Below are 230686 nucleotides of genomic sequence, written 5' to 3'. Positions count from 1 at the left end.
ACGCTGACAGCACAAAAAGTATTAACTAAAATAACCGCTACACTGCTTTTAAATAACCAACAAACACCCTGTAGTGGTTACGAAATACATGCAGGGATTAGCCAAGGTGCAGCGCTTAATAAGCCATTTTTAACCTTTGATGAAAGCCACCCACATGGTTTTATGTTCGATGGCTTTATTAGCGATGATAACGCCATTGCGGGCACTTATTTACATGGCTTATTTGATGAAGCCGATGCGACATCGCAAATTTTAAAATGGCTAAAACCAAGCGCCTCAATTAACCCAATTAGTATTGCCACTCATCGCGAGCAGCAGTTAGAACGATTAGCAACCATGTGCGAAACGCATTTAAACATACAGCAAATTATCTCGATTTATGAAGGGCACAATAATGACTGAACAAAACAACGATAAGCATAAGCAGCGCCAACAAAAAGTAAAAGAACAAGTGGATGCACGTGTTGCCGCCGCACAAGATGTAAAAGGTATTTTTCAGGTAATTACCGGTAACGGTAAAGGTAAATCAACCTCGGGTTTTGGCGTTGTAGCACGCTGTGTAGGGCATGGTAAAAAAGCGGCTGTTTGCCAATATATTAAAGGTACGTGGGAGTGTGGCGAGCGTAATTTATTACAAGGTGCAGGTGTTGAGTTTGTTGTAATGAACACCGGTTTTACTTGGGATACGCAAAATAAAGAAGCCGATACTGCAGCCGCGCAGGCAACATGGCAAGAGTCAAAACGTATGCTTGCTGATAGCAGTATTGATTTAGTATTACTCGATGAGCTTACGTATATGGTGACATACGGCTACGTAGATTTAGATGAAGTAGTAACAGCGCTTAATAACCGCCCGCCAATGCAGTCAGTTATTATTACAGGGCGTGCAGCACACCGCACTTTAACCGACCTTGCCGATACAGTAAGTGAAGTGCGTAATGTAAAACATGCATTCGACTCAGGTATAAAAGCGCTAGAAGGGTTTGATTACTAATGCTTAAAGTGTTTTTTATTGGGCTACTGCTTTTTAGTGTATCGGGCAGTGCACTTGCAGAGCAGACCAAGGATTCTAAAAAGCTGCGCATAATTGCTCTTGCACCGCACATTGTCGAAAACCTATTTGCCATAGGGGCGGGCGATAATATTGTGGGCACGGTTGATTACGCCGACTACCCAGGTGAAGCCCAAAGTATTGAGCGCATAGGTGGTTATTACGGCATCTCGCTTGAAAAAGTATTGGCGCTTAAACCCGACTTAGTTATTGCGTGGAAAAGCGGAAATCAAAGCGAAGATTTAGCCCAAATAGAGCGTTTAGGTATAAAAGTATATTTGAGTAACCCCACCACAATCGCTGGTGTAGCCGACGAGTTACTTACTTTTGGTGAATTTACAGGAAATATTGAGCAAAGCCAGCAAGCGGCAAATGCATTTACGCAAAAACTAAACGGTATAGTTAAAAGCCAGCAAGATAAAAAATATAACCGGATTTTATCAGTTATGGGCTGAGCCTATGATGACAGTAAGTAAAAATACGTGGATAAGCCAACTGATTGAAACATGCCATGTAAGCAATGTATTTGCACAGAGCGTTACAGATTACCCGCAAATTAGTATCGAAAATGTCATTGTTACTAAGCCGCAAGTTATTATTATCCCTGATGAAAAATCAAAAACACCACAGCCGGTTGTTAATTGGCAAAAGTGGCCAGAAGTACCCGCTGTTAAAAATGATCAATTTATTAGCGTAAATGCCGATTTATTACATCGTTTTACTGTGCGCATGCTAGATGGGCTTGCGGATATGTGTGATAAAATAGACGCATCACGTAAACAGATTAAGAGTACACAATGAGCAATTGGGCTACATTTTTAGAAAGTGAATTACAACAACCTTACATGCAGCAAACGTTAGAGTATGTGGCTAATCGCCGCAATGAAGGTGTTGCTGTTTATCCGCCTGAAGCTCAAGTATTTAGTGCTTTTGATGCCACCGCACTTAATGACATCCGCGTTGTAATTTTAGGACAAGACCCATACCACGGAGAAGGGCAAGCGCATGGCTTGTGTTTTTCGGTATTGCCTGATGTAAAAAAGTTGCCACCGTCGCTTAAAAATATGTACAAAGAGTTAGCTGTCGATATCAGCGGATTTATTATTCCTGAGCATGGTTACCTGCAAAGCTGGGCAGATCAGGGCGTGTTTTTACTCAATACAGTATTGACCGTTGAGCAAGGGCAAGCGCATTCACATAAGCATTTAGGATGGGAGCTATTTACCGATAATGTAATTGCCCATATTAATAAGCACTGCGAAGGTGTGGTATTTATTTTATGGGGTGCACATGCACAAAAAAAGGTAAAGGCATAGATAGCACTCGCCATCATGTTTTAAAAGGGCCGCACCCATCGCCGCTTTCGGCGCATAGAGGCTTTTTTGGCTGTCAGCATTTCTCACAAACGAATGAGCTATTGCAAGCCCAAAGAGATAAGCCAATTAACTGGCAAATCTAATTTATTCCAAAGAACTCAAATTGTTTAAACCATTAAAAAAGGCTTCCAGATTCTGGAAGCCTTTTTGTTTAGTTGGGGCGTATTGAATTAAAAATCGAGCTCATCAATTGCAATACTGTCTGTAAAATAATCTAGTTCTTGTAGTTCTTTGCGTAGGCGCTGTTTGTCTTTTATTGCTTCTATTTCACGCCACTTCCTTTTTTTATTCTTTTGAGAGGTTTTTCTAGTTGTATCAGGACCTTCTAATATCTCTAATATATCGTTTAGGCTATCCATGAATTTCTCCTATTGATTTATGACCTCAAGAATACCTATACCACAGGCCTAGCTAAAATAGAATAAAAAAGTGACAGTTATGTTACGTAAGTGTGATTAATTGATGAAGGTTTATAAGAAGATTGTATAGAGAAATAGCGTATTTTAGGCATAAAAAAACGCCGCTATTGCGACGTTTTTAAAACACGATTATAGCAAATTACATTGCTTTAAAGCGCGCCTCTAGTTGTTCTTGTGCATCAGCAAAAGAGCGAATACCTTCAGCTAGTTTTTCAGTAGCCATAGCATCTTGGTTATGTAACCAACGGAACTGCGCTTCTGTAAGTGGCTCTGGTTTTGGCTCTTGTGGAACATCGCTTTGCAGCAAGTATTCTTGTGCACCTTCAAGGTTACCTAAATCTTCTAAAAGATTAGGGCTAATAGTTAGCTTGTCACAACCAGTAAGGGCAATAATTTCGCCTGTGTTACGGAAACTTGCACCCATCACAACTGTTTTGTAGTCATGGCGTTTGTAAAATTCAAAAATACTGCGTACAGACTGAACACCTGGATCTTGTAGCGGATCGGTCGGTTTTTCCATACCGTTAGCAACGTGCCAATCTAAAATACGGCCAACAAATGGCGAAATTAGAAATACGTTTGCATCGGCACACGCACGGGCTTGGGCATCGCTAAATAATAAAGTAAGGTTACATTTAGTGCCTTCTTTTTCTAGCTGCTCAGCGGCTTTAATACCTTCCCATGTAGACGCTACTTTAATTAAAATTTTGTCTTTGCTTACACCTTCTTTTTCGTAAAGGCTAAGTAGGGTATGTGCTTTATCAATCGTAGCTTGCGTATTAAACGAAAGGCGTGCATCTACTTCTGTAGAAATATAACCAGGTACAATAGCGCTAATTTCTTTACCTAGTAATACGGCAAAGTAATCGCATGCTAGTTCAAGTTGCTTAGCAGGCTCTTGCTCGGTTTCTTTTGCGTAGCTCCAAGCTTTATCTAGGTAAGGCTTATATGCTTCAATCTCGCTCGCTTTTAATAAAAGCGACGGGTTTGTAGTTGCATCTTCTGGTTGATGCTTTTTAATAGCTTCAATATCACCAGTGTCGGCTACGATAGATGAATGTTGTTTTAGCCTTTGTAGAGCTGAAGTCATTTGCTTTCCTCATTCCAAGCAAGTTAAAAGAAAAATCTAATCACTCTTAATATATACAATCCATACTGCAACAGTGTGACAATGCTTGATAGGTCTTATGTCCTGATCAATAAAAAAACGGTAATGCATGGGTTATTAAGAGAGGATTTATTTAAACAAAACGTGCTTTTCGTTTCATTTAATGTTGAAATTGACACTAAATAAATTACAAGTCAATAGCTAACTATGATCACTGTTATTTCACCTGCAAAAAATCTTGATTACGAAACGCCACCCGCAACAGACAAGTTCACTCAGCCTGAATTACTAGAGCACAGCGAAGAGCTCATGAAAGTATGCCGTGAACTAACACCAGCGCAAATTAGCAGTTTAATGAAAATTAGCGATAAGCTTTCTGGACTTAACGCTGCGCGCTTTAGCGAGTGGGCACAACCGTTTACACAAAATAATGCTAAACAAGCCGCACTTGCCTTTAATGGCGATGTATATGGCGGTTTAGATGCAAGTACGCTTAAAGCTAGCGAGCTTGATTACGCACAAAACCATTTGCGTATTCTCTCGGGTTTATACGGGTTATTAAAACCACTTGATCTAATGCAAGCTTACCGTCTTGAAATGGGCACCAAGCTTGAAAACTCGCGTGGCAAAAACTTATACGAGTTTTGGGGTAGCGTTATAGCGAATAAACTAAACGACGTATTAAAAGCGCAAGACGCACAATATTTAGTTAACCTTGCTTCAAACGAATACTTTAAAGCGGTAGATAAAAAAGCATTAAATGCACAAATTATTACCCCACACTTTAAAGACTGTAAAAACGGTCAATATAAAGTTATTAGCTTTTACGCTAAAAAAGCACGCGGCATGATGGCGCGCTACATTATCGAAAATAAAGTAACGCAGTTAAGCCAACTTAAAGAGTTTACGGTAGCAGGTTATTACTTTAGCCCAGAGGCAACAGCTAAAGAGCTTGAGCCTGTATTTATGCGCGACGAACAAAATTAGGTTTATAAGCTTAAATAAAAAATTTAAAAGCCATGCATTGCATGGCTTTTTTGATGTTGGCGTTATATTTGCAATCTCATCTAATATTAATGAGAACACTAATTAAATAGGTGCAAATAAAATGATCAGCATTCCGTCAATTGACGAAGCCGAAAAACTAATAGAAGAAAAGCTCGGAGGGTGGTTTGATGTTGTAATAAGCCATATCCCTAATTTTATAGTTGCGATACTGATCGCTATTGTGTTTTCAATATTGGCGCGCTTTGCTGGCAAGCTGATGAAAAACATATTACGCCGCTCACTCGACTCAACACAAATTGCCGACTTAATGGCGTCAATTTTTAAAGTTATTGTGTTGTGTATAGGTTTATTTATAGCGCTCGATTTTGTTGGGCTAAAAGGCACTGTTACCTCGCTACTTGCTGGTGCAGGTATTGTGGGTTTAGCCATTGGTTTTGCGTTTCAAGACATGACCGAAAACCTAATTGCTGGTATAGCAATGGGTGTACGTAAGCCATTTAAAACAGGTGACGTAATAGAAACCGATGATGTGTTTGGTTCAATACATTCAATAAACCTACGTAACACGCTAATAGAGAGCTTTTATGGGCAGTTAATACTGGTACCAAACAAAGTATTATTTAGAAACGTACTAAAAAATTACACCACGCTAGGTGTTAGGCGTATAGAAGTACCCGTAGGTATTTCGTACGGCGACGACATAGAAAAAGCAAAAGACGTTATAGTCGATAAAATTAACGAATTTGACTTTGTAATACGTAAAGATGAAACCGCAGTATACGCCGAAGGTTTTGGCGACAGCAGCATTAACTTACTGGTGTGGTTTTGGATTAAATACCCAGGCGAGCCTGACTTCATGACGGTACGCCACAAAGGTGTTGTTGCCGTTAAGCTGGCACTTGATGAAGCTGATATTAGTATTCCATTCCCAATTCGTACTTTAGATTTTGGTATTAAAGGCGGCGAAAAACTCGATGCTATGATAAGCGACAAAACAAGCCAGCAATCATCAAATAAAGACAGTGGTGAGGGGACTGACTCTAACCAAAGTGAGTAATTTAGTTAAAACACATTAGGCAAAAGCATTGGGAAATAGTTACTTACCAACAGCGCATTTTTACAGAGTAAAATTGCGCTGTTGTTTTTTATAATGTGGGTAAAACTTTGCTGATAAGCATGTAAATTTTAAGGAGCTTTTTTACCTATATATTCTTTCCCACAAAACTGACAAAAAATAGCTTCATTATTATTCACTTGAGCTAATGAAAATGTCATTTTTCTTCCACAGCTTTCATTAGTACAAGTACGCTCTAATAATTTATTTAAAAATTTCATTCGATCAATTTTTATTGGTTTTCTAGTCATTTTGGTACTCATCTTTAAGTTACCTAATGCTTTTGAAATAAGCAGATAGAGGTTTTCGTTGAAAATTTTATGGTTACTTATCAGAAATCATTACTTTTTTACTATTAGGTTCGGGTGAATTACTTCCGCTTTCTACCTGCGTAGGCCATACCAAAGCGAGCAAAAAAGCTAATAGTACACCAACTATTGCGGCTATCGTTGGGTTTTCAGTAATCAGTTTTAAGGTTTTTTTATGTTGTTTCGTTGGGAACACATAGTCTCTACCTTTATCGGTAAGATAAATATTAACAGCAGTCCAAGAAGGTACCTTATCAGCAGAGAAACTTAACCCAAAAGTTGCTGAGTTAGAGGAAATTAAATTATTATTAATAAGGTTTTGAAAATTCCTTATGAATTTAGGATCTAAATGATCATGTCCTAAATCTATAAGTTTATTTATATCGGTTGGCTCTTGCACAAAGCATTTTAAGAGCTTCATATCTATATCTCGCATAATTCTAATCCCTTTATTTTTTAGTAATCCATCATTAAGTAGTTTTACGCTTTCTATTATATTTATTAAAACTAAATTGTTTTTTTAAAGCAATTGATATTTAGATACTGGGAACTATTTAATCGCTCTTAAGGTATTCAGGTAGACTTCTAAAATAGAAATATTAGGTCGAGGTTTAATGATAAGTATAAAAAAAGCGCAGCTTGTGTTGGAGTAACAAGCCGCGCTTATGAATTAGTTATACAAATAAGTTTATGTGGTGCGTATTAAATAACGCTAATTTTATTACGAATGATTTTTACGCCATCCATATTTTCTAAAAACTTTTGAGCTAGTGCGCGCTGAAAACCAGTTTGTGCTTCACCGTATAAATCTACTTCACCATTTTTTACCTGCACGCGAATATCACTTAACGCTAGGTTAGGATTAGTTCGTAGGGTGTTGGTGATAGCTTGTTGTAAGTTAGGTTGAGTGGCTACACTGCTTACTACGGCCATGTTGGTTGCTGCACTTACTTTTGTAGCGCAAGCTAATAAAAATAAACAACAAAATGATACTAAAGCGATAGTTAACTTGAAGCGGTTCATAACTTAATCCTTACATTACGGTGAATAGTGCAGCCACAATATGGAAATTCCATCGGCTAGGTTATCTTTGTAGTTACAATTTCGGTGCCAATGTTAACGCTATGAAATATAAAGGAATTTTATTAAGTGGGAATTCAGGTGGGCAAAAATTACATTTAAATGAGTATGAGTTACATGCTTGGGTTACATATGTAACAGGTACAAACAGCAGAGCCTGCAAGGCTTGCATTAAAAAGCCGACAAAAGTCGGCTTAGTATAAAAATGTTTTAGGTTACTTTTTCTTTTTAACCTTAGCCTTTTTCTTGGCTTTCATTTTTACTGGATCTTTACGCTTTTTAGCTGGTGGCTTAGCTTCTTTATGCTGTGGCTCGACACCTCTAATTACACGGCGTTTTAATTTTTGTTCAACGTAGCGCTCTACTTTATATAAAATACCAATATCGTGTGCTTCAACTAGCGATATTGCTATCCCTTTTTTACCAGCACGGCCAGTACGACCAATACGGTGTACGTATACGTCGGCAGTGCGCGGCATATCAAAGTTAATAACATGGCTGATGTCAGATACGTCAATACCACGTGCAGCTACGTCGGTAGCAACTAATATGCTTGTTTTGCCACTGTGGAAGTTTTCCATGGCTTTCATACGTTTGTCTTGTGGCATTTCGCCGCGTAACCACGCTGCTTTTACATCATTAGTTGTAAGTTCACCAATCAATGTTTCTAAGCGTTCGCGAGTTTTAACAAACACAATTGCTTTAGTCACGTCAGGATTTTTTAGCGTGTTAACTAACAATTCAAGCTTATGATGATAATCGTCGGCTAAATGTACCCACTGATGAATTTTTGCTTTTTCTTTACGTGACGATTCGGCTTCTAATAGAGCTGGGTCGTTTAATGTTTTTTCAGCAAACCTTTCTACGCTGTCACCTTCAAGTGTTGCTGAGAATAAAAAACATTGGCGACGATTTTTAGCTTCGTCACAAATACGGCTCATTTCTTTTTTGAAACCCATATCTAACATGCGATCTGCTTCATCAATAATAAGCATTTCTACGTGTTCAGCATGAAAGTTTTCGGTTTCTAGGTATTCCATTAATCGACCTGGTGTGGCGATTAAAATATCGTTATTTTTTTCGAAAATTTCTTTATGCGTGCCGTAGTTAATACCGCCCGTTACTACACCAATTTTTAGGTGTGTGCGTTTAGCTAGTAGTTCACATTGTTCATGAATTTGATAAGCCAACTCACGAGTCGGGGTCATAACGAGGACGCGCGCAAAACCAGGGTCACGACGTGGGAAATCCAGTAAGTACTGAATAGCCGGAATTAAAAATGCCGCTGTTTTACCTGTACCAGTAGGCGCAGATGCTAAAATATCGCGCCCCTGTAGTGCTTCAGGAATAGCTTGTTGTTGAATGCTGGTTGGCGTCTCGTAACCCATTTTATTAATGGCATCGAGTAGCTTGTTATCAAGATCAAATTCAGAAAATTGCATAGAGTGTCTAAAATAAGGGACAATTACCCTGATTATACGCGCTATGCTGCGCTTGGTGAATGAAAAGGTGAAAAAATGTCTGGTTTTGTATTTAAACAATTTAAAGTTGAACACGACCACTGTGCAATGAAAGTTTCTACCGATGGCATTTTGCTTGGCGCATGGGCTAATTTAAGCGGTGCAAAGTCGTTACTTGATATAGGCACCGGCACCGGCTTACTAGCACTAATGTGTAAGCAGCGCAGTAATGAGCTTGATATAACTGCGGTAGAAATTGACGAAAGCGCCTATACCCAAGCATTACAAAATGTAGCTAATAGCCCGTGGCCAACTATAAGTATTACGCACCAAACTATTCAACGCTTTAGTAGTGAAGTTAAATTTGACGTGGTTATCTCTAATCCACCGTATTTTAATCACAGTTTAAAAGGCGATAATGTTGCGCGTAATACCGCACGCCATACCGACGGCCTAAGTTTTGAAGAGTTAATTAATGCGTTTAAACATTTAAGCCATAGTGGTTCCCGCTTTAGCTTAATACTCCCAAGCGTTGAAGGCGCATTATTTATTGAGCTTGCTACTCAAAATGGGCTTTATTTAAATACTCACTGCCAAGTAAAAGCCACGCCGAATAAAGATATTAGCCGCAGTTTAATGACATTTAGCTACGTAAAAAGCGATTTAGAATCATCAACCCTGTGTATTAGAAACTTAGATAATACCTACACTGCTGATTATATAGCTTTGTGCAAAACATTTTATTTAAAAATGTAAGTTACTTAGTAATGAAGGTTATTTAGTAATAAAGGATAGTTTACCCGTTATGCATACGTATTCAGTTTTTATTTCATCGACTATAAGCCTAGTGTTAACCACTTGTAAATAACATCGAGTAGTTGTTTTGCTCGCTCAACAATTGGATCACACACTATGAAACTCAATAAAATAATCACCACCGCAGGTTTAAGTCTAGGGTTGCTCTTACCTAGTATTGCCACAGCTACGCCCACCACATTTGTGCATTTGTTTGAATGGAATTGGCAAGATGTAGCGCAAGAATGTGAACAGTATTTAGGACCAAAAGGCTATGCTGCAGTGCAGGTATCGCCACCTAATGAACACATTACAGGAGGCCAATGGTGGACACGCTATCAGCCTGTAAGTTATGAACTGCAAAGTCGTGGCGGTAACCGTGCACAGTTTATTGATATGGTAAATCGCTGTAGTGCAGCTGGGGTTGATATTTATGTTGATACGCTTATTAACCATATGGCAGCAGGAAGTGGCACAGGCACAGCGGGTAATAGTTTTGGTAATAAAAGCTTTCCTATTTATAGCCCACAAGATTTTCATGAAAGTTGTACCATTAATAGCTCTGATTATGGCAACGATCGCTACCGAGTACAAAATTGTGAACTCGTTGGACTTGCCGATTTAGATACCGCTTCAAACTATGTGCAAAATACCATTGCAGCATATATTAACGACTTACAAGCTATTGGCGTAAAAGGTTTTCGGTTTGATGCTTCTAAACATGTTGCCGCAAGCGATATCCAAAGTTTAATGGCCAAAGTAAATGGCTCGCCAGTGGTTTTTCAAGAAGTGATTGATCAAGGTGGAGAGGCTGTTGGCGCCTCTGAATATTTAAGCACTGGTTTAGTAACTGAATTTAAATATAGCACTGAGCTTGGTAATACTTTTAGAAACGGCTCGCTTGCATGGCTAAGTAATTTTGGCGAAGGGTGGGGCTTTATGTCTAGCTCTTCTGCGGTGGTTTTTGTAGATAATCACGATAATCAACGTGGTCATGGCGGCGCTGGTAATGTAATTACCTTTGAGGATGGCCGCTTATATGACTTAGCTAATGTATTTATGTTGGCTTATCCGTACGGTTATCCAAAAGTAATGTCGAGTTATGATTTTCATGGTGATACAGATGCTGGTGGGCCAAACGTACCGGTACATAATAATGGTAACTTAGAGTGTTTTGCTAGTAATTGGAAGTGTGAGCATCGCTGGTCATATATTTCAGGCGGGGTCGATTTTAGAAATAACACCGCCGACAATTGGGCAGTAACAAATTGGTGGGATAACACGAATAATCAAATATCATTTGGCCGAGGTAGCTCGGGTCATATGGCTATTAACAAAGAAGACTCAACACTCATTGCAACGGTGCAAACAGACATGGCGCCTGGGCAATACTGTAATGTGCTAAAAGGCGAGTTGTCGGCTGATGCTAAAAGTTGCAGTGGCGAGGTTGTAACGGTTAATTCCGACGGTACTATTAATCTCAATATTGGTGCTTGGGATGCAATGGCAATTCATAAAAATGCCAAGTTAAATACAAGCTCTGTGCCAAATACAGGGAGTGACTGGCAACGCACGGTTATTTTTATTAATGCACAAACGCAAAGTGGACAAGATATGTTTTTGCGCGGTGGTGTAGATCACGCTTATGCAAACGCAAATCTGGGTCGAAATTGCCAAACAAGTAATTTTGAGTGTGCAATGCCTATTCGTCATAATAATTTAAAAAACGTGACAACAAGCCCTTGGAAAGCAAATGATAACTACCTTGATTGGTATGGCATAGAAAATGGGCAAAGTAGCGAAGCAGAAGGTTCTGCGACCGACTGGACAACGAATGTTTGGCCAGCAGGTTGGGGCGCTGAAAAAACGGTAAACACAGATGGTTTTGGTGTGACATCTTTAAATATATGGGGCGAACACTATTGGATGCTTGATGTAGATATGGATTGCAGTAAAGCGGTTAATGGATGGTTTGAACTAAAAGCATTCATTAAAAACGGCCAAGGATGGGAGACTGCTATTGCTCAAAACAATACACCTTATACAAGCACTAATCATATGGCGCAATGCGGAAAAATTAATAAATTTGAGTTTAATAATTCAAGTGTAGTAATTCGTAATTTTTAAAAGTAAACAAAAAAGCTCATATGAAAACCTAAACTAATGATTATTAGTTTAGGTTTTTTATTTTAGGTACGGCGCTTTCATAGTGTGTTTATAAATCACCTGTTATGATTCGCTCATTAGTTACATTGAATTAAGACAACACAATGAAAAAATTAAATAAAATAATACTACTAAGTACATTCTCTGCGGTTGTTTTGGCAAGCCAAAGTGCACTGGCAGCCATGACCCCAGTTGGGCTTTGGAAAACGATTGACGAGGATACAAACCAAGCTAAGTCGTATGTACGTGTTACCCAAAGCAACGGTGTATTAAGCGGCAAAGTTGAAACCATTCTTAACCCGGCAAAACAAAACGATATATGTAGTGAATGCGATGATGAGTTAAAAGATCAGCCTATTTTAGGAATGACTATAATCACCGATGTAAAAGCTGAGGATGATGACGTTTGGGGAGATGGCGAAATACTTGACCCAACAAATGGTAAAACCTACACCTTACAGCTCACAGTGCAAGATGAAGGTCAAAAACTTGAAGTACGTGGTTACATTGGCTTTTTTTCCGTAACCAATATTGGCTAAGGGTTGAGTAATTACTTTGTAGCGTAGCAATAATGGCTACGCAATTTTAGTTAAAGCGTTTCGCCGTATTCAGTCATTACTTGTTCAACCCAAGTCGCAATACGGTCATCACTTAGCTCGTATTGGCTGTCTTCGTCCAGTGCGAGCCCTACAAATTGTTTGCCATCGGGAGTTAGCGCTTTTGAAGCTTCAAACTCGTAACTACTGTCGTTGGACCAAAAACCAAGTTGGGTAAATGTTTGCGTATTTATTTCGTCGTGCAGCATCCCTAGCGCATCTTGAAACCACTGACCGTAACCTTGCTGATCGCCCATGCCAAATAAAGCAATGGTTTTACCGCTTAGGTTTACGTCGGCTATGTCGTCCCATTTTGACTCCCAGTCTTCTTGTATTTCACCAAAATCCCATGTTGAAATACCAAAGATGATAAAGTCGTACTGCTGCGCATTTTTTAGTGGCTCGTCTTTAATATTGTGCAGGGTAACTATATCGGCACCAATAATGTCGCGAATCTTTTCTGCTGCCATTTCGGTGTAGCACGTAGTAGAACCAAAAAATAAACCAATTTGCATCGTATTTATCACTGTGTAATTGCCTGATATGATAGGCTCAAGTTTACCGTAAGGTATTTTTAATTGATACCTTAGCAAAGCATGAGAGCATAATGTGACAACGCTATCTGACGATTCTTTTGAAAATGACAGCAGTATGAGCAGTAATAGCGACTACCTAGAAACCTTTTTAGATAGCCTGTACTTAGAGCAAGGCGTAAGCGAAAACACATTAAGTGCTTATCGCAGCGATTTAGATAAGTTTTGCCTATTTTTAAAGGGCGAAAACTTAATGACGGTAACCGGGCTTGATATAGAGGGTTACTTAGCTCACAGAGTTGATTTAGGGTTAAAACCACGTAGTACGGCACGCAGTATTAGTGCGCTAAAGCGTTTTTATCAGTACTTTGTACGCGAAAAAATAATTAGTGATTCGCCCATGCTAAATATTGCTCAACCAAAAGCAGGGCAGTCGTTACCTAAAACACTCTCAGAAGCTGAAGTTGAGGCATTGTTAAATGCGCCCAATACAGAAGAAGCGATGGGACTGCGCGATAAAGCGATGCTTGAACTACTTTATGCAACGGGTTTGCGTGTAAGTGAGCTTGTTGGGTTGCGTATGGAGCAAATTAATTTGCGTCAAGCTGTGGTGTTTGTAAAAGGTAAAGGTAATAAAGAGCGCTTAGTGCCACTTGGCGAGGAAGCCATGTACTGGCTTGAGCAATTTTTAAAGGTCGGGCGTGCGCAAATGATAAAACACGCCACCGATTTTGTGTTTCCGTCTAAGCGCGGTGTTGGCATGACGCGACAAACCTTTTGGCATAGAATTAAACACTATGCTATTTTGGCAGCAGTTGAGTCTCCAATATCGCCCCATACAATGCGCCATGCTTTTGCTACGCATTTATTAAACCATGGGGCAGATTTACGTGTGGTACAAATGATGTTGGGCCACAGTGATTTATCAACCACACAAATTTATACCCATGTTGCTAATGAACGTTTAAAATCGGTGCATGCGCAGCATCACCCGCGTGCTTAATTTGAAATTAAATAGCACTAAGCCGGTCAATTTATAAGTACTTTTGGAATAGAGAAAATTATGAAAAAATTAATGTTAGCAGGTGCCATGTTGTGCACAAGTATTAGTGCATTTGCAAATGGCGTTGCTGTAGCTCCTGATGCTAATGATCCTATAGTGACTAAATTTGCGACTTTAGGCGTAACGGTTAAGCAAATTAACCCAAGTCCAGTTGCAGGGTTAAAAGAGCTCATTACCAACAAAGGCGTGCTTTACGCAAGTCCAGATGGTCAATTTTTAATGCAAGGTACGTTAATCGATTTGAATAATCGTAATAACCTAACTGAGCAAGCATTAAACGGCGTGCGCGTTGAAGGCATTAAAGAATACGAAGATTCGATGATTGTGTATAAAGCACCAAACGAAAAGCACAGCATTACCGTATTTACTGATATTAGCTGTGGCTACTGTCGTAAGTTGCACCGTGAGCTAGATGATTTACTCGATGAAGGTATTACCGTTAAGTATCTTGCATTTCCACGTGGTGGGCTACAAGGTTCTGGTTATGCTGATTTAATGAATGTGTGGTGTGCTAAAGATCAGCAAGAAGCACTGACTGAGGCTAAATCGGGCGCAGACACTAAAGTAATTGCAGGGTGTAATGCACCAGTTGCTGAGCATTACCAGCTAGGTCAAAGCTTTGGTATTAGCGGCACGCCGGCTATTGTTTTAGAAGATGGTACGATGATCCCAGGTTACCAGCCTGCAGCAGCATTAAAAGCAGCATTAGATGCTAACAAAGCGTCGTAATACGTTTTATAGTTAATAAAAAGGCCTTAATGGCCTTTTTTTGTCTTTTTAGTACGACTCAATAAGTTAAAACTCTGCATGAAAAAACTAATCATTGCGCGTGAAAACGTTGACGACTCGCATTTACCGAGTAATTTACACCCTGTAATTAAACAAATTTATGCTAACCGCAATGTATTCAATGCCGAAGAGCTAAATAACAGCGTAGCTACGCTTCACGACTTTAAATTGTTCAAAGACATCGACAAAGCCAGCGATTTATTAATTGAAGCATTAAAAGCGCAAAGCCAAATATTAATAGTCGGCGATTTTGATGCTGATGGCGCAACGAGTACGGCCACTTTAATGCAAGGCCTTGAGATGTTTGGTTTTAAGCATTTAGATTACTTAATTCCGGACCGGTTTAGCTTAGGTTATGGCTTGAGCCCCGCACTTGCAGAGCAAATAGTACAAATTAAGCCTGATTTAGTGATCACCGTAGATAACGGCATATCGTGTATTGCCGGTATTAATATTTTAAAAGCGGTTGGCATAAAAGTGCTGGTAACAGATCACCATTTACAAGGTGAGCAGCTGCCAAATGCCGATGCAATAGTAAATCCAAATAGGCACGAATGTAACTTCCCGTCTAAATCTATAGCAGGCGTTGGCGTTGCTTTTTACTTACTGATAGCACTGAGAAGCGTAATGCGAGACCTTGGTTATTTTGAGCAGCAACCGCCGCCTAATTTAGCTAACTTGCTCGATATTGTAGCGCTTGGTACGGTTGCTGACGTGGTCGCACTTGATGCAAATAACCGCACCTTAGTACATCAAGGTTTAGCACGTATTCGCAGTGGTAAAACACGCCCTGGCATCACCGCGCTTATTGAAGTGGCTAACCGCAATGCAGCGCGCTTAAGCGCAAGCGACTTTGGCTTTTCACTTGCGCCGCGTTTAAATGCAGCAGGGCGATTAGACGACATGAGTTTGGGTATAGCGTGCTTGCTCAGCACCGACATAAACCAAGCGCGCAGTATAGCGAGCGAGCTCGATAGCTTAAACTTTGCAAGGCGCGAAATAGAACAAGGCATGCAAGTGGAGGCACAAGCTGTGCTTGATAGGCTCGCATTTAGCGACGATAGCATCCCTGATGCTATTTGTTTGTTTCAAGATGATTGGCATCAAGGTGTTATTGGTATTTTGGCTGGTCGCTTGAAAGAAAAATACCACCGTCCAACCGTTATTTTTGCTGGTGGCGAAAACGGTGAAATTAAAGGCTCGTGCCGCTCTATTGAAGGGCTACACATGCGCGATTTACTCGAAGGACTCAATACAGCCGACCCACACTTAATTAATAAATTTGGTGGCCACGCAATGGCCGCTGGTTTAAGTATTAACGAGCAGCACTTTAACGACTTTAAAAAAGCGTTTGATGCCGCAGTTAGCGCGCAACTGAGTGAAGAAAGTAAGCGCTGCATTGTGTTTACTGACGGTGAGCTGCCAAACGACTGCTTTACTATGGAGTTTGCTCAACTACTAAAGCAATCGGGCCCGTGGGGGCAGCAATTTCCTGAGCCAGTGTTTGAGCACACCTTTGAAGTAATACAGCAGCGCATAGTCGGCGAAAAGCATTTAAAGCTCGTTTTAAAGCATCAATCAGGGAGATTAGTAGACGCCATTGCCTTTGGTATTGATGTAAAAGAATGGCCCGACACAGAAGCGAAGTTTGTAAAAGTAGCGTACCAACTCGATATAAATGAGTTTAGAGGTAAATTTACACTGCAATTAATAGCCAGAGAACTTGAAAAAGTGTACTAAAAAATATGCACAAAGCATGCATAAAAGGCTAATAAAGCGCGCGGTTTTTTGTTAAAATCGGGCGTTTTTATCATTTGACGATAATTTATTGCGAAAATCCCATGTAAAGGGGCGCAATTACCTAGCCATTTTGGAGTAATGACCATGTTTGAAGTGAATCCTGTGATTAACCAAATCAAGGAAATTCGCGAACGTACTGAATTGCTTCGGGGTACCTTTGACTACGCTCTTAAACAAGAACGCTTAGAAGAAGTTAACGCCGAACTTGAAGATTCAGCCGTATGGAATGAGCCTGAACGCGCACAAGCGCTTGGCCGTGAAAAATCAGCATTAGAAGCCGTTGTTGAAACAATCGACAACCTTGTAGCCGGTACTGATGACGTTGAAGGTTTACTTGAACTTGCAGTAGAAGCTGAAGATCAAGATACCTTTGATGAAGCACAAAGCGAACTCGCTGATTTGAATGCGCAGTTAGAAGGCTTAGAGTTTCGTCGTATGTTTTCAGGTCCTCATGACTCAAACGATGCGTACCTTGATTTACAATCGGGTTCTGGCGGTACTGAAGCACAAGACTGGTGTAACATTCTACTTCGTATGTACTTACGTTGGGGCGAGGCTAAAGGCTTTAAAGTTGAGCTAGTTGAAGCAACCGACGGTGATGTTGCTGGTATTAAAGGTGCAACAGTTCGCTTTGTTGGCGAATACGCTTACGGTTGGTTACGTACAGAAACAGGCGTTCACCGTTTAGTACGTAAAAGCCCATTTGACTCAAGTGGTCGTCGTCATACTTCGTTTGCTTCTGCGTTTGTATACCCAGAGATTGACGATAACATTGAAATTGATATTAATCCGTCAGATCTACGTATAGACGTTTACCGTGCATCAGGCGCGGGTGGTCAGCACGTTAACACCACCGAATCGGCGGTTCGTATTACTCACGTACCAACAAACACCGTAGTGCAGTGTCAAAACGAGCGTTCACAGCATAAAAATAAAGCCCAAGCGATGAAGCAGTTAAAAGCTAAATTATTTGAGCTTGAGCTACAGCAGCAAAATGCTGAAAAACAAACCCAAGAAGATGCTAAATCTGATATTGGTTGGGGTAGTCAAATTCGTTCATACGTACTTGATGACGCACGCATTAAAGATTTACGTACCGGCGTTGAAAACCGCAATACCCAATCGGTACTTGACGGTAACTTAGATAAATTTATTGAAGCCAGCCTTAAATCTGGCCTATAACCACCAAGCTAATAAAGAGCTAAAAAATGACTGATAAAATCCAAGACGAAAACAAGTTAATCGCTGAGCGTCGCGGCAAGTTAGACGCGATACGCGAAAATTGCCCAGCCAACGGTCATCCAAACCAATTCCGTCGTGAGCATTACACGGCTGATTTGCAAGCCCAGTTTGGTGATAAGAGCAAAGAAGAATTAGTAGAGATGCAAGAAGTTGTGTCTATTGCTGGACGTATTTTAGCAAAGCGTGGACCGTTTTTTGTAATTCAAGACATGAAAGGTCGCGTACAAGCGTATGCATCTAAAGATGTTCAAAAAGATCTTAAGGAAAAATATGGTCAGCTAGACACTGGCGATATTATTGGTGTTAAAGGCGCGTTAAATAAATCGGGTAAAGGCGATTTATACGTAGAAATGACTGAGTATCAATTACTAACTAAGTCACTTCGTCCGTTACCTGAAAAATTCCATGGCTTATCAGATCAAGAAACAAAGTACCGCCAACGTTACGTTGATTTAATTACTAACGAAGCAACGCGCGAAACATTCCGCATTCGTTCACAAGTAGTTGAAGGCATTCGTCGCTTTTTAGCAGAGCGTGACTTTATGGAAGTAGAAACACCAATGCTACAGGTTATACCTGGTGGTGCATCTGCGCGTCCGTTTGTAACTCACCATAACGCGCTTGATATCGACATGTACTTACGTATAGCGCCAGAGCTTTACTTAAAGCGCTTAGTGGTAGGTGGTTTTGACCGTGTATTTGAAATTAACCGTAACTTCCGTAACGAAGGGCTATCTACACGTCACAATCCAGAATTCACAATGATTGAATTTTACCAAGCATACGCTGATTACATCGACCTGATGAACATCACCGAGGACATGCTACGTACAGTTGCAACTAACGTATTGGGTAGCCCAATTGTTATAAATACAACGAAAGACGAAAACGGCGAAGTAACTGACTCAGTTGAGTATGACTTTGGCCAACCGTTTACACGTTTAAGCATGGCGGACGCTATCTTAAAATATAACCCTGAGTTTGATGCTGCGGTATTTAATGACCCAGAAAACCACTTTGACGAATTAAAAGCGTACGCTAAACAAGTGCACGTTAAAATTCCTGAAAACTGTGTTTGGGGCCCAGGTAAGTTTTTGTGTGAAATATTTGAAGAAACAGCAGAGCACATGCTTATTCAACCTACGTTTATTACTGGCTACCCGTGGGAAGTATCACCACTTGCACGTCGTAACGACGAAAACTCATTTGTTACAGACCGTTTTGAGTTTTTTGTTGGCGGTCGTGAACTTGCAAATGGTTTCTCTGAGCTTAATGATGCACAAGACCAAGCTGAGCGCTTTACTCGTCAAGTTGAAGAGAAAGACGCAGGCGATGATGAAGCAATGCACTACGATGAAGACTACATACGCGCACTAGAGTACGGCTTACCGCCAACGGCTGGTGAAGGTATTGGTATTGACCGTTTAGTAATGTTATTTACTGATTCATCAACAATTAAAGACGTTATTTTGTTCCCGCATATGCGTCCACAAGCTGACTAAGCTTTGAGTAAAACAAAGTAAGTTAATAAACGCCGCCTAATCGCGGCGTTTTTGTGTTTAAAGCCTAGACAATAAAGGTATGCTTTTAACAAGGTACTTCGTAAATAAAAAGATGTAATTTGTTAATTGTTTTTGATTAGGGTGGCGCTATTTTTATAAACTTAAGTATTTGATATTGTTTATTTTGATTCTTTTAAACAAATTTGGTTAGTATTATAACTTTTTATTATGACTGTTTTTTAAACATTTCGTTGTATTTATGTAACTTTTTTAGCTACACTATGGCGAAAATTTAAGCGGCCTAGGTTGTACGCTTTAACTAAGAATAATCAAACGGACTTATAGAATAATAAAATGAAAAATAAACGCGTTGAAGAGTCGTCAGAGCTCTGTACGACAGAGCAAGAACGACAAGCCTACTATAGAGCCTGTATTGCTGAGTTTCAGCAATTGGGGTATCAAGAGCAGTACCTTGCAAACCTAACAGATGAGTTAGTACCAGTTGAAGGTATTAATCCTCACTCTGAGGACTCATAAGTCGCTTAATTTTCAAACTAATTACACTTTAAAACCAAGCATATGTGCAATCTATAACCATATAGTCGTTTTTGGTAGAAAAGTGTTTGACATATTTTCTGAAATCTTTATTATACGCCCCACAAGACGGAGAGGTGTCCGAGTGGCCGAAGGAGCTCCCCTGCTAAGGGAGTATAGAGTTTGTAGCTCTATCGAGGGTTCGAATCCCTCCCTCTCCACCATTTCTTTTAATGGCGTGTTTTGTAAAATTTTAAAGTATGGGTGCATAGCTCAGCTGGATAGAGTACTCGGCTACGAACCGAGCGGTCGGAGGTTCGAATCCTCCTGCGCCCACCATACTTTAATAACTCTGCTTAGAGTCTAAATAAGAAAAAGCTCTACTTAGAGTTAAAATAAGTAAACTATAAAGTGGGTGCATAGCTCAGCTGGATAGAGTACTCGGCTACGAACCGAGCGGTCGGAGGTTCGAATCCTCCTGCGCCCACCACTTTATAGACTCTGCTTAGAGTATAAATAAGCTAAACTCTCACTTAGAGTCAAAATAAGTAATAGTAAAAATGAAAGTGGGTGCATAGCTCAGCTGGATAGAGTACTCGGCTACGAACCGAGCGGTCGGAGGTTCGAATCCTCCTGCGCCCACCACTTTCATGTTTTCATACGCTTTTAAGTGTAAGAAAAATAAACCGATGGAAATCGGTTTTTTTATGCCTGAATTTATACGCTCTGCTTAGAGTTTAAATAAGCAATCTATGAAAGTGGGTGCATAGCTCAGCTGGATAGAGTACTCGGCTACGAACCGAGCGGTCGGAGGTTCGAATCCTCCTGCGCCCACCACTTTCATAACAAGCCGACATTAAGTCGGTTTTTTTGTGCCTAAAATAAAGTGAAATGTAAGCTACCACTCCTGTAGCCGCAGAGCTTGCTCGCGTGAGAAGCGACAGCTTCTAATCACTTACCACCGATATAACTGATACTTTATTTACGAGCTTCGCTCGTCGCGTCAGCAAGCTGTTCGCCTACAAGTAAAAACAGCTCTAATCTTTAAATCTAAACTCCAAGTTTATTTATCCGTTGTAGACGCTGAGCTTGCTCGCGTGAGAAGCGCCAGCTTCTAATTACTTACCACCGATATAACTGATGCTTTATTTACGAGCTTCGCTCGTCGCGTCAGCAAGCTGCACGCCTACAAGTAAAACCAACCCAATCTTTAAATCTAAACTCCGAGCTTATTCATCCGTTGTAGACGCAGAGCTTGCTCGCGTGAGAAGCGGCAGCTTCTAATCTATAAAATTCACAGCACGTTTACGAGCTTCGCTCGTCGCGTCAGCAAGCTGCACGCCTACAAGTAAAACCAACCCAATCTTTAAATCTAAACTCCGAGTTTATTTATCCGTTGTAGACGCAGAGCTTGCTCGCGTGAGAAGCGCCAGCTTCTAATCTATAAAATTCACAGAAAGTTTACGATCGTTGTTCGTCGCGTCAGCAAGCTGCACGCCGACAAGTAAAACCAACCCAATCTTTAAATCCAAACTCCGAGCTTATTTATCCGTTGTAGACGCTGAGCTTGCTCGCGTGAGAAGCGGCAGCTTCTAATCACTATATCTAAGTCCACTTAACCCCTTTCTAAAGCTGCTCTTTAATATTACCTATGTTATTTTAAACACCTTGTTTAAAAGGATATTGCAGTATGTTTAAAACCCTATTTATTACGTTATTTTTTATTTTTAGCGCCATTTTTATTGCAAGCGTGCAAGCCAACGAAGTTAACAACTCACTTGTAGTAGGCGCGCAGCAATATGCTAAATATTTACCGCAGTTAAAAAATAAACGTGTAGGGCTAGTAGTCAATCAAACATCAACAGTAGGGCAAACTCACTTGGTAGATGCGCTGCTGACTAAAAATATTAATATAACTAAAATTTTTGCACCTGAGCATGGCTTTCGCGGCGATCACGATGCGGGCGCACATGTAAAAAATGCCGTTGATGGTAAAACTGGTATTCCGCTTATTTCTATTTATGGTAAAAATAAAAAACCAAGCCAAGCTGCTTTAGTCGATGTTGATGTGATTATTTTTGATATTCAAGATGTGGGAGTGCGTTTTTATACCTACATAAGCTCTATGCACTACATGATGGAAGCCGCTGCAGAGCAGGGGATAGAATTTTTAGTACTCGACAGACCCAACCCAAATATTGCCTACGTTGATGGGCCAATATTAGAGCCACAATTTAAATCGTTTGTAGGCATGCACCCAATTCCTGTGTTACACGGTATGACCGTTGGCGAACTTGCCAAAATGATCAAGGGTGAGGGCTGGATCAATAAAGCGCCCGCTTTAAAACTAACTGTGATCCCTGTTGATCATTACACTCGCAAAAGTACTTACAGCTTGCCTATAAAACCCAGCCCTAATTTACCTAACGATCAGGCCATTGCGCTTTACCCGTCGCTTTGCTTTTTTGAGGCAACGCCTATCAGTATTGGCAGAGGCACCGACTTTGCGTTTCAAGTAATTGGCTATTCGCCAGTTGCATTAGGTGATTTTAATTTTACACCGCGCGCAATTAAAGGCGCTGCTTTAAACCCTAAATTTAAAAACCAAACTGTGCAGGGGCTCGATTTAAGACAAGCAAATATTTCAGGCCTAAATTTAACTTACTTAATAAATGCGTACACGGAGCTTAGTAAAAACAACATCTCGTTTTTTGAGCGCGCTGACTTTATGGATAAACTAGCGGGTACTAATAAATTGCGCTTAGCTATTGAAGCGGGGCAATCTGAGGCGCAAATAAAGCAAAGCTGGCAGGCGGGGCTTGCGCAATTTAAAACGCAAAGAGCGCCTTACTTGCTATATAAATAAGGGCTAAGCATGTTTATCGCTTTAAAAAATCAAAGGTGTGGTTATATCAAACAAGCATTTATAGGGGCGTTAAGCTTTATTATTGTGGGTTGCAGTACACCACCTGAACCTATTAGCTCGGTGCTACCACTTACAAAAAGCCAACTTGTAGAGCTGCCTAATGCACAAGTGGTTGTAACGTTTCCTGAGGTAAATCCAAGTAGCCGGTTTTATGTAAATAACCGAGGAACGTTTAAAGCTTACAAAGGGCGCGGGCAATTATTAATACAAAACCATAACGCACAAAGCGCCGATATTTATATTAATAATCAAAAGCTCGACGTTAGCCAACTAAGCGCCAACACCTTATACAATTACAGTTTGGCAAAAAATACTCACAACGGTGTTAATACTTTTAAAGTTGAAAATATTCTCCCTGCTGGCGCAAGCTTAACACTGCGTTTTGCATTTCCTACTTTAAGCGATGAACCAAAAAAGCATATAGATTTTACTGAAGTAGACACATTAATTGAACGCGATGTAAAAGCGGGTTTTCCTGGGGCTGTGTTGGCCGTTATTAAAAATGGCGAGCTAATAAAGTTAACCGCCTATGGCGATGCAAAGCAATACCAGCAAAGTGATTTAATGTTACTACGCCCAGAGCCAATGCAGACTAATACCTTGTTTGATCTTGCCTCAAACACCAAAATATTTGCCACCAACTTTGCGCTTATGAAATTAGTAAGCGAAGGGTTGTTGAATATTAATAAACCCGTACAAAGCTACCTAAGCGAATATAAAGGCGAAGGGCGAGTACAACGAACAGTAAAAGATTTACTCACACACAGCGCCGGATACCCGCCAGTATTTGACTTTCATCGTAAAGATGGCAGCTATGGTGACGCGTTTTATTCGCAAAACAGTAAAACCACCAAACAGCTATTACTTACCAGCGTCCCTTTTAGTAGTAAATCATCTGGGCAGCATGTTTACTCTGATATTGATTACATGATTTTAGGTGTGCTCATTGAGCGTATTACAGGGCAGCCCCTTGACGAATATCTAGAGCAGCAAGTGTACGCGCCACTAAAATTAACTAACACGTTATTTAATCCACTTAAAAAAGGCTTTAAGCCGCAGCAATTTGCAGCCACAGAGCTTAGCGGCAACACACGAGACGGGCGCATTAAGTTTGATAATGTTCGCACCAGTGTTTTACAAGGCCAAGTGCATGATGAGCGTGCTTACTATTCTCTTGATGGCGTAGCAGGGCATGCGGGGCTATTTAGTAATGCTCACGACTTAGCCGTGCTTTGCCAGCTATTACTAAATAATGGTGGCTACGGCGACCAACAATTATTTAGTGCAAGCGCCTTAGCGCAATTTTTAACGCCGCAATCAAGCGATGAAACCTACGGGCTTGGCTTTAGGCTAGCTGGTAACAACCAAGCAAGGCGCTGGCACTTTGGCCCTTATGCAAGCGCACAAGCTTATGGTCACACAGGTTGGACGGGGACCGTGACTGTAATTGACCCCGCTTACGACTTAGCTATTGTTTTACTTACCAATGCTCGTCATAGTGCCATTAAAGGCTCGCAAAAACGTTACGAATTTACAGGCAAACAATTTGAAACCGCACAGTACGGATCGGTGGTGTCGCTTATTTATGAAGCGTTACTAAATCAATAAGCTATCGTATAGGTTAAAACGTACTAACTGTGCCACCTTAAGTGATTTATTTACAGGTGACTTGAGTAAGCCAATCCATTAAGCTAAGCGGTCTATAAAACTAAGCCGGTTTATGTTGTTAGGCTTAACAAATAAGCGTTAAAACGCGTACAAAGCGAGGTTTACTCGCTAATAATTAAGGTTAACTTTTTATGCATTGGTATTCTATTTTACCGCCGCTGATTGCGATTGCTATCGTGTTTTGGCGCAAAGAAGTGATTATGGCGCTACTTGTTGCTGTTGCTTCTTCTGAGTTTTTACTCGCCTTTCAGGGCGAAGGTAATAGCGTGTTTGACACTTTTTTAAATACCATTGAACGTATTATTTCGGTTGCCAGTTCGCCAGGTAATACACGCATATTAATATTTAGTATTTTAATAGGTGCCTTGCTTGCCTACATTCGCGAATCTGGCGGCGTTGCAGCAACCGTTAATATGCTAATGAACAAAGGTATTGCAAAAAGTAAGCGCCAAGTGGGCTTTTTAACCATGTTTACCGGCATTGCGGTGTTTATAGAATCTAACCTGAGCGTACTTACCTCGGGTATTTTATCGCGTGGCTTATTCGACAAATTTAAAATGAGCCGAGCGCGTCTAGCGTACATTATTGACAGCACCAGTGCGCCAGTGTGTATTTTAATACTACTTAACGGCTGGGGCGCATTTGTACTTGGTTTGTTAGGTAACTATGAGCTAGGTGAGTCGGCTGTATCAGTGTTATGGGGCAGCGTAGGGTATAACTTTTACGCCATAATTACCCTTGCCATTGTTTTTTACACTATCGCGTTCGATAAAGTGCACGGCCCAATGAAAGAAGCCGAACAAAAACTAGAGCTTCAAACAACTGACTTAAAAGAAGAAGTAAAAGGCTCTAAAGCGCGTTACATGTTAATCCCGCTTATTACGCTTATTACCAGCATGGTTGGCTTTATGTATTACACCGGTAATGGTGTACTAGCCGAGGGCAGCGGTTCTAAATCAGTATTATATGCAACGGTTTTAGCCATTGTTGTCGCTTACTTTTTAATGATTGGCTCACGTAAATTTACGCATCATCAATTAGTTGATACCGGTTTTAAAGGTATGGGCGAATTAATGCCACTGGTCGCCATTGTACTGCTTTCGCTTACACTTGGCGCAAGCCTAAAAGAATTGGGTACTGGCGTATTTGTAGCATCGCTTGTTGGCGACTACCTACCTATTTATTTAATCGTACCTGTGCTTTTTTTAACCGGCGCGGTAATGTCGTTTACTACGGGTACATCGTGGGGCACGTTTGCTATATTAATCCCAATTGGTGTGCCACTTATTCAAGCGCTTGGTTTACCGCCATCGCTTGTTGTAGGTGCTATTTTGGGTGGTGGTATATTTGGCGATCATTGCTCGCCTATATCCGACACCAGCGCTGTATCGGCTATTGCATCAGGGTGTGACTTACTCACCCACGTTAAAACGCAGCTACCGTACGCCTTATTTGGCGGCGCACTCACGTTTATAGCGTACTTAGTAACAAGCATACTTGTGTTATAAAAGTGTGTTGTAAATACTGAGTTTTAATTATTTATAAAATGCCTTGAAAGCCTGCAAATATGCAGGCTTTTTAGGGCACAAAACAAGGATTGTTTAAATGAAAAATAAAGCTTTTGTCTTTTTTAGTTTTTTATTGTTTTTGAACGCATGCTCTTACCAAGAAAGCGAAACAGAACAAGCTAATAGGTTAGCAAAAACATACCAGCTCGATATTAAGGCTGGTGATACCCGTTTATTCTTTCCTGAACAATTTGCGGGAATTAATGGCAACCCCCACGCTTGAAATGAAAAGTACTTCTTTAGAAGATTCTTCAGACTCACTTGATGGTATTGAAACTGCGCTGGAGGTGTACCCCTTAGGCTTTGTTTCCAAAGTGATTGATGCTATTTATCTCTCTGGTCCTATGCTTATGGAGGGAGCTGAAGCGGGTGGGACATACTCAAGCAACTCGATAATATTAGTAAATATTTCAGATCAAAATGGCACGAACTTTAACTTCGAAAACTCATTGAAAGGTGTTCACCATGAATTAAGCTCATTAATCTATATACGTTCACCTTTCGTTATATTTGCATGGCAAGCTTTGCTGCCAAAAGAGTGGGAGCCTGTATCCTCGAATTATGAGGCTTTAACGCAAAATAAAAATATAGGGCCTGATTATGAAAATGGATTTTTATCTAGATATAGTAAAACTAATGTTGAGAACGACTTTAATACTTACGCCGAATTTGCCTTTGCTGAACCTGAAAAATTGCGGGAACTTGCCGCAACCTACCCAATAATAGCTAAAAAGTTGAGTGTATTTATTACCGCGTATACGCAGTTTTCGGCTAAATATCAGCAAAACTTTGAAGAATATTTTACTAGAACAGGTTTAAGTGATGTTGCGGTAGAACCTGAAAATGTAGAAATGACGATTCATTTAGACGTGAGTAGCGTTAAGCCGAAAATTATCAGATAACGCTATTTGATTACGATCTTACGTTTTTAGCGTACTTAGTAACAAGTATGTTTGTATTAAAAAATACGATTTTTACATAGTTAAAAGCCTGCTTAACCGTAGGTTTTTTTGTTTAAAAAAAGCGTACATAGGTTGGGTTGAGTGACACGAAACCGAACTGTTCTACAATGCGGTTTGCACCTATAAAGCTAAGTATATGTATATCTTTTGTAGGCGCATAGCTTGCTAGCGCGTCGGGCGTTAGCCCGAAAAGTTAGATTTAGTATTTACGCACTAGGTTACGCATCAACTACTGATTTCAGAATCATAGTATTAAGCATGACATCTGTGTTTTAGTTTTGTATAAAACAAAATTCGCCCTATGCCTTCTTAAAAAGGACTATTCATTTTGATTTGAGGGACTTTAAGTCACAAGCAAACTAATAAAAAGTGTATTTTTGTTATTGTGAGCTTAAAAATTATTTTTAACAATTATTTACTCTTTTAATTCATGCAGTAAGCAAGTAATGCTGAAACTGATATCGAGTTGTATTATGATTAATTAAAAAATAATAAGGCTAATAATTAAAATGGATCTAGATTCTAAACAGAGTGCACTTCAAAAAATATCAAAACAAAATGCACTTTCAGCTGCTTTAGGTGCTGCATTCTGGAGTGTTCCTATTTTAGTTCTATGGGCATTTCTGTTTGAGTTAAAACCAGCTGCAGGTCCTGTGATGTTACTCATTAGTGGTGCATTAGTTGGTGCAGCGGTACGGTTTCATGGTCGAGGATACGAGCGTTTATTTTCGCTAATAGGTTTAATTGCTCATGCTTGTATTGTATTTGTAGCGTGGGATTTGCAGATTATTCTTGTTGGTGGCGTTTTAGCGGTTATTTTAGTTGGGGTTTATATTTTTGGCGCATGGGGAGCTGCCTACATATCACGCATTAATGTATCAATGCACGACCATAAAGAATTTGATAAATTATTTGAATCTGCCGATTATCAAAAACAAAAAAAGCTAAAAAATAGATGGTTCATTGTACTTCCTGTCGTTAGTGTTTTAACGCTTGTTGCAGGTTTTATTACGGCAATAGGTATCGTTATTTTTCAGCAACAGCAGCATATTGATATTGAGGTACAACAACATCAGCAGCGTGCCGCTGAATTTCGCAGTAAGCATATTGAAACAAGTAATGAAAACCTCGCCTCTATGAGCACCAAAAAAGCATTAACATATGCTTATGCGTATCAGTCAGGAAGACACTTCGATGAGCGAGGATATTATAAAGGAGCCTACCCGCAAGATAGCTTCCAAGCTTTAGTAATATTACGTTACCTAGCTAATGAAAAGAAAAACCCGCGCGCACAATTTATTTTAGGAAAAATACTTAATAACGAAAAAGGTCAGGCTTTATTATTACAAGCCGAAAAAGCAGGTGATGAATTTGCTATGCTTTATAGTATTTATGAATTTGGCTGTCGAATTGATGCGAAGAGAGGCAAACAGCTTCTAATGAGCTTTGCTAAAAATATAGAAGAGCAATCGGTTATTATTGACATACAGAGTATGAACAGCGACGACTTTAATGATCATTGTATAGTATTAGATAGTACTGAATTTGATTATCGCTATATACGAGATTATTAGTGAGTATTGAATTGAGAAGTATTGAGTTTCAATTCAAATCACTGCTCTAAGGTTTAGTTTTTTACTTGGAGTATTTAAAAACTTTATTTTAGATTTTGTGACGTATAGAGCTGCAGCCAATAGGTGTTGCCATGGATCCCTTTTTGCGATCTCATCTATCAGCGGCGACGTATTTTCTATTGCATCGGGAGGACTTACTTACCGGTGTTAAAACACGGCTATCGCCAGCTTATTTGATGATGGCCTGATACTTTTAGCATACGTAGATTGAGCAGCACGTAACCCAACGGATCTCCAATGTAGTTTGCACCTATAAAGCCAAGTATATGTATATTTTTTGTAGGCGCATAGCTTGCTGGCGCGTCGGGCGTTAGCTTGAAAAAAATAGAGTGAATAATTAAAAAATTGCACAGAACTCACGTTTACTTATTGATATGTGGCACTATATAAAAAAGTATTATTTAAAAGGAATTAAATGAAAGAATTCAATTGGAGTAAAGCAACTAAGCCTCCATTAGAAGAGTATTTTCCTGCAGATAAATTAGATCGTGCTCGCTACGCCACCTTCTTATCAAGGCTATTGGCTCAAGAGGGGTTTGACGAAAGCAGGCCTGATGATGAACAAAAGAAAAACTATGTATTAAACTTAAATGCTGAATGGGGGGCAGGTAAAACCTATTTTCTTAAGCGTTGGTCACGAGAATTAATAGTAGATTTTCCTGTTGTATATATTGATGCATGGCAGCAAGACTATTCAGACGACCCATTTTTAACTGTAATTGCAGGTATTATAAAGCAGCTTCAACTTCAGGCTAAGTTTAATATAACAATACCTAAAAGCGCCGTTTCAATGTTTAAGGCTGTTGCACCTGCTATTGCACAAGGTTTAACTAAAAAGATATCTGGTATCGATTTAGATGAACTACACACATTACTATTTTCTGATGAAGAAATTGAAAATGACCAAAATCAAAATTCTAATAAGCTGACGGGCAGCGACTTTTCACCGGCAGTAAAGGCGCTTGCACAAAACTTAATTAAAGATCATGAAGCTAAAAATAAGAGTATTGAAGTAATAAAGTCTAAGTTAGCTGATTGGGTCAGTAAGTTTGAAAAGCAGGAAGGTAAGTCGTTACCCATATTTATTTTTATTGATGAATTAGATCGTTGTCGCCCAAGTTATGCAGTAGAAATGTTAGAGACGATTAAACATATTTTTGATGTTAAAGGTATTGTATTTGTTGTAGCAACAGATACAGAACAACTCCAACATACAATCAAATCAATTTATGGTGAAGGCTTTGATGCTAAGATTTACCTAGGCCGTTTTTTTAATAGCCGCTATAGCTTAAAGCGACCTGTTTTAAAGGATTTTTTATCAGTACATAGTGATACAACTAAATTTGAATCTGGGTACTTAGAAAGTAAAGATATTGAGCTACTCCCCGCACAGAAACACCGGAAACCGCTTTAGCTAATATCTCAGTTGTTTTAGATGCGTTCCAAGTGCCGCCTAGAACAGCCATTCAAATTACTGAACGCATTACTGCCATTATTGTAAATTTACCAAATGGTAAAAAAGTAGATGTGCTTGTGCTCGCTATTTTGTTTTGTATCTATGAAAAAGACCACCCACTTTATGATGAGATGATAAATGGTAGGTTCAAAAGAACAGAACGAGGTAATGAAAATAAGATCATAGATATTAGCCTAGCTGACTTCTTACAAAAGGATATATCAAAAGAGTATTTATCAGCCGAGTTAATCTATTTTATTGATCCACAGTCATACACCTCTCAATTCCATAACGGCCGCTTCGTTCCTAAAGATAATAAGTACTTTGAGGGAAATTATCCTATTCCACTATCTAAATTTATTGAGAATACCTTTTGTAAAATCTTTGATTTACATGTAGATGATTTCTATTTTATTTCTTCTAGTGATGATGATTTAACGGAACTGCAATACGCAGAAGAGGCGTTAGCACAGCATAAAATAGAAACTTCTCCAGAAGTTACTTTATTATGGCTTGACTATATTTATATCAAAGATGAATACAACAAAATTACTAAAGAACAATATCGTGATTTTATAGAGCTTTCCTCACCATTAGATTACATGGGCGATAGTTAACTATCTCTGTGCAGCGCCTAGCGTCTCTGTGTTCTCGGTGGTAATATTTATCTAAATTACCACCAACCTTAACTGAGCCAAACCAACCTAAGCCCTACACTGCCTAACCCCAGCACCTGCATGTTTAAGCGCTATAATTTGCCCTTTACCATTATGTGCCATAGCCAGCATATCACCCGTATTTATATTACTTTCTACCGCGTGTTTACCCTTTAAATCACTCAACAGTGACTGCTTAATTTGCACTAGCACTTCATCATTACAGCTGGCTATGTACCAGTCGTTATCTACCTTCACTAGAGTGCCGTATTCTATATGGCGCTGTTGGTGACGGCGTAAATCGTTAACTAATTGACTATCAAGCGCGTGTTTTTGCTCGTTTATAGAGCTTGCGTAGCTGCCTGCTTGATTTATTTCGTGTGTTTTTATAAATGAATAGTCGTGAATGTCTATGGTGTTAAATACGGTTTTAGGCGCGTGGTTAAAGCCATCGTTATTATCAAACACAATAAAGGCGAACACACCCAGTGCGCAGGCAAGGCTGGTTAGCTGTAGCGTAAAACTAAGCCTTGTGGGCTTTTTAGGCTTTGTGTGCGTGGCTTTATTAAGTAACGCTTTTTGCTGAACGCTTGTAAGTGTTGTGCGCGCTTTTCGCTCTTTATAATGTTGTGCGAGCTTTTGATCGAACGGCTCATCAGGCTTGTTCATTGTTTGCTCCTAATAAACGTTTAAGGTTTTGCTTGGCATAGCGCAGCCTTGTTTTAATGGTCTCGAGGCTGCTTTGCGTTATAAGTTCTATGTCAGTGAGCGAAAAGCCTTCTTGTTGTAATGTTATGGCTTCACGCTGTACAAAGCTGAGTTGTTTTAGCGCGGCGTCAAACGCGTCATAGCTTATGTTTGAGCTGCCTATATGCGAGTCTCCACTAGTTAAGTCACCACCATCTAAGTCGCTTTCGCTTTTATCATTTTGTGCTGCTAAATGCGTGTTTTCGTCAAGCTCTACAAAGTGCTGTTGCCTGCGGTATTCGTCAATGAGTGTGTTGCGGGCAAGTTTAAATAACCACGCTTTAGGTGTGGTTTGTGCTTGGTAAAGGTGGCGTTTTTCGATTACTTTTAGCCATGTTTGTTGGCTTACGTCGTATGCTAAATGCGTATTAGATTGCGTAACAAGGTAGTGGTATAAGTCGTTACTGTAGAGGGCAATAAGCTGCTCTAAGTAACGATTGTCGCCACTTTTTGCATAACTTGCCATGCAGTCCTTGCTTGGCGTTTCAAATAACCATGACTTAATACTTAGTAGCATAGGCGTTTAGTCCATTAAATAGAGTTATCTAATTTAAAATCGAGCTGTACGGTTTGACCTGTTTGTAATTGTGCCACACCTTCAATCACTTTGGGGCGATATTTCCAGCGTTTAATGGCTCTTATTGCTTCGCGGTCAAAGGTACGTTTTGGCTCGGCGTTAATAACTACTGGGTCGATTACTTCCCCCGTTGGCGAAATACTAAAGCTTAGTTGCACCCAACCTTCAATACCATCGCGCGCGGCTGTGGTTGGGTATTTAGGGTTTATGCGCACTATGGGTGTTGCATCCCCTGTAGGGCGATTAATGGTGTTGTTAATGTCGTCACCAAAATCATCAATTGTAACTGGCGTAAAGTCGCTAATTGCCAACACAGGATCGGCTGATGTATCAAGCGGTGGTGCTTTTGGCGGCACTTTAGGCATTGGCGGTGGCGGCTGTATTTTTTGTATATGCCTGACTTTTGAATCCTCAGGTGCCTGAAAAATCTCTACTATAATATCGCCCCCTGGTTTAACCGGTGCGCGTTGCTCGCCACTTATTAAATATTGCATAAACGCAAAAGCTGCAAAGGTCATTGCGGCGCCGCCAATAACGGCGGTCGATGTTTTAATAAATACTGGGTTGTTAGGTACTTCAAGTGTGTGCATAAGCCGCTCCAAATTAATGCATTAGGGTATTTTCAAAGCTATAACGGATGGCAAATCAAAAAGGGGTGAAATAATTTTATAAAAAATGTGGGGTTTAGTTACAATAGCTATTCGCAAATATTAAAACTTAACTTTTTAGGCTGTTATGCAACTCATTGAAATAAATAAAGCGCGTTATCGTAAACATTTAAACCGTGTTATTGCAGGATGTGGTATTGGTTTGGCTGTAGGCAGCTTGGCTATATCGCAAACGCTGATTGCTTTATTTCCTGATGAAAGTGGTAGCCACTTTCATTGGAACTTAATAGGTGTTGCTATTACAAGCGTTGGGCTTGCGTGGTTACTTCATAAATACCGTACACATAGCTTTATGACTGAAGTTGTTTATGTGTGGGAACTTAAAAAAGCACTTAATAAAATAACCCGTAAAATGGCTAAGTTAAAAGCCGCTGGCCGTGAAGGCAATGCCGATGCGTTATTAGCGATTCATTATAGCTACGCGGGCTCTCGGTTATTGTGGCAGCTAGACGATAATCTAATCACCATGGACGATTTAGCCATTAAACAAGCTGAGCTTGAATCTGTTGCAGCGCAACATAACGTAACGCTAAATGCTGATGAGTATGATGCGAGCATTTTAAAACAGTTTTAGTTTTTAATGTTTAAAGGAGTGTCTAATGAAAAAAATATTAGTTGTTTGTTTAGGTAATATTTGCCGCTCGCCAACCGCAGAGGCGGTATTAAAAGCCCGCGCTAAAAAGCTAGGTGTTGATGTTAAAGTTGATTCGGCTGGCACTATTGGTTATCACGAAGGTAAAACGCCTGATAGCCGCTCAATGGCTGCAGGCGAAAAACGTGGTTATAGTTTTAAAGGTATTTATTCGCGTAAAGTACGCACAAGTGACTTTACTGAATTTGATTTAATTTTAGCGGCCGATACACAAAATTTAGCTGATTTAAAAGCCCAGTGCCCTGCGCATTTACAGTACAAATTAGCGTTGTTTTTAGAGTTTGGTGAACAGAGCGTTAGTGCGATTCCCGATCCTTATTACGGCGGTGATGATGGCTTTGAAAATGTGCTTGATTTAATTGAAGCCGCAAGCGACAAAATACTGTCAAAAATTTAAAAGGTATGGTTAAGTTATAGTTAATGAATGACTGTTAATATGCCATTGGTAATTTAGGTATGAATACTGGGCTTATTGCAATTCACTCTATTGTAATTGGTACACCTTTTTGGAGAACGATATGAATTCAGTTAAGAAAATAGCAATGACAATGTGTATAGCACTCCCTGTATTTGCTCATGCTGGGGAGTCTATTGTTAAATGGCATGACTTTAACGATTATCGTGATGTACGAGCGTTGAATCAAGCCAGAGGGTCGTATCATAAACACATTGCAAGTAGCTTTGAAAAACATATGGCTAAGCTTGCTGAGCAGCTACCAAAAGGTTATAAATTAAACGTAGAGTTCACTGATTTAGATTTAGCCGGTGATGTGCGATACGGCGGTATGGATGAAATACGTGTAGTAAAACCAATCTATTTTCCGCGCATTAAGCTCAATTATTCGTTAACAGATAAAGATGGCAACGTACTTAATAAAGGCAGTGATGTAGAGCTTAAAGATATGGGCTTTATGGATAAAATTAAAATGGGCCGCGAAGAATCATTTTATTACGAAAAACGCTTATTAACGCAGTGGTTTGGTGAACAAATATTACCAAGTTTAGATTAACTGAAAATAAAAATGCCGCTAAATAGCGGCATTTTTATTTTTAAGCTTTACTTAAAAGTAGCTAACAACGTGAGTATTTGTTGTAACTTAATAACGGTAGTTTTAAGTTTTTCTTCATCAAAACCATCGTTAGATAAGCTTTCAACGTCAGCGGCTACGTCGAGTACGTAAGGCTTAAAACGTTTAGCTTCAAAGCTAAATCCAGCATCTTGTGCAAATAAGGCTTTAAATTTGCCATGGCCCTGTTGCTGTAATTCATCGAGTTTTTTGTCGGCATCAAGCGCCTGACGATAAACAATTTTTAAATTAGTATTGAGTTGTTCAATAATTGAATCCATGGTTTTCCTAAAGCTTTGTACTGCATGGCCGACATAATACTTGGATTACATTTAAAAGTCAGGTTTGTTATATGAATATATCAGGCACAAGTTTACCCGCTGTTTCCGGCTCAGGCCAAGGCAGTGAGCTTTATAGCGCTGCTTTATCTAAAAAGCAGCAACTAGCAGATGGCGCAGCAGCACTTGCACTTATTGAAGGTGCTGCACAATCGTCAAGTGCACAAACACCGGCTAAGTCGGTAACTGCATCATTGGGTAACAACGTAAATATATACGTTTAAATTAGCTTAAGATCGATAGGTGTTTTGCTTTTTTGACCACCTATTTCTCTAACTAACTTAGGCACTAAAAATCCAGGCAGAGCTTTTAATAGCTCTGCCATTATTTTTATTGCGTCTTCTTCGTTAATATCAAAGTGGCTGGCCCCTTCAACTTTATCTAGCAAATACAAATAATACGGTAATACGTCTGCGTCAAATAACGCTTCGCTTAAATTTATTTGCGCATCGAGCGTATCGTTCACATCTTTTAAAATTACAGCTTGGTTTAAAAGCGTTACGTTTGCTTGTTTAAGCTTTTGCATGGCAGCTTTAAAATCGGAATCTATTTCGTTGGCGTGGTTTATGTGATTAATAAAAATAATTTTTAATGGCGATTTTGCTAATCGCTCACATAACTCATTGGTAACTCGCGCCGGTATAACTACTGGCAAGCGGCTATGAATTCGCATTCGTTTAATTTGTGGTAATTGCTCAAGCTCATCTAAAAACCAACTTATGGCATCGTCTTTGGCCATGAGCGGATCGCCACCACTTAAAATCACTTCGTTTATATCAGCATCTGATTTTATGTAGCTTAGTGTTTCAAGCAGACTTTTTTTATTAAGTTGGTTTTCTTGATACGGAAAATGCCTTCTAAAGCAATAACGACAATTGACTGCACAACCGGTTTTAAACATTACTAAAACACGCGATTTATACTTATGTAAAAGGCCGGGTTGGTCGTTGTCTTGCTCAAGTAGGGGATCTTTATTAAAACCCGACTTAGTTAAAAATTCTTGATGGCGTGGCATTACTTGTAGCAAAAGAGGATCGTTTGGATCGCCTTTGCGTATTTTTTTATAAAAGGGATAGGCACGCGTACCGCAAATAAACTGCGGGCTTTTAGGTCGTTTTCATGGACTTGGCTCGATAAACCGACCATTTCAAGCAAAGTTTTTGGGCAGGTAACTACATTTGCTAATTCTTTTTGCCAGTTTTTATGCAAATTTGCTTCATTTCTTTGTATCATTGGCATGTAGATTACTCGAAAAAATATAAATAGAGGAAACGATGGCGAATTATAGCACCAACGAGTTCAAGGGCGGCCTAAAAATTATGATGGACGGCGAGCCTTGCAGTATCTTAGAAAATGAAATGGTAAAACCTGGTAAAGGCCAGGCGTTCAACCGTGTTCGTATCCGTAAACTTATCTCTGGTAAGGTGCTTGAAAAAACCTTTAAATCGGGTGAATCAGTTGAAGGTGCTGATGTAATGGATACAGATTTAGCGTATCTATACACAGACGGCGAATTTTGGCATTTCATGAACAACGAAACATTTGAGCAAATTGCCGCTGACGAAAAAGCACTAGGCGATGCTGTTAAATGGTTAGTTGAAAATGATTTATGTACAATCACATTATGGAACGGCAGCCCTATTGCTGTTACACCACCTAACTTTGTTGAGCTTGAGATCACTGAAACAGATCCTGGCCTTAAGGGCGATACAGCGGGCACTGGTGGTAAACCAGCAACGCTTAGTACAGGCGCTGTAGTACGAGTTCCATTATTCGTACAAATTGGCGAAGTAATTAAAGTAGACACTCGTAACGGTGAATACGTAAGCCGTGTTAAGTAAGCTTTAACATTGTTTATAAAATCCCAGCTTAAGCTGGGATTTTTTTGGAGAAAATATGTCAGCAGATCTTTGGGCCCCAAGCGCAAGCATTGAAACACTAAAACAACGTGCAGCGATATTACGTAGCATTCGTGAGTTTTTTTATACGCGTGATGTAATGGAAGTCGAAACACCAAGTTTGAGTAGTGCCAGTGTAACCGATGTACACTTAGCCAGTTTTAATACTAAATTTGTAGGCCCAGGGCACGCAGGTGGGCTTCCTCTATTTTTACAAACATCTCCAGAGTTTGCTATGAAACGCTTGTTAGCGGCAGGCTCAGGCGCTATTTTTCAGCTTTGTAAAGCATTTAGAAATGAAGAAGCGGGTAGCCATCACAATCCCGAATTTACAATGCTTGAATGGTATCGCCCAGGCTTTGATGAATTTGCACTTATGGATGAAATGGATGAACTAATGCGGCTTGTTTTAGATGTTGAGCCGGCAACAAGGCTTACTTATCAGCAAGCGTTTGAACAAGCACTTGGGCTCGATCCGTTAACAGCGAACATAGAGCAATTAAAGCAACTAGCGTGTGAGCATGGATTTGCTGATATAGCTCAAAATGAAACGCATAAAGATACCTTACTGCAATTATTATTTTGTATGAAAGTAGAGCCCACAATAGGGCAAGATAAGCCATGTTTTGTGTATCACTTTCCAGCTTCTCAAGCGGCACTGGCACAAATTTGTGAACACGATACACGTGTAGCAGGGCGCTTTGAGCTTTATTATAAAAATATGGAATTGGCTAACGGCTTTAACGAACTCACAAATGCTAGTGAGCAAGCTAAACGTTTTAATGAAGATAACGCATACCGCGCTGTAAACGGTTTAAAACAAGTACCAATGGATACGCGTTTAATTAAAGCGCTGGAGCATGGATTACCACAGTGCGCAGGGGTGGCTTTGGGGATTGATAGATTGGTAATGCTCGCAACAAATAAAGAAAAAATTAAAGACGTAATCGCGTTTGATGTGCAAAGAGCGTAATGCTGGACTTGTAGGCGCACAGCTTGCTGGCGCGTTAAAGCGAAGCTTTAAGGTCTTTTTATTTGGTTAGTTTAAAGTAATAAGAAGCTTCGCTTCTCACGTGAGCAAGCTCTACGTCTACAACACATTTTATTATTACTTATTTGATATGCAAAGAGCGTGATGATTGACCTGTAGGTGCGAATTTATTTCGCGCTCTTGTAATTTAACTTTATAAAAAGCGAGGTATAAAACCTCACCTACAAATAAAAACACCGCGTTTAATTTAAACGCGGTGTTTTTATTGCTTGCTGTAGCTTTCATTTGAAAGCCAACGGCTATGCTTTACAGATTAAGTGTAAACGTAACACCGGCTACGCGAGGTTCACCTATTTGTGTGTATGTATGCGTTGTGTAACCATCTTGTGGATCGTTACCAAACTCAAAACCACGTGTAGGGACTGTTTCGTCAAATACATTACGAGCCCATGCGCGTACTGCCCACATGTCTGCTTCATAGCCAAAGCTTAAATTAACTAAGTTGCTGCTTGGTGCTTGTGAGTTGTGGCTATCAGAGAAGTAATAATCATCCTTACCTTCAATACCAACCATACCGTAAAGCTCATTAGTAAAGTTATAACGAGCAGTAAACGCATATTGGTATTTAGGTGACTGTGCCTGTTCACGACCGTCTTGATTTAAGCCTGATTGTGTTACAAAGTCGTCTATTTCAGTGTTTAAGTAACCAGCGCTACCTGTTAAAAACAGATTATCAGTTAGTTGGTAACTACCTTCAACTTCAAGTCCGTAGTTGCTACCAGAACTTGCGTTATCAACATAACCGGTAAATTGCTGACCTTCTACTTGCCATGCTTTTAACTGAATATCGTCGCGGTGCATGTAAAATGCAGCTAAGCGAAGTGTAAATTTGTCATCAAGTGATGAACCTTTAACACCAAATTCGCCGCTCCATAAATATTCAGGGTCGAAACTGGTGTGCTGTTGGAAAAAATCAGCGCTTAGGTTTAAGCCTTCATCTTTTGCTTTCGCTAGGGCTTCTGAGTTAATACCGCCGGCTTTGTAGCCACGGGTTATGCTGGTGTAGATCATAGTGCGGTCAATTACTTGATACTCTAGCGCAATTTTACCGCCAACCATTACATCGTCAGTGTCTTGTATAAAGCCATTGCTATCGGTGTAGTCACCTTGGTATTGCTCTACACGTAAACCTGTAATGAGTGTTGTTTTAGGACCAATTGGAGTCGCTACTTGACCATATACTGCAACGTTACTCGTTTCGTATGTTGATGTAAATGGGCTTGCTAACCATGTGTATTGGCGCTCTAAATCAACATCACGGTTTTGGTAATAAATACCCGCAACCCAGTTACCTGTTTTAGAATTAAACTGTAAATCTACAGACTGATCGTCGCGATCGCGGCTGTAAAGATCTGTTGAGCTGTATCCATCAGGATGTAAACCAGCAGCACATAACTGTGGTTCACTTGTATCGTTACAACCCCAGTCTTCGTCAAAGCTGTAAAGTAACTCGGTATCAATAGCCGATAGGTTTAGATTTACATCAAAAGCGTCAAAACCCGTGTAAGTATTATTAACGCCTATAGCGTAGCTTTGTTGATTATCTTGGCCTGGTTCATCGGCAACACTATTGCGGCTGTTATCAAGCGTAAACGCATCGTAACCATTGTTTATGTCAATATAGTGAAGGTTTAACTCAGTATTTAAATGCTTTGTAAGCTGGCTGTTTAATTTAAAACGCGCTACTTGCTCGTCTTGATTTTGTGTTTCGTCATTTAAGTACAGGTTATCTACGTAACCGTCTGACTTTCTGCGAAAGTAGCTAACGCGTGCGCTAGAGTCATCTGTTAAGCCTGTGCTTGCTGCAATGCCTGCTTCACGTGTATTGTAGGTGCCAGCACCTACTTGTAATTTTAAACTTGGATCGCTTGTGGCTTTAGCTGAACCCATTTGGATCATGCCGGCCATACCGTCTGCGCCAAAGCGAGTGCCTTGTGGGCCGCGATAAATTTCTACTTGGTCTATATCAAATAATAATGAGCTGCCACCAAGGCCAGAATAGTTAATACCATCAATAACTAAACCAACTGATGGATTAATCGGGTCTACAAATTGTGAGCGAAGCCCCACGCCACGGATTTGGATATAGCGTCCGCGCGACGCGCCAGAAGTAAAGTTTACATTGGCGGTACTGCCTAATATTTCGTCTAAGTAACTTGCACCACGTAGATTAATTTCTTCTTCGCTGAATAAGCTTGCGCTTGCGCTTAAGGTTTGAATGCTTTCGCGTTGAAAATCGCCAGTTACAACAATTCTTTCTAGGTTGCTATCGTCAGCGTTAGCTGCAAGTGGTGCACCAAGCAGCGGTAAAAGTGCTGCGGTAATTAAAGACAAACGTAAGTTCATTAGGTTACTTAACTCCATTTTAGGGACTCGTATGGTAGCAATTATTTGAGCACATGTGCTATAAACTCGGCAATTATACGTTAAATAATTAGGATTATTAATATGACCTTTAAAGTTGACTTTAAAGTGCGTGATTACGAATGTGACTTACAAGGCATTGTAAATAACAGTGTGTATTTTAATTATTTGGAGCACGCTCGCCACGAATTTTTATACGCAAATGGTATTGATTTTGCTCAGTTAGCAAAAGATAAAATTAATCTAGTCGTGATGCGCAGCGAAATGGATTATAAGCATTCGCTCTTACCGGGTGATGAGTTTTATGTGGCTGTAGAGCCGCAGCGCATAAGTCGCCTTAAATTTGCTTTTAAGCAAACGGTTGTTCGTAAATACGATGAAAAAGTAATGCTCAATGCACTAATAATAGGAACGTCGGTTAATGAAAAAGGCCGCCCATTTTTGCCTGAGCAAATAGATAATGTATTCAAAACTACAACTTAGTGCGTAGTAGCGTAACTTTTGAACTATCATAGAACAAAAATTTACATTTTAAACATGCATTTTTAACGGATAAATCGCATAAATATTGTTATTATTACAGTAATTAGACAATTAGTTAGTAGTAGCATGAAATTAGCAGCAATACCGATGCTTATAATCGGTTTATGTGTTGGTTGCGCATCAACAGGGACGGTTACCAGTGAGCAGCTAAAATACACCCAATGGCAATTATCACATGTTGATGGTTTAGCAATTCCACCTTCTTTTAACGCATCAATGAGCTTTATTGAAGCGCTGCAAGTAAATGGTTTTTCTGGCTGTAACAAATTTTTTGGTGAGGGCTCGCTTGAAGAAAGTAATCTTACCGTAAGTAAATTAGGTATGACGCGCAAGTCGTGCGGAAAAGAACTTGATGAGTTTGAGCAGCAGTTATTACAAGCCTTAAATCAAGGCGCAGAGCTTAAAATGCAAGACCAGCAATTAGTCATGCAAGGCGAGCAAACATTTGTGTTTATCCCTAAATAATTTTAAGTTTTTGAAAAACAGCCCCTTGCGGGCAGTTTTTAACTGACGTACACTCAGCGCAGATTTGATGAATAATATATCAAATCAACGAACAAAATTTATATATCAATACTTGTCGGAGTGCCAAAGCTAAGTAATTAGTTTGTGGCTGAGATCGCGAAAGCGGGATCCGTGAACCTGATCAGGCTAATACCTGCGTAGGGAACAAGCTGCCTAAAATAGGACGCTTGTGCGTCTTTTTTTATGCGCACAATAAAGCGATTTTAATTATTTTAGGCTGCAAAGTAGCATGTACGCTACTTTACGATCTTTCTCTATTCCTCGGAATATCTGACAAGACAACCCTTAAGCAATGAGGCAAGTCATGTCAAACACTACAAATAAAGCGTCGCGCCGAGAAACTCGCGCTGCCGCGTCTGAATATATTTATAACTTAACGGGTCAACCGTTCCCAAATTCTCATAAAGTATACGTTGAAGGTACTCAACCAGGCGTACGTGTTGGTATGCGTGAAATCACGCTAAGTGATACGTTTATAGGCGGCACAGATGAAAACCCTGTTTATGAGTCAAACGATCCGCTTCGTGTTTACGATACGTCGGGCCCGTATACCGATCCTAATTTTGAACTAGACGTGCGCAAAGGCTTACCAAAGTTTCGTGAACAATGGATTGAAAACCGTGGTGACACTGAAATTTTAGAGTCAGTGACGTCGCAGTTTTCGCAGCAGCGCATGGCAGATGAAGGGCTGGATCATATTCGCTTTGATCACTTGCCAAAAATTCGCCGTGGTGTCGCTGGTAAAAACGTAACGCAAATGCACTACGCACGCCAAGGGATTATTACTCCTGAAATGGAATACGTAGCCGTTCGCGAAAATATGGGACGTGCAGAAATTCGTAAAGAATTACTAGCCGCGCAGCATAAAGGCGAGTCGTTTGGTGCGAGTATTCCTGAATTTATTACCCCAGAGTTTGTACGCGACGAAATAGCCCGTGGTCGCGCTATTTTACCAAATAATATAAACCATCCAGAAACAGAGCCTATGATTGTAGGTCGTAACTTTTTAGTTAAAGTTAACGCCAACATTGGTAACTCGTCGGTCAGCTCATCTATTGAAGAAGAAGTAGAAAAAATGGTGTGGTCTACCCGCTGGGGGGCAGACACCGTGATGGACTTATCAACGGGTCGTTACATTCACGAAACCCGCGAATGGGTTGTGCGTAATTCGCCTGTACCTATTGGCACAGTACCGATTTATCAAGCGCTTGAAAAAGTAAACGGTGTGGCTGAGGATTTAACGTGGGAAATTTTTCGCGATACGCTAATTGAGCAAGCCGAGCAGGGTGTTGATTACTTTACTATTCATGCGGGTGTATTACTGCGTTATGTACCAATGACGGCTAAACGTGTAACCGGTATTGTGTCACGCGGTGGCTCAATTATGGCTAAGTGGTGTTTAGCGCATCACAAAGAAAACTTTTTATACACGCACTTTGAAGACATTTGTGAAATTTTAAAACAATACGATGTGTGTTTTTCACTCGGTGATGGCCTTCGTCCAGGCTCTATTGCTGATGCCAACGATGAAGCGCAGTTTAGTGAGCTACGCACATTAGGTGAACTGACTAAAATTGCGTGGAAGCACGACGTACAGGTATTTATTGAAGGCCCGGGGCATGTGCCAATGCACATGATTAAAGCCAATATGGACGAGCAATTAAAGCATTGCGACGAAGCGCCTTTTTATACATTAGGTCCGCTAACGACCGATATTGCACCAGGGTACGACCATATTACTTCTGGTATTGGGGCGGCTCAAATAGCATGGTACGGCTGTGCAATGCTTTGCTATGTAACACCTAAAGAGCATTTAGGTCTGCCAAATAAAGAAGATGTTAAAGAAGGCTTAATTACCTACAAAATTGCAGCGCATGCCGCCGATTTAGCAAAAGGTCACCCGGGCGCGCAAGAGCGCGATAACGCCTTATCAAAAGCACGCTTTGAGTTTAGATGGCATGACCAATTTAATATTGGTTTAGATCCAGACCGAGCTCGCGAGTATCACGACGAAACCCTGCCGCAAGAATCAGGCAAAGTGGCTCACTTTTGCTCTATGTGTGGTCCTAAATTTTGCTCTATGAAAATTAGCCAAGAAGTACGCGATTACGCTAAAGATTTAGAAACACGTGGTATTGATCCTAATAACGCTGGCGACGCTATTGAAATAAAAATGGTTGATGTAGAAGCCGAAATGAAAGCTAAGTCAGCTGAGTTTAAGCAAACAGGCTCAGAGATTTACCATAAAGCGGTATAAAGTAATTATCGCTAGAAGTTAGATGCAGACGTAGGTGAGGTTTTATACCTCGCTTCTTTAAACATTGAAGAAGTGCGAGTGAGTTCGCACCTACTAATAACTGCTTTTGGAGGTTTTATGTTTTATAACATTGCTGTGGTGGGTTTTGGTTTAGCAGGGCGCTTAGCTGCCCTTGAGCTAAGTAAGTTGCATCATGTAACGGTGTTTGAAGCAGACGACGAGCAAACCCCAAATAGCGCCGGTAAAGTGGCAGCAGCCATGCTGGCACCTCTGGCTGAGTCGGTATTGTGTGAGGCTGATTTAGCTTTAATGGGGCTTGATTCAATGAAGCGCTGGCCAGAAATAGTGAGTGAACTTGAGGGGGATGTGTTTTTTCAGCAGCAAGGTACATTGGTCGTTGCGCATCAGCAAGATAAGGGCGATCTACAAAGCTTTACTCAGAGAATAAAGCCCATAGCAGAGCACAGCGCTCAGGCATTAAATGCTCAGCAAATAGCGCAGTTAGAGCCAGAGCTTGCTAATCGGTTTAACCAAGGTCTATTTTTACCCTGCGAGGGGCAAATAGATAACCAAGCCTTTTATAAAGCAAGTTTTACAATGCTCAACAAGCGCAAAGTTAAGTGTGTGTTTAACCAGCGCGTAACCATTAAAAACGGCGAAATAAATAATCGGCCATTTGACTATATTATAGATTGTCGTGGGCTTGGTGCTAAAAGCGATAAACCGCTTAGAGGTGTGCGCGGTGAAGTAGCAAGACTATATGCACCTGAAGTAAATTTAACGCGACCTGTGCGTTTAATGCATCCGCGTTACCCAATTTATATAGCGCCTAAACCTAATCATGAATATGTAATTGGTGCGACCGAAATAGAATCGCAAGATAGCGGCGCCGCAACAGTGCGCTCAACTCTTGAGTTACTTTCAGCGGCTTATACCGTACACAGCGGATTTGCCGAAGCACGACTACTTAATATTCAAACCGGATTACGCCCCGCATTTAGCGATAACCGCCCAGAAGTATTGCAAGTTGGTAATGTAATTAGCATTAACGGCTTATATCGTCATGGTTATATGCTGGCACCGGCATTAGTGGCGCAAGTAGTTTCACGAATAGAGTGAGAATAAAATGAACATTACAATTAATGGCGAGCTACTTAATGTTAATAGCAAAGCACTCGTCGAGGTACTTCAAAGTTTTGGTGCAGTTGCGCCTTTTGCTGTGGCTGTTAATGGCGAATTTATTCCACAAAGTCGGCACAGTAACTATGTATTTAATGAAGGCGACAGTGTTGAGTTACTGTCACCCATTCAAGGCGGATAAAGCTCATGCAAACTAAAGACTGTTTAACTATTTATGGAGAGCAAATAAAGAGTCGTTTATTGATAGGCTCTGCACTTTATCCGTCGCCTGATATTATGACCCAATCGATAGTCGCCTCTGGCGCTGAAATTGTAACCGTGTCGCTTAGGCGCCAACAAAGTGCAGCAGCCGGTGATGACTTTTGGCAGTTAATAAAAAATACAGGCTTAAAAATACTCCCTAATACTGCAGGGTGCCACAGTGTAAAAGAGGCGATTACACTTGCAAAAATGTGCCGAGAGGTATTTGCCACCGACTGGATTAAGCTAGAGCTGATTGGCGATGATTACAATTTACAGCCTGACCCTTTTGCGCTACTTGAAGCCACAAAAATATTAATTAATGATGGCTTTAAAGTATTGCCTTATTGCACCGACGACTTAGTACTTTGTCAGCGCTTAAATGAGCTAGGGTGTGAGGTGCTTATGCCGTGGGGTGCGCCAATAGGCACCGGTAAAGGCTTGTTAAATAGTTATAATTTAAAAACTATCCGAGAGCGTTTACCCGATACCACATTAATAGTAGATGCAGGTTTAGGTTTGCCATCGCATGCCTGCCAAGCACTCGAAATGGGGTATGATGCGGTATTATTAAATTCAGCCATTGCAGGGGCGGGCTGCCCAATTACTATGAGCCGCGCATTTAAAGTCGCAGTTGAAGCAGGGCGCTTTGCATACAAAGCAAAAGCGATGCCGGAAAAAGACGTAGCAGCCCCATCAACCCCTACAATGGGGATGCCATTTTGGCATCAGCAGTGAAGGAAAAAATATGAATAACGTAGTATGGACAATTGCAGGCTCTGATTCGGGCGGCGGTGCAGGCATTCAAGCTGATATAAAAGCAATGCAAAGTTTTGGTGTGCATGGTTGCACGGCAATTACGGCGCTTACTGCGCAAAATAGTTTAGGTGTAGAAGCTATTAATGCAGTGTCTACCGATATTATTGAATCGCAGTTACTAGCGCTTGAAAAAGACATGAAAGCCAAAGTGATAAAAATTGGCATGCTTGCCAATGTGCAGCAAATTCAGCTGATCAGCGAACATATAAGCCACTATAAAGCTAAGTGGCCTGTGCCTCCCGTTATTGTATATGACCCTGTTGCGATTGCCTCAAGCGGTGACTTACTAACAGAAGAAGACACCGTCAGTGCAATAAAAGAATGTTTACTGCCGCTGGTGGATGTAATAACCCCAAACACCCACGAAACACAGTTATTAACCGGTGTGTATTTAATTGGCCCGGCTGCAATAAAAGAAGCGGCTAATAAGCTATTAAGCTGGGGTGCAAAAGCCGTTGTTATCAAAGGCGGACATTGGGATTACCCAAGTGGCTACTGCATTGATTATTGTATTGATAGTAATACGCAAAATGGTGAAGAATACTGGTTAGGCAATCAAAAAATACAAACCCCGCATAACCACGGCACCGGATGCAGTATGGCTTCGGTAATTGCTGCATGTTTAGCTAAAGACTATCCATTAAAAGATGCCTTCATTTTAGCTAAGGCATATATAAACCAAGGGCTAAAACAGTCGGTACGTTACGGCGAAGGGATTGGACCGGTTGCTCATACATCGTTCCCCACTAATTTAGCTGACTACCCACAAGTAATTGAGCCAAGTAGCTGGCTGGGTGATGAATTAGATTTTGATGTGCCGCTTGATTTTAATATGGCTGCTGATTTTGCTCCTTGCGAAAGTAAATCTCTTGGCTTATATGCAGTTGTAGATGGTACAGTTTGGTTAGAAAAGTGTTTACAACAAGGCATTAAAACAGCGCAGTTACGCGTTAAAAATAAAACGCAAGATGAGCTTGATGGGCTCATTAAGCAAGCTGTTGAGCTGGGCAAGAAATACAACGCACAGGTATTTATAAACGACTACTGGCAGTTAGCTATTAAGCACGGTGCATATGGCGTGCATTTAGGGCAAGAGGATTTAGACATTGCTAATTTAGCGGCAATTAAAGACGCTGGGCTAAGGCTTGGGCTTTCTACTCATGGTTTTTATGAAATGCTACGTGCGCATAATTATCGCCCTAGTTATATGGCATTTGGTGCTATTTACCCAACCACAACCAAAGACATGACAGGGCAAATACAAGGCCTTGAAAAGCTGATTAAATTTGTGCCGCTTATGCAAAGCTACCCAACAGTAGCAATAGGTGGGATTGATTTAAGCCGTGCTGAGCAGGTAGCTAAAACAGGCGTAGGCAGTGTTGCCGTAGTGCGTGCGATTACCGAGGCTGATAATTACGTAGAGGCTATAAGCGCTCTGCAAGTGGCCATAAGCAGTGCCAATTAAAACTAACAAGGGTAATACTAATAAGGCTAATAAACGTGAGTGAGCTAAGCGATAAAGAAACCCTGCGTTACAGCCGCCATTTATTGCTTGAAGAAGTTGGGCTTGAAGGGCAATTAGCACTTAAATCCTCAACGGTTGCAGTTGTGGGTGCTGGTGGGTTAGGTAGCCCAGCACTTTTATACTTAGCCGCTGCAGGTATTGGAACGCTTATTTTAATTGACGATGATGAGGTTGAGCTTTCAAACTTACAGCGCCAAGTGCTTTATAAAATAAACCACTTAGGGCAAAGCAAGGTCGCCGCAGCGGGTAAAGTATTAGCGAGTCTTAATAATCAAATAAACATAGTAACGCATTGCCAAAAGTTAGATGAGAAGAATGCAGCTAACATGCTAAAAGGTGCTGACATAGTACTTGATTGCTCTGATAACTTTAGTACTCGCTATAGTGTTAATCGTTATTGTATTGCTAATAAAACACCGTTAATTTCTGGTGCTGCATTGGCAACTAAAGGGCAGTTAATGGGCTTTGATTTTAGGCAAAGTGATAGCCCATGTTATGGCTGTGTTTTTCCACAAAGCGAAGCTACACCAGTTATAAATTGCAGTAACGCAGGAGTAATTAGCCCGTTACTTGGTGTAATAGGCTCTATGCAGGCGCAACTTACGCTCAATTTATTGCTGGGGCATGCAGAGGGATGTATGTTTATAACCTTTGATGCGCTTACTTTAAAGCAGCAGTATTTCAAAGTGATTAAAGATTCAGAGTGTAAAGAGTGTGGTAAATAGGTTTTTGAGGGGCTTGTGTCTGTTATTACATGTGGCTTTAAGAAACTAAAAGCTGCGCTTTTCACGTTAGCAAGCTCTACGTCTACAACATATCAAACTTCTGCACCAAACTGTAGACGCACAGCTTGTTGGCGTGATGGGCGAAGCCCATAAAGATATAAACGGTGCAGCCCGCAATTACATATAAACCAAAAGCTGACGCTTTTAACGTGAGCAAGCTCTACGTCTACAACACATCAAAATTTTTGCACCAAACTGTAGACGCACAGTTTGCTGGCGTGATGGGCGAAGCCCATAAAAATATAAACGATGCAGCCTGCAATTACATATAAACCAAAAGCTGCGCTTTTCACGTGAGCAAGCTCTACGTCTACAACACATCAAAATTTTTGCACCAAGCTTGTAGACGCACAGCTTGCTGGCGTGATGGACGAAGTCCATAAAGATATAAACGCTACAGCCTGCAATTACATATAAACCAAAAGCGGTGCTTTTCACGTGAGCAAGCTCTACGTCTACAAAATAAAAAACCGCGTTTAATTAAACGCGGTTTTTTTAATTTCGAATTAACGATTGATTTTAGTCGTTAATTTTTGCAAACGCAGTACCTAAGCGAGTAACCACTTCTGGTAGTTGGTCATCCAGTATTTCAGCTTTATCAGCACCCCATGCAAGTACCACAGTAGAGCCTAATTTAAAGCGACCCATTTCTTCACCCTTTTTAAGCGTGATAGCGTTATCGCCAGTGGTTGGGTATTTCCAACTAAATACATCGCTACCAGCTGGTGGCGTGACAGTACCTGCCCAAATAGTTTCTATGCTGGCTACAATTGTTGCGCCAACAAGTACCATAGCAAGCGGACCAATCTCAGTTTCAAAAATTGCGACTACTCGTTCATTACGTGCAAACAAGTTAGGCACGTTTTGCGCTGTAAGTGGGTTTACTGAAAATAAATCACCTGGCACGTAAATCATTTTGCTTAGTGTGCCATCAATTGGCATATGAATACGGTGGTAATCTTTAGGTGCTAAATAAATGGTGGCAAACTTACCGCCTAAAAATGGTGTTGTATCATCTTGTGAGCCGCCTAGTAGCGCTTGTAAGCTGTAATCGTGACCTTTAGCTTGTATTAGCTGTCCGTCAACAATATCGCCTAGCTGGCTGATTGCGCCATCCACTGGATGGGTGATGATATTGCTATCTTCTACCATTGGGCGCATGCCGTCTTTTAGAGGGCGAGTAAAAAATTCATTAAAGCTTTTATAATGAGCCGGATCTGGGTATTGGGCTTCGCTCATATCTACTTTATATTGCTTAATAAATAGTTTAATTAAAGTCGTTGTTAAAGCACCTGCTTTAGCTGCGGCTAATTTTCCCACTACGCGTGAAATAAAATGTTTTGGCATTGCGTACTGCATTGCGATTTTAAATTTGTCTAAACTCACAGTATTTATCCTAAATTATACGCGAGGCGCACGGGCGCCTGCACGGCCATCGGCCATTGTTTCTAAAATTCGGTGGTAGCTGTCAAAGCGCAATTGAGAAATTTTGCCATCTGCTACAGCTTCTTTAACTATACAGCCAGGATCGTTTAAATGTTTACAGTCTCTAAAGCGGCATCCGCCTATAAATTCTCTAAACTCTTTAAAACACCACGTTACACGCTCAACATCTAAATGCCATAAACCAAATTCACGAATTCCTGGTGAATCGATTAGGTTACCGCCACTTGGTAAATGGTGAAGGCGTGAAACAGTTGTTGTATGCTGGCCTAGGCCGCTGTTTTCAGATACTTCTTTAGTTAATATTTCAGCGTTAGGTAATACAGTGTTAACGAGGGTTGATTTACCCACACCACTTTGACCAACAAAAATGTTATTCTTACCAACAAGTACTTCTTTTAATTCATCAATACCATTGCCCGATATATTACTAACAAGGAGTACTTGGTAATCAAGTTTACGGTAGATATCGAGAACTTTTTGTATTTCACTAAGACCAGCATCATCAATTAAATCTATTTTATTGAGTACTAAAATTGGCTCAATACCCATATCTTCACAGGCTATTAAATAGCGGTCGATAATACTTGGGGTAAACTCAGGTAGTACCGCCGATACCATGAGTATTTGATCAATGTTAGCTGCAATAACTTTTACACCATCGTAAAAGTCAGGGCGGGTAAGTTGTGAGCGACGCTCTTGCGTGGCTTCAATTACTCCGGCTAAATCACCTTCACTTACTTTGGCACGGCGAAACAATACCTCATCACCACACACTAAATTTGACACGGTACGGCGTATATTACAACGCAGTACATCGCCGTTCTGTGTTTCGACATCGGCGTGTTGGCCAAAACGACTGATCACAATTGCGCTCTCGACCTGACCTAAATTATCGGTTTGCCACTCTTGCGCGCCTTTTTTAGCTGGTCTTGAGTCTGCGCTATTGATGCGCTTTTGGTGGTTGGCCTTGATCTGACGCGATTGGCCTTTACTTAATTTTTTCTGTTTTGCCACTGGAGGCCTATAACCTTAGTTAAATGTCGCTTTTCCTAAAAAAAGCTTTAGCTCGACGGTTGATGCTAATATGATATATCGAAATGCGTTGGATCTAAAGGAAAGCACCACTTAGGTAATTATGACTATTAATAAATCAAATTTAATTTGGCTCGATCTTGAAATGACAGGACTCGAACCAGAGACCGACAAAATACTCGAAATTGCGACGGTTGTCACTGACGCAGACCTGAATATATTAGCTGAAGGGCCAACCATAGCTATTCATCAAAGTGATGAATTACTAAATGGTATGGACGAGTGGTGTACTACGCAGCATGGTAAGTCGGGTTTAACAGCGCGCTGCAAAGCAAGTACATTCGATGAAGAGTATGCAGTGGCACAAACGTTAGATTTTTTAAAACAGTGGGTGCCTGCCGGTGTATCACCAATGTGTGGTAATTCAATTGGGCAAGACCGCCGCTTTATGAATAAATATATGCGTGAACTTGAAGATTTTTTTCATTACCGCAATCTTGACGTGAGTACCATTAAAGAATTAGCACGTCGCTGGAAACCTGAAGTGCTTGCTAAAGTGAACAAAAAAGGCTCACACCTTGCTTTGGACGATATTAAAGATTCGATTATGGAATTAAAAATCTATAGAGAAAATTTCTTTAATTTGTAAAAAACACTTGCAAACACATCGGATTATTGTAGAATCCTGCCCCGCTCAAGACGATAACCCACGCGGGGTTAGTGTGTTTGAGTTGTTTTTATTGTGGTCGTTTTACATCCACAATTAAAATGCAGTACTAGCTCAGTTGCTAGAATGTTGAATGCGACCTGTCGCGCTTAAGCGTAAAATAACTGAAGAAATAAAAAATGCGGTACTAGCTCAGTTGGTAGAGCGCGACCTTGCCAAGGTCGAGGTCACGAGTTCGAGCCTCGTGTACCGCTCCAATTTCTAACCAAAAGAAATTGTAGTGTTGAGTGAAAATATAATGCGGTACTAGCTCAGTTGGTAGAGCGCGACCTTGCCAAGGTCGAGGTCACGAGTTCGAGCCTCGTGTACCGCTCCAATTTCTAACCAAAAGAAATTGTAGTGATCAAAAGAAGTAAAATGCGGTACTAGCTCAGTTGGTAGAGCGCGACCTTGCCAAGGTCGAGGTCACGAGTTCGAGCCTCGTGTACCGCTCCAATCTTTTTATATCCTTTCAAAATTTCCTATATTAAAAATAATAAATAAAATTATAATTTAAAATCTCTCTTATCTACTTTATTCTTTGTGTAATATTCAGCATTGAAGTTTTGGTTGTTAAAAGCTATCGCTTCTCGGGCGAGCTCTGCGCCTACAATAAAGGTATTGTACTTTGAAGTTATGAGGTATGAGTGAGATAGGAGGAGTCAATAATTTAAAACCTGAAGCTTTTATTAAAGCCGCTCCCCCTGAATCGTTGCTATAATACGCCTAGCGCCACCAGAGTTGCGATGTTCACCTAAGTAAATACCTTGCCATGTACCTAGTGCTAAATACCCATTAGAAATAGGAATAGTTAACTCACAGCCCAATGTGCTGGTTTTAATATGTGCGGGCATGTCGTCATCGCCTTCATAATCATGGCGGTAATAAGGCTGGCATTCAGGAACGAATTTATTGAAATGGCTTTCCATATCCATACGCACCGTAGGATCGGCATTTTCGTTTATAGTAAGGCTAGCGGAGGTATGTTGGATGAATAGGTGTAACAAGCCTACTGTGTAAGTAGTAAGTTCAGGGAGTTGAGACAATATTTCGTCGTCAATTAAATGAAAACCCCGCGAGCGAGGTTTTAATACTATGACCTTTTGTTGCCAACTCATAGCTTATCGAAACTAACTTCAATATTTGCATTACCAGCATCGCTAGTGAATGGCATGATGATTTTTTTACCTTGGCTTTTATGGGTAATTGTATGCCCTTTCCCTGATACGACAATAGGTGTTGCCATATCAAAATCAAAGCCTTTTTCACCTAATAAATTTTTAGCGCCACCGGTAACCATATTAGTAATTTCGCCAACCATATCGGTTACTTCTTCATCAATTGAATCAGGGCGTTCGCCGAGCATGCGTTCCATAATAGTTAATGCAAGCTCTTCATCAAAGGTAATTGAAAATGAACCTTTAGTTTGTGGGCCTACCATGCCAATAAGGCCAGACACATCACCACAGGCTATTTCATCTGTTTTGATACGTGGCTTACCTGGCTTTAATTGAGTTTGAGCCATGGTACTTAATACATTTATCAAAGAAGATAAAAAAGGATTGATGAACTCTACATTCATATTGCTTACTCTTAAATTGATACTATGAAAATGACTATAATTATATTAAGTATAGCCAATATGGGTAACTTTGAGGGCTAGGATGTCCTACAAGAATCACATTTTCCATGTGCTTCGATAGTTTGTCCTGAAACAACAAATCCACCCTCAGCCGCTAAGTTATTAAGCTCATGCGAAATAACGGTAGAGTGTAACTCTTTTACAAAACCACAAGTATCGCAAATTAATAACTGTACGGGATGAATATGATCAAAATGATGACACAGCATAAATGCATTTGTGCTTTCAATTTTATGAATAAAGCCTAGTTCGGCCAAAAAATCTAAGGCGCGATATATAGTGGCGGGTTTAGCACCTGACTCAGTTACTTTTAATTGTTCAAGTAAGTCATAGGCCCCCACGCCACCTTGGGCACTAGCGAGTAAGCGAAATACTTTCTCACGAATGGGTGTGAAACGTGCGCCACGGTTATCACATACTTGTTTTGCTTTACCTACGAGTGATTCTATATTCATCATTCTCTTATCCTTACGCTACCGTGATATACTAACATACTGTGTTGTAGTTGCAGCGTTTTTATTAGACGCTTTTTATCTAGGAAACCCAGTAATGCATGAATTATTAGCCATATTTATCTTCTTTTTTGCGGTGATAGACCCCATTGGCACTGTGCCTGTATTTATTGCAGTTACTCGCGGTGAAGATGAAAAATTTAAGCGCAAAGTAATATTTAAAGCCGTAGGTGTATCTGCCATCGTGCTTTTATTTTTTGTTGTAGCGGGTGAGCAACTACTTAATGCCATAGAAATTCCGCTTTCAGCATTTCAAATTGCTGGCGGCATAGTATTACTTATTTTTGCACTTTCAATGATATTTGGTGAAAGCAAACCAGAAACAGAAATAAAAAGTGTTCGAGATAGCACTGAGACTGCCATTTTCCCACTGGCTATTCCTTCTATAGCAAGCCCTGGTGCTATGTTGGGGGCCGTGTTGATGACTCGTAACGAAGAGCATACATGGGTTGAGCAGCTAATAACATCATCAACGATGTTAGCGGTGTTGGCTATTGTCCTAATTTTATTGCTCTTAGCTACGCATGTGCATAAATTAATTGGTGACAGTGGTGCAAGTATAATAAGTAGAATAATGGGGCTTATTTTGAGTTCAGTTGCGGTAACAAATATTTTAAGCGGTATTGCTCATTACTTTGGTTTGCAAGTGTTTACTTAAAGTCGTTGCGATTTTAGGAGACCATGACATTATATTTACTAACTTGAATTTGAAATAATTAATCACACGTAACGATATTTATGACTGGGAAATATTGGGTTTGCGTGTAGTAGGCCTACTGCTTATATGCAAATTACTCTTGCTGCCATTATGCGTATTTTAAATGTAATTTTTTGATTTTAAAATGTATTGTTGTTTTTGAGTGCAGTTTGGCCGTGTTTTATTAGAACGATATAATACTAAACGCAACCCCTTACTATATCGTTACAGTCTTAAATTGCTCACTCGTAGCGTTGTGTAAATTAAAGTAGGTATTTTTTATAGTACCAATCCTCATAAAAGTTTTAGCCTAGGAGCAGTTTATCTTTTGAGATTTAATTTTTAGCTGTGTGTTTGTTTTTTAGGCAAGATAGAGCCTGTGTCGTGAATAAATAGGCGATAATGCAGTACAAATATGCGCCGCCCTAATGGGGGGGAGGGACGATTAACCTTCTGTTACTTACATTGATGAAGTTAAGTAGGCGCGAGCTAGGCATGAAAGCTTTACTCGGTTTTTACATGCACTTAAAGGGATGCAAGCCATTAGAGTTACGCGGGTGCAGTTACCGAACCCACTCGATTACAAACCTCGCACCGCGATTTAATCTTCCTTGGATTGAACAAATTTCTATTCACAAAGATCAACATGGCCTAGCTACAGTGCAATTTAATTATTGTTAATAGACCTCAAATCTAAGCCGATTGTTGTAAGTGAAATAGTATTGTTTTTATTTTTTAACTGATTTTATAAAAAATTTTACTAAGTAAATAATCCTGCCTATATTTATTAACAATACCACCCTGCATATAGAATAAATGTTTTTCTTAATTGTTTATTAGTTATTACATTTTTGGCTTTGTTGTAAGGAATACTCATAGCTTAGTTCTTAAGGAACACAGACCGTGTGACTTCCTATCTTAAAACGGCAAATATCATTGTTTTTCTCAATGCTTTGCCGCTTACAATTTACCGCTAGTAGCTCAAATACACGATGTATCTTATGGCTGCACCGTGTTTGTTCTATGCAATCCAGAATATCATCCAACCAAAGATAACTGCACTTACTCGCTCTAAATGTCGAGATCGCACACTTAAACATACCCGCTGCACTATGGCAGATAAAACGCTTGATAAGTGTTTGCAGTATGCTCAGCCAAACCAATGATTCGGCAATATGAGGATCTCGTGTGATGAACCCTTTAAGATTATTCCATGACTTTAGTTCTTTGAAAAACAACTCAATTTGCCAACGAGTTGCATATATATCGAGTAGTTCGTCAAAGCTAAACTGTGCCTCTTTTAAATTAGTAACAAGGAAAACGGGGCGCTTTTCATTCGGTAAATAGATAAGCCTGTACTCGGGCCCATTTTTCTTCCAACGTACTGTTAATTCAAGTGGTTGGCTTGCGAATTTATCGAGTAACGTTTTGATTTTAATGTTCTTTTCTTTAAGTTCTATACCCGCGCAATAAGCTGATGTAACGATTGGGTTAATGTTTTTATTTGCTCTGATCAAAAAATATCCGCCATCTTGAGCTACTTGCTCAAAGTAATCTAAGTCAAAATACCCAGCATCAGCAAGTAATAACGTATCTTCAAGTGTGTGGCTACCTGGTAAAAAGGCGCGCTCAGTTTCAACATCAGGACGAATATCTATTTCGCAGGGTTGTTCATTAAATAGGTCATAGGTAACGTGCAACTCAATTGCGGCAGGACTTACAGCAGTAAAACGACCAGCAAAAACCTGCGCTAATTCATCATGTAGAGCAAATGAAGAACCATCTTGCAATAACACTCGCTGTATTCCTCGCTGGGTAAAAAGGTTTTATCCAGCGTGTTTACAGTCAATTTAGACATCGCTTGAATAACGAGCTCACGGACAAGCTCAGTCAAGGCTGGTTTTCGAATTTGATTATGAAAGGGTTTATAATTTATCGTGCAATCAGCCTGCGTTCGCAAGTTTTGATGGATATCTGACAAGTTAGCGTCTTGCAGGCAAGATAAGCTTTTAAATACGGCTTTGAGCAGAGAAACGATCGACAGGCAACGGTGTCGAACTTGAAATCCAGAGGTTTTTGCAAGCTCAATGAGGTGTTTTTCTGAGATAAGGGCTTTTAATTGGTTTGAAACTTGGTTAATCTGCATGTGAACTCTGTTTTTAGTCATGTTTTTATTGGCGTAACTATTTGATCATTAACAGAGTTCAACTTCAAGTTTTCTTAAGATCCAACCTATGAAGGAATACTAACGTTGATGTGATGCTGGAGTGTTTGTTTGTTTCCTTATTTATTTACAAGAGAAGATTATGAAAAATAAAGTTTTAAAATTTACAGCGTGTTTCTTTATATTTTTGACTCCTGCTGTTCAGGCGGGTGACGAGGTGAAACATATACCAGGCGTTTTTATTGGTACTACACATTTTGACAGTGAAAGTGAGTTTACGTTTGGTGTTGAGTATGAATATAAAATCACTCAAAAATGGGGCGCCGGAGTGGTGTATGAGCGAACAAATGATGCACATCATGGCGATGGTACTGCTGTCGCTTTGGCTTCGCTCTATTATCATCCAACTAAAAATATACGTTTAGGGGTGGGTTATGGTGAAGAGCGTATAGGCGGAGCTCATCCTCATAATGAGGATTTATATCGTATTAGCTCAGCCTATGATTTCCATGTCGGTGATTTTGGTATAGCACCAACGATAGCTATTGATTTTATTGATGATGAAGAAGCAGTAGTTGTCGGTTTAGCTATTACTCGACCTTTTTAAGTTTTTACTTTGTAACAGTAAAGTTAGGTTTAAGCCTAAAATATGAAGGGGTCTAAAATGTTAAATAAGTTATCTATTACAAGTAAAATATACTGCCTAGGAATATCACAAATATTTTTAATGGCGGTAATTGGGATTATATCTTTAACACAAATGAACAAAATTGGTATAGAGCTGGTTGATATAGCTGAGCGAGATATTCCGCTCAGCAACATGCTTACTACAATGTCTGAGCACAAATTAGAACAAACGATATTTTTTCAGCGAGCTTTATTACACGCAAGTTTAGAACCAGGTAAAGCCAATGAAGAAATCGAGAATAAACTCACGTCATTAACGCAAAAAATTCAAAGTGAATTTAATAAGTCAGAAAAATTTGTCACCGATTCTATTGATTATTTACACAGTGAAGAGGCAAAAGCGAGTTTTACTTCGCTAGCGAGTGACCTGAAGCTTTTAAATAAAGAATACCAAAGTATTTCTCTGAATATTAATGACATTATTGAGGCCACTAAAACGCAATCCGTTGGCAGCTTGGATGATAAAATAAAGTTAATAGAAGTCGCAGAAGATAAATTTGAGGAAAAACTTATAGCTTTACTCTCTCAGATCCAGCAGTTTACTTTAAACTCAGCTTTGCAAGCTGAAAATGATGAAAAGCAAGGTATTAACCTTATTCTTTATATATTTATCTTCTCCGTTATTGTGGGTGTTGTTTTGTCATATATGATTAGCAGAGCAATCGCTTTGCCTGTGAATATGCTAAAAAATAGATTAGTTGAAATAGCTGATGGCGATGGCGATTTAACGTTAAAGCTTGATGAAAGCGCCGGCGATGAAACTGGCGATACAGCAAGAGCGTTCAACAAATTTTTATCAATGCTAAGAGAAACAATAAATGAAGCTAATATACATTTATCGCAATTAGACGACTCATCAAAGTTTGCCATAACTGTTATGCAGGAAACGGTAGTTAATGTTGAAAAGCAAAGAGCTGAAACCGAAATGGTTTCAACAGCAGTAGAAGAAATGAACTGTACAGCTTTAGAAGTTGCGAGTAATACCCAGAATGCTTCTGATGTAACAGAAGCAGTCAAAGAGCGTGTATTAAAGGGCAAGGCAGAAGCTTCTGAGGCAAAAGTTGTTATTCAGCGTTTAGCTAAAGAAATAGATGAAGCAAGTACCGTAATTGAGTGCCTTGTTACAGAAACAAATAATATCGGCAGCGTTTTAGATACAATACAGAGTATTGCCGAACAAACCAATTTACTCGCTTTAAATGCTGCAATAGAAGCCGCTCGTGCTGGTGATACTGGTAGAGGTTTTGCTGTTGTAGCGGACGAAGTCAGGGCACTTGCTCAACGAACACAGGTCTCAACTGTTGATATACAAGGGCTGGTTACTCGCTTACAAAGTGAGGCGAAAAATGCGGTTGTTAGTATGAATAAAGGGATTAGTAGTGCTGACGAATGCCTTAAAAAAAGTACTGAAACGTCAGAAATATTTGCCAACTCAGCCATTGCTGTTAATGAGATTACGGACCTAAACTTACAGATTGCTACCGCAGCGGAAGAGCAGTCTGCTGTTGTAAGCGAAATAAATCAAAATTTAATTAATATTACTGATATTGCAATAGAAACATCTACAGGAGCAAAAAATACGTCAGAAGCAAATGAAAGTATCGCCCGATATATTGCTAATTTAAGAGTTAATTTGAATAAATTTAAAGTTTAAATTATGTTTTTATATAGAAGCAATGGAAGTGTGGCAATTCGGTAACATCATTACTAATTTAAAGATGTATATTTCTTTGATAATTAATGATTTTATGGGTTATGTAATTGTCTTGGGGCAGTGGTATTAGTTTAATGACTGTCGTGTACACAAATTAATGATATTTGCGTAAATTTATTAGTAGAGCCATATGGTTTATTTTAAGCTCGGCTACACCGATTGTCTTTTAAATGGTGTAGCTCATTATTTTAGTTTTTAGGTGTTTGCTTTGCATTGATGCCCGCTAGGCTTTTGTGTAAAATACAGCGCCTTTTAAGCTGTGCTTAATAACTTAATACCCTGAGGTTTGCTTTGAATAAATGTACTTTGGATAGACGCTTTTCTGTAGCCCCAATGCTTGATTGGACTGATCGTCATTGTCGTACTTTTCATCGCAAAATGACTAAACACACTGTGCTTTATACCGAAATGATAACCACAGGGGCTATCTTATTTGGTCGAGGCGATTACTTACATTTTAATAAACACGAAGGCCCAGTTGCGCTGCAACTTGGTGGCTCTGATCCTAAAGCGCTTGCGCAATGTGCAAAGCTAGCAGGTGAGCGTGGCTATGACGAAATAAATTTAAATGTAGGGTGCCCGTCAGACAGAGTTCAAAATGGCCGATTTGGCGCATGTTTAATGGCAGAGCCTCAATTAGTTGCTGAGTGTGTTGCAGCAATGAAAAACGAAGTAAGCATCCCTGTTACCGTTAAAACACGTATTGGTATTGATGAGCAAGATTCGTATGAGTTTTTGTGTGCGCTTATTGAGGCGTCGCATAAAGTAGGGTGTGATGATTTTATTATTCATGCTCGTAAAGCATGGCTCAATGGTTTAAGTCCAAAAGAAAATCGTGAAGTTCCACCGCTTGATTACCCACGTGTTTACCAACTTAAAAAAGATTATCCGCAGCTAGACTTAAGCCTAAATGGCGGTGTTAAAACAATTGAGCAGAGCCTAGAACATTTACAACATATTGATGGTGTAATGATTGGGCGTGAAGCTTACAGTAACCCATTTATGCTCAATGACGTTGATGAGAAAATTTATGGTGATACTGCAAACACGCAATCACGCCACGATGTAGTACGCTCAATGTACAGCTATATTGAAGAAGAAATGCGTTTGGGTGCTAATTTTTGGCATATTGCACGTCACATGCTCGGTATTTTTCAGGGGCAGCCTGGCGCGCGAGGTTTTAGACGCCACCTTTCTGAAAGTGGTCACGGTAAGCAAGCCGATTTATCAGTAATGGATAAAGCATTAAGCTTTGTACCCGAATAAAACTAAGCTTTAAAAATTCTAAATTTAAGCCACTTTCAAGTGGCTTTTTTGATCCTAAAAATTAGTCAAAAGCATAATTTATTGGCTAATTACACTCAATGCTATTCAGCTTAAAGTCACTAAAAATTTAATGGTTTATTAATTATATTGTTGATATTAGGCTGTTTTTCATTGTTTTTATGAACTTGGCACAACTCTTGGAATCTTCTTGTTGAAATTAATTAAAAATCAACAGGAGAATACCATGGGAATATTTAACCGCGTAAATGATGTAATTCAATCAAACATTGTCGCCATGCTTGATAAAGCTGAAGACCCTGAAAAACTTTTAAACCTAATGCTTACCGAGATGCAAGATGCATTGAATGAGTGTCGTAGTACAGCAGCCGCTTTATTGTGTGAAGAGAAAGTAATTAATCGCCAAATTGATACTAAAAAAACAGAATTAGCAGCTTGGCAAATTAAAGCAGAACGTGCGGTTGAGAAGGGCAGTGATGACCTTGCTAAATCAGCCTTACTTGAGAAGCAACGCGTTAACGAAAGCATTGAAAATAAGCAAAATCAACTAGAAACATTGCAAGAGTCTATTGCAAAAATTAAGGTTGATTGTGAACGCTTGCAGCAAAAAATGGCTATGGCTAAAACAAAGCAAGCTCAGTTAATGCAACGTCATCATGTTGTTATTGCTAGAGAGCGAATTAATACGCAATTACAAAGTGATAAAGTTGCCCATGCGTTGTCTCGTTTTGAACAAATAGAGCAGCGTGTTGAAGGCATTGAAGCTCAAGTAGAGGCTTATGAGCTGACTGATACAGCAAGCTCTACCAGTGCCCAAATTGAGTCGTTAGTTAAAAATGAAAAAATTGATGCTGAACTGGCTCGCTTAAAAGCGAACTTAAATACTAATTTAAAACACACTGCTTAGGAGATTGCTATGAACAGCTTTAATCGTCAACGAGGTTGGTATAAAGATACTTTGAATAAAAAAATATCGGGTGTTTGTAGTGGTTTAGCACATAGATTGGACTTTCCAGTATGGACAACCCGCCTAGTTACTATTTTATTATTTTTGAGTTTTCCGTTTGCAATTGCACTTGGTTATTTTATAGCGCATTGCTGCCTTGAAAATAAAGATTATTAATACCAACAGGCATAAATATTTGAACAATTTAACGAATTAAATCACTCTATAACGTTGTTGAATTTTTTATTTAGAACAACTAGATATAAAAATTTTTGCCTAGTTATAGCGCAATTTTCTTATCGTTAAATAGACCCATATATAAGCCGGTTGGTATAAGGAGAATTACTATGAAAGCTTTGGCCGTATGTGTATTTATCTATTTATTACTGTTTACTGATTTAATAGCGTTTGTGCATGTTGATTCTTGGCAGTTACCATTATGGATTGCTGATATTAGCTGGGCAGGGCTCGAGCTTGTAGGTGCTTTGGCCGCAATTGTTGCTGTGGTTGCGGTAGTGGCTTTAATTACTATGGGATTAGTTGGAGCGGGTGTTGTGGCATTAGCTGGGACTGTTTTAGCGTTTTTATTCGGATCAATAATGATTGCATGGCCGTTACTATTTGTTGCAGTGTTGTGTTGGCTTGTTGCTGATAACAAAAAAGTAGCCTCTTAATCCTTAATTTGACTGACTATTATGGGTTAACTATGTTAAATTTAGCTTGTAATTTAATGTTTTCACTAGGGATGAAATGATGACAAAGCAGTTTTTTTCGATGGCTTCAGCGTTAATGTTAGGTTTATTTACGTCATCATTGGCGGCGCATTCAGGGCACGAGCATGGTTCTGATGTGGCTGTACTCGAAGTAACTAACGCGCAAGTGAGGGAGTTTTTACCCGCCAGTACTGCAACTGTAGGCTATTTAACGCTTATTAATCACAGTGGAACAAACGCCACTTTAACTAAGGCAACGATTGATGGCTTAGGGCGTGTGGAAATTCACGAGCATTCACATGTAGACGGCATGATGAAAATGCAACAAGTTGAATCGGTTGTAATTAAAGCGCATGAAAGTGTCAGCTTCCAACCAGGCGGTTATCATTTAATGGCATTTGAACCATTAGAGCCATTAAGAGTAGGGCAAGAACGTAAACTCACGCTATATTTTAGTGACGGTAACCGCTTGTTTACTAATGCTCAAGTGGTGTCGCTTGAAACGCAAGCTAAGCAGTCAAAACCATCTACTCAACACGCTCATCATTAGGAGTACACATGTCGCAACATAAAGGAAAAATAGCAGGAACAATTGTTTTACTGCTTATCATATTTTACGCAATTGCTGTTTATTGGAGTACTGAACCGGCACGTTTTGATGTTGTCGCTAATGCAAAAGAGCAAGCGCAGTTACGTAATGAAAAAATAGTTACAGGTTATACAACAACGGCAACGCTTATTGAGGTAGCGAGTACGATACTAAATAAACCGGGTGGTTATTTATCGAATGATGTTATACCGCCAAGTATTATTATGGATGACATGCCAGCGTGGGAATATGGTGCGTTAGAAATGACGCGTGATTTAGCGCTTTCTATGCGAAAAGATTTTAGCCGTTCACAATCGCAATCAACAGAGCATGAAGCACTTAGAAAAGCACAGCCACAGTTTAATATAAGCTCTGAAGCGTGGGCATGGCCAAGCGCGGAGGGAGAGTATCAAAAAGGAATTGATTATCTAGTCGTTTATCGTACACAAATAGCGAATCAGCACGAACGTGATAGCCAATTTTATGCGCGAGCTGATAATCTACGTAGTTGGTTAAAAGAAGCGGAAAAGCGCTTAGGTAGCTTAAGCCAACGTTTAAGTGCCAGTGTCGGCCAAGAAAAAGTGAATACTGATTTAGCTGGAAATTCGTCAAATAAACAAGCGACTCTTGCACCATTACAACAGCAAGTCAGAACACCTTGGCTAAAAATTGATGATGTTTTTTATGAATCTCGTGGCGCAACTTGGGCGTTGTTACACTTTTTACAAGCGGTAGAGTATGACTTTGCAGATGTACTTGAGAAGAAAAATGCTCGTGTTAGTGTGCAACAAATAATACGTGAACTTGAGGCAACCCAAGAAACGGTGTGGAGCCCAATAATTTTAAATGGGAATGGTTTTGGCTATGTGGCTAATCACTCCTTAGTTATGGCAAATTATATTTCTAGAGCCAATGCGGCTTTAATCGAACTTAGCGAACTACTAGCTCAAGGATAAAAAATGAAAAAGTATTGTTTAGCAGCAGCCCTTTCAATGGCATGTTTCGCACCTGCAGCACACGCTGACACTTTATTAGGTTTATATGTAGGGGTTGATGGCTGGAAATCAGGTAATGATGGTCAGTTTTCTTATAAAAATAATGCATCTCAAGATTTCAATTTTGAAGATGAAACATTTATAAGTTATTACGCAGCCCTTGAGCACCCAGTACCGTTAGTACCTAATATTAAATTAAAGTATACCGAACTTGAACTAAACGGTTCTGCAGTTTTAACTGATACATTTAGCTTTAATGGTTCAGACTATGTGGTTGGTACGACAGTGAATTCAATTAGCGATCTAACACACATTGATTATATTCTGTATTACGAAATTTTTGATAACGACTTAATCTCTATTGATTTAGGTTTGAATGCGAAACAGTTTGATGGTGAGATTGCTGTAACGGGTACTACTCAAAGTGGCAACACTAACTTTACTGAAACCGTTGATTTTTCAGGTTTTGTACCACTTGCTTATGGTCGTGCAGAAGCCGGCCTGCCATTTACTGGTTTAAGTGTGTTTTTTGAAGGTAGCTTTTTGGCTATAGACGATAGTAAAGTACAAGATTACCAAGTGGGTATTGCGTGGGAATTTATTGATAACCTAGCGATTGATGTTGCAGTTAAAGCTGGATATCGCTCCATGGTACTAGAACTTGATGATGTAGATAATATTACTACAGATATCGATGCATCTGGCCCATTTGCAGGTATTCAGATTCACTTTTAATTACTCACTTGATAACTAGTTGAGTGATTTTATAGCGTGGTTTACTACTTAGTAGCATGCCACGCTAAATCAAATTCTACTTCTAATGCACTATTTATTAATTGTTTATACACTTTATTTACTGGAACGTTTATTAGTTTAGATAGCTCATCACCCGTTTGAGTGAATTTGTAATAACTCAGTACTAAATCATTACTTGTTGCTTTTAACGTTACTTTTTGAGAAAAAATGAAAGCGTAAGTTCTTGCCCTGATTTTAACACGGCTGATTCAATTTCTTTTCGATACAATAAGTTAAGATCCATTAAAGTTAAAATGTCAGGAAAGCTGATACCTGTTTTTCCTAAATTTAGAGATACTTTATTGCCTTTGCGTAGTAAATCAAAAATCGATGGTTTTTTATAAAATCCGAGTAAAATAAAGTGACTGTCGTCTTTTTCGTTATAGCTACTTAGTGATACACATTTTTGTAATGCATCGGCTTCGCGCTGAGTCATGTGCTTAAGTGTTTGCAGGCTCTTAATTGAAAATGTTCCAGGATTAAGGGTTTCGCCTGTAAGTATTTTTGCCCATAATGTTTGCATTGATTCGTTTGAGGTGTCTTCACAGAGCCCAATAAAGTGCTCTACCCAATCCGCATCAGGTTGTTTGCTACTTGCGACATCGGGACAAAACGCCATTGCCATCGCTAAGATTGTTTCAATATTTTGCTGTTGCTTAATAAGTAGTAAATCTTGTCGCTTTTGAGCGCGAGCTAAAACTGAATTATCGCTACTAATATGGTACAGCGGTCTTATTCTCCCCTGTGGGTTATAGTTTTTTTCATCGTTTGAGAGTGCGCCATTACTTCCTACCTTGGTTATAGAGTAACCAAGTAATGATTCTATGATGTTTGCGAGATTAATTCTTGCTTGTGCTGTTTTGACTGTCATGACTTTCCATTACATTTTGTATATCACTTAGTTGAGCAACTGTTTTTAAATTATTTAGCCCTAATGCAATTGTATTATTGAGCACATATTCGCTAAATATAGCCATGTAACCAGAAACAAGTATTGTCGTTGCTTGCCCTTCAATATGGCACTCTACATTTACACTGTTGTTACTATTAGTTGTAAACGTCAATGTGCCTTGTACGATATGTTCATTATTTAATAAGGTATTAAATACCATCTTACGATCATTTAATGCAGTAATTGTCATCTCACCATGCCCCCATTTACTGATCCATGATTGATGAGCTCCAATACCAGCACTTGGTTCACTAACTGCAAATTTAATGGATGGATCGACTTGTTGCCAAGGAGACCATTTATGCCATTCATCAAAATCGGTTGTTAATGATTTGATAGTAGGAATACTTGCATTCACTTCGATAGTCTTATTGACGCTATAGTTTTGAGGAAGCATTAAGCCAATAATAATAATAGTGAGTAACAAAATTAAGAGACATTTTAACAGTGTTTTTAATAATTTAATAATTAGGCCTTAACTGAATTATTTACTTAAAATATAACAACTTTCCATTAGTAGACTATAGTATGAGTAGAGTTGTAAACCAAAATCTAAATCTAAAGCTGTAAACTTAGAAGTTCAAACAATCTAATCCTAACTAAGGTGTTAACGAGAATGTTGAGCTGTTATTTTTACTAAGTTATTGTTTTTAAGTTGGTTGTTTTTTTGCTTGTTATTAATAGGAGCATGAATGTCATCAGAATCGAGCGGTTTTTTATTTTTAAAAGAAGACCATGATGAAGTCATCTCAGAGCCTTCTGATTGTTGGGATATTTTAATCGTCGATGACGATCCTGCTATTCATTCTGTAACTAAATTAGCTCTCTCTGGGTTGGAATACAAAGGAGCTGGATTTCGATTTCATGATGCTTATTCTGGTGCTGAAGCTATTGCTATATTATCTCGAAAAAACTCAATCTCAGTCATTTTTTTAGATGTGATAATGGAAACTGATGATGCAGGTTTGCAGGTTGTAAGGCGGGTCCGTGAGGAGCTTAATAACCAACATGTTAGGATTATTTTACGTACGGGGCAAGCCGGTAGCATACCTGAAGAAAAAGTAACTCGTGAATATGACATCAATGATTATAAAACAAAAACGGAATTAACACGTTCTAAGCTCGTCACCTCTTTAATTACCGCAATTCGCTCATATGAACAAATTGGCCAATTAGAGTACCAGCATAAAGCAATGGACTCTATTTTATCGGCTTCGAAGTCTATTTTAGGACAGACCGACATAAAAGTACTGTGCAGAAGAATTATAAAGCACTTAAGTGTTATTTTACAGTGTCCGGATAAAGGCTTAATTTGCAGCAAACTAGATGGTAATAATTACATTCAAGTCTTGGGTGGTTGCACGCGCTATGAAACATACTTTGGAGAAAATTTAGCTGAGGTTGATAGTCGGATATACAATGAAGTAGAAGCGTCTTTTAGTCAAAAAAAACATCAATATACAGATACTAGCGCTACATTTGTTTTAAGAAGTAAGCACAGAAAAGCAGCCATTTATATTGAATGCGACGAAGTGATAACGCGTACTCAATTGCAATTTGCAGAAATATTTTTTGCAAATGTAAGCATTGCTTTAGATAACGTTAGGCTATTTGTTAAGTTGAGAGATGCGGCTTACAGAGACGTACTGACAGGTATTTCCAATCGAACTAATTTTATTGAGCGAATAGAGCGCTATCAAAAACCACAAAAAAATGACTACCTTCTTGTTTTACTTGATGTAATGAATTTTTCGGATGTTAATAATGGTTTAGGGCAAGAGGTTGGTAATAAGTTATTAATTGCTATTGTTGAGCGTTTAAAGGAAATTTACCCAACAGCTAAATTACTATCACGTATTGGGGCTGATGTATTTGGTTTTGTTATCCTTAAAAATGAATTTAATATTACAGACTTTAACGAAAAACTTAGTATTTCATTTTGTGCTGCAGAGCATATATTACCGGTGGGGTTTAAAATTGGTTTATGTCAACAGCAAGATTTTCAAAGTACAGGTATTGAAACCCTCAAAGTAGCTTATATTGCGCTTAATCAAGCTAAAAAGAATAAACATAAAGAAGGTGTTTATTACTGCGTTGATATGGAGGACGCCATTGCATGGCGACTCGGTATTATTAGGCAACTAAGGCATGATTTTGCTAGAAATAAACTAGAGGTGTGGTATCAGCCTCAATTGGCGTTTAATGATCTATCATTAATTGGCTGTGAGGCGCTTTTGCGCTGGCCTTTAGAAAATGGCACTTATATTTCACCTGCTGTATTTATTCCCTTAGCTGAAGATGCAGGGCTAATAGTTGATATAGGACAATGGGTATTAGAGCAAGCATGCCAGCAACAAAAACGATTGGAAAGTGCCGGCGCAGATATTTGCATTGCAGTAAATGTATCTGTTCCACAATTTAAAGTAAAAGGGTATGCACAAACCGTTAAAAATACATTATTAAAATATGGTGTGCAGCCAAAAAATATAGAGTTGGAAGTAACTGAAAGTGTGGTTATGGATGAGTTAGAAACTGTCATTAATACACTCCAAGAACTCAAAAAATTAGGTGTTGAGGTGGCTATTGATGATTTTGGTACAGGCTTTTCATCTTTAAGTTATATCCAGAGTTTACCAATTGATAGATTAAAAATAGATAGGGCGTTTATTAAAGGTTTACCAAATGATGACACAGGTGCAATAGCTGCTTTGATTATATCACTTGGTGCTAAGTTGGGTTTAAAAACGATTGCAGAAGGAGTAGAAACGCAGGAACAAGCTAAATTTTTGAAAGATTTAGGGTGCGATGAGGTGCAAGGGTTTATGTATGCCAAGCCGATGCCTGAGCACGAATTAATTGAGTTTATTAATAAGCAAAATAATTAAAGTTAAATTATGATTTTACAGCTAAAGCCACATCACACATTGTAATGTTGTATATATAAACAATGCTATAAGGTATAATTCGCGCCTTTTGTTATTCTACGGCTAAATTTATGAGCACACTCAAAGCTAAGCGCGCCTTATTTTCATACCCTAAATATTGGGCTGAATGTTATGGCACCGCGCCATTTTTACCTACTACACGTGAAGAAATGGATGCACTTGGCTGGGATAGCTGCGACATAATTATTATCAGTGGCGACGCGTACGTTGATCATCCTAGTTTTGGTATGGCGGTAATTGGCCGTGTACTTGAAGCGCAAGGCTTTAGAGTGGGCATTATTGCCCAGCCAGCATGGGACTCTAAAGATGCATTTATGGAGCTAGGCAGACCGAATTTATTTTTTGGTGTAACAGCTGGGAACATGGATTCAATGATCAACCGCTATACTGCCGAAAAGCGTATGCGTCATGATGATGCTTACACACCTGATAACGTCGGCGGTAAACGCCCCGATCGTGCCGTAATGATTTACTCGCAAAAATGCCGTGAAGCATACAAAGGTATCCCAATTGTTATTGGTGGTATTGAAGCTAGCCTTCGTCGTATTGCTCATTATGATTATTGGCAAGAAAAAGTACGTCGTAGTATTTTGTTTGATGCAAAAGCGGATATTTTAATTTATGGCAACGCAGAGCGCCCGTTAGTTGAAGTTGCACACCGTATTGCGGCGGGCGAAACGATGGATACGATTCAGGATATTCGCGGCACGGCTGTTATTCGAAAAGAGCCCCTACCTGGTTGGCGTGGCAGTGATTCTACCGCTATTGATAAAATTGGTAAAATCGACCCTATTCCAAACCCATATGGCGCGGATGATGTTGGCTGTAGTAAATCTGAATTTAAACAAGCCGGTATTGATTTAAAAGCTGAAGCTGCAAAACCAATTATGGTTCAGCCTGCGCGACCTAAACCGTGGGAAAAAACCTACGTTAAGTTACCTGCTTATGAGCAAGTAAGTGTTAACAAACCTTTGTACGCCCACGCCTCGCGCATTTTGCATCAAGAAACAAATCCTGGTTGTGCAAGAGCGCTGTTTCAGCGACACGGCGATCGTTCTATTTGGGTAAACCCGCCAGCATACCCGTTAGAAACACATGAAATGGATGCTGTATTTGGTTTGCCGTATCAGCGTATTCCTCACCCAAGTTATGGTGATGCTAAAATACCTGCTTACGATATGATTAAAACATCAGTTAATATTATGCGTGGCTGTTTTGGTGGTTGTTCGTTTTGCTCAATTACAGAGCATGAAGGGCGCATTATTCAAAGTCGTTCGCAAGAATCTATTATTGAAGAAATTGAACAAATTAGAGATAAAGTTCCCGGCTTTACTGGTGTTATTTCTGATTTAGGTGGTCCAACGGCGAATATGTATAAGCTGCGCTGTACGAGCAAAAAGGCAGAGAGTACCTGTAGACGCTTATCATGTGTATATCCTGATATTTGTAAACACATGGATACAGATCATACGCCAACAATAGATTTGTATAAAAAAGCACGTGAAGTTAAGGGTATTAAAAAGGTATTGATTGCTTCAGGTGTTCGTTATGACCTAGCTGTACGCGACCCTCGTTACGTTAAAGAGTTAGTAACTCATCATGTGGGTGGCTACTTAAAAATAGCGCCAGAGCATACAGAGGATGGTCCATTATCAAAAATGATGAAACCAGGTATGGGAGCGTACGATCAATTTAAAGAACTATTTGATAAGTACTCTAAAGAAGCCGGTAAAAAGCAGTATTTAATTCCTTACTTTATATCTGCTCACCCAGGTACAAAAGATGAAGACATGGTAAATATGGCTTTATGGCTTAAATCAAACGACTTTAAGCTTGATCAGGTACAAAATTTTTACCCATCACCTATGGCTAATGCGACGACTATTTACCATACAGAGATGAACTCTTTACGTAATATAAAAAACAACTCAGAAGTTGTTCCAGTACCTAAAGGCGCTCGCCAACGTAGATTGCATAAAGCTATTTTACGCTACCATGATGCAGCAGGTTGGCCGATGATACGTGAAGCACTACGTAAAATGGGTAAAGCTAATTTAATTGGTAAAGGGCCTAACTGTTTAGTGCCAGAAGAAGGGCGTGATGAAAAAATAGGTAAAGGCGGTAAAAAAGGCGGGCGACCAGCATTAACGCGACATACCGGTTTTAGCCAATTTAAAAAGGCAAACACTAAACCAAAAGTAGGTGGTAATCGTCAAAGTACACGTTAGTAATTCAATCTGCCAGTTATTAGTTTAATTGCGATACGCGCTTTTCAGCCTTCGTAATACGTAAGTTGAGTTAACCTTGCTCTTTATTATCAATATTATTGTAGATGATAAAGAGTGAGCTTTTAGAGCCCCTCTTTGAGCTGCGCGTATTTAGTGCCTATATATTTGCAGTCAGTTCTTCCTTATAACGTTGATGATAACCACAAACGTAATTTAAGTGACCATAACGGCTGAATACCTGTTAGCCCTTGCGTCATTTTATTATCTTTTAAGATTATATAAGATGGCGTGACTTGCCCTTGCCAAGCGGTAAATATCTCACTGTGTTGATCGTTGACGGTCGTAAAACTGTAGCCATGATCATTTAGATAGTTATGTAGTTCTTGATCAGAACCTGATTTTATTGCGATGCTCACGACAGGATAATTATTCTCGTTTGCGAGTTCGTTTATGGCAGGGAGGTAATACTACAAATAGAGCACCAAGTTCCCCAAAAATACACAAGGGTTGGTTTATCTTGGCTCATTGCTGCTAGATCAATGTTTTGCCCTTTATAATCTGTTAATTGTAATTGAGGATTTGCTGGCATGACAGGTTGCCGCCACCAATTGACGGCGGTATAAATGACGAAAAATATAGAGCTATATACCAATACACTTTTTAATATGGATACGCTTTTTTGTTTTAGCGTTTTTTTGGGTGTCACTTTTTTATTCTTGATATTCGTTGTCATAATTGCTGCTTTACCCTAAGTATTTTTTACTTTAGTTATTTGCAAAAAATTCTAATTTATACCAGCAACCAGGTAGCAGTTCCTAAAAAGGCGAATATACCAACAATATCTGTCACAGTGGTTAGCACCACACTCCCTGCAAGTGCGGGGTCTATATTCATTCTTTTAAGTATTATTGGAATACTTGCGCCAGCCACACCAGCCACGACTAAGTTCATAAACATAGCGAAGGCAAGTACACCACCAAGCATAAAGTCCCATTGCCATAGGGCAATAACACCTGCAATTAATAATGACCACAAAATACCGTTTAACGCACCAATGGCAAGTTCTTTCATCATTAAAAAACGTTGGTTTGTTTGGTTTATATGGCCTACCGCAATACCGCGTATAACAAGCGTTAACGATTGACTTCCTGCAACGCCACCCATAGAAGGGACAATACCGTTTAGTACCGCCAAAATAGGTAAAACATCTAGTGTTCCTTCAAAAAAGCTAGCAACAAAGGCAGCTGCAAGTGCGGTTAGTAAATTGACACCTAACCAAACTGAGCGTTTTTTAGAGCTTTTTAGTACTGGCGCAAAGGTATCTTCTTCATCATCTAGACCGGCTAAGCCTAGTAAACTATGCTCTGCATCTTCTCGAATTACGTCAACAATATCATCGATAGTGACACGACCAAGTAATTGATCGTTATCATCCACAACAGGTGCTGATATCCAATTATGGCGCTCAAATAGTTGCGCGACTTCACTTTCATCCATTGAAATTGGGATTGATTCACAATCTTCATCCATCAAATCGCGAACAATTTTTTCAGGTGGGTTCGTTAATAACGTACTCAGTGATAGAGCGCCTATAAAACAGTTGTGTTTATCAACAACATATAGGTCATCTGTACCTTCTGGTAGCTCCCCACGTAGCCTAATATATCTAAGTACAACATCGAGCGTTACATCAGGACGAATGGTTACCGTATCGGTGTTCATTAGCGCGCCAGCTGAACGCTCTTGATATGAAAGTGCTTGTGTTGCACGCTCACGGTCTTGAATATCCATCGCGCTGACAACGTCTTTATAAACGGTGTCTGGTAAACTACGGAGTACTTCACCTAAGTCATCGTGGCCCATGTCTTCAGTTGCGGCTGCAATGTGCTCAGGTTCCATTTGGGCAATAATGCCTAAACGAACATCTTCGGAAAGCTCTTCAAGAACATCACCTTGTACATCAGGGTCAACCAATTGCCAAAGTAGTCGGCGAATTTTATGCGGCGATGACTCTAATAATAATGCGGTATCACAAGGAGCTGTTTTTGCTAACATCCGCCTAACTTGAACAAATTGACCACTGTTAAGCGACTTTGTCACTTGTTTTAATTGTTGTAGTGGATAGTCTTGTTCAAAAGCTTCAGGCATTGGCGTCCTTATTGATTTTTATATAACTATGGATAGGGAGGTTTATTAATGGGGTAATTAACCACATTTAGTTTATCTTAGTTTCGGTTTTTAGCTAAGTGCTATTCTTCTTCATTAAAGCGTTGTGCTATCAATTGACCAACGGCATGTAAAGCTTGTTCGGCATCAGGGCCCTCACACACTACTTTTACCTCTTTTCCTTGACTGCTTTCCAGTAGCATTAAAGCCAATACACTGTCCCCAGGCGCTTCTTTATCATCTTGATATATCATGATTGAGGCATCAAATTTAATTGCAAGTTGCGCTAATACTGTAGCGGCTCTTGCATGAAGTCCTAATTTATTTTTTATTAAAAAAGTGTCTTCTAAACGCATAAGTTACTCTACCTAAGCTGAACAGATGATTATTTTGAATGAGTTATTTTTCTTGTTCTCTATGGCGGATTTTTACATTTGGATGTGTCATCGAAAAACTTTCACCAATCGTTTGTGCTAAATATACTGAGCGATGTTGCCCACCAGTACAACCTATAGCAATAGTTAAGTAGCTACGGTTATTTCGCTCTAAATGTGGCAACCATGTTTGTACAAAAGTTTGAATTTGCCAAGTGAACTTTTGGACAATGCTGTGGCTGGCTAAGTAATCCTTTACGGGTTGGTCTAAGCCATTTAAAGGTTTTAATTCTGGCTCCCAATGTGGGTTCGGTAAAAAGCGTGCATCAAAGACATAATCAGCTTCCTTAGGAATGCCGTGTTTAAAGCCAAATGACTCAAAAGTAACAATGAGTTGTTTATCTTTTTTACCCAGAATTTTTTCACGAATTGATTCAGCAAGTTGATGAACACTTAAATCACTCGTGTCGATCATATAGTCAGCGCGAGTAGTGAGAACATCGAGTAGTTCTTTTTCTTTTTTTATAGCTAAATCAAGAGGTAATGAGTCAACTGATAACGGGTGTAGACGGCGAGTCTCAGAAAAACGTTTAATTAATGTTTGATCCTCACTGTCTAGATAAAACAGAGTCGGTTTAGCAAAGCCAGGTAAGTATTCAAGGATATCGTTAAATTCATCTTGCTCTTTTGGTAAATTACGGACATCAATACTAACTGCAATTTTGTCGTAGTTATCAGATACACTTCTCACTAAAGAAGGTAGCAGATTAATTGGAATATTATCTACGCAATAATAACCTAAATCTTCAACTACGCGTAAAGCAACCGATTTTCCAGAACCGGAACGGCCACTTATGATAATTAATTCCATTTATCACCCATTATGTTAATTACGATTGTTCTACAATAACTTGATACAGTTCAGTATCTGATTTTGCGCTGCGTAACTGTTTACAAAAATCTTTATTATTTAGTTTATCAGCTATCGTTGCGAGCGTCTTTAAGTGCTGCTGGTTATCGCCATCAGGTACGATGAGAGCAACAAATATATCAACAGGGCGATTATCTATTGCATCAAAATTAATAGGTGTTTCGCTTACTAATACGAGTGCTAAAGGCTCTTCTGCACCGCTCATTCGCCCATGAGGGATTGCAATACCTCTTCCTATACCAGTGCTTCCCAGTTTTTCTCTATTCATTAAGGCGCTGAGAATATCTTGTTGAGAAAGATATGGAAGCTTGTCATGAGCAAGTTGACTGATGAACTCTAAAATTCTTTTTTTACTATTAAAAAGGACCGCAGCTCTGCTGCAGTCCTGGCATATAAGTGAACTTAATTTCATAATATTAGTGTCGAGCAAGCTTCTCTTTGTGTTTAATAACTTGGCGATCGAGCTTGTCAATCAGCGAGTCAATGGCGGCGTACATATCTTGATGTTCAGTAGAGGCAAATAACTCAGCTCCACTTACATGAATCGTTGCCTCAGCTTTTTGGTTTGATTTTTCTATATCAAGAATGACATGAACATTATTAATATGATCTGAGTGTCTTTCTAGCTTCGCAAATTTGGTATTTACATAATCTCTTAATGAATCAGTTACTTCTACGTGACGACCAGTTAAGTTTAGTTGCATAAGCATTACCCTCTTTGTTTAGCGTCTTAAATCAAACTTTTTCGCTGATTTGACGGTGGAATAGCTAGAGATTCGCGATACTTTGCGATTGTACGTCTCGCTACTTTTATTCCTTGCTCAGCTAATATATCTGCAATTTTACTATCACTCAATGGTTTTGCTGAGTTTTCTGCTGCGATTAATTTTTTAATGAGAGCGCGTATTGCTGTTGATGAGCATTCGCCTCCATTTTCAGTACTTACATGGCTTGAGAAAAAATATTTAAGCTCAAAAATACCGCGAGGTGTATGCATATATTTTTGAGTTGTTACGCGTGAAATAGTTGATTCGTGCATTTCGACCATTTCTGCTACATCATTTAAAACCATTGGTTTCATGGCTTCTGGGCCATGCTCAAAAAAACCTTGTTGTTGCTTAACAATACAATTAGTTACTTTTAATAGTGTATCGTTTCTACTTTCTAAACTTTTAATAAACCATTTAGCTTCTTGTAGATGCGAGCGAATAAACTGGCTATCACCACTTGATTTAACGGTGCGTGACATTGCTGCATATTGGCTGTTGACTCTGATTTTAGGCATGCTATCTGGGTTTAGTTCAACAACCCAGCGACCTTTTATTTTTTTCACCGATACATCAGGAATTACATACTCAGATTCTTCTCTAACTATAGTATCCGCCGGTTTTGGGCTAAGAGTATGTATTAAAGTCATTATTTCTTTAAGCTCTTCTTCTTTGAGCTTTGTTTTTTTCATTAATGTACGATAGTCGCGAGCAGCTAATAGATCAATGTGCTCGGTTAAAATCATTTTTGTTTCATTAATATAGGGTGTTTCTTTATCGTATTGGTTCAGCTGAATACATAAGCATTCTTGTAAACTACGTGCTGCAATACCAACAGGGTCAAACAATTGAATTCTTTTTAAAACAGCTTCTATTTCGTCAAGTTCAACTTCGTTGTCTTCTTCGTTCTCTTGATTAAAACTTTCTAAAATTTCTTCGCAGCTCAGTGTTAAAATACCCGAATCATCGACGGCTTCAACAATCGCAATCGCAATCGCTTCATCGGTAGGACTAAAGGGAGTCAGTTGTAGTTGCCACATTAGGTATTCATGGAGCGTTTCAGTTGAGGAGCCTTGGTATATAGATTCATCTTCAGGCATTGGTCCTGATGATGATGCTGGGGCTGCGCTCATATATTCATCCCAACTAACATCCATAGCCATTTCATCACTTAGCGTATCTTTAGCAAGTGCTTCACCACTGTCTTGCTCATATTCGCTCGGAACATCATCAGCATTTGCGCTAACAGTGACATCGTCGTTATCTGCTTTTTGCTCGTTTTTACCAGCAGAATCTTCGGCGTAATCTTGCTCTTCAACCTCTAATAGGGGGTTGCTGTCGAGTGCTTCTTGTATTTCTTGCTGGAGATCCAATGTACTGAGTTGCAACAGGCGAATTGCTTGTTGCAGCTGTGGAGTCATTGTAAGTTGCTGGCCCATGCGCAGCTGTAATGATTGCCTCATGTATCTCTAACAATCCTTTTATGTTGTTATAATTAATACTAGCAGATGCTTAAAGACATGGCGTAAATGTTACAGCCTAAATTGCTCGCCTAAATAAACATCACGTACTGTTTTATCGTTTAATACGTGTTCTGGAGTGCCTGATGCAATTAACTCACCATGAGAAACTATGTAGGCTTTTTCGCAAACATCAAGAGTTTCTCTTACATTATGGTCGGTAATTAACACACCAATACCACGATTTTTAAGATGTTCTATTATTTTCTTTATATCTAACACTGAAATAGGGTCAACACCAGCAAAAGGCTCATCAAGCAATATAAATTTAGGATCAGCGGCTAGTGCTCGCGCTATTTCAACTCGGCGACGCTCGCCTCCTGATAATGCCATACCTTGGCTATCACGAATGTGCTGAATACTAAATTCATCTAATAAATTGTTAAGTGTGTCTTCTCTTGCTTGCTTATTTAGCTCTTTACGTGTTTCTAAAATAGCCATTAAGTTTTGATAAACAGTAAGCTTTCTAAAAATTGATGATTCTTGGGGTAAGTAACCAATGCCTAATCTAGCACGACTATGCATAGGTAAAAGAGTAATATCGTTATCGTCGATAGAAATCTTGCCTTTATCACTAGGTACAAGGCCTACAATCATATAAAACGTTGTGGTTTTACCTGCACCATTAGGGCCAAGTAACCCGACTATGCTGCCAGCCTTTACTTCCAGACCTACATTTTTTACAACTTCACGGCCTTTATAACTTTTAGCTAATAGTTCTGCTTTTAATGTACTCATGGCTGACCTTTATCGTTTTTTTCTTTTTTAGTCTCAATAGGTACTAAAATAGTATGCACACGATCGGTTGAGTTTTCGTCTTTTTCAGCGCTAATTAATTGCTGTTGTATATCGTAAGTAATACTCTTGGCATTTATTTTTTGACCCGCTTGCGATACTTGTGCATCGCCAATAAGGGTTAAAAATCGTTTAGCTACATCATAACGAACTTCGTTTGCGCTGGCGCTCATTATAGTGCCGTCAGTTTGTTTTTCTTCGAAATATGCAGGGCTACCAGTTGCAATTAGTAGCTGTTTATTATCGCCTAATTCATCACGTTTATGTACTTCTAAACGGTCGGCTGTAATACGGCGGTTGCCGTGAATAATCTCAACATTTTTTTCAAAAATTCCGACGTTTTCTTTTAATTGGCCTTCTTGTTTGTCGGCACTTATTGATATTTGATTCGCTGCAGGTTGAATCGCTTGTTCAGCAGCGCTAAGGTTGAAAGCTAGTATAAGTGTCGGAATAATAAGTATTTTTGAAATTTTATTGGTCATAATATATAGTTCGCGTATGGTTAATAAGTTTTATCACTTCAGTTTTTAAATCGGCTTCAAGGCCTTTACCGGTGATCTTTAAATTGGGTCCCGTAACAATAACGGGTTGCTCTGAACGCATCGTGAGTAGTTTTATATCTACTTGAATATTATCCGCATTAATCTTGTCTATCATTGCATTATCAGTAAGATTCTTGGCAACCACGTTACCTTCTAAAATTAATTGTTTTCCTTCATATAACGTTGCTTCGTCTGCATTTATTCGCCATGTTTGTTTTTCGTTATATAAGGTGAAAATGGGCTTTTCAAAAAAGGTAAAGCCTAACTGTTGATATAATTCCATTTTAGCAGCTGTAACTTTATGATTAATTTTACCATTTTCATCATAGGCCGTTTGTTTTAGCTCAATAGCAATATAATCAGGCTTAGCGATAACTTCAGCTTCAACCTGAGCTGTCATATTTGTTTGTGCAAAATAAGGGTACCAAAGCCAAACCATACAGCTGATGAATAAAACGCTTAAAATTATGCGCGCTGTATTCATGAACTAGTACCTTTGCTAGTAAGTGGTTTGTCGTTCTCTAGCATAAGTAAGTCGGTTAGTTCTCTCACTGCGCCAAAACCACCCAGCATCTGTGTCGTGTAATGTGATAAACGCTTGATTAGTGGGTGAGCATCGTTAACTGCAACGGCAAACCCGACTAATTCCATTACCGGCATATCGGGGCCATCATCACCAATGTAGGCAATTTGATCATCACTTAGGTGAAGCTTGTTTTTTAGCTCTTCGTAAGCAATAAGCTTGTTTTCTTGACCTTGATAAATATGTTGTACTGTTAAACTGGTCATACGTTGTTGCACTATCTGCGAATGGCGACCAGTAATAACAGCCACTTCAAAGCCACTGTTTATAAGCGCTTTAATGCCAAAACCATCTTTTGTATTAAATGCTTTGAGCTCTTCACCTTGATTGCCAAGATAAATTCGGCCATCAGAAAATACACCATCAATATCGCATATAAGTAGTTTTACTTTTTTAGCACGTGCTTTTGCATCAGCACTCAGCGGTTGATAGAGTTCTTCAAATTGCATTTATAATACTCCTGCTTTTAATAAGTCTTGCATATTTAGTGCGCCAATAGGCTGGTTTTGCTCATTAACAACAATCAAGCCATTTATACGTTTGTGTTCCATTATATTAAGCGCTTCAGCAGCTAAAATATCTTGTGTAGCTGTTGTGCATGACCTAGTCATAACAAGGTCTATTTGTGTTGTATGAATATCTAGTCTTTGCTCTAAAATACGGCGTAAATCACCGTCGGTAAATAATCCCACTAGCTGATTACTTTTATCAACAATGGCTGTCATACCAAGGCCTTTGGCTGACATTTCAATAAGTGCATCTTTTACGGTTTGTGAGACGCTAATAATAGGTGTATTTGCGCCGCTGTGCATAACATCTTTTAAGGTTAGTAATAATCGTTTGCCTAAACTGCCCCCAGGGTGAGAAAGCGCAAAATCATCGGCGGTAAAACCACGAGCTTCTAACAGAGCCACTGCCATCGCATCGCCCATAGCAAGAGTCGCTGTAGTGCTCGCCGTTGGTGCTAACCCTAAAGAGCATGCTTCTTTTTCTACTTTAATGCATACATGTACATTTGCATGTGTTGCCATGGTCGATTTAGTATTGCCTGTCATGGCGATTATTTTTGCACCAAGGCGTTTTAAAACAGGGATAATATTTAAAACTTCACTCGTCTCACCTGAGTTTGAAATAAGCATGACAACATCGTTTTTGGTGATCATTCCTAAATCGCCATGGCTAGCTTCGCCTGGGTGTACAAAAAAGGCAGGGCTTCCTGTACTTGCAAGTGTTGCTGCAATTTTATTACCTATGTGGCCTGATTTACCCATGCCAATAACAATAATTCGACCTTCGCAGTCAAACATTAATTGGCATGCGTGATGAAAATTTTCATCTACATATTGCGCTATGTCATTAAGTGCTTGGCGTTCAATATTGAGAACGCGAAGACCCTGTTCGATAAAGTTCAGCGTCGTCATTATTTACCCTACTTGACTAAAAATGTACCCTTGGTAGCCCAAAAATGCGATAAGCAATAAGCCACCTTCCATTCTATTGATGCGTTGGGTGCCTCTAAAGTTCAATGACATGATGATAAGAGCAAATGTTGCACCAATCATAATGAGTATATCTCGACTCGCTACTGACGGATCGATAATGGATGGATTAATAATACCTGCGAGCGGTAACACAGCCAATATATTAAAAATGTTTGAACCAACAATATTGCCTAGAGCTAAATCATCTTCATTTTTTAATACACCGGCAATTGAAGCTGCAAGCTCCGGTAAGCTCGTGCCAATGGCAATAATAGTTAAGCCAATGACTAGATCGCTTAGGCCAAAGTATTTAGCTATGTCGACTGCGGAACCAATTAAAAAATGTGAGCTAACAGGGAGTAGAACCATGCCAATAACTAACCAAAATACCGCTTTTTTAGTTGGTACATCGTTAGGTACGTCGTCACAGGCTTCTGTTATAAATGGGTCATCTTGGTTTTTTGCGCGCAGTGAAATAATAATCAAACCGCCTATAAACACGATAAAGCCAATAAGTAAGGCGACACCTTCGGCTAATGAAAAATAATTGTCTGAAAAAATATACCAGGTAGCGAATGATATCAGCAAGACCAGTGGCATTTCGCGTTTTAATGTACTTGAAGATACAGACAGAGGTCTAAATAACGCTGTAATACCTAACACAAGTAGAATGTTTGTTATGTTTGAACCGACAGCGTTACCAACTGCAGTATCTGTTTTATTTGCGAGCGCTGCAGAAGCGGAAACCATCATCTCTGGGGCTGACGAACCCATTGCCACAACAGTTAAGCCTACAATTAGGGTTGGTACGCCAAAGTTTTTTGCAAGTGCCGCTGCGCCATAAACAAACCTGTCTGCACTCCAAACAAGAGCCGCAAAACCAAGAATTAAAATAACAAACGAGGTAACCATTATATTAAGCCAGTTATTCAAAATACAGATGGCGCGAATAGTAACAAAAGCAAAGGTGAAAGTATAAATAAAAGAGTCAGGTCAACTCTAATTACAATAACTTGTTGAATAATATTTTAAGGCGCTTATATCAGCACCTTAAGCTGCAGTTAAGCCGTTATAAACGAGTCTTATACTCCTTTTTGCAAGTGTATTACAAAATCTTACGAATTGTTTTTTCCATCTTGGTTAAAAAAGCTTTAAAATAGGTGCACTAGTGAACATTGTTATGGAGAGCGACTTGTCGCAATCAATAGTAGAAGTCAAGGATGTTAGCTTTTCGAGAGGCGATAGAAGCATATATAAAAATATGAGCTTTAGCGTTCCTAAAGGTAAAATCACTGCGATTATGGGGCCAAGCGGAATTGGTAAAACGACCATGTTGCGTTTAATTGGCGGTCAACTTAAGCCTGACTCCGGTGATATTTTATTTGAAAGTGGTAGTATCCCAAATATGTCGCGCAAAGAACTCTACGAAGCGCGAACTAAAATGAGCATGTTATTTCAAAGTGGTGCGTTGTTTACTGATATGTCGGTATTCGATAATATAGCGTTCCCAATTAGGGAGCACACTGAGTTGAGTGAAGACCTAATTCGGTTGGTTGTGCTAATGAAATTGCAAGCTGTTGGGCTACGCGGAGCGAAAGATTTAATGCCTTCTGAATTATCGGGAGGTATGGCTAGGCGCGCAGCTCTGGCACGTGCTATTGCGCTCGACCCTGAACTTATAATGTACGATGAACCATTTGCAGGCCAAGATCCTATTTCTATGGGGGTGTTGGTTAAATTAATTAAGTCACTCAACGAAGTGCTTGGTTTGTCTTCTTTAATTGTAACCCATGATGTTAACGAGGTAATGAGTATTGCTGACCACGTTATTATTATCGCTGATCAGGGTGTAATTGGTTGTGGAACACCTGACGAAATGCGCAATCATGAGTCTCCTTTAGTGCAACAGTTTTTAAAAGGGTTGTCTGATGGTCCCGTGCCTTTTCATTTTCCAGCTCAAACATATGCAGATGAGTTGCTTGGAGAAAAAGCATAATGTTGGATTTATTTCAAAAATTAGGGCATAAGACGCTAGGTCGTTTTGCGGCTCTGGGTCGCTCAACTTATATGCTTTTTGGCGCACTTGTAAATGTACCTAACTTTAAAAAGGGTACACCTCTACTTATTCGTCAGCTCTACATGGTGGGTTCGCAATCTTTGCTCATTATTATGGTGTCAGGTTTATTTATCGGTATGGTCTTGGCATTACAAGGCTATACGGTATTAGTTGGGTATGGTGCAGAGGATAGTTTAGGGCCATTAGTGGCATTAAGTTTATTACGAGAACTCGGGCCTGTTGTTACAGCGTTATTATTTGCAGGGCGAGCGGGCAGTGCGCTTACTGCAGAAATAGGCTTAATGAAAGCAACAGAACAGTTATCATCATTAGAAATGATGGCAATTGATCCACTAAAACGAATTATTGCACCGCGCTTTTGGGCAGGCTTTATAAGTATGCCGTTACTAGCGGTGATATTTTCAGCAGTGGCAATTATTGGTGCTCATTTAGTTGGAGTTGATTGGCTTGGTGTTGATACGGGTAGTTTTTGGTCAATTATGCAATCACAAGTATCGTTTCAGCAAGACATACTAAACGGTATTATTAAGAGCTTTGTATTCGCCATTGTGGTGACTTGGATAGCACTTTATAAAGGGTATGACTGTGTGCCGACCTCTGAAGGGATCAGTAAAGCAACCACCGAAACGGTTGTTCATTCGTCATTGGCGGTTTTAGGGTTTGACTTTATTTTGACAGCGGTAATGTTTACCAGCTAATAGGGTATAGATAATGAATTCACGGAAATTAGAAATTTTAGTTGGTTTTTTTGTGGCGTTAGGAATTTTAGCGTTTGCTATGCTTGCGCTTAAAGTCGCCAATTCAGGTATTAGCGGCTCAGGCGAGACGTACACACTTAATGCTAAATTTGAAAACATAGGGTCATTAAAGGCACGTGCACCAGTAAAAGTGGGCGGAGTCGTTATTGGTCGAGTAGAGTCAATTTATGTTCATCCACAGGAGTTCTTGCCAGTGGTTAATATGACCATTGATGCACAGTATTTATGTCGTTTTTCAGACACGAGCTCAATCTCAATTTTAACATCGGGTATTTTAGGTGAGCAGTATCTAGGTATCCACCCTGTTATTTCTCCTAATTCAGCAGAGCAACGCTGTTTAGGTCAAGTCGTAACCGAAAATAAGCAAGACGAAGCAATTGATGATTTATTTGGTGTAGACAGTAAAGCGTTAGGTGACGGTGATTCAATCACTGATACTAAGTCTGCCATTGTACTTGAAGAGTTAATTGGGCAGTTTTTATTCAACCAAGGTAGTGAGTAATTATTATGTTGAAAAAGTTTCTAGCTATTGTAGCAATTAGCACAATGACGCTAACTCAAAGCGTAAGTGCTGCAGATGTTAAACTAAATGATCCAAACAAAATGGTACGCCAAGTCGCGGATAACACATTTGCACGTATCAAAAAAGATCAGCCATTAATCATTAAAAATCAAGAGCATCTTCGTGTCATTGTTGAAGAAGAATTAATGCCTTATATTGACTACAAATATGCAGCACTTCGCGTGTTAGGTAGTGAAGTATCTAAAGTACGAGCAATTACAGATGAAGCTGAAAAAGCCCAAGCGATTAAAGATATTCAGCGCTTTATTGGTGTATTTAGAGAGTATTTAGTTGCCACTTACGCTGGTGTATTTACACAATATACAAATCAAAAAGTTGAGTTTGGTGCTGAGCAACCATTTAAAGGTAAAGATGTCGTTGTTGTTAAAACTAAAATTCTTGAAGATGGTAAACCTGATATCAGAATAGACTTTAAAGTTCGTGAAGATCGCGATGGTGAATGGCGAGCTTACGATATGATTGCTGAAGGTATTAGTTTATTAGACGCCAAACAAAGCGAACTACAAGGTATTTTACGTCAGCAAGGTATTGACAATGTAAGCAACCTTTTAGAGCAAAAGAGTAAGTTACCTGTTCAATTTAGAGGCAGTAGCTCGAATGACTAAATTGGCAATTAGCCAAGTTGATGAACAGCAGTTTCGAGTAAGTGGTGAACTTACTCGAAATTCCATTAGTAATGAACGGCTTTTGAACGATAAGTTAATAACTAAGCATAAAACCACTTATTTTGACCTTAGTGAGGTATCAAGGGTTGACACAGCGGGCTTAGCTTGGTTAATTCACTCTTTTGCAGAATTTAAGCAGCAAGGCATTCGTCTTGAATTGCAAAATCCACCTGAACAATTGCAAAATTTAATGCAGTTGGGTCAAGTTACAACCCTATTTGAGTGAGAGTTATGGAAACTAGCCAAGTCGAAACATTATTACGCGATGAACTTCAATTAGCTGAAGTGCATGTAAAAGCTAATGGTAGTCATTATGAAGTAATTGCAGTTGGTGAATGCTTTGACGGTTTAAGCCGTGTTAAAAAGCAACAGCTAGTTTATGGTCCGTTGATGAATACAATTTCAGATGGCACAATTCACGCAGTTTCTATTCGCGCTTTCACTCCAACAGAGTGGAAACGTGAACAAAAATTTATTTTACCGCAATAAGTAAGGCCTCCTAAATGGATCAATTTGTAATTCAAGGTGGCACTTCACTTGCTGGTGAAGTTACTATTTCTGGTGCTAAAAACGCAGCGCTTCCTATTTTGTTTGCTGCTTTACTTGCTGATGGTAAAAGTACATTTACTAATGTTCCACGTTTACGTGACATTGTTACCACCGAAGCACTATTAAAAACTTTAGGTGCAGATGTTAATTGGCAAGGCGACACACTTATTATTGATGGCGCAACGGTAAATCAGACGCTTGCCCCTTACGAGCTCGTTAAACAAATGCGTGCTTCTGTGCTTGCACTAGGCCCTTTAGTGGCACGCTTTGGTGAAGCTCAGGTTTCATTACCAGGTGGTTGTGCTATTGGTGCTCGTCCTGTTGATATCCATATTCAAGGTTTAGAGCGCTTAGGCGCACAAATAAGCGTTGAAAATGGTTATATTAATGCAAAGGTAAATGGTCGCTTAAAAGGCGCTGAAATCTTTATGGAGATGGTTAGTGTTGGTGCTACTGAAAATTTACTGATGGCAGCAGCGCTTGCTGATGGAAAAACCATACTTGATAATGCCGCGCGTGAGCCTGAAATTATCGATTTAGCTAATTGTTTAATTGCAATGGGGGCTAAAATTACTGGAGCAGGTACTAGCCGTATCGAAGTGGAGGGTGTTGAGCGCTTGGCGGGTTGTGAGCATAGTATTTTGCCAGATAGAATTGAAACAGGTACATTTTTAGTGGCGGCTGCAATGGCTGGCGGTGAGGTACTTTGTAAGAATACTGATTTTCATTCACTTGAACCTGTGATTGAAAAGCTGCGTGCAACGAATGCATTGCTTGAGGTGCATGATGACAGTATTTACTTAGATATGCGTGGCCGAGAGCTTAAAGCTGTTAATATTAAAACCGCTCCACACCCAGGTTTTCCTACTGATATGCAAGCTCAATTTACAGCATTGAATGTTGTGGCAAATGGCAGTGCAACGATTACAGAAACGATTTTTGAAAACCGTTTTATGCATGTGCCTGAGTTACAGCGCATGGGTGCTAATATTCGTCTTGAGGGCAACACGGCTATTTGTGGTGAAACCAAAAGCCTAAGCGGTGCGCAAGTTATGGCAACTGACTTACGTGCTTCAGCGAGTCTAATTTTAACAGGTATAGTCGCGCAAGGTGAAACCGTTGTTGACCGTATTTATCACGTTGACAGAGGGTATCAGCGCATTGAAGATAAGCTCAGTGCATTAGGTGCTAATATTAAACGTAGAAGCAGTTAAAAGCGCCTAATATATGTAGGTCGGATATGTAAATACACACCGACCTACAATTAGTAGTTATAGTTTTGTTTCAAGCTCTGCGACCATCACCATGATTTTTTCTATTTTGCCATTTCGATAAAGCTCAAACTCTATTTCTTTCCCAGGTTCTGTATTGCCTATTTTTTCAAGTACTTTTTGCGGATTTGCTACGGAAAGCCCTGCAATTTTAATAACGATATCTTGTTCTTCAATACCTGCTTGCCAAGCTGGGCCTAAGGGATCTAAGTTCGTAATTCGCATACCTGAAACAGGAGTTAGGCTATCGTTAACTTCTTTACCTGTGCTGTCTACTGCGGTGCCTTCAAAACCAAGGTAGCCTCTAACTACACGACCATGTCGAATCAATTTTCCCATTACTTTTTTAGCAAGTGAATACGGCACAGCAAAAAATATTCCCTGTATGTTTAAATTTTCACGCGTTTTAAATTGGGCTGAAGTGATACCAACTAAATCACCGTTAGAATTAACTAATGCGCCCCCTGAATTTCCTACATTAATAGCGGCATCCATTTGTAATAAGTTATTATAAGGGCTGTCTGTAATTTTTTGCTTACCAGTAGCGCTAATAATACCTTGGGTAATTGTCTGTCCTAAATTAAGTGGGTTACCTATGGCTAGTACTACATCACCTACACTCGACGTATAGCTATCGCTTATAGGAATAACGGGAAGGTGGTCTGCGTTTATTTTAAGTAATGCAAGATCAGTAATCGTATCAAAGCCGATTAGTTGGACATCAAAAAAGCGCCTGCCGTCTGTCAGAATAACCATAATTTGATCTGCATTATTCACTACATGATAGTTAGTAAGAATGTAGCCATCTTGCGACATAATCACACCAGAGCCTAATTCTTGTACGGTATTTTGTCTTTTATAACGAGGCTCTTTCGAAATGCTCTCAGAAAAAATAGTCACTACGGAGGGGGCTGCACGTTTAACAGCATCTGAGAAACTTAAATGACTAGTACTCATTGCACTCGCAAGAGGCACGTTCGGTAATAGAGAAGCTCGCATATTAGGGCTGAAAAAAACCACTAAAAAAGCAATGCTAAGCCCTACAAATAATGGCGGGAGAATAAATTTTATTAGTTTCAGCACGGGATTCTTATTATAAGGAAGTAATTTCTTTATGATGGCATAAAAAAATAACAGCGGCAAGTGCCACTGTTACTTTTATTTCATTTATAGCAATATTTATTACTGAATTAAGATAAATATAGATTCACGGCCACGTTTCACGCCAAGCACTATATTGCCTTTTGTGTCATCGATGATCTTATTCATATCACGAATTGTTTCTACGCGTTGACGGTTTACCTGCATTATAATGTCACCCTCTTCAAGGCCAACACGGGCAGAAGGTGAACGAGGATCTACAGAGGTAACTTCAACACCTTTATTACTATTTTTTTGCACGTTTTCAAGCTCGGCACCTTGAAAAGCAGGATGTAGCTCTTCCCCTGTTGCCGTAACACCTGATGCACCATCGAGTGTAACTTTAACTGTTTTAATTTTTCCGTCACGATAAATGCCGAGCTTGATTTCTCTACCTTCACCCAAGGTTGCTATTTTGCTTCGTAATTCATGGAAGCCGCTAATATCACCGCCATTAATACTTACAATAACATCACCGGCTTTGATTCCTGCTTTACTTGCAGCGGTGTCATCCATTACTTGCATAACGTAGGCACCTTGTTTGACGTCAAGTTGCTGTGCTTTAGCTAGGCCTGCATCAAGTGGGCGCCCAGAAATACCAAGTGAGCCACGACGTACTTCACCGTGTTCAATAATTTGATCTACTAGGTTTTTCATCATGTTAGACGGGATAGCAAAACCAATACCAACATTACCGCCTGAAGCCCCTAAAATAGCAGTGTTAATACCTATTAATTCACCATTTAAGTTAACTAAAGCACCACCAGAGTTGCCTTGGTTAATCGCTGCGTCGGTTTGAATGAAATCTTCGTAGCCTTCAATGTTTAAACCACTGCGACCAAGTGCACTCACAATTCCTGATGTAACAGTATGGCTAAGGCCAAACGGATTACCGATAGCAACGGCAAAGTCACCCACGCGCAAATTATCTGAGTTTGCTAGTTTTACTTCAGTTAAATCATCAGCGTCGATTTGTAAAAGCGCAATGTCGGATTCTTTATCAGTTCCAATTTTAATCGCTTCAAACTCACGGCCGTCTTCAAGAGTAACAACCATTTTTTCGGCATCTTGAATCACATGGTTATTAGTTACTACATAACCTTCATCAGCATTAATAATAACGCCAGAGCCTAAACCGCTAAATTGACGTTTTTGGCTTCGGGGTTGTTGCTGTCCGAAAAAGTATTCAAGTGGGTCCGCACGGCGACGCACTTCTTTAGAGCCTGAAACTTGAATGCTTACAACGCCTGGAGTAATTTTTTCGAGCATTGGGGCAAGTGTTGGCAACTGTTGACCATTTACGGCAACCGGTATTTTTGCATAAGACGCTACCGGGCTTAATAAAAGGCTAGTAGAAAGAATAGCTGCGCTGATAAGTGATAATTTCATTTTCATAGTCTGGGTTTACTCCACTTCGAGAAAAGCAAAAAATTAAAAAGGGCTGCATAAGCAGCCCTTTTTAATTTATCAGTAAGATAAAACAACAAAGCTGTTATATCTAAAGACTATGGGGTTAAAAAAAGTTCATCAAGATGCTTTAGAATGTTCTGAAACTTTATTTTGTCCTGCAAATAAACCTGATTCGCCTGAAACATAATCAGCAGGTTGTGCTTTTGCTGATGAGCGATCGCATCGGCGCTCTTTTATCGATGCTTGTAATTGCTCAGTAGTTTCTTTTGAAAAGAAAGGTTCAGCTGGTGTTTGCTTCCGATCCTCTAGCAGCAGTTGATTGGTTTCTTCAACATGGCTAAGTAGTTGATCGTAATTCTCTTTCATTTTATTTACAAGCTTGCCTGTACTCGCTAAATGATCGGCTACATCTTGACGATATTGCTCTAACGCATTGTTAGCTTGCTCTGCCTGTTTTTCCAACTCATCCTGTTTAAATTGTTTTTTAGTGACAAATGCACCAATAAAAAAAGCTATAACAGCAACAATAACAATTAAACCTACCCACGTGACTGTGCCCATAAATCTACCCCTTTGGGAAAATAACTAACGAATGCTTGATTCAATTATAAATCATACTAAGTGTAATATACCCCGAGTATTGATGCGTGTTAATATGCTTTGCAAATTAAACTGCATTTTAACTGTAAATAGATATGACTCCTTGGCAAACATACCAACAAGATTTGAAGCGAGATGACTTTGTACATGATGTAGCACAAGAAAATGCAGTGCGCCATTTACAGCGTTTATATGACGATTTAACCCAGAACAAAATAAAATCAAAAAGCTTTTTTGCCAAGCTTTTTAATAAAGATGAGTCAGCGCCTATAAAAGGTTTATATTTCTGGGGAGGAGTAGGGCGTGGTAAAACTTATTTAGTTGATACTTTTTATGAAGCCTTACCAGGCACGCGGAAGATGCGCGTACATTTTCATCGTTTTATGCATCGCGTACACGATGAACTTAAAAAGCTAAACAATACTGTAAACCCATTAGAAAAAGTCGCGGATATTTTAAAAGCTGAAACAGACATAATTTGTTTTGATGAATTTTTTGTTCAAGACATTACAGATGCCATGCTGTTAGGCGGTTTAATGGAGGCATTATTTGCACGCGGTATTGTACTTGTTGCAACGTCAAATATAGTACCTGATGATCTTTATAGAAACGGTTTACAACGTGCGCGTTTTGTACCGGCTATTGAGTTGGTTAAACTCAATACAGAAATAGTAAATGTAGACTCAGGTGTCGATTACCGATTACGTACGCTAGAACAAGCCGAAATTTTTCATAGCCCGCTTGACGAACAAGCAGATAAAAACCTATTTGATTACTTCGATAAACTTTCCTCAGAGCCTGGCCAATTAGATGAGCCTATAGAGATAGAAGGGCGTTTAATCAAAACGCGCAAAGTAGCTAAATGTGTTGTGATGTTTGAGTTTAGTGAATTGTGCGAAACAGCGCGAAGCCAAGTCGATTACATGGAGATTAGTCGCCTATACAATACGGTTATTATTTCTAACGTGAAACAGCTTGGGCAAACTAACGATGATGCTGCAAGACGTTTTATTGCTTTAGTTGATGAATTTTATGAGCGTCACGTAACCTTAATAATTTCAGCTGAGAAGCCGATCACCGACCTTTATACTCAAGGTAACCTTAATTTTGAATTTAAGCGTTGTATAAGCCGTTTGCAAGAAATGCAGTCTTTAGAGTATTTAGCTAAAGAGCATTTAGTTTAAAGTAAGTAGGAAAATGTGTAATAGGCCAACGCTTAAAAATAAGAGGTACATATATAGTATTTCTTATTTCTAAAATTTCTTGTGGAAAAAACAACCGGCGAGTAGCAATGTGTTTTAAGTGCTGGTATACTCCCGCGTCTGCCACGTTGCGTTCTATGCCATCATATAGTCTAGCCACTTGTGAGCGGCGCAAAAGTCTAAAACTCGAAGGGGTTGTAGCAAACTTAGAGCAGTAGTTAATATTAACTACTTGTGGTTTTAATTGAAAAACATTGGATTTTTATAAATGAAAACGTTTGTTGCTAAACCAGAAACAGTAAAACGTGACTGGTACGTAGTTGACGCTGAAGGTAAAACTTTAGGTCGCATCGCTACTGAAATCGCTCATCGCCTACGCGGTAAGCATAAAGTTGAATATACACCGCACGTAGATACTGGTGATTATATCATCGTTATCAACGCTGAAAAAGTTACTGTAACTGGTAACAAATTCAAAAACAAAGTGTACTATTCACACTCTGGTTTTCCAGGTGGTCTTAAGTCTACTACTTTTGATAAACTTCAAGCTGCAAAGCCTGAAATGATCATCGAGAAGGCTGTTAAGGGCATGTTGCCACGTGGTCCTTTAGGCCGCGCTATGTACCGTAAACTTAAAGTTTACACAGGTACTGAGCACAACCATGCTGCACAACAGCCTCAGGTTCTAGACATTTAAGGAGCACCATCATGGCAAATCAATACTACGGTACAGGTCGTCGTAAAAGTTCAAGTGCTCGCGTATTCTTACGCCCAGGCACTGGTAACATCGTAATCAACAAGCGCTCTTTAGAAGAGTACTTTGGTCGCGAAACAGCACGCATGGTTGTTCATCAAGCTCTTGAGCTAGTTGATATGACTGAAAAATTTGATCTTTTCATCACCGTTTCTGGTGGTGGTACAACTGGTCAAGCTGGTGCTATCCGTCACGGTATTACTCGTGCACTTATGGAGTTTGACGAGTCATTACGTCCACAACTTCGTAAAGCAGGTTTCGTTACTCGTGATGCACGTAAAGTTGAACGTAAGAAAGTGGGTCTTAAGAAAGCGCGTAAGCGTCCACAGTTCTCAAAACGTTAATCTATACGTTATCAAAAATTCAAAACCCAGCTTATGCTGGGTTTTTTGTTTTTAAAAATAGTAATTCCGACAATGAAAGATACGCCTAAGTTGACTCGTTATCGTGTCTAGGCTTAATAATTACAGTTACTTGTATTGATCAAACTCCTCAATAACAGCGTATTTAATAAACGAAAGTTAAAAAATGCTCAGATAGCTGCAAAAAAGTTAAATAATTATCGTAATTAGTTTAAATCCATCAGTTAATTGGTGGAATTTTTTGCTACAATTGGCATGGAAGTAAAACGATCGAGTTTTACGACACTACGCACCGTTTTAGAGTTTTTGCTTAGTGAAGTTGATCTTGGTCAGTACATAGTTTTTACAGAAACGGTATTATGACTATTCGGCCCTATACTCAAACTGGCTTACTGAACCCTAGGTGAAGTTGGATGTGTTAGAGCATGAGGCTGTGAATAACCTTGTTTTAACCAAGGGTTTTAATTATGATCGTTTCTATTTTAAAAATTTCGAATAATTAACCTGCTGTAACTGATGTTCTCAATATAGCAAGTGTTGAGAATCGTAAGTGGAGATAAGTGGATGAGCAATGCGCCTGTAGACAATGGCCGACGTCGCTTTTTAACCATAGCTACCTCTGTTGTTGGTGGTGTTGGTGCGGCTGGGGCTGCTGTTCCTTTTATTGCGTCTTGGAATCCAAGTGAGCGAGCTAAATCTGCGGGTGCGCCTGTGGAAGTAGATATCAGCAAACTTGAGCCGGGACAATTAATACGTGTCGAGTGGCGTGGTAAACCTGTATGGGTTGTATCACGTACCCCAAAAATGCTTGAGCAGATGAAAGAACATGAAGGTCAACTTCGTGATCCACAATCGCAAGAGCCACAACAATTAGAATCATCAACAAATGATTACCGTTCATTACGCCCAGAAATATTTTTGGCTGTAGGTATTTGTACGCATTTAGGGTGTTCTCCTGGCTTTTTACAAGGTAACTTTGGCGAAAAAGTAGAAGGGACTGACGATGGTTTCTACTGCCCATGCCACGGTTCTAAATTTGATATGGCTGGCCGAGTTTTTCAATCGGTACCTGCACCATTAAACTTAGAAATACCACCTTATACTTTTCTAGATGAAACCACTATTTTAGTGGGCGAAGAAAGAGGGGTAGTCTAATGTTTGGTAAGATTATTGGTTGGATAGACGACCGAATCCCAATGACACGTGTTTGGAATATGCACATTGCACAGTATCCAGCACCTAAAAACTTTAACTTCTGGTACTTTTTTGGCTCACTAGCCATGCTGGTACTAGTAAACCAAATTCTTACAGGTATTTGGTTAACGATGAACTTTGTGCCATCTGCTGAGGGCGCATTCGCCTCGGTTGAATACATCATGCGTGATGTAGAATATGGCTGGTTATTGCGTTACTTGCACTCAACAGGTGCTTCAGCGTTTTTCATCGTTGTATATATGCATATGTTCCGTGGCATGATCTACGGTTCTTACCAAAAACCACGTGAATTACTGTGGTTATTCGGTATGTTTATTTTCTTGGCATTAATGGCTGAAGCGTTCATGGGGTACTTATTACCTTGGGGTCAAATGTCATTTTGGGGTGCGCAGGTAATCATTTCTCTATTCGGTGCAATTCCGGTTATTGGTGATGACTTAACACTTTGGATCCGTGGCGACTACGTAATATCGGGTGCAACGCTTAACCGCTTCTTTGCATTGCATGTAATTGCACTCCCACTGGTTATCGTAATCTTAGTTTTCTTACACATTGTTGCATTGCATGAAGTGGGTTCAAATAACCCCGAAGGTATTGAAATTAAGCGTAAGAAAGGCTCTGTAGCTGAAGAAGATAAACCTAAATTTAAATTTCATGAGTATTACACTGACAAAAAAGATATTGTTGATGCAATACCGTTCCACCCTTACTACACAGTTAAAGATATTGTGGGTGTGGTTGGTTTCTTAATATTGTTCTGTTGGGTTGTGTTTTTTATGCCTGCGATGAATGGCTTCTTTTTAGAAGGTCCAAACTTCGAAGCAGCTAACCCTCTTAAAACACCAGAGCACATTTTCCCAGTTTGGTACTTTACGCCATTCTATGCAATCTTACGCGCAATCCCTGATAAGCTTATCGGTGTTGCAGCAATGGGTGCATCGATTGTTGTACTTGCGTTACTACCTTGGGTAGACCGTGGTAGAGTTAAATCGGTTCGTTACCGTTGTGGTTTCCATAAATGGAACATTGCAGGTTTTGTTGTTACTTTCGTTCTTTTAGGTTGGGTGGGTGCAACTCCACAAACAGACCTTAAGACGATAATTTCTCAAATCTGTACTGTGACTTACTTTATGTTCTTCGTGCTGTTGTTTGTATACAGTAAGAACGAAAAAACTAAGCCATTGCCAGAGAGGTTAACGAAATGATGAAAAAGCTTATTATTGGTTTATTTGCTTTATCAGTAAACTTGTTGCCGAATATGGTTATTGCAGCGGGTCCATCGGTTCCTTTAATGGAAGCGAATAACGACCTTACTGATCAACCATCTTTACAGCGCGGTGCAAAGTTGTTCATGAACTACTGTCTTGGTTGTCACCAAATGCAGTATCAACGTTATGAACGTACTTTTCGCGATATTGGTATCCCAACAGAGGTTGGTTTAGAACAATTGATTTTTGACGGTTCTAAAGTCGGTAGCCATATTACTAACGCGATTACAAAAGATGATGCAGCAAAATGGTTTGGTGCGGCTCCGCCGGATTTAACGCTAATTGCTCGTGTAAAATCACCAGATTATATTTACACGTACTTAAAATCGTTTTATAAAGATGAATCTCGCCCGTTTGGTGTAAATAACATTGTTTTCCCATCTGTTGGTATGCCTCATGTTCTTCAAGAGCTGCAAGGTTTGCCAACGCCAATTACTGAAGAAGTAGAAGAGCATGGTCACACTGTGACTAAAGTTATTGCTACTGAAACAGATGGTACGGGTGAACTAAGCGTAGATGAATACGACCAAGCAGCTCGTGATTTAACGAACTTCCTTGAGTACGTGGGTGAACCTTCACGTCTTGAGTCGGAAGCATTAGGTATTAAGGTAATCGGATTTTTAATTATCCTGTTTATCTTGGCATTTATGCTTAAGAAAGAATACTGGAGAGATGTTCATTAAGTTTGAACATATTTAAAGGTAATTTTGCAATAGGGGCTTAAGCCCCTATTGCTGTTTTAGTGATTTAATGGAGGTAGGCATGGCCGTAGCTGCCAATAAGCGCCCTGTAATGACCCTTTTTTCTGGGGCTAACTGTATGTATAGCCACCAAGTACGAATTGTACTTGCGGAAAAAGGTGTAAGTGTAGATATTCATTTGGCTGAAAAAGATAACCTGCCAGAAGCACTTCACGAAATTAACCCTTACGGTACAGTGCCAACACTGATTGACCGTGAGCTTGGTTTATATCAGGCAAATATCATCATGGAATACCTTGATGAACGTTTTCCTCATCCTCCACTAATGCCTGTATACCCGGTAATGCGTGGTCGTAGCCGTTTAATGATGCACCGTATTGATACAGATTGGTACAGCCTAGCTGAAAAAATCATCAATAATGCATCTGATGCAGCTCAAGCTCGTAAAGAGTTAACAGAAGCATTACTAGCTGTAGCACCTATCTTTAGTGAAGCTCCTTACTTTATGAGTGAAGAGTTTAGCTTGGTAGATTGTTACTTAGCTCCACTACTGTGGCGTTTACCAGAGTTTGGTATTGAGCTTAATGGTGCTGGTTCTAAAGAGCTTAAAGAATACATGATCCGTTTATTTGAACGTGAGTCATTCCAAGCTTCTTTAACTGAAGCTGAGCGTGAGATTCGTTTATAATGACGCCTAATCGTCCTTATTTATTACGTGCTTTTTTTGATTGGATAGTTGATAACGAATGCACGCCACATCTAGTGGTAGACGCTGGGTTTGCTAATGTACAAGTGCCTACACAGTTTGTTCAAGACGGACAAATTGTTTTAAACATAAGTCCATCAGCAGTCACACAGTTTTCGTTAGACCTAACCCAACTTAGCTTTAACGCGCGCTTTGGTGGTCAGCCAATGCAAGTGTATGTGCCCTTAGGTGCAGTGCTGGCAATATATGCACGTGAAAATGGTGAAGGTACGGTCTTTACAGCAGACGAGTTTTTAGGGGACGAAGACGACTTTGCTCCAGAGCTTGAAAGTGTTGACTCATCAGCTGAATTTATTGATGAAGCACCACCAGAAAAGCCTGAAAAGAAAAAAGGCTCTCATTTACGTGTTATTAAATAATACATAAATGCCAAAAAAACCGCTTATTAAGCGGTTTTTTTATGCCTGATACAAAAGCGAGCCGGTGTATGTAATTAGGCTATCTATCATTTTACAACTACATATATTCAAAAACTTTTATTACGCGTTCAACGCCAGATACATTACGTGCAATGTTTACTGCTTGATTAGATTCAGACTCAGAGACTAATCCCATTAAAAATACTTCACCGTTCTCAGTAACTACCTTAATATTATTGCTACTAATATTCTTTGCAGTGAGTAGCTGCGCTTTTACTTTTGAGGTTAACCATGAGTCGTGGGTTTGTGTGGTGATACCAATATTTGATCCAATACGGATTTGATTATGAATTTTACGAATACCAGCAACGTCTTCAATTGTACGTTGAGCTTCACCTTTCATTTCTTGATTTGCGACTTGACCAACTAATAAAACGATACCGTTTACGCTTACTGCATTGATATTAGCAAATTTCTCAATGCGCTCTACCTCACTCAAGGCAATGCTGGCTTTTATCTCAATATTGTTATCATCAATTTGTGAGCCAATAGTGCGGCGATCGTTCGCTGCTGTTACTGCACTAGCTGTACCTGCAACAATAGCGGCCGCACAGCCTTGCAATAATACAACAGTACTTAAAACAATAAGGGAGCGTTTAAACATAGTTTTCATCCTGCGGAAAGAGGGTTAAATCAACAAGTTCGCTTAAACAGTGTAAGTTAACTAAATGCGATTCGATAATACGGCTAGGGCGCTTAGAAGGGGTTCTAATTTCAACGTCATTAGGGCCAAGTAAGCCAACTAATTCCCCTCCATCATCACCGACCATCACGATTACTTTCATATCTTTAGTAAGTGCAGCCTCTACAGCAGAAATAATATGTTTTTCGTTACCGTTTATAGCAAGTGCAAGAAGTAAATCCCCTTGCTGGGCAAAAGCACGAACTTGTCGCGCAAATGTATCGTGATCATCGCCTTGGTTATTTTGACCTAAATTTATATTTTCTTGAGACAAAGCTATAGCGGGGAGACACGGCCGCTCAGTTTCATAATGGTTAACAAGTACACCCGCAATATGTTGGGCTAGCATATGGCAATTTGCAGTGCCGCAACAAATGAGTTTATTACCGTTTATCAAGCTTTGTGCAATGGTAAATGCTGCTGATTCAAGTGCACTGGGTAATACTTCACCTGCAGCGATTTGTACTTGAATGCTCTCTGTAAAAATTTCTTTAATTGTATCTTGCATAGCCTACCAATAATTTATACTTAATCTTTATATGAACTTAAGCCTATATTGCCTAAGTATTTAAAATACGTTTTTAAGCCAGTTAATTTTGGGAGATGATTCTCCTGTAATGGCTACATAATCAATTCTAAGCGCTTCATTTGTTAAGTTTTTAGCGGCTAAGTAATGATAAATACTGCGTTTTAGTCTTGCCTGCTTCTGCGGGCTTAATGCATAATTAGCGCCGCCGCGCGCATTGTTTTTGCGAAATTTAACTTCTACAAAAACAAGGGTGTCACCTTCTTTCATAATGACATCAAGCTCACCAAAGGGGCAGTAATAATTACGCTCAATGGGGTTAATCCCTGAGATACTAAATATTTTTGCGCTTGGAGCTCATAATACTGACCTTTTTCACGGCTATTTTGCCACAGCTCTTTAAACCACGACATGTCGCCCCCTTTAATTACTTGTTTGTATTGTATTTGCTGATTGCATAAATAGTGGTATTGGGCGCTGCGTTTTTAACTGCACAGGTTTTATACGACGATTAGAATACTGCGCCCAATTTAATGTTCGCTCTATGTGCCCATTGCTGTTTATAGATAACTTACCGCTTAAACCACTAAATTCGTTGCCAGGCACAATACTTAATTGCCTTATTTCTGGAAGTACTAATATTGCATCATACGCCATAGCAAATAAACGTTGGCTTATATCAACTTGTTCAGGCCATAAAGTGTCATATTGTGCTCGCAAGGTATGTAGTTTAACTTGTGAGTTAAGCATCCATGGGAGCTCAGTAAAATATAGCCCTTCTAGATCACCTTTATCTGTACGGTCAATTTGTTTGCTATGACTTTTAGAGCTGGCATAAAGTGGGATACGCTCAGCAAATGTACTTACATTTACATCAAGGTAAGGTTTAATTAAACGGGTTTCTATTGCATCACCTAAAATGTAAATAACATCTATGTCACTACGCGATCGCGTTTCGTTCTCTACTTCTTGTTTAAAAAGTGCTTTTACAGTTTTTATACGCTCTTTAGACTTATCAACTTCTAGTAAGCTGGTAATTGTATTAGGCATGTCTTTTTTATCATTATACAGGCCAATCTGAGGTTTGGTTTCACTGTAGCGTTGCCACTGTAAATTAAAGTAGTCAATTAAACGTTGGCCATTTACATTATTAGGTGCAAGCAACATTGGTTTTTGGTAGCCCATGGCTAAAAAGTGTTCTAAAGCTTGTTCTACTTCGTGTTCAGGACTCAGTGCAAAGAAGTAATGCTGCAATGAAATACGCTCACCATCAAAGGTATTTAAATGCAGAGCCGGTATATTTATCAAGGTATTAGCTGCTGTAAGTTTATCAATATTGGCTTTTAACAAAGGTCCAACAACAAAGTCGGGGTTTATTTCCTCAATTTTAGCTGCAAGTTCTTCAGTGTTTAGGTTTTCATCTAGAAACAGAGTTTCACTAATGTTTTGTTTATCAAGCGCAGCTAGAACACCGGCTTTGAGTGCATCGCCTAATCGCTCATTTGGGCCTGATTGTGGGAGCAGTATAACCAAACGTTCTATATTTATAGGGGAAAACTCTGTAAACAATTCATCTTGTTTAGGTAATACCGTTACCGCTGGGTGTCCAACATAGCGGCGTCGCCAGTTATTGATTGCTTGATCTAACTCAACACCGCTGCTTGTATATACTTTATGATATAAGGCAAGGTTAGCCCAACCTTGTTGAATTACTGAACCTCGGTTAAAGCGCTCTAATGCATAAGATGACAGTTTTTTTAAGTTATCCCACAAGTTTTGATTAAGCTGTGGGATCTCAATATTATTCTTAGCTGCTGTCTCAGATGCCCTAAAGAAATAAGGGGCCGCTTTTTTAGGAAAATTTTGTGATGCGTAAATACTGGCAGTTAAAAACTGATGCCATGCAAAGTGCTCGGGTTGGGTTAGTTGCCCGTCTAGCGATTGTAGAATAACCAAGGCTTGAGCATTTTTATCCTGTTTTTTTGCGCAAACGCAATATAAAGACGGTTTTGAATTTGATCAACACTGGCTGTTAATTCAAGGTCGCTACCTATTTTTTCTAGTAGCGGCCAGTTTTGCTCTGTAATAGCTGCATCTCTTGCGCTATACAACAATTGTATTTTATCAGCCCCTTGACGATTTTGAGCCAATTGATAGATAGATTGTGCGCTGGTAGCTTGATTTTTTAATGCATTTGCACTGTTACTGAAGTTATCACTGTTTTTAGTTGGTTTTTCGGTTGTGCTGCACGCCGATAACCCTGACAATATAATTAATAGACTAACTAGTTTAAGTCGCACAATGATTTCCCAATACGTTAACGCGATTTGCTTATATTACTGACTGACGCAGGAGACCTCAATGTTAAATGAGGAGAATTCACAGAAAATTGGCACTCTTTACATTGTAGCCACCCCAATTGGCAATTATGACGACTTAAGTCAGCGTGCAATCGCGACATTATCGCAGGTTGACTTAATAGCTGCTGAAGATACTCGCCATACTGGCAAGCTACTCAGCCACTTTGGTATCAAGGCTAAAACCTTTGCATTACACGATCATAACGAGAAGCAAAAAGCGCAACAAATAATTGATCAGCTTAACCAAGGGCTAAATATCGCGCTGGTTTCTGATGCTGGAACCCCCTTGATCAGTGACCCAGGTTATGCGGTTGTAAACTTATGCCGCGAGCAAGGCGCACATGTAACACCTATACCTGGTGCGTGTGCTGCAATTACAGCCGTGTGTTGCTCTGGGCTACCCACCGACCGCTTTCAGTTTTTAGGCTTTACGCCGGCTAAAAGTAAAGCCCGCCAAGACTTTTTTACCGAAGCCGTTAATTCAAGCATGACCAGCATAATGTACGAAAGCACGCACCGTATAATGGCAAGCCTTGATGATTTAGCCCAAGCACTTGGCGACGATCAACAAGTCGTGTTTGCTAAAGAACTGACCAAAACGTTTGAAACATTTTTTAACGGCAGCGTAAGTGAGCTAAAACAGTTTTTAACAAACGATCCAACCAAGCAACGCGGCGAAATAGTACTTATGCTGCCAGGTAAACCCAAGCAAGTAGACGACGTTCCACCAGAAGCACGCAAAATGTTGGCACTACTTGAAAATGAAATGCCAATGAAAAAAGCCTGTGGTGTTGTTGCCGAATACTTTGGAATGAAAAAAAACGCCTTATATAAAACAATTATTGAAGAAAAAGAGTAAATCTTACTGCGCTTGGCATTCGCCTCATGTATACTGCGCGCCGAGTCAGCCAAGATGATCGCTGCCTGTGACGAAAATGATCAGGGAGGAAAGTCCGGGCTCCACAGGGCAGAGTGCCAGTTAACGGCTGGGGGCGCGAGCCCACGACAAGTGCAGCAGAGAGGAGACCGCCAATCTTCGGGTTGGTAAGGGTGAAAGGGTGCGGTAAGAGCGCACCGGGCCGCTAGTAATAGTCGGTTGCAAGGTAAACTCCACTCGGAGCAAGACCAAATAGGGTTCTATCATTTTAAATAATGAACGCGTGGCCCACGTGAGAACCGGGTAGGTTGCTTGAGCCATAGAGCGATTTATGGCCTAGACGAATGATTATCACTTTCTTCGGAAAGGACAAAACCCGGCTTACCGGCTGACTCAAACTCAAGCGTAAGCATCTGATTTATTAGGTGCTTACGCTTGAACCACTAATTTCATGGCACAAAATTTCAAAAATGTGCCAAATAGTGTGCCAAATAAACTCAATACGTTACTTACACATAGGTAACTTAATGAGACATATCAAACTCCCCGAACACCTTATACTACGAAAAGAACGTTACTATTTTCGTTATGTTTTCCCCCGTAAATTTATCGGCTCCGATATACGCATTTCACTTAAAACCAAACACCTTCATCATGCTTTAAACTTTCTTGAATTAATCAAACCCGAACTAGATAAACTAAAAATACTTGCGAGTGATCGACACAATATAGATACTGAAACTTTAATCACTCAAGCAAAACGTATTTTAATTCATATGAAGCAAAAACTTACCCATGAGCTAAGCAAAAAAATAATAGCAAAAGAAGAACAACGTTATGCTTCAACTGCACATTCTATACACGGCATTAAAGCAAAGCCGTTAAACAGTCACTCACCTACACATTTAAGAACCGCTGCAAACATTATGCTTTCTATTGCAGAGGGTGAAACAGGTGAGTTATTAGCTGAAGCTTTAAAAAACAATGATTATGAAGTTCTCAATATTTATGTTTTGGTCAGCAAGTACATGGCACTTAAAAATAGTGGTTTAAGTAATGCCGATATTGTAGCTAATAAACAAATCGAAAAAAGTGTTCGTCAACTTGCACGCCAATTAGATACGTTTTTACTTGCTGGTATGTTTAATAGTTCTGAAATTGAAACAGATGAAGACTTGTTTGATGACTCAGATGAAGACGACAACTTTTACTCTGATAGCATCGATGCAATAGAAACCCTAAACAAACACGATGTAGAGTTCGAGCATGGGTCATTAGAGTATGCGGCATTTAAAAGTATGCTAGAAACCTCAAGAAATTTACAGGCTAAATACTTGGCTTCTTGCTTAACTAAAGACTCAGAGCAAAAACATTTATTAGATTCAATGTTTAATAAAAGCTCACACACCATAATTGAAAGTCAGCCAAGGGAAGAAAAACAACAAACTCAAGGCCCATTGTTTTCAGAAGTGTATGCTGAGTTTTTAGATTTCAAAGTAAATGCAGGTCTAAACGATAGGATTTTAAAAGAATATGCCCGTCACTACGAAGCATGGTGTTTACTGAGTGAAGACAAACCTATTGAAAGTTATAAAGCGAGTGATATAGGTCGTTTTATTGACCGTTGTTATCAGCTACCTAAAAAGAATCGCGCACCATACAGTAAAATGAGCCTGCAAGAGTGCCTAGACTTTGATGTGCCAGAAGTTGACTTAGTTACACCTAAAACAGTTCAAGGGTATTACAAGTGGTTACAGGGGATATTTTCGTATGCTAAAAGAGATACTGTTGAATATATTCAGCATTCACCATGTACTATAAAACGAGACTTTAAACAGCGTATACGCGGTGTTTTTAATAGCGAAGAACTTACTAAGTTTGAAGCATTCGCAATGCAGACAAAATATGCATGGCAAAAGTGGTCATTATTATTAGCCATGTACACAGGCGCAAGACGTACCGAAATTTATCAGTTAAGAAGACCAGATATCCGTGTTGAAGATGGTATTAACTACATATTAGTAACTGATGAGCATGAATCCCAACGTCTTAAAACGAATAACGCTAAACGTAAAATCCCTATTCATAAACGCTTAATTGAGCTTGGCTTTTTAGAGTATGTAGAGCAAGCGCAAGAACGTATTTTATATGAAATAACATCAGCTGAGAGTATCACTAGTTGGTTCGGTCGTTTGGTTGTAGAACTTGAAATACCTAGTGTGAATGAATTAGATGAACTACGTAGTTATCACAGCTTTAGACATACGTTTATAAGTAACATACGTAATAATCATTCGTTTGATCTTTCACTGATACAACAAGTGGTTGGTCATGAAATTTCTAAAGGTGGAATAACTGATAAGTATACGCATGGCGGAGCTAGCTTGAAGAGGTTAGGAGAAGTTGTGAACTCTTTTTAAGTCGGTTTACATATCCTTTAGCTGTTGACAAAACGGCAATCAATTGACAAATGGTGAAAAGTGTTAGATTATGTTCTGGTATTTCACCGAGCCCTTAATTAATTTTAAGCTACACCAACTACATAATAGGTTAACTTTTATATGAAACAACCATGGGAAATAAACCCAGCATTAACAAGTGAACGTTTAAAAAAACTTGCATCTTTAATTCGAAGTATTAGAGATGATGTTGTTGATCGGCATGATGATGTATTAGGAGACTCCGCTCGCTCTACTGGTTTGAGAGCATATGAGTGCTGCCGCAATCAGATTATTAGTGCTTCAAGAGATAAAGACGAATGGTCCTTTTTGGATATATTGAAAGGAGATGGTAGGTTTACATTTTCTATAGATTCTGTCCCTGTTCGTTTGTACCGTGGGCAGCCAAGTAATCCCCAAGAGCGAAGATTAATTCCATGTGAAGAGGCAACTCGTCAAATGAGCCTTTTACCTGTAGAAGTTGGTAATGATGCAAATGTCTTATGGTTTTTTGCTATAGAAGTTGATGAATTTAGATATGTAGAGCGCGTTACATTTACTGGTTACTTAGACGAAGTTCAAGTTTCATGTTGGGAAATTCCTCTTAATGAACATGTGCCTGCATTTACTTCTGTTAATGTGGATTTACCTGAACCTGTTTTAGTCCAGAAGGCCTCTGTTTCCGTTAAGGTAAAAGAGAAAAAAGCTATAAATGATAATGGCTCAAGTAATTGATGGTCATTTGTGTATGTCAGTAATATTTTATGGTGAACGGCTCAGGTTAGCTCGTTTGATTAAAGGTTGTACATTACAAGAATTGGGTGATTCAGTTGCTGTGACTAGGCAAAGTATTCATCAATATGAAAGTGATGTGAGGGCTCCTGCACAGGATGTAATAAACGCTTTAGCAGAGTTTTTGCAAGTTTCACCATCGTTTTTCGAGTTGACATTATCCGGTGATGTTAAACCTGAGCAATGTCATTTTCGAAAAAGACAAACTACACCTGCGGGTGTTAAAAATAGGGTTCAAGCATATAGCACCATCCTTGAGCAGCTAGTGAATGAGCTGCATGAGCACTTGGATTTGCCAGAGAATCGTTTCAATTTGATAGACAATGACAAAATTCCAGAATTGACAGCAACTGTAATTGAAAAAATTGCAGAAGGTGCTCGTATTAGATGGGGTTTGACGTCAGATTCACCTATAGATAATGTTGTTAACATTGTTGAAAATCAAGGTGCTATTGTTACGTGCTTCGACGGTGTATCAGATAAAGTCGATGCACTGTCAGTTAATAGAAAGTACCCCATTATAATAAGGAATACAGCGAAGGAAAGTGTTTGTAGAATGCGCTTCGATTTGGCTCATGAATGCGGTCACTTAGTTATGCATGATGGTATTGAGACTGGTTGTAAAAAAACAGAGAGAGAGGCGGATGCCTTTGCTAGTGCGTTTTTATTTCCTAGGAAATCTTTCGCAAGGGAGTTCCCAAGTTGTTTGGATATTAACGGGAATATAATTTGGAAAGAAATTTACAAATTAAAACTACGATGGAAAATGAGTGCTAGGGCTATTATTTACAGAGCTCATTTTCTAGGTTTTATTAATGCTCAACAGTATCGGAATGCTAATGTTTGGTTCAGTAAAACGAGGCAAACTCGTAAAGAAAAGTATGATGATAAAATCCCTTTAGAGACACCTCATATTTTGGAAGAGAGTTTAGAAGTACTAAAAGAGCAGTTAGGGATTTCGTTCGATATGCTGGCGTTAAAGTTGGGAGTCACACCGGAACTTTTAGCCGATATTTCAGGAGTTGGATATACTGCTAAAAGCGCTAACGAGTGTGATGAGATTGTTATTCCATTTAATTTCTAAGTTATAAACGCTTAAACACAGTTGTCAGATTCGATTGGTTGCATTCAATCAAATCTGACATTCATATATGTACCATTGGAGAGACGTTGTAACAACTCAATGGAAAGTACCGTTATGAATCCACTGGACCAGACTTTTTGGAGACTATAACAATGCAACTCTCAGTACTTTGATTTTCCTTTGCTCTTTGAATAACTTTGGCTAGCATTTTTACTGCCACGCCCCTAGATTGATCACCTTCATTTTCATAATTAAATTCACCTGGTTTACTCATAAGAATTTGTCTCATGTAGCGTTACCTCTATTTTCTCTAAATTGCTTCATTGAATGCAAATAAAGCTCCAACTCGACTCTATCAGCTACTTCATCTAAAATCTTTTCGCATGCTCTGCACTCGATTTCATCGTAAGGAGTGCATAAGTATTGCCCATAAACTGCAATAGTAAATATATAAACATAATCAATATTACTTACAGTAACGCGTACTGGCTTACAAAAGATAGAGCCTTTGCCTGTTTTTTTAGATCTCGATGATTCAAAAATACACCTTCTTTTATTCCTTTTCGTAGGTCTGGAATAAATAAACTATCACCATGATCGAAGCAGTATTTTGCTGTAGATTCCCCATTCATCAAATCCCTTGCTCGAGTATGTTGCTTTTGCGAATCACATTTCAGCTCATACCACCATTTGTTTTCACTAGGGTTTCCTTGGATTATAGTGATACCAATATTTTTTTGATCTATTTCTAAACCATCAACCAAAAACTTTTTAGTTCCATCTAGAACATGTTCTAGCTGATCTATCGGCTGAGTAATACGTTTAAAAGCATCCTCTCTGAACTTCAATGATTTAGCTTTATGATAGAATCTATCTCTTTTCTTTTTAACAAGCCCATTAAAAAAGGCAATTAACGATTCAGTTAGTAATTCATACTTTTTAGTAACAGCACCTTTAAAAGTTTCAGAAATACCTTTGATAAATAAAACTAAAAATGTAAAAGCTGCAAGAAGCGTAAAAACAAATTCATGAAAATCTTTGTAATTTTTTATCCAACTCCAATCATCCCCCCATATATCTAATGTTCCGTAATAGAGCATGACAATTGGGGGTATTACCATGCTTAATACTGGAGAGCTTAAAAATTGACTACTCTGTTGTTTACAAAAACAACGTGAAACAATTTTTTCAAATTTTATTCCTTTATATAAATATATGAGAGTTTTTAACAATTTACTAGAGTAGCGAAGAGGGTTTTTCTGATTTTGAGTTACTTCAGTAATCGTAAGGTTTCAATCACATTACGTAATTATTGCGAGTATATTACTATTAAAAATATATTTTATCTTGTTGATTTGATAAATTTTTCTAGCTATAGGGAAAGTTTAGAGTTTGGGATGCTATTTCGTGTAAAGTCGAATCTAGTAGCTCAAACTAAAAACTAAAATATGAGTTACTTCATCTAAATATCAAGTCATTAATAACTTTATATTTTTCTTTAAAATCTAATTCAACTAAAAATTAATAAGTATGCCCAACTAACGTTAATACATATTAACGTTAGTTGGCAAAGGCTTAATATTTCAAGGATACTTTTTATAGTCGTGAGTGAGGGCATTCCGAATTATAAAGCTGCGTTTAGAGGCTGCTATGCAAAAATGCTAAGTAAGTCACTATTAAAAGTAATCCCAGTTAAATTATTTTCTTTCACAAGAGTTTTAAATGCGGCATTACAGTAAATTGATTTACCACCTTGCATGCTCGACTTAAAAATTAGATTTAGATCGGACTTAAAGGCCAGAGATTTTAGACCATCTTCAAATCCATCTAGATAAGCTTTTTCCGTCAAATCTTTATCTTCTTCTTCAAAAATTAGTGGGTTGAATAAAAATAATTCTTTCTCACAATTCAATGGAACAAATTCCCCGCAGCCTTGTAAATGATTACCTATGGCCGTGTAAGCTTTTTTATTTAACACCAAGTAACACGAAAATAAGTTTATATCATAGTCTTGTTGCTCAGCTTCTTTCTCAACTTTACAGTTAAACCCATTTTCTACAACGTCTAATATTTTAGCTTTCCCTCTTGGGAAATCATCCATAGCTATTTTCACTGCCTCGTTAAAACTGCTCTCTTTTTCTTTAGCAATTTGCTTTGCCATAGAAACAGTCGTGAGGTCGATTATGTCGTATTTTTTTGATGGCTTATGTATTTTGAAAATTACTAGATCCCTTTCCATAACTCATCCTTTTTTCAAATATTCTAGCAGGTAACATGCCTGTTCTAATAAGCATTTTTGTATTTCTAAGCTTATTTAAGAACACTGTCTTATCTGTAGCCATACTCTCACCTAACATTGCGCCAATCCATGTTTCATAGTTATATCTATGGATTTTACGATGCGGCGGTGCGTTAGTAGTTGATCAATCAATTATTTTGAGGTAAGAAAACCATGTTGGTAACAAGGTAAAAATTTCGTTATTTAGTTGTTCTATATCAGAGATTTTTAACGAAGTTGGTGTCTGATTTAATCCTTCAAATTGATTAAGTATTATTACGGATTGGTATCAGTGCGGTTTGACTCATTAGCTAAAATGGGGGAAGTTGTTCGATACTTATAAACAGGCAAAAAACGGCTCTTGAGAGCCGCTTTTTTAGTAAAAGAAGAATTAACAATTAGTTTCTTCAGCGTTTACGCCTTCTTTAACATTTTCACATGCATCTTCTACTTTGTTTTGCACGTCAGTTACTGCTTCGTCAATACGTTCACCTGCGTCTTCTGCATGATTGTCTTCACAACCCATAATGAAAAAACTTGCGAATAGACCGATTAGTGCTGCTTTTACAGTTGTTGAATTCATAATGTAATTCCTTGTAAGTGTTAATTAAGTATAAGTGTTTGTTAGTCCGATGGATTATCTACCTGGGCGATTTACCACGTAGTGCACCTGAAACTAATGAAATCACTAAAAGTACTAGAAAGATAAAAAATATAATTTTTGCTATACCAGCTGCGGCACCTGCGATGCCACCAAAACCTAACACTGCAGCGATTAAAGCAATAACTAAAAATGTGATTGTCCAGCGTAACATTGTTTTCTCCTTGGTTTATAAATTTTGCTCACAATAACTAATGCCAGTTACATGCCAAAGTGTATTGTTGTTTAATATCATGTGTTTATGTTTTTTTTGTGTGTTTTGGGCAATTAGTTGATTAGTAACTTTTACGCTTTGCTATGTAAGTTATTCACACCGTTACACATTGCTTGTAAATATTCACTAAATACATTTATTTTGGTAAGACCAATTAACAATTGATCCTTTGTTTTTGTGTTTCATATGATTTTTCATGTTTTTTTTATTTAACCGGATAGTTAATTAACAACTTATATATAACTATTAGCTATAGTCATTATTTCCTGTAACTATTGTAGGGTGCGTGATTGCAGGGTTCTGGTATGTAAATTAGTTGAGTTTTATGTTGATTATAGTTTAATTGGTTTTACCAATTTACAAGATGTAGACAAAATAATTAGTTTTGTTATTATCCAGTGAATAAATATTTAATTAAATCGATTTTTTATTTTCGATATGGGTTTCAAGGGGGAGAAAAATGGATATAGGTGCTCTACTCACAACGGCTGGTAGTTTAATGCTTACTGGTATGGTTGGGGTGTTTGTATTTCTGTCGATATTAATTGGTGCAGTAACGCTTATGTCTAATTTGGTGACGCGCTATAGCGAACCAGAAGCATCACCAGCTAAATCACCGTCTTTTAAATCTCAAGGTGTGCCTAATGAGCACATCGCTGCTATTAGTGCTGCCATTGCTCAGTACAAATCAAATAATAAATAAGGGGCACACACATGGCTAAATTAAAATTAACAGAATTGGTATTACGCGATGCGCACCAATCATTGCTCGCAACACGTATGCGTTTAGACGATATGCTACCGATTGCTAGCAAGTTAGATGATGCAGGTTATTGGTCTATTGAATCGTGGGGCGGTGCTACATTTGATTCGTGTATTCGTTATTTAGGCGAAGATCCGTGGGAGCGTATTCGTGCGCTTAAAAAAGCGATGCCTAATACTAAACAGCAAATGCTATTACGCGGTCAAAACCTATTAGGCTACCGCCATTACGCTGATGACGTAGTTGAAAAGTTTGTAGAACGCGCACATAAAAATGGCGTTGACGTATTTCGTATATTCGATGCAATGAATGATGTACGTAACCTAGAAACAGCGATTAAAGCGGCTATAAAAGTAGGCGCGCACGCTCAAGGTACTATTTCGTACACAGTTAGCCCAGTTCATACACTTGATATGTGGCTGACTCTTGCTAAGCAATTAGAAGACTTAGGCTGTCATTCAATTTGTATTAAAGATATGGCGGGCTTATTAAAGCCATATGATGCAGAAGAGCTTATAAAAGCGCTCAAAGAAACCGTATCGGTTCCAATTGCTATGCAGTGCCATGCTACAACAGGTTTAAGTACTGCGACTTATCAAAAAGCAATTGATGCTGGCATTGATATGCTCGATACCGCTATTTCATCAATGAGTATGACTTATGGACATTCTGCAACTGAAACTATCGTATCGATAGTTGAAGGGACTGAGCGTGATACTGAGCTTGATTTAAACCACCTAGAAGAAATTGCTGCTTACTTTAGAGATGTGCGTAAAAAATATGCGGCATTTGAAGGTAGCTTAAAAGGGGTTGATGGGCGTATTTTACTAGCTCAAGTACCTGGTGGCATGCTTACAAACATGGAAAATCAACTTAAAGAGCAAGGCGCAGCCGATAAGCTTAATGAGGTTTTACTTGAGATCCCACGTGTACGTGAAGATCTTGGTTTTTTACCTTTAGTAACACCAACGTCGCAAATTGTTGGCACTCAAGCGGTACTTAATGTGCTAACAGGTGAGCGTTATAAAACAATTACTAAAGAAACTGCTGGCGTATTAAAAGGTGAATATGGCTTAACACCAGCACCAATGAATAAAGAGCTACAAGAGCGTGTGCTTGATGGAGCAGAAGTTATTACTTGTCGCCCTGCAGATAATATTGCACCTGAGCTTGCAACGCTTGAAGCTGAGTTATTAAAAGAAGCGCAAGAGCAAGGCTTAACACTGGCTGATGACCAAATTGATGACGTACTAACTTATGCATTATTCCCACAAGTTGGTTTGAAGTTTATTAAAAACCGCAACAACCCAGATGCATTTGAGCCAGTCCCTTCTGTTGAAGATAAAAGCGGTAAAGCACCTTCTAAATCAGCTTCAAATAATAACAAAGTGAAGGCTGAGCAGTACAGCGTAAAAGTAGATGGTAAAGTTTATGACGTAGTAGTGGCGAAAGGTGGTGAACTTAAGGAAGTAACATTAAAAGACTCTGAGCACATTCCTCAATCTGCTTCGGTTGCATCAGGTGAAACACTTAACGCGCCTCTAGCCGGTAATATTTTTAAGATTAAGGTAAAAGCTGGGCAAGTTGTTAACGAAGGCGATGTAGTGATTATTATGGAAGCCATGAAAATGGAAACTGAAATACGCGCTACGCATACCGGAACAATTGCTGAAGTGTTAGTTAGTGAAGGCGATGCTGTAACTACCGGCGACGCTATGATTGCATTAGCTTAGGAGTAAATAGAGGATGGACGGTATTTTAAACCTCTGGAATGCGACAGGCATTGCTAACTTTACAATCCCATCGTTAATAATGATTGCGGTAGGGTGTTTATTACTGTTTTTAGCGATAGCTAAAGGCTTTGAACCATTATTATTACTACCTATTGGTTTTGGTGCAATTTTAACAAACGTACCAGTGGCAGGTTTGTCAGACCCAGGTGGGCTTTTGTACTACGTTTATTATGTGGGTATTGATACGGGGATTTTTCCGCTGTTGATATTTATGGGAGTGGGGGCGCTGACTGACTTTAGCGCGCTTATTGCAAACCCACGTATGTTGTTATTAGGTGCGGCTGCACAGTTTGGTATTTTTGCTACATTGTTTGGCGCTATATTACTTAACTATGTACCAGGTTTTGAGTTTACCTTACAAGATGCCTCAGCTATTGCCATTATAGGTGGTGCCGATGGGCCAACGGCAATATTTTTAGCATCAAAACTGGCACCTGATTTACTAGGCGCAATAGCGGTAGCTGCATATTCATACATGGCACTTGTGCCAATTATTCAGCCACCAATTATGCGTGCGTTAACGACACCAGAAGAGCGCCAAATTAAGATGCCTGAATTACGTAAGGTATCTAAAAAGGAAAAGATTATTTTCCCCCTTATGGTACTTAGTTTAACGGCAATGTTTTTACCGGCTGCTATACCGCTTGTAGGTATGTTTTGTTTAGGTAACTTAATGCGGGAGTCGGGTGTTGTTGATAGATTAAGTAACAGTGCTCAAAACGAAATCATCAATGTTACAACTATATTTTTAGGCTTAGCTGTAGGCTCAAAGCTTGCTGCAGATAAGTTTTTAACTGTTGAGACGATTGGTATTTTAGTGCTTGGCGCACTGGCTTTTGCAATTGGTACGGCATCTGGCGTATTTATGGCAAAAGGACTTAATCGAATATCTAAAACGCCTATAAATCCATTAATTGGGGCGGCAGGTGTATCGGCTGTGCCAATGGCGGCACGAGTAGTTAATAAAGTGGGCCTTGAAAGTAACCCACATAACTTTTTACTTATGCATGCAATGGGACCAAACGTAGCAGGTGTACTTGGTAGTGCCGTTGCTGCGGGTATTTTATTAGCACTTGTTGGCTAATAATTAAAGTGGTAGTTAATAAATGATTTAGCGCAGTTTACTGCGCTTTTTTTTGCTTTTATTTCTCGTCGTTAATAGTTTCTTGTTTCTGTATTTTTGTTTAAAGTGGATGTTCTTCGCAATTTTAAGGATAGTCATAATGCTCCACACACCTTTAGCAAAATATTTACCTAATGTTAGTAAGCTTGTATTTGGATGTATGGGTCTGGGCGGCGGTTGGAATAAAGACGCAATCACTGACGCACATGTTAAGCAAGCTCATGAATGTATAGATAACGCCATTGAAAGTGGTATTAACTTTTTTGACCATGCTGATATTTATACCTTTGGTAAGGCCGAGCAAGTATTTGGTAAAGCGCTAAGTGAGCGAGCAGAGCTTAGAGAACATATATATATTCAATCTAAGTGTGGGATTCGATTTGAAGATGACTTAGGGCCGAAGCGTTATGATTTTTCAGCTAAATGGATTGAGCAATCAGTCGAAGCGTCCTTAAAGCGATTAAACACAGAGTACTTAGATGTACTTATGTTGCACCGCCCTGATCCACTCATGGAAGTTGATGAAATTGCACGTGTGTTTAGTTGTTTAAAAGAAAGTGGCAAAGTACGCAATTTTGCAGTATCTAATATGCAGCAGCACCAAATGAACTTTTTACAACATGCGCTTGACATGCCAATTGTTGCCAATCAAATAGAAGCGAGCCTGCAAAAACATCAGTTTGTTGATGAAGGCATATATGCCGGTAACAGTGACGGTAAAGATCTTAATTTTACACCAGGCAGTATTGAGTACTGTCGCCATTTTGAAATCCAAATTCAAAGCTGGGGTAGTTTATGCCAAGGTTTGTACACTGGTAGTGATTTATCAAATGCATCGCAGGCCGATATAAACACCAGTATTTTAGTTAATAAGCTGGCAGCATTTTATGGTACTTCTGCTGAGGCAATTGTACTTGCATGGTTGCTTCGCCATCCCGCATCGATCCAACCAATTATTGGGACGACTAACGCTAAGCGAATTAAAGCCTCTTGTGATGCTGTAAATGTAGAGCTAACTCGTGATCATTGGTATGCACTTTATGTGAGCGCTAAAGGGCATGAGCTACCATAAGTAGGGCACTGATATGAATATATTCGTTATTTTAATTGGTTTGTTTGTAGCACTTGCTGTGCTTATTCCGTTACTTGAAAAGTATCAAACTAAAATAGGGCTCAACGGCGCAACCAAATACAGTAAATATATTTGGCCATTAGTGATGGTGTCTTTAGTTATTCAGCTCATATATGTACTAATGTACTAATGGTTTATAGCGTATACAAAAAAGCCTTTGCAGGTTAAACCTGCAAAGGCTTTTTTAATGTTTATTAATAAACTTTATTTAAGTGCTAACTGTAGCTCGCGATTGCGCTCAAGCTGGGCAATAAAGTTATCAGCAATAGGTTTAAACTTGGCAAGTTCTGAGCGAGGTAATGGCTCTGACTTAGGTAGTTTTACAGTTTTAGGGTTACGGTGAACGCCATTTACTAAAAATTCATAGTGTAAATGTGCACCAGTAACACGACCTGTAGAACCTACAGTACCAATTTGTTGGCCCTGTTTAACTTTTTGGCCCGTTTTAACTAGCTTCTTATTTAGGTGTAAGTACTTAGTTACATATTGCGTACCATGGCTAATAAATACGTAGTTACCGTTGTACTTGCTGTAACCCGCTTTAATTACTTTACCGTTACCAGATGCAACAACTGGTGTACCGGTGCGTGCTGCAAAGTCGATACCACGGTGCGCTCTAACTTGCCCAGTAACAGGGTGTAAGCGGCGAGGATTAAAGCTCGAACTAATATACTTAAAGCTTACAGGTGCACGTAAAAATGCTTTTTTCATGCTACGCCCTTCAGGCGTATAAAAATTGCCGTCGGTATGGCGAATAGCTGCAAAGCGCTGACCTTGGTTTACAAATTCAGCTGCAATAATCTTACCGGTACCAATAAACTCGCCATCAACATAGTGAGACTCGTAAATTAAGCCAAATACATCACCTTTGCGAATGTCGTTTGCAAAATCAACATCCCAACCAAATATGTCAGCAAAGTTCATTATTTGGCGTTCGCTTAAACCTGCTGCAATTGCTGAAGTCCAAAAGTTGTTAGATATTTCGCCGCCAGCGGTTTTGGTTAGCGTTTCAATTTCTTTGCTATCAATAGCTGTATCGTAGTTACCTTCTTCATTTAAGGTAACAAATAAAGTATCTGTTTTTGAAATTACATAGCGCAGTTGAGCTAAGGAGCCATCTTCAGCTGTCGCAAAACTAAGTATTTCACCTGGGTGAATTTTAGTCAGTTTGCGAGTCTCTGCATTAGTGTTAATTAGTTTATGAAGCGTTTGAGCCGAAAAACCAGCACGCTTAAAGATAATTGCTAAATTGTCGCCATTTTTAACTTTATGATCGACAAAGTCGTATTCTGGTAACTTTTCTGCTGCTTGCTCTGAATTTAACTCAGTTAATTTTTCGTTGTTATCAACTTTAACTTGTAACTCATAGCGCTTACCAATCTCTAGTGCATTTACACTATTATCTTTAGATGCAGTTGCTTTTTCAGAAGGAAGAAAGAGCAAGCCGGCAATAGCAGAAACCAAACCTAGAATAAGCAATTTGTGTTTTTTGGGGAGGGTGTTAACCACGTGAACCATAACGTGCCTTTTTCTGCTGTCAAGATAATAAATACATAATATTGCAGGATATACCTAATAATGTGCGAATACTAGTGTTTTGTAGATTTAAACTAACGCTGAATTGCGCTAGAATCGAGGTTTGAAGACCTTTTTTAACTGCTTCGTTAACTCAGACTATACGTATTATGTTTAGTTGCATTAATCACTTAAAAAGTTATTTTAATTAGGTAAAATTTGTTATGTTAGTTACATATATAATCTTGGTTTAAACCTGTATTAAATCGAGATAACGCAACTAGCTAGTCGCCTCTTTCGTTGGCAGAATTTTGGAGTAATACACAGTGGATTTACAAACCGCTCTTGCAGAGATAAAACGCGGTGCAGAAGAAATATTAATTGAAGACGAATTAGTTGAAAAACTAAAGACGGGTAAAAAGCTAAAAATAAAAGCGGGTTTTGATCCAACAGCACCTGATTTGCATTTAGGGCACACTGTACTAATTAATAAAATGAAAACCTTTCAAGATCTTGGTCATGAGGTTATTTTCTTAATTGGTGATTTTACAGGCATGATTGGTGACCCAACAGGCAAAAATGTAACGCGTAAACCACTTACTCGTGAAGATGTACTGGCTAATGCTGAAACGTATAAAGAGCAAGTATTTAAAATACTTGATCCAGCAAAAACAACAGTTGCGTTTAACTCTACTTGGATGGAAAAGTTAGGCGCTGCAGGTATGATAAAACTTGCTGCTAATCAAACCGTTGCGCGTATGCTTGAGCGTGATGATTTTAAAAAACGTTACGGCAGCGGTCAGCCAATTGCGATTCATGAATTTTTATATCCACTTGTACAAGGTTGGGATTCGGTTGCACTAGAGTCTGACGTTGAACTGGGTGGTACTGATCAGCGCTTTAACTTGTTAATGGGCCGTGAGCTACAAAAAGTAGAGGGTCAAAAGCCGCAAACAGTATTAATGATGCCATTACTTGAAGGCACTGACGGCGTTCAAAAAATGTCTAAGTCGCTTGGTAACTACATTGGTATTACTGATGCGCCAAACGATATGTTTGGTAAAATAATGTCAATTAGTGATGTGCTAATGTGGCGTTATTACGATTTATTAAGCGGGCTTTCTATTGAGGAAATTGCAGCTCAAAAAGAACGTGTTGAGCAAGGTACTAACCCGCGCGATATTAAAATTGAGCTCGCAAAAGAGTTAATAGCGCGTTTTCATAGTGAAGAAGATGCACAAGCTGCTCATAATGATTTTATTCAACGCTTTCAGAAAAAGCGCTGCCAGATGAAATCCCTGAGCTGACAGTAACAATTGCCGAAGATGCTATTTTAATTGCTAACTTGCTTAAAGAAGCAAACTTAGTCGTAAGTACATCAGAAGCAATGCGTATGATTAAGCAAGGTGCAGTTAAACTTAACGGTGAAGATAAAATCACCGATACCAAACTTGAAATAGCAAAAGGCACAACGGCTATTTACCAAGTAGGTAAACGTAAGTTTGCAAACATCACTGTAGCTTAAACACAGTTTAAAAACGTAAAAACCAGCCTCGGCTGGTTTTTTTGTGCTCGTATTTTGAGCCCTTTAAATCACTTTTAATATTTCTATGCTGACTATCACTAACAACCAAAATACACGTGCCTGATTCAGTCTATTAATTATTACGGGTACATCATTGGGTGTGGGTAATCTATCAGTACCAATACGCATTTTATTAAAGCGAGTTCCAAAATAAACAGCTGGTCCGCCTAGTTGTACCCCAATAGATGCAGAACATGTACTGAGTAGCCAGCCCGTATTTGTTTGATAAAAGTGCCGGCCATAATGCTTTATATAATGCATGCTTTGTTTGCTTGCTCTACTCGCTGCAATAGTTAAAGCGAGTAAGCGCATAGGAATAAACTCAATGATAAACAAACTTACTTTAAGTGGCTTTAAAAACGGGCTGTTAGGAAAGATATCTCCACGCCATGCTTGCAGTATTAAGGTAAGTAGTCGATAAGCAAGGGCGGCAATGGGGCCAAAAGCTAAAAATATAAATATAACTACGAAATAGTATCGAGCAGTGCGCAGTATTAAACTCTCTATTAATGCTTTGATAATACCAGCAGATGAAAGTCTGCTTACTTCACGGGCAAGCAGTGGTTTTAGTAATTCGCGTGCTGTCGATTTTTGATTTTGTTTAGTTAGTTTTGCAATACGCAGCGCTTTTTTATCAATACTTTTACTTTCGAGGCATAAATATAAAATAAGGCCTGCGAGTAATTCAGGGTAAAAAGCGAATTCAAGCAATAGCACCACAATAATGAGAATGACACTTAAAATAAGCGTGCTTGCGAGTGTTGCAGCTAAATATTGGTAACTTTTAGGTTCTTTGCTTTTATATATACGCTTACCAATAGCACTAAAAACAGCATTTAACGCTGTATTGGGGTGATACCAACTAACAAGAGGAATAAAGCGCTCAGCAAAGAGCGCTATAATAAAGGCAATAAAGTCCAAATGGTTCTGAACAATATTGCTAAGCATTTACAGAGATACTGCCGTTAGCTTTTCTAAAAGTGCAACAACCATTTTAGATGAATTGATTGATGCTGTTTCTAGGTATTCTTCAAATGACTGCGGTGATTCTTTTCCTGCAATATCAGACATCGAACGAATAACCACAAATGGTGTATTAAGCGTAAAACATGTTTGTGCAATTGAAGCACCTTCCATTTCAACGGCAAGCATTGTAGGAAAATCGCTGCGTGCTTTATCAATGCGTACAGGGTCACACATAAATGTGTCGCCAGTACAAATCAAGCCCACTAATGTTTTAACATCACTAATTTTTGCGATTGTTTGCTCTGCTGCTTCAACCAATTTAGGGTGAGCTGCAAAGCCTGCTGGCATTTGTGGTACTTGGCCAATCTCATAACCAAAAGCAGTGACGTCTACATCATGGTGACGTACTTCTGACGAAATGACTACGTCGCCAACACTTAGCGATGGATCGAATCCACCGGCTGAGCCTGTGTTAATTACGCAGTCAGGTTTAAAGTTATCGATAAGTAAGGTGGTTGCAATAGTTGATGCCACTTTACCAATACCAGATTGAACAAGTGTTACTGTGTTACCAGCTAGTTCGCCAGTATAAAAAGTGAAACCTGCTTTAGTTAAAATTTGTGGATTTTGCATAGCTTCGCGTAAAATTTTAACTTCTGGCTCCATTGCGCCAATAATACCAACATTCATAATGTTTAATTCCTGAGTTTGAATGACTTGATTATACGTGAAGTTAGCCATAAAAAACAAAAAAGCGAGCAGTTTTCACGGCTCGCTTAAAATACTTTTAGAAACGTGTTTAGCTCAGAGTATTACTAAATTTCAGCTAAAGCTGTTGTTTGTGCCTTTGCTTGAGAAGGTGATAGTACTGCCGGTTTATGAACACGATTACGAATTGGGCGTTTTGCTTGAGAGGCGCCAGGTTTACCAATTTTATACATAATAGCATCGCGTACTTCAGAAGGGCGGTATCCCGACTTTACTTTCATTCGAATATGAGGAATACCTGCTGCTTCAAGTGCACCATTAACAAACCAATCACGCTGTGCTTTGTGGCCATCTTTATTTGCGTTATTAACTAAATCAACTGCGGCTACAATAGTCATTTTATCTTTATCGATTAATACAAAATCAAGTTGTTTATTTTTTGCTTTAGCAATTGCTGCACGTTTAGATTTAGGTGATAAGCCTTCTTTACAATCAATTACATCGACTAATTTTACGCGGCTTACAATTTTGTATTGATCGCCAACAGCACGTTCTAATAAACTTAAAAAGGCACTCTCTACTTGTGTAAATACGCTCTGCTTGCGAGTAAATGGATACGGATTCCCACCATCGTCACTAAATTTTGATACAACAACAGACGCACCCACAACTAATACTAAAATAGATAATAAAGCGAATTCCATACGGTAACCTCATAACAACAAATTGACACTGCATAACTAAAGCAATTAGTGTGCCTAAATAATGTGTATTAAGGTTTTATTGTTATCGCGTTTTTATGCTTTATTCAGTTTATGGTTAAGCTTGATAACCGTTAGTGAGCCCTTTAACTGCAATAGCAACTGCATCATGGGCATGGAGTGATTCATAATGGTTTATTTGTAGCCAATAATCTGCGTAATTATTATGTTCAAGTAATGCTTTTATTTTACGTGCAGCATCTTCGCAAAACATTAAGTTTTGACCATTCAAACGAGCAAACTCCTGTTCATCTTCGCGCTTAACTGCGGCTTGAACAGGTGTTTTTAGTTCCTCCTCAAGCATGTTTATTAAATTTACGACGTCAAATTCATCAGTTTTGCTATTAAGTTTTACTTTTACATTAGCAATAGAGCGTTGTGAGTGAGGGGTGGCAACAATACCTTGCGTTGTACCAAGCCACTCATGTACGTCTTTCTGGCTTAGTGTTTCTTGATTAAACTTCTCACTAAATGCATTTTGTATCAGCTGACGAGCAAGCGCCGCTGAACAGGGACAGGTTGAAGAATAAGTAACGTCGACTGTTAGCTCATAATGAATATTGTTATTTTCAAGTGTACTAGTGAGCGTAATTGGATAGCTTTTCCAACCTGTTTTACCACTTAGTAGTGATTTACGGCGTAATGGTAGTTCAAATTTAAATTCAATTTGTGCTTTATCGCTCAGGCCTTCGTGACTAGCAATAAATGTATCGAGTGCTTGCGCTATAGTTTGAGGGTTAACTTGCTGCTCAGTAGACAACATATCAAGGGCTAAAAATAGGCGCGACATATGAATGCCTTTAGCCTCTTCTTTGTGAAGGTTAACAAATGCACGGGCTTTAGCATTAACAGTAACAGGCGCTAAATCACGGGATTCGAAAATGAATGGCAGCTCAATTTCACCCATACCAACCCAGTCTAATTTACCTGTTTGTAAAGCGGGGGCGGTGTCAGCTATATCGGGCATATTAGTTTGCATGGTATGTTACTCGTTAATTGCAATGATAAGGCGTCGTATTTTACACGAAATAATCATCTCCTGAAATGAGGACTTTAATAGTGTTTACTTTCGAGCATGAATTTTTTCTGTTTTTGTCGCACAACATGAAAATAGCTAATAGAAAAATGCTAAAATCGGCAAAAATAGTATGTTTAGCAATTTTTACTGCCTTACTTATGTTTAAGCACACCGCTAAGAGATAAAATTACGTATGACCGATTATTCTTTGAGCCCTTGGGTTCGGGTACTTTCCAGCTTAATAACACGATTTGGTGAGTTTAAAACTGCCGCTATTTGTTATTCTTTATTATTAGCCGCATCTCTTATTCTATCGAGCATGTTTTATTATGTCGCAATAGGTGAATTTCACTTTGTTGATATTTTAGCCGTGGTTTTTTTGCTGCTGTTGTGTCTCCGCTAATTATTAGTGTGCTACTCAATTCAATCCGTCAGTTAGACGCCTCATATGCATATTTAGATAGCGCAACCAAACAAGAAAAATTACTAAATCAGACGCTTAAAGATAATATCAGCCGATTAAATATTGAAATTGATGAACGTAAAATGGCATTTCATGCTAAGCATCGCGCTATTGAAGAGTTACGCCGAGAAATAGCAGAACGTAAAAAAACACAGCAAGAGTTAGCACAACAAAGTATGTTGCAACGCTCTATTGTTGACTCATCACCTGATTTATTTTATTACCGCGATAACAATGGTGTGTTTGCTGGATGTAATAAAGTATTTGAAGAAGTAATGGGAAAGTCCAGCAGTGAGCTTATTGGTAAAACAGTTGAGCAAATATTTCCAAGTGATTTTCTATCTGAAGTTTTAAGAACCGATAAAGAAGTAGAGCAAAATCATCAACCCCTAACTATCGATGTTGGTTACGAAGTAAACGGTGAAACTCGTTGGTTTGAACTACGTAAACTTCCTTTTATTAATGATGAGGGCGATTACATAGGTTTACTTGGCTTTGGCCGTGACATCACCAGCCGAAAAGAAGCCGCGCAAGCACTTGAAACAGCATATAAAGATAAAGGGAAGTTTATTGCAACATTGAGTCATGAGTTACGTACTCCGCTAAATGGTATTGTTGGGTTAACTCGGATGTTACTTGATACGGATCTTAATAAACAGCAACGCAGTTGGTGTAATACAGTCTTCTCGAGTGCTGAAACATTAGGTAATATTTTTAACGATATTATAGATTTAGATAAAATAGATAGAGAACAACTCGATATAGCCACTAATTCAATTAATGTTTCTGACTTTATTAATGACGTTGTGAATTTTGCTGGGCTTATTGCTGAACAAAAAGAACTAAAGTTTAATATTGAGCGTCATGGTGTGCTTGACGTATATGCAGAGTTAGATCCGACCCGATTGCGCCAGGTTGTATGGAACTTAATTAATAACGCTGTTAAGTTTACTCAGCAAGGTGAAGTTAAGCTGGTTTGCCGTAGAGAAAATCGCTCTGAAGGCGCTTGGTTAGTCATGAAAATTTCAGATACAGGCCAAGGCATACCGCAAGAGCAACTCCCACGAATATTTGATATGTATTATAAAGCACCAGATATAAAAGGGACTAATGCAATTGGTTCAGGAATAGGACTTGCTGTTACGAAGGCCTTAGTGAGTGCTATGAATGGTATTATTACTGTCGATAGTACCGAAGGGAAGGGCAGTTGTTTTACGGTTCAAATACCGTTAAGCCTCTGTATTGCTCCAACGGAACAAGGTTATGTTGGTCGAAGCCTGCATATTTTACTGGTAGAAGATGTGCCGCTCAATGCAGAGATTGCGACTAACTTATTAGAGCAGCGAGGACACGAAGTATTATGGGCCGAAACAGGTGAAGATGCTCTATCTTTTGTTGAAACTGAAGACGATTTAGATTTAATTTTACTTGATATGCAATTACCAGATATAAATGGTGACGAAGTAGCTAGGCAGATACGAGCAGATAGTTATTTTGATAAATTACCGATTGTTGCACTTACTGCTAACGTTCGAAGCGCAGAAGAAGAGCTTGCGGGAATATCAATACAAGGAGCACTTGCTAAACCTATTAATACAGTGAAACTTGATAAAATGCTTGCTGACCTATTTGATATTAAAAAAATAGAGAATAAAGCGCCTCAGTTAAAAGTAAGTGCAGAAGCACTTAAAGGCATTGATGCTCATTTACTTGATGTTGAGACAATAGAAGATTTTGTTAACTCAATGGGAGTGGTTGTATTTAAACGCAGTAGTCAGTTGTTTGAAAAGTTAAACCCACAATACCAACAAGAGTTACTTGCTTCATTAAATAGCGGTGATAGAGAAGAGTACAAATCGGTAGCGCACAAGCTTAAAGGAGCCGCTGGATCTGTTGGTTTAAATGATGTGCAACTTCATGCAAAAGTAATGGAATATGGCGCTATTGATGAAACTGATGAAGTTTTAAACGAATGGTTAGATGTTCTAGCAGATAAAATAAATGAAGGACAACAAGCCCTTCATTTATTTTTACAGCAATTAGAGTAAATGTTCGTTCTAATTAGCTATCAATTTTACCAATAAAGCGATAACCCTCACCATGGATAGTGCTGATTAACTCTGATGTTGAGTTGTCGCTTTCAAAGTGTTTACGAATACGACGAATTGTAACATCAACAGTACGGTCGTTTGCACGAAGCTCACGGCCCGTCATGTGTTTAATTAATTGCTCACGGCTAAAAATGCGGCCAGGAGAATCAAGCATTAAACGCAGTGCTCTGTACTCACCTTTAGGTAAACGCTTAGCATCACCATTGGGAGATGTTAGGCAACGGCTGTTTTCATCAAGTTCCCAACCATTAAATGTAATAACACCATTTGTTTCTAGTGCTGATTCTTCACCACCTAGCGCTGTACGTGTAATTAGGTTACGCGCTCTAATTGTCAGTTCGCGTGGGTTAAACGGTTTAGTGATATAATCATCAGCACCAATTTCAAGCCCCAAGATACGATCAACATCGTTATCTCGACCCGTTAAGAAGATAAGGCCCACTTTGCGCTTTTGGCGTAATTCACGAGCTAATATAAGACCGTTTTTACCTGGAAGATTGATATCCATAACTACAAGATTAACGTCATCGTTATTTGTAAGCTTGTCATGCATGTCATCGCCATCAATGGCTTCAATAACTTTGTAACCTTCAGCTTCAAATAAACTAACGAGGTTTAGTCGAGTTACGTCTTCATCCTCTACGATTAGAATGACTGGCGTTTGCATTATTAATTAACCTTTTGGATTATTTACAAAAAAATCGGTATTACACATAAAACCGATTACTAGAGATTATAGGATTATATCCAATTGTTAACAAGAAAAAACAATGTGGATAAATTTTAAACAGTAGCGTATTCAAAGTTTACTAAAAAGGGCCGTGCAAAAACTACTGTTAAATAGATATATCTACGGATGTACTCATTTGAATAGTAAAGTCGAAGCCATTTTCTTTTAATAATCGATACATCCATCAATTATGTAAAAGTGCTTAAAATAATCAAACCAATTCAAAGCGAAATTATATCATCATCTAACCTTTCATCAATGTATGTGATATCACAAAGATGATAAAGTTCACAAATGACTTCGTATTAATTATTTAATATTACGTATTTTACCATATGCACTCTTTATGTGGTCATTAAGTAGTAATTCAAGGACTAAATTTTAAATTAATGTACTTTTTAGTTATATTCCATTAAGGAATTGTAATTATAAAGCGTGCACCCTGTTGTTCTTCTAGATCAAAGAGTATTCGCCCCCAAGTGATTGCGTAACTAAATTATAAACTAGATGCATTCCAAGACCGCTTGCACCTTGCCCTCTTTTAGATGTAACAAAGGGGTCAAAAATTCTATGCTTAATACTGTTATCTACACCTTGGCCATTGTCACTATAAACGATAGTGAGTTGTTTCCCGATTAGCTCAATATCAAAGCGTATTTCGTTGTTTTCAGCATCTAAAAAACCATGAATTACAGAATTAAGTAATAGTTGTTGAAATATTTGCTGTAACGGTTCTGATTTACTCTGTATGGCTAAATCAGTAGGACAATTAATAGTAACGACAGGGTTTTTATCGGTAAGCTCTGATTGCATTGATGTTAGAACATCGCTGATAAGCTTATGGATGTTTAAATTGGTATTGTCACCATCATCTTGGATAACCGCAACTTTTTTAAAGTTAGAAATTAAATCAGCAGCGCGATTTAAGTTACGATAAATTAAATCAAGATTTTCTATACCTTCATCTATAAAGTTTTTTAATTGGTTAGACGTAAGTTTTTTATCATCAAAGCTTAGTTTTATATCAGCGAGTTTATCACGCAACAACGTAGAGCCGGTGATCCCAAGTCCAATCGGTGTATTAACCTCATGAGCAACGCCTGCAACCATTTGCCCAAGTGAGGCCATTTTTTCATTTTCTACAATTTGTGTTTGATACTGGTGCATACGCTCAAGTGTCGTTAAAAGATCTTGATTTGCTTCTCTAAGTGCAATAGTACGTCGATTTACTTTTTCTTCTAGATTCAGGTTTAATTGTTTTATTTCTTCTTTATCTTTTTCGTGTCGGGTAAGTTGCTTTTGAGTTCGGGCAAGCATGATATTTAAACTGTTAGAAAGCGCGGTAATTTCTTTTACATTGGTTGATGGCGCTCGTGCGTCGTAATTATGGTTCTTTGATACGTCTTGCAATAGTCTGTTTAAATGCTCAATTGGCTTTGCAATCCGTTTTTGTACTTTTATAGCAATAAAGTACACCACAATAAGTATTAGTAGCGTTAAAAATATATCGATTAGTATTTTTTGTTTTATATATACATCAAGGCTCTCAAGGCTTCCACGCATGTAAACGTAGCCAACTAATTTTTCATCATTTAAAATTGGGCGTATAAGTTCAATATATTCATTGTTGATACGTGGTGTTTCTAATTCGTCAATGCTATCTATTCTAAGTGGCACCGGAGGTGTTTTTTTGCATTAAAACTGATAAAAAAACTGGTTTTTGTGAGGTTTTTTCTATTGAATAAATATGGATGTTTTTAACAAGTGGGATTTTATCAAACGATTTAAGCCGTCTTTCTTCATTTTTTCTATTGTTTGTTATTACAGAGTTTCCTGCATCAAAAGCAACAATTTCAGAAAGAATAACCAGTTTGCTAATAATTAACTGCTTTTGTTCTTTAACACTTAAATAAGTTGAAATAGAAATAGATAACGACAAGCAAATAGCTGTTATAAGCATAATTAAGTTTATTAGCGCTTTGCGAATACTACTTTGATGTACTTTTTTAGGCATTGTTTGATCGTCGCCTGAGTTAATTTAATTAGTTAAGGTTATAGTTTAGCAAAGACGCAGAAAAATGAAGGAAAAAACGAGGCTAATTCTTATATTTATTCGAAAGTTAGCGCGAGCACTTAACGTGCTCAATCAGTTAAATATTTAAATTAGCTACTATAAACAGCAAATTTATTATTTTTAAATACCGTTTGATAGTCTGCAAATTGAGACTCTAGAATAGGCGGGTACTTTAAAAAGCTGTTAGCAACAATATTCAGCTTGCCCACTTTCGTCAAATGTAATTTTGCGTTTGCAAGAAAAGTTTCAGCAACAGTGTAATCAGTTGCAATACCAGTATGAAATGGTGGGTTACTTACAATTAAATCAAATTTTCCGCTAATATTTTTCAGACCATCGCTTAATATAGCAATGCCTTTTATACCATTTAGCTTTAAAGTTTGTTCTGTTGCATATGTTGCTAAGGCGCTAACATCGCTACAGACAAACTCAAGGGCTGAGTTTTGCAGTCCTAAATAGGTTGCTATTAAACCTGCGCCGCAGCCAAAGTCGAGCACTTTACCTTGTTTTATCGTTGGTGCGTTTTCAAGTAGTATTTTTGTTCCTGCATCCAAACTGCCGTGGTTAAATACCCCAGGAACACTAATAGCTGTAAACTCAGTGTCGGCAACATTAACAACAAACTTTTTGTGATAGGTCGTAATATCAAAGTGTGGGTGTTTGGTTATTTCAGCAAATGAGTAAAGAACGCAGTGCTTAGCTGAATCAATCTTGTTACTAAACTCAGCTTTACCAGCTAATTGTTTTTCAATTGATTTAACACCACTTTTGTTTTCACCTACCACCAATAGCTCGGCATCATCAGTAATAGCAGAGCGGATATTATCAAGTGCCATAAGTAATTCTGGTTTTGATTTAGGGTAGTAAAGAATAACTAAATCGTAGTCGTTACCAGGTATTGTGTGACTTACATGAATATCAACATCTTTGGTGTTTTTAGCAAACTCGCCGTTAGCATGGTTGTAGCTAAACGCAGTTACTTTGCTTTGCGGGTTAAGTTCTTTAAGCTCTGTTAAAAAGCCATCTTGAACAAAGTTGACCACCAAGATAGATTTACCCGTTAGTGCCTCGCTATTTCGAAGTAACAGTAAACTTGGGTTGGTTAATACGCTCATAAATGGCTTTGCCTTACAGTATGTTTAGTTTTATTAAAAGTGAGATTAAGTAATTAAAATTTAATTACTCAGTACGCTCAAACATTAAATCCCATACGCCATGGCCTAAACGATGGCCGCGTTGCTCAAACTTAGTAAGCGGGCGCAAATCTGGACGTGGAACATAATCGTTTGTTTCTGATTGGTTTTTGAAACCAGGTGCTACTTTCATAACTTCAAGCATATGCTCTGCGTAGTTTTCCCAATCTGTAGCCATGTGAAAAACACCGCCCATTTTTAATTGAGTTCTTAATTTTTCAACAAACTCAGCTTGTACAATACGACGTTTATGATGACGTTTTTTATGCCAAGGATCAGGGAAAAATAATTGCAGTGTGGTTAAGCTTTCATTAGGTATACAATCTGCAAGTACTTCAACTGCATCGTGTTCAAAAATACGTAAGTTGGTAATGCCTGCTTCATCGGCATCCATTAAACAAGCACCAACGCCTGGGCGGTGTACTTCAATACCGATAAAGTTTAGATGCGGGGCATTTGTTGCCATTTCGACAAGCGATTTACCCATACCAAAACCAATTTCTACTACTACATCGTTGTTGTTGCCAAAAACTTCGCTTAAATCAAGCATACCGTTTTTATGCTCTAGGCCCATTGTTGGCCAGCATTTTTCGATTGCAGCGGCTTGGCCTTTGGTTAATCGACCTTCGCGTTTTACAAAACTGCGAATGGTGCGGATGTATTTACCTTCTTGCTTAGCTTGCTCAAGGTTAGTGTTGCTTGATTCACTCATATTATTGGCCTGACAAAAAACAATGTGTTTAAAAATGGTTGCATATTATCCCTGACCGAGCCCGCAATCACAAGTATTAGCTGGTTTTACACCCCGTATAGCTTGATCTTTTTGTTAACTGCAATAGACTGAGCCGCCATTGGGCATCAGTAAAAGTTAAAAATGTTGGATTTAAATAAAGAACAGTCACACTTATTTTCTAATCAAGTTATTGATTGGTATCACCTTCATGGGCGTAAAACACTCCCGTGGCAGCTAGGTAAAACACCTTATAAAGTGTGGGTGTCTGAAGTGATGCTGCAGCAAACCCAAGTTATAACTGTTATTCCGTATTTTGAGAAATTTATGGAGAGCTTTCCAGATATCATAGCTTTAGCCGATGCTGATGAAGATCAAGTATTACACCACTGGACTGGTTTGGGTTATTACGCACGTGCGCGTAACTTACATAAAACAGCCAAAATAGTGCGTGACAAATACCAAGGTGAGTTTCCGAAAACACTCGATGAAGTAATGGATTTACCTGGAATAGGGCGCTCTACTGCCGGGGCTGTTTTATCATTGTCGCTTGGGCAGCATCACCCTATTTTAGATGGGAACGTTAAGCGAGTTTTAGCGCGCTATTTTATGATTGAGGGCTGGTACGGCGTTAAAAAAGTCGAAAACCAGCTTTGGCATTTATCAGAGCAGTTAACGCCTAAAGATAATGTTACCGAGTTTAATCAAGCTATGATGGATTTAGGGTCGAGTGTTTGCTCACGCAGTCGGTTTGATTGCGAGGCTTGCCCATTAAACTCAGGCTGTGGTGCTTTTAATGCAGGCAAGGTAAAAGAGTTCCCACATTCAAAACCTAAAAAAACAACGCCTAAAAAAAGCTGTCATCAGTTAATAATTAAGTGTAATGACAAAGTTTTAATGGAAAAACGACCTAATTCGGGAATTTGGGGGGTTATTTGGCTTTTTTGAATTTGCTGAGTACGCAGATCTAGAAGTATTTATGGCGCAGCAAGGGTTTAAGGCTCAGCTAAAACAGCTTGATCCATTTGCACATATATTTTCGCATTTTGAACTAACGATAAATCCACACGTACTGAATATAGAGTGTATTCCTGATGTTGTTAATGACAGACAGTTAATATGGTATCCATTAGATCAGTCGATAGAAGTTGGTTTGGCCGCACCGACTAAAAAGTTGGTTAAACAAATTGCACCAATAGGTTAAACTGTTTGCATTTATCGCTAAAGAGAATTAATTATGGCACGTACAGTATTTTGTCAAAAGTTACAAAAAGAAGCAGAAGGTCTTGGGTTTCAATTATACCCAGGTGAAATTGGCGAAAAGATTTTTAATAATATTTCCAAAGAAGCATTTGCTCAGTGGCAACATAAGCAAACAATGCTGATTAACGAAAAGCATTTAAATATGATGGATCCAGAACATCGTATATTTTTAGAAGAGCAGATGGTTGGCTTTTTGTTTGAAAATAAAGATGTAGAAATTGAAGGTTATAGACCTCCAGAAAAGTAATTTTACTTTAAATTAAAAAGGGCTGTCTAACAGCCCTTTTTAATTTTGTTAAACGATAGCTAAATTAGCTCATCGTCTTGTGCGGCAATTTTCACTTGTTCTTTTAAAAATTGAGCCGCTTTTGAATATTCAATCTCTAACTTATCTCTTAAATCAATTAGCTCATCACTTGTTAGTTCATCAGCCTTACATTTATCTTCAAATGACGTTGCTAAATCGGCCACCATTTGCGCACCGATTGTCTTTGATATTGACTTTAACTGGTGACAGCCTTCAATTATTTCATTTAAGTCACTTACCATAACACCCGAATTAATAGATTTAATTAAACTTTGGCTTTGTTCTAAATACATTTTGAAAAAACGCATTTGTTTAGCTTTATCACCGTTTACATATTTAGCAACGGCATCCATATCAACAGGTAAAGCGGTATTTTGATGAATAACAACATTTTTACCGTTGTTTTGTTTATCGCTCCAGCGTTTTAAAGTACTTTCTAATGCATTCAATTCAATGGGTTTAGTGATGAAATCATTAATACCTACTGCTAAACAGCGCTCTTTCTCACCTTTTAAAGCATTGGCCGTGACGGCTACAATATAAGGCTGGGCATCGATTGCTTCTAGTAACTCAGCTTCACCTCGGATTTTTTCAACCATGTCGTAGCCAGACATTTTAGGCATATGCAAATCAGTTAAAATAAGTGAGTAATTGCCTTTACGCCACATATTAAGGCCTTCTACGCCATCATTGGCAACTTCTACTCCGTAACCCAATATGTGTAACTGGTCAGTTAATACCTGTTGATTTAAGAGGTTATCTTCAACAAGTAGTATTAGTTTGTTAGCTTGGCGGGCTTGCTCAACATTTAAATAGTTGTTAAGCGTTTTAGTTTTCTTAATCTGTTTTGGTTGGTGCAGGCCAGCGGCAACAAGTATTGAAAGCATGAAGTTAGATTTACATAATGGAGCTGCATTAATATAAAAAATATTTTTATGATTTATGGCTGCTTCATCTAGTTTGCTCAGCACTACCACTTGTTGGTTATTATCTTCCAAAGAATAAAGCAAACGTCTTAAAAGTGCGTTAATTTTATCCATATTGTCGATACCGTCGACGACCCAAATTATATCCGGATCATATTGATGCTCTTCAATTTCCTGCTCATTATACACATTCGTTATTTTAGCACCCATAAATGATAAATAACGATACATTACTTTTTGACGCTCAAGGTGATTACTCACAACAACAATATGTTTAGCGTTTAATGCTCCTTTGTGATCATATTTTATTTTCCCCGAAGTGCTAAATGGGAGCTCAACAGTGAATTCACTACCAATGCCAATATGGCTGTTTACGTGTATGGTTCCAAGCATTAGCTCTGTTAAGCTTTTACAAATAGATAAGCCTAAACCGGTACCGCCATATTCTCTTGTGATTGAGTTTTCTGCTTGAATAAATGGATTGAATATTTCTCGCAATTGAGCTTGTGTCATCCCTTTACCGTTATCGGTTACACAAAAACGTAAAGTGAAGTGATCGGCTGTATTATGTGCAACTTCAACTGAAATTTTCACATGGCCCTGCGTTTTTTCATCCGTGCTAGTAAATTTAATTGCATTACTACATAAGTTATAGAGTACTTGGCGTACTCTAATAGTATCACCTATAAGGTTAATCGGAATGTCTGGGGCAATAGATAGCTCTAAATCAAGCTCACGTTTTTTTGCCACTGAGGAAAGCACTCGAGCAACTTCTTCAATAGTATCAGTTACTGAAAATGGGATTGGGTCTATATTGAGTTTACCAGCTTCAATTTTTGAGAAATCTAAAATGTCGTCCAATATACTTAATAGAGAAAATGCAGACTCACGAATAATGGTACTCAGACGATGCTGAGCGCCATCAAGCTCTGTTTGACGAAGTAAATCAATAGTACCTATAACACCATTCATCGGTGTTCTGATTTCGTGACTCATAGTCGCTAAAAAAGTTGTTTTAGTTTCACTTGCTCGTTCGGCCTTTAACGTTGCTTGTTCAAGGGCCAGTGTGCGGTTGTGCACTTCTGTTTCTAAGCTGTTTTGAAGCTTTTGTAGCTCTTTTTGGGCTGTGTCGTTATTTGTCATTGCCGTTTGTACTTTTTGCAGCAACAGATTAATATTTTGCGCAACAACATTTAAACCTATTTCAAGTTGTTCACTTACATTACTATCGTAGTTACCGTTCTCAGCGATGGCTTGAAGCTCTTCGGTTAGCAAACCAGTGCTTGCACGTAAGCGATTGTTTATATACATATTAAACATTAATGCAAATATAAACAGTGCTATAACACTGGCAATAGCGATTAGATAGGTAACAACTTGGGAGTTCTGCATGGTAAGTAAAAGGTTGGATTGCTTTTGCTTAATTATAAGCTCTCCAATAGGTTGGTCGTTTAACATTAGTAAGTGATGTAAAACACCATCGTCAATTAGGTGTTCATTTAGTTTAATAGAAGCGATTGCTGGTTTGGTACTGCTATATACTAATTCTGTTTGTGAAGTGGAGTTAAAGCGATACAAAGTGTAATGAAAGTCATTATTTAATAATGAGGTTAAATCGAGTAACTGTCTTACTTTACCTTGGCCATACATAGTTAAAGCATCGACCATAGGTAAATCAAGCCTAGCTGCGAGATCTGCAATATTTATAGACGGCTCTATTTTTTCAGAACGAGTTTGATTTTGTGAGTAAAGCGAATAGGCAACAATAGCAAGCGATGTCACTACTATATTAATGATTAAAAAAAGAGGTAGTAAGCCCTTTACCGGCGAAGAATATTTACTCTGCATTGATTGTTCCCGTTGGTATATTTTACTACGATAAGTCCTTATCGTATTTATCTGAGTAATCGTAACACCTAAAAAAATAATTCACTACGTTTTTAGTCTGGTTTCAGTGTATTTATATGCTACATCAACTTTTGTTGTAGGAAAAATAAACATTGTTAATAAAAAACGTACAGGGTTGGCTGAAAACCGTGCAAACGGTTATAAAGGATAAAAAAAGTTGACTTGTAAGGGCAAAACTCGTTTAATACGCCGCACGCCCAGATAGCTCAGTCGGTAGAGATGAGTGGGAATTGAATTAAAAATCATTTAAAATTTTTAATTAGCACTGTTTAAGTGCCTCGATAGCTCAGTTGGTAGAGCAGAGGATTGAAAATCCTCGTGTCCCTGGTTCGATTCCGGGTCGAGGCACCATTTATTAAAGTAGTGGTGTTTAATCAACAGTTTAAACATTATTACGCGTGCCTTAGCACACAGCTTTGTGTGCCGACTTAGCTCAGCTGGTAGAGCAACTGACTTGTAATCAGTAGGTCAACCGTTCGACTCGGTTAGTCGGCACCATTTATTAAGTTAAAGGTTAATTTTATTAATCGGTAACTAGCACAGTTTATGTGCCTCGATAGCTCAGTCGGTAGAGCAGAGGATTGAAAATCCTCGTGTCCGTGGTTCGATTCCGCGTCGAGGCACCATTTACTTTAAGTTCTCAATCTTTAAAATTGAACGTGCCTTAGCACACAGTTTTGTGTGCCGACTTAGCTCAGCTGGTAGAGCAACTGACTTGTAATCAGTAGGTCAACCGTTCGACTCGGTTAGTCGGCACCATTTATTTACTAAACTAGTTTAGTAAAAAGTTAACTTAGAAAATTTAGTTAACTAGCACAGTTTATGTGCCTCGATAGCTCAGTCGGTAGAGCAGAGGATTGAAAATCCTCGTGTCCGTGGTTCGATTCCGCGTCGAGGCACCATTTATTGAAAAGCCTTGCTCATGCAAGGTTTTTTTATTTTAAGTGCTTTATAAAAGTTCTCAATCTTTAAAATTGAACGTGCCTTAGCACACAGTTTTGTGTGCCGACTTAGCTCAGCTGGTAGAGCAACTGACTTGTAATCAGTAGGTCAACCGTTCGACTCGGTTAGTCGGCACCATTTATTTAGGTAACTTAAAGCAACTGACTTGTAATCAGTGGTCTGTATAAGTTACCCGCTCGACTCGGTTAGTCGGCACATTTACTTAAAGCCTCGCTTATAGCGGGGCTTTTTTGTTTTTGTATATTTAATCTCTTAGACACATTACAAAAAATTAATTTTTTATTGTTAAAAATTGCTGAACATTTGCTCATTTTTACCGTATAACTGGCTATTATGTTAGTTCATCGCTAGCTATGTAATGTTATGTAAAGTAGGTTGAGCAAAATTTGCCAAAGTGCTTGAATTAACCTCATAAATAGCAGTAATTTAGGTTTAATTATGATTTGGCAATGCAAGCCAACCCTATTGGCAATTAGTGTGATGCTGCTTAGCGGCTGTGCGAGTGATTTAAACTCGTCGCAGCGCATGCAAGCGCCTAATAATATGCCTCAGCAATGGCAGCAAGAAGCATCAAGCTCAGCATTAAAAGTACAAGAGCAATGGCTTACACAATTACAAAATCCTACGCTTAACAAATTTGTACAACAAGCACTTAAAAATAACCAACAGCTTTTGCAAACGAGTTATGATGTTGAAATTCAAAAGCAGCAACTTATAGTCTCGGGCGCTGCACTTTGGCCAAGCCTCGATTTATCAACACGTACAAGCCGTAGTAAAGACAACCGCCCTGTAAGTTACGACAACGCAAGCTCCGTAAGTTTAAATTTAACTTACGAGGTTGATTTATGGGGTAAGCTTTCTGACGCTAAGCGCGAAGCTAATCTTAACTATTTAGCGCAACAGGCACGATTTGAGCAAGCTAAACAGCAACTTGTTGCTGATGTAGTAACAGGCTGGTTCGATGTGGTTACGGCGCAGCAATTACTGGATTTATTTAAGCGTCGTGAAGCCAATGCACAACAAAATCTAGATATTATTGAGTCTGGCTATCGCCAAGGTATAAACGAAGCGCTCGATGTGTATTTAGCGCGTAATGAGCTTAATAATGAACGCTCTCGCATTGCCACTCAAACAGCGAGTTTATCGGCATCAGCACGTGTACTTGAGCGTTTACTTGGTGAATACCCAAAAGGCGCTATTACTGCTAGTAGTGACTTACCTGTTATTAATACCGATATTCCTCTAGGATTACCTTCTGAGCTTATAACGCGAAAACCTACTCTACGTGCAAGTTGGTATGAGCTTTTAGCAGCCGATGCATCATTGGCATATGCGCATAAACAACGCTTTCCAAGTTTAGATTTAACAGCTTCATTAAGTGATAGTACAGACCGAGTAAGCGACTTGTTTTCTCCATCAAGCCTTGCATGGTCTTTATTAGGTAGTATTTCAGCGCCACTTTTTGAAGGAGGGCGCTTAAAAGCCAACGAAGAAATAGCGCGTCTTAATACTCAAAAGCAAGAGCAGCTTTATTTACAAACGCTTTATGACGCGTTTGGCGATGTTGAAAATGCAATTTCGCAGCAGCAGTCCCTCAAAGCTCAATATACAAGCACATTAGAGGCACAAGAAAACGCACTAGCTGCAGAGCAATTGTCGTTTGAGCAGTATCAAAGTGGCTTGGTAACTTACACGACAGTGCTTGATGCCCAAGACCGTTCTTTTGACGCGCAAAGCTCCTTAATCGATATTAAAAACCAATTAATAGCCAATAGAATTAACTTACACATTGCCCTTGGTGGTGATTTTGCAAAGCCCTCAAGTGAACTAAAGAGCAATAACGATGAAAACTAAAACAGCAAAAATTATTATTCCAGCGGTGGTTATAGTTGCCACTATTTTAATTGTTATGTTTATTAAAAATAACACGCCTGAGGCTAAACGCTTTGGGACACCTCCTAAGGCATCAATAAGTGTGGCTGCGCTTGAGCTAAAACCACAAAATTATCAAGTGATGATAGATAGCTACGGTACGGTAAAACCACGTACACAAAGTTTGTTAGTGGCTCAGGCATCTGGGCAAATAATTGAAGTAAGTGATGACTTTAGAGAAGGCGGTTTTTTTGAAAAAGGCGATGTACTTTTAAAACTAGACGACAGAGATCATCAGGCTGAAGTTAAATCTGCTCAAGCCAATTTATTAACCGCAGAGCAAGGTTTGCTAGAAGAGAAGGCGCGTGGGCAACAAGCTATTACCGATTGGAAGCGCCTTGGCGGCTCAAATCAGGCAAGCAGCTTAGTACTACGTGAGCCACAACTAGCAGCCGCTGAAGCTGAGGTTTTATCGGCGCAGGCAGCACTTGAAAAAGCGATGCTTGATTTAGAGCGCACTAAAGTAACGGCGCCATATGCGGGGCGTATACTCAGCCGTAGTGTTGATTTAGGGCAAGTGGTTACTAACAACACACAGCTAGCCACCATTTACGCAATCGATAGCGTTGAGATTCGCCTACCAATTAAAAATAAAGATCTCCCATTTGTAAATTTACCAGAGCAGTATCGCGATGGTGCTAAAAACCAAGCGGGTTCAATTGTTAAATTTACTTCTGACTTAGTAGGTGAGCAAACGTGGCAAGGTCAATTAGCACGCACAGAAGGTGCTATAGATGAAGGCGCACAGCAGCTTTATGTAGTTGCTAAAATTAATGACCCGTATAAAGCAACAGCAAATAACCAGTACCCAATAAAAATTGGGCAGTATATAAAAGCGCAAATTACCGGCAGAACAGTATCTAACGCACTTATAATTCCTAACAGTACAATTTATCAAGGAACGTACGTTTACATTGTTGAAGGTGGCGTACTTAAGCGCAAAGACATCACACTAGCTTGGCAAAATGCGACTCAGGCGATGATAAAAACCGGTTTAAACGCAAATGATAAGCTTGTTATTACTCCACTTGGTCAAGTAAGTTCAGGAACTCAAGTAAGTATTTTAGGTGAACAAAGCGCAGATCAACCTAAAAGCCGTGGAGCGAATGGGCAAGGTAAAGGAAAGCGCCCGACTCCAGAGCAGCTTGAACAAAAAGCAAAAGAGCTTGGTATTAGTGTTGAAGAGTTAAAAAAACGTCGTGCAGCAAAGCAAGGAGATAAGCCATGATAGCTTGGTTTGCCAAAAACCATGTTGCTGCTAACTTATTGCTAGTAACGTTGCTGCTGTCGGGGCTTTTTAGCCTATCAAGCAAAATACCGCTTGAAGTATTCCCTTCATTCGAAACCGACATGATAAGCGTGAACGTAAGTTTGCGTGGCTCAACACCAGAGGATGTAGAGCAAGGCGTAACAATTCGTATAGAAGAAGCCGTACAAGATTTAGAAGGTATTAAGCAAATATTTAGCCGCTCTTCTGAAGGTTCTGGCTCTGTAACAATAGAGGTTGAAACGGGCTACGACCCGCGTGAGCTTTTAGCCGATATTAAAAGTCGTGTAGACGCAATTAACACTTTTCCAGCCGATGCTGAAAAGCCAATAGTCGCGCTTGCTGAGCGAATTCGCGAAGTTATCGCGGTTACCGTATCGAGTGACTACGGCGAAAAAGAAACCCGCGAATATGCAGAAACAGTACGCGATCAAATTCTACGTTTGCCTAATGTAACACAGGTAGAGCTAAGTGGCGTTCGTGATTACGAAATTGCCATTGAAGTAAGCCAAGACGTTCTTCGCCAGTACGATTTAAGCCTTGCACAAATATCGAGTGCGATTGCTAATTCAAGCTCTGATATTTCTGCTGGTAACTTAAAAACTGAAGGTGGGGACGTACTTATAAGCTCTAAAGGGCAAGCATATCGTAAAGATGAATTTGCCAATATTGTTGTTAAAAACCAAGCTGACGGCACGATTATTCGTTTAGGCGATATTGCAATAATTAAAGACGATTTTGAAGAAACCCCAGTACGTACTCGCTTTAATGGTAAGCAGGCTGCATTTATCGACGTATATCGAATTGGTCCGCAAAGTGCGATTACTGTTGCTGACGATGTTAAAAACTATATAAAAGAGCAACAAAGCTCCCTTCCACAAGGGTTTGAACTAAGTTACTGGGATGATGATTCGGAGCTGGTTAAAAGTCGAATTGCCACACTAACGACCAATGCCCTACAAGGCGGTATTTTAGTACTTGCTTTACTTACTTTGTTTTTACGCCCTGCAATTGCATTTTGGGTATTTATTGGTATTCCGGTTTCATTTATGGGCGCGTTTATAGCGATGCCTATATTTGGCGTAACCCTTAATATTATGAGTTTATTTGGCTTTATATTAGTACTGGGAATTGTTGTTGATGACGCCATAGTTACTGGCGAAAATGTCTATACCCATTTAAAAACAGCTAAGTCGGGCGAGCAAGCCGCAATTTTAGGTACTCAAGAAGTCGCAACACCAGTAACATTTGGTGTATTAACTACCGTTGCTGCCTTTTTACCTTTGGCCTTTATTGAAGGGGCACGCGGTGCCTTGTTTGCTCAAATACCGGTAGTGGTTATTCCGGTATTATTGTTTTCATTGATTGAATCTAAATTTGTACTACCCGCACATTTAAAATATATAAAACTACGCCACGAAAAAGGCGAACCTTCAAAGTTTGATGTTATTCAACAGCGTTTTGCAGATGGATTTGAAAACGCGATTTTAAAATACTATCAACCCACTTTAAATTTAGCACTGCGCCATAAATTGGCTTCGGTAAGTTTGTTTGTTGGTGTGTTTATAATAATTTTAACCATGATCACTAGCGGTTGGACTAAGTTTGTCTTTTTCCCGCGTATACCAAGCGAAACAGTCCGCGTTAACTTAACACTACCAACAGGTACGCCGTTTGAAGTCACTAATAAATACGTAATTGATATGTCGCAAAAAGCGCAGCAATTACAAGAAAAATACCGCGACCCAGATACAGGTGAAAGCGTTATTTTAAATATATTAGCCACAACAGGTGGGCGCGGTGGTGTATCTAATTCAGGTTCAGTACGCTTTGAAATAACACCGGCTGAAAAGCGTGAATCAGACATAGGATCAAGAGAGCTTGCCAGCGAATGGCGCGATTTAATTGGTGTCATTCCTGGTGCTGAAAGCTTAACGTTTAGAGCTGAAATTGGCCGAAGTTCTGACCCAATTGATGTTCAGCTTAGCGGGACTTCGTTGACTATTTTACAAGACGTGGCTGATCATATTAAAACCCGTTTATCGACCTACCCAACGGTATTTGATATTGCCGATAGCATGTCTGATGGTAAAGAAGAGTTACAAATAGAGCTTACACAGCAAGGCTTAGCGCTGGGCTTAAATAGAGTCAATGTTGCAGGGCAAGTGCGTAACTCGTTCTTTGGCTCGCAAGTCCAACGTATTCAGCGCGGACGTGATGATGTACGTGTAATGGTACGCTTGCCTATTGAAGAGCGTCGCTCTGTAGCCGATTTACAAAATATACTTATAAATACACCAGCTGGTGGCTCGGTGCCGTTATCGCATGTTGCAACTCTTACCGCAGGGCAAAGTCCATCAACCATTAACCGAATAGACCGCTACCGTACTTTAAATGTAACAGCGGATATTGAAAAAAATAACACCAACATGACCATACTTCAGGCTGACCTAACGGAGTATTTAGATGGATTAATGCAACAATATCCTGGAGTAGATTATAAACTAGAAGGTGAGGCTAAAGAGCAGCGAGAGTCGTTTGGGTCGTTGGCTTGGGCGCTTGTGTTTGTATTTTTCATAATTTATGCGCTATTAGCAATACCGCTTAAATCTTACTTACAGCCAATTATAGTAATGAGTGTAATTCCATTTGGCATGATAGGTGCTGTAGTCGGGCATTGGATTATGGGCATGGATTTAACCATTATGAGCTTGCTTGGTATGCTCGCCTTAACTGGGGTGGTAGTAAATGACTCCCTTGTACTAGTTGATTTTATTAATAAAAAGCGCAGTGAAGGTGGAAAGTTATTAGATGCGGTTAAAATTGCAGGTGCATCGCGTTTTCGCCCTGTAATGCTAACAAGTTTAACGACCTTTATTGGCTTAATGCCGTTATTATTTGAAAAAGCGACTCAAGCACAGTTTTTAATACCAATGGCGGTGAGCTTAGGGTTTGGGATTATTTTTGCTACCTTTATTACTTTATTGTTAGTACCAATAAACTACATGATGATGGAGCGCTTTCAAGGTTGGTTTAAATAACTCCACTCTTAAATACATGACTATTAAAGCTGTGGGTAAGTAATTACCTACGGCTTTTTTATAAGCTAATAGTAATGTTAGACAATTGAAGATAAGTGAATAAAAAATTTAGATAAATATAAGAGTAAACAGGAAGGTTAATTTTTTTGATAAAGCCTTTTAAAGGCGAGGGTTTGCAAAAAAGGTGTTCCCCAAGATACGGTACTCGAGTTTCAGTCCTGAAACCAGAAGGTTTCAGGGCGGGAATCTGCGGTTTACCGTAGGCTTCTCGGTACATGCCGAGCCTGCACAATAGTAGACGAACAGAAACCCTGGTATAAAATTTATCGGCTCAGGGACTTAACTAAGCTCCGGTACCCCAGGGAACAATCTAAGTATATAAGACATAATCCAATCCTTAAACCCCAAACGTAAAAAATTAAACTGTTCGCTTAGTTTTTCCGCATCTTTAACCCGTCATTTACTTAATCGCATGGTTTTTGAGCTTGATCATACAATTAATTGGAGTTGCTTTTTATCGAGTGGTAGCATTGCCTTAACTTGCAAAGCGAAGATTCGATTATGAACGATTTACCCGATTACGAAAAAGCTCAACTGCTTTTAGAAAAAAACGAAATATTTGTATCACCTGCCGAAGCGCATGGTGTAATTAGTGGTTTACTTGCGTGTGGTTTAACTATTGACGACAAAGAATACTTAGGCCTTTTAAGCGATGTGTTTAACGATGGTGAATCGTTTAGTAACGATTTAAAGCAGTTTTTTGGCACTATTTATAAGCAAGTAGTCGCGAGCTTTAATGATGATGAATTTCAGTTTGATTTATTTTTACCAAGCGACGACGAAACACTCATCGATCAGGCTAATGGCCTCGTATCATGGGTAGCAGGTTTTATGCTTGGTTTTGGCTTAAAGCAAAAAGATTACGGTAAACTATCGAGCGATGTTAAAGAAGTTATTACTGATTTTAGCGAAATCACTCGCCTAGATACCACTTTTGAAGAAACCGAAGAAGACAGCCAAGCGCTGCACGAAGTGATTGAATATGTGCGCGTATCAGCACTACTTTGTTTTGCAGAGCTTGGTAAAGAGCAAAACACGCAAAGTACTAAAAAACACTTCATTAGTTTAAAAAGTTAAACGGGTTGGTTAATAATGGTTGAAGTACAAAAGTCAGAATTTAAAGCACGCCGCGAGCGTTTACTTGCGCAAATGGATAAAAATAGCGTTGCTATTATCCCTGCTGCGAGCGAAGTTACGCGCAGCCGCGATACCGAATATGCATTTAGACAAGATAGCGACTTTTTTTACTTAACTGGCTTTAACGAACCCGACGCTGTACTTGTACTATGTAACAACAGCGATGCACCCAGTACTTTATTTTGCCTAGATAAAGACAAGCTTGCAGAAATTTGGCATGGCCGCAGAGTTGGCTTTGATAAAGCTAAAAGTGACTACTTGTTTGATGAAGCTTACCCACTAAGTGAATTAAACGATAAGCTACTCGATATACTAAATGAAAAAGATGCGATTTATTTTGCACAAGGTGCTTATCCTTCATTTGATACTAAAGTGTTTTTGTTACTAGGTACACTTCGAAGTGGCTCACGAAAAGGCCTTAAAGCACCGAGTACTTTAAAAGAAATACGCGGCCTTATTCATGAAATGCGTTTGTTTAAATCGCCAAGCGAGATAGATGTTATGCGAGAAAGCTGTGAAATTAGTGCGCGAGGGCACATGCGCGCTATGCGTTTTTCACACCCCGGAGCTACTGAATTTCAGCTAGAGGCTGAGCTACATCATCATTATGCCATGAATGGTGCGCCGCACCCTGCATACGGCACAATTGTTGGTAGTGGCGACAACGCCAATATTTTACATTACACGCAAAATAGCGACGTATTAAAAAATGGCGACCTGGTACTTATAGACTCCGGTTGTGAACTACAAGGTTACGCCGCCGATATCACCCGTACTTTTCCAGTAAATGGACAATTTAGCGAAGAGCAAGCCGCGCTTTACAATATTGTACTTAAAGCACAAGAAGTGGCTTTTGAAGAGGTTAAACCCGGCGGGTTTATGTCGCACGCTAATAAACGTGCAATGGAAGTAATGACCCAAGGTTTACTTGATTTAGGTATTTTAACCGGCGACTTTGATGAGCTAATGGCAAAAGGGGCATGTAAAGAATATTACATGCACGGGCTTGGGCATTGGCTTGGTTTAGATGTACATGATGTTGGCGATTACAAAGTAAATAACGTTGAGCGTGCATTTGAGCCCGGTATGGTACTCACCATAGAGCCTGGGCTTTATATAAGCGAAGACTCAAGCGCACCGCAAAAATACAAAGGCATTGGTATTCGTATCGAAGATAACTTGCTAGTTACCGAAACCGGCCATGAAAACTTGACCCTAAGCGTACCTAAAAAAATTAGCGATATAGAAGCACTTATGCAAAGTGCTAAAAACGTATAAAGCTCGGAGAGTAAAGTGGCTAAGCAGTTTGATGTAGTTATTATTGGCGGTGGTTTAGCGGGAGCAAGCTGCGCATTAAGTGTGGCTAAAACTAATCCCGCGTTAAATATTGCCGTTGTAGAAGCTAATCAAGTAACCGGCGACTACCACCCAAGCTTTGACGACAGAAGTATTGCACTTGCTCAGCAATCGGTAGAGTATTTACAAAGCCTCAATTTATTTGAAAAAAATGCCCCTTACACCGCAGCAATCAAAAAAGTGAGCGTGTCTGATAGAGGCCACTTTGGCAAAGCGCACATTAATTGCGACGAATTTGCTAAGCCCTCACTTGGTTACGTAGTAGAAGTAAATCCATTTGGCCGAGCGCTTCACCTGCGTTTAACGCAGTCAAATATTACGCTTTTGTGCCCCGATAGCGTAACTGCCATTGAGCAAACTCTGCATAGCAATACACTCACCCTACAAAGCGGCGAGCAATTAAACGCAGCGCTATTGGTTATTGCTGATGGCGCACAATCACCAACACGTAGTTTACTTGGGCTTGGTTTTAATACCCAGCCTTATGAACAAGGCGCTATTATTGCTAATGTAGAAGTGGCTGGTGGGCATAATAATCATGCCTTTGAGCGCTTTACACAAAACGGGCCTATGGCGTTATTACCCATGAGCAATAACCGTTATTCGTTAGTATGGTGTATGCGCCAAGATCAGGTTGAACAGCACATGGCACTCAGTGAACAAGGTTTTTTAAGTGCCCTGCAAAGCGCGTTTGGTTATCGCGGTGGTCAATTTACTAAAGTAGGCATGCGCACGAGTTACCCGCTCGTTTACGGGCAAGTTGAGTCTTTAACTGCGCACCGTACAGTGGTTATTGGTAATGCTGCACATGCTATTCATCCTATTGCAGGGCAAGGTTTTAATTTAGGTCTTCGCGACGTACAAGTACTTAGTAATTTAATAGCAAATAGCCAACACGATTTAGGCAGCTATGCGTTTACACGTGAATATTCAAAAAAGCGCAGTGATGATATAAAAACCGTAATGAGTTTAACCGATGCACTTGTTAGGCTTTTTCAAACTCATCGCGAGTGCTCGCATTGGGGCGCAGTATTGGGTTGTTTTCGATGGATTTATTTCCCGCATTAAAAGCGCCATTAGCCAAACAGTTAATGGGGCAAGTTAAACAAGGTAGGCGTTTATGAAGCAAGCACAGGTTTGTATTGTAGGTGGTGGCTGCGTAGGGTTGACACTGGCACTTGGATTGGCAAAAGCCGATATAAGCGTAGTTGTACTCGACGGCGCACCAACACAAGCGTTGCCAACTGACGAATATGGTTTGCGCGTAAGTGCGCTAAGCATTGCAAGTCAAACCTTGCTTGAGCAATTAAACGTATGGCCCGAAATTATCGCACAGCGAGCGTGCGCTTATACGCATATGGACGTACGCGACGCCGACAGTTTTGGCAAAATAGCGTTTAATAACGAACAACTTGAGCTTGAACATTTAGGCCATATTGTTGAAAACGACATTATCCGCTACGCGCTTATAAAAGAGCTAGAGCAACAACCAAGCGCCACGCTAATGTTCGATACGCAGTATCAGCAAATACATCAAAGCGAATCAGATGTATTTATAACGCTTAAAAGCGGCGAGCCAATTATTGCAAAACTGCTGGTGGCCGCTGATGGGGCAAACTCAGCTATTCGCAAACAATTTAATATGGCGCTGAGCTTTAAAGATTACGACCACCATGCGCTAGTTGCGACTGTTAAAACTAAAGAGCCGCACGCAAATACCGCACGCCAAGTGTTTTTACCAACCGGGCCACTGGCATTTTTACCTCTGAGCGATGCAAATACGCATTCAATAGTATGGTCTACAAGCCCAAACCACTGCGATGAGCTGCTTGCAATGGACGATTGTGCCTTTAATAAAGCCGTTATGGCTGCAATAGATGGTCAATGCGGTTTGTGTGAAGTGCAAAGTAAGCGCGTGGCTTTCCCACTTAAAATGCGCTACGCCCAGCAATGGGTTTCAGGCAAAGTGGTACTCATTGGCGATGCTGCACATACAATCCATCCACTTGCAGGGCTTGGTATGAACCTAGGCCTAAAAGACGCCGCTTATTTAATTGAGCTTTTAACAAGTAATAATAAAGAATTTGCAAGCACGCGCACACTTCGCGATTACGAACGTACCCGTAAGCTCGACGCACAAAAACACATAGCCATGATGCAAGGGCTAAAAGAGTTATTTGAAGGGGCTAATCCGTTTAAAAAGCTTATTCGCGGAGTAGGGTTGTCGCTAGTTGATAACCTAGGGCCAATAAAACACTTGTTCACCAAAGAAGCGATAGGAAAGTAAAAACATCAGCAATAAGTTTTGTAAAGAACGATGCTTAATTTAAGAGCGCCTTTTTTAATGTTTATATTGAGTTAAATTAAGTGCTTCTTATTTTTTGAAATTCATCCAAACTAAATACTTGAATTCAAGACGATTAATTACCAAACCTCGAATATTATAAGCGCCAAGTTAAACATACCGCTGAAAATTTAACCTCAAAAAATAAACATGCCTTATACCAATCCGCAATAATACTTAATCAATTTGAGGGATTAAATCTGACACTAACTGTGTTAAAATTTTTGATATAGAACAACTAATTTGCCTTATAATCGACAAGGTTTTCTTGCCCCAAAATAGACCACTTAATTAATCGAGTTGGTATTATTGATAACTATAAAAATAATGAACTGCGCTTAGAGTTAACTTAAAAAGCAAAAAAGAGGATTTAATGGCAAATTTAATAGAACTAACAACTAAAAATAACACCGCTATACTCACCATGAATACCGCTGAAAACCGTCATAATCCAGCGTTTTTGGCTGAGTTTAATTTACACCTAGACCACATTGAAGCAGATCAAAATATTAAGTCAGTTATTTTAACGTCTTCGAGTGATAAAAATTGGTCATTGGGTATCGACCTTCAATGGATGTCTAATCCAAGTATTTTACCAGCAGCAATTTCTGACTTTATGGTGCAAATAGGCGATTTATTTAAACGCATCGTTACTTTTCCTATGCCTATTATTGCTGCGTTAAACGGGCATACCTATGGTAATGGTGCTGTATTTGCGTGTGCGTGCGACTTTAGATTTATGAAATCAGACAAAGGCTTTTTTGTTTTCCTGAAGTGGATGTAATGGTGCCGTTTGTTCCGTCGATGTTTCCTATAATTAATAAGGCAATTTCGCAAACCTTCTTTAATCGTCTAGCTATGTCAGGAGAGCGGGTTGGTGCACAGCTGTTGCTAGAGAACAAAGTAGTTGAAGCTGTGTTTGCAAATAACGATGAACTACAAGCGGGTGTACTTGAGTTTGCTCAGCAGTTTAATAAAAATCGTTGGATTTACGCTCAAAATAAAACACAAATGAATAAGCAGATTTTACTTACGATGAAAGAAGAAGATCCAAGCTTTATTGATAATATAAGTAAACTGCTGTGGAAAAATCTACAAAAAAATAGTATAAGTCTTAGTATTGCTACTAGATGAAAACACTTTGCAGTTAAGGGATCGTTAAGCTCCATTGCGCTAGATTTTTCAACTATACACCAAGGTAAAAGTGCTTTCTTAAAAGTTTAATAGCTTTTACCTGTCTCATTATAACTATATGGGTTAAAATACCTACATAACCAACTAACAAGATAGTGAATGTCAAACCAAGATCCAAATCTCAGTCGAGAACAAGAAAAGTACGAAAACCCAGTCCCTAGTCGTGAGTTTATACTTACTCACCTTCAAGAGCGTTCAAAGCCTGCTAACTACGCGCAATTATGTGAAGAACTAGCAGTAAACGATGACGAACGCCAAATAGCATTTAAACGCCGCCTTCGCGCTATGGAGCGTGACGGACAGCTGTATTTCAATAAATTTAAATGCTACGCCCTAATTGACGAAGCCGGTTTAACCAAAGGCAAAGTAATAGGCCACAGAGACGGTTTCGGCTTTTTAGAAGTTGAAGGCGAGAGTAAAGATTGGTTTATTGCTAAGCACCAAATGAATATGGTGTTACATGGCGACATTGTACTAGCTAAAGGCACTAAACGTGGTTCTGGCTCAAAATGCGATGCACGTATTATAAAAGTGCTTACTAACGAGCGCGCGCCAATTGTTGGCCGTTACTTTGCTGAGCACGGTGTTGCTGTGGTAGTCGCTGAAGACCCGCGCATAACGCAAGATATAATGATTTTACCAGGCAACGAAAACGGTGCCCGCCATAACCAAATGGTGCAGGTTAAAATTACGCAAAATCCAAGCCGTAACATGAACGCGGTAGGTAAAGTTATAGATGTACTTGGTGAGCATTTAGCCCCAGGTATGGAAATTGAAGTCGCACTGCGCAATCACGATATTCCACATGTATGGCCAGAAGAAGTTGAAGCACAAGTTGCTCACCTAGGTGAATTTGTTGAAGAAGCTGACAAACAAGGTCGCGTAGATTTACGTGATTTACCACTTGTAACTATTGATGGCGAAGATGCACGCGACTTTGATGACGCCGTATACTGTGAACCTAAAAAATCAGGTGGCTGGCGCTTATGGGTTGCCATTGCCGATGTATCGCATTACGTAGGAATGAACACGCCGCTTAACAAAGAAGCAATTTTGCGTGGTAACTCAGTGTATTTTCCTGAGCAAGTAATTCCGATGCTACCAAAAGTGCTTTCTAACGGATTATGTTCGCTTAATCCAAAGGTAGATCGCTTATGTATGGTTGCCGAAATGACCGTATCGAGCGCGGGTAAACTTTCGGGTTATAAGTTTTACGAAGCCGTGATGAACTCGCATGCACGTTTAACTTACACCAAAGTAAATGCCATTTTACAAAACGACGAAAAACTACGCGAAGAATACTCAGCCGTTGTGCCACATTTAACTGATCTACAGCAAATGTACATGGCACTTAAAGCAGCACGCCAAGACCGTGGTGCCATTGAGTTTGAAACCCTAGAAACACGTTTTGTATTTAACGCTCAACGTAAAATAGAATCAATAGTGCCTGTTATTCGTAACGACGCGCACAAACTCATTGAAGAATGTATGATTTTAGCCAACGTATCTGCGGCTAAAATTCTTGAAAAGCATGAAGCGAGTGCGCTTTATCGTGTGCATGACGAACCAGATCAAGAAAAACTAGGTAACTTTACTAAGTTTTTAGGCGAGTTAGGTATCGAAAGTACATTAAGCGACGAGCCAACACCAAAAGAAATAACGCAAGTATTAGCGCGACTAGGTGACCGCCCAGAAGCTGAACTTATTCAAACTATGTTACTGCGCTCAATGAAACAAGCTGTATATCAGCCAGATAACATTGGTCACTTTGGTTTAGCGTTATCGGCTTACGCGCATTTTACATCGCCAATACGTCGTTACCCAGATTTAGTCGTGCATCGTGCTATTAAAGCAGTAATAAGAGCACAAGGTCAGCAAACGTCTGGCGAATACGCTTATACCGACGACGAAGTTGATCAGCTAGGTGAGCAGTGTTCTACAACAGAGCGTCGCGCTGACGATGCAACTCGCGAAGTAGCTGATTGGCTTAAATGTGAGTTTATGCAAGATCACGTAGGTGACGAGTTTAACGGTGTTATTTCATCGGTCACTAACTTTGGTTTGTTTATTCGTTTAGATGATTTACAAATTGATGGGCTTATTCACGTTACTAATTTAGGCGATGAGTTTTTTGCACATGATGCTGCAAAACACACCCTAATAGGTGAGCACTCGCATACTGTTTATCGCCTTGGCGATAAAGTAACAGTTAAAGTTGCATCGGTTAGTTTAGACGATCGCCGTATAAACTTAACGCTTAAAGGCGATGTTGCACAAGACAGATACTCACGTCGTCGTGCACCTAAAAAAGGCTCAGGCAAATCTGAGCATGCGCCAGCAAGTGTGCGTTCGCAATTAAAAGCAGGCAAAGTACCGGGTAAAAAGTCGCACAGCGATGACAAACCTAAAGGTAAAAAAAGCCAGCAAATAAAGATAAAGGCAAGCCTGCAAATAAGTCTGCAACAAAACCTGCAGATAAAAAAGCAGCAGACACTGCCGTAAAGAAAAAACCGAAGAAAAAGGCCGTTAAAAAGCCTAAAAGAGCAGGCAAAAATGCCCGTAAACGTACTAGCCCAGGAGCAGACAATACGTGAGTAATGAATTAATTTTTGGCTTTCATTCTGTTGAAGCAATTTTAGAAAGCGAACCAGAGCGCTTTGTAGAAATTTATGCCCTTAAAGGTCGTGACGACAAACGCTCAACTCCGATTATTGATGAAGCACGTAAATTTGGTATTTCAGTACAGTTTATGCAGCGTAAAGCCCTTGATAGCAAATCAAAAGGTGAGCAGCATCAAGGTATTATTGCCAACGTAAAAGCAGCACCAACGTTTAATGAAAAAGATCTTGATGCGATAATCGCTCGTGAAGACACACCGTTTTTACTTGTGCTTGATGGTATTACCGATCCGCATAACTTAGGTGCATGCCTACGTAGTGCAGACGCTGCTGGTGTTCACGCTATCATTGTACCTAAAGATCGCTCTGCAAAGCTTAACGGCACAGCACGTAAAGTAGCTTGTGGCGCAGCCGAAACAGTACCGCTTATTCAAGTGACTAACCTTGCGCGTACGCTTCGCGAAATTAAAGATGCGGGCGTATGGGTTGTAGGCACTGCTGGCGAAACTGATAACCACGTATTTGATGCAAGCTTAACAGGCCCAATGGCTATTGTTATGGGTGCAGAGGGCGAGGGCATGCGACGCTTAACGCGTGAGCATTGCGATATGCTTGTTAAAATTCCAATGGCGGGTACAGTTTCAAGCTTAAACGTATCGGTAGCCACGGGTATTTGTTTGTTTGAAGTTTTACGCCAACGTAACGCAAATAACTAATAACTAATAACTAATAACTAATACCTAATAAATAATAACTAATTTAAATTAAGTATTAAAAAAGCCGAGATTGAAATTCAATCTCGGCTTTTTTGTGTCTGTAATTTACGCTTTAACTTTACACCAATTGATGCTCTATTATAGCGATAGGAAAATAACTCTATAGCAAGGCAAAAATAACGAAATATAGTTGTTCTTATATCAGTTATTTTTAAAGCAGCTAGTGAACCATTTCTCCTATACAAAGCGCAGGTAAACGGTTTAATAACAAGGCAATAATTTAGATGTGTAGTGCTTTTACATAAAAAATTATCAACGCTGTTAGTGAACCACTTACCCTATACAAAGCGCAGGTAAACGGTTTAATAACAAGGCAATAATTTAGATGTGTAGTGCTTTTACATAAAAAATTATTAACGCTGTTAGTGAACCGTTTATCTCATACAAAGCGCAGGTAAACGGTTTAATAACAAGGCAATAATTTAGATGTGTAGTGTTCTTACATAAAAAATTATTAACGCTGTTAGTGAACCGTTTAACCAGCTTTCAATTTAGAATGAGTAAGTGTAGCCCATCTGTACAGTACGCGGCTTACCTGGCTGAATGCCACCGTTTGAACGGTTAGCAACGTATGTTTTATCAAACAAGTTATCAACGCTTAGGTATACTTTTTGATTTTCATCGATTAAGTATTTAGCAGCTAAATCCCATACTACGCGGCTATCAATTGCGTTTAAGCCCGACTGCGTTAAGTTAGCATGCGCATCAGATACGTAACGTATTTGGCTGTTAACTACAAACGCAGAAAACTCAGCACCTAACGATAACGCTACTTGGTTTTCTGGTACGTAAGGCATTGCATCGCCTTTTTCTACCGCGCCCCAAATTTCTGAATCAAAATCGTTTTTAAACTCAGAGTCTGTGTAGGTGTATGTTAATTTAACTGGGAACATAGCTGTATCAGTTGCAAACGTACGTGCTGCACTAAATTCAAAGCCTGCTACTTCTACTTCACCGTAGTTGTATTGGTCGCCAATGTTGTCGTCGCTACAACCAACCGCTGCAGTACAGTTACCGTGCATGTTGTCGTAGTCAGAATAAAAGGCAATTATTTCACCACTAAAGCTATCCATGTTGAAGCGAGAGCCAAACTCAATGTTTACGCTTTCTTCTTCTTCTTGGTCTGCATTACCAGGTGCTGCTGGCGCATAACCTTTTTGAATGCCCGCAAGTAGCGTTACGTTTTCGTTAAGCGTGTAAGTAGCACCTAACGACGGAACTAAAATTTCGGTATCGTTCGACACATCTTTAGTTAAACCGTTGCTGCGCGTTGGATCTGATTTAGACCACTCTTCACGCGTAATAGTAATGTCTTCATAACGAAGACCAGCACTTATTACTAATGCATCAATTGTCCACTCGTCTTGAATAAACAAGGTGCTTGCTTCGGCACTATCTTCGCGGTTGCTATCAGAGCCCGGAACGCCTTGCTCTGTAAGCGTTAAGCTTAGGTCTTGATTAAGTGTGTATTTGTCTTCCCACTGAAAACGATCCATTTCGTCTTCGTGGTAACGCACACCAACAGTGATGTAATGATCGCCTGCCGGAATATGTAATTCAGACTGAATACCCTTAGCTTGGTAATCGCGATTATTAGCTTTAACACCAATACCTTCAATGCCTTCGCTTGTCGGGTTTGCTTCAAATTCGCTGTATTGCTCAAGGTAGCTTTCGCTTACTTTGCTGGCTTTGTACCAGTTGCGATGAAAATCGTTTAAGTAAGCTGTTGCTAAAAACTCATAGCCATCACCAAAACGGTACGCGTAGTTAAGTTGATATGCGTTGTGGCGCGTATTCATTTCATCGTTTTGCGATGCAGCATAACGACGGTAAGGACTTTCTTGATAGTCTTCGTCAGTTAAGCCCATGTATGTTTCGTCTGATGTTTCGTCAGAGTACTTAATTTTTAGCTCAAGATTATGCGCATCGTTTTGACCAAACGTGTGGCCAAACTTTAATAGTAAATCTGTTTTTTCAAAACCGGTGTTGTCATTACCTACTGGCAGCTCTTTAAAGCCATCTGCGCCGTAAGTAAATACTTCAATTAAACCTGCTGTGTTATTTTTTTCTTTACCAAAGTAAGCGTGGCCTTTGTAGTAACCGTCGCTACCAAGGGCTGCATCTACCATACCTTTTGAGCTATTTGGCTCAGTTGGTAAGCTGCGCGAAAGTAAGTTTAAAACACCACCTGTAGTACGAGGGCCGTACTTAACTGAGGCTGCGCCTTTTAATACTTCAATAGACTCCATACGACCCATAGTAGGGAAGTAGTATGCAGAAGGTGCTGAATATGGTGCTGGTGCAACTAATACACCGTCTTCCATTACTGATATTTTATCGTTACGGCCAGTACCTGTACCGCGCATACCAATATTAGGACGAAGGCCATAACCGTCTTCTTCTTGCACGTAAACGCCCGGAACAGACGCTAAAACGCGAGAAATATCGGTAAACTGGAATTTTTGCAGATCTTCTTCAGAAATAAACGTAGCCGAACCAGGAATATCGTTAATTGCCTGCTGAGAGCCAATAACAGTAATTTGTTCAAAGCGTTGTTCTTTATTGCTGGTGTCTTTTGCTATTGCAGTAGCACTAAAAGACAAAGCAACCGCAGTTGCCAAAGTAGATACTAAAAACTTAGGGTTCATTGTGTTCCTAATCATGTCAATTATCTTAATTGGCGTAATTTGAACACGTTAACGAATACGAATCAATGTTATTAACTATTTAATGATTCAGTTTTTTAGAACTAAAAACACCTACTTATGCAACTTAGTTAACTAAATTATTTCTTTTGTAGCAGTTTGTAATTACTTAACTAGTTATAAAGTTTGAACTAGGTATATTTACTTTTAAGCGCTTTATATTAACTAGCTTAGATGTGATTGTTGCTAATTTGTTTGCTTTTCAATTGGTTATGTTTATTGGTGTTAGCCTAAACGCAGTGCGATAAACTCAGCAAGTTTATCTACTGCATTTTCCGACTCGCCCGAACTTTTAACCAAACTAATACCAATATTACCAAGAGCAGGTAAGTGCTTGGTTTGAACTTGATAGTTAAGTTCACTCGGTACTGTGCTTTTAGCAAGTACCGTAATACCTAAGCCTTCTTTTAATGCGGCAATAAGACCCGTTAAATCGGCGTTGCTATAGACAATTCGGTATTTTATACCTGCACTTTTTAATGCATCAGTAGCACGGCGACGATAAATACACCCCTCTGGTGCGGTAACTAGCGTAACCACGTCGTTTTGTGCAAGTGATAAATCGCCTACCCATACGAGTTTGTCTTGCATAAAAATAGGGAATTTTTCAGAGCTGAGACGCTCATTTAGCGCCAGCACTAAATCAAACTGATCTTGCCTTGAGGCCGAAAGCAAATGTTTACTTAAACGCGATTTAACTTCTAACGACACCTCTGGGTAGAGTGCCACAAAGTCGCCAATAATTGAGGGTAAAATACGCGCCGCAAATTCGCTCGGAATACCTAAGCGCACTTTACCTGCAATGTTTTCTGAGGTGAACTGCTGCAAAATAGCATCGTTGTGCTGCATCATCTGCTTTGCCATAGGCAGTAATAGCTCGCCGTACTGGTTTAATACTTGGCGCTGTCCTTGTTTTTTAAATAGTTTATAGCCAAGCACATCTTCTAAACGTTTTATTTGTAGGCTTACCGCAGGTTGCGATAGGCCAAGTAAGTCGCCTGCTTTAGCAAAACCACTTACTTCAACTACCATTACAAAGGTGCGTAAACTGTCGGTTGATATGTTTTTCATATTTATAATTACAATTTATATGGCTATATATATAAGTATTATTTATCAATTGATAAATAATTACAATTTGTTGTTACACACCTCGCGCAATATACTTTTAGCATTGAAAATACACAGGTGTTTGTTATGACTTTTAACCCAATAATGTTTGCCCGCCACAGCAACGCAAGTAGTGCGGTTACTAACGCTTTGCAAGCAAACAGCAGCAATGTTGTAATGGATTTTAGTGGCACCGAAACCAGTGTATTTTTAAGTTCTATTTTAGGCCTTGATTTAACTAAGCTTACCGCCAGCGGTTTAGGCTTAAAAGGCACGCTTGATGGCGACTATAATTCTGACTACAGCTTTGCTGTTTATTACTTTAGCGAAACTGCGTTTAGATTCGTTCTGCCACACAGCGCAAGCCTTCAATTACAAGCGCTTATAAATGAGCAACAACTTCGTTTTGATATCGATTATGTAATGCGAACCGACCTAACTAGTTTTACTCTAAGCGGTAGCAATGCATTTGACACCCTAGTAAATGCTTTTAAATTAACACCAGGTTTGCGCCTTTCTGACGCGCAACTTTGTTACGGTGCACAAAGCGGTGATGTATTTATTACCGCCATTGATAAAAACGACGAACAACACTTTGTATTAGTCGCTAAACAACAAGAATTACAAAAATGGCAAAGCTACATGCAAGCGCAAGGTTTTGCACTTATGCATAGTGAAGCCGCATAACGAATACAAACAACAGGTAAGCATAACAATGCTTGCCTGTTTTTATATCTATTTAAGCCACGACCTAAACAGGGTTAATTTAAACGTGAAGGAATGTTATGACTTCTAAAACTGTACTACATGCTAAGCACCTAGAAGCGGGCGCAAAAATGGTTGATTTTCATGGCTGGGAAATGCCAATCAACTACGGCTCACAAATAGAAGAACACAATAGCGTACGTACCGATGCTGGTATGTTTGACGTATCACACATGACTATTGTTGATATTGCAGGGCCTCAAGCAAAAGCATTTTTACGTAAGCTAGTAGCTAACGACGTTGCAAAATTAACCGTACCAGGCAAAGCGCTTTACACCGGCATGCTTAACGAACAAGGCGGTGTAATAGACGACTTAATTATTTATTTCTTTAGTGAAACGTTTTACCGCCTAGTTGTTAACTCAGCAACGCGCGAAAAAGACCTAGCGCATTTAGCTAACGTATCGAGCGACTTTGACGTAACTGTTACAGAGCGCCCAGAGTTTGCAATGATTGCAGTACAAGGCCCTAACGCTAAAGCAAAAACAGCCACTCTTTTAAATGCTGAGCAACAAGCCGCTGTTGAAGGTATGAAGCCGTTTTTTGGTGTTCAAGTAGGTGATTTATTTATTGCCACAACGGGTTATACTGGCGAAGACGGTTACGAAATAGTAGTACCGAACGACCAAGCAGCCGATTTATGGCAACAACTGCTAGACGCAGGTGTTAAGCCTGCTGGTTTAGGTGCACGCGACACGCTACGTTTAGAAGCAGGTATGAACCTTTACGGTCTAGATATGGACGAAAGCGTATCACCACTTGCAGCTAACATGGCATGGACCATTGCATGGGAACCAGAAGATCGTGACTTTATTGGTCGTGACGTACTTGTTAAGCAACGCGCAGAAAAAAGCACTGACAAACTAGTTGGCTTAGTGTTTGAAGAAAAAGGCGTTTTGCGTAGCGGTTCTAAAGTAATTGTTGACGGTGGGGTAGGTATTATTACATCAGGTACTTTTTCACCAACACTTGGTTTTAGTGTAGCCCTTGCACGTGTACCACGTTCAACAGGCGATACAGCTCAAGTAGAAATGCGTAAAAAATTAGTAAACGTTAAAGTAGTAAAGCCTAGCTTTGTACGTAACGGTAAATCAATAATTTAAATAATTTGGTTATATCAATCAGTGTAATTACAGTGATTGATATCCTCCCAATATAAACCAAAGGACAAATAAAATGAGCAACATTCCTAGCGAGTTAAAATACGCACCTTCACACGAGTGGGTTCGCAGTGAAGGCGACGGTACATTTACTGTTGGTATTTCTGAGCATGCACAAGAACTTCTTGGCGACATGGTATTTGTTGAATTACCAGAAGTTGGCGACGAAGTAGACGCTGGCGAAGACTGTGCAGTAGCAGAGTCAGTTAAAGCAGCATCAGACATTTACGCACCTATCAGTGGCGAAATTGTTGCTATTAACGAAGAACTTGAAGACTCACCTGAAACAGTAAACAACGACGCTTACGGCGACGGTTGGTTATTCCGCATTAAAGCATCTGACGAGTCTGAGCTAGACAACTTATTAGACGCTGAAGGTTACTCGCACACTATCGACGAAGAATAATCATTTTTTGAAGATAACTAAAAGCCCCGCGTGTTTTATTTAGATATCGGGGCTTTTATGATTTTACAGTTAACTTTTCCATACAAAGTGGGCTGTTAAATCATAAGAATTTTAAGTTATTGCTGTTTACCCATCAGCAGTAGCCACATTTTTTGGATCATAGGAATCTGGACACATGTCAAACGCCAAATCTCTTGAAGAACTAGAGCAAAAGCAAGATTTTATTCGCCGCCATATTGGGCCAAGCCCAGCACAAGTAAGCGATATGCTAAGTGCTTTAGAAGTATCGAGTGTGCAAGAGCTCATTGACCAAACTGTACCGGCTAGCATTCGTCTAGAGCAACCGTTAACAGTTGGACAAAGCCGTACTGAAGTTGAAACACTAAGCTACTTAAAATCAGTAGCAAGCAAAAATAAAGTTTTCAAATCGTACATTGGCCAAGGCTACCACCCAACTAACGTACCGCACGTAATTTTACGTAACGTACTAGAAAATCCAGGTTGGTATACAGCGTACACACCGTATCAGCCGGAGATTGCACAAGGGCGTTTAGAATCATTATTAAACTTCCAAACTATGACCCTAGATTTAACTGGTCTTGATTTAGCAAGTGCATCACTACTTGACGAATCAACAGCCGCTGCAGAGGCTATGGGCCTTGCAAAACGCGTATCAAAAGCTAAAAAAGCCAATGCCTTCTTTATTGCCGACGACGTACACACACAAACTATCGACGTAGTAACAACGCGTGCCGAGCAGTTTGGTTTTGAAATAATTGTAGGTAAAGCAGAAGATGCCGTAAACCACGATATTTTTGGCGCATTGTTCCAATACCCAACTACATCGGGCGAAGTGGTAGATATAACTGACCTAATTGCTGGCGTACAAAGCAAAAAGGCCATTGCCTGTGTTGCTGCCGACATAATGAGTTTATTACTGTTAAAAGCACCGGGTAAACTAGGTGCAGACGTAGTACTTGGTTCGGCTCAACGTTTTGGCGTACCTATGGGTTACGGCGGTCCACACGCTGCATTTTTTGCAACACGTGACGCATACAAGCGTTCATTACCAGGTCGTATTATTGGTGTATCTAAAGACCGTTTAGGTAACGACGCACTACGTATGGCAATGCAAACGCGCGAACAACACATTCGCCGCGACAAAGCCAATTCAAACATTTGTACAGCGCAAGTATTACTTGCCAACATGGCAGCGTTTTACGCGGTGTACCACGGCCCACAAGGCTTAAAAACTATCGCGCAGCGTATACATCGCTTTGCTGATATTTTAGCAAGTGGTCTTAAAGCTAAAGGCATCGCACTTAAGCACAGCACGTGGTTTGATACGCTAACAGTAGTAAGCGATAGCAAAGACGACGTAATAGCGCGTGCAATTGCAAAAGGCGTAAACTTTGCAACAAACCACGAAGGCGAGTATTCAATTTCGGTATCAGAGACAACAACACGCGCCGATATTACTGAGTTATTCGATATTATTTTAGGCGAAGGCCATGGCCTAAGTGTTGAGGCTATTGCAGCAGACGTTGAAGCAAATGGCAGCGAGTCAATTCCGGCAAGTTTAGTACGTGACGACGAAGTACTAACGCATCCAAACTTTAACAGCTACCACAGCGAAACAGACATGCTTCGCTACATTAAGCGACTAGAAAGCAAAGACTTATCGCTTAATCACTCAATGATCTCGTTAGGCTCATGTACCATGAAACTAAACGCGACCGCAGAGATGATCCCAATTACGTGGCCTGAGTTTGCAAACCTTCACCCATTCTGCCCGCTTGATCAAGCCCAAGGTTACCAAATAATGATTGGTGAGCTACACGACTGGCTAGTAAACATTACCGGTTACGATGCAGTATCACTTCAGCCAAACTCTGGCGCACAAGGTGAATACGCAGGCTTAATCGCGATTCGTAAATACCACGAGTCACGAGGGGATGCACACCGTAATGTATGTTTAATCCCAAGCTCTGCGCACGGTACTAACCCTGCATCAGCGCAAATGGCGAGCATGAAAATTGTGGTAGTTAACTGCGACAAAAACGGTAACGTAGACATGGCCGATTTAAAAGCGAAAGCTGAAGAAGTGTCTGAAAACTTATCGTGTATCATGATCACTTACCCGTCTACGCACGGCGTATACGAAGAAACAATTCGCGAAATTTGTGACATTATTCATGAGCACGGCGGCCAAGTTTACATGGACGGCGCAAACATGAACGCACAAGTGGGTGTAACAAGCCCAGGCTTTATTGGCTCAGACGTATCGCACTTAAACTTGCATAAAACGTTTTGTATTCCACACGGTGGCGGTGGTCCAGGTGTTGGCCCAATTGGTGTTAAATCGCACCTAGCGCCATTTATGCCAAACCACAGCGTAATTAACGTACCTGGTACTAACATCGGTAACGGTGCGGTATCGGCAGCGCCTTACGGCTCAGCCGCTATTTTACCTATTTCATGGGCTTACATTACCATGATGGGGTCAGAGGGCTTAAAACAAGCCACTGAAATGGCTATCGTTAATGCTAACTACTTAACGCATGAGCTAAGCAAGCACTTCCCAATTTTATACCGTGGTCGTAACAACCGTGTTGCTCACGAATGTATTGTTGACCTACGCCCGCTTAAAGAGCTATCAGGCATTACTGAAATGGACGTCGCTAAGCGCCTGCAAGATTATGGCTTCCATTCACCCACTATGTCGTTCCCAGTAGCTGGTACATTAATGATTGAGCCAACTGAGTCTGAATCAAAAGGTGAGATTGACCGCTTTATCGAAGCAATGGTATCGATTAAAGGCGAAATTGAAAAAGTAATCTCTGGCGAATGGTCAATCGAAAACAACCCGCTCGTGTTTGCACCGCATACACAAGGCGACGTATTAGGTAACGAATGGGACCGCGCATACGACCGTTTTTACGCTGCATTCCCAGTGCCTGCAGTGGCTAAAAACAAGTTCTGGCCAACCGTTACACGTATAGATGATGTATACGGCGACCGTAACTTAGTATGTTCATGCCCAGCGGTTGAGACATATAGAGATTGATAATTTTTAAAATTTCCAATTAAAGATTGGGAATTTATAAAATTGAAAAAGCCGTTGCAGCAATGTAGCGGCTTTTTTGTGTGTGTTTAAACATTGTAGACGCACAGCTTGCTGGCGTGTTGGGCGCAGCCCAAAAGGTGTTTAATTGTTGAAGGCGCATACTTTGTTTCCTTTTGGCTCATTGAGGGATTAGAAACCTTATTCAAGGTTTTGTCGCGCTGGCGACAGCAGCCAAAGAGGGGCTGCCGCTGGTCCCTCTCTGGACACTCTCAGCGCACCCGAGCATCACGCTTAATCCTTCAAACCACAATCGATGTGAACGTAAACGCCATGAAAGCACATCCATGTGCAAGCATGGCTTTCATTTTATCCATGAAATGCATTACTCATCAATTGCTTATTTTCAGGGCGTGATGACGGGGAAGGGTGTTAAACGTGAGATTGGTGCTTGGCCTTGGCAAGAAGCAAGACCTGACCCTCTGTATTTCCTCTAGGTTGAGTGAAACAAAACCCAACAAATCACAAATATACTTACTCGCTCAAAAGCCAAGAGTATGTGTTATTTATTGTAGGTGTTTAGCTTGCTGACGCGTTGATTGCTAAATCAAAATTCGGTATCCCTTAAATAAAATTGCACGTATGTAGCCTTTGGGCTACAATGGTTTTATGAAATATCGTATTAAGAAAACCAACGAGTTCGATAAATGGCTTAAAAAGCTCAAAGATCGTCAAGCTTTTATGGCAATAGCTAAACGTATTACACGTGCCATAAATGGAAACTTTGGCGATAGTGAATCTGTTGGTGGTGGCATATCTGAAATGCGAATTTTCGTAGGGAAAGGCTATCGTGTTTATTACATAATTAGAGGCGGTGAAGTTATTTTACTACTCAATGGTGGACACAAAGGCACACAAGGTAAAGACATTACCAAAGCAAAAGCTCTTTTAAGTGAATTGGAGTAATTACTATGACGCTACAAACATCAGATTTTAACCCGTTTGACTATATGGAAACACAGCAAGAAATTAATACATTTTTAGAAGAGTGTTTAGCTGATGATGATCCAAATACCTTTATTGAAGCACTTGGCTTATTAGTAAAAAAACATGGCGTGAGTGATATTGCTAAAGCAACGGGGTTAAACCGTGAAAGCTTATATAAAGCAGTTAACGGTAAAACCAAGCCACGTTGGGAAACGATTTTTAAAGTGATGAAAGCACTTAACTTTCGCCTTACAACACAAGTTGCATAAGCTGGATTGAGTGAAACGAAACCCAACGAATCACAAATATACTTACTCGCTCAAAAGCCAAGAGTATGTGTTATTTATTGTAGGCGTTTAGCTTGCTGACGCGCGGGCGGCAGCCCGAATAAGTCTTTGAATAGATGTTTGAGGTTATCATCACCGATAACGCGAATACGTTGGGCACTTCTAGAAATTAGAAACCTTATTCAAGGTTTTGTCGCGCTGGCGACAGCAGCCAAAGAGGGGCTGCCGCTGGTCCCTCTCTGGACACTCTCAGCGCACCCGAGCATCACGCTATTTCCTTCAAAACACAATTGATGTGAACATAAACGCCATGAAAGCACATCCATGTGCAAGCATGGCTTTCATTTCATCCATGAAATGCATTACTCATCAATTGCTTATTTTCAGGGCGTGATGACGGGGAAGGGTGTTAAACGTGAGGTTGGTGTTTGGTCTTGGTAAGAAACAAGACCTGAACCTCTCTGTATTTCCTCTAGGCTGGGTCGAGTGCAACGAAGCCCAACAAATCACAAATATGCTTACTCGCTTAAAAGCCAAGAGTATGTGTTATTTATTGTAGGCGTTTAGCTTGCTGACGCGCGGGCGACAGCCCGAATGAGTATTTGAATGGCTGCTTGAAGTTATTATCACCGATAACGCGAATACGTTTCGTACTTCTAGAAATTAGAAACCTTATTCAAGGTTTAGTCGCGCTGGCGACGGCAGCCAAAGAGGGGCTGCCGCTGGTCCCTCTCTGGACACTCTCAGCGCACCCGAGCATCACACTATTTCCTTCAAATAATTAATTGATGTGAACGTAAACGGCGAAGATAGGCCATCCATGGCCTAGTTTCGCCTTATCGCGCATCCATGCGCGACATTACTCATCAATTGCTTATTTTCAGGGCGTGATGACGGGGAAGGGTGTTAAACGTGAGATTGGTGCTTGGCCTTGGCAAGAAGCAAGACCTGACCCTCTGTATTTCCTCAACACAAATTGCATAGGCTGGGTAGATGGGAACGAAACCCTACGAGGTTGATTTAAATTGTAGGTCGTCCTTTAGGGCGAAACAGTGAATTTAACTTGCAGAGCTTATTTGAAATTCTGTGTTATTGCGTGTAAATATGTTGTTTTCAAACTTGCTAACTTACATATATTGTCGGGATAAATCCGCGACCTACATTAAAAAACCTTATTCAAGGTTTTGTCGCGCTGGCTTGGTGAGCCAACGCGGAGCTATAGATTTTCAAACTTAACGCTGCTGCAAGTAATTCATCCTTGAAGCTGGGTTACTGTCGGCATCCATGCCTTCACTTCCTCATACTGCGAAGCTGCGCTTCGGTTATTCGTCACCTCTCAGCGCACCCGAGCATCACGCTATTTCCTTCAAACCACAACTGATGTGAACGTAAACGCCATGAAAGCACATCCATGTGCAAGCATGGCTTTCATTTCATCCATGAAATGCATCATTCATCAATTGCTTATTTTCAGGGCGTGATGACGGGGGAGGGCGTTAAACGTGAGTTTGGTGTTTAGTCTTGGCAAAATGCAAGACCTGTCCTCGTACGTTCTTGTTCAATAATAATTTATTTTTACTGAGAATTTAAAATGATCGTTTAGGTAGAATAAGGGGTTTCCAATCAGCAGGCTTCAAAAATAGAATTAGAAAAGACTAGAATATTCGCTGCACTAGTGAACTGTTATAAGGTTGATGTTTAGTATCTCTATAAATACAATATTTATTAAGCTTTTTAATTTTAGCAGCTTCAACAGCTTTAGCTTCTTTAATAGCTTTAGCTGCTTCAACAGCTTTAGCTTCTTCAATAGCTTTAGCTTCTTCAACAGCTTTAGCTTCTTCAATAGCTTTAGCTACTTCAATCGCTTTAGCAGCTTCAATGGCATGAGCTGCTTCTGTTGTAGTTTCGTTTACGGATGAACAGTAAAGGATGCTTACTACAGTAAGAATCAAAATATTTGTTATTATCCATACCCAAATGTAACGGTTTCTTTTTGTATTAATATAAGTTCTTTCTGTATTTGTTATTTCCGTTTCATTCAGAATTTTATCGAGATCCTTTTTATTTAAAAGTTCTTTATACCTACTTCTTATTTCAGAATATTTACCTAGTAAACGATCTCTATCAGAGTTTATTTCAAAAATTGATATTGCTAAATATATAAATGAAACAGCTATAAGCAATATACTTATCATTAATACTTCAAAGCTAAATGCACCAGAGAAAGTCCCCTTATTTACTACTCGAAGAAGAAAGACAGTTATAAAAAATGTAGTAAAAGTCCATAATCCTGTTTTAAACATGGAAAACATACTTTTAGTCATTTCTAAGGCTTTATCAGATTGATCTTGTATAAACTCAGAAATTTTATTCTTTATTTCAATGTACTGTTTTACATTTTCCTTAAGGTAAAGATCATAACCAGATTCAACAGAGTCAGATGTTCCTGCTTCAATTGAGAGTAGAGTTTCATTTTCTAAGTGGATTGATATTATATTTCTTGCAAGACCTATTTTGTCGGTATAATTGCCCTCTAAATAAGTCCATTCATAAATACGCTTTAGTTCACTAGGATCTGTAGTGGTCAACTAATTTTGGCCACAGTTTTAGAATCTTGATATCTAACCTCAGATTCATTTGGTGCTAAACCGGCATTATAATGATGCGGCCTAACATTGTTGTAATATCCATTTATGTAATCACTCACGCTATATTTAGCGTCTATAAAGTTTCCATATCCAATCTTTGGCATCCATTCCGTCTTAAAGCTTCTAAAAAATCGCTCCATTGGCGCATTATCCCAACAATTTCCACGTCTACTCATACTTTGTGTGATTTTATAGCGCCATAAACGTTGACGATATTTTAAACTTGTATAATGGCTACCTTGGTCTGAATGGAACATGAGTCCTGTCGGTTTCCCTCTGCTTTCATATGCGAGTTCAAGCGCTTTTAGCGTTAAATTAGTATCTGGTGACAACGACATTGCCCAGCCAACCACTTTGCGTGCAAATAAATCAATAACCACGGCTAAATAAGCCCAGCGATTGCCTGTCCAAATATACGTCACATCACCGCACCACACGGTATCCGGCTCAACAACATCAAACTGTCTATCAAGCAGGTTTGGGATTTCAAGGTGTTCATTACCACCACGTTTATATGAATGTTGAGGTACTTGGCAGCTTTCGAGCTTTAATTTAACCATTAGCTTAGCTGCACGATAACGGCTCAATTCAAAATCATTGTTCGTTGCTATCGCTGCGATTGTCCGTGCCCCTGCTGAACCACCACTCATCGCATGTATTGCTTTTACTTCAGCCTCTAATCTTGCTTGCTCAGGTGTCGGCGCTGTATCCCGTATGGCCCAGTACTTATAGCTGCTGCGATGCACATTGAATACGCTACACAGCAGACTAACTGGATAACGCTCTCGTTGATTTAACTTCTCGATTAACGAGAATTGTTCAGGGAGTCGGACATCAAGAGAGCGGTAGCCTTTTTTAATATATCCTTTTCTAATTCAATGCGTTGGATTTGCTTTTTAAGTTCGCGGATTTCAATTTGTTCGGGCGTCATTGGTGAAGCTGTGGGTGTCTGACCATTGCGTTCTAGCTTTAATTGAGTAACCCATTTACTTACGGTTGATTTACCCACCCCCATAGCTTTTGCTGCGTCTTCTTGCGTATAACCTTGGTCTACTACAAGCTGAGCCGTTTCTAATTTAATTGCCGCTGAATATGTTGCGCGTTTTAATTTCGTCATTTTTTCACCCAAATTTGTATGCTTATTAGCATAACATTTCTTTCTTAATGGGTGGCCAAAATCACTGTACCACTACAATCATAAGCTTTTAACTTACCGAAACTAATACTTTCAGAAAGTAATTTATAACCTTTAAGTCGGTATTTGATTATATTTGATTCAACAGAAGAAAAATCAGATAGAAAAATAATTAATAATGTATTAAATAGACCATTGAAGTACCTTTCAAGATCTATATTATTAGTCACACAAGGCTTAAAATCACTTGGGATAAAGTTAAATTGAGCTGCATTTGCAAAGTGGCCACATTTATCACGTTTTTCAATACGATTAGCTCTTTCATCCTGACAAATAGCAGTTAAGGATTGATTTACAGAAGATTTATCAATCGGGTATACTGATTGAAAAATAATTGATTCTGTTGAAAATGGTTCAACATCTTCCCAGACATTGATTTTGATTAGAGATGAAAAATTAAATTTATTCCACTTTTCAAAGCTTTCTTGCAACGTTAATGACTCAACATGATCGCAAAATTTTGAAAAGTTAAAAATGTTAAAGTTTTTGGATTGATCTTTATCAATCCTAAGTTCAATCTTAATCTTGTCATCATCAAGATATACTAATTGCTCAATTAGTGACTCAACTTTTTCATCCACAGTATCCAGGTTACTAGTAATAAACCTTACTGGATCTTGCACTTCAATAGTCAGAGTTAACTCAACTCCAAGCTCATTTAAAGCAGATAGATATTCAGTTAACTCTTCATTTAGCCCATTTAAAGCCGCTGATGAATTAAACGTATGCGTAGACTCGTATATGCTAAAGTTTTCTACGATTCTAATTTCATTTAATTCACCAAAAAGCTTTAAAATTTCCTTGGCAATAGACATCAGTTGTCCTCAGCAGTTTTAAATTCATCATACCCTTTGTCAGAATATATTTTAATGAATTTACCTTTATCATCATGTCTAGCAAAAATTCGCGATTTCAAATCGTCAACTTCACCATTTATACGTAGTTCAAAGTTTGTATCTAACATAACTTTTCTAACAATTCTGGCCTTGATTGAACTAGATACTAGATCAAATTGTGTATCAAATGTCTTTGCTGCTTTTATGGGTAGCTCTTCAAACTTTTTGACAAAAGAATCAAATTTTTCTTTGAATTCATCAGTTTCAGGTTTGTGAGCTTTAACCTTATCAACAAGCTCATCATAAGCTAGAGAATCTTCATTTCTAAAGTGATTAACAATATCATTTCTTAGGAACCAATAATCAACGGGTGATATCTTCTTTACTTCTTTTGTGAGTAAATTGTCGATTGCATTAAATGCATTCTTTGTATTGGTTTCAGAGTCTTGCAATTGCTCTGCGATTAGAAAGGATAAATACCAATATTTAGTAATTGTTGATTTACTATCAGATACAATAACTTCATCTACAGTATGTTCTGGTGTAAAAGTAATTACAGCAGCTTTTTGCAAACGACTTTTTGATGTAGGTAAACCAGACTTTAAATCTAAATTGTCTTCATCAAGATATTCACTATTGTCAATTTTGATAATAACAAACTTTAAAGATTCATCATGTCTGATTTTAAGTTGTAGTAATCCACCCATTCGAACATCAGTTAACTGTTTAATTTTATCCTGAACTATAAGTTCAACATCATACAATTTCTGGGCTATTTGAGTTGATTTAGCTGTCCAATCTTCACCACTAGATATTGCAACAAGCGATGATGGTACAAGCTCATCCATATCTTTAAATTGAAAATAACGACTACGAGGGCTTTCTAACAATTCTTTCAAAACTAATTCAGTATATGTTTTTAAACCTTCAGCTGTACCATCTAGTGCCATTGGCACTGGTGCGTCTGTTTTAACATCAACTCTATGTAACGAATATTCAAGGACTTCCAAGTTTTCCATATAGCTACAACCTATTATTATTTGTCGAAATGCCTTTTTATTCTAACTGTAGAATAACACTATTTTTTTGTACAGTTAAATTGGGCTGCTAGGTTAGATTTTACAGAAAAAGATATAATAAAGATATGACATGAATTTATATTCAACACAAAAATCCCTCAAATGGAACCAATGGGTGACCTCAAGCCCCGGACCGACCCCATCGCTTGGACCCCTTTCGGTTCGTTGAACCATGATTGGTGAACTTATTATCTGAATTCGGGAATAATACAGATTGTTAAGAACCAAAGGGGTCAAATCTTGACTTCATACATCAATGGTCTAGATTTATAGTTTATTGCTCATTGAGTTTATTATTATGTCTAGACCGCTGCGAATAGAGTATGAAAATGCGTTTTATCATGTGATGAATCGCGGAAGAGGGCGTGAAAATACCTTTTTGAGCGAAAACCAAAGGGGTCCGAAAACCAAAGGGGTCAAATCCTGAGGGATCCCCACAATTGCTAATGAGCTACAAGCACTCACGGCAATCCTTATTTAATTGCTTGAGTGCTTCTAAAAAAGTTTTCAGTTTTATTTTATAACCAAATTTTTCGAAGTATTGCGTCCCCAAACTAAAGCTAGACAGCACGTTTCTATTCTTTATCGTATTCGCCTGAAAGCTTCTATGCACATTCAATATTTTTGCCGTTAAACCTGCTAGCCAAAGGATAAAATTAGCAATTAATGCAATCAATAATGCGACATTCAAACGGCCTTTTTCATAGCTACGACAATGACGTAAGTTCAAACCATTACTCGTGTTTTTTAAGTCTCGAAAGGACTCTTCTATCTGCATTCGCTGGCTGTAAATTTTAACCATATCTTGTGCTGAATAATTAATATTGCACAGTGAGGTAAATAATAACCATGGCTCCGTGGCGCCTTTAGCATGTTTCAAGCTTACGCTGCAACGAATCGTTTTTCCTCGAAGATTTTTCTTTTTTCTTTGTTTAGGCTTTGATTTAAACAAGTAAAAGTGACCACTCAATGAATTGGCTTTAGCGAGTTGTGTTTCAAATAGATAAGCGGGTTTTGCTGTCGCTTTAGAATAAAGTGTTTTTACTGGTGACCAACACGTATCATCTTCTGGCTTTTGATATTGTGTTTGATGCCTCACCCTGCCTAAAAAATCCCAACCAAATTTAAGCACTAATTTAAACCAAGGGTTACGAAATCCTGCATCGGTAACGATGATCGGCTTGCAATCAGAAGGTAATATTGATTTAAGTGTTTTGAGGAAATCCTTATGCACGCTTTGCTTCATGTATTCACATTCACGAAAACTTTGCTCATAGATTGTCATTGCTCGACCTTTAACTGGCACTGCTGCTCGTAATAAATGAAACTCGCCACAAGGTGTTAACCCAGACCAATCAATCGTCACGCATGGGCGCCTAATTTGACCTATAACGCGGCGAGTAATTTCTTGGTAATAATGGTAGCGAGAATGCTGGACGCGAGGGTTGCCAAATAACCTATCTATTCGTTTAATATTGTGTTTAACCTTCGCATTGCTCTTTAGTTTTCGCCCTAAAGCAGCAATGGATAAGAACTTATGTTGGCAGAGTGTTTCTACAGCTTTCATTAATGTGCAGTGGTTACGCTTATCAATAATACCCGCTGTATTAGAAAAAGTTTTATGTAATAATTTACCCAAGTGCATAGTCGATTTACTCTGTAATTTCTTTGGTCGGAAAAAACATATAAGATCAAAATTGGCTGTGCACTTCAACTGTTTTTTAAGCTACTTTATTGATTTATAGTATCAAATTGTGGGGATTCGTCAGGGTCAAATCTTGACTTCATACATCAATAGTCTAGATTTATAGTTTATTGCTCATTGAGTTTATTATTATGTCTAGACCGCTGCGAATAGAGTATGAAAATGCGTTTTATCATGTGATGAATCGCGGAAGAGGGCGTGAAAATACCTTTTTGAGTGATGACGATTTTAAGCATTTTTTATACTGCATTGAGCAAGCAAGCCTTCGTTTTAATATTGAAGTGCATTCGTATTGTTTAATGACCAATCATTACCACCTACTAATAAAAACCCCTGATGCAAATTTAGGCAGAGCCATGAAACATATTAATGGTCTCTATACGCAATATTTTAATAGAACACACAATACAGATGGTGCACTGTTTAGAGGTCGCTATAAGGCGGTGCTGGTGGATGCTGATAATTACTTACTACACGTTAGTCGTTACATACATCGTAACCCTATAGAAACAAGTACTCCGTTAGTAGATGAGCTAATTGACTATAAATGGTCTAGCTATTCAGCTTTTATCAAAAAAACAGCGACGCCAAAATGGTTAGTTCGAGACTTTATATTTTCGCTTCAAGGAAAAAAGCGCAAATATGCTGCGTACAAACAGTTTGTTGAATATGAAAACAATAAAGAAATAAGTACGTTTTATGGCGCTAAAAAGTTACTTTCAGTTTTGGGCTGTGACGCATTTATTGAAAAAATAAAAGGGTATATAGCAATACCAGATAGCGAAAGAACTATTGTTATTAAAAAACGCTCAACGCATGATGTAATCGATTATTTAGCTAAATATTTTTGTATAAATACACATGATATTGTAACGGTTAAGAAAGGCCGAAAAGAGAAAAACTTGCCACGTATGTTTGCTATTAAATTATGCCAAGATTTAACAGGGCAAAATTTGAAAGCGTTAGCCGTTGTTTTTAATGTTCAACATTATTCAGCCATATCCCAAACGGTATGCAGGCTAAATAAGTTAATAATTGAAGATGATAAGGTCAACTTACAGTTCGAAAAACTTCGAGATAGTTTGATGTATGAAGTCAAGATTTGACCCTGAGGGATCCCCACAATTGCTAATGAGCTACAAGCACTCACGGCAATCCTTATTTAATTGCTTGAGTGCTTCTAAAAAAGTTTTCAGTTTTATTTTATAACCAAATTTTTCGAAGTATTGCGTCCCCAAACTAAAGCTAGACAGCACGTTTCTATTCTTTATCGTATTCGCCTGAAAGCTTCTATGCACATTCAATATTTTTGCCGTTAAACCTGCTAGCCAAAGGATAAAATTAGCAATTAATGCAATCAATAATGCGACATTCAAACGGCCTTTTTCATAGCTACGACAATGACGTAAGTTCAAACCATTACTCGTGTTTTTTAAGTCTCGAAAGGACTCTTCTATCTGCATTCGCTGGCTGTAAATTTTAACCATATCTTGTGCTGAATAATTAATATTGCACAGTGAGGTAAATAATAACCATGGCTCCGTGGCGCCTTTAGCATGTTTCAAGCTTACGCTGCAACGAATCGTTTTTCCTCGAAGATTTTTCTTTTTTCTTTGTTTAGGCTTTGATTTAAACAAGTAAAAGTGACCACTCAATGAATTGGCTTTAGCGAGTTGTGTTTCAAATAGATAAGCGGGTTTTGCTGTCGCTTTAGAATAAAGTGTTTTTACTGGTGACCAACACGTATCATCTTCTGGCTTTTGATATTGTGTTTGATGCCTCACCCTGCCTAAAAAATCCCAACCAAATTTAAGCACTAATTTAAACCAAGGGTTACGAAATCCTGCATCGGTAACGATGATCGGCTTGCAATCAGAAGGTAATATTGATTTAAGTGTTTTGAGGAAATCCTTATGCACGCTTTGCTTCATGTATTCACATTCACGAAAACTTTGCTCATAGATTGTCATTGCTCGACCTTTAACTGGCACTGCTGCTCGTAATAAATGAAACTCGCCACAAGGTGTTAACCCAGACCAATCAATCGTCACGCATGGGCGCCTAATTTGACCTATAACGCGGCGAGTAATTTCTTGGTAATAATGGTAGCGAGAATGCTGGACGCGAGGGTTGCCAAATAACCTATCTATTCGTTTAATATTGTGTTTAACCTTCGCATTGCTCTTTAGTTTTCGCCCTAAAGCAGCAATGGATAAGAACTTATGTTGGCAGAGTGTTTCTACAGCTTTCATTAATGTGCAGTGGTTACGCTTATCAATAATACCCGCTGTATTAGAAAAAGTTTTATGTAATAATTTACCCAAGTGCATAGTCGATTTACTCTGTAATTTCTTTGGTCGGAAAAAACATATAAGATCAAAATTGGCTGTGCACTTCAACTGTTTTTTAAGCTACTTTATTGATTTATAGTATCAAATTGTGGGGATTCGTCAGGATTTGACCCCCAAGCCCCCTTTGACCCCAAGCCCCCTTTGATGTATGAAGTCAAGATTTGACCCCAAGCCTCTCAAGCCTCCTTTTGACCCCAAGCCTCCTTTGACCCCAAGCCTCCTTTATTTGGGATTGGTCTAGGTGTCATTTTTATCATTCTTTTACCGTTAGTCTTTTATTTAAAAGGGGAAAAGCTCAGAACGGTTGAAGATATTTTAGAGTCAGGAAATCGTTACTATTCCCTAAATATTTTTATGGTGCTCCATGGTTTACTTCATTATGGCAGTGTATTTTTATTTGATTGTTATGCGAAACGTTATAATTTATTAAATGATAGAAACAAGGTGCCAGCTCAAGTCTCGATACTATTTAAAGTGTATTTTGTAATTTTTATGCTTTGCGTACTTTTAATTTTTTCATCTACATTATTTTTTGAATAATGACTTTAGGCGATAGAAAAACCAAGGCTGCCCTGTCCCCCATTAGAAAGCTTCAGTCAAGCAGGCAGCTGTGTTTTCTTGAACTTTTTATTCAAAAACCAAGTGTTCTTATTATTTAAACTCAATTTGAAGATGGCTACACATCAAGTAATTAAGTCGATTGGTGTGAATATACACTGTGGGCTGGGTAATAACGCCGTGAAAACATATCCATGCTTGCCTATTTTCAGGGCATGGTGACGTGGGAAGGTGTTAAACGTGATACTTGTTTTGGTCTTGGCAAGAAACAAGACCTGACACTTAGCATTCTTCTGTATTCTAGGTTTTAGCGAGTAACTTTAGCTTTAATAAATGTTTAACTTTGCAGGGATGACTATTTGTTGGCTTTGTTTGTGAGGTGTATGTTTTATTTTTGTTTACAAATTATTTCAATTTAGTTACTTGCAACCTGTTTTTGACCTAATTAAATTGAGATAATGAAATGGAATAAACATAATGGACTAATAAAAATGAATAAATTTATACTTACCCCACTCGCTATTGCACTTTCTTTAACGCTCAGCGCATGTGGCGGCTCTTCATCAGAAGGGAACTCTGTAAGCTCATCAAATGGCGGCAGCACTGCTCAGCTTCAAACCATTTCATTACAAACATTAACTCGCCAGTGTGGAACCGATTCTGCGTATCAAACTGATGTGGTATTTCACAATGATGATGGTGATGCTATCGGCTCTGTTAAAACCGACGCCCAAGGTAGTTTTTCAGGTGAACTACCTTCTGGTACAAAACATGTATCAGTACTGGGTGATGTTGTTGATGAAGCCGATGGTGCTTATAGGCACATATTTACAGAGCTTGATATTGAAAATAGAACTAATTTAGGTAAATACCATTTTAATAAGTTTAGCGAAAGCTGTGGTTGTCGCGCAGTGAGCATAGATACATCTGAACTAAATACAATACCTAATGATTACAGGGTGTATCAATACGAAGGCTCAGAAATTTCAGATTCTGTTTTTATTTGCCCAACTACAGAAAACCTTTACCTTACCGCAAAATCTTACTTTTCAAATGACGCTAAAGTGGCTGTTATTGAAGTTCCGCAAAATGCGTCTGTGATAAAAATAACGGATACAGATTTTAGCCATGATGGTGTGGAGGTGGCTAATCAAGGCAGTTTTAATGCAACTTCTGTTAGTACTCGAGGGTATATAGAAGATATAAATTCCTATGAGTTTGTACAGTTTACATACATTAACTCCCCTGAACCGCTATTTGTTTTCCCAACGGTGACTGAGCATAACTTTTATGTACAAACAGATTCATCGGTTGAGCCAACAACAGTTGATGGTACCCGAATCGACATGCATAGTTATGCTCGAAGTAGTGTAGATTCAGATGGTAGTTATGAGTTGACAGAGCTACCTACTATAACCGAAGACTTAGGATTCAGTTTACTTCAATTTACTGAAAGCAATGATTCAAGCTTTGATTTTAGTAATGTTGATAGCCGATTTGCAAGAGCAGTATGGGATTACAGCTTTTTGGTTGATGATGAAGCAGAAAGCCGATTTGATTGGACAATAAGAGGTGGCATAAGCGGTCAAATACCAGATTTATCTTTTGGTACTGTGTTTCCTGAACCTACTGATGAAGTTATATTAGAAGAACTCACATTATTTCTGTTTGGTTACGCAGGTAATGCAACTGATGCAAACAGTTATGCGAAGCTTTTAGATACGATTACTGAAGGCGGGCATTTAACTAAGCCTGAATTTAGTAATTACGTATATGTATTTTTAAATGCTGAATTAGATTAATAATTACGTTTAATTTTGTATTATAAGGCCACATTTGTGGCCTTATAAATTATGATATTTTGCTTTTAATAGTTATGAAGGTTTATTGGATAACACCATGCTCTCAATTAATGGCACCGTAACATAAGCACTCCACTTTACTGTTAAGTTACTTTTTTAGTAGGCGGTGTTTGGCATGACAAATTTTTTACTTGAAATCCAAAAGGACCAAACCTTGAGGAACCCCACATTTTTATCCGAACGACAAGTACTCACCACAACCCTTATTTAATTGTACCAATACGTTAGGTGCCGATTAGCTTTCGTGAGTGTCGCCCTATTGGTTTCTTTATTAGCCATGCGAAGGCCATCGTTGCACCGACACCAATAATCATATTTGCAATACCTAATAAGCCGATAATGAAAGCATCTCGATGACTTTGAATATAGTCTTGCAGGCCCATAATTAGAAAACCAACGAAGAAAACATGGTAAAAATAAATAGAAAACGAATATTCACCAATGTTGCATATGGTTTTGGGTAGACGTGTTTCAATATTTTGAAGCCACTTTAAGAGTAGTAAACAAGCTAATATTTTTTGAATGTAGAAAAGAGTTTGTCGAGATGAATACCACCCATCTACTTTATATTCATTAATATATTGGGTAAGGATGGCTGCGCTGATCAAGGCAATAAAAGCGATTAACCACGTTTTATATTGATTGACCTTAGCCATTGTCTTTTCGTAATGACTCCCTATTATCATTCCGAAACAATATGCACCACAAAAATACACCAAACTCTGCATGCTTAGAAAATCAGGAAAGGCGCTGCGGGATATAACCAAGGGCACGCATGCAAGAAAAAACATCAGCTTTGGTGTGCGTTTATTCACAAAATCTAGCAATGGTGTCAATATGAAAAGTACTAATAAAATCGGGATGTACCAAAATTGAATAGCTGCGGTTCCGGATACTAGGTTTGTGGCGACTGTGATAATAAACGATATATCGGTTGCTGCACCATCAGCAAGATAATATTGCCAGTACACAGCTGTCGCTATTGTGCTTGCGGCAACATAGGGTAAAACAACATTTAGTATTTTACTCTTATAAAATGAAATCCACCCTTTATTCTGTAAAATTTTACTGAAAAGTAATCCCGAGATAATGGCGAAGTATAGTGTGCTGCCGTGAAACAATAGTTCAGTTGAGTAAAAAAGCGTTTTTAAACCGAGGGAATCTAAATCGCCAGTCCAAAAAATAGCAAATGACCACGCATGTGCTGCGACAATACTTAAAATCGCAATGCCTCTAAAGGCTTGTAAATGAGAAATATATGAAGACATAGACAAAAATCATCGCTCGTTAAATATACGTTATAATTATGTTACTGTTCAGGTGGTGCGATAGATACCCATTACATACGTATTCAGGGCTTATAAATTTAAACGAGGTAAATCTTACTACTCCAAATTTATGCCAAAATGCCACCTTGAGCTTTTTGTATCTTGCCTTTTCATTTTATAACGCAGCGATTTAGTGTCTTTTAATTGCTAATTCAAACACGATGCAATAGATAATGAGTCGCTTGAGGGGTCTCACTTTGCGTCTTTCTCGCTAATGTATATTTTACCAAACCCAACAAGTGCCTATTTTTTAAGATCGACAGAGCCTGCGAAGCAGTACATTATAATGCGTGCTTTAATTGATTTGAAAAAAGGGGATTTAATTGGATTCACTCACACAAGTGGTGCTTGGCAGTGCAGTTGCTTATGCAACATTGGGCAGTAAATTAGGTCGCAAATCTTTATTAATTGGGGCGGCGTTTGGCACTTTACCAGATTTAGATGTGCTAATTAATTTTGGTGGCGATGTTGAAAATTTTGTTTATCATCGTAGCTTTAGTCATTCTTTGTTTATACAGCTGTTATTGAGCCCCTTATTTGCGTGGCTTTTACTCAAAATGAATTGGGCTAAATGTATAATGATGACGCGTTGGTCGGCTGGCATTTTTTTAATTTTAAGTACGCATTCATTACTCGATAATTTTACCGTTTACGGTACGCAGTTGTTATGGCCGTTGTCGACATATCCTTTTAGTATTTCGAGTATATTTATTATTGACCCTGCGTATACTTTGCCTCTTGTGTTGTCTTGTATAGCGCTGTGTTTTGCACGTATGCGACCGCATGCACAACTTATAAACACGAGTGCGTTAGTCATTAGTTCGTTGTATTTAATTTGGGGCTTTGCGGCTAAATACCACATTAATAGTAAAATTTATCAGGCGCTGAATCAAAAAAATATCACATTCTCACATTTTGAAAGCACGCCGACTCCGCTTAATACTTTGCTGTGGCGCGCTGTGGCTATTACTAAGCAAGGTCATTATGAGATTTATGTATCTGTGTTTGATGAAGTTAAAAACGTTGATATTCAATTTTACCCTACAGAAAACGCATTGCTAACTAAGCTCAATGATGCAAAGCAGATCGTGTTATTAAAACGATTTACCAAAGGGCTGTACGGTGTTTATCAACAAAATGAACAGGTTGTTATTAGTGATTTAAGAATGGGGGTAGAGGGCAACTATGTATTTTCATTTGTGGTTGCTGAACAAAAAGATCAGCAGTTGATCCCAGGGCAATATCAGAAGCTCAGTAATCGATTGCCGCTAGATAAGCTTAAGCTGGTTTTTGCTCGTATTACAGATCCAAATATCGATTTATAAACGAGCGTGGCAGTATCCACTTTTTTAATCATGGGTTTTAGTTGGGATTGCTCACTATTACCTAAGCCTAATTTAGTCATCAGGCCCTTTGAGCGTAAATATTAAATGCTTGCGCATATCTTTTAAAATAACGCCTTTTTTAAGCATTTCGCCACTTAAGCGTTTTTGCCATTTTAATAAATTTGGCTCTGCGGCCGCTAAAGCTTGCTCGCTTTCAAACTGAAAACACAAAAGTAGTGAACTTGGAAATAAATGATATTGAACATCAAACCAGCATTGCAGCATGCCAGGTAGCTCAGCGCGGCCTAGTTCTTCTAATTTTTCAGCTGTATTAAGTACAAGTGCTTGCTGTTTTATTTGCACCGCAGAGAGTTTTTTCATTATTAAAATCCAAGTTAGCGGCTAAAAAATGCAGCCGGAATGGGGGCATTATACGCAAGCTTGTAGGTTGGTAACAACACCCAGCAAATACTGATGATGATTTGGTATAAGTATGTATTTGGGTGTGAGTTCGTAAAAGTAATTTTTACTACAGTGACGCAGAAGATAAACCTTATTCAAGCTTTTTCTGCGTTAGTTTGACGAATCTTTAGTTTCTGGCTTTATTAGGTTTTTTGTTGTTTTATTTAAAAGTGTTGAGGCCGGTATAAGTTGATATTTATATTATGGCGAGATGAAAAGTCAGCGCTTTAAACTTTGTGTTCCGATCTTGTGTAATAAGCTGTAATAGGTCTTTGTATTAATAGCTGTTAACTTAAATCTTACTGAAAAATATAAATACAGTAAATTTTATTTTAATAGTTAATATAAGGAAAATCACGATGTGTACAGATTTCTCAATTAAAGCCGTAAATTCTAATTTTCAAAAAAGTATTCCAGTGATAGGCCGTTCAATGGAGTTGGGGCCAGATTTAAAATCAGAACTATTTTTTAGGCCTAAAAAGTATATATATAAGCAAATTACCTTAACATCGAGTCAGTCAGATTTACAGGATGACTCTGCACAATTTGTACTTCGTGACGATATTGATGTTATTAATAAACACCTCCTTGCTTGGACTGGTGATTATGGCTTTGTTGCTATGAATGGGTTTAAGCTTGCTATAGCTGAAACTTTAGGTGTAGAAGAGACATTTGCGAATATAGCCACTAACGGATTAAACACAGAAGGCTTAACTACCGGATCTATGGTGTTAGCACAAAGTGAGTACCAATATCCAATATCAAAAACTTGTAACAATCAAGATATTATTTACTACCCTAGCCTTCCTGCGTGGATATTATCAAGTTGTAGCACTTGCCAAGATGTTATTAATGGATTGGACTATGACAAATTGGTGTTAAACAAAGGTGGATCTGATTTAAAAGAATGCGATTCAGATAAAAAAGATAAAATTTTAGTTGTTAGTCCTTTTTCTAAAGCTCCAAATGCAATGAAGTTTCATTTTCCTGTGCATGATGCTGAAGGGAATAGCATTGTTTTAGAATATGCTCAAGGGAAGCTAACCATAACAGACCTTAATCCAATCGGTGTTCTTACTAATGATCCTTTAATTGCTTGGCAACAAGAAAATGTTCGTTATAACTATGTAAATGTAATGCCATTTAATTTTCAGAATGAACAAGGAGAGCCAACGACACCGAGTGTAAGTGCATATGAAAGTGCAGCCTCTAATTTTCAGTGTAACTCCTATGCGCAAGGAACTGGATTTTCAGGTGTTCCTGGAAGTTCAACACCTGTTGATCGTTTTGTGAGAGCGGCAATGATGACTAATTTTTCATTTCCAGTTACACAATTCACGTCCCAATATGAAATAGATGAAGCTAATGATTTTAAGTCTAATGTAGCCAAAGATGCTGAATTAATGAAAGAAGTGCCCTCAATAAACAACAATATTAAAGTAGGAAAAGAAGATGCGACTACGCTGGCTTTTCATATATTAAACACGGTCGATATTCCATTGGGAACAAGTCGAGATTCACAAGGCGAAAATGTCCATGATTTCACACAGTGGGTTACTGTATCTGATTTAAAAAATAAAATATTTTCAGTTAGAATGTACCAATCACCGCAAGTATTTAGCATTAATTTGATGGAGTTAGAGCTTGAAGGTTTAAAAAATTACACTCATCAGTTAGACACATATATTAAATCTATGGATATAACAACCCAATTAAATAAAAACTCTTAATCTTATATTTGAAAAATAAGTGCTAGATAGGTTTCATTTTAAAATTAATAATAGTTCGTTTTTTGAATTCCTATTTAGCACGAACTCTGGCTGAAATTTACTAAAATTTTGAATTGTGATGATATTTAACCTGAGTTCTGCTTAAGCGATAACTAATGCGTTAAGCTCTACGTCAGTTAAATTAAGGTGTGGCTTATTTTCTTTAAAGCAATAAGCTACCAATCCAGCGACTAAATTCAACATAAAGCCGTTCATACTCCGATGTCTTGAATGTTCAATGAAGGATATGTTCTTGAGCTGGTCATTAATTGTTTCGATTATAAAGCGTTTTGAAAGCATTGCTCTATCCCATAATGACATCGCTTTTGCCTTCATATTTTTGCGAACCGTCGTAATGAGCTTTACCCCTTTATCGAGTAAATCGGCTTCTAAAGCTTTACTTAAATACCCTTTGTCACCATATAATTTATCCGTCAGGCAGCTCGCTAATTCACGGACTGGTTGAGTATTATGTACATTTCCTGTTGTCACTTTCGCAGCAACAATTTCACCATGGTGATTAACGATTAAATGTAGTTTGAAGCCATAAAAGCATCCCATTGTTCCTTTGCCACGCTGAGCTATTCCATCAAAGGTTTTGTGTCTTGGAATACGAATGTTATGGCACACCTTAATACATGTGGAGTCAATGAATTCAACGCCTGTGGGTTTACCTTTAAGTGAAGTGAAATAGGCACACATCGGCACAATTACCCTCGGCATAACGGCTAAAAATCGTGTGTAACTGAGCAAGTTGGGAAATTCACTTTTGTACATAAGTGATACATAGCCAAGGTAGTAATTTTTGAAATCTCGGTGATGTGACATATGAAAACTAATAACAATAGTCATAATTTCACTGGTCGTCATACGTCCTGAACGCTGACGTTTTTGGGTGCCATCTTCGAATAATTGTTTTTCCCATTGGGGTATAAATACTTTGCAAAAATCATCGACATCGCAAAATAATTCAACTAATTTAATCATGCCTGTTCCTTGCTTATCCAATCGTTTTTGGTCGAAAGATCGGATCTCGGAACAGGCATTTAGTTCAATTTCTTAAACGAGATTCAGGTTAACTACTGTATATAACAAAGCACCTGTTAAAAATAATTTTAACAAAGCTCACTAATTGGGCTGAAAAAGTATCAGCATAGTAAATAAATGTAGCAGTAAAGTAGGAATAAAAATATTTCACTTTATTGCACGACATAGCTTCGCTTTGATTTTTCCAAGTTTAAGCACGGGCCTTTGTAATGCTCTAAACTGCCGTATTATTGGATTGAGGTTAGCGCAGCTTTATTGTAGATGTCGCTTATGAAAGCTATCTTTTTAAGTGGTGAGTTAAGCGAGTTTATGCGCTTTTTTATAAAGCTTATTAAGATTTAAAATAGGTTGCTTGATTAGTCATCTTTGCGAGCCTTATATCGCTATGTTTATTAGGGTGAAGCAGGCTATAAATAAGTCTTATAAAAGTTTAAGCTGCTTGGATAAAAACAAGGTTGTTACATCAGCTACTTTAATAAGTGACAGTTTATCTGCATGGCTCCATGAAATTTTTGAGCCAACACTTTCACAACAAATAACACCTAGCGGTTTGTTATCAATAAAGTAGATGTAATCAAGCAAGGAGTAAATGTTTGATGGTTCAAAATAAACCTTGGTTAAGTTTTTAGTGATTTCGTGGTTTCTCGCATCTGATGCGTCTAATACTTTATGCTCTAAAATATAGTCAAAGTATGCAGGAAAGTCTTTAGCTTTTAAAACTGCATTACTTACTATCTCATTTTTTTCATCAAGGCAAATTAAGCTATTAATGGCAGTATAGTCGTGATTAAACAACCAGAGACTGACTCTGTCGGCATTTGAAATTAACTTTTTTAGCTCATTGCATATCTGTTTTAGCTTACGTTCACTCGTAATGTTTGGGTTACTAACTTTAACTGCTAAATTTTTGAGATTTGAGTTTTTTGGATTATAAACATTGAGCAAGCTATTTAAATGCTCTTTATTAAATGGCTTCGTTAAATAGCCATCCATACCAATATCTAAATAATGTTCAATATCTGGTTTCATGGTGTTGGCTGTCATGGCAATAATTGGCGTTGTTTTATCTGTTTGTTGCGCTCTAATTATCTTAGTGGCTTGTACTCCATCCATCACTGGCATTTGAATGTCCATAAAAATTAAATCAACATGGTTGGCAAAAAAGTAATCAACGCATTCTTTGCCATTTTCGGTAAATATTACTTTCGCATTATGAGCTTGTAGCATTTTACTTACGACAACTTGATTTACTTTATTGTCTTCGGCAACCAAAATAGTGCACCCTTGTAAATCGGTTATTTCTTTATTTGGTCTTAATAATTCATCGAGTTCTGATGTTTCAAAGCTTTGTTGGTAAGTAAATACAGAACCTTTATCTTCTTTACTCGTGAAGTTGATTTTGCCATTCATTAAATCACTTAGCTTGGTGCAAATAGAGAGACCAAGTCCCGTGCCCCCGTACTTTCTAGATGTAGATGAATCTGCCTGATGAAACTCTTGAAATAAATTTTGCTGTGCAGCTTTACTAATACCAATACCCGTATCGATTATTTCAAATACAATATTTTGCGTGTTTAAGAGGTTCTCCTTTACAGTGACTTTAAACTCTACCTGGCCTTGTTGTGTAAATTTAATCGCATTTGAGCATAAGTTATTTAAAATTTGAGAAACTCTGACAGGGTCGCCTTTTAGGGTTGTAGCGATATTTTTATCTATAGATGGAATAAATTTTATGCCTTTATCTGTGGCTTGCTTCATTAGTGGATTAATTACATTGTTAATGACTTCGCTCAGGTTAAAGTTAATATTCTCAATATTTAACTTACCCGCTTCAATTTTTGAAAAGTCTAAAATGTCATTTACAATATTTGAGAGTATATTCGCGGAGCTTAAAATACTCTTTAAGGCGTTATCTTTTTGTATATTTGAAGTCTCTGCTAGTCCAAACTCAGCTAAATTTAAAATGCCGTGCAGCGGAGTTCTTAGCTCGTGCGACATATTTGCTAAAAATCGACCTTTTAGAGTGTTAGCTGTATCAGCTTCTTTTTTTAGTTCTTCAAGATTTTTATTATGTATTTGTTGTTGTTTTAATGCAGTGGCCAGCTTTCTGTTGTTTAACCTGAGCTCAAGTTGTGCGATAACTTCTTTGCCAAGTATTTTCAGTGCGTTAATTTGTGTTTGAGTTAGCTTTTTTGGCTGGTCGCTGATAACACATAATGTACCAATTGTGCTGCCACTAGGTGTAACTAGCGGTGTGCCCGCATAAAACCGAATGTTTGGATCACTGGTTACTAGAGGGTTATCATAAAAACGTTCATCAAGTAGAGCGTTTTGTATTTCAAATACTTGGTCTTGCAGTATTGTATGAGAGCAAAATGCGATATCTCTTTCGGTGGAGTCTACATCGATACCATACTTTGATTTAAACCATTGCCTTTGTGGATCAACTAAGCTTATAAGTGATATGGGGGCTTCACAAATATCAGAAGCAAGTTGAGTTAAATCATCAAATACTTTTTCGGCTTCAGTATCTAATATTTCATACTCGTAAAGGGCCTTTAATCTAGATTCTTCGTCAGCTGGTATTTGTGCTTTTATCATAGTATTGCTCAATATTTATATAGATTCACTATAAGAGTAATTTAGTGATAATGACAACTTTAACATGTAAATCAGGCTAATAAATAGATTCTGTATTTTGCTACTCCATTATTACTTTTTTGAAATGTTTTTTCTATTGTGACTAATATTGGTTTTTAAACTCGTATTTTAAAATCTGCTCTAAATACTTAAAAGTAACTTTGCTAAGCTTTTTAGCTAAGTAAGCTGTTATTAAAAAGGCCGAACCCCATTTAATGGTTCGGCCTTTTCAAACTTTAGGTTAATAACAATAAAAGTTATTTTTTCTTTTCGCTTGGTGCTGGTTGGCCATAATTAGGTGAACGAGGTCCATATAACAAGCCGTTGTAAACATCTGAAGAAAGTAAGCGTGTTGAAGTCATTGCTGCGATTTCAAAGCCTTTATCGGTTACAGTTTCAGCAATTTGATTAATTGCTGCAATAACAAGCATACCTACAAGGCCACCACCGCCATTACTTTGTTGTTCAGCGGAAGAGGCTCTTGCTTTACCTTGCCACAATTGCTCGCCAGTGCGTAAATCAACTAATGAAGCAGATACAGTAACAGCAGTTTCGCTAGAAATAACAACATAGCTAGTACCGTATTCTTCAATAGTGATGTAAAGCGCAGAGTCTGCACCAAAAATCTCATGTAATTTATTTACCGGTACTTGGTGCACGTCGCTTGCAACAGTGAGGCCATTACCTTTAAAGGTTTGCTCAACTAAAGCAACAGGAAAAACATAGAAACCCGACTCAGCTATGGGCGCGACCATTTGAGTCATCACACTGTATGGTGCAATTACTTCCGGTGTATTATTTAGCGGAGGTAAAATAATAACAGAGTGAGGGTCTGCTTGTTTAAATGCTGTGTAGTCATGTGCTGGTGGAGGTGAAACACAACCAGCGAGTAATGCGACTAATGCGATCGCTGTGTATGATTTTAAATTAAGCATATTAAGCGCCTTTCGCAGATTTTAGAAGGAAGTCGATGTAATGAACTGATTCTGGGAAAAGTGATTTCTCAGTTTCGAAGTGAGTAGTACCTAATGAAGGATTACCCGTTTCAAAATACAGCATACCTAGGTGAGCATGTAGGCCAGGCGCAACATTCTTACTTTTGTTTGCGGCATCGACAATAATTTGCTCAAGCATACTAATTTGCTCTTCGGCTGTTACGTCATCTGCTTTTAAATAGGCGTATACGGCAGTGCTATAGTCGCCGTAATAGTAAATAGGTTCTTTCGTTGCGTTACAACCTGTTAGGGCTATACAAACAAATGCTAAGGTAATTAGCTTTTTCATTATTTATTGCCCCATTGGCCAGCTTCAAGACCAGTAACTAACTTGTTAACTACTTCACGAATAGCTAGGTCAAGTACTTTGCCATTTAATGTGGCATCGTATGAAGCTGTGCTACCAAAACCAATAACTTCACGTTCTGATAGGCTGTACTCACCAGCACCTTGTACTGAATAAATAACTTCTGATGTAGTAACATCCACAACATTAAGCGTTACTTTAGCATAAGCAATTTGCGATTTACCTTTACCCAATAAACCAAAAAGTTGGCGATCGCCAATAGCTTTACGGCCAAACTCTGTTACATCACCAGTTACAACAAATTTAGCACCGCTAAGAACTTGTTTTGTACCTGTTAACTTTGCTTCTTCTGCAAGGGCTGCCATATTGTCGCGATCAAGCACACTAAAGCGATTTGTTTGTTGTAAGTGGCTCATTAGTGTTGTTTTTGCTTGGCTGCCTAAACGGTCTTGGCCTGATGAAAATATACCATTTTGAAAGCTTGAACGGTTTACAAACTGACCTACGACTAGTTTGCTTTTTGTACCTGAGTAGGTTGTGTTATAGCTAGCAACAGTTGGTGTTTCTATTACTTTTGATGATGTTGTAGCACACCCAGCTAAAAAGGAAGCTGTAATTGCAGCGATTACAATTGTTTTAATGTGGCTTTGGTTAATTCGCATAAATTTTTGTCCATATAGATAATTGCAGAAGTTTTTATTGATAGGCGCTTGATTTTTATACTTATAAGTCAATTACTTATTTCAAGAGTCCATTCAACTTACTTTATAAACAAAAGTCGATGTAAATACAATGTTATTTATGTTTTATGCAGGGTCAAGCAAGAATAATTAATAAATCACTCTCAATAATAAAACTAAATCATTGGTTTTTTCGGTGGTTTACAGCCTTATGGCTATAATTGATATGTAGCCACTTAATTTACATATAAAGCTGTTAGTTAAGGTTTTATTTGAGTCAACTAAAGTTTTAAAACCAATCTGCTGCAACTTGTAGTGGAGTAGGGTCACCTTTTTTAGATACCCAAAACACTAATGCTTGCTTTGTTGGCGATATTTTTTTAGCGCGAGGCAGGGTTAAGTCAGTTAATGATAATTGCTGCTTAGTTTGCATGTTACTTTGCTCGTAACCTATAACGACAAAGTCGTGTTTTAACTTATGGCCTGCGTTTTCGCCGCTGTGTATTTGTGTTTCTATACCAAAGCCTAACAGAGCTACATGAGCTGTTAAGTTTTGGTTAGTATCATCTTTGGTATTAACGGTATCGTATTCGAGGTTAATTTTACTGTTGTTTATAGTCGCTTTTAAATTACCTAAATAAGGGGTTTTAGTTATAGGTATGGTTTGTTTATAAAACCAACCTTGCCATCCGCTGCCGTTAACCATAAACCCGGGTGTTGCTACAATACGGCTTTTACCTAAGGCTTTATAGGTGCGTTGTCTTTTACTAAAAACAGCAGAGGCAAAGGGGTCTTTCCATCCTAAATAATCCCAATAAGTAACATGAAAATTAATAGGGATTAAATCAGTCCATAGTTTTTCATCATCTGTAAACGTTGAGATCCAGCGCTCTGCTGGTGGGCAGCTACTGCAACCTTGCGATGTGTAAAGCTCTAAAAAGGTAGTTGGATTAGCTGTACTTGTAATGGTTACTTGCTCAGCAGCTTGGCTTTGAGAGCAAAATATTATTAACCCAGCCAATGCTGGAAAAAGCGATTGAGACAGTGTTTTAAAAGGCATGTTACTTCTCGAAAAGATTTATACTGTCTGTAGCATAAGTGATATTTGTAGATGAAGTATCACGAAATACTCACAATTAAATCACGTTTTAACCGTATATTTATCTATTAAAAACTTAATTTGAACACCCGCTCAAGTTGTGCTTTAATCATTGCTCAATTATTGAGGGACTTTACATGATTAAATTTTATTTTCACCATACGCCTAACCCAATGAAGGTGGCACTCTTTTTAGAAGAAACAGGCTTGCCGTTTGAGCTTGTTCCTCTTGATACTTTGAAAGGTGAGCAACATACACCTGAATTTAAAGCAATTAATCCAAACGCTAAAGCGCCAGCAATTGTTGATGGTGAAACGCGTGTGTTCGATTCGAATGCTATTTTAATGTACCTTTCTGAAAAATATGCAAAGCTAGAGGGGAAGGCCGATGACCGCGCTGAAATGCTGTCGTGGTTAATGTTTATTGCATCTGGTTTGGGTCCGTATTCTGGGCAAAGTGTACACTTTAGACATATGGCGCCAGAAGGGCTTGATTACGCGGTTAATCGATATTTGCGTGAAGCACAGCGTCACTACGAAGTGCTTGATACGCACCTTGAAGGTCGTGACTTTATTGTGGGTGATACATATACCATTGCTGATGTATCTGCATGGGGGTGGATTGATAAAGCGTCGGTTGTATTAGGTGAAGAGGGCTTAGCGCCTTATCCTAATCTTAAACGTTGGTTTGAAAGCATTGATAGCCGCCCAGCGGTTGCACGTGCACGCGTAATTGGTACTGATATAGCCTTTAAAAAAGAGTTTGATGAAGATGCTAAAAAAGCATTTTTCCCTTCCAATTACCCTAAACAATAACTATAGTAAGCGAGCTTATTATGGGCCGCTAGTTAACCTGAACTCTGGATAATAACTCTACCTCAAGCAACTATTTTCAGCGCTCACTGCGTTGAATTTACTTGCAATAGGTCAGCTATTGACGCGTAAATTCGCCTTGTTTTCACTGAAAATCTCTGGCTAGAGAAAATAAATTTAAATATCAATATAATTCAGTAGGTTAGTAAGTATCTTAACCAGAATTCAGGTTAATTATCAAATTTTAATGATTTCTCTATTGTTGGACTGATTACTTAACGTGATGGTCGTTAAAAATAGTGAACTCTCATGTTCGATAGAGTCCTCTAGTAAAATACAAAAAATAAGTAAACGCGTATTTATTCCTGCTTTACCCCATCCTAATTTTGAGAATAAATCATCTATCAGGTTTTGCGTTATGCTTTTAACCCCAATCCAATAATCTAAGTCTTCTTCCAATTCGTGAGTGAGTTTTAGTAAGGTTTGATTTAGTTTTTCTAGCGTTTCAAAATGGTTTGTACTGGCATCAAATGCTTTAACTGCTTTTTTTACATTTTTTAATGTTGTTGGAAAACGCTTTAGCGCTCTTGCAGCTTTTCCAATGGTTGTAAGGCGTTTAGCTACTCCCTTCCACGACTTATTTGCATTGGCACCATTTTGAGAATCAGGGACAAGCGCAAGATAGTCATCCCATTTATCTGTATTTTTTAAATCTTTTTTAATACGACGGTAATCAACGGTTCTACTAGAATCCCCATCTAATAAATGGTCAAACAATATACTTAGATCATTATATGATTCATCTTTTAGGGCATATAAATGCAGTATATTAAAAATAACTTTCCTTTCAAAAGGCGAACCACTTTGTAAGTAAATTAAATAACGTGCTGCATTATGATATAGCTTATCGCCATTTAGCTGTTCAAATTGTGCATAGACTTCATGCCCAGAACGCATCGTCATTGCTATGACGCTACTAGTATAAATGTTGCTGTTTTCAATACTATGTTGATAACGACTAATTGCGACTTTTATATTTTGCTCGGGAATAAGTATGGGTACATCTATTGGTAAAGAGTCGGCATGACGGTGGGTCGACAAATCAAGGGAATCAAAGAAGTCTTCAATCTCTCTTAAATTGTGCAGTTTGTTATCTTGATTTGTATACTCAAGTGAAATAGCACCATTAAACTCGGGATCTAATGCTGATTGCGCAACACCAAAGATGATTCCTAATTTTGCTTGTCTGGATTCTGAAAGCCCTGATGCAGTTCCTTTAATGGTGTAATCGTGTTTAACATATAAGTTACCATTGGCATCAACTTCAACCGTTAAGTCTCGATTAATATCGCGTACTTTACTTATATCAAAGCCAATAATGTTTAGGCCCAGCCGAGTTGAACTATTAAGTGCTGTTTCAAACCGTGTAGTGATAGGTATTAAGTTTATTGCACCCGCTCTGTTTAATGCTTGCATAAGTAATGAGGCTTTTTTCCCATCGCCTATCGCTAAACAGCGGAATAAGGTTTGTACTTGTTTATTTTCTGGTTGTAGGATTATTATTTTTAATTTTTGAAGTTCGAATAAACGTTGTTGTTTAATCGATTCTAAATTAAGACCAAACTTAATGTTGGCTGCTTTTTCTAATTTTTCAGTGATGTTCTTTTTAAATATCTGGTATCGATTTATTACACGATTAAAATTAGCTTCTATATTTTGATCAAAATTAGCAATCGTCTGTGCTACGTCATCGCCGAGCGAAGCGATAGGTTTTAGTTGGGAAGCTGTTTTCTCTTTTAAATCGTTAGCAAACTCATCCGCTTTCTCACGAAGTTTTTGCTGTAATATTTTTATTTTTTCAGACAGATATTTTTCTGACTTGTGCTGAGCAGCCATAAAAATAGGGTCAGCATTTGATTGCACAACACCAAATAAACTCAGTAATCTATTAATTATAGATGTTGCTAAGTCGTCTGGGGCCGCTTCTGTTGAGAGCAATGTCTTATTGAATTGCACGATTAGCTCATCATCAAGTAACTTCTTAATTACATCATCGATCTCATTTTGTCCTAGTGTGATTTCGGCTATTGGCTTGTACCATGTATCTTCATCAATTGTATGTAATATGTCATCAACCAAGATTTGGCCAGGGTTACTGTATTCCTCAAGCTTACTAACCAGTTCATTACCTTTACCAAGCAGCATTTCTATGTACTGTTTGGCGAGTGCATCCATTCCTTCAATTTCTGCTTCAAGTGCTAGTTTTAAGGTGTTTTTTGTCTGCTCTGTTTCTCTTAAAGTTAGTAATAGTTCTATTTGCTGTTGATCATTACGATATACATCAAGTTCCAAGTCACCAGCTATTTCTTGGCGCCTTGAAAGTGAGACTGCTACGGAGGCGTCTACTCCAATAAGATGCCCTTTAAGATTTGTTTTTGAAGCGAGCGATTTTCCAATTTCTAATTCGCCAGATAATATTAGAGAAGATGCCATTTTAATTGAAAATGCACGATATCCCTCTCTAGCATCACTACTAGTACGCTTGACTAATTGAGTGTTTATATCGTTCAAGTTCCAAGGGCGAACTGGTTTTTTAAACATACTCCACAGGGTTTTATAGCTAGTAGTTTCTTCATTTACTTGGTAGTACGAATCAAACTCCACACTACCTGATTTATCTAAACCGGCACCTATTTTAAAAATATTAGCAGAGGTTGATGTTGATACATTAATATCATAGGCAGCTTTTACATCTTGATTGACGAGGCAAAACCCATTTGGAAGTGTTTTGGATAAAAATGTTGGGCGCTTTGTGTCATTTAAAACAGAGATACTAAATTCCCCGTAGGCACCAGCTGTTACACCAACACTAAGTTGATCAATTTTTGATTTGTGCTCTTTAGTAAATTCAAACTCTTTTTTTAATCCGTTAGTTTGTTCACCAATTGGTGTTTCAAGAACAGACCAAAGTTGAAATGCTTTATAGGCTTCTTGATAAATTTCAGAGCTTTTAATTTTTTTTATTTGTTCAGCTGAAAAAAGTACGACTATATTTTCAATGACCTTTTTTATTTCCTCGACTAGGTCATCTATATTGGGGTCTTTAATAATTCCATAAGCACTGTTAACCAAAGTAATAATATCAGAAAGCTTAGTGCTATTTGCTTCATCAATATTAAAGTACTTTTTTAAATTTGCGGCAGAAGATAGGCTTTCGAGTAAGTCGTGGGCTTTAGCTGGTGCTAAATATGAGGAAGGAACAACGCGATCAAGTGATGTTAGTGATATCATTTTAAAAATCCTTTTGATTTTAGTTTATATTTTATTGATCACCTTTTATGCGACTACATCAACTGTAACCTAGAATAAATTGCTGTTAAATAAATGGCAAGGCTATATTTTAAACAACATATTGATTGAATCATAAGTGCTTAATTTTTGGTTATAAGCGTAACTAGAATAAACGATTTAATTAAAAGCTGCGCTTTTCACGCGAGCAAGCTCGGCGTCTACAATAAATATTAAACCCCAAGTTTAGCTTTACCTGTAGGCGTACAGCTTGCTGACGCGACGAGCAAAGCTCGTAATGTTTTTTGGTTGTAAGCGTAACTAGAATAAACGATTTGATTAAAAGCTGCGCTTTTCACGCGAGCAAGCTCGGCGTCTACAATAAATATTAAACCCCAAGTTTAGCTTTACCTGTAGGCGTACAGCTTGCTGACGCGACGAGCAAAGCTCGTAATGTTTTTTTGGTTGTAAGCGTAACTAGAATAAACTATTTAATTAAAAGCTGCGCTTTTCACGCGAGGAAGCTCGGCGTCTATAATAAGTATTAAACCCCGAGTTCAGCTTTACCTGTAGGCGTACAGCTTGCTGGCGCGACGAGCAAAGATCGTAATGTTTTTTGGTTGTAAGCGTAACTAGAATAAACTATTTGATTAAAAGCTGCGCTTTTCACGCGAGCAAGCTCGGCGCTACAATAAATATTAAACCCCGAGTTCAGCTTTACCTGTAGGCGTACAGCTTGCTGGCGCGACGAGCAAAGCTCGTAATGTTTTTTGGTTGTAAGCGTAACTAGAATAAACTATTTGATTAAAAGCTGCGCTTTACACGCGAGCAAGCTCGGCGTCTACAATAAATATTAAACCCCGAGTTCAGCTTTACCTGTAGGCGTACAGCTTGCTGACGCGACGAGCAAAGCTCGTAATATTTTTTGGTTGTAAGCGTAACTAGAATAAACGATTTGATTAAAAACTGCGCTTTTCACGCGAGCAAATTAGGGGTCTACAATAAATACTAAACCCCGAGTTTAGCTTTATTTGTAGGCGTACAGCTTGCTGACGCGACGAGCAAAGCTCATAATACTTACCTATAAACACTTATCTACAAAAGCTTTAAAAACTTGCTTGCTTAATTATCCTACTAAGCGTAAAATGCGCGCTCATTTCGGCTTTTAAACTATTAATTCCTTGCCTTAAACCGACCGGCCGAAACGGTAGAAGGCTCTATTAACCGTAAGGAATATCCATGCGTCATTACGAAATCGTATTCATGGTTCACCCAGATCAGAGTGAGCAAGTTGCTGGTATGATCGAACGTTATACTGGTTCTATCACTGAAGCTGGTGGTGTTATCCACCGTCTTGAAGATTGGGGCCGTCGTCAATTGGCTTACCCAATTAACAAGCTTCATAAAGCTCACTATGTTCTAATGAACGTTGAAGCACCAACTGAAGTAATCAGCGAGCTAGAAACTACTTTCCGCTACAACGATGCAGTGCTTCGTAACTTAGTTATCCGCACTAAAACTGCTGAAACTGAAGCGTCTCCTCTTGCAAGAGAAGAGAAGAAAGAAGCACCAGCTGCTTAATTGTTTTGAGTCCAAGCATGGCGTTTAACTGGCGGTAAATATAAATGGTTAGCCCTTTTATGAATCAGCTGGTTATATCTGGGGTAGTTTGTAAAACGCCCAAGTTTAGCCAAAGCCCAGCTGGCATCCCGCATTGTATTTTTGTTGTAGAACATAAATCGATGCAAACCGAAGCAGACCTTAACCGTAATAGTTACGTGAGGCTTCAGGTAGTTGCCAGTGGAAAGCAAATGCAACAACAGACTCAACATTTGCACGTTGGGCAGGCATTGCAAGTGAGTGGTTTTTTAAATCGCCACGAAGGTCGTAACGGCCTTAGCCAATTGGTTTTGCATGCTCAGCATATCGAAAGAATTATTTGAGGAATTAATCTCATGGCACGTTATTTCAGACGTCGTAAGTTCTGCCGCTTTAAAGCGGAAGGCGTAAAACAAATCGATTACAAAGATCTAGCTACTCTTAGAAACTATGTTACAGAAAGTGGCAAAATCGTACCTAGCCGTATCACAGGTACTAGCGCTAAATTTCAGCGCCAGCTAGCAACTGCTATTAAGCGTGCTCGCTACTTAGCCCTTCTTCCATACACTGACTTACATAAGTAAGCAGCGGATTAACAGTTTTTAAAAGGTGTAGAAACATGCAAGTTATTCTACTAGATAAGATCGCTAACCTAGGTAGCCTAGGTGAACAGGTTGTAGTTAAATCTGGTTTCGCACGTAACTTCCTTTTCCCTCAAGGTAAGGCAGTTCCTGCGACTAAAGCTAACATTGAAACGTTTGACGCTCGTCGTGCAGAACTTGAAGCGAAAATCGCTGAACAGTTAGTAGCTGCACAAGCACGCGCTGAAAAACTAGAAGCATTAGCAGAAGTTACATTAGTATCTAAAGCTGGTGACGAAGGTAAGTTATTCGGTTCAATTGGTACTCGTGACATCGCTGACGCTATCTCAGCTGTTGGTGTTGAAGTTGCTAAGTCAGAAGTTCGTTTGCCTCTAGGTACTATCCGTGAGACAGGTGAATTTGACGTATCAATTTCAGTTCACTCAGACGTAACGGCTACTATCAAAGTAATCGTAATCGCTGAAGCTTAATTTTTAATTAAGCGACAAAAGCCGTGCTATTAGCACGGCTTTTTTGTGCCTATAATTTGGCTAACTTTATTAGTTAAGGGCACTGTTAAATAATACCAATCCGCAATAATACTTAATCATTTTGCGGGGCTAAACGTGTCGCTACCTGTGTTAAAAAATTCTCATTTACGACTGCATGGATGCAGAAGGTAGAGCAATGCAGGAGCAATTGCCGAGAACAACTAAATAGCGAATTTTTTGTCTAGCTATCAACACGTTTTTCCATCCTCAAAATAGATCACTTAATTAAGCGAATTGGTATAAAGCCTCGTATAAGCCCCTTTTTTATTCAATTATTTTTTCATTCTCCTTAAACCTTTTCGAACTGTCATTACGTCTAACTTATCAATACACTTAAATAGCAATTCAACAATAATAATTAAAAGGCGGCATCACGGATGTTACACGTTAAACCCGAACCAACGCTTTTGTGCGAAGCTGCACTCATTGAGCGAGTTAAATCGGGTGATCAAGGCGCATACACAACGCTTTATGAGTTACATATAAAACGAGTATACGGTTTATGTTTACGCTTATTAGCAGACCAAGCACATGCCGAAGACGCCGCCCAAGAGGTATTTGTACAGGTATGGCATAAAATAGCATTGTTTGATGGGCGTTCGCAGTTTTCTACTTGGCTTTACAGTGTTGCCAGTAATGTAGCGATAAGTTACCTGCGCAAGCAAAAAAACTGGTTACAAAAAGTAGTAAGTATTGAACACAGCGGTATGGATGAGCAATCAGCTAACGACTGCAAAGGCTTAAATGGCCTCGATAAGTTAATAGTAAGGCTTCCTGAGCGCGCACGTATGGTATTTGTATTATTTGCTATTGAAGGTTACAGGCACGAGGAAATCGCGGAGCAATTAGGTATGGCTGTTGGTTCAAGTAAGTCACAGTATCATCGTGCTAGGCAGTTATTACAAGAGTGGTATGAAAATGAGTAAACCAAACTTTAACGACTACTTAAACAAGTCATTAAACACGCTTGATAAAGAAATTACGCCACAAAAAGATTTATGGGCGGGGATTGAGCGAGCAATTGTTAATAATAAGCAGAGTCCAAACAGCACTATTATTTGGCCAAAACTAACGGCAATAGCTGCGTGTACTGTGGCTGCTTTAATTGCTGTAAATATATTTTTTATAGCACCTGCACCACTGCCCGTAGTGGCTATAAGTGATTACTTTTCGGCTCAAAAAAATAGTTTGTTAGTTGAATACGAAAATAAAGAAGCATTGACCACTAACTGGCAAACGCAACTACAAGAACTGGAAGAAGCTGAGCAAGCAATAAAGCAAGCTCTTGAAAACGAACCACAAAACCAAGCGCTACTGACAATGTTAGCGCAAATATATCAACAACAACTTGATTTAATTAACAAGGTGCACGCGCCACGTTGGCAGCACATTTAGGAGTACGACATGAAAGCGATTTTATTAGGACTGAGCTTATTTCCATTGGCAGTATTTGCGGGTGAAAAAATAGATAAGCAAATAGACGTACCAAGTGGCGGCACTATTTTTATTGAAAACCAACGCGGTGATATACATATTACAGGCTGGGATAAAAACGAATTTAAAGTATCTGGCGAGCTTGATGATAAAGCGCAAGGTTATGAGCTTAAAACAAGTGGCGATAAAACACAGTTTATTGTAAAAATGCCCCGTAAATCAAATTGGGGTAATAGTGGTGACGGCTCAAACCTAACTATATTTATGCCTAAAAGCAGTAGCTTAGAGTTTGCTGGCGTTAATGTATCGGTGACTGCAAAGGAGCTTAAAAACGGCGCTGAAGTTGATGTGGTTAACGGCGAAATTACGGTAGATGATATTACTGGCAACATTAAGCTCACCACTGTAAATGGTGATGTGAACGCTGAGAACTTAAACGGTAATATTCAGTTTGAAACCGTAAATGGTGAAATTAACGATAGGCAATCAAGTGGTGAGCTGCGTTTTAGCGCTGTTAATGGTGATATTAAATCAACTTCAAGCGCTAATGATGTACGCCTTGAAAACGTAAATGGCGATATAGAATTTACGCTATCGGCTATTAAAAACCTACGTATTAATACGGTAAATGGCGAAGCAGAAGTACAGATTGACGAGCTTTTAAAAGGCGGTGATGTACGTTTTGAATCAGTAAGTGGTGATGCCGACTTTTATTTCCCACAAAGTGTATCAGCAAAGTTTGAAATTAAAGCCCATGCTAATGGTAAAATCATTAACAAAGTCAGTAGTGACAAAGTCAGTAAAGCTAAATATGGCCCAGCCAGTGATTTAGAGTTTAGTATTAATGGCGGTAATGCAAATGTTGAAATGGATACCATTAGTGGGCGAATAGAGCTGCGTACCAAATAACACTCATTCCCCATCACGATTACAAAAAGCAGGAAAGATTTCCTGCTTTTCTATTTGCACAGCCCCTGCAAGTCGATAGAATAGAGCCATTCAATTTTACTACTGTGAAGTTATGGCCAAACCAGATAAGCAAGTCGATACTCTTAAAGTTCCTCCCCATTCAATAGAAGCTGAACAATCTGTTTTAGGTGGCTTAATGCTTGATAACCAAGCTTTTGACCGCGTAGCTGAGCTTGTTGTATCACAGGATTTTTATACCCGCACGCACAAGTTAATTTTTGAGGCGATGACGGCACTTGCTGAAATTGGCGATCCGATAGATTTAATCACTATTTCTGAAAGTTTAGAAAAAAATAATAAACTTGCAGGCATTGGTGGTTTTGCTTACTTAGCCGAAATTGCTAAAAATACCCCAAGTGCAGCCAACATTGATGCCTACGCAAACATTGTACGTGAGCGTGCTGTTGTACGTGAAATGATTGGCGTGGCAAATGAAATAGCAGAAGCGGGTTTTAATACCGAAGGACGTACTAGTCACGACCTACTCGATTTTGCCGAAAGCAAAGTATTTAAAATTGCCGAGCAACGTACAAAAAGTACGGAAGGCCCGCAAAGTATTCATAACATACTCGAAAAAACCGTTGATAAAATAGAAGAGCTTTATCAATCGCCACAAGATGGTGTAACGGGTGTAAGTACAGGTTATGCCGATCTTGATAAAATGACGACGGGCCTGCAACCGTCTGACTTAATTATTGTGGCAGCGCGTCCTTCAATGGGTAAAACCACCTTTGCGATGAACCTTGCAGAACATGCTGCAATGACTCAAGACAAACCCGTACTAATTTACTCGCTAGAGATGCCTTCAGAACAAATTATGATGAGGATGCTAGCGTCTCTTGGCCGTATTAACCAAACTAAGGTACGTACTGGTCAGTTAGATGATGACGATTGGGCGCGACTTTCATCAACAATGGGCTTGTTGATGGAAAAAGGCAAAATGTATGTTGATGATGCCTCGGGCTTAACACCTACCGATGTTCGCTCTCGTGCGCGTCGTATTGCGCGTGACCACGGCGGCATTAGTATGATCATGGTCGATTACTTACAGCTAATGCGCGTACCTAGCCTTGCTGATAACCGAACGCTTGAAATTGCTGAAATTTCGCGTTCACTTAAATCACTAGCAAAAGAGCTAAAATGTCCGGTTGTTGCGCTTTCGCAGCTAAACCGTACGCTAGAGCAACGTGCCGATAAACGCCCAATTAACTCAGATTTACGTGAGTCAGGGTCGATAGAGCAGGATGCCGATTTAATCATGTTTATTTACCGTGACGAAGTTTACAACGAAGACAGTACTGATAAAGGTATTGCTGAAATCATCATAGGTAAACAACGTAACGGCCCAATTGGTAAAGTGCGTTTAACATTCCAAGGTCAATTTTCTCGCTTTGATAATTACGCGGGACCAGCGGTAGATGACGATTACTAATGCGCTTAGCCACTGCTGAAATTAATTTAACGGCACTTGCGCATAATTTAGCGCAAGTTAAGGGCTTTGCACCTAACAGCAAAGTAATGGCGGTGCTAAAAGCAAATGCTTACGGGCATGGATTAGTAACGATTGCGCAGCATTTAAATAATGCTGACGCATTTGCTGTGGCGCGTATAGATGAAGGGCTTGCCCTTCGAGCTGGGGGCTTAACAAAGCCAATAGTTTTACTAGAAGGCTTTTTTAACAAAGCCGACTTACCTATTTTACTCGCTAATAACTTTCAAACTATTATTCACGATGAGTACCAATTAGCTGCGCTTGAAAAAGCAAAGCTAGATGCACCAATAACATGCTGGTTAAAAGTAAATACAGGTATGCATCGATTAGGTATTGCGCCAGAGCAGTTTGAAGCGTTTTATAACCGCTTACAAAAAACACCTAACGCTAAAAACACCGTTAATTTAATGACCCACTTTTCGTGTGCTGATGACGTTGATAATGCTAAAACGGTTCAACAAATTACGTTGTTTGATAATTTAGTGAATGGCATTGAGCAAGCGCATTGTTTATCAAATTCTGCTGGTATTATTGCCTGGCCAAGCGGTCATGGTGATTGGGTACGTCCTGGGCTTATGCTCTATGGTGTATCGCCAATGGCAAATAGCATTGGGCAACAACACAAATTAAAACCAGTTATGCGTTTAACTACGCGCGTAATTGCAGTGCGTGATGTGCCAGCTAATGAGGCTGTTGGGTATGGTGGTCGTTGGAAAAGCGATAAACCAACCAAGTTAGCTGTTGTAGCTATGGGTTATGGCGATGGTTATCCTCGGCATGCTAAAGAGGGGACACCGGTAATAATTGGTGAGCAGCGTTATGGTATTGTAGGAAGCGTAGCTATGGACATGATCAGCGTTGATATAGGCGCTAATGAGCATAATATTAAAGTAGGCGACAGAGTCACTATGTGGGGCCCTGAACTACCAGTTGAAGAAATAGCACTGTGCGCTGGTACCATTCCTTACGAGCTATTATGCAATATTACACCGCGCGTAAGTTATGAGTATCAGCGTTAATACAGCTATAAGCGATACTTACTCTTTTATAAAGTAAATGTCGCTAAAGCCCATACGGGCAAATTCTTGGTCGCGAAAGTTACGCACAGAAGCAGACCCTTTTGAGGTCATTTCTATTTGGCGTACCATGCTTAAGTAATTTGTTAAATCAATACCTTCGGCGGCAGCAATAGCTTGATACATGTCGTGGTATTTATCTTTTGCGAAGTTAATTTCGCGCGGTTGGTTTTTAAACGTATACGTTATTCTACGTGCCATAATAAGCTCAGTTAAATTGAGTGTTAGTATAATTTTACACTGTATTGAACTGGCATTGAATGATTTGTTTAAATCAAATAATTAAAAAGTAGAGTTTAAAATGAAATTATCAGTAGAGATCAGTAAATATCCACTTCACCAAGATTACATTCCGTTTATTAAAGGCTTTATCGACCGCTTAAACGAATACGAAGATTTAAAAGTGATTACTAATACGTTATCAACGCAAATTTTTGGTGATTACGATTTAGTTATGCAAGTGTTAAATACCGAAATTAAGCGTTCATATGAAGAATTTGGTAAAGCTATTTTTGTATGTAAGTTTCTCTCTGGCGACTTATCGCCTGAATAATCTATAATACCAACCTGCATAAATCTTTGATCAATTTAACGAATTAAATTGCACTATAACGTCGTTAAAAATTTTTTATTTAGAACAACTAGATACAAAAATTTTTGCCTAGTTCTAGCGTAATTTTCTTAACGTTAAATAGACCCCGTATATAAGCAGATTGGTATAACAATCGGCACAACTGAACGGTGATTGCATAGTATGGACTTTTTAACACAAACCTTAAGTGGTTTTACAGCGATGTCGCATTGGGAATACATAGCGGTGGGGTTGTCGATGGCGTACTTATTATTGGCAATAAAAGAAAGCTTATGGTGTTGGCCTGCAGCATTTTTTAGCACACTCATTTATACAATAATGTACTGGAATGGTGCATTATTAATGGAGTCATTACTTAATTTTTATTATATGTATATGGCTGTATTTGGGTGGGTTGCATGGCGAAAAGGCAAAGCTGAAAATCTAAATATTACGTCTTGGTCGATGAACCGTCATGCTGTTTTAATCAGTTTAACAACCGTAGCTGCAATAGTTATTGGTTACGTTATGCAAAACTATACTCATGCCGACTTTGCTTATCTTGATAGCTTTACAACATGTTTTGCAGTAGTAACTACTTACTTAGTTGCTAAAAAAGTCCTCGAAAACTGGCTGTACTGGATTGTAATAGATGCCGCTTCTATGTATCTATACTACGAAAAAGGCTATTACCCAACGCTAGCACTCTTTATATTTTATACCATTATGGCAGCGTGGGGCTTCAAAACCTGGTACGAAGAGTACGAACAAAGCCAAGCTAAGTCTTTAGCGCAGCTTTAATTTATGATTGAGCATAATCAGTTAGTAAAAATGTGTAGTGCGTTTATAGAGCCTAAAAGCATTGTTTCAAGCGAGCGATTGCTGAATGGCTTTAGCAACGATAATTTTTTAATACGTACCGAGCAACAAGGGTATTTGTTAAAGTGTTATAAAAGCCGTTGGCCAAGTGACGGCCTTGAAGCGCAGCGCTTTTTAAGTGACTTGGATATATGCCCTGCGCCTATTTGGCTCGATAAAAAGAATAGTCGTGCGGTATTTAATTATATTGAGGGTGAAACCGCACAGTCAGATATAACGCTCAGCTTAGTTAATAAATTAGCCCAAGTACACAGTTACAGCGTAACGACTACACCAATGGATATAGCCAAAGAGCTGCACTTTTATCAAAATACGGATGTATATACGTTATACAAATCACAAATAGAGCGGGCACTAAAAGCAGTTACAGCGATGCCATTTAATGCGGGCTTTTGTCATAACGATTTAGTAAGAGACAACATTATTGTAAATGCTTCGGGTATGTATTTAATTGATTTTGAGTACGCACAAACTAACGATGTGTATTTTGATTTAGCCGCGTTGTGCGTGAGCTTTAATCTGGATAGGCAAAGTGAAGGTGAGTTATTAGATAATTATAGTAAGTACTGTAGAGCCGGTGTAAGCTTTTTTAAATCAGTAAATAAGCTTGATTTTTTTAAGCTGTTTTTTTTAATATTGTGTATAGGATGGTATGAGCAGCGCGACATAACTAATCACTTAATTGAATTACGCGCGCAACTAAATAAACTCACTTTATCTATGAGTTTTTAAAGACCACCAAAACGTGCAGCTAGTTCTTTATATTTTTTTACTTCATCAGCATCAAATTGCGGTTCGCCATTTTCATCCTGCGATTTCGCAATTAGTAAACTTTCACGAGTAAGGCGTTTAACACGCTCTACTTTTACACCTAAAAACTCAGCAACTTGCTCAGTAGACATCAAACTCATAATCACTTCCTCTTTTAAATCAAATCACATAGTCACTATAATAGTTAAAATGTTGCTAAACAGTTACTTTTTTTATCTAATATTGATAAAAAGCGTGTTTTTAACTAATTGTGAAGTGTTTTATTCTAAATCGCTTAATTAATAGGCATCTAAACGCATGGTGCTGGCAATTAACGACGGATATCTTTATCATTATAGACGCCAAAGCATTGATATCGCGAGTTAGTGCTGCGGCAACAAATGTGCTCTCGTGGTGAAATGGATATCACGTGGCCCTCCGGAGGCTGAGTTGTAGGTTCGATCCCTACCGAGAGCGCCATTTGCTTTATATGTTTATACCCTAAATTATTTCAGTACTTTTGCATAATCAAACTCTTTTCAATATCTAAAATTGGTTAACGATACTAGATAACATTGATGAACTTCATTTTTATAAAAATAGTGTTCTTATTAATTACACTTAAACTTGAATGAAAATAAACTTTTAGTATCTCAGTTCAAAACCCTTTAGCGTTCCCCATTAAATTAAAAATAACGCAAAATTAAATGAGATATTATTTAATAATATAAATTACTACTTTTTAGTGAATTATAACTACTAAAGTACGAATGAATGGACTTTAAGTATTAAACAATGCTATTTAAGGTACATATTCATTAATTGTAGAAATAGCCGCTTTTATGCTAATAACTTTACCTATCCCTGAGCTAATACCTGGCATGTATGTCGACAGTGTTACTAAGCAACATGAAGGGATTAATAGTATAAAAATTAAGACTAGCGGGTTAGTCAGAGACAAATCTATAATTAAGCGTTTAATTGCAGAAGGGGTTCTTGAACTTCTTATTGATTTCGCTAAGAGTGAAGTCGCAATCCCCGCCAAATATAAGCCACAAAATAAACCTAAAACATCGAGTAGCCAACAAAAACCAGTTAAGGCCAAATCTGCAATAACGGTACAGCAAGAATTTGCTAAAGCGAGTGTAAGCTACGACCAACATAACCGTAAAATACAATCTTTATATAGCGATTTAATAGCCGGTTTAACTCTTAACGTAAAAGTACTTGATGAAATAGCAAATGAAATCGTTGCTTCAGTATTTCGTAATGCAAATGCGATGACAATCCTTACTCGAATTAAAGATAAGCATAGCTATAATTGGCGTCATATGATCAACTGCGCCATTTTTACGAGTGTATTTGCTAAATACCTAGGTTACAAAGAAGCGCTTGTGCAGGAGCTTGCTATGGGCGCACTACTGCATGATTTAGGGCAATCTAAACTACCGCAAGGCATACTATCAAAACCAGGCAAAGTTACTAATAACGAAATGGCGAGTATTAAAAAGCATGTTGCTTTAGGGCTGGGTCTGGTCAAAGGTGAAAAGAGTATTTCGCCACTTATGTTAGATATGATAGTCAATCATCATGAACGATTAGATGGTTCAGGTTATCCCCGCGGCATTGCTGCAGAAAAAATAAGCCGTCCCGCACGGATAATGGCAATTGTAGATGTATATGATGCGATGACAGCAGACAGGCCTCATCAAGATGGCGAAGAACCTATTAATGCACTGCGTTACTTATTGGCTAACAAGCAAATGTTTGACGCTGAATTAGTGCAGCGTTTTATAAAGTGCTTGGGCGTGCATCCCGTAGGGACTATTGTGAAGCTGACTAATGAACGCCTAGCGTTAGTATTGGAGGGGAATAACTTGAATCCGATAAAGCCAAAAATTAAGTTATTTTTTAATGCTAAACATGGGCATCATGTAACTGCTAAAGATATTGATTTAAGTGATAGTAACCAAGAACTTAAAATTTTAGCGAGTGTTAAACCACTAGACTATAAAATTAATTTGTCTCGTTTGCTAAAAGAGCATCTGCTTGCGTAGTGTTTGTACACTTTCGTTGATTGCTTTTCTTGGCTGAAATAAATGCCCCTAAAAAACAACTTCCCATCAGTGTTAGCCACAATATAGTGCCTAGCTCTACATGCAGTGCTAAACAACAAAATGCGAGCGAAATTAGTGCGTTTAGCATAGCACCAAGCCAATAGTGATTTACTGGATTGTCGCATTGTCCTGCTTGCGTACATGCGCAGTAATTTGCTTTATAAAAACAAAATACACTCGCACCACAAAAAATAAGCCCAGCTACAATAAGTGAAATGATCACAGTTTTATTTCCTTTGTGATTTTGTAGTGAGTGTAAATTGCTAACTACTTTAAGTCAATCTAAATGATAACCAATTACATTTAGAGTATATGCTCTAATAGCACAGATCTAGTCCGATGAGTTTTAATTAGTTGTTAAAATGTCGTTAAAAATCATGTTTTTCATAGTATTTTGACGTATTCATAGAGTCTTTTATAAAAAAATCAGGTAGTGTAGCCGGGTTTGAAATCCTAATAACAACACACATAGCTATCCAAACAGTTAGTTTGGTTAAGGACACAACAATGAAATTTACTAAAACTCTTATTGCAGCTTCGCTTGCATTTGTTTCTGCAGACAGTTTTGCAGCTGCATTTCAACTAGCAGAACAAAATGCATCAGGTTTAGGCCGTGCATATGCTGGTGAAGCTTCTATTGCAGACGACGCATCTGTTGTTGCACGTAACCCAGCACTAATGACTTTATTTAAAGACAAGCAACTAAGTGTTGCTGCTATTGGCGTTATTCCTGATGTAAGTCTTGAAGGTGAAAGTACTAATAACGGTATTGACCCAAGCGCATTAGATGATGACAGCATTGCTCCTAGCGCCGTTGTTCCTGCAATTTACTTTACTATGCCTTATAACGACAAAGTATCAGTTGGTTTTGGTGCTTTTTCTAACTTTGGTTTATCTACTGAGTTTAAAAATGACTACGTAGCAGGGCAAATTGCAGGTGAAACAGAAATATTTACTGTTAATCTTAATGCAAGCGTTGCTTATAAAGTATCTGAGCAATTTAGCTTTGGTGTAGGCCTAAATGCTATTTATGCTGATGCAACAGTTATTCGTAAAGTTGGCGCAAATGCAAGTGGCTTTGACTTTGGTACTGATGCAGTAAATCTTCAAGGTGATGATACTGGTTTTGGTTTAAACGTAGGTTTAATGTATCAATTAGATGAAAACAGCCGTTTTGGTTTTAACTACAGAACAGAAACTGATATCACGTTTGATGGTGATTTTTCTAATGGGCTACCTGCAGCCGCTGGCGGCACACAAGGCACTGTGCTTCCTGGTTCTGTAGAAATCACTTTACCAGCTATTGCTGAGTTTTCTGGTTCGCATCAATTAGACGAAAAATTAGGGCTGCACTACAGTGTATTATGGACTGGTTGGAGTAGCTTTGAGTCTTTAGAAGCGCAAGTAACAGCACCAACGGGTAACAAGTTTACTGCGTTTGAAAAGAACGAGAGTTTTAGCGATTCATTCCGCTACTCAGTCGGTGCAGATTACCAGTTAAACGAAGATTTATTACTACGTGCCGGTGTTGCATTTGATGAGTCTCCTGTATCACAAACACATCTATCAATTTCGATTCCTGATACAGACCGTTTCTGGTTCTCGTTTGGTGGTAACTACACTATCGATCAAAACTCTAATGTTGATCTTGGTGTAAGTATTATCCGTGGTAAAACACAAACGTTTATAGAAGCTGATGACTCAGGCAGCCAGTGGGGCTTCGAATCTAAAGGCCACGCAGTACTAATTGGTGCTCAGTATAACTACAAATTTTAATGTAGGAGTGTCTTGTGGTTAATCACAGGGCACAAAAAAGCCGCTCACTTTAATTAAAGTGAGCGGCTTTTTTAATGCCTATTAAATAGTGTTAATAGGCATTTTATGAAAGCTTATAAACTTTCTATTTTAGTTTTTTGCTCAAGTAGCTTAGTTTTAGCATCGCTAAACTCAGCCAATTTTGCATTTTCTTTAGCAAGTACCGCTTCAGGAGCGTTATTAACAAACTTTTCGTTAGCGAGTTTGTTTTGCACTTGTGCTAGGCCTTTTTCTGCTTTTTCGAGTTGCTTATTAATACGCGAAAGCTCGGCTTCCACATCAATTAAGCCCGCCATTGGGATCATGATCTCAAGGTTGCCAACATAAGAAGTCGCACATGCTGGTGCGTCGTCTTTGTTTTCAAGCATTGTAAACTCTTCAATTTTTGCAAGTGATGCTAAAAATGATTTGTTTTCTTCAATGCGGCGCACGTCGTCGCTTGATGCATTAGCAAGTAATACGCTAAGTGGTTTACTTGGACTAATATCCATTTCACCACGAATATTACGAATAGCTAAAATGAATTGTTTAACCCACTCTAAATCGTCCATCGCTTTAGCATCAACGCTTGCTTCATTATATACAGGGAACGGCTGAACCATAATGCTGGTGTTCTCTGTTTTAAGGCCTGCAAGTGGTGCAACACGTTGCCAAATAGTTTCAGTGATGTATGGCATCATAGGGTGCATTAAACGCAGTAAGCTTTCAAGTACGGTAATAAGTGTATTACGTGTACCACGTTGCTGCGCTTCATTACCTTTAAATAATACCGGCTTAGTGAGCTCTAAGTACCAATCACAAAATTGGTTCCAAGTGAATTCGTAAAGCGTGTTAGCAGCTAAGTCAAAACGGTAGTTATCTAAATGCTCTGTATAGGTTTTAACAGTAGCTTCATACTGACCTAAAATCCAACGATCAGCTAATGAAAGCTCCGTTTGAGCACCGTTTGCAAAACCACAGTCTTGCTCTTCTGTGTTCATTAATACGTAACGGCTCGCGTTCCATAATTTGTTACAGAAGTTACGGTAACCTTCAAGGCGGTTCATATCCCAGTTAATATCACGACCAGTAGATGCCATTGCAGCAAGTGTAAAGCGAAGGGCGTCGGTGCCGTGTGCTTCAATACCGCCTGCAAATACTTTACGCGTATCTTTTTCGATTTTAGCGGCAAGTTTTGGCTGCATCATGTTGCCAGTACGTTTTTGTACTAGGTCTTCAAGTTCAATGCCGTCAATCATGTCTAATGGGTCAAGTACGTTACCTTTTGACTTAGACATTTTATCGCCATTGTCGTCACGTATTAAGCCAGTTACATACACGGTTTTAAACGGAACTTGTGGTTTGCCATTTTCGTCTTTTACAAAGTGCAGCGTCATCATAATCATGCGCGCAACCCAGAAGAAAATAATATCAAAACCAGTTACCAACACGTCAGACGGGTGGAAGGTTTTTAAATCATCGGTATTTTCTGGCCAACCTTGTGTAGAGAACGTCCAAAGCGCTGATGAGAACCACGTATCAAGCACGTCTTCGTCTTGGCTTAGCGTTACGCTGTCTGCAATGTTGTTTTCACGGCGTACTTCAGCTTCGTCGCGACCAACAAATACATTGCCTTCACTGTCGTACCAAGCTGGAATGCGGTGACCCCACCAAAGCTGGCGTGAAATACACCAATCTTGTACGTCGTTCATCCACGAGAAGTACATGTTTTCGTATTGCTTAGGTACAAATTGAATGTCGCCGTTTTTAACTGCGTCTTTTGCAGGTTCAGCTAGTGGTGCAACACGTACATACCATTGGTCGGTAAGTAGTGGCTCAATTACCACGCCAGAGCGATCGCCGTAAGGAACGGTTAAACCATGGTCTTCAATTTTTTCAAGTAGGCCTAGCTCTTCAAATTCTGCCACAATTGCTTTACGCGCAGCAAAACGATCAAGGCCGCGCAAGCGCTCAGGAATTGGCGCATCAAACTCAAGCTCTTTACCGTCAAAGGAGTATGTTTCACCTTGGGTAAGAATAGCGGCGTCTTTATCGAAAATGTTGATCATCGGCATTTGATGACGCTTGCCCACTTCGTTATCGTTAAAGTCGTGCGCTGGGGTTATTTTTACACAGCCCGTGCCTTTATCTTTATCGGCATGTTCGTCAGCAACAATTTTAATACGACGATTAACGATTGGTAATAAAATCTCTTTACCGATTAAATCTGTATAGCGTTCGTCATCTGGATTTACTGCAACACCCGAGTCGCCAAGCATGGTTTCAGGGCGAGTTGTAGCTACTACTATGTAGTCTTTTCCGTCTTGTGTTGTTACGCCATCAGCCAGTGGGTAACGTAAGTTCCACATGTGGCCTTGCTTGTCTTTGTTTTCAACTTCAAGATCAGAAATAGCAGTGTGTAACTTAGGATCCCAGTTTACTAGGCGTTTGCCACGGTAAATTAGGTTTTCTTTGTGAAGGCGTACAAACACTTCTTTAACAGCTTCAGATAAACCATCATCCATGGTAAAGCGTTCACGATCCCAATCAACCGATGCGCCAAGGCGACGAAGCTGCTTAGTAATAGTGCCGCCCGATTCTTTTTTCCATTCCCAGATTTTATTAATAAAATCTTCACGGCCTAAATCGTGGCGTGTTTTGCCTTCTTCAGCATGCAATTTACGCTCAACCAACATTTGCGTTGCAATGCCTGCGTGGTCAGTACCTACTTGCCATAATGTGTTGTTACCTTGCATACGTTTAAAACGCGTTAAGGTATCCATTATTGTATCTTGGAAGGCGTGGCCCATGTGTAAGCTATCTGTGACATTTGGCGGCGGGATCATAATTGAATATGGTACGCCTTTGCCAGATGGCTTAAAGTAGCCTTTTTGTTCCCAGTCTTGATATAGAGACTGTTCAATATCTTGCGGATTGTAGGTTTTATCCATTACACAGAACCTTAAATAAGTACTTAAATTAGTTGGTTAGCTATTTAACTAAACGTGTTTTTAGTTATTAATATCTTGCGTGGTGAGATTGGCACCGAGTTGGCGCAGCTTTTTAAAGCGCTCGCGAGCAGCTTGCTTAGCAACGGGTTCTACGGGTACAAAATCAAAAACTTGGTTAAATCGACGAATAAAATCCGGTAAGTTATTAGCCAAATTAATTAAAACTTTACGATTACCAACAGGAGGCGTAATACCAATTTCTACAGGTGCGCCGCCTTTAGGGCCTTCACCTTGTAGGTTATGAGGTACAAAACTGTCGGGATCGAATGCCCAAATTATTTCATCAATGGCACAGGCGGTCTCGTTGTTATCGACACATATAAATACGCGTTGACCGTTTCGATACTGATCGGCTGCAATTTGAGCTGCCAAAGCAAAATGATCGTCTGGCTTTGCCAACGATTCATCTTGTTGCTTTAGAACGAAAAATTGGGCGTTCATGTTCATTGTATCGGGGTTTCCCATAACATTAAATGTGCACTAAGTTGATACACATAAATTAAGAGGCAGATTTTGCCATATAACGCGTTTTGCTTCAATTAATACACAAATAAATAAGGCGCCAAACGGCGCCTTATAAACAGGTTTAAAGTTAAGTGTTCACTTTAATCTTGAGCTGCTTCACTTACGCCAGCTCTATTTAACAAGTACTGAGTAAGCATAGGAACAGGGCGACCAGTTGCGCCTTTTTTAGCGCCACTTTTCCACGCTGTACCGGCTACGTCTAAATGCGCCCAATGATACTTTTTAGTAAATTTAGACAAGAAACATGCAGCGGTAATTGTGCCAGCAGAACGTCCACCTAAGTTAGTAAAATCAGCAAAAGGGCTATCTAGCTGATCTTGATAGTCGTCCCACAGTGGCAACTGCCATGCACGGTCACCACTTTGCTCAGACGCTTTTAATAAATCGTGTGCAAGTGGGTTATGGTTTGATAGTAAACCAGTCGCATGCGCGCCAAGGGCTACAATACAAGCGCCAGTAAGTGTTGCTACGTCAATAACCGTATCTGGATTAAAGCGTTCAACGTACGTTAGCGCGTCACACAATACTAAACGGCCTTCAGCATCGGTGTTTAACACTTCAACTGTTTGCCCCGACATGGTTGTTAAAATATCACCCGGGCGATAAGCATTTGGACCAGGCATGTTTTCACAGCCCGCTAAAACACCAATAACGTTAATTGGCAATTGCATTTGTGCAAGCGCACGCATTGCGCCAATAACACCTGCAGCGCCGCCCATGTCGTATTTCATTTCATCCATGCCTTCGCCTGGTTTTAACGAAATACCGCCTGAGTCAAATGTTAAACCTTTACCAACAAGTACAATGGGTGCTTGGTCATCGGCTGCGCCTTTATAGTTAATAATCGACATAACAGATTCATTAACACTACCACGACCAACAGCTAGGTAAGAATTCATGCCTAGCTCTGCCATTTGCTCTTCGCCAATAATATCAACAGTGATGTTGTCAAAATTAGTTGCCAGCTCTTGTGCTTGCTCACCTAAGTAAGCAGGGTTACAAATATTTGGTGGCATATTGGCTACGTCTTTACATAACTTGCTACCTGCAGCAATGGCTAAACCATGCTCAATGGCACTTTCGCCAATCGTTAGTTCACGGCGTGTTGGCACGTTGAATACCATTTTACGTAATGGACGACGAGGGTCTACTTTTTTGCTTTTTAATTGGTTAAACGTATATAAACAATCTTGCGTAGTTTCTACCGCTTGGCGCACTTTCCAGTAGGTGTCGCGACCTTTAACGTGTTGTTCTGTTAAAAAGCATACCGCTTCCATTGAACCAGTATCGTTTAAGGTATTTATTGTTTTAGAAATAATTTGTTTGTATTGTTTATCGTCAAGTTCGCGTTCTTTACCACAGCCTACAAGCAATATGCGCTCGCTTAATACATTAGGTACATGATGCAATAATAAAACTTGACCTGGTTTACCTTCTAAATCACCACGGCGAAGTAAGTTTGAGATATAACCGTCACTGATTTTATCGAGTTGTTCACCAATGGGGGATAACCTACGTGGCTCGTAAACGCCAACTACAATACATGCGCTACGTTGTTTTTCTGGGCTACCACTTTTTACGCTAAATTCCATTGTCACTCCTGGTTTTGAGTCGATTAGGCTATTAAATAGGGGCTAAAAAAAGATTTCTAGTCTAATAACTCTAATATTAGCTGATTTTGCTAGACTCTTACTGTGTAATTGAACTTTATATGCTTAAGGGCTACTAATGCAACATTATATCGTGCTCTTAGGTAGGATAATTAAATTTGATGGCTTATAATAATGGCTAATTTGCCAGTACAAGCTGCGTAAAATAGCTATTTAACTATTAAATTATCACTATCTTAGTGAAATTCCATGTTTAACAGGGGCGAGCATTGCTAATTTTCCGTTATTTGACCTCAGAAGTTTTAAAATCGCAGGTCGCCGTATTTTTAACTTTAATGACCATTTTTTTGTCACAAAAGTTAGTTGTTATTTTAGGCGATGCCTCCGAGGGTAGTATCCCTGCCAAACTAGTTCTGTCGATGATTGCACTTAAATTACCGCAATTAGCCTCTTTAATACTTCCGCTGAGTATATTTTTAGGCATTATTTTAGCTTACAGCCGTATTTATGCTGATAGCGAGATGACCGTGCTTAAAGCCTGTGGCGTAAGTGAATGGTACGTTGTGCGCGTTACGCTTATATCAAGTGCAGGGTTGGCATTTTTAGCCGCAGCGCTCACCATGTACATAGCACCATGGGCAAGTGAGCAAGAATACCAATTAAAAGAACAAGCTAAAGCCGATGCTGGTTTATCCGCGTTAAGAGCGGGGCGATTTCAAGAAACCGGTAACGAAAAAGCCGTGGTATTTATTCATAATATTGAAAAAGGCGGCAAAGAGCTTAATAAGGTATTTGTAGCGCAACTACCTAACAGCGAAAAAGATAACCTTGCACGCCTAGTTTACGCAGAACAAGGCGTAGTAGTAGAAGCCGTTAATGGTGAACAGCAGTTAGTGCTTACTGATGGTAAACGTTATGAAACTGACGGTTTAACACCTGCACTTAATTTAACTGAATTTGACGGCTACAGCGTACAAATCCGCGATCAAGAAATAGAGCATCAACGCCGTAAGCTAGAAGCGGTGCCAACTAATCAGTTGCTGGCAATAAATACCCCTGAATCTATAGCACAATGGCAGTGGCGTCTCGCTATTCCACTTTCTATTCCACTGCTTACTTTGCTTGCTGTGCCATTAAGTGTTGTAAACCCGCGCCAAGGTAAGTTTGCTAAATTAGTGCCAGCTATTAGCTTGTATTTGGGTTACTTTATTTTACTTAATGCAGCTAAATTTGCAGTTGAGGATGGTAAAATACCACCATCAATAGGGTTGTGGTGGATCCACATAAGTGCCCTATTTATAGGTGGGCTATTAATAATTAAAGGGCGTCCATTGGGCGCTTGGCTCAAAGCTGTTGTAACTAAGCGAGAACTAGGCTCATGATGAAAACGCTTGATTGGTATTTAGGCCGCAGTATTTTACAAACAACAGGCTTTGCCTTATTGGTATTAGTGGGTATTAGTACCCTCATAAAATTTATTGAACAGTTAAAATCGGTAGGGCGTGGTAGTTACGACTTAATTACCGCAATGCTTTACACTTTATATACTATACCGGGTGACCTTGTTGTATTTTTCCCTATGGCTGCGCTAATTGGCGGATTAACGGGTTTAGGGGCACTCGCCTCGAACAGTGAGCTGGTGGTAATGCAAGCGGCAGGTATGTCGCGTTTACAAATAATCGGCTCGGTAATGAAAACGGCCGTATTTATGGCTTTTTGTATGATGGCACTTGGCGAGTGGGGTGCACCAGAGGCACAGCTGCACGCTAAAGAAATGCGTAATCAGGCAATACATGGCGGTGATGTATTTAATGCGCAAAAAGGCGTATGGGCTAAAGATGGTAATAACTTTATTAACATAGAAGATGTTGATCAAAATGGAATGCTGCATGGTGTGTATATGTATCATTTTGATAAATCATTAGATTTGACTCAAATTACTAAAGCAAAAAATGCTTTGAGTCGTAATGACGGTTGGCTACTTCGTGATATAAATAAGGTAATTATCACCGACGAAAAAATTACCACAGAACAGGTGCCTGAAGAATTTTATGCCTCACAACTCACCGCTGAAAAGCTGGGTGTTGTATCAGTCAAGCCAGAGTCGTTATCGTTTACTGGTTTATGGTCGTATTTAGGGTATTTAGAACAAAATGAGCAAGACACTAGTACCTACGAGCTTGCCCTTTGGCGTAAGTTTATGCAGCCTGTATCTGTTGCGGTAATGCTGCTGGTGGCGCTCTCGTTTATATTTGGCCCACTACGTACCGTTACTATGGGGGCGCGTATTATTATGGGTGTTGTAACCGGTATCGTGTTTCATTTAACTAACGAAATATTTGGCCCAGTGGTTATGGTTTATCAAATACCAGCTATTGTAGGTGCTGTATTACCAAGCATAATATTTATAAGTTTTGCGGCATACTTGATGAATAAACGAGTTTAATGCTTTTAAAATAGTGTAGGTAATAAACTTATAAACATAAAAAAGCGTGACAGTAGCCACGCTTTTTTACTTTAAAATAAGTGATATAGGTTCAATCTAGCTCACGATAAATACGCTTGTTTTCTTCTTTTGTTAGTGCAATTACTTCGGTTTTAGAAATATAATCTTGTAATGCATTTTTGTTTTTAAAATCAACTAACACCACTAAATTGCCTAGCCCAAGTAGTGAGCTTACACAGCGGATAATCGCTTGAGGCCAGCTAATAAGGTTACCGTCGAGTGTTTGTACTTTTAAACGCCATGCGCGCATACCAATGGTTTGGCCACTTTTAGTCCAAAAGTAAGCAAAAAGAAAATGTTTATACCTACAAATAACGTACTTCTAATGCCGTATAGCAGTGGGGAATCCTGTATATAAGCTGCAGGATCTTCTGCTTGAGCAATAAAACCCAAGGCACTTAGTCCTTGAATTACTGCAAAATAAAGTATGGCTGTAAGCATAGATAAAGAAATTACGACTAAGGCATCGTAAATTAAAGACGCAAAACGACGCCAAAAACTCGCCCGTGGAAACTTACCAGACATAAAGACACTCTCACTATTAATATGCTCGCTAGTTTAGCAAAAAAGCTTACAAATACTAAGTGCTATAGTTTAGCGATACTATTTAACCTAACAATCTCTTTTGTAAATGTTAATAGATGGCTAAATGTTAAGCGGTTGATCATGCTAATGTCATAAAACGCTTGCTGCTGCATGTATTGTTTGTATAATGCTTGGCATAGAGACGAAGGCATATAAACAAACCTTAGCTCTAAAGTGGTTTTTCTTTATCTTCTCGTGTTTAGAAGGTTAAAGAAAAATGACGCCAGCGTGATGAAATTGGTAGACATGGGGGATTCAAAATCCCCTTCCGAAAGGAGTGCCGGTTCGAGTCCGGCCGCTGGTACCACTTTTTATAGCCCCTACTAGATTTAGCAGGGGTTTTTTTATGCCTGAATTTTGAGTGATTAGCTTAAAGTATTACTAATAATATAGCGCAGATATAATATCAATTCGTGATAATTCTTAATTAATTTTAGGGATTAAACCTGATACCAACTGCATTTGAAATTCCTGCCTTGTTATCGGCAAGGTTTTTTACCTAAAAATAGGCCCCATACAATAAGCAGAACGGTATAGTTTAAGTACTCTGTTTTAACTTTTGATTGCTTTACTTACGTGCTGTTTATTTTTGTTGTAATGAGGGTTTTTTGCAAGACTGTAACAGCGGCACTTAAATGTATTAAGTGCCGTTAAAAATATTTTCTTTATATTAGTCGATTAAACTTACTTGGCCTTGGTAAGTATTATCACCAACCGAAAAGCTACCTTTACCATTCCATTGATTATCTACTGCGAAGCTTGCCGTGAATGGCGACTGATAGCTACCAATTGCAGGTGGTGGGAAGGATACAATGGCTTGGCCAGTGACTGCACCAACTTTGGTTACGTCATTGTAACCTGTTGCATGCATATGCCCTGATGCGCTAGAAGTAAATTGCGGCGCATGCTGAGTTCCCTCTAAAATGGCTCCATTTGCTCTACCATTTAATGCTCCTGTTTTTGGATCTACTGATAATTGTAATTCCATAGAACCACCACCAACAACGCCAGATTTAAACTGTAGTTTAACCAGATATAAGCTTTCGTTAGACATTTTAATCTTCCTTTTTAAGTGTGTATGAACAATATTTAGTGGTTATCACTAACTAACCTAAAACCCGGGTAAAGATTTACTAACATATTGAACTGTATTGATATTTTTTATAGCTAGGTTTTTTCAGTGAAAATAAGGTGAATTCACCGCCAATAGCGGATCTGATTCAAATGAATTCAACTCAGTTAGCGCTGAAAATAGTTGCTTGAGATTGATTTATTATCCAGAACTCAGGTTAACTAAGGAAAGTGTAGAACGATTGCAGCTAAATATGTATTACAGAGCATTACAGGCAAAGGTGTCCCTAATTAGATGTTTGGATCTCGAAAATCATGTGATTAAAGCCAGAGTAGTTGAATATAAAATATAGTAGGTATGAGTTTAGTCGTGTGTGGTCTCGTTATTATTGTATTTATTGCTGTGCGAAAGCACACTTTAGCATCAAGCGTATTGTAATTTTTTATTGTCATTTTTTTAGATGTTACGCTTAATTCAGGTATTATTTGTACATCAAGTTTTTTAAGACATCATCATGACCCAATTAAGTGCCAAACAGAACATTCAAGCGATTGTTAAAGCAATCAAGGCAGAAGAAGTGTTACTTCGTCAAAAACACCCATTACTTGCACATCAAAATACCTTAGGGTTAATTATTTTATTGCTGTCGCTTAGCGCATTAACTGGTGTTGGTGTTTTATATTATTTAGCGATAATACCGGCTTGGGTATGTATAGTACTTGCGGCTATTGCTGCATCTATTTCCCATGAGTTAGAACACGACCTTATACATAAACAATACTTTAGTAATAAGCCTTTCATGCATAATTTTATGATGTTAGTAGTATGGTTAATACGGCCAAATACTATTAGCCCATGGTACCGACGTAAAATGCATTTACACCATCACAAAACCTCAGGCACACAACAAGACCTAGAAGAACGCTTGGTTGGAAATGGCATTAAAAATCCATTTTTACGTGCGCTAGTTATTGTAGATGGGTTATTAGGGTTAGTTATTTCTACCAAACGTTTTAGAAAAGAAATTAATGGCTTTAGTTTTTCGAGTGTTTTTAATGCAGGATTTCCGGTAACAACTGTGTATTTTGCTATTTTATACAGCGTTATTGTGTTTCATAGCGTTGATTTTTTTATACCACTTTCGCTAAATTCACCTAGCTGGGTACTAAGTATAATGAATGTGTTTGAATTTTTAATGGTCGTGCTCATTGTGCCTAATATTATTCGTTCAAGCTCGCTTAATTTTGTTACCTCAAGCATGCATTACTATGGCGGCGTTAATAACATGCTTGAGCAAACTCATGTACTAACGAGTCGTTTATTTATGCCGTTTCACTTGTTTTGTTTTAACTTTGGTAAAACGCATACCATTCATCATTTTGTGCCAAATCAGCCATTTTATTTACGCCAAATGCTAAGTAAAAAAATACTTAAAGTAATGGCGCAGCATAACGTGCGCTTTAACGATTTTGACAGCATTAAAAATGCGAATGCGTATAAATAATTACCCCCAACATAAGGGAGGTTCTGCATTGCTATTCTTATTATATAGTTTGAATAGCAATTATGTGCCAAGCCCATTACCCGTGAATTTACTCTACCCATCGCAACGTTTATTAAGCCCGACTGTCCGTGCGTTGGTGGACTATTTAGTGCCATTTTTAAATCAACAAAAGCAAAAGTGGTAGGCTTAATTAGCGCTAAACCTTCACACTAAAAATAGATAAAGCCCCCCATAGTTGGGTATCTAGCTTAAATGGGATTGATTATTGTAGAGCCTTCAGTAATAGTGGTTATAGAGCGAACTAATTATGTTCTCAATAATACATAAGGGCTCGTGCTCATCAATATTATAAAACCAATAAATATAATAAGGACAAACAGGATGAAAAAATCACTAATTTCAGTAGCGCTGGGCTTTGCTGCCCTAAGTGCATTTAATGCCAATGCAAACATTGATCAGCAAGTGGAAAAGGTAGAGCAAGAGGTTATTGATTGGCGACGTGATTTTCATCAAAACCCTGAGCTTGGAAATCGCGAAACCCGCACAGCAGGTATTGTCGCTAAGCACTTAAAGTCGCTGGGTATGGAAGTACAAACAGGGATTGCTTATACAGGCGTTGTGGGGCTATTAAAAGGTGCAAAGCCTGGCCCAACAGTAATGCTACGCGCAGATATGGATGCGCTGCCCGTTACTGAAAAAGCCGATGTTGATTTTAAATCAACTAAAACCACTAATTACCGTGGTGTAGATGTAGGCATAATGCATGCTTGTGGGCACGACACGCACGTGGCTATGCTAATGGGCGCTGCACAAGTGCTTGCAAACATGAAAGATGAGCTACACGGTAATATTATGTTTGTATTTCAGCCTGCAGAAGAAGGCGCACCGGAGGGGGAAGAGGGTGGCGCTGAGTTAATGCTTAAAGAAGGCATATTTAAACAATACAAACCAGAAGCTGCTTTTGGGTTACACATAACATCTAGTTTGCACAGCGGTAAAATTGGTTATAGAAGTGGCCCTGCAATGGCCAGTGCAGACCGATTTGAAATAACTGTACATGGCAAGCAGGCACACGGCTCTGCACCGTGGACTGGGGTTGACCCCATTGCCGCAGCTGCGCAAATAGTAACAGGCGTAAATCATATTGTTAGTCGCCAAATCAACATTACCAAAGAGCCTGCTATTGTCTCGTTTGGTAAGATAGCGGGTGGGGTACGTAATAATATTATTCCTGAAGAAGTCGAAATGGTAGGCACAATTCGTAACTTTGATATGGATAACCGAGCACAAATATTTGAAAAAATAAAAACCACAGCCACGCACATTGCTAAATCGTCAGGTGCAACTGCAGAGGTACACATTCACGAAGGTTATCCGGTAACGATTAATAACCCAAAGTTAACTGCGCAAATGTTACCTAGCCTTAAAAAAGCAGCAGGTAATGAAAACGTAGTTGAAATGGGAAAAATAACCGGCGCAGAAGACTTTTCGTTTTACGCATTAGAAGTGCCGAGTGTGTTTGTATTTTTAGGCGGCACACCAAGTGAGCAAGATTTAAATACAGTGGCTAGTAATCACTCACCTTATTTTTATGCCGACGAATCATCGTTTAAAGTAGGCACTAAGGCGCTTAGCCTGTTAGCTGTTGATTATTTAAACGCACATAAAAGATAGCTTAAACACACCACGTTACGCTATTAGCTTAACGTGGTATTGCTGTTTTATTTAAAACATCGCATCATGTTTGTAGCACTTGCTCAACTTTGAAAAAATCACTCTCAAAAATTAAAAACCTAACCGAATATACAAATGAACCGGCGAGCAATTTTTTATATTTTAAAAATAATGAATCGATACTGCCGGTCTTATATCTCGATTCAATCTTCATAAGCATTAAGGATTTAAATAATGGAAATTACTGGAAGCTGTTACTGTGGTGAAATTAAATACCAGGCAAAGTCTCAAAATAACAATGCACTTGTTTGCCATTGTAGCGATTGCCAACGTATGTCGAGCGGCCCATTTAGAGCCGTTATAATTGCAGAGCCAAATTCGGTAGTATTTACCCAAGGTGAGCCAAAAGAGTTTGTTAAAACAGCGCAAAGTGGTAACAAACGTGCGCAAGGTTTTTGTGGCACATGTGGTACAACACTTTATGCAACTAACGAAGCTAAAGCTGACCGTGTATATGGTTTGCGTATTGGTGCGGTTGATCAGCGAGATCAATTTACGCCAACAGCACAAATTTGGGCTAAATCAACATTGAGCTGGTTGAGCGGCTTACACGAAGTACCTGCATTTGATACAACCCCACAAAACTAGTAATACTGATAAAAAATCACTTTTTAGTAAGCGGTTTGAAATTTATTTAACCAAATGACTGTCTACTTATAAGTCAGTCATTTGGAGAATAATATGTGTAGTTCACCTAAAAGCAGCCGAGCAGTAAATAAAACTGCAATAAACTTTAATGATGAGCTTACGCAAGAGCAGCGCTTGCGTTTTGCTGCAAAAGCTAATTTAGCACAAGAGCGCCGTGAACAGCGCGAAGCAACTAATAAACGTTATGAGCAAAAACACACGAGCAACAAACCTTCGTCTGGTTTATTTTCGTGGTTACAGCAGCTAGTTAGCTGATTTAGCTAAAGTGGTGTTTTTACCACTGCCCAAACCACATAAAGCACACAGTACTCCTGCAATAGCGCACAGCCATAATGGCGCACTCCAACTTCCCGTAGTCGTGTGTAATACACCAGCTAGCATAGGACCAATAGCCGCGAGCAAATAACCTACGCTTTGCGACATACCTGAAAGCGACGCTGCTTGTTGCGAATCGTCAGTTCGTAAACTAATAAACGACAGCCCCAATATAAAACATGCCCCAGAGCAAAAGCCCAGCATTAGGGTCCAAACAAAAGCAAAGCTAGGCATGTAAAGCAGCCCCAATGCACTGAGTGCACTCAACATGGCTAAAATAAAGCTAAGCGCGCTTTGATCTTTTAATTTGGCAAGTAACGGAATTAATATTAAACCCGGTAATGCAGTCGCTATTTGAAAAGCCCCATGATAAGCACCTGCTTGGGTAGCTGAGTGACCGGTTTCGGTTAATATGCTTGGTAACCACGTAATAATTATATAATTTAAAAATGAGTTTAAACCCAGCAGTAGGGTAATTTGCCATGCTAGTAAATAACGCCAAACACTTTTTGACGTGTTAGCGTGTTGAGCAATACTCGCGGGTTTTGTGTGCTTACTTAATTGCGACATCCATACAATAATACTCGCCAGAGTAATAATGGCTGATGAGCCCAGCGCAAGTTGCCAGCCTAATCCGTTTAACTGACTCAGCGGAAAAACCAAAGTAGAAAATCCGCCCGATACAACGCCCATTGTTAGCACGTAGGCTGAGGTCATTAACGCAACCTTTGCAGGGAAGTCGCGCTTAATTAAACTTGGTAATAATACGTTTGCTATAGCAATACCTACACCAATAATAGCGGTGCCTACAAAAAGCATGGCTGAGGTATTTATTACTCGCGCCGCAACCCCTGCAAGTATAAATAACAAAGCTACAAACAAGGTGCGCTCTAGCCCTTGCTTTTTAGCAAGAGTTGCAGCCATTGGCGATACAACCGCAAAGGCAATGAGTGGCAGTGTTGTTAAAAAGCCAGCTTGTGATGCGCTAAGCCCAAAGTGATTAATAATTTGTTCAAGCACAGGTGCAATACCTGTAAATGTGGCGCGTAAATTTGCGGCAATAAGTAATATGCCAAGCACAAGTAATATGCCAGCAAAGCGTGATTTAGGTGTGTTATTTAACAAAAGGGAAGACCATTAAAGCTAATACTTAATGGGCGCTAGTATAAAGGCTTAGCAAAAACTATAATTTAGAGATAATGACATTAAATAACTAAAAACAGACAAAACTATGTTTGATGCAATTGGCTGGGACGACATTAAAAATTTTGAAACTATGGCGCAGCCCATAATAGCCAAAATAGAGCATGCCCATGCAAGTCACGAAATACCACTGCATACCCATCCAAAAGGGCAATTAATTTTAGCGCTATATGGTTATGTAACGTGTGAAGTGTCGGCAAAAATGTGGATGGTGCCTACGCACAGTGCAATTTGGATCCCAGCACAAAAGGTGCATAGTAATAGGGCGTCTGATAACGCGCAGCTTTGTCATTTATTTATTGATAGTAGTAAAAACGGTATGCCGCTAAATACCTGTACGTTAGCTATTACGCCGCTGGTTAAAGAGCTAATGTGTGAGTTGGCTGGGCATAATCAGTACTATACTATAAATAGTAAAACAGCGCGTTTAGCGCAGGTGTTATTTGATCAACTTATTGAAATGCCCGTACAACCACTTGATTTTGTATTATCTAAAAACGAGGTAATTCAAACCATGAGCGATCAGCTTATAAATATGCCAAACAACCGAAAAACACTACCACAATGGGCTAAGCAGTTTGCATTAACTGAGCGCACATTAGCGCGGTTAATTAAAAAAGAAACAGGCATGACATTTGGAAAATGGCGTACGCAATTGCATATAATTACAGCCTTAAAAGCGCTTTCTGATAAGCAAAGTGTGCAGCAGGTGTCGGAGTTATTAGGGTATGAGTCGGTGAGTGCATTTATTACTATGTTTAAAAAGGTAATGAAAAAGTCGCCCATGAAATACATGAGCGATTTAAATCAGCTTAGCCCTTAAATAAGCATTACCACGTATAAGTTGCCGAAAGCATCGTGTTACGAGGCCTACCCGGGAAGTATCTCTCGCCGGTAAAACTGGTGTAATCGGCGCGCTCCGCATAAGCCTCATCAGTTAAGTTAATAATACGAGCAAGTAGCTCAAGATTACTAGTAACTTGCCACTGTGCGCGTAGGCTTAAAACATCATGCCTTTGGTATTTATTTAAGTTTTCTGGGTCGGTGTAATAGTTACCAACGCGGTGCCACTGCAAAGCAAATTGCGCGTTGTTTAATGCCTGCCATGTTAAATCGAGATTAGCAATATTACGCGGCGCGGTGTCTATGTCGTTGCCGTTTATATTTAAACCGTTAAGTATTTGGTTGTTAGTATAAGTATGCTTTGCGTGAGTGCCAGCAAAGTTAAGTGCAAGCGACTTAGTGAGCTGGTAGTCAAGCTCAAGCTCTATACCACGATGGCGAGAGCTGCCATTATTTACCGTAAAAAAGTCGCTATCGCGGTAAATCGTATTGTGTTTACTCATAGCGTAAACAGACACGCCATAACGTAGCTTTTCGTAAATCCCTTTAATACCCAGCTCTGCGTTATTCGCTATTTCGGCGCTTAAATTTGCAGTAGTTTGCTCGCGTTGTAATTGGTATAGCTCAGCCGCTTGTGGCGCTCTGTAACCGCGAGAAAAGTTTGCATAAAGCGTGTTATTTGTATTGTACTGATAACTTACCCCAAGCTTTGGCGATAGATTACTAAAACTATTTTTAGTACTCGCTGGGCGGCTGTATCGGCAGCCACCAAATCCGCATTCTGTGCCATCGTCTTTTGTTCTACCAGCTAGCATATTATTGGTGTAGTCGTACTGCATATGCTCGTAGCGCACACCTGCGGTAAGTAACCATTTATTTAATTGCCAATCAATAGATGCAAAAGGCGCATAAAGCGTCGCGTTTACATCGTAATCGTAATGCTTACCTTGTGGCACTGTAGCAACTAAAAATGCAGAACCTTGAGTGGGCTCATTTTGACTTTGAGTAAAGTCGGCTTGCGTGTATTCGCTATCAAGCCCGAGGTTTACTTTTACATTGCTTTGTAAATTATGTTGATAAAGCGATTGCACACCAAAGCCAGTTTGACTGTTTTTTTCAAGCGGTGTGCCGGGTAAAAAATGCTTAAAAAAGTCCATGCTTTGGTCGCGAAAATATAACGTAGTAGAGAGCACATCATCGTTATTTAATTGCCATGTTGCATTGCTCCATGCTCTAAATGCACGAGCTTTTCTAAATGCGTCAGGGTCAAAGTTTTTTTGCGCGAGGTCTTCGTTTTTATAGCTTTCAAAGCCTGTAATAAACCCAGCCGTTTGCTGATCAAGATTTGTGTAAGTAAGGCCTGAGGTAAGTAATAAATTATTATTTGAATAGCGATGGCGAATATTTACTTTTTGTTGCTCTACGCTTTCGTCGTCGCGGTAACCGCTATCATCGGTAACACTTGCGTTAATGCCGATACCGCTGTTGCCGTAATCTTGTCCTGCACGTAATTTGTAGCGGGTATAGCCGTACGAGCCATAGTCTAAACCAACTAAACCACCGCCTTGAGTAGTGTCGGGTGTTATTACATTAATAACACCATGCACAGCGTTTGAACCATAAAGTGCAGAGCCAGGGCCTTTTAGCACTTCAATGCGCTGCGCCATTTCGCTGTGCGCTTCAAATAACTCGTTTATGTTACAAAACCCAGCGGCTCTCAGTGGTATGCCATCCTCCAAGGTTAATATGCCACCACATGCGCCTGCGCCCGAAAGTACCGAAGAGCGAAGTGCGGGTAAATATTCTTGGCCATTTCCGCGTTGAATATTAGCACCCGCTACACGTTGCAGGGCTTCTTCAATATGGGTAGGCGCTATGCTATTTAGCTGCACTTCGCTGAGTGTGCCTATTGATAAAGGAAGCGGGGTAGATAGCGCTTCAATACGTGATGCCGTAGTTGTTATTGTTTCTATTGCATCATTATTTTGATTATCGGCAAACGCAGTGTGGCTAAAGGGTAATATCAGCGGCAAAAAATAAGGTTTCATACATTCCTTGAAAGTAATCTGTATTGCATTGCCTCTATAATATGCGGTTTTAATATGCATTTAAACTTGTTGCGTTAAAGCGTACGTAACCTATAAACCCGATACGTAATTGATAAAACAAAACAAGCCACAGCAGGAAACACCAAAGCTAGCACTAAGTAATGCTTAAATAAAACGTAGCCGGTTATACCGCCTAGTAAAAAGCCTGCAATAATGAGTAAAAACATAACGCCTTTACGGGTATCAAATTGCTCACCTTTAAGCGCTTTACCTATCATTAAACCAAGGTCAGTAAAAATACCGGTTAAGTGTGTGGTACGAACTACTGCGCCACTGTAATTAGTTGCTAGCGCATTTTGTAACCCACACGCAGCAGACGTTAAAACAATGCCGTAAACGAATGTGTTTTTGAGTAAATAAGCACTTGCAAGTAGTAGCAATCCTTCAATAAAAAGCAAAGTGTCGTAATGACGACCAAGTTTTAATGAGCCACCAGAGAGCAAAAAGCCCGACAGTGCCGAACCCAACATAAAGCTAACAATTATTGAAAGTAACAATAAGGCAGTACTGGGATTAGTTATTGCTTTAATACCAAGTAAAGTAACAGAGCCAGATACATGCGAAATAGCCTGGTGCTCAAATCCTAATAAGCCTACAGCGTTTACTATGCCCGCTATAAATGCGAGCGTAAACGCGCCATATTCAGCCCACTTTGGTAGTTTTGTAAACATTGCTTAGATCTTATTATTTCTATGTAGATAGGTTTATATCATACACCTAAAGGTATTTTTTTAGGAACATAAAATAAAGATAAACGCATTTAGTCATCGTTTTTGTTAAGTCGCTTTGTTTGAAAAGCTTTAATTTGCTGATCGACTTTATGTGTATCAATGACTCCAAATTTAAATGCGATATACACAGGAAGTTGAAATTCATTTAATTCAATAGAGGTGATGTTTTTGAAAGGTTGTGTGTACCAAAGGCCAGCTTGGTAATTTGTAATAGCGTACTGCACTCGCCCTTTTTTAAGGAGCTTAAACGTGTCTTCGCTAGAAAGTGAACGCATTATATTATTTGAATCTATTGCGTACTTTTTGGCAATTTCTACTGGTAAATCAACGCCTCTGAGCATTGATATTGTAGCTTGAGATAAATTATTATTAATAACGTTTTGATCGTTAATCGTAAACAAGCCAAATTTAGTTATATGCAGCGGCACCGTTGTAAAGTCTAAGTATTTAGTACGCTCTGGATTATTACCTAATGAAAAATAACAGTCAAAGTTATCTTTTTTCATTTCTTTTTGAACACGTGCCCAAGGTAAATGCACTAGTTCAATATTTAATTCTAGGTTGTGCTCAATAAACCTTAAATATTCAATATCTAAACCAGTAAATGTTTCGGTGTTAGTGTCATATATTGTAAAAGGGGGTAGTGAGTAGTAACACAGCGTATGATTTTATTTTGCGATGCAAATAACGGTGTTGAATATAAAATTATAAAAAAGAAAATTACACGCATTAAGCCAAAACCCAGTTTTTTTTATTAGTGTAGAAGATTATGTTTGATTATCCAGTCTGGTGCGTTTAACTGTACTGATCTAAGTAAATATAAAAAGCGTATTAACACAATTTGAGCAAATCTAAATGTTTAACGCAGAGCAACAATCGCGAATTATAGAAATGGCATGGGAAGACAGAACCCCTTACGAGGCAATAGAACAGTTATACGGATTAAAATACCCGCAATTGGTGGTTTTTATGCGTGAAAATATCTCAAATGGTAGCTTTAAAGTTTGGCGTAAACGCCATGCTGGTCGCAAAACAAAACACTTAAAATTACGTGACCCTGCTATTATGCGTAGTCACTGTAAAACACAATATAAACAGCGATGAGTTAGCTTAAATTTTAATGGCTGGTAATTTCATTCGTTGTTCATACCCGTTTGTTAAACTCATAAATTAATCCCAGTTATTAAATTCACTAAGTTAACTTATAAGGATATTAAAATGCTCATTGCGCTGGCTATCATCATCGGCTTTTTTTACTGGTTACCCTGTTACCTATGTCTTACAGCCAACACTATTTAGTGCGTAGTTGCGACTTTGTGCGCTTACAAGTGTTTTATATTGCTAGTTTAGTCACTGTTACTTCGTTATTTTTATTATGGCAAAGTAGCGCAATAGGCTATGTATTTATAGCCTTAACCTCATTGCTTATAATGATTTTACAAGGTAAATGGATTTACCCGTATACGTGGCTTGCTAAAAAAGAAGTGCAAAGCGCACCTAAGCACATCGACCATAGCATACGAATTATGTCGGCAAATGTACTTATGTCGAACCATAAAAGTGAGCAGTTAATTAGCCTTGTTGATGAGCATCAACCTGACCTACTTATTACGCTTGAGAGCGATAGCTGGTGGGAAAATAAATTATCAGTCATTAAAAAAATTACCCGTATTACATAGAATGCCCTAAAGACAATCGTTACGGTATGCACTTATACAGCAAGTTTAAAATACTCGATGCACAAATATGTGAGCTAATAGAAAAAGATATTCCCTCAATTCATATTTTGTTTGAAAACGATGAAGGCCTGCAAATGCAAGGGCACTTTATTCACCCCGCACCACCAAGCCCGACAGAGGAAGACTCATCGCGCCCGCGCGATTCGGAGCTAATAATGGTCGCTAAAGCGCTTAAAAACCCAACACGACCTACCATAGTTGCCGGTGATTTAAATGATGTAGCTTGGTCGCGCAGCACCCGTTTGTTTATGCAAATAAGTGGCTTTTTAGACCCTCGAAAAGGCCGAGGTTTTTATAATACTTTTCATGCAAGTTACTTTTTTATGCGCTGGCCACTCGATCACTTATTTCACAGCCCAGGTTTTAAAGTAAAGCGTATTAAGCGTCTTGCTAAATATGGTTCTGATCACTTTGCGCTACTAACTGAGCTTATCTACGAAAACGCTAATCAGCAATCATTAGAAACTAAATCCAATGAACTTAAGCAAGAAGAAATTCAAGAGCTTGCCATGAGTAAAGCAGATAAGCGAAAAGTGCCAAGATTTGAGGAAGAGTAGCTGGCTATCAACTTGTAAAAGCATAAGGTCTAAACAATCGCTTATTAAGAATAATTGTTATTTTAATTCAGTGTGTTACATTAGTTCACTTTATAATTTGGACTATCATATAGAGTCCCTGGAGATTAGGAAACAATAGTTTTCCTTTCTCATCGACCATTTTCCAGTCTATTCTGCAAGAGCCTGGGTGTTTAGGGGCATGAAATTTGACTGAAATATCTACACTAGCGCTTGGAACTGTTTTATTAATACGGACTTTTTGAACAGATTGACAGAGGCCTATTGAGTTCAGTGTTACTCTTTGTAGGTATCTATCCTTCCAAGTTATATTACCCGAATTTTTAATTCTCCAAGTCTTAACAAAAGTTGTACCTGCTTTTATTGGGGTACCATCCGGTATAGTAACGTCTTTTATAAAGTAGGAACTATCAGCAGGCACCGGTATGGGCTCTAATATTTTTTCAATTACTTTAGAATTGTTGATATAACTATAAATTGCCGAGATAGCAATGATAACGGTTAACAATGAAATGAATATGGATGTTGATAGCCATACAGGTATATATCTACTTTTTTATTTTCTAGCGAGCTAATAGTTTTATTTTGACAAACTATTAATTTGGCTACTTGATCTTCTGTGATATTTAGTGCGGTTGAAAGGTAAGTTTTTAAATCAGCAGTAAGTGCTCTTTCTCCGTTAATTACCTTATAAAAATGAGGTTGGCTCACTCCTGATTCGGCAATAATCTGTTTCATTAGTATTTTTTTATTATCCGATAATGTTTTGAGTTTATCCTTAATGTTTTCCATGTTGTTGATATTAATTAGTTTGTTTATTTGTATTTATGATAGCCTGTTAATTTGTTATCGGATGTTATTTTTGTGTTTTTTTGTGATCTTTTTCTGAGATGTTTGTTTTGCTTTTTAGCATTCGACATTAATTCATATAATCAAAAGGAAACAATGATGACTAAAATTAAACTACTAACGATCAGCTCTATTATGGCAATGAGCATATTTGTAAATGACTCGCATGCTGCTGATATTGGAACTGTTATATGCGAAAGCAGTTCATCTACAGCTGAGCTTACTGTAAATATTAGTGGAATTACTTGGAATGACTGGTGGGATCATGAAAGCGTTCAAGCTCATGGTTTTACCCAAGAGGGTCGAATTATTAGTTTTGATCCACAACGGCTCAATCCTAGTAAGCAAAATTACTTTTTTAGTTATAATGGACCATATCAAATAAATAGTATCAAAACGTATGTAACGACTAATATGATTGATATTGAAGTAAGTTGTTCGTAATCAAAATTAGTGAAAGGAATGAGCTATAACTTTTTTATAGCTCATTTTCTACGCCATTTTTTGAATAGTAAAGCGTATAACCCCAAAATGGGTCGAGTGACAAAAATTGAACTTTATTTAATTCCCCAGTTAGGAAATAAGCTTTAACTCGCGTTACTTTAGAATCTTGCTTTACTTCCCATGAAATTGTTGTGTCATTTGATGTACTGTTTACAGGTTCACCAAATTCATCTGATATATCAGCTTTAGATGTGTGAGTATCAAAGCTACGTAACTTTTCTAAAGTAGACTTTTGAGGTGCTGACATTAAGGTTAACGCATCTTCAGATGCATTTAGATAAAATGCGCCAATAAGCCCTATCACGAAGACTAGTAATATACTTTTTTTCATATGATCCATTTTTTATTAATTGTTTATGGGTGGTTTTTTTATTTGCTTTTATACGTTCATACTTTTTAGAAACGACTCTTTTATATTTCGTACCGCCTGATTATAGAACCATTATTTGATGGTTATATACATTGTAAGTTTTAGCTATCGCACCAGCATATAAATAATCCCCCCTATGATAACTATTTTCTTGATAGTTTTACCATGCTTATTCCTTTATATACACTGCTTACTTCCATAAGTTTTTTGCCTTTTAAAAGCATCATCGGATGGTGTGATTTTTAGTTAGTGGCTCATTTTTGTTCTGGCGGAACAAAATATAATTAAAAATAAACTTACAAAAATAGTACAAGCAAAGTATTCATAACAATTAATTGAATAGGGAAATGGTGTTCCCCTAGTTCAGTGGACACACCATCATTACCTTTATAAAAGGTAGAATCCCATTACTTTCCTGGATATTTAATTCTTAAAAGCGCGATGTAAAATCGCACCTACGAATATATCCAAAATTCGGTACTATCACTTACTAAAAACCAAGTATTGTCTCCTGAAAATTACTTTCTAAAAGCTATAAATAAAAAAGCCTAAAGTGGTTACCCACTTTTAGGCTTAATAATTTTTGTATTTTAAACACGTATTAAAAATCTTTATTTAAAACGCGTATTTCATTTATGTAGCTAAATTAGCTGGCGATCATAATGCTTTTAACATTTACGAATTCACGCATACCAAAGCCGCCATGTTCTCGGCCGTAGCCACTGCCTTTAACGCCACCAAACGGTAAGTTAGGTTGTGCTAAACCGTAGCCGTTAATGTTGATCATGCCGGTGTCGAAGTACTTTTTAGCGAGCTCAATGGCTTTTTTCTCATCTTTTGAGAAAATACCACCGCCTAAACCGTAGCGAGAGTCGTTAGCAATGCGCATTGCGTCGTCGTTGTCTTTGGCTTTAATAAGCGAAGCAACTGGACCAAATAATTCGTCGTCGTAAGCAGGCATACCTGGCGATAAATTATCAAGTAGCGTTGGTGGGTAGTAGTAACCCGTTTGCGATGGTATTTCGCCGCCCGTTACTATGTTTGCACCTGCTTTTACTGACTCCATTACTTGGTCGTGAATGCCGTCGCGTAAATCTTCACGTGCCATTGGGCCTAAGTCTGTGTCATCTGCCATTGGGTCGCCCATTTTCATGGCTTCAAACTGCTCTTTTATTTGCGCTTTAAAGTCATCGTAAAGTGACTCAACAACAACATAGCGTTTAGCTGAAACACATGTTTCGCCATTGTTGATCATGCGCCCGGTTACACAGGTTTTAACTGCAAGCTCTAAATCGGCGTCATCGAGTACTAAGTAAGCGTCGTTGCTGCCCAGTTCTAACACTGTTTTTTTAGCGTGTTTACCCGCTTCTTCAGCTACTTTTTTACCTGTGGCATCACTACCCGTAAAGGTTACGCCGCTAATTGCCTCGTGAGCAATGAGTGAGCTGGCGGTTTTACCATCGATGAGCAAGTTGTTGAAGCAGTACTCTGGGAAACCGGCTTGCTTAAATAGCGCTTCAATTTTTTCAGCCATGCCAAATACGTTACCAGCATGCTTTAATACGGTTGTGTTACCTGCCATGATGTTAGCGGCGCTGTAACGAATTACCTGATAAAGCGGGAAGTTCCACGGTTGAATACCCAGTAGTACACCCGTTGGTTGGTAGCTAATGATTGCACGGCCGCCATCCATCTCGCGATCTTCATCGGCAAGTACTTGTGGGCCGTTTTCAGCAGTATAACGACAAATGCCTGCGCACAGCTCAACCTCTTGTAAGCCTTGCTTGTACACCTTGCCCATTTCTTCGGTCATAAGTTTTGCAATCGCTTCTTTTTGCTCTTCAAAAAGTGATGCTAAGTTATTTAAATATTTCGCGCGTTCAGCGAATGACGTTAAGCGCCATTTTAAATATGTTTCGTGAGATTTTTCTATTTCCTGCTCCGCTTCTTTTTGAGAAAGCAGTGTATAGGTTTCAATGGTTTGCTCAGTTGCGGGATTAATCGTTTTAACTGTGTTACTCATTTATATCTCCTTACTAATTATGTATAGGTAGTAGTGCAAAACGAACACCAACTATTTAAAGATATAAAATTAAGTGTAACCTATTGTTATTTGTAGTTTTTTGTTTTTATTTGTGAGTGTGCTTATTTTTTATTTAGTTAGTTTTCTGATATGTTCTGTAAATAATGCAAGTTGCAGAAAAAATTACATGGAGAATAAAATGATACGGACACTTTTTGATATTTCAGTTGCGCTAATACAAGCGCCTATGGCAGGTGTGCAAGATGCCAACTTAGCTGCGAGTGTTTGTGAGGCTGGTGGGCTTGGCTCATTACCATGTGCGATGCTTTCTAATCAGCAGCTTATCGAACAGCTAGAGTTGCTTAGCCGCTCAACCAGTAAACCTTATAATCTTAACTTTTTTTGCCATTCAACCTTGCAATATACCAAGCTGCAAAAACAACAATGGCATTCATTATTAGCTCCTTATTTTAATGAATACGCGATTGCTGAAAGTAGTTTAACGGACGAAGCTTCTCGACAGCCAATAAATCAAAGTGTTATCGATATTATTGCGCCTTATAAACCTGCCGTGGTGAGTTTTCATTTTGGTTTACCTGCGCCTTCTTTGCTTGAACAAATTAAAAGCTGGGGAACAAAAGTCATTTCTACCGCAACAACTGTTGAGGAAGCTAAATGGCTTGCTGATAATGGTGCTGATGCTGTTATTGCCCAAGGCTTAGAAGCGGGCGGACACCGTGGTCATTTTTTATCTATGGATTTAAGTTTGCATAAAAGTACGGCTGAACTAGTGCAAGAATGCGTTGCGCACGTATCAGTTCCTATAATTGCTGCTGGTGGAATTGCAACTGAGGATGATGTAGCACATATGCAAACATTAGGCGCATCAGGGGTACAAGTTGGCAGTGCGTATTTACTCTGTAATGAGGCAACTACGTCAAAGCTTCATCGTGATGCTATTTTAGCTCAACAAAAAGATAGTACCGCGCTTACTACGTTGTTTTCAGGTCGTGCTGCGAGAGGCGTTTGTAATCGCGTTATGCAAGAGCTTGGTGCAATACCTGCACATGTGCCACCATTTCCTTACGCAAGTATTGCAATAACGGCTTTAAGAAGTAGAGCTGAATTGCTAGGTGGTAGTGGCTTTTCACCTTTGTGGTGTGGTCAAAAATACATTCCAAGAGAGAACATTAGCGCAGCTCAGATTACACAAATATTAATGCAAAAATGGTCTGTATAAATGCGTAGCTGTAAATAGTTGAACGCATGTTAGCTACGCAGGTAAAAGGGCGTATAAGTAATTAAGCGTGAGTCGTAATTAAAAAAGTTGTTTAGCAATCTTTTTGAGTAGATAGGTTTCACGAAGGATCGATAACCCTTGCTTTTCACTATTTGCTAACGTGCGTTCGTTGTGTGCGATTGCATCGCTAATATTAACCCATTTAGCGGTCATTCCATTTTGCTGTTCGTAATGCTCTAGTTGTGTTTTACCCAGCTCGTCGGCAATATTACAGACGTAGCAATATGATTTGATATGGATAATATCAAAGTCCTCTTTATACCAAGGGCGATACTCTTCATAGAGTCCAAAAGCTTTAACTACACTTATTTGTTGTGCACCGGTTTCCTCGCTTAGTTCGCGAATTAAGCCTTGTTCAATACTTTCGCTTTCATCCACGCCACCGCCTGGCAGGCTGTAGTCTTCATAACGATTTGTATACATTAAAAGTATTTTATTATTTTTAGTAACAATGGCACGGGCTGTTAAGCGGGTAAAAATAGTGCCTTCATTAATATTAATACCAGAGTGAATCAAGGTTTTTAATTGCTGCATTTCGTCTCCTTTTTAAGTTTGTAATGATAACAGTTGCTACCATTGTATAAATAGAAACGATTTTAATTATTTTTTAGGGTGTGTTCCTTTTTCGAGATTAAAAAATTCAATCTTGAAATATTACTACGCCTAGTGATCGATTTTTTAAGCATACGTAAATATTGAGTTGGTAATATAAACGCAGTGAATCACTTAAGTTAATTCGGGTTACTAGATTCTAGGCGTGACTTTAAATTTGTATTTAAGGTGCGTAGAATAATAAAAAAGCATAGGGATTTATCATGTTAAACATACTTTTAGTTGATGATGACGTTGAGTTTAGTGACGTTGTTTGCCACATAGTCGAATTCCTCGGCCATAATATAAACACCGCAACCAGTTTAAAAGAAGCACACCAATGGTTTGAAAATAATACTTTTGACCATGTGCTGCTTGATTTTATGTTACCTGACGGCAGCGGTTTACACCTACTTGATCATTTGAAAATGATTGGTCAATCTCCAAAAATTACACTTATATCGGGCCATCCTTCAGTTAAGGGAATTTTAGCTGAAATGTGTGAGCCTAATGTTGGGCATTTATTAAAACCATTACAGCGAGAAGACTTAGAGCTGGTTTTAAATGGGCCTAAAAAAACAGCTAAAAAAGTAAAACCCAGTGGTATTACGCGCCACTTTGGTAGCTTAATCGGTGAATCAGAGCCAATGCAAAAACTCTACACTATGATTGAACGTGTTGCTAAAACAAATGCTAACGTGATGCTAATGGGAGAAAGTGGCGCAGGTAAAGAAGTGGTCGCTCAGGCTATCCATAACGCTAGCCAGTGCGAAGGTCCATTAGTTGCAAGTAACTGTGGTGCGCTTTCAAAAGAGTTAATTGGTAGCGAATTATTTGGCCATGAAAAAGGCGCATTTACCGGTGCTATAGCGCGCAAGGAAGGTGTGTTTGAACAATCTAACGACGGTACTTTATTTTTAGATGAAGTAACTGAAATGCCGATTGATATGCAGCCAAATTTATTGCGTGTACTTGAAACTAAAAAAGTAACGCGTGTTGGTGGAAATAAAGAGATACCCACCAATTGCCGAGTTATTTCGGCGACGAATCGCTCGCTTATAGATTTAGCGCAAAATAATGTAATTCGTGAAGATATTTATTTTAGGCTGGCTGTTTTTCCTATCGATATACCGCCACTTCGCGATCGTAAAGAAGATATTCCCCTTTTAGCTAAAGCTTTTTTAGAGCAACTGAATGATGAAAATGGCACTTCATTTAGTTGGAAGAGTGAACAGTTAAAAGAGCTGCAAAATTATGAATGGCCGGGTAACGTTCGTGAAATTCGCCATGCGATACATCGTGCATTTATTATGAGCGATCCGCAATCAAGTGAAATTACACTGCCTGATAATTTAGAGTCACCTTTTTCTCGGGTCAATAATAAAACCGCTGAAAAGCAGGTATCGGCAGGGCAAACAATCGAAGAAGTCGAAAAAGAACTTATTCATGCCACGCTTGATAAAGTGCAAGGTAATAAAACGCTTGCAGCCCAAATGCTGGGTATTAGTACAAAAACACTTTATAACCGCCTTAATGCGTACGGTGGGATTGGTGAATACAAGTAATTTAAGTTCAGGTTAAATAAAAGGAAATAGAGTGTCTGAAGAAAATAACGAAGCTAAAATGCTTAATAAATTAGTTCATGATGCAAGAGCCCCGTTAAATAGAATCTCAATGAATGCGGAGCTAATTAAATTAGTGTTGGAAAACGATATGCCCAAACAAAAGGCACTCGAGGCCCTAGATAAAATAATTTTAAACTGTCAGCAGTGCAGTGAGAGTTTACAAAATATTACAGAGCATAATAACGGTTAGTAAATTCAACTAAGGCATTTAAACATCTATGAGCAAGCAAAAACAGCAAGGTAAAGCGAATGTTACATGGGCCGCTTTTATAGTCGTAGTACTAAGTATTATTGTGGGTAATGCTTTTTTGGCGTTAAATACTATTCAGGGGTTAACGCAAACCCAAAAGAGTTTAGACAACACTAGCATGCTAACGACGGCAATTGAGCAACTGCATTTGTCAATAGTGCAAGCTGAGTCTGGGCAGCGTGGCTATTTATTAACAGAAGAAGATGATTATTTAACACCGTATTATGATGCTATTGGGCAGTTAGAAGCACAAACTAATCATGTAAAGTCACTTCGTTCTGAAATTGATGGTCAAGCTGAGCGAATTGCTGAGTTGTTACTGCTTGTTGAGCGTAAAATACGTGAATTAAAGAAAACAGTTAATCTTGCATTAGATGATAAAGAACGACGTGCGTTAAATATAGTTAACACACATAGCGGTAGAGACCTATATAAGCAAATTCGTGAACATATTAATGAAATTCAAGACCGTGAATTACTCTTTAAGGTGAGTCACTTTTCGAAATTAGCAAAAATAAAAAATGAGGCAAAAATTACCTTTGCCATTACAGCCATAACAAGTGCTTTGCTTATTATTGGTATGTTTATTATGACCAGACTTAATTTAAGAAACGCGGCGCAATATAGGCTAGAACTTGAAAATCAAAATGAAACATTAGCAGGTAAAGTGTCTGAGCGTACGCAAGAGTTAACCCTGTATTCTGATGAGTTAAGCCGAAGTAACCGGGAACTTGAAGAGTTTGCTTTTGTGGCAAGTCATGATTTACAAGAGCCGCTTCGAAAAATTCAAGCCTTTAGCGACCGCCTCGAAACCATGTTTAAAGATGAACTGGGTGAAAAAGGGATGGATTATATTGGCCGTATGAAAAATGCGGCGCAACGCATGTCTAACTTAATTAACGATCTATTAGAGTTTTCACGCATTACAACGCGCGGTAAAGACTTCGCTGATACAAATTTAAACGAAGTGGTAAGCGATATATTAAGTGATTTAGAAATTGCGATAAAAGAGTCTAATGCACGAGTAGATGTAGAAGACTTGCCGGTTATTCAGGCTGATAAAAGCCAAATGCAGCAACTATTTTTAAATCTATTGTCGAATGCGGTTAAATTTAGGCATCCGGATGTAAGCCCACACATAAAGATTAGTTATGTGCATGAGGATATTTTTAGTGCTGATCATAATACGCATTTAAGTTTCCAAGTTATTACTATAAAAGATAATGGCATTGGTTTTTCACAAGACTATGCCGACAAGATATTTGTTCCATTTCAGCGTTTACATGGTCGTTCACAATACAAAGGGACAGGTATTGGTCTTTCTGTATGTCGGCGTATTGTAGAGCGTCACGGTGGAACAATTACAGCCCAAAGTAAAGACGGTGAAGGTGCTACCTTCGTTATAAAACTACCTGTGGAAGCTGCGCTTTTCACATTGCAAGGAGAGGCTTAAATGCCCTATTCAAAAGTAAAACCGATTACTATTTTAATGGCTGATGATGATGAAGATGATCGTTTGCTAACACAAGATGCCCTTGCTGAAAGTCGTGTACTTAACGAGCTTCACTTTGTTGAAGATGGTGTTGAGCTACTTGAATATTTAGAGCGCAGAGGTAAATTTGAAGATAAAGCTGTGTCGCCACGACCAGGACTTATATTGCTTGATTTAAATATGCCAAGAATGGATGGACGTGAGGCACTTGAGGCCATTAAATCAAATCCCAACTTGAAAGGTATTCCGGTTGTTATTTTAACTACGTCTAAACAAGAAGAGGACATGGTTAAAGGTTACAACTTAGGCGCTGCATCGTATATAACCAAACCCGTGACGTTTGATGGCTTGGTTGAGCTAATGAAAACGCTAGGAAAGTATTGGGTAGAGTTTGTAGAGCTGCCGACAACTTTTAACGATTAAAGGAGATTTTATGTTAGATAAAGTGACTCAGTTGCTGCTTGTAGAAGATGATGAAGATGATTACATACTCACCTGCGACTATTTAGACCAATTGGATTCACACACGTTTAACATTCAATGGATTAGCTCCCCAGAGCAGGCAATTGAAACGCTTAGTAAAAATGAGCATGACATTTGCCTGCTTGATTACCGCCTAGGTGCATCTAATGGATTAGATGTATTAAAAGAAGCCATTGCGAATGGCTTTAGCGGCCCAATTATTATGCTTACTGGGCAGTCAAACGACGAATTAGATTCAGCGGCGCTTGATGCTGGTGCAGTAGATTACTTAATAAAAACAGAAATGAGCTCGAGCCGTTTTGCACGCGCTATTCGTTATGCACTTGCTCGTAAAGATGTTGAAGGCGAGCGAGTAGAGCGTTTAAAAGCCGAAGCCGAAAATCGCTCAAAAGATCGCTTTTTAGCTCATTTGAGCCACGAATTACGTACCCCTCTATCGTCCATTTTAGGGTACACCGAACTCCTAATGCAGAGCGACTTTAGTCAGCAAGCAGAAAATGAGCTAGGTGTTATTTATCGAAACGGTAAGCACTTATTGAGCTTGTTAAACGATGTACTCGATTTATCTAAAATAGCAGCCGATAAGCTAGAGCTGACCTTAAGTGAAGTTAACCTCGATAGCATGCTTGCTGATGTATACACATTAATGCGTGTGTCTGTGCTCGATAAAGGCCTTACGCTTCGCTTTGAATCAAATCAGCCATTACCTTTGGTTGCACAACTAGATGCAACAAGGGTGCGTCAAATTTTAATAAATTTGATAAATAATGCGGTTAAATTTACCGATAAAGGCGAAATAGTTGTTAATGCGTGGACACAGTGGGTTGATGAGCGCGAAATGCTATTTTTTAGCATTAAAGACTCAGGTATGGGCATTGCCCCTGAAAAACAAGAACTGATTTTTAAACCGTTTGAGCAAATTGCCGATGTAGAATCGCGCTCTGTTGGTGGTGCTGGTCTTGGTTTGGCAATATGCGCTGAGTTATTAGCGCGTATGCAAGGAAGCATTAGTTTAGACTCCGAAATTGGCAAAGGCTCTACATTTACTATTTCTGTGTATCCGGGCGATATTAGTGAAGTAGAACGACAGGTACTTAATTTTAGCAGTGCCCCACAATTACAAAGTAAATCAGCACCTTGTAAGGTGCATGGACGTGTATTAGTGGTAGATGATTTACGCGATTTACGCATGTTGGTTGGCCACATGATTAGTACTTGTGGTGCAAGGGTTGATTATGCGGAGCATGGGCAACAAGCGCTGGAAAAAGTGCGTATTGCGGATGCTTACAAAGCTCCATATGATATTATTTTTATTGATATTCATATGCCTGTAATGGGTGGCAAGGAAGCGACTATAGAGCTTAGAAAAATGGGCTATAAAGGCCCAATAATTGCGCTTACAGCGGCAACGATGAAAGGCATTCGAGAGGAATTGGCAGCCCTTGGTTTTAACGATGTAATCCCCAAACCGGTTGACAGTGCAGTTTTGTACCAGTGTTTACAAGATTACTTAGTGGCGCCTGAAAGCGCACCACAACCTAAAAATATAAATAGTAGTAAAAGTTTAACCGAGAAAAAACAG

Annotated in this window: 209 protein-coding genes, 16 tRNA genes, 2 other RNA genes, 15 pseudogenes and 1 riboswitch (2 of these 243 only partly in view); of the genes and pseudogenes, 146 read left to right on the top strand and 96 right to left on the bottom strand. The window is 39.0% G+C overall.

The window, feature by feature from the left end:
- From P4S65_RS01490 to ung, 4 genes and pseudogenes are all read left to right on the top strand, one after another.
- Positions 1-402 carry the 3' portion of a cobyric acid synthase gene (locus P4S65_RS01490; RefSeq protein ID WP_096793758.1) on the top strand. 1083 nt of this gene lie to the left of the window's left edge, so the window shows 402 of its 1485 coding nt (coding positions 1084-1485); its start codon lies beyond the left edge, outside the window; the stop codon is at positions 400-402.
- On the top strand, positions 395-994 hold the full coding sequence (gene cobO / locus P4S65_RS01485; protein ID WP_007376484.1) for a cob(I)yrinic acid a,c-diamide adenosyltransferase: 600 nt from the start codon (positions 395-397) through the stop codon (positions 992-994). The genes P4S65_RS01490 and cobO overlap by 8 nt, the downstream gene beginning before the upstream one ends.
- Positions 994-1852, top strand: a pseudogene (locus P4S65_RS01480) (cobalamin-binding protein). Before cobO ends, P4S65_RS01480 begins: the two are co-directional and overlap by 1 nt.
- A pseudogene (ung, locus tag P4S65_RS01475) lies at positions 1849-2510 on the top strand (uracil-DNA glycosylase). The pseudogenes P4S65_RS01480 and ung overlap by 4 nt, the downstream one beginning before the upstream one ends.
- Positions 2511-2597: 87 nt before the next feature.
- Here ung and P4S65_RS01470 read toward each other — a convergent pair.
- On the bottom strand, positions 2598-2786 hold the full coding sequence (locus P4S65_RS01470; protein WP_002961395.1) for a DUF3545 family protein: 189 nt from the start codon (positions 2784-2786) through the stop codon (positions 2598-2600).
- 199 nt (positions 2787-2985) lie between these two features.
- On the bottom strand, positions 2986-3936 hold the full coding sequence (gene tal / locus P4S65_RS01465) for a transaldolase (RefSeq protein ID WP_008136388.1): 951 nt from the start codon (positions 3934-3936) through the stop codon (positions 2986-2988).
- A 225-nt stretch (positions 3937-4161) separates the two neighbouring features.
- Here tal and yaaA point away from each other — a divergent pair, with 225 nt between their 5' ends.
- Both yaaA and P4S65_RS01455 read left to right on the top strand, forming a co-directional pair.
- Positions 4162-4941, top strand: coding sequence for a peroxide stress protein YaaA (yaaA, locus tag P4S65_RS01460; RefSeq protein ID WP_337119431.1), 780 nt, complete (start codon positions 4162-4164; stop codon positions 4939-4941).
- A gap of 121 nt (positions 4942-5062) precedes the next feature.
- Entirely contained in the window at positions 5063-6019 is a 957-nt protein-coding gene (locus P4S65_RS01455) for a mechanosensitive ion channel family protein (protein ID WP_337119430.1), read from the top strand.
- Positions 6020-6147: 128 nt separating this feature from the next.
- On the opposite strand, the gene P4S65_RS01450 is transcribed toward P4S65_RS01455, so the two are convergent.
- The 4 genes from P4S65_RS01450 to srmB form a co-directional block, all read right to left on the bottom strand.
- Positions 6148-6327, bottom strand: a complete 180-nt coding sequence (locus P4S65_RS01450) for a hypothetical protein (RefSeq protein ID WP_139016093.1) — start codon at positions 6325-6327, stop codon at positions 6148-6150.
- A 73-nt stretch (positions 6328-6400) separates the two neighbouring features.
- Positions 6401-6820 (bottom strand): hypothetical protein, encoded by a 420-nt coding sequence (locus P4S65_RS01445; protein WP_337119429.1) that lies wholly within the window; start codon positions 6818-6820, stop codon positions 6401-6403.
- A gap of 266 nt (positions 6821-7086) precedes the next feature.
- Positions 7087-7407: a BON domain-containing protein gene (locus tag P4S65_RS01440; RefSeq protein WP_010553266.1), complete on the bottom strand. Its 321-nt coding sequence runs from the start codon at positions 7405-7407 to the stop codon at positions 7087-7089.
- Positions 7408-7679: 272 nt separating this feature from the next.
- The gene (gene srmB / locus P4S65_RS01435) at positions 7680-8906 is read right to left on the bottom strand and encodes an ATP-dependent RNA helicase SrmB (protein ID WP_007376476.1); all 1227 of its coding nucleotides are present in this window, start codon (positions 8904-8906) and stop codon (positions 7680-7682) included.
- A 75-nt stretch (positions 8907-8981) separates the two neighbouring features.
- Between srmB and P4S65_RS01430 the strand changes: the two genes are divergently transcribed.
- The 3 genes and pseudogenes from P4S65_RS01430 (at position 8982) to P4S65_RS01420 (ending at position 12435) form a co-directional block, all read left to right on the top strand.
- Complete coding sequence (locus P4S65_RS01430) at positions 8982-9680, top strand: tRNA1(Val) (adenine(37)-N6)-methyltransferase (protein WP_337119428.1); 699 nt, start codon at positions 8982-8984, stop codon at positions 9678-9680.
- Between the two features lie 156 nt (positions 9681-9836).
- The gene (locus P4S65_RS01425; protein ID WP_337119427.1) at positions 9837-11846 is read left to right on the top strand and encodes an alpha-amylase; all 2010 of its coding nucleotides are present in this window, start codon (positions 9837-9839) and stop codon (positions 11844-11846) included.
- 143 nt (positions 11847-11989) lie between these two features.
- Positions 11990-12435: pseudogene (locus P4S65_RS01420) on the top strand (DUF2147 domain-containing protein).
- A 39-nt stretch (positions 12436-12474) separates the two neighbouring features.
- Here the strand turns inward: P4S65_RS01420 and fldB are convergent.
- Complete coding sequence (fldB, locus tag P4S65_RS01415; protein WP_008136395.1) at positions 12475-12996, bottom strand: flavodoxin FldB; 522 nt, start codon at positions 12994-12996, stop codon at positions 12475-12477.
- 94 nt (positions 12997-13090) lie between these two features.
- Here fldB and xerD point away from each other — a divergent pair, with 94 nt between their 5' ends.
- From xerD to P4S65_RS01320, 19 genes are all read left to right on the top strand, one after another.
- Positions 13091-14017 (top strand): site-specific tyrosine recombinase XerD, encoded by a 927-nt coding sequence (gene xerD, locus P4S65_RS01410; protein ID WP_008136396.1) that lies wholly within the window; start codon positions 13091-13093, stop codon positions 14015-14017.
- A 60-nt stretch (positions 14018-14077) separates the two neighbouring features.
- Positions 14078-14806: a bifunctional protein-disulfide isomerase/oxidoreductase DsbC gene (gene dsbC, locus P4S65_RS01405; RefSeq protein WP_033040415.1), complete on the top strand. Its 729-nt coding sequence runs from the start codon at positions 14078-14080 to the stop codon at positions 14804-14806.
- Between the two features lie 78 nt (positions 14807-14884).
- Positions 14885-16606: a single-stranded-DNA-specific exonuclease RecJ gene (gene recJ / locus P4S65_RS01400; protein WP_096793750.1), complete on the top strand. Its 1722-nt coding sequence runs from the start codon at positions 14885-14887 to the stop codon at positions 16604-16606.
- A gap of 144 nt (positions 16607-16750) precedes the next feature.
- Positions 16751-17848, top strand: coding sequence for a peptide chain release factor 2 (gene prfB, locus P4S65_RS01395; RefSeq protein ID WP_337119426.1), 1098 nt, complete (start codon positions 16751-16753; stop codon positions 17846-17848).
- A 26-nt stretch (positions 17849-17874) separates the two neighbouring features.
- Entirely contained in the window at positions 17875-19410 is a 1536-nt protein-coding gene (lysS, locus tag P4S65_RS01390; protein WP_337119425.1) for a lysine--tRNA ligase, read from the top strand.
- Between the two features lie 354 nt (positions 19411-19764).
- Positions 19765-19947 carry a hypothetical protein gene (locus P4S65_RS01385; protein WP_007376465.1) on the top strand — a complete coding sequence of 61 codons (183 nt, stop codon included), beginning with the start codon at positions 19765-19767 and terminating at the stop codon, positions 19945-19947.
- A gap of 128 nt (positions 19948-20075) precedes the next feature.
- Positions 20076-20168 (top strand) — tRNA-Ser (locus P4S65_RS01380).
- 38 nt (positions 20169-20206) lie between these two features.
- A tRNA-Arg gene (locus tag P4S65_RS01375) sits at positions 20207-20283 on the top strand.
- A 74-nt stretch (positions 20284-20357) separates the two neighbouring features.
- Positions 20358-20434 (top strand) — tRNA-Arg (locus P4S65_RS01370).
- A 78-nt stretch (positions 20435-20512) separates the two neighbouring features.
- Positions 20513-20589: transfer RNA gene (locus P4S65_RS01365), tRNA-Arg, on the top strand.
- Positions 20590-20704: 115 nt separating this feature from the next.
- A tRNA-Arg gene (locus P4S65_RS01360) sits at positions 20705-20781 on the top strand.
- Between the two features lie 853 nt (positions 20782-21634).
- Entirely contained in the window at positions 21635-22810 is a 1176-nt protein-coding gene (locus tag P4S65_RS01355; protein WP_337119423.1) for an exo-beta-N-acetylmuramidase NamZ family protein, read from the top strand.
- Between the two features lie 9 nt (positions 22811-22819).
- Complete coding sequence (gene pbp4b / locus P4S65_RS01350) at positions 22820-24478, top strand: penicillin binding protein PBP4B (RefSeq protein ID WP_337119422.1); 1659 nt, start codon at positions 22820-22822, stop codon at positions 24476-24478.
- Between the two features lie 191 nt (positions 24479-24669).
- Positions 24670-26046, top strand: a complete 1377-nt coding sequence (locus tag P4S65_RS01345) for a Na+/H+ antiporter NhaC family protein (protein WP_337119421.1) — start codon at positions 24670-24672, stop codon at positions 26044-26046.
- A 97-nt stretch (positions 26047-26143) separates the two neighbouring features.
- Positions 26144-26329 (top strand): hypothetical protein, encoded by a 186-nt coding sequence (locus P4S65_RS01340; RefSeq protein WP_337119420.1) that lies wholly within the window; start codon positions 26144-26146, stop codon positions 26327-26329.
- 1 nt (position 26330) lies between these two features.
- Positions 26331-27008: a hypothetical protein gene (locus tag P4S65_RS01335; RefSeq protein ID WP_337119419.1), complete on the top strand. Its 678-nt coding sequence runs from the start codon at positions 26331-26333 to the stop codon at positions 27006-27008.
- A gap of 569 nt (positions 27009-27577) precedes the next feature.
- Positions 27578-28642, top strand: coding sequence for a hypothetical protein (locus tag P4S65_RS01330; RefSeq protein ID WP_232525482.1), 1065 nt, complete (start codon positions 27578-27580; stop codon positions 28640-28642).
- A 475-nt stretch (positions 28643-29117) separates the two neighbouring features.
- A complete protein-coding gene (locus tag P4S65_RS01325) occupies positions 29118-30116 on the top strand; it encodes a KAP family P-loop NTPase fold protein (RefSeq protein WP_337119418.1) in 999 nt (332 codons plus the stop codon).
- A 32-nt stretch (positions 30117-30148) separates the two neighbouring features.
- Entirely contained in the window at positions 30149-30775 is a 627-nt protein-coding gene (locus tag P4S65_RS01320; protein WP_337119417.1) for a hypothetical protein, read from the top strand.
- 87 nt (positions 30776-30862) lie between these two features.
- On the opposite strand, the gene P4S65_RS01315 is transcribed toward P4S65_RS01320, so the two are convergent.
- From P4S65_RS01315 to P4S65_RS01305, 3 genes are read right to left on the bottom strand one after another with little or no spacing between them, the layout of a single operon-like run.
- Complete coding sequence (locus tag P4S65_RS01315; protein WP_337119416.1) at positions 30863-31483, bottom strand: hypothetical protein; 621 nt, start codon at positions 31481-31483, stop codon at positions 30863-30865.
- Positions 31470-32078 carry a sigma-70 family RNA polymerase sigma factor gene (locus tag P4S65_RS01310; RefSeq protein ID WP_337119415.1) on the bottom strand — a complete coding sequence of 203 codons (609 nt, stop codon included), beginning with the start codon at positions 32076-32078 and terminating at the stop codon, positions 31470-31472. The genes P4S65_RS01315 and P4S65_RS01310 overlap by 14 nt, the downstream gene beginning before the upstream one ends.
- A gap of 14 nt (positions 32079-32092) precedes the next feature.
- Positions 32093-32728: an energy transducer TonB gene (locus P4S65_RS01305; RefSeq protein WP_306724184.1), complete on the bottom strand. Its 636-nt coding sequence runs from the start codon at positions 32726-32728 to the stop codon at positions 32093-32095.
- 145 nt (positions 32729-32873) lie between these two features.
- Between P4S65_RS01305 and P4S65_RS01300 the strand changes: the two genes are divergently transcribed.
- The 3 genes from P4S65_RS01300 (at position 32874) to P4S65_RS01290 (ending at position 34468) form a co-directional block, all read left to right on the top strand.
- Positions 32874-33380, top strand: coding sequence for a DUF3087 domain-containing protein (locus tag P4S65_RS01300; RefSeq protein WP_007378817.1), 507 nt, complete (start codon positions 32874-32876; stop codon positions 33378-33380).
- 25 nt (positions 33381-33405) lie between these two features.
- Positions 33406-33855 (top strand): low molecular weight protein-tyrosine-phosphatase, encoded by a 450-nt coding sequence (locus P4S65_RS01295; protein ID WP_008137282.1) that lies wholly within the window; start codon positions 33406-33408, stop codon positions 33853-33855.
- 121 nt (positions 33856-33976) lie between these two features.
- A complete protein-coding gene (locus tag P4S65_RS01290; protein WP_337119414.1) occupies positions 33977-34468 on the top strand; it encodes a DUF3016 domain-containing protein in 492 nt (163 codons plus the stop codon).
- A gap of 47 nt (positions 34469-34515) precedes the next feature.
- On the opposite strand, the gene P4S65_RS01285 is transcribed toward P4S65_RS01290, so the two are convergent.
- Positions 34516-34806 (bottom strand): hypothetical protein, encoded by a 291-nt coding sequence (locus P4S65_RS01285; protein ID WP_002960798.1) that lies wholly within the window; start codon positions 34804-34806, stop codon positions 34516-34518.
- A gap of 71 nt (positions 34807-34877) precedes the next feature.
- Here P4S65_RS01285 and P4S65_RS01280 point away from each other — a divergent pair, with 71 nt between their 5' ends.
- Positions 34878-35087: a hypothetical protein gene (locus tag P4S65_RS01280; RefSeq protein WP_002960797.1), complete on the top strand. Its 210-nt coding sequence runs from the start codon at positions 34878-34880 to the stop codon at positions 35085-35087.
- Here the strand turns inward: P4S65_RS01280 and epmB are convergent.
- Positions 35084-36096: pseudogene (gene epmB / locus P4S65_RS01275) on the bottom strand (EF-P beta-lysylation protein EpmB). The gene P4S65_RS01280 and the pseudogene epmB sit on opposite strands and share 4 nt — an antisense overlap.
- 41 nt (positions 36097-36137) lie before the next feature.
- Here epmB and efp point away from each other — a divergent pair.
- Together efp and epmA are read left to right on the top strand one after the other, a co-directional pair.
- Positions 36138-36704 (top strand): elongation factor P, encoded by a 567-nt coding sequence (efp, locus tag P4S65_RS01270; protein ID WP_024596699.1) that lies wholly within the window; start codon positions 36138-36140, stop codon positions 36702-36704.
- 55 nt (positions 36705-36759) lie between these two features.
- On the top strand, positions 36760-37734 hold the full coding sequence (epmA, locus tag P4S65_RS01265; RefSeq protein ID WP_337119413.1) for an elongation factor P--(R)-beta-lysine ligase: 975 nt from the start codon (positions 36760-36762) through the stop codon (positions 37732-37734).
- A gap of 324 nt (positions 37735-38058) precedes the next feature.
- On the opposite strand, the gene P4S65_RS01260 is transcribed toward epmA, so the two are convergent.
- On the bottom strand, positions 38059-40176 hold the full coding sequence (locus tag P4S65_RS01260; protein ID WP_337119412.1) for a TonB-dependent receptor: 2118 nt from the start codon (positions 40174-40176) through the stop codon (positions 38059-38061).
- Between the two features lie 84 nt (positions 40177-40260).
- On the opposite strand from P4S65_RS01260, the gene P4S65_RS01255 reads away from it, so the two are divergent.
- The 8 genes from P4S65_RS01255 to P4S65_RS01220 all read left to right on the top strand — a co-directional run bounded on the left by P4S65_RS01255 (position 40261) and on the right by P4S65_RS01220 (position 47950).
- Entirely contained in the window at positions 40261-40659 is a 399-nt protein-coding gene (locus tag P4S65_RS01255) for an acyl-CoA thioesterase (protein ID WP_008135779.1), read from the top strand.
- Between the two features lie 126 nt (positions 40660-40785).
- The gene (locus tag P4S65_RS01250) at positions 40786-41184 is read left to right on the top strand and encodes an META domain-containing protein (protein WP_337119411.1); all 399 of its coding nucleotides are present in this window, start codon (positions 40786-40788) and stop codon (positions 41182-41184) included.
- Between the two features lie 106 nt (positions 41185-41290).
- Positions 41291-41405: riboswitch (TPP riboswitch) on the top strand.
- A 143-nt stretch (positions 41406-41548) separates the two neighbouring features.
- Positions 41549-43501 (top strand): phosphomethylpyrimidine synthase ThiC, encoded by a 1953-nt coding sequence (gene thiC / locus P4S65_RS01245; protein ID WP_337119410.1) that lies wholly within the window; start codon positions 41549-41551, stop codon positions 43499-43501.
- Between the two features lie 117 nt (positions 43502-43618).
- Positions 43619-44620 (top strand): FAD-dependent oxidoreductase, encoded by a 1002-nt coding sequence (locus P4S65_RS01240; protein WP_337119409.1) that lies wholly within the window; start codon positions 43619-43621, stop codon positions 44618-44620.
- A 7-nt stretch (positions 44621-44627) separates the two neighbouring features.
- Entirely contained in the window at positions 44628-44822 is a 195-nt protein-coding gene (thiS, locus tag P4S65_RS01235; protein ID WP_096793732.1) for a sulfur carrier protein ThiS, read from the top strand.
- 5 nt (positions 44823-44827) lie between these two features.
- On the top strand, positions 44828-45619 hold the full coding sequence (locus tag P4S65_RS01230) for a thiazole synthase (protein ID WP_337119407.1): 792 nt from the start codon (positions 44828-44830) through the stop codon (positions 45617-45619).
- A gap of 10 nt (positions 45620-45629) precedes the next feature.
- Positions 45630-47165, top strand: coding sequence for a thiamine phosphate synthase (thiE, locus tag P4S65_RS01225; RefSeq protein WP_337119406.1), 1536 nt, complete (start codon positions 45630-45632; stop codon positions 47163-47165).
- Between the two features lie 35 nt (positions 47166-47200).
- Positions 47201-47950 carry a HesA/MoeB/ThiF family protein gene (locus tag P4S65_RS01220; RefSeq protein ID WP_337119405.1) on the top strand — a complete coding sequence of 250 codons (750 nt, stop codon included), beginning with the start codon at positions 47201-47203 and terminating at the stop codon, positions 47948-47950.
- 579 nt (positions 47951-48529) lie between these two features.
- Here the strand turns inward: P4S65_RS01220 and asd are convergent.
- Both asd and rsgA read right to left on the bottom strand, forming a co-directional pair.
- On the bottom strand, positions 48530-49396 hold the full coding sequence (gene asd, locus P4S65_RS01215; protein ID WP_007378748.1) for an archaetidylserine decarboxylase: 867 nt from the start codon (positions 49394-49396) through the stop codon (positions 48530-48532).
- A gap of 15 nt (positions 49397-49411) precedes the next feature.
- Positions 49412-50470, bottom strand: coding sequence for a small ribosomal subunit biogenesis GTPase RsgA (rsgA, locus tag P4S65_RS01210; RefSeq protein WP_096793728.1), 1059 nt, complete (start codon positions 50468-50470; stop codon positions 49412-49414).
- Between the two features lie 121 nt (positions 50471-50591).
- On the opposite strand from rsgA, the gene orn reads away from it, so the two are divergent.
- From orn to P4S65_RS01190, 4 genes are all read left to right on the top strand, one after another.
- Positions 50592-51137 carry an oligoribonuclease gene (gene orn / locus P4S65_RS01205; protein WP_337119404.1) on the top strand — a complete coding sequence of 182 codons (546 nt, stop codon included), beginning with the start codon at positions 50592-50594 and terminating at the stop codon, positions 51135-51137.
- A gap of 199 nt (positions 51138-51336) precedes the next feature.
- Positions 51337-51412, top strand: a tRNA-Gly gene (locus P4S65_RS01200).
- A gap of 43 nt (positions 51413-51455) precedes the next feature.
- Positions 51456-51531: transfer RNA gene (locus tag P4S65_RS01195), tRNA-Gly, on the top strand.
- Between the two features lie 43 nt (positions 51532-51574).
- A tRNA-Gly gene (locus P4S65_RS01190) sits at positions 51575-51650 on the top strand.
- 233 nt (positions 51651-51883) lie between these two features.
- Here the strand turns inward: P4S65_RS01190 and P4S65_RS01185 are convergent.
- From P4S65_RS01185 to P4S65_RS01175, 3 genes are all read right to left on the bottom strand, one after another.
- Positions 51884-52312: a secondary thiamine-phosphate synthase enzyme YjbQ gene (locus tag P4S65_RS01185; RefSeq protein WP_008135799.1), complete on the bottom strand. Its 429-nt coding sequence runs from the start codon at positions 52310-52312 to the stop codon at positions 51884-51886.
- The gene (locus P4S65_RS01180; protein WP_007378744.1) at positions 52309-52776 is read right to left on the bottom strand and encodes a chemotaxis protein CheX; all 468 of its coding nucleotides are present in this window, start codon (positions 52774-52776) and stop codon (positions 52309-52311) included. Before P4S65_RS01180 ends, P4S65_RS01185 begins: the two co-directional genes overlap by 4 nt.
- 77 nt (positions 52777-52853) lie before the next feature.
- Complete coding sequence (locus P4S65_RS01175) at positions 52854-53291, bottom strand: transcriptional repressor (RefSeq protein WP_033015589.1); 438 nt, start codon at positions 53289-53291, stop codon at positions 52854-52856.
- Between the two features lie 94 nt (positions 53292-53385).
- Here P4S65_RS01175 and P4S65_RS01170 point away from each other — a divergent pair, with 94 nt between their 5' ends.
- The gene (locus P4S65_RS01170) at positions 53386-54006 is read left to right on the top strand and encodes a MarC family protein (protein WP_007378742.1); all 621 of its coding nucleotides are present in this window, start codon (positions 53386-53388) and stop codon (positions 54004-54006) included.
- Between the two features lie 926 nt (positions 54007-54932).
- Here P4S65_RS01170 and P4S65_RS01165 read toward each other — a convergent pair.
- Positions 54933-55841 carry an IS4 family transposase gene (locus P4S65_RS01165; RefSeq protein WP_337119403.1) on the bottom strand — a complete coding sequence of 303 codons (909 nt, stop codon included), beginning with the start codon at positions 55839-55841 and terminating at the stop codon, positions 54933-54935.
- Positions 55796-56191 (bottom strand): hypothetical protein, encoded by a 396-nt coding sequence (locus P4S65_RS01160; RefSeq protein ID WP_337119402.1) that lies wholly within the window; start codon positions 56189-56191, stop codon positions 55796-55798. The genes P4S65_RS01165 and P4S65_RS01160 overlap by 46 nt, the downstream gene beginning before the upstream one ends.
- A gap of 160 nt (positions 56192-56351) precedes the next feature.
- On the opposite strand from P4S65_RS01160, the gene P4S65_RS01155 reads away from it, so the two are divergent.
- From P4S65_RS01155 to P4S65_RS01115, 9 genes are all read left to right on the top strand, one after another.
- The gene (locus tag P4S65_RS01155) at positions 56352-56816 is read left to right on the top strand and encodes a hypothetical protein (RefSeq protein ID WP_096793724.1); all 465 of its coding nucleotides are present in this window, start codon (positions 56352-56354) and stop codon (positions 56814-56816) included.
- Between the two features lie 57 nt (positions 56817-56873).
- Positions 56874-58550, top strand: coding sequence for a methyl-accepting chemotaxis protein (locus P4S65_RS01150; RefSeq protein ID WP_337119400.1), 1677 nt, complete (start codon positions 56874-56876; stop codon positions 58548-58550).
- Positions 58551-58943: 393 nt separating this feature from the next.
- Complete coding sequence (dusA, locus tag P4S65_RS01145) at positions 58944-59876, top strand: tRNA dihydrouridine(20/20a) synthase DusA (protein ID WP_033029558.1); 933 nt, start codon at positions 58944-58946, stop codon at positions 59874-59876.
- Between the two features lie 244 nt (positions 59877-60120).
- Entirely contained in the window at positions 60121-60801 is a 681-nt protein-coding gene (locus P4S65_RS01140; protein ID WP_008135810.1) for a PspA/IM30 family protein, read from the top strand.
- Positions 60802-60810: 9 nt separating this feature from the next.
- Positions 60811-61017: a PspC domain-containing protein gene (locus tag P4S65_RS01135; RefSeq protein WP_337119399.1), complete on the top strand. Its 207-nt coding sequence runs from the start codon at positions 60811-60813 to the stop codon at positions 61015-61017.
- Between the two features lie 170 nt (positions 61018-61187).
- Positions 61188-61514, top strand: coding sequence for a hypothetical protein (locus P4S65_RS01130; RefSeq protein ID WP_007378285.1), 327 nt, complete (start codon positions 61188-61190; stop codon positions 61512-61514).
- A gap of 79 nt (positions 61515-61593) precedes the next feature.
- The gene (locus P4S65_RS01125) at positions 61594-62103 is read left to right on the top strand and encodes a copper chaperone PCu(A)C (RefSeq protein ID WP_337120721.1); all 510 of its coding nucleotides are present in this window, start codon (positions 61594-61596) and stop codon (positions 62101-62103) included.
- A gap of 8 nt (positions 62104-62111) precedes the next feature.
- Positions 62112-63098 (top strand): DUF2333 family protein, encoded by a 987-nt coding sequence (locus P4S65_RS01120; protein ID WP_337119398.1) that lies wholly within the window; start codon positions 62112-62114, stop codon positions 63096-63098.
- A gap of 3 nt (positions 63099-63101) precedes the next feature.
- Positions 63102-63872: a TIGR04219 family outer membrane beta-barrel protein gene (locus P4S65_RS01115; RefSeq protein WP_337119397.1), complete on the top strand. Its 771-nt coding sequence runs from the start codon at positions 63102-63104 to the stop codon at positions 63870-63872.
- 44 nt (positions 63873-63916) lie between these two features.
- Here the strand turns inward: P4S65_RS01115 and P4S65_RS01110 are convergent.
- Together P4S65_RS01110 and P4S65_RS01105 are read right to left on the bottom strand one after the other, a co-directional pair.
- Positions 63917-64803, bottom strand: a pseudogene (locus P4S65_RS01110) (TIGR03899 family protein).
- On the bottom strand, positions 64772-65311 hold the full coding sequence (locus P4S65_RS01105; protein WP_337119396.1) for a hypothetical protein: 540 nt from the start codon (positions 65309-65311) through the stop codon (positions 64772-64774). The pseudogene P4S65_RS01110 and the gene P4S65_RS01105 overlap by 32 nt, the downstream one beginning before the upstream one ends.
- Before the next feature lie 265 nt (positions 65312-65576).
- On the opposite strand from P4S65_RS01105, the gene P4S65_RS01100 reads away from it, so the two are divergent.
- Positions 65577-67769, top strand: a complete 2193-nt coding sequence (locus P4S65_RS01100) for a GGDEF/EAL domain-containing response regulator (RefSeq protein ID WP_337119395.1) — start codon at positions 65577-65579, stop codon at positions 67767-67769.
- A 110-nt stretch (positions 67770-67879) separates the two neighbouring features.
- Positions 67880-70057, top strand: coding sequence for a YgiQ family radical SAM protein (locus P4S65_RS01095; protein ID WP_007378293.1), 2178 nt, complete (start codon positions 67880-67882; stop codon positions 70055-70057).
- A gap of 182 nt (positions 70058-70239) precedes the next feature.
- Here the strand turns inward: P4S65_RS01095 and P4S65_RS01090 are convergent, their stop codons facing one another.
- From P4S65_RS01090 to P4S65_RS01025, 14 genes are all read right to left on the bottom strand, one after another.
- Positions 70240-70473, bottom strand: a complete 234-nt coding sequence (locus P4S65_RS01090) for a hypothetical protein (protein ID WP_337119394.1) — start codon at positions 70471-70473, stop codon at positions 70240-70242.
- Positions 70474-70505: 32 nt separating this feature from the next.
- Positions 70506-70790 (bottom strand): hypothetical protein, encoded by a 285-nt coding sequence (locus P4S65_RS01085; protein ID WP_337119392.1) that lies wholly within the window; start codon positions 70788-70790, stop codon positions 70506-70508.
- 56 nt (positions 70791-70846) lie between these two features.
- The gene (gene mgtE / locus P4S65_RS01080) at positions 70847-72205 is read right to left on the bottom strand and encodes a magnesium transporter (RefSeq protein ID WP_007378295.1); all 1359 of its coding nucleotides are present in this window, start codon (positions 72203-72205) and stop codon (positions 70847-70849) included.
- A gap of 101 nt (positions 72206-72306) precedes the next feature.
- Positions 72307-72579, bottom strand: a complete 273-nt coding sequence (locus P4S65_RS01075) for an HPr family phosphocarrier protein (protein ID WP_033029547.1) — start codon at positions 72577-72579, stop codon at positions 72307-72309.
- A gap of 43 nt (positions 72580-72622) precedes the next feature.
- On the bottom strand, positions 72623-73468 hold the full coding sequence (gene rapZ / locus P4S65_RS01070; protein WP_007378297.1) for an RNase adapter RapZ: 846 nt from the start codon (positions 73466-73468) through the stop codon (positions 72623-72625).
- A 19-nt stretch (positions 73469-73487) separates the two neighbouring features.
- Positions 73488-73940, bottom strand: coding sequence for a PTS IIA-like nitrogen regulatory protein PtsN (gene ptsN, locus P4S65_RS01065; RefSeq protein ID WP_033015583.1), 453 nt, complete (start codon positions 73938-73940; stop codon positions 73488-73490).
- 4 nt (positions 73941-73944) lie between these two features.
- Positions 73945-74232, bottom strand: a complete 288-nt coding sequence (gene hpf, locus P4S65_RS01060) for a ribosome hibernation promoting factor (protein WP_337120720.1) — start codon at positions 74230-74232, stop codon at positions 73945-73947.
- 26 nt (positions 74233-74258) lie between these two features.
- A complete protein-coding gene (locus tag P4S65_RS01055; protein WP_007378300.1) occupies positions 74259-75758 on the bottom strand; it encodes an RNA polymerase factor sigma-54 in 1500 nt (499 codons plus the stop codon).
- Positions 75759-75827: 69 nt separating this feature from the next.
- Positions 75828-76553 carry an LPS export ABC transporter ATP-binding protein gene (lptB, locus tag P4S65_RS01050; RefSeq protein WP_007378301.1) on the bottom strand — a complete coding sequence of 242 codons (726 nt, stop codon included), beginning with the start codon at positions 76551-76553 and terminating at the stop codon, positions 75828-75830.
- The gene (gene lptA / locus P4S65_RS01045; protein WP_337119391.1) at positions 76550-77092 is read right to left on the bottom strand and encodes a lipopolysaccharide transport periplasmic protein LptA; all 543 of its coding nucleotides are present in this window, start codon (positions 77090-77092) and stop codon (positions 76550-76552) included. The genes lptB and lptA overlap by 4 nt, the downstream gene beginning before the upstream one ends.
- Positions 77082-77636, bottom strand: a complete 555-nt coding sequence (lptC, locus tag P4S65_RS01040) for an LPS export ABC transporter periplasmic protein LptC (protein ID WP_007378303.1) — start codon at positions 77634-77636, stop codon at positions 77082-77084. Before lptC ends, lptA begins: the two co-directional genes overlap by 11 nt.
- Positions 77633-78184, bottom strand: a complete 552-nt coding sequence (gene kdsC / locus P4S65_RS01035) for a 3-deoxy-manno-octulosonate-8-phosphatase KdsC (RefSeq protein ID WP_007378304.1) — start codon at positions 78182-78184, stop codon at positions 77633-77635. The genes lptC and kdsC overlap by 4 nt, the downstream gene beginning before the upstream one ends.
- Positions 78185-79156 (bottom strand): KpsF/GutQ family sugar-phosphate isomerase, encoded by a 972-nt coding sequence (locus P4S65_RS01030; RefSeq protein ID WP_096793715.1) that lies wholly within the window; start codon positions 79154-79156, stop codon positions 78185-78187.
- A 3-nt stretch (positions 79157-79159) separates the two neighbouring features.
- Complete coding sequence (locus P4S65_RS01025) at positions 79160-80128, bottom strand: calcium/sodium antiporter (protein ID WP_337119390.1); 969 nt, start codon at positions 80126-80128, stop codon at positions 79160-79162.
- A gap of 268 nt (positions 80129-80396) precedes the next feature.
- Between P4S65_RS01025 and P4S65_RS01020 the strand changes: the two genes are divergently transcribed.
- Genes P4S65_RS01020 through murA form a run of 7 tightly spaced genes read left to right on the top strand, consistent with a single transcriptional unit; the run spans position 80397 to position 85062 of the window.
- Entirely contained in the window at positions 80397-81212 is an 816-nt protein-coding gene (locus tag P4S65_RS01020) for an ATP-binding cassette domain-containing protein (RefSeq protein ID WP_096794137.1), read from the top strand.
- On the top strand, positions 81212-81991 hold the full coding sequence (gene mlaE / locus P4S65_RS01015; protein ID WP_007378308.1) for a lipid asymmetry maintenance ABC transporter permease subunit MlaE: 780 nt from the start codon (positions 81212-81214) through the stop codon (positions 81989-81991). The genes P4S65_RS01020 and mlaE overlap by 1 nt, the downstream gene beginning before the upstream one ends.
- A 13-nt stretch (positions 81992-82004) precedes the next feature.
- Positions 82005-82553, top strand: coding sequence for an outer membrane lipid asymmetry maintenance protein MlaD (mlaD, locus tag P4S65_RS01010; protein ID WP_008135833.1), 549 nt, complete (start codon positions 82005-82007; stop codon positions 82551-82553).
- Positions 82554-82558: 5 nt separating this feature from the next.
- Entirely contained in the window at positions 82559-83239 is a 681-nt protein-coding gene (locus P4S65_RS01005; protein ID WP_007378310.1) for an MlaC/ttg2D family ABC transporter substrate-binding protein, read from the top strand.
- On the top strand, positions 83232-83525 hold the full coding sequence (locus tag P4S65_RS01000) for an STAS domain-containing protein (RefSeq protein WP_007378311.1): 294 nt from the start codon (positions 83232-83234) through the stop codon (positions 83523-83525). The genes P4S65_RS01005 and P4S65_RS01000 overlap by 8 nt, the downstream gene beginning before the upstream one ends.
- 5 nt (positions 83526-83530) lie before the next feature.
- Entirely contained in the window at positions 83531-83788 is a 258-nt protein-coding gene (locus P4S65_RS00995; RefSeq protein WP_007378312.1) for a BolA family protein, read from the top strand.
- A 14-nt stretch (positions 83789-83802) separates the two neighbouring features.
- Positions 83803-85062 (top strand): UDP-N-acetylglucosamine 1-carboxyvinyltransferase, encoded by a 1260-nt coding sequence (gene murA, locus P4S65_RS00990; RefSeq protein ID WP_007378313.1) that lies wholly within the window; start codon positions 83803-83805, stop codon positions 85060-85062.
- Between the two features lie 57 nt (positions 85063-85119).
- Here murA and P4S65_RS00985 read toward each other — a convergent pair whose 3' ends face one another.
- From P4S65_RS00985 to P4S65_RS00975, 3 genes are all read right to left on the bottom strand, one after another.
- Complete coding sequence (locus tag P4S65_RS00985) at positions 85120-86202, bottom strand: trypsin-like peptidase domain-containing protein (protein ID WP_337119389.1); 1083 nt, start codon at positions 86200-86202, stop codon at positions 85120-85122.
- A gap of 99 nt (positions 86203-86301) precedes the next feature.
- Positions 86302-87654 (bottom strand): Do family serine endopeptidase, encoded by a 1353-nt coding sequence (locus P4S65_RS00980; RefSeq protein ID WP_096793713.1) that lies wholly within the window; start codon positions 87652-87654, stop codon positions 86302-86304.
- A 132-nt stretch (positions 87655-87786) separates the two neighbouring features.
- On the bottom strand, positions 87787-88230 hold the full coding sequence (locus P4S65_RS00975) for a YhcB family protein (RefSeq protein ID WP_007378316.1): 444 nt from the start codon (positions 88228-88230) through the stop codon (positions 87787-87789).
- A gap of 134 nt (positions 88231-88364) precedes the next feature.
- Here P4S65_RS00975 and zapE point away from each other — a divergent pair, with 134 nt between their 5' ends.
- The 8 genes from zapE to P4S65_RS00935 all read left to right on the top strand — a co-directional run bounded on the left by zapE (position 88365) and on the right by P4S65_RS00935 (position 94896).
- On the top strand, positions 88365-89453 hold the full coding sequence (gene zapE, locus P4S65_RS00970; protein WP_337119388.1) for a cell division protein ZapE: 1089 nt from the start codon (positions 88365-88367) through the stop codon (positions 89451-89453).
- Positions 89454-89739: 286 nt separating this feature from the next.
- Positions 89740-90168 (top strand): 50S ribosomal protein L13, encoded by a 429-nt coding sequence (gene rplM, locus P4S65_RS00965; protein WP_007378318.1) that lies wholly within the window; start codon positions 89740-89742, stop codon positions 90166-90168.
- Positions 90169-90176: 8 nt separating this feature from the next.
- Entirely contained in the window at positions 90177-90569 is a 393-nt protein-coding gene (rpsI, locus tag P4S65_RS00960; RefSeq protein ID WP_086007041.1) for a 30S ribosomal protein S9, read from the top strand.
- 582 nt (positions 90570-91151) lie between these two features.
- A complete protein-coding gene (gene petA / locus P4S65_RS00955) occupies positions 91152-91742 on the top strand; it encodes a ubiquinol-cytochrome c reductase iron-sulfur subunit (RefSeq protein ID WP_007378319.1) in 591 nt (196 codons plus the stop codon).
- A complete protein-coding gene (locus tag P4S65_RS00950) occupies positions 91742-93007 on the top strand; it encodes a cytochrome b (RefSeq protein ID WP_007378320.1) in 1266 nt (421 codons plus the stop codon). The genes petA and P4S65_RS00950 overlap by 1 nt, the downstream gene beginning before the upstream one ends.
- Positions 93004-93753 carry a cytochrome c1 gene (locus tag P4S65_RS00945; RefSeq protein ID WP_337119387.1) on the top strand — a complete coding sequence of 250 codons (750 nt, stop codon included), beginning with the start codon at positions 93004-93006 and terminating at the stop codon, positions 93751-93753. Before P4S65_RS00950 ends, P4S65_RS00945 begins: the two co-directional genes overlap by 4 nt.
- 79 nt (positions 93754-93832) lie before the next feature.
- Positions 93833-94459, top strand: a complete 627-nt coding sequence (gene sspA, locus P4S65_RS00940) for a stringent starvation protein SspA (RefSeq protein WP_007378322.1) — start codon at positions 93833-93835, stop codon at positions 94457-94459.
- Complete coding sequence (locus P4S65_RS00935) at positions 94459-94896, top strand: ClpXP protease specificity-enhancing factor (protein ID WP_007378323.1); 438 nt, start codon at positions 94459-94461, stop codon at positions 94894-94896. The genes sspA and P4S65_RS00935 overlap by 1 nt, the downstream gene beginning before the upstream one ends.
- Positions 94897-94993: 97 nt before the next feature.
- Here the strand turns inward: P4S65_RS00935 and dolP are convergent, their stop codons facing one another.
- From dolP to P4S65_RS00915, 4 genes and pseudogenes are all read right to left on the bottom strand, one after another.
- Positions 94994-95560: a division/outer membrane stress-associated lipid-binding lipoprotein gene (dolP, locus tag P4S65_RS00930; RefSeq protein WP_096793712.1), complete on the bottom strand. Its 567-nt coding sequence runs from the start codon at positions 95558-95560 to the stop codon at positions 94994-94996.
- On the bottom strand, positions 95553-96146 hold the full coding sequence (locus P4S65_RS00925; RefSeq protein WP_007379077.1) for an SIS domain-containing protein: 594 nt from the start codon (positions 96144-96146) through the stop codon (positions 95553-95555). The genes dolP and P4S65_RS00925 overlap by 8 nt, the downstream gene beginning before the upstream one ends.
- Positions 96147-96206: 60 nt before the next feature.
- A pseudogene (locus P4S65_RS00920) lies at positions 96207-96577 on the bottom strand (YraN family protein).
- Between the two features lie 10 nt (positions 96578-96587).
- Positions 96588-98464, bottom strand: a pseudogene (locus P4S65_RS00915) (penicillin-binding protein activator).
- Between the two features lie 61 nt (positions 98465-98525).
- Between P4S65_RS00915 and rsmI the strand changes: the two are divergent.
- The 5 genes from rsmI to P4S65_RS00890 all read left to right on the top strand — a co-directional run bounded on the left by rsmI (position 98526) and on the right by P4S65_RS00890 (position 103715).
- Positions 98526-99383, top strand: a complete 858-nt coding sequence (rsmI, locus tag P4S65_RS00910) for a 16S rRNA (cytidine(1402)-2'-O)-methyltransferase (RefSeq protein WP_096793710.1) — start codon at positions 98526-98528, stop codon at positions 99381-99383.
- Positions 99384-99424: 41 nt separating this feature from the next.
- An RNA gene (rnpB, locus tag P4S65_RS00905) (RNase P RNA component class A) lies at positions 99425-99801 on the top strand.
- A 127-nt stretch (positions 99802-99928) separates the two neighbouring features.
- Complete coding sequence (locus P4S65_RS00900; protein ID WP_337119386.1) at positions 99929-101821, top strand: DUF3258 domain-containing protein; 1893 nt, start codon at positions 99929-99931, stop codon at positions 101819-101821.
- A gap of 141 nt (positions 101822-101962) precedes the next feature.
- Entirely contained in the window at positions 101963-102574 is a 612-nt protein-coding gene (locus tag P4S65_RS00895; RefSeq protein ID WP_337119385.1) for a hypothetical protein, read from the top strand.
- Positions 102558-103715, top strand: coding sequence for a helix-turn-helix domain-containing protein (locus tag P4S65_RS00890; RefSeq protein ID WP_337119384.1), 1158 nt, complete (start codon positions 102558-102560; stop codon positions 103713-103715). Before P4S65_RS00895 ends, P4S65_RS00890 begins: the two co-directional genes overlap by 17 nt.
- Positions 103716-103827: 112 nt before the next feature.
- Here the strand turns inward: P4S65_RS00890 and P4S65_RS00885 are convergent, their stop codons facing one another.
- From P4S65_RS00885 to P4S65_RS00865, 5 genes are all read right to left on the bottom strand, one after another.
- Positions 103828-104004: a hypothetical protein gene (locus P4S65_RS00885; protein WP_337119383.1), complete on the bottom strand. Its 177-nt coding sequence runs from the start codon at positions 104002-104004 to the stop codon at positions 103828-103830.
- A 181-nt stretch (positions 104005-104185) separates the two neighbouring features.
- Positions 104186-104836: a hypothetical protein gene (locus P4S65_RS00880; RefSeq protein ID WP_337119382.1), complete on the bottom strand. Its 651-nt coding sequence runs from the start codon at positions 104834-104836 to the stop codon at positions 104186-104188.
- A gap of 527 nt (positions 104837-105363) precedes the next feature.
- Positions 105364-105954 carry a hypothetical protein gene (locus P4S65_RS00875; protein WP_337119381.1) on the bottom strand — a complete coding sequence of 197 codons (591 nt, stop codon included), beginning with the start codon at positions 105952-105954 and terminating at the stop codon, positions 105364-105366.
- A 430-nt stretch (positions 105955-106384) separates the two neighbouring features.
- Entirely contained in the window at positions 106385-106576 is a 192-nt protein-coding gene (locus P4S65_RS00870) for a hypothetical protein (protein WP_007378921.1), read from the bottom strand.
- 58 nt (positions 106577-106634) lie between these two features.
- Complete coding sequence (locus P4S65_RS00865; protein WP_002961939.1) at positions 106635-106808, bottom strand: DUF1328 domain-containing protein; 174 nt, start codon at positions 106806-106808, stop codon at positions 106635-106637.
- Between the two features lie 520 nt (positions 106809-107328).
- Between P4S65_RS00865 and P4S65_RS00860 the strand changes: the two genes are divergently transcribed.
- From P4S65_RS00860 to P4S65_RS00840, 5 genes are all read left to right on the top strand, one after another.
- Positions 107329-107571 carry an OadG family protein gene (locus tag P4S65_RS00860; RefSeq protein ID WP_007583814.1) on the top strand — a complete coding sequence of 81 codons (243 nt, stop codon included), beginning with the start codon at positions 107329-107331 and terminating at the stop codon, positions 107569-107571.
- 11 nt (positions 107572-107582) lie between these two features.
- The gene (gene oadA, locus P4S65_RS00855) at positions 107583-109364 is read left to right on the top strand and encodes a sodium-extruding oxaloacetate decarboxylase subunit alpha (RefSeq protein ID WP_096793705.1); all 1782 of its coding nucleotides are present in this window, start codon (positions 107583-107585) and stop codon (positions 109362-109364) included.
- A 13-nt stretch (positions 109365-109377) separates the two neighbouring features.
- The gene (locus P4S65_RS00850) at positions 109378-110508 is read left to right on the top strand and encodes a sodium ion-translocating decarboxylase subunit beta (RefSeq protein ID WP_007378925.1); all 1131 of its coding nucleotides are present in this window, start codon (positions 109378-109380) and stop codon (positions 110506-110508) included.
- A 139-nt stretch (positions 110509-110647) separates the two neighbouring features.
- A complete protein-coding gene (locus P4S65_RS00845; protein ID WP_096793704.1) occupies positions 110648-111619 on the top strand; it encodes an aldo/keto reductase in 972 nt (323 codons plus the stop codon).
- A 13-nt stretch (positions 111620-111632) separates the two neighbouring features.
- Positions 111633-111809 carry a hypothetical protein gene (locus tag P4S65_RS00840; protein WP_007378927.1) on the top strand — a complete coding sequence of 59 codons (177 nt, stop codon included), beginning with the start codon at positions 111633-111635 and terminating at the stop codon, positions 111807-111809.
- Between the two features lie 74 nt (positions 111810-111883).
- On the opposite strand, the gene P4S65_RS00835 is transcribed toward P4S65_RS00840, so the two are convergent.
- Positions 111884-113197, bottom strand: a complete 1314-nt coding sequence (locus P4S65_RS00835; RefSeq protein WP_096793703.1) for a peptidoglycan DD-metalloendopeptidase family protein — start codon at positions 113195-113197, stop codon at positions 111884-111886.
- Between the two features lie 323 nt (positions 113198-113520).
- Between P4S65_RS00835 and tyrS the strand changes: the two are divergent.
- Positions 113521-114719 (top strand): annotated as a pseudogene (tyrS, locus tag P4S65_RS00830) (tyrosine--tRNA ligase).
- Between the two features lie 63 nt (positions 114720-114782).
- On the opposite strand, the gene P4S65_RS00825 reads toward tyrS, so the two are convergent.
- The 4 genes from P4S65_RS00825 to folE2 all read right to left on the bottom strand — a co-directional run bounded on the left by P4S65_RS00825 (position 114783) and on the right by folE2 (position 118193).
- Complete coding sequence (locus tag P4S65_RS00825) at positions 114783-115727, bottom strand: cobalamin biosynthesis protein CobD/CbiB (RefSeq protein ID WP_096793701.1); 945 nt, start codon at positions 115725-115727, stop codon at positions 114783-114785.
- Positions 115728-116435, bottom strand: coding sequence for a 5'-methylthioadenosine/S-adenosylhomocysteine nucleosidase (gene mtnN / locus P4S65_RS00820; protein WP_008133796.1), 708 nt, complete (start codon positions 116433-116435; stop codon positions 115728-115730). It lies immediately after the preceding gene.
- Positions 116436-116560: 125 nt separating this feature from the next.
- On the bottom strand, positions 116561-117157 hold the full coding sequence (locus P4S65_RS00815; protein ID WP_007378398.1) for a DUF2726 domain-containing protein: 597 nt from the start codon (positions 117155-117157) through the stop codon (positions 116561-116563).
- A 115-nt stretch (positions 117158-117272) separates the two neighbouring features.
- Positions 117273-118193 (bottom strand): GTP cyclohydrolase FolE2, encoded by a 921-nt coding sequence (gene folE2 / locus P4S65_RS00810; protein ID WP_337119379.1) that lies wholly within the window; start codon positions 118191-118193, stop codon positions 117273-117275.
- A 232-nt stretch (positions 118194-118425) separates the two neighbouring features.
- Here folE2 and arcB point away from each other — a divergent pair.
- Positions 118426-120743: pseudogene (gene arcB, locus P4S65_RS00805) on the top strand (aerobic respiration two-component sensor histidine kinase ArcB).
- Positions 120744-120756: 13 nt separating this feature from the next.
- On the opposite strand, the gene arcA reads toward arcB, so the two are convergent.
- The 5 genes from arcA to trmB form a co-directional block, all read right to left on the bottom strand.
- Positions 120757-121473: a two-component system response regulator ArcA gene (gene arcA, locus P4S65_RS00800; RefSeq protein WP_007378395.1), complete on the bottom strand. Its 717-nt coding sequence runs from the start codon at positions 121471-121473 to the stop codon at positions 120757-120759.
- A gap of 516 nt (positions 121474-121989) precedes the next feature.
- A complete protein-coding gene (locus P4S65_RS00795; protein WP_442961655.1) occupies positions 121990-123213 on the bottom strand; it encodes an ATP-binding protein in 1224 nt (407 codons plus the stop codon).
- Positions 123203-123550, bottom strand: coding sequence for a hypothetical protein (locus P4S65_RS21840; protein ID WP_442961654.1), 348 nt, complete (start codon positions 123548-123550; stop codon positions 123203-123205). The genes P4S65_RS00795 and P4S65_RS21840 overlap by 11 nt, the downstream gene beginning before the upstream one ends.
- A gap of 149 nt (positions 123551-123699) precedes the next feature.
- Positions 123700-124725: a methyltransferase gene (locus tag P4S65_RS00790; RefSeq protein ID WP_008133789.1), complete on the bottom strand. Its 1026-nt coding sequence runs from the start codon at positions 124723-124725 to the stop codon at positions 123700-123702.
- Positions 124726-124789: 64 nt separating this feature from the next.
- Positions 124790-125515, bottom strand: a complete 726-nt coding sequence (trmB, locus tag P4S65_RS00785) for a tRNA (guanosine(46)-N7)-methyltransferase TrmB (RefSeq protein WP_008133787.1) — start codon at positions 125513-125515, stop codon at positions 124790-124792.
- 162 nt (positions 125516-125677) lie between these two features.
- On the opposite strand from trmB, the pseudogene mutY reads away from it, so the two are divergent.
- Together mutY and P4S65_RS00775 are read left to right on the top strand one after the other, a co-directional pair.
- Positions 125678-126737: pseudogene (mutY, locus tag P4S65_RS00780) on the top strand (A/G-specific adenine glycosylase).
- A 33-nt stretch (positions 126738-126770) separates the two neighbouring features.
- Positions 126771-127043: an oxidative damage protection protein gene (locus P4S65_RS00775; protein WP_007378389.1), complete on the top strand. Its 273-nt coding sequence runs from the start codon at positions 126771-126773 to the stop codon at positions 127041-127043.
- 59 nt (positions 127044-127102) lie between these two features.
- Here the strand turns inward: P4S65_RS00775 and P4S65_RS00770 are convergent, their stop codons facing one another.
- Complete coding sequence (locus P4S65_RS00770; protein WP_337119378.1) at positions 127103-129877, bottom strand: hybrid sensor histidine kinase/response regulator; 2775 nt, start codon at positions 129875-129877, stop codon at positions 127103-127105.
- 335 nt (positions 129878-130212) lie between these two features.
- On the opposite strand from P4S65_RS00770, the gene P4S65_RS00765 reads away from it, so the two are divergent.
- The 9 genes from P4S65_RS00765 (at position 130213) to P4S65_RS00725 (ending at position 137140) form a co-directional block, all read left to right on the top strand.
- Positions 130213-130288 (top strand) — tRNA-Phe (locus P4S65_RS00765).
- 71 nt (positions 130289-130359) lie between these two features.
- Positions 130360-130435, top strand: a tRNA-Thr gene (locus P4S65_RS00760).
- Between the two features lie 52 nt (positions 130436-130487).
- Positions 130488-130563: transfer RNA gene (locus P4S65_RS00755), tRNA-Phe, on the top strand.
- Between the two features lie 57 nt (positions 130564-130620).
- A tRNA-Thr gene (locus P4S65_RS00750) sits at positions 130621-130696 on the top strand.
- Between the two features lie 67 nt (positions 130697-130763).
- Positions 130764-130839: transfer RNA gene (locus tag P4S65_RS00745), tRNA-Phe, on the top strand.
- Between the two features lie 102 nt (positions 130840-130941).
- Positions 130942-131017 (top strand) — tRNA-Thr (locus tag P4S65_RS00740).
- Positions 131018-131338: 321 nt separating this feature from the next.
- Positions 131339-132754: a TolC family protein gene (locus P4S65_RS00735; RefSeq protein WP_033023821.1), complete on the top strand. Its 1416-nt coding sequence runs from the start codon at positions 131339-131341 to the stop codon at positions 132752-132754.
- On the top strand, positions 132744-134060 hold the full coding sequence (locus tag P4S65_RS00730) for an efflux RND transporter periplasmic adaptor subunit (RefSeq protein ID WP_337119377.1): 1317 nt from the start codon (positions 132744-132746) through the stop codon (positions 134058-134060). Before P4S65_RS00735 ends, P4S65_RS00730 begins: the two co-directional genes overlap by 11 nt.
- Entirely contained in the window at positions 134057-137140 is a 3084-nt protein-coding gene (locus tag P4S65_RS00725) for an efflux RND transporter permease subunit (protein WP_337119376.1), read from the top strand. The genes P4S65_RS00730 and P4S65_RS00725 overlap by 4 nt, the downstream gene beginning before the upstream one ends.
- A 184-nt stretch (positions 137141-137324) precedes the next feature.
- On the opposite strand, the gene ssrS is transcribed toward P4S65_RS00725, so the two are convergent.
- Positions 137325-137508, bottom strand: a non-coding RNA gene (ssrS, locus tag P4S65_RS00720) — 6S RNA.
- A gap of 193 nt (positions 137509-137701) precedes the next feature.
- Here ssrS and P4S65_RS00715 point away from each other — a divergent pair.
- The 7 genes and pseudogenes from P4S65_RS00715 (at position 137702) to rlmB (ending at position 146565) form a co-directional block, all read left to right on the top strand.
- Positions 137702-138277, top strand: a complete 576-nt coding sequence (locus tag P4S65_RS00715) for a UPF0149 family protein (RefSeq protein WP_337119375.1) — start codon at positions 137702-137704, stop codon at positions 138275-138277.
- A gap of 15 nt (positions 138278-138292) precedes the next feature.
- Positions 138293-139615, top strand: a complete 1323-nt coding sequence (gene pepP / locus P4S65_RS00710; RefSeq protein WP_337119374.1) for a Xaa-Pro aminopeptidase — start codon at positions 138293-138295, stop codon at positions 139613-139615.
- A gap of 15 nt (positions 139616-139630) precedes the next feature.
- Positions 139631-140817: pseudogene (gene ubiH, locus P4S65_RS00705) on the top strand (2-octaprenyl-6-methoxyphenyl hydroxylase).
- Positions 140814-141980, top strand: coding sequence for an FAD-dependent monooxygenase (locus P4S65_RS00700; RefSeq protein WP_337119373.1), 1167 nt, complete (start codon positions 140814-140816; stop codon positions 141978-141980). The pseudogene ubiH and the gene P4S65_RS00700 overlap by 4 nt, the downstream one beginning before the upstream one ends.
- A 430-nt stretch (positions 141981-142410) precedes the next feature.
- A pseudogene (locus tag P4S65_RS00695) lies at positions 142411-143171 on the top strand (enoyl-CoA hydratase/isomerase family protein).
- A 159-nt stretch (positions 143172-143330) separates the two neighbouring features.
- A pseudogene (rnr, locus tag P4S65_RS00690) lies at positions 143331-145825 on the top strand (ribonuclease R).
- Positions 145822-146565, top strand: a complete 744-nt coding sequence (gene rlmB / locus P4S65_RS00685) for a 23S rRNA (guanosine(2251)-2'-O)-methyltransferase RlmB (protein WP_007378377.1) — start codon at positions 145822-145824, stop codon at positions 146563-146565. The pseudogene rnr and the gene rlmB overlap by 4 nt, the downstream one beginning before the upstream one ends.
- A 551-nt stretch (positions 146566-147116) precedes the next feature.
- Here the strand turns inward: rlmB and P4S65_RS00680 are convergent.
- Positions 147117-149273 carry a TonB-dependent receptor family protein gene (locus P4S65_RS00680; protein ID WP_337119372.1) on the bottom strand — a complete coding sequence of 719 codons (2157 nt, stop codon included), beginning with the start codon at positions 149271-149273 and terminating at the stop codon, positions 147117-147119.
- Between the two features lie 282 nt (positions 149274-149555).
- On the bottom strand, positions 149556-150401 hold the full coding sequence (locus P4S65_RS00675) for a LysR family transcriptional regulator (RefSeq protein WP_007378851.1): 846 nt from the start codon (positions 150399-150401) through the stop codon (positions 149556-149558).
- 126 nt (positions 150402-150527) lie between these two features.
- Between P4S65_RS00675 and P4S65_RS00670 the strand changes: the two genes are divergently transcribed.
- From P4S65_RS00670 to gcvP, 4 genes are all read left to right on the top strand, one after another.
- Entirely contained in the window at positions 150528-151127 is a 600-nt protein-coding gene (locus P4S65_RS00670; RefSeq protein WP_337119371.1) for a hypothetical protein, read from the top strand.
- 98 nt (positions 151128-151225) lie between these two features.
- Entirely contained in the window at positions 151226-152308 is a 1083-nt protein-coding gene (gene gcvT / locus P4S65_RS00665) for a glycine cleavage system aminomethyltransferase GcvT (protein WP_337119370.1), read from the top strand.
- A 73-nt stretch (positions 152309-152381) separates the two neighbouring features.
- Positions 152382-152771: a glycine cleavage system protein GcvH gene (gcvH, locus tag P4S65_RS00660; RefSeq protein ID WP_024590231.1), complete on the top strand. Its 390-nt coding sequence runs from the start codon at positions 152382-152384 to the stop codon at positions 152769-152771.
- A gap of 175 nt (positions 152772-152946) precedes the next feature.
- Entirely contained in the window at positions 152947-155838 is a 2892-nt protein-coding gene (gcvP, locus tag P4S65_RS00655; protein WP_337119369.1) for an aminomethyl-transferring glycine dehydrogenase, read from the top strand.
- 34 nt (positions 155839-155872) lie between these two features.
- Here the strand turns inward: gcvP and P4S65_RS00650 are convergent, their stop codons facing one another.
- Entirely contained in the window at positions 155873-155998 is a 126-nt protein-coding gene (locus P4S65_RS00650) for a hypothetical protein (RefSeq protein ID WP_262501067.1), read from the bottom strand.
- A gap of 506 nt (positions 155999-156504) precedes the next feature.
- Here P4S65_RS00650 and P4S65_RS00645 point away from each other — a divergent pair.
- Both P4S65_RS00645 and P4S65_RS00640 read left to right on the top strand, forming a co-directional pair.
- Positions 156505-156801: a type II toxin-antitoxin system RelE/ParE family toxin gene (locus P4S65_RS00645; protein WP_096793686.1), complete on the top strand. Its 297-nt coding sequence runs from the start codon at positions 156505-156507 to the stop codon at positions 156799-156801.
- 5 nt (positions 156802-156806) lie between these two features.
- Positions 156807-157091, top strand: a complete 285-nt coding sequence (locus P4S65_RS00640; protein WP_096793685.1) for an addiction module antidote protein — start codon at positions 156807-156809, stop codon at positions 157089-157091.
- 1673 nt (positions 157092-158764) lie between these two features.
- Here the strand turns inward: P4S65_RS00640 and P4S65_RS00635 are convergent.
- The 5 genes from P4S65_RS00635 to P4S65_RS00615 all read right to left on the bottom strand — a co-directional run bounded on the left by P4S65_RS00635 (position 158765) and on the right by P4S65_RS00615 (position 164512).
- Positions 158765-159697, bottom strand: coding sequence for a hypothetical protein (locus P4S65_RS00635; protein WP_337119368.1), 933 nt, complete (start codon positions 159695-159697; stop codon positions 158765-158767).
- Positions 159694-160874, bottom strand: a protein-coding gene (locus P4S65_RS00630) for an IS3 family transposase (RefSeq protein WP_337119367.1) whose coding sequence is annotated in 2 segments (ribosomal slippage) — positions 159694-160616 and positions 160616-160874 — 1182 coding nt in all. Because the reading frame shifts where the segments join, the coding sequence is not laid out codon by codon here. The genes P4S65_RS00635 and P4S65_RS00630 overlap by 4 nt, the downstream gene beginning before the upstream one ends.
- A 44-nt stretch (positions 160875-160918) precedes the next feature.
- Entirely contained in the window at positions 160919-161767 is an 849-nt protein-coding gene (locus P4S65_RS00625; protein WP_337119366.1) for a hypothetical protein, read from the bottom strand.
- Complete coding sequence (locus tag P4S65_RS00620; protein ID WP_337119365.1) at positions 161767-162807, bottom strand: hypothetical protein; 1041 nt, start codon at positions 162805-162807, stop codon at positions 161767-161769. The genes P4S65_RS00625 and P4S65_RS00620 overlap by 1 nt, the downstream gene beginning before the upstream one ends.
- A 511-nt stretch (positions 162808-163318) precedes the next feature.
- Positions 163319-164512 carry an IS4 family transposase gene (locus P4S65_RS00615; protein WP_337119363.1) on the bottom strand — a complete coding sequence of 398 codons (1194 nt, stop codon included), beginning with the start codon at positions 164510-164512 and terminating at the stop codon, positions 163319-163321.
- Positions 164513-164703: 191 nt separating this feature from the next.
- Here P4S65_RS00615 and P4S65_RS00610 point away from each other — a divergent pair, with 191 nt between their 5' ends.
- The gene (locus P4S65_RS00610) at positions 164704-165678 is read left to right on the top strand and encodes a transposase (protein ID WP_337119364.1); all 975 of its coding nucleotides are present in this window, start codon (positions 164704-164706) and stop codon (positions 165676-165678) included.
- 30 nt (positions 165679-165708) lie between these two features.
- On the opposite strand, the gene P4S65_RS00605 is transcribed toward P4S65_RS00610, so the two are convergent.
- A complete protein-coding gene (locus P4S65_RS00605) occupies positions 165709-166902 on the bottom strand; it encodes an IS4 family transposase (RefSeq protein ID WP_337119363.1) in 1194 nt (397 codons plus the stop codon).
- 1070 nt (positions 166903-167972) lie between these two features.
- On the opposite strand from P4S65_RS00605, the gene P4S65_RS00600 reads away from it, so the two are divergent.
- Entirely contained in the window at positions 167973-169283 is a 1311-nt protein-coding gene (locus P4S65_RS00600; protein WP_337119362.1) for a hypothetical protein, read from the top strand.
- A 284-nt stretch (positions 169284-169567) separates the two neighbouring features.
- Here the strand turns inward: P4S65_RS00600 and P4S65_RS00595 are convergent, their stop codons facing one another.
- Entirely contained in the window at positions 169568-170611 is a 1044-nt protein-coding gene (locus P4S65_RS00595; protein ID WP_033038098.1) for an acyltransferase family protein, read from the bottom strand.
- 383 nt (positions 170612-170994) lie between these two features.
- Here P4S65_RS00595 and P4S65_RS00590 point away from each other — a divergent pair, with 383 nt between their 5' ends.
- A complete protein-coding gene (locus tag P4S65_RS00590) occupies positions 170995-171996 on the top strand; it encodes a metal-dependent hydrolase (protein WP_337119360.1) in 1002 nt (333 codons plus the stop codon).
- Positions 171997-172068: 72 nt separating this feature from the next.
- Here P4S65_RS00590 and P4S65_RS00585 read toward each other — a convergent pair whose 3' ends face one another.
- Entirely contained in the window at positions 172069-172377 is a 309-nt protein-coding gene (locus P4S65_RS00585) for a hypothetical protein (protein WP_007378459.1), read from the bottom strand.
- Positions 172378-172817: 440 nt separating this feature from the next.
- Here P4S65_RS00585 and P4S65_RS00580 point away from each other — a divergent pair, with 440 nt between their 5' ends.
- The gene (locus P4S65_RS00580) at positions 172818-174188 is read left to right on the top strand and encodes a linear amide C-N hydrolase (protein ID WP_096793678.1); all 1371 of its coding nucleotides are present in this window, start codon (positions 172818-172820) and stop codon (positions 174186-174188) included.
- A gap of 141 nt (positions 174189-174329) precedes the next feature.
- Here the strand turns inward: P4S65_RS00580 and P4S65_RS00575 are convergent, their stop codons facing one another.
- The 6 genes from P4S65_RS00575 to P4S65_RS00550 form a co-directional block, all read right to left on the bottom strand.
- The gene (locus P4S65_RS00575; RefSeq protein ID WP_096793677.1) at positions 174330-175214 is read right to left on the bottom strand and encodes an IS982 family transposase; all 885 of its coding nucleotides are present in this window, start codon (positions 175212-175214) and stop codon (positions 174330-174332) included.
- Positions 175215-175694: 480 nt separating this feature from the next.
- On the bottom strand, positions 175695-177875 hold the full coding sequence (locus P4S65_RS00570; RefSeq protein WP_337119359.1) for a GAF domain-containing hybrid sensor histidine kinase/response regulator: 2181 nt from the start codon (positions 177873-177875) through the stop codon (positions 175695-175697).
- Between the two features lie 296 nt (positions 177876-178171).
- Positions 178172-178849 (bottom strand): DUF799 domain-containing protein, encoded by a 678-nt coding sequence (locus P4S65_RS00565; RefSeq protein ID WP_007378466.1) that lies wholly within the window; start codon positions 178847-178849, stop codon positions 178172-178174.
- A gap of 1 nt (position 178850) precedes the next feature.
- Positions 178851-179198, bottom strand: coding sequence for a DUF4810 domain-containing protein (locus P4S65_RS00560; protein ID WP_007378467.1), 348 nt, complete (start codon positions 179196-179198; stop codon positions 178851-178853).
- Positions 179198-179878, bottom strand: a complete 681-nt coding sequence (locus tag P4S65_RS00555) for a CsgG/HfaB family protein (protein WP_337119357.1) — start codon at positions 179876-179878, stop codon at positions 179198-179200. Before P4S65_RS00555 ends, P4S65_RS00560 begins: the two co-directional genes overlap by 1 nt.
- 307 nt (positions 179879-180185) lie before the next feature.
- Positions 180186-180956 (bottom strand): DUF1223 domain-containing protein, encoded by a 771-nt coding sequence (locus tag P4S65_RS00550; protein WP_033038107.1) that lies wholly within the window; start codon positions 180954-180956, stop codon positions 180186-180188.
- Between the two features lie 176 nt (positions 180957-181132).
- On the opposite strand from P4S65_RS00550, the gene P4S65_RS00545 reads away from it, so the two are divergent.
- Entirely contained in the window at positions 181133-181810 is a 678-nt protein-coding gene (locus tag P4S65_RS00545) for a glutathione S-transferase family protein (protein WP_033028864.1), read from the top strand.
- Between the two features lie 234 nt (positions 181811-182044).
- Here the strand turns inward: P4S65_RS00545 and P4S65_RS00540 are convergent, their stop codons facing one another.
- Positions 182045-185098, bottom strand: a complete 3054-nt coding sequence (locus P4S65_RS00540) for a hypothetical protein (protein ID WP_337119356.1) — start codon at positions 185096-185098, stop codon at positions 182045-182047.
- Between the two features lie 1236 nt (positions 185099-186334).
- On the opposite strand from P4S65_RS00540, the gene rpsF reads away from it, so the two are divergent.
- From rpsF to alr, 9 genes are all read left to right on the top strand, one after another.
- Positions 186335-186676, top strand: coding sequence for a 30S ribosomal protein S6 (rpsF, locus tag P4S65_RS00535; RefSeq protein ID WP_007378473.1), 342 nt, complete (start codon positions 186335-186337; stop codon positions 186674-186676).
- A gap of 44 nt (positions 186677-186720) precedes the next feature.
- Positions 186721-187038 (top strand): primosomal replication protein N, encoded by a 318-nt coding sequence (priB, locus tag P4S65_RS00530; protein ID WP_033015549.1) that lies wholly within the window; start codon positions 186721-186723, stop codon positions 187036-187038.
- A 12-nt stretch (positions 187039-187050) separates the two neighbouring features.
- On the top strand, positions 187051-187278 hold the full coding sequence (rpsR, locus tag P4S65_RS00525; RefSeq protein ID WP_007378475.1) for a 30S ribosomal protein S18: 228 nt from the start codon (positions 187051-187053) through the stop codon (positions 187276-187278).
- Positions 187279-187313: 35 nt separating this feature from the next.
- Entirely contained in the window at positions 187314-187766 is a 453-nt protein-coding gene (gene rplI / locus P4S65_RS00520; protein ID WP_002962755.1) for a 50S ribosomal protein L9, read from the top strand.
- A gap of 437 nt (positions 187767-188203) precedes the next feature.
- Positions 188204-188752: an RNA polymerase sigma factor gene (locus P4S65_RS00515; RefSeq protein WP_033038111.1), complete on the top strand. Its 549-nt coding sequence runs from the start codon at positions 188204-188206 to the stop codon at positions 188750-188752.
- Positions 188739-189221 carry a hypothetical protein gene (locus P4S65_RS00510; RefSeq protein WP_337119355.1) on the top strand — a complete coding sequence of 161 codons (483 nt, stop codon included), beginning with the start codon at positions 188739-188741 and terminating at the stop codon, positions 189219-189221. The genes P4S65_RS00515 and P4S65_RS00510 overlap by 14 nt, the downstream gene beginning before the upstream one ends.
- Before the next feature lie 9 nt (positions 189222-189230).
- Entirely contained in the window at positions 189231-190169 is a 939-nt protein-coding gene (locus P4S65_RS00505) for a DUF4097 family beta strand repeat-containing protein (RefSeq protein WP_096793669.1), read from the top strand.
- A gap of 112 nt (positions 190170-190281) precedes the next feature.
- On the top strand, positions 190282-191661 hold the full coding sequence (gene dnaB / locus P4S65_RS00500; RefSeq protein ID WP_002963050.1) for a replicative DNA helicase: 1380 nt from the start codon (positions 190282-190284) through the stop codon (positions 191659-191661).
- Positions 191661-192740, top strand: coding sequence for an alanine racemase (gene alr, locus P4S65_RS00495; protein ID WP_337119354.1), 1080 nt, complete (start codon positions 191661-191663; stop codon positions 192738-192740). The genes dnaB and alr overlap by 1 nt, the downstream gene beginning before the upstream one ends.
- Positions 192741-192758: 18 nt before the next feature.
- Here alr and P4S65_RS00490 read toward each other — a convergent pair whose 3' ends face one another.
- Complete coding sequence (locus P4S65_RS00490; RefSeq protein ID WP_007378480.1) at positions 192759-192998, bottom strand: DUF2960 domain-containing protein; 240 nt, start codon at positions 192996-192998, stop codon at positions 192759-192761.
- A 100-nt stretch (positions 192999-193098) separates the two neighbouring features.
- On the opposite strand from P4S65_RS00490, the gene P4S65_RS00485 reads away from it, so the two are divergent.
- The 3 genes from P4S65_RS00485 to P4S65_RS00475 all read left to right on the top strand — a co-directional run bounded on the left by P4S65_RS00485 (position 193099) and on the right by P4S65_RS00475 (position 194979).
- Positions 193099-193350 carry a hypothetical protein gene (locus P4S65_RS00485; RefSeq protein WP_008135690.1) on the top strand — a complete coding sequence of 84 codons (252 nt, stop codon included), beginning with the start codon at positions 193099-193101 and terminating at the stop codon, positions 193348-193350.
- A 201-nt stretch (positions 193351-193551) separates the two neighbouring features.
- Positions 193552-194169, top strand: a complete 618-nt coding sequence (pnuC, locus tag P4S65_RS00480) for a nicotinamide riboside transporter PnuC (RefSeq protein WP_337119353.1) — start codon at positions 193552-193554, stop codon at positions 194167-194169.
- A 3-nt stretch (positions 194170-194172) separates the two neighbouring features.
- A complete protein-coding gene (locus P4S65_RS00475; RefSeq protein ID WP_096793666.1) occupies positions 194173-194979 on the top strand; it encodes a phosphotransferase in 807 nt (268 codons plus the stop codon).
- On the opposite strand, the gene P4S65_RS00470 is transcribed toward P4S65_RS00475, so the two are convergent.
- Positions 194976-195158 (bottom strand): hypothetical protein, encoded by a 183-nt coding sequence (locus tag P4S65_RS00470; RefSeq protein ID WP_007378484.1) that lies wholly within the window; start codon positions 195156-195158, stop codon positions 194976-194978. The two genes, P4S65_RS00475 and P4S65_RS00470, sit on opposite strands and share 4 nt — an antisense overlap.
- Before the next feature lie 244 nt (positions 195159-195402).
- Here P4S65_RS00470 and P4S65_RS00465 point away from each other — a divergent pair.
- Both P4S65_RS00465 and P4S65_RS00460 read left to right on the top strand, forming a co-directional pair.
- Positions 195403-195477, top strand: a tRNA-Arg gene (locus tag P4S65_RS00465).
- 362 nt (positions 195478-195839) lie between these two features.
- The gene (locus tag P4S65_RS00460) at positions 195840-197054 is read left to right on the top strand and encodes an HD-GYP domain-containing protein (protein ID WP_007378485.1); all 1215 of its coding nucleotides are present in this window, start codon (positions 195840-195842) and stop codon (positions 197052-197054) included.
- Here the strand turns inward: P4S65_RS00460 and P4S65_RS00455 are convergent.
- Complete coding sequence (locus P4S65_RS00455) at positions 197014-197337, bottom strand: hypothetical protein (protein WP_096793665.1); 324 nt, start codon at positions 197335-197337, stop codon at positions 197014-197016. The genes P4S65_RS00460 and P4S65_RS00455 overlap by 41 nt on opposite strands.
- Before the next feature lie 284 nt (positions 197338-197621).
- Between P4S65_RS00455 and P4S65_RS00450 the strand changes: the two genes are divergently transcribed.
- Positions 197622-198890 carry an outer membrane protein transport protein gene (locus P4S65_RS00450; RefSeq protein WP_337119352.1) on the top strand — a complete coding sequence of 423 codons (1269 nt, stop codon included), beginning with the start codon at positions 197622-197624 and terminating at the stop codon, positions 198888-198890.
- A gap of 113 nt (positions 198891-199003) precedes the next feature.
- Here the strand turns inward: P4S65_RS00450 and P4S65_RS00445 are convergent, their stop codons facing one another.
- The 3 genes from P4S65_RS00445 to pepA all read right to left on the bottom strand — a co-directional run bounded on the left by P4S65_RS00445 (position 199004) and on the right by pepA (position 204036).
- Positions 199004-201859 carry a valine--tRNA ligase gene (locus P4S65_RS00445; protein WP_337119351.1) on the bottom strand — a complete coding sequence of 952 codons (2856 nt, stop codon included), beginning with the start codon at positions 201857-201859 and terminating at the stop codon, positions 199004-199006.
- A gap of 60 nt (positions 201860-201919) precedes the next feature.
- Entirely contained in the window at positions 201920-202366 is a 447-nt protein-coding gene (locus P4S65_RS00440; protein WP_007377064.1) for a DNA polymerase III subunit chi, read from the bottom strand.
- Positions 202367-202524: 158 nt separating this feature from the next.
- Complete coding sequence (gene pepA / locus P4S65_RS00435; RefSeq protein ID WP_096793662.1) at positions 202525-204036, bottom strand: leucyl aminopeptidase; 1512 nt, start codon at positions 204034-204036, stop codon at positions 202525-202527.
- Positions 204037-204323: 287 nt separating this feature from the next.
- Here pepA and lptF point away from each other — a divergent pair, with 287 nt between their 5' ends.
- Positions 204324-205436, top strand: coding sequence for an LPS export ABC transporter permease LptF (gene lptF / locus P4S65_RS00430; RefSeq protein ID WP_007377062.1), 1113 nt, complete (start codon positions 204324-204326; stop codon positions 205434-205436).
- Positions 205433-206500 carry an LPS export ABC transporter permease LptG gene (lptG, locus tag P4S65_RS00425; protein ID WP_337119350.1) on the top strand — a complete coding sequence of 356 codons (1068 nt, stop codon included), beginning with the start codon at positions 205433-205435 and terminating at the stop codon, positions 206498-206500. The genes lptF and lptG overlap by 4 nt, the downstream gene beginning before the upstream one ends.
- Before the next feature lie 91 nt (positions 206501-206591).
- Here the strand turns inward: lptG and P4S65_RS00420 are convergent.
- Together P4S65_RS00420 and P4S65_RS00415 are read right to left on the bottom strand one after the other, a co-directional pair.
- A pseudogene (locus tag P4S65_RS00420) lies at positions 206592-207085 on the bottom strand (RDD family protein).
- Positions 207086-207147: 62 nt separating this feature from the next.
- Positions 207148-207297: a hypothetical protein gene (locus tag P4S65_RS00415; protein WP_008134996.1), complete on the bottom strand. Its 150-nt coding sequence runs from the start codon at positions 207295-207297 to the stop codon at positions 207148-207150.
- Positions 207298-207367: 70 nt separating this feature from the next.
- Between P4S65_RS00415 and P4S65_RS00410 the strand changes: the two genes are divergently transcribed.
- Positions 207368-207452: transfer RNA gene (locus P4S65_RS00410), tRNA-Leu, on the top strand.
- Between the two features lie 363 nt (positions 207453-207815).
- On the opposite strand, the gene P4S65_RS00405 is transcribed toward P4S65_RS00410, so the two are convergent.
- Positions 207816-208199 (bottom strand): DUF1842 domain-containing protein, encoded by a 384-nt coding sequence (locus tag P4S65_RS00405; RefSeq protein WP_008134994.1) that lies wholly within the window; start codon positions 208197-208199, stop codon positions 207816-207818.
- A gap of 532 nt (positions 208200-208731) precedes the next feature.
- On the opposite strand from P4S65_RS00405, the gene P4S65_RS00400 reads away from it, so the two are divergent.
- From P4S65_RS00400 to P4S65_RS00385, 4 genes are all read left to right on the top strand, one after another.
- The gene (locus P4S65_RS00400) at positions 208732-209721 is read left to right on the top strand and encodes a fatty acid desaturase (protein WP_337119348.1); all 990 of its coding nucleotides are present in this window, start codon (positions 208732-208734) and stop codon (positions 209719-209721) included.
- 381 nt (positions 209722-210102) lie between these two features.
- Entirely contained in the window at positions 210103-211395 is a 1293-nt protein-coding gene (locus tag P4S65_RS00395; RefSeq protein WP_337119347.1) for an amidohydrolase, read from the top strand.
- 234 nt (positions 211396-211629) lie between these two features.
- The gene (locus P4S65_RS00390) at positions 211630-212043 is read left to right on the top strand and encodes a GFA family protein (RefSeq protein ID WP_007377055.1); all 414 of its coding nucleotides are present in this window, start codon (positions 211630-211632) and stop codon (positions 212041-212043) included.
- Between the two features lie 93 nt (positions 212044-212136).
- Entirely contained in the window at positions 212137-212358 is a 222-nt protein-coding gene (locus P4S65_RS00385; protein WP_007377054.1) for a hypothetical protein, read from the top strand.
- On the opposite strand, the gene P4S65_RS00380 is transcribed toward P4S65_RS00385, so the two are convergent.
- Positions 212347-213543, bottom strand: a complete 1197-nt coding sequence (locus tag P4S65_RS00380) for an MFS transporter (protein WP_096793658.1) — start codon at positions 213541-213543, stop codon at positions 212347-212349. The two genes, P4S65_RS00385 and P4S65_RS00380, sit on opposite strands and share 12 nt — an antisense overlap.
- Positions 213544-213649: 106 nt before the next feature.
- Here P4S65_RS00380 and P4S65_RS00375 point away from each other — a divergent pair, with 106 nt between their 5' ends.
- Positions 213650-214444: an AraC family transcriptional regulator gene (locus P4S65_RS00375; protein WP_337119346.1), complete on the top strand. Its 795-nt coding sequence runs from the start codon at positions 213650-213652 to the stop codon at positions 214442-214444.
- Between the two features lie 7 nt (positions 214445-214451).
- Here the strand turns inward: P4S65_RS00375 and P4S65_RS00370 are convergent, their stop codons facing one another.
- The 3 genes from P4S65_RS00370 to P4S65_RS00360 form a co-directional block, all read right to left on the bottom strand.
- Entirely contained in the window at positions 214452-216512 is a 2061-nt protein-coding gene (locus P4S65_RS00370) for a TonB-dependent receptor (RefSeq protein ID WP_337119345.1), read from the bottom strand.
- Positions 216513-216586: 74 nt separating this feature from the next.
- Complete coding sequence (locus P4S65_RS00365; RefSeq protein ID WP_337119344.1) at positions 216587-217243, bottom strand: YoaK family protein; 657 nt, start codon at positions 217241-217243, stop codon at positions 216587-216589.
- 89 nt (positions 217244-217332) lie between these two features.
- Positions 217333-217893: a substrate-binding periplasmic protein gene (locus tag P4S65_RS00360; RefSeq protein WP_337120719.1), complete on the bottom strand. Its 561-nt coding sequence runs from the start codon at positions 217891-217893 to the stop codon at positions 217333-217335.
- 265 nt (positions 217894-218158) lie between these two features.
- Between P4S65_RS00360 and P4S65_RS00355 the strand changes: the two genes are divergently transcribed.
- Together P4S65_RS00355 and P4S65_RS00350 are read left to right on the top strand one after the other, a co-directional pair.
- Positions 218159-218407, top strand: a complete 249-nt coding sequence (locus P4S65_RS00355) for a TIGR03643 family protein (protein WP_096793653.1) — start codon at positions 218159-218161, stop codon at positions 218405-218407.
- Positions 218408-218521: 114 nt separating this feature from the next.
- Positions 218522-219599 (top strand): annotated as a pseudogene (locus tag P4S65_RS00350) (endonuclease/exonuclease/phosphatase family protein).
- An 85-nt stretch (positions 219600-219684) separates the two neighbouring features.
- Here the strand turns inward: P4S65_RS00350 and P4S65_RS00345 are convergent.
- Positions 219685-220038: an NBR1-Ig-like domain-containing protein gene (locus P4S65_RS00345; RefSeq protein ID WP_337120718.1), complete on the bottom strand. Its 354-nt coding sequence runs from the start codon at positions 220036-220038 to the stop codon at positions 219685-219687.
- A gap of 80 nt (positions 220039-220118) precedes the next feature.
- On the bottom strand, positions 220119-220409 hold the full coding sequence (locus P4S65_RS00340) for a hypothetical protein (protein ID WP_337119342.1): 291 nt from the start codon (positions 220407-220409) through the stop codon (positions 220119-220121).
- Positions 220410-220562: 153 nt separating this feature from the next.
- On the opposite strand from P4S65_RS00340, the gene P4S65_RS00335 reads away from it, so the two are divergent.
- Positions 220563-220910, top strand: coding sequence for a hypothetical protein (locus P4S65_RS00335; protein ID WP_139016133.1), 348 nt, complete (start codon positions 220563-220565; stop codon positions 220908-220910).
- 34 nt (positions 220911-220944) lie between these two features.
- Here the strand turns inward: P4S65_RS00335 and P4S65_RS00330 are convergent, their stop codons facing one another.
- Positions 220945-221301, bottom strand: coding sequence for a hypothetical protein (locus tag P4S65_RS00330; protein ID WP_149614748.1), 357 nt, complete (start codon positions 221299-221301; stop codon positions 220945-220947).
- Between the two features lie 685 nt (positions 221302-221986).
- Positions 221987-223363, bottom strand: coding sequence for an NAD-dependent succinate-semialdehyde dehydrogenase (locus tag P4S65_RS00325; RefSeq protein WP_096793650.1), 1377 nt, complete (start codon positions 223361-223363; stop codon positions 221987-221989).
- Between the two features lie 199 nt (positions 223364-223562).
- Between P4S65_RS00325 and P4S65_RS00320 the strand changes: the two genes are divergently transcribed.
- Positions 223563-224603, top strand: coding sequence for an NAD(P)H-dependent flavin oxidoreductase (locus P4S65_RS00320; protein WP_033038008.1), 1041 nt, complete (start codon positions 223563-223565; stop codon positions 224601-224603).
- 78 nt (positions 224604-224681) lie between these two features.
- Here P4S65_RS00320 and P4S65_RS00315 read toward each other — a convergent pair whose 3' ends face one another.
- The gene (locus tag P4S65_RS00315) at positions 224682-225197 is read right to left on the bottom strand and encodes an NUDIX hydrolase (protein WP_096793649.1); all 516 of its coding nucleotides are present in this window, start codon (positions 225195-225197) and stop codon (positions 224682-224684) included.
- Between the two features lie 281 nt (positions 225198-225478).
- Between P4S65_RS00315 and P4S65_RS00310 the strand changes: the two genes are divergently transcribed.
- The 5 genes in view from P4S65_RS00310 to P4S65_RS00290 are tightly spaced (at most 58 nt apart) and all read left to right on the top strand, a layout consistent with a single transcriptional unit that may run on beyond the window.
- Positions 225479-226819: a sigma-54-dependent transcriptional regulator gene (locus P4S65_RS00310; protein ID WP_007377040.1), complete on the top strand. Its 1341-nt coding sequence runs from the start codon at positions 225479-225481 to the stop codon at positions 226817-226819.
- Between the two features lie 58 nt (positions 226820-226877).
- Positions 226878-227069: a histidine kinase gene (locus P4S65_RS00305; protein WP_033016122.1), complete on the top strand. Its 192-nt coding sequence runs from the start codon at positions 226878-226880 to the stop codon at positions 227067-227069.
- A 28-nt stretch (positions 227070-227097) separates the two neighbouring features.
- Positions 227098-228582: a sensor histidine kinase gene (locus P4S65_RS00300; RefSeq protein WP_008137547.1), complete on the top strand. Its 1485-nt coding sequence runs from the start codon at positions 227098-227100 to the stop codon at positions 228580-228582.
- The gene (locus P4S65_RS00295) at positions 228583-229044 is read left to right on the top strand and encodes a response regulator (RefSeq protein ID WP_007377037.1); all 462 of its coding nucleotides are present in this window, start codon (positions 228583-228585) and stop codon (positions 229042-229044) included.
- A gap of 10 nt (positions 229045-229054) precedes the next feature.
- Positions 229055-230686, top strand: the 5' portion of a protein-coding gene (locus tag P4S65_RS00290) for a response regulator (protein ID WP_337119341.1). The gene runs 339 nt beyond the window's last position; only the first 1632 of its 1971 coding nucleotides appear in the window; its start codon is at positions 229055-229057; its stop codon lies off the right edge, out of view.

It is taken from the genome of Pseudoalteromonas sp. B131b, from assembly GCF_037162545.1.
Taxonomy (GTDB): domain Bacteria; phylum Pseudomonadota; class Gammaproteobacteria; order Enterobacterales; family Alteromonadaceae; genus Pseudoalteromonas; species Pseudoalteromonas fuliginea.
The sequence above is the reverse complement of the archived record's forward strand: the minus strand, read 5'-3'. Positions and strand labels throughout refer to the sequence as shown.

Coding starts and splice junctions, on each gene's coding strand:
- cobO (WP_007376484.1), top strand. CDS start 395: ATGACTGAACAAAACAACGATAAGCATAAGCAGCGCCAACAAAAAGTA.
- P4S65_RS01470 (WP_002961395.1), bottom strand. CDS start 2,786: ATGGATAGCCTAAACGATATATTAGAGATATTAGAAGGTCCTGATACA.
- tal (WP_008136388.1), bottom strand. CDS start 3,936: ATGACTTCAGCTCTACAAAGGCTAAAACAACATTCATCTATCGTAGCC.
- yaaA (WP_337119431.1), top strand. CDS start 4,162: ATGATCACTGTTATTTCACCTGCAAAAAATCTTGATTACGAAACGCCA.
- P4S65_RS01455 (WP_337119430.1), top strand. CDS start 5,063: ATGATCAGCATTCCGTCAATTGACGAAGCCGAAAAACTAATAGAAGAA.
- P4S65_RS01450 (WP_139016093.1), bottom strand. CDS start 6,327: ATGACTAGAAAACCAATAAAAATTGATCGAATGAAATTTTTAAATAAA.
- P4S65_RS01445 (WP_337119429.1), bottom strand. CDS start 6,820: ATGCGAGATATAGATATGAAGCTCTTAAAATGCTTTGTGCAAGAGCCA.
- P4S65_RS01440 (WP_010553266.1), bottom strand. CDS start 7,407: ATGAACCGCTTCAAGTTAACTATCGCTTTAGTATCATTTTGTTGTTTA.
- srmB (WP_007376476.1), bottom strand. CDS start 8,906: ATGCAATTTTCTGAATTTGATCTTGATAACAAGCTACTCGATGCCATT.
- P4S65_RS01430 (WP_337119428.1), top strand. CDS start 8,982: ATGTCTGGTTTTGTATTTAAACAATTTAAAGTTGAACACGACCACTGT.
- P4S65_RS01425 (WP_337119427.1), top strand. CDS start 9,837: ATGAAACTCAATAAAATAATCACCACCGCAGGTTTAAGTCTAGGGTTG.
- fldB (WP_008136395.1), bottom strand. CDS start 12,996: ATGCAAATTGGTTTATTTTTTGGTTCTACTACGTGCTACACCGAAATG.
- dsbC (WP_033040415.1), top strand. CDS start 14,078: ATGAAAAAATTAATGTTAGCAGGTGCCATGTTGTGCACAAGTATTAGT.
- recJ (WP_096793750.1), top strand. CDS start 14,885: ATGAAAAAACTAATCATTGCGCGTGAAAACGTTGACGACTCGCATTTA.
- prfB (WP_337119426.1), top strand. CDS start 16,751: ATGTTTGAAGTGAATCCTGTGATTAACCAAATCAAGGAAATTCGCGAA.
- lysS (WP_337119425.1), top strand. CDS start 17,875: ATGACTGATAAAATCCAAGACGAAAACAAGTTAATCGCTGAGCGTCGC.
- P4S65_RS01385 (WP_007376465.1), top strand. CDS start 19,765: ATGAAAAATAAACGCGTTGAAGAGTCGTCAGAGCTCTGTACGACAGAG.
- P4S65_RS01355 (WP_337119423.1), top strand. CDS start 21,635: ATGTTTAAAACCCTATTTATTACGTTATTTTTTATTTTTAGCGCCATT.
- pbp4b (WP_337119422.1), top strand. CDS start 22,820: ATGTTTATCGCTTTAAAAAATCAAAGGTGTGGTTATATCAAACAAGCA.
- P4S65_RS01345 (WP_337119421.1), top strand. CDS start 24,670: ATGCATTGGTATTCTATTTTACCGCCGCTGATTGCGATTGCTATCGTG.
- P4S65_RS01340 (WP_337119420.1), top strand. CDS start 26,144: ATGAAAAATAAAGCTTTTGTCTTTTTTAGTTTTTTATTGTTTTTGAAC.
- P4S65_RS01335 (WP_337119419.1), top strand. CDS start 26,331: ATGAAAAGTACTTCTTTAGAAGATTCTTCAGACTCACTTGATGGTATT.
- P4S65_RS01330 (WP_232525482.1), top strand. CDS start 27,578: ATGGATCTAGATTCTAAACAGAGTGCACTTCAAAAAATATCAAAACAA.
- P4S65_RS01325 (WP_337119418.1), top strand. CDS start 29,118: ATGAAAGAATTCAATTGGAGTAAAGCAACTAAGCCTCCATTAGAAGAG.
- P4S65_RS01315 (WP_337119416.1), bottom strand. CDS start 31,483: ATGAACAAGCCTGATGAGCCGTTCGATCAAAAGCTCGCACAACATTAT.
- P4S65_RS01310 (WP_337119415.1), bottom strand. CDS start 32,078: ATGCTACTAAGTATTAAGTCATGGTTATTTGAAACGCCAAGCAAGGAC.
- P4S65_RS01305 (WP_306724184.1), bottom strand. CDS start 32,728: ATGCACACACTTGAAGTACCTAACAACCCAGTATTTATTAAAACATCG.
- P4S65_RS01300 (WP_007378817.1), top strand. CDS start 32,874: ATGCAACTCATTGAAATAAATAAAGCGCGTTATCGTAAACATTTAAAC.
- P4S65_RS01295 (WP_008137282.1), top strand. CDS start 33,406: ATGAAAAAAATATTAGTTGTTTGTTTAGGTAATATTTGCCGCTCGCCA.
- P4S65_RS01290 (WP_337119414.1), top strand. CDS start 33,977: ATGAATTCAGTTAAGAAAATAGCAATGACAATGTGTATAGCACTCCCT.
- P4S65_RS01285 (WP_002960798.1), bottom strand. CDS start 34,806: ATGGATTCAATTATTGAACAACTCAATACTAATTTAAAAATTGTTTAT.
- P4S65_RS01280 (WP_002960797.1), top strand. CDS start 34,878: ATGAATATATCAGGCACAAGTTTACCCGCTGTTTCCGGCTCAGGCCAA.
- efp (WP_024596699.1), top strand. CDS start 36,138: ATGGCGAATTATAGCACCAACGAGTTCAAGGGCGGCCTAAAAATTATG.
- epmA (WP_337119413.1), top strand. CDS start 36,760: ATGTCAGCAGATCTTTGGGCCCCAAGCGCAAGCATTGAAACACTAAAA.
- P4S65_RS01260 (WP_337119412.1), bottom strand. CDS start 40,176: ATGGAGTTAAGTAACCTAATGAACTTACGTTTGTCTTTAATTACCGCA.
- P4S65_RS01255 (WP_008135779.1), top strand. CDS start 40,261: ATGACCTTTAAAGTTGACTTTAAAGTGCGTGATTACGAATGTGACTTA.
- P4S65_RS01250 (WP_337119411.1), top strand. CDS start 40,786: ATGAAATTAGCAGCAATACCGATGCTTATAATCGGTTTATGTGTTGGT.
- thiC (WP_337119410.1), top strand. CDS start 41,549: ATGTCAAACACTACAAATAAAGCGTCGCGCCGAGAAACTCGCGCTGCC.
- P4S65_RS01240 (WP_337119409.1), top strand. CDS start 43,619: ATGTTTTATAACATTGCTGTGGTGGGTTTTGGTTTAGCAGGGCGCTTA.
- thiS (WP_096793732.1), top strand. CDS start 44,628: ATGAACATTACAATTAATGGCGAGCTACTTAATGTTAATAGCAAAGCA.
- P4S65_RS01230 (WP_337119407.1), top strand. CDS start 44,828: ATGCAAACTAAAGACTGTTTAACTATTTATGGAGAGCAAATAAAGAGT.
- thiE (WP_337119406.1), top strand. CDS start 45,630: ATGAATAACGTAGTATGGACAATTGCAGGCTCTGATTCGGGCGGCGGT.
- orn (WP_337119404.1), top strand. CDS start 50,592: ATGACTATTAATAAATCAAATTTAATTTGGCTCGATCTTGAAATGACA.
- P4S65_RS01185 (WP_008135799.1), bottom strand. CDS start 52,312: ATGAGTTGGCAACAAAAGGTCATAGTATTAAAACCTCGCTCGCGGGGT.
- P4S65_RS01180 (WP_007378744.1), bottom strand. CDS start 52,776: ATGAATGTAGAGTTCATCAATCCTTTTTTATCTTCTTTGATAAATGTA.
- P4S65_RS01175 (WP_033015589.1), bottom strand. CDS start 53,291: ATGAATATAGAATCACTCGTAGGTAAAGCAAAACAAGTATGTGATAAC.
- P4S65_RS01170 (WP_007378742.1), top strand. CDS start 53,386: ATGCATGAATTATTAGCCATATTTATCTTCTTTTTTGCGGTGATAGAC.
- P4S65_RS01160 (WP_337119402.1), bottom strand. CDS start 56,191: ATGCAGATTAACCAAGTTTCAAACCAATTAAAAGCCCTTATCTCAGAA.
- P4S65_RS01155 (WP_096793724.1), top strand. CDS start 56,352: ATGAAAAATAAAGTTTTAAAATTTACAGCGTGTTTCTTTATATTTTTG.
- P4S65_RS01150 (WP_337119400.1), top strand. CDS start 56,874: ATGTTAAATAAGTTATCTATTACAAGTAAAATATACTGCCTAGGAATA.
- dusA (WP_033029558.1), top strand. CDS start 58,944: ATGCTTGATTGGACTGATCGTCATTGTCGTACTTTTCATCGCAAAATG.
- P4S65_RS01140 (WP_008135810.1), top strand. CDS start 60,121: ATGGGAATATTTAACCGCGTAAATGATGTAATTCAATCAAACATTGTC.
- P4S65_RS01135 (WP_337119399.1), top strand. CDS start 60,811: ATGAACAGCTTTAATCGTCAACGAGGTTGGTATAAAGATACTTTGAAT.
- P4S65_RS01130 (WP_007378285.1), top strand. CDS start 61,188: ATGAAAGCTTTGGCCGTATGTGTATTTATCTATTTATTACTGTTTACT.
- P4S65_RS01125 (WP_337120721.1), top strand. CDS start 61,594: ATGACAAAGCAGTTTTTTTCGATGGCTTCAGCGTTAATGTTAGGTTTA.
- P4S65_RS01120 (WP_337119398.1), top strand. CDS start 62,112: ATGTCGCAACATAAAGGAAAAATAGCAGGAACAATTGTTTTACTGCTT.
- P4S65_RS01115 (WP_337119397.1), top strand. CDS start 63,102: ATGAAAAAGTATTGTTTAGCAGCAGCCCTTTCAATGGCATGTTTCGCA.
- P4S65_RS01100 (WP_337119395.1), top strand. CDS start 65,577: ATGTCATCAGAATCGAGCGGTTTTTTATTTTTAAAAGAAGACCATGAT.
- P4S65_RS01095 (WP_007378293.1), top strand. CDS start 67,880: ATGAGCACACTCAAAGCTAAGCGCGCCTTATTTTCATACCCTAAATAT.
- P4S65_RS01085 (WP_337119392.1), bottom strand. CDS start 70,790: ATGACAACGAATATCAAGAATAAAAAAGTGACACCCAAAAAAACGCTA.
- mgtE (WP_007378295.1), bottom strand. CDS start 72,205: ATGCCTGAAGCTTTTGAACAAGACTATCCACTACAACAATTAAAACAA.
- P4S65_RS01075 (WP_033029547.1), bottom strand. CDS start 72,579: ATGCGTTTAGAAGACACTTTTTTAATAAAAAATAAATTAGGACTTCAT.
- rapZ (WP_007378297.1), bottom strand. CDS start 73,468: ATGGAATTAATTATCATAAGTGGCCGTTCCGGTTCTGGAAAATCGGTT.
- ptsN (WP_033015583.1), bottom strand. CDS start 73,940: ATGAAATTAAGTTCACTTATATGCCAGGACTGCAGCAGAGCTGCGGTC.
- hpf (WP_337120720.1), bottom strand. CDS start 74,232: ATGCAACTAAACTTAACTGGTCGTCACGTAGAAGTAACTGATTCATTA.
- P4S65_RS01055 (WP_007378300.1), bottom strand. CDS start 75,758: ATGAGGCAATCATTACAGCTGCGCATGGGCCAGCAACTTACAATGACT.
- lptB (WP_007378301.1), bottom strand. CDS start 76,553: ATGAGTACATTAAAAGCAGAACTATTAGCTAAAAGTTATAAAGGCCGT.
- lptA (WP_337119391.1), bottom strand. CDS start 77,092: ATGACCAATAAAATTTCAAAAATACTTATTATTCCGACACTTATACTA.
- lptC (WP_007378303.1), bottom strand. CDS start 77,636: ATGAATACAGCGCGCATAATTTTAAGCGTTTTATTCATCAGCTGTATG.
- kdsC (WP_007378304.1), bottom strand. CDS start 78,184: ATGCAATTTGAAGAACTCTATCAACCGCTGAGTGCTGATGCAAAAGCA.
- P4S65_RS01030 (WP_096793715.1), bottom strand. CDS start 79,156: ATGACGACGCTGAACTTTATCGAACAGGGTCTTCGCGTTCTCAATATT.
- P4S65_RS01025 (WP_337119390.1), bottom strand. CDS start 80,128: ATGGTTACCTCGTTTGTTATTTTAATTCTTGGTTTTGCGGCTCTTGTT.
- P4S65_RS01020 (WP_096794137.1), top strand. CDS start 80,397: ATGGAGAGCGACTTGTCGCAATCAATAGTAGAAGTCAAGGATGTTAGC.
- mlaE (WP_007378308.1), top strand. CDS start 81,212: ATGTTGGATTTATTTCAAAAATTAGGGCATAAGACGCTAGGTCGTTTT.
- mlaD (WP_008135833.1), top strand. CDS start 82,005: ATGAATTCACGGAAATTAGAAATTTTAGTTGGTTTTTTTGTGGCGTTA.
- P4S65_RS01005 (WP_007378310.1), top strand. CDS start 82,559: ATGTTGAAAAAGTTTCTAGCTATTGTAGCAATTAGCACAATGACGCTA.
- P4S65_RS01000 (WP_007378311.1), top strand. CDS start 83,232: ATGACTAAATTGGCAATTAGCCAAGTTGATGAACAGCAGTTTCGAGTA.
- P4S65_RS00995 (WP_007378312.1), top strand. CDS start 83,531: ATGGAAACTAGCCAAGTCGAAACATTATTACGCGATGAACTTCAATTA.
- murA (WP_007378313.1), top strand. CDS start 83,803: ATGGATCAATTTGTAATTCAAGGTGGCACTTCACTTGCTGGTGAAGTT.
- P4S65_RS00980 (WP_096793713.1), bottom strand. CDS start 87,654: ATGAAAATGAAATTATCACTTATCAGCGCAGCTATTCTTTCTACTAGC.
- P4S65_RS00975 (WP_007378316.1), bottom strand. CDS start 88,230: ATGGGCACAGTCACGTGGGTAGGTTTAATTGTTATTGTTGCTGTTATA.
- zapE (WP_337119388.1), top strand. CDS start 88,365: ATGACTCCTTGGCAAACATACCAACAAGATTTGAAGCGAGATGACTTT.
- rplM (WP_007378318.1), top strand. CDS start 89,740: ATGAAAACGTTTGTTGCTAAACCAGAAACAGTAAAACGTGACTGGTAC.
- petA (WP_007378319.1), top strand. CDS start 91,152: ATGAGCAATGCGCCTGTAGACAATGGCCGACGTCGCTTTTTAACCATA.
- P4S65_RS00950 (WP_007378320.1), top strand. CDS start 91,742: ATGTTTGGTAAGATTATTGGTTGGATAGACGACCGAATCCCAATGACA.
- P4S65_RS00945 (WP_337119387.1), top strand. CDS start 93,004: ATGATGAAAAAGCTTATTATTGGTTTATTTGCTTTATCAGTAAACTTG.
- sspA (WP_007378322.1), top strand. CDS start 93,833: ATGGCCGTAGCTGCCAATAAGCGCCCTGTAATGACCCTTTTTTCTGGG.
- P4S65_RS00935 (WP_007378323.1), top strand. CDS start 94,459: ATGACGCCTAATCGTCCTTATTTATTACGTGCTTTTTTTGATTGGATA.
- dolP (WP_096793712.1), bottom strand. CDS start 95,560: ATGTTTAAACGCTCCCTTATTGTTTTAAGTACTGTTGTATTATTGCAA.
- P4S65_RS00925 (WP_007379077.1), bottom strand. CDS start 96,146: ATGCAAGATACAATTAAAGAAATTTTTACAGAGAGCATTCAAGTACAA.
- rsmI (WP_096793710.1), top strand. CDS start 98,526: ATGTTAAATGAGGAGAATTCACAGAAAATTGGCACTCTTTACATTGTA.
- P4S65_RS00900 (WP_337119386.1), top strand. CDS start 99,929: ATGAGACATATCAAACTCCCCGAACACCTTATACTACGAAAAGAACGT.
- P4S65_RS00895 (WP_337119385.1), top strand. CDS start 101,963: ATGAAACAACCATGGGAAATAAACCCAGCATTAACAAGTGAACGTTTA.
- P4S65_RS00890 (WP_337119384.1), top strand. CDS start 102,558: ATGGCTCAAGTAATTGATGGTCATTTGTGTATGTCAGTAATATTTTAT.
- P4S65_RS00885 (WP_337119383.1), bottom strand. CDS start 104,004: ATGAGACAAATTCTTATGAGTAAACCAGGTGAATTTAATTATGAAAAT.
- P4S65_RS00880 (WP_337119382.1), bottom strand. CDS start 104,836: ATGGTAATACCCCCAATTGTCATGCTCTATTACGGAACATTAGATATA.
- P4S65_RS00875 (WP_337119381.1), bottom strand. CDS start 105,954: ATGGAAAGGGATCTAGTAATTTTCAAAATACATAAGCCATCAAAAAAA.
- P4S65_RS00870 (WP_007378921.1), bottom strand. CDS start 106,576: ATGAATTCAACAACTGTAAAAGCAGCACTAATCGGTCTATTCGCAAGT.
- P4S65_RS00865 (WP_002961939.1), bottom strand. CDS start 106,808: ATGTTACGCTGGACAATCACATTTTTAGTTATTGCTTTAATCGCTGCA.
- P4S65_RS00860 (WP_007583814.1), top strand. CDS start 107,329: ATGGATATAGGTGCTCTACTCACAACGGCTGGTAGTTTAATGCTTACT.
- oadA (WP_096793705.1), top strand. CDS start 107,583: ATGGCTAAATTAAAATTAACAGAATTGGTATTACGCGATGCGCACCAA.
- P4S65_RS00850 (WP_007378925.1), top strand. CDS start 109,378: ATGGACGGTATTTTAAACCTCTGGAATGCGACAGGCATTGCTAACTTT.
- P4S65_RS00845 (WP_096793704.1), top strand. CDS start 110,648: ATGCTCCACACACCTTTAGCAAAATATTTACCTAATGTTAGTAAGCTT.
- P4S65_RS00840 (WP_007378927.1), top strand. CDS start 111,633: ATGAATATATTCGTTATTTTAATTGGTTTGTTTGTAGCACTTGCTGTG.
- P4S65_RS00835 (WP_096793703.1), bottom strand. CDS start 113,197: ATGGTTCACGTGGTTAACACCCTCCCCAAAAAACACAAATTGCTTATT.
- P4S65_RS00825 (WP_096793701.1), bottom strand. CDS start 115,727: ATGCTTAGCAATATTGTTCAGAACCATTTGGACTTTATTGCCTTTATT.
- mtnN (WP_008133796.1), bottom strand. CDS start 116,435: ATGAATGTTGGTATTATTGGCGCAATGGAGCCAGAAGTTAAAATTTTA.
- P4S65_RS00815 (WP_007378398.1), bottom strand. CDS start 117,157: ATGGAATTCGCTTTATTATCTATTTTAGTATTAGTTGTGGGTGCGTCT.
- folE2 (WP_337119379.1), bottom strand. CDS start 118,193: ATGCAAACTAATATGCCCGATATAGCTGACACCGCCCCCGCTTTACAA.
- arcA (WP_007378395.1), bottom strand. CDS start 121,473: ATGCAAACGCCAGTCATTCTAATCGTAGAGGATGAAGACGTAACTCGA.
- P4S65_RS21840 (WP_442961654.1), bottom strand. CDS start 123,550: ATGCCTAAAAAAGTACATCAAAGTAGTATTCGCAAAGCGCTAATAAAC.
- P4S65_RS00790 (WP_008133789.1), bottom strand. CDS start 124,725: ATGAGCGTATTAACCAACCCAAGTTTACTGTTACTTCGAAATAGCGAG.
- trmB (WP_008133787.1), bottom strand. CDS start 125,515: ATGAGTGAATCAAGCAACACTAACCTTGAGCAAGCTAAGCAAGAAGGT.
- P4S65_RS00775 (WP_007378389.1), top strand. CDS start 126,771: ATGGCACGTACAGTATTTTGTCAAAAGTTACAAAAAGAAGCAGAAGGT.
- P4S65_RS00770 (WP_337119378.1), bottom strand. CDS start 129,877: ATGCAGAGTAAATATTCTTCGCCGGTAAAGGGCTTACTACCTCTTTTT.
- P4S65_RS00735 (WP_033023821.1), top strand. CDS start 131,339: ATGATTTGGCAATGCAAGCCAACCCTATTGGCAATTAGTGTGATGCTG.
- P4S65_RS00730 (WP_337119377.1), top strand. CDS start 132,744: ATGAAAACTAAAACAGCAAAAATTATTATTCCAGCGGTGGTTATAGTT.
- P4S65_RS00725 (WP_337119376.1), top strand. CDS start 134,057: ATGATAGCTTGGTTTGCCAAAAACCATGTTGCTGCTAACTTATTGCTA.
- P4S65_RS00715 (WP_337119375.1), top strand. CDS start 137,702: ATGAACGATTTACCCGATTACGAAAAAGCTCAACTGCTTTTAGAAAAA.
- pepP (WP_337119374.1), top strand. CDS start 138,293: ATGGTTGAAGTACAAAAGTCAGAATTTAAAGCACGCCGCGAGCGTTTA.
- P4S65_RS00700 (WP_337119373.1), top strand. CDS start 140,814: ATGAAGCAAGCACAGGTTTGTATTGTAGGTGGTGGCTGCGTAGGGTTG.
- P4S65_RS00680 (WP_337119372.1), bottom strand. CDS start 149,273: ATGAACCCTAAGTTTTTAGTATCTACTTTGGCAACTGCGGTTGCTTTG.
- P4S65_RS00675 (WP_007378851.1), bottom strand. CDS start 150,401: ATGAAAAACATATCAACCGACAGTTTACGCACCTTTGTAATGGTAGTT.
- P4S65_RS00670 (WP_337119371.1), top strand. CDS start 150,528: ATGACTTTTAACCCAATAATGTTTGCCCGCCACAGCAACGCAAGTAGT.
- gcvT (WP_337119370.1), top strand. CDS start 151,226: ATGACTTCTAAAACTGTACTACATGCTAAGCACCTAGAAGCGGGCGCA.
- gcvH (WP_024590231.1), top strand. CDS start 152,382: ATGAGCAACATTCCTAGCGAGTTAAAATACGCACCTTCACACGAGTGG.
- gcvP (WP_337119369.1), top strand. CDS start 152,947: ATGTCAAACGCCAAATCTCTTGAAGAACTAGAGCAAAAGCAAGATTTT.
- P4S65_RS00650 (WP_262501067.1), bottom strand. CDS start 155,998: ATGCGCCTTCAACAATTAAACACCTTTTGGGCTGCGCCCAACACGCCA.
- P4S65_RS00645 (WP_096793686.1), top strand. CDS start 156,505: ATGAAATATCGTATTAAGAAAACCAACGAGTTCGATAAATGGCTTAAA.
- P4S65_RS00640 (WP_096793685.1), top strand. CDS start 156,807: ATGACGCTACAAACATCAGATTTTAACCCGTTTGACTATATGGAAACA.
- P4S65_RS00625 (WP_337119366.1), bottom strand. CDS start 161,767: ATGTCTATTGCCAAGGAAATTTTAAAGCTTTTTGGTGAATTAAATGAA.
- P4S65_RS00620 (WP_337119365.1), bottom strand. CDS start 162,807: ATGGAAAACTTGGAAGTCCTTGAATATTCGTTACATAGAGTTGATGTT.
- P4S65_RS00615 (WP_337119363.1), bottom strand. CDS start 164,512: ATGCACTTGGGTAAATTATTACATAAAACTTTTTCTAATACAGCGGGT.
- P4S65_RS00610 (WP_337119364.1), top strand. CDS start 164,704: ATGTCTAGACCGCTGCGAATAGAGTATGAAAATGCGTTTTATCATGTG.
- P4S65_RS00605 (WP_337119363.1), bottom strand. CDS start 166,902: ATGCACTTGGGTAAATTATTACATAAAACTTTTTCTAATACAGCGGGT.
- P4S65_RS00600 (WP_337119362.1), top strand. CDS start 167,973: ATGAATAAATTTATACTTACCCCACTCGCTATTGCACTTTCTTTAACG.
- P4S65_RS00595 (WP_033038098.1), bottom strand. CDS start 170,611: ATGTCTTCATATATTTCTCATTTACAAGCCTTTAGAGGCATTGCGATT.
- P4S65_RS00585 (WP_007378459.1), bottom strand. CDS start 172,377: ATGAAAAAACTCTCTGCGGTGCAAATAAAACAGCAAGCACTTGTACTT.
- P4S65_RS00580 (WP_096793678.1), top strand. CDS start 172,818: ATGTGTACAGATTTCTCAATTAAAGCCGTAAATTCTAATTTTCAAAAA.
- P4S65_RS00575 (WP_096793677.1), bottom strand. CDS start 175,214: ATGATTAAATTAGTTGAATTATTTTGCGATGTCGATGATTTTTGCAAA.
- P4S65_RS00570 (WP_337119359.1), bottom strand. CDS start 177,875: ATGATAAAAGCACAAATACCAGCTGACGAAGAATCTAGATTAAAGGCC.
- P4S65_RS00565 (WP_007378466.1), bottom strand. CDS start 178,849: ATGCTTAATTTAAAATCATACACAGCGATCGCATTAGTCGCATTACTC.
- P4S65_RS00560 (WP_007378467.1), bottom strand. CDS start 179,198: ATGAAAAAGCTAATTACCTTAGCATTTGTTTGTATAGCCCTAACAGGT.
- P4S65_RS00555 (WP_337119357.1), bottom strand. CDS start 179,878: ATGCGAATTAACCAAAGCCACATTAAAACAATTGTAATCGCTGCAATT.
- P4S65_RS00550 (WP_033038107.1), bottom strand. CDS start 180,956: ATGCCTTTTAAAACACTGTCTCAATCGCTTTTTCCAGCATTGGCTGGG.
- P4S65_RS00545 (WP_033028864.1), top strand. CDS start 181,133: ATGATTAAATTTTATTTTCACCATACGCCTAACCCAATGAAGGTGGCA.
- P4S65_RS00540 (WP_337119356.1), bottom strand. CDS start 185,098: ATGATATCACTAACATCACTTGATCGCGTTGTTCCTTCCTCATATTTA.
- rpsF (WP_007378473.1), top strand. CDS start 186,335: ATGCGTCATTACGAAATCGTATTCATGGTTCACCCAGATCAGAGTGAG.
- priB (WP_033015549.1), top strand. CDS start 186,721: ATGGTTAGCCCTTTTATGAATCAGCTGGTTATATCTGGGGTAGTTTGT.
- rpsR (WP_007378475.1), top strand. CDS start 187,051: ATGGCACGTTATTTCAGACGTCGTAAGTTCTGCCGCTTTAAAGCGGAA.
- rplI (WP_002962755.1), top strand. CDS start 187,314: ATGCAAGTTATTCTACTAGATAAGATCGCTAACCTAGGTAGCCTAGGT.
- P4S65_RS00515 (WP_033038111.1), top strand. CDS start 188,204: ATGTTACACGTTAAACCCGAACCAACGCTTTTGTGCGAAGCTGCACTC.
- P4S65_RS00510 (WP_337119355.1), top strand. CDS start 188,739: ATGAAAATGAGTAAACCAAACTTTAACGACTACTTAAACAAGTCATTA.
- P4S65_RS00505 (WP_096793669.1), top strand. CDS start 189,231: ATGAAAGCGATTTTATTAGGACTGAGCTTATTTCCATTGGCAGTATTT.
- dnaB (WP_002963050.1), top strand. CDS start 190,282: ATGGCCAAACCAGATAAGCAAGTCGATACTCTTAAAGTTCCTCCCCAT.
- alr (WP_337119354.1), top strand. CDS start 191,661: ATGCGCTTAGCCACTGCTGAAATTAATTTAACGGCACTTGCGCATAAT.
- P4S65_RS00490 (WP_007378480.1), bottom strand. CDS start 192,998: ATGGCACGTAGAATAACGTATACGTTTAAAAACCAACCGCGCGAAATT.
- P4S65_RS00485 (WP_008135690.1), top strand. CDS start 193,099: ATGAAATTATCAGTAGAGATCAGTAAATATCCACTTCACCAAGATTAC.
- pnuC (WP_337119353.1), top strand. CDS start 193,552: ATGGACTTTTTAACACAAACCTTAAGTGGTTTTACAGCGATGTCGCAT.
- P4S65_RS00475 (WP_096793666.1), top strand. CDS start 194,173: ATGATTGAGCATAATCAGTTAGTAAAAATGTGTAGTGCGTTTATAGAG.
- P4S65_RS00470 (WP_007378484.1), bottom strand. CDS start 195,158: ATGAGTTTGATGTCTACTGAGCAAGTTGCTGAGTTTTTAGGTGTAAAA.
- P4S65_RS00460 (WP_007378485.1), top strand. CDS start 195,840: ATGCTAATAACTTTACCTATCCCTGAGCTAATACCTGGCATGTATGTC.
- P4S65_RS00450 (WP_337119352.1), top strand. CDS start 197,622: ATGAAATTTACTAAAACTCTTATTGCAGCTTCGCTTGCATTTGTTTCT.
- P4S65_RS00445 (WP_337119351.1), bottom strand. CDS start 201,859: ATGGATAAAACCTACAATCCGCAAGATATTGAACAGTCTCTATATCAA.
- P4S65_RS00440 (WP_007377064.1), bottom strand. CDS start 202,366: ATGAACATGAACGCCCAATTTTTCGTTCTAAAGCAACAAGATGAATCG.
- pepA (WP_096793662.1), bottom strand. CDS start 204,036: ATGGAATTTAGCGTAAAAAGTGGTAGCCCAGAAAAACAACGTAGCGCA.
- lptG (WP_337119350.1), top strand. CDS start 205,433: ATGATGAAAACGCTTGATTGGTATTTAGGCCGCAGTATTTTACAAACA.
- P4S65_RS00415 (WP_008134996.1), bottom strand. CDS start 207,297: ATGCCTTCGTCTCTATGCCAAGCATTATACAAACAATACATGCAGCAG.
- P4S65_RS00405 (WP_008134994.1), bottom strand. CDS start 208,199: ATGTCTAACGAAAGCTTATATCTGGTTAAACTACAGTTTAAATCTGGC.
- P4S65_RS00400 (WP_337119348.1), top strand. CDS start 208,732: ATGACCCAATTAAGTGCCAAACAGAACATTCAAGCGATTGTTAAAGCA.
- P4S65_RS00395 (WP_337119347.1), top strand. CDS start 210,103: ATGAAAAAATCACTAATTTCAGTAGCGCTGGGCTTTGCTGCCCTAAGT.
- P4S65_RS00390 (WP_007377055.1), top strand. CDS start 211,630: ATGGAAATTACTGGAAGCTGTTACTGTGGTGAAATTAAATACCAGGCA.
- P4S65_RS00385 (WP_007377054.1), top strand. CDS start 212,137: ATGTGTAGTTCACCTAAAAGCAGCCGAGCAGTAAATAAAACTGCAATA.
- P4S65_RS00375 (WP_337119346.1), top strand. CDS start 213,650: ATGTTTGATGCAATTGGCTGGGACGACATTAAAAATTTTGAAACTATG.
- P4S65_RS00370 (WP_337119345.1), bottom strand. CDS start 216,512: ATGAAACCTTATTTTTTGCCGCTGATATTACCCTTTAGCCACACTGCG.
- P4S65_RS00365 (WP_337119344.1), bottom strand. CDS start 217,243: ATGTTTACAAAACTACCAAAGTGGGCTGAATATGGCGCGTTTACGCTC.
- P4S65_RS00355 (WP_096793653.1), top strand. CDS start 218,159: ATGTTTAACGCAGAGCAACAATCGCGAATTATAGAAATGGCATGGGAA.
- P4S65_RS00340 (WP_337119342.1), bottom strand. CDS start 220,409: ATGGAAAACATTAAGGATAAACTCAAAACATTATCGGATAATAAAAAA.
- P4S65_RS00335 (WP_139016133.1), top strand. CDS start 220,563: ATGATGACTAAAATTAAACTACTAACGATCAGCTCTATTATGGCAATG.
- P4S65_RS00330 (WP_149614748.1), bottom strand. CDS start 221,301: ATGAAAAAAAGTATATTACTAGTCTTCGTGATAGGGCTTATTGGCGCA.
- P4S65_RS00325 (WP_096793650.1), bottom strand. CDS start 223,363: ATGAGTAACACAGTTAAAACGATTAATCCCGCAACTGAGCAAACCATT.
- P4S65_RS00320 (WP_033038008.1), top strand. CDS start 223,563: ATGATACGGACACTTTTTGATATTTCAGTTGCGCTAATACAAGCGCCT.
- P4S65_RS00315 (WP_096793649.1), bottom strand. CDS start 225,197: ATGCAGCAATTAAAAACCTTGATTCACTCTGGTATTAATATTAATGAA.
- P4S65_RS00310 (WP_007377040.1), top strand. CDS start 225,479: ATGTTAAACATACTTTTAGTTGATGATGACGTTGAGTTTAGTGACGTT.
- P4S65_RS00305 (WP_033016122.1), top strand. CDS start 226,878: ATGCTTAATAAATTAGTTCATGATGCAAGAGCCCCGTTAAATAGAATC.
- P4S65_RS00300 (WP_008137547.1), top strand. CDS start 227,098: ATGAGCAAGCAAAAACAGCAAGGTAAAGCGAATGTTACATGGGCCGCT.
- P4S65_RS00295 (WP_007377037.1), top strand. CDS start 228,583: ATGCCCTATTCAAAAGTAAAACCGATTACTATTTTAATGGCTGATGAT.